The organism is Akkermansiaceae bacterium (assembly GCA_019634595.1).
Taxonomy (GTDB): Bacteria; Verrucomicrobiota; Verrucomicrobiia; order Verrucomicrobiales; family Akkermansiaceae; genus Luteolibacter.
Genome location: JAHCBC010000006.1, coordinates 56031 through 247129 on the forward strand (window position 1 = coordinate 56031; position 191099 = coordinate 247129).

General features: G+C 62.7%; 150 protein-coding genes and 1 pseudogene (1 of these 151 only partly in view). 81 read left to right on the forward strand and 70 right to left on the reverse strand.

What is annotated here, in order from left to right; translation table 11 throughout:
- The 8 genes from KF712_19700 to KF712_19735 form a co-directional block, all read right to left on the reverse strand.
- On the reverse strand, window positions 1-269 hold the start of the coding sequence (locus KF712_19700) for a DNA cytosine methyltransferase (GenBank protein ID MBX3743219.1). Its footprint begins 1441 nt before the window's first position; only the first 269 of its 1710 coding nucleotides appear in the window; it begins with the start codon at window positions 267-269; the stop codon falls past the left edge of the window.
- An 81-nt stretch (window positions 270-350) separates the two neighbouring features.
- Window positions 351-2387 carry an AIPR family protein gene (locus KF712_19705; GenBank protein MBX3743220.1) on the reverse strand — a complete coding sequence of 679 codons (2037 nt, stop codon included), beginning with the start codon at window positions 2385-2387 and terminating at the stop codon, window positions 351-353.
- 52 nt (window positions 2388-2439) lie between these two features.
- Window positions 2440-4413: a DUF1998 domain-containing protein gene (locus tag KF712_19710; protein MBX3743221.1), complete on the reverse strand. Its 1974-nt coding sequence runs from the start codon at window positions 4411-4413 to the stop codon at window positions 2440-2442.
- Between the two features lie 17 nt (window positions 4414-4430).
- Window positions 4431-8072: a hypothetical protein gene (locus KF712_19715; protein MBX3743222.1), complete on the reverse strand. Its 3642-nt coding sequence runs from the start codon at window positions 8070-8072 to the stop codon at window positions 4431-4433.
- A gap of 14 nt (window positions 8073-8086) precedes the next feature.
- Window positions 8087-9790 (reverse strand): NERD domain-containing protein, encoded by a 1704-nt coding sequence (locus KF712_19720; protein MBX3743223.1) that lies wholly within the window; start codon window positions 9788-9790, stop codon window positions 8087-8089.
- 11 nt (window positions 9791-9801) lie between these two features.
- Window positions 9802-11400, reverse strand: coding sequence for a hypothetical protein (locus KF712_19725; GenBank protein MBX3743224.1), 1599 nt, complete (start codon window positions 11398-11400; stop codon window positions 9802-9804).
- The gene (locus tag KF712_19730) at window positions 11397-12236 is read right to left on the reverse strand and encodes a hypothetical protein (protein MBX3743225.1); all 840 of its coding nucleotides are present in this window, start codon (window positions 12234-12236) and stop codon (window positions 11397-11399) included. Before KF712_19730 ends, KF712_19725 begins: the two co-directional genes overlap by 4 nt.
- A gap of 700 nt (window positions 12237-12936) precedes the next feature.
- A complete protein-coding gene (locus KF712_19735; GenBank protein ID MBX3743226.1) occupies window positions 12937-14115 on the reverse strand; it encodes a site-specific integrase in 1179 nt (392 codons plus the stop codon).
- Between the two features lie 595 nt (window positions 14116-14710).
- On the opposite strand from KF712_19735, the gene KF712_19740 reads away from it, so the two are divergent.
- Complete coding sequence (locus tag KF712_19740) at window positions 14711-15157, forward strand: winged helix-turn-helix domain-containing protein (GenBank protein ID MBX3743227.1); 447 nt, start codon at window positions 14711-14713, stop codon at window positions 15155-15157.
- 279 nt (window positions 15158-15436) lie between these two features.
- Here KF712_19740 and KF712_19745 read toward each other — a convergent pair whose 3' ends face one another.
- A complete protein-coding gene (locus tag KF712_19745) occupies window positions 15437-16054 on the reverse strand; it encodes a PEP-CTERM sorting domain-containing protein (GenBank protein ID MBX3743228.1) in 618 nt (205 codons plus the stop codon).
- 675 nt (window positions 16055-16729) lie between these two features.
- Here KF712_19745 and KF712_19750 point away from each other — a divergent pair.
- Together KF712_19750 and KF712_19755 are read left to right on the forward strand one after the other, a co-directional pair.
- Window positions 16730-18745 (forward strand): sensor histidine kinase, encoded by a 2016-nt coding sequence (locus KF712_19750; GenBank protein ID MBX3743229.1) that lies wholly within the window; start codon window positions 16730-16732, stop codon window positions 18743-18745.
- The gene (locus KF712_19755) at window positions 18742-19368 is read left to right on the forward strand and encodes a response regulator transcription factor (GenBank protein ID MBX3743230.1); all 627 of its coding nucleotides are present in this window, start codon (window positions 18742-18744) and stop codon (window positions 19366-19368) included. The genes KF712_19750 and KF712_19755 overlap by 4 nt, the downstream gene beginning before the upstream one ends.
- 44 nt (window positions 19369-19412) lie before the next feature.
- Here KF712_19755 and KF712_19760 read toward each other — a convergent pair whose 3' ends face one another.
- The 4 genes from KF712_19760 to KF712_19775 all read right to left on the reverse strand — a co-directional run bounded on the left by KF712_19760 (window position 19413) and on the right by KF712_19775 (window position 26730).
- The gene (locus tag KF712_19760; GenBank protein MBX3743231.1) at window positions 19413-20153 is read right to left on the reverse strand and encodes a PEP-CTERM sorting domain-containing protein; all 741 of its coding nucleotides are present in this window, start codon (window positions 20151-20153) and stop codon (window positions 19413-19415) included.
- Between the two features lie 578 nt (window positions 20154-20731).
- Complete coding sequence (locus KF712_19765; GenBank protein MBX3743232.1) at window positions 20732-24013, reverse strand: discoidin domain-containing protein; 3282 nt, start codon at window positions 24011-24013, stop codon at window positions 20732-20734.
- Between the two features lie 46 nt (window positions 24014-24059).
- On the reverse strand, window positions 24060-25442 hold the full coding sequence (locus KF712_19770) for a sulfatase (GenBank protein MBX3743233.1): 1383 nt from the start codon (window positions 25440-25442) through the stop codon (window positions 24060-24062).
- 196 nt (window positions 25443-25638) lie between these two features.
- Window positions 25639-26730, reverse strand: coding sequence for a LacI family DNA-binding transcriptional regulator (locus tag KF712_19775; GenBank protein ID MBX3743234.1), 1092 nt, complete (start codon window positions 26728-26730; stop codon window positions 25639-25641).
- 189 nt (window positions 26731-26919) lie between these two features.
- On the opposite strand from KF712_19775, the gene KF712_19780 reads away from it, so the two are divergent.
- Window positions 26920-28821, forward strand: a complete 1902-nt coding sequence (locus tag KF712_19780; protein MBX3743235.1) for an exo-alpha-sialidase — start codon at window positions 26920-26922, stop codon at window positions 28819-28821.
- 211 nt (window positions 28822-29032) lie between these two features.
- Window positions 29033-30271, forward strand: coding sequence for an autotransporter-associated beta strand repeat-containing protein (locus KF712_19785; GenBank protein MBX3743236.1), 1239 nt, complete (start codon window positions 29033-29035; stop codon window positions 30269-30271).
- A 143-nt stretch (window positions 30272-30414) separates the two neighbouring features.
- Here KF712_19785 and KF712_19790 read toward each other — a convergent pair whose 3' ends face one another.
- Window positions 30415-32910 (reverse strand): right-handed parallel beta-helix repeat-containing protein, encoded by a 2496-nt coding sequence (locus tag KF712_19790; GenBank protein ID MBX3743237.1) that lies wholly within the window; start codon window positions 32908-32910, stop codon window positions 30415-30417.
- A gap of 181 nt (window positions 32911-33091) precedes the next feature.
- On the opposite strand from KF712_19790, the gene KF712_19795 reads away from it, so the two are divergent.
- From KF712_19795 to KF712_19810, 4 genes are all read left to right on the forward strand, one after another.
- The gene (locus KF712_19795) at window positions 33092-34525 is read left to right on the forward strand and encodes an FAD-dependent oxidoreductase (protein MBX3743238.1); all 1434 of its coding nucleotides are present in this window, start codon (window positions 33092-33094) and stop codon (window positions 34523-34525) included.
- The gene (locus KF712_19800; GenBank protein ID MBX3743239.1) at window positions 34522-36087 is read left to right on the forward strand and encodes a hypothetical protein; all 1566 of its coding nucleotides are present in this window, start codon (window positions 34522-34524) and stop codon (window positions 36085-36087) included. The genes KF712_19795 and KF712_19800 overlap by 4 nt, the downstream gene beginning before the upstream one ends.
- On the forward strand, window positions 36084-36992 hold the full coding sequence (locus KF712_19805) for an alpha/beta hydrolase (GenBank protein MBX3743240.1): 909 nt from the start codon (window positions 36084-36086) through the stop codon (window positions 36990-36992). The genes KF712_19800 and KF712_19805 overlap by 4 nt, the downstream gene beginning before the upstream one ends.
- A 67-nt stretch (window positions 36993-37059) precedes the next feature.
- Entirely contained in the window at window positions 37060-38583 is a 1524-nt protein-coding gene (locus KF712_19810) for an exo-alpha-sialidase (GenBank protein ID MBX3743241.1), read from the forward strand.
- Window positions 38584-38713: 130 nt separating this feature from the next.
- Here the strand turns inward: KF712_19810 and KF712_19815 are convergent, their stop codons facing one another.
- Genes KF712_19815 through KF712_19835 form a run of 5 tightly spaced genes read right to left on the reverse strand, consistent with a single transcriptional unit; the run spans window position 38714 to window position 44700 of the window.
- Window positions 38714-40300 carry a fucose isomerase gene (locus KF712_19815; GenBank protein MBX3743242.1) on the reverse strand — a complete coding sequence of 529 codons (1587 nt, stop codon included), beginning with the start codon at window positions 40298-40300 and terminating at the stop codon, window positions 38714-38716.
- Entirely contained in the window at window positions 40297-41520 is a 1224-nt protein-coding gene (locus KF712_19820; GenBank protein MBX3743243.1) for an MFS transporter, read from the reverse strand. Before KF712_19820 ends, KF712_19815 begins: the two co-directional genes overlap by 4 nt.
- Before the next feature lie 14 nt (window positions 41521-41534).
- Window positions 41535-41972, reverse strand: a complete 438-nt coding sequence (locus tag KF712_19825) for a nuclear transport factor 2 family protein (GenBank protein MBX3743244.1) — start codon at window positions 41970-41972, stop codon at window positions 41535-41537.
- Window positions 41973-41993: 21 nt separating this feature from the next.
- Complete coding sequence (locus KF712_19830) at window positions 41994-43970, reverse strand: VCBS repeat-containing protein (protein ID MBX3743245.1); 1977 nt, start codon at window positions 43968-43970, stop codon at window positions 41994-41996.
- 31 nt (window positions 43971-44001) lie between these two features.
- A complete protein-coding gene (locus tag KF712_19835) occupies window positions 44002-44700 on the reverse strand; it encodes a GntR family transcriptional regulator (GenBank protein MBX3743246.1) in 699 nt (232 codons plus the stop codon).
- An 82-nt stretch (window positions 44701-44782) separates the two neighbouring features.
- Here KF712_19835 and KF712_19840 point away from each other — a divergent pair, with 82 nt between their 5' ends.
- The 9 genes from KF712_19840 to KF712_19880 all read left to right on the forward strand — a co-directional run bounded on the left by KF712_19840 (window position 44783) and on the right by KF712_19880 (window position 53028).
- Complete coding sequence (locus KF712_19840; protein ID MBX3743247.1) at window positions 44783-45718, forward strand: dihydrodipicolinate synthase family protein; 936 nt, start codon at window positions 44783-44785, stop codon at window positions 45716-45718.
- Window positions 45718-47289, forward strand: a complete 1572-nt coding sequence (locus tag KF712_19845; protein MBX3743248.1) for a ribulokinase — start codon at window positions 45718-45720, stop codon at window positions 47287-47289. Before KF712_19840 ends, KF712_19845 begins: the two co-directional genes overlap by 1 nt.
- Before the next feature lie 142 nt (window positions 47290-47431).
- Window positions 47432-48712 carry a hypothetical protein gene (locus tag KF712_19850; GenBank protein ID MBX3743249.1) on the forward strand — a complete coding sequence of 427 codons (1281 nt, stop codon included), beginning with the start codon at window positions 47432-47434 and terminating at the stop codon, window positions 48710-48712.
- A complete protein-coding gene (locus tag KF712_19855) occupies window positions 48709-50019 on the forward strand; it encodes a hypothetical protein (GenBank protein MBX3743250.1) in 1311 nt (436 codons plus the stop codon). The genes KF712_19850 and KF712_19855 overlap by 4 nt, the downstream gene beginning before the upstream one ends.
- Window positions 50020-50153: 134 nt before the next feature.
- On the forward strand, window positions 50154-50810 hold the full coding sequence (locus KF712_19860; GenBank protein ID MBX3743251.1) for a sigma-70 family RNA polymerase sigma factor: 657 nt from the start codon (window positions 50154-50156) through the stop codon (window positions 50808-50810).
- Entirely contained in the window at window positions 50791-51387 is a 597-nt protein-coding gene (locus KF712_19865) for a hypothetical protein (GenBank protein ID MBX3743252.1), read from the forward strand. Before KF712_19860 ends, KF712_19865 begins: the two co-directional genes overlap by 20 nt.
- Window positions 51384-51878, forward strand: coding sequence for a hypothetical protein (locus KF712_19870; protein MBX3743253.1), 495 nt, complete (start codon window positions 51384-51386; stop codon window positions 51876-51878). The genes KF712_19865 and KF712_19870 overlap by 4 nt, the downstream gene beginning before the upstream one ends.
- Window positions 51879-51895: 17 nt before the next feature.
- Window positions 51896-52576, forward strand: coding sequence for a DUF1573 domain-containing protein (locus KF712_19875; protein MBX3743254.1), 681 nt, complete (start codon window positions 51896-51898; stop codon window positions 52574-52576).
- Window positions 52573-53028, forward strand: a complete 456-nt coding sequence (locus KF712_19880; protein ID MBX3743255.1) for a rhodanese-like domain-containing protein — start codon at window positions 52573-52575, stop codon at window positions 53026-53028. Before KF712_19875 ends, KF712_19880 begins: the two co-directional genes overlap by 4 nt.
- Here KF712_19880 and KF712_19885 read toward each other — a convergent pair.
- Both KF712_19885 and lexA read right to left on the reverse strand, forming a co-directional pair.
- The gene (locus tag KF712_19885) at window positions 53003-54496 is read right to left on the reverse strand and encodes a hypothetical protein (protein ID MBX3743256.1); all 1494 of its coding nucleotides are present in this window, start codon (window positions 54494-54496) and stop codon (window positions 53003-53005) included. The genes KF712_19880 and KF712_19885 overlap by 26 nt on opposite strands.
- A gap of 123 nt (window positions 54497-54619) precedes the next feature.
- Window positions 54620-55234 carry a transcriptional repressor LexA gene (gene lexA / locus KF712_19890; GenBank protein ID MBX3743257.1) on the reverse strand — a complete coding sequence of 205 codons (615 nt, stop codon included), beginning with the start codon at window positions 55232-55234 and terminating at the stop codon, window positions 54620-54622.
- A 224-nt stretch (window positions 55235-55458) separates the two neighbouring features.
- On the opposite strand from lexA, the gene KF712_19895 reads away from it, so the two are divergent.
- Complete coding sequence (locus KF712_19895; GenBank protein ID MBX3743258.1) at window positions 55459-56610, forward strand: MFS transporter; 1152 nt, start codon at window positions 55459-55461, stop codon at window positions 56608-56610.
- 98 nt (window positions 56611-56708) lie between these two features.
- On the opposite strand, the gene pdxA is transcribed toward KF712_19895, so the two are convergent.
- Window positions 56709-57566 (reverse strand): 4-hydroxythreonine-4-phosphate dehydrogenase PdxA, encoded by an 858-nt coding sequence (gene pdxA, locus KF712_19900; protein MBX3743259.1) that lies wholly within the window; start codon window positions 57564-57566, stop codon window positions 56709-56711.
- Window positions 57567-57763: 197 nt separating this feature from the next.
- On the opposite strand from pdxA, the gene KF712_19905 reads away from it, so the two are divergent.
- From KF712_19905 to KF712_19915, 3 genes are all read left to right on the forward strand, one after another.
- On the forward strand, window positions 57764-58177 hold the full coding sequence (locus tag KF712_19905; GenBank protein ID MBX3743260.1) for a hypothetical protein: 414 nt from the start codon (window positions 57764-57766) through the stop codon (window positions 58175-58177).
- A gap of 30 nt (window positions 58178-58207) precedes the next feature.
- On the forward strand, window positions 58208-59251 hold the full coding sequence (locus KF712_19910) for a hypothetical protein (protein MBX3743261.1): 1044 nt from the start codon (window positions 58208-58210) through the stop codon (window positions 59249-59251).
- 239 nt (window positions 59252-59490) lie between these two features.
- Window positions 59491-61062 (forward strand): SLATT domain-containing protein, encoded by a 1572-nt coding sequence (locus tag KF712_19915; protein MBX3743262.1) that lies wholly within the window; start codon window positions 59491-59493, stop codon window positions 61060-61062.
- A 106-nt stretch (window positions 61063-61168) separates the two neighbouring features.
- On the opposite strand, the gene KF712_19920 is transcribed toward KF712_19915, so the two are convergent.
- Window positions 61169-62551, reverse strand: a complete 1383-nt coding sequence (locus KF712_19920; GenBank protein ID MBX3743263.1) for a hypothetical protein — start codon at window positions 62549-62551, stop codon at window positions 61169-61171.
- Between the two features lie 397 nt (window positions 62552-62948).
- On the opposite strand from KF712_19920, the gene infA reads away from it, so the two are divergent.
- Window positions 62949-63245 (forward strand): translation initiation factor IF-1, encoded by a 297-nt coding sequence (infA, locus tag KF712_19925; GenBank protein ID MBX3743264.1) that lies wholly within the window; start codon window positions 62949-62951, stop codon window positions 63243-63245.
- A gap of 48 nt (window positions 63246-63293) precedes the next feature.
- Here the strand turns inward: infA and KF712_19930 are convergent, their stop codons facing one another.
- A complete protein-coding gene (locus tag KF712_19930) occupies window positions 63294-64073 on the reverse strand; it encodes a segregation/condensation protein A (protein MBX3743265.1) in 780 nt (259 codons plus the stop codon).
- A gap of 106 nt (window positions 64074-64179) precedes the next feature.
- Here KF712_19930 and KF712_19935 point away from each other — a divergent pair, with 106 nt between their 5' ends.
- Window positions 64180-65796, forward strand: coding sequence for a hypothetical protein (locus KF712_19935; protein MBX3743266.1), 1617 nt, complete (start codon window positions 64180-64182; stop codon window positions 65794-65796).
- A gap of 77 nt (window positions 65797-65873) precedes the next feature.
- Here the strand turns inward: KF712_19935 and metF are convergent, their stop codons facing one another.
- Window positions 65874-66785, reverse strand: coding sequence for a methylenetetrahydrofolate reductase [NAD(P)H] (metF, locus tag KF712_19940; GenBank protein ID MBX3743267.1), 912 nt, complete (start codon window positions 66783-66785; stop codon window positions 65874-65876).
- A 111-nt stretch (window positions 66786-66896) separates the two neighbouring features.
- On the opposite strand from metF, the gene KF712_19945 reads away from it, so the two are divergent.
- Complete coding sequence (locus KF712_19945; GenBank protein MBX3743268.1) at window positions 66897-67727, forward strand: EF-hand domain-containing protein; 831 nt, start codon at window positions 66897-66899, stop codon at window positions 67725-67727.
- 212 nt (window positions 67728-67939) lie between these two features.
- Here KF712_19945 and secD read toward each other — a convergent pair whose 3' ends face one another.
- The 3 genes from secD to tgt all read right to left on the reverse strand — a co-directional run bounded on the left by secD (window position 67940) and on the right by tgt (window position 71962).
- Window positions 67940-70429, reverse strand: coding sequence for a protein translocase subunit SecD (secD, locus tag KF712_19950; protein MBX3743269.1), 2490 nt, complete (start codon window positions 70427-70429; stop codon window positions 67940-67942).
- A 67-nt stretch (window positions 70430-70496) separates the two neighbouring features.
- Window positions 70497-70832, reverse strand: coding sequence for a preprotein translocase subunit YajC (gene yajC / locus KF712_19955; protein MBX3743270.1), 336 nt, complete (start codon window positions 70830-70832; stop codon window positions 70497-70499).
- On the reverse strand, window positions 70829-71962 hold the full coding sequence (gene tgt / locus KF712_19960) for a tRNA guanosine(34) transglycosylase Tgt (GenBank protein ID MBX3743271.1): 1134 nt from the start codon (window positions 71960-71962) through the stop codon (window positions 70829-70831). The genes yajC and tgt overlap by 4 nt, the downstream gene beginning before the upstream one ends.
- Window positions 71963-72145: 183 nt before the next feature.
- Between tgt and KF712_19965 the strand changes: the two genes are divergently transcribed.
- From KF712_19965 to KF712_19980, 4 genes are all read left to right on the forward strand, one after another.
- The gene (locus tag KF712_19965; GenBank protein ID MBX3743272.1) at window positions 72146-72643 is read left to right on the forward strand and encodes a hypothetical protein; all 498 of its coding nucleotides are present in this window, start codon (window positions 72146-72148) and stop codon (window positions 72641-72643) included.
- A 102-nt stretch (window positions 72644-72745) separates the two neighbouring features.
- Window positions 72746-73168: a (deoxy)nucleoside triphosphate pyrophosphohydrolase gene (locus tag KF712_19970; GenBank protein ID MBX3743273.1), complete on the forward strand. Its 423-nt coding sequence runs from the start codon at window positions 72746-72748 to the stop codon at window positions 73166-73168.
- 78 nt (window positions 73169-73246) lie between these two features.
- The gene (locus tag KF712_19975; protein MBX3743274.1) at window positions 73247-75175 is read left to right on the forward strand and encodes a DUF1549 domain-containing protein; all 1929 of its coding nucleotides are present in this window, start codon (window positions 73247-73249) and stop codon (window positions 75173-75175) included.
- 42 nt (window positions 75176-75217) lie between these two features.
- On the forward strand, window positions 75218-76528 hold the full coding sequence (locus KF712_19980) for a DUF1501 domain-containing protein (protein MBX3743275.1): 1311 nt from the start codon (window positions 75218-75220) through the stop codon (window positions 76526-76528).
- A gap of 208 nt (window positions 76529-76736) precedes the next feature.
- On the opposite strand, the gene KF712_19985 is transcribed toward KF712_19980, so the two are convergent.
- The 3 genes from KF712_19985 to cimA are packed head-to-tail and all read right to left on the reverse strand — an operon-like array spanning window position 76737 to window position 79692.
- The gene (locus tag KF712_19985; GenBank protein MBX3743276.1) at window positions 76737-77420 is read right to left on the reverse strand and encodes a hypothetical protein; all 684 of its coding nucleotides are present in this window, start codon (window positions 77418-77420) and stop codon (window positions 76737-76739) included.
- The gene (locus tag KF712_19990; GenBank protein MBX3743277.1) at window positions 77417-78106 is read right to left on the reverse strand and encodes a hypothetical protein; all 690 of its coding nucleotides are present in this window, start codon (window positions 78104-78106) and stop codon (window positions 77417-77419) included. The genes KF712_19985 and KF712_19990 overlap by 4 nt, the downstream gene beginning before the upstream one ends.
- An 8-nt stretch (window positions 78107-78114) precedes the next feature.
- The gene (cimA, locus tag KF712_19995) at window positions 78115-79692 is read right to left on the reverse strand and encodes a citramalate synthase (GenBank protein ID MBX3743278.1); all 1578 of its coding nucleotides are present in this window, start codon (window positions 79690-79692) and stop codon (window positions 78115-78117) included.
- Between the two features lie 288 nt (window positions 79693-79980).
- Here cimA and KF712_20000 point away from each other — a divergent pair, with 288 nt between their 5' ends.
- Complete coding sequence (locus KF712_20000; protein ID MBX3743279.1) at window positions 79981-80223, forward strand: CPXCG motif-containing cysteine-rich protein; 243 nt, start codon at window positions 79981-79983, stop codon at window positions 80221-80223.
- Between the two features lie 17 nt (window positions 80224-80240).
- On the opposite strand, the gene KF712_20005 is transcribed toward KF712_20000, so the two are convergent.
- Entirely contained in the window at window positions 80241-83477 is a 3237-nt protein-coding gene (locus KF712_20005) for a HEAT repeat domain-containing protein (GenBank protein MBX3743280.1), read from the reverse strand.
- Between the two features lie 174 nt (window positions 83478-83651).
- Between KF712_20005 and KF712_20010 the strand changes: the two genes are divergently transcribed.
- A complete protein-coding gene (locus KF712_20010; GenBank protein MBX3743281.1) occupies window positions 83652-84038 on the forward strand; it encodes a hypothetical protein in 387 nt (128 codons plus the stop codon).
- On the opposite strand, the gene KF712_20015 is transcribed toward KF712_20010, so the two are convergent.
- Entirely contained in the window at window positions 83975-84349 is a 375-nt protein-coding gene (locus KF712_20015; protein ID MBX3743282.1) for a hypothetical protein, read from the reverse strand. The two genes, KF712_20010 and KF712_20015, sit on opposite strands and share 64 nt — an antisense overlap.
- Window positions 84350-84733: 384 nt before the next feature.
- Between KF712_20015 and KF712_20020 the strand changes: the two genes are divergently transcribed.
- From KF712_20020 to KF712_20030, 3 genes are all read left to right on the forward strand, one after another.
- Window positions 84734-86380 (forward strand): sulfatase-like hydrolase/transferase, encoded by a 1647-nt coding sequence (locus tag KF712_20020; GenBank protein MBX3743283.1) that lies wholly within the window; start codon window positions 84734-84736, stop codon window positions 86378-86380.
- A 145-nt stretch (window positions 86381-86525) separates the two neighbouring features.
- Complete coding sequence (locus KF712_20025; protein MBX3743284.1) at window positions 86526-86711, forward strand: hypothetical protein; 186 nt, start codon at window positions 86526-86528, stop codon at window positions 86709-86711.
- Between the two features lie 5 nt (window positions 86712-86716).
- A complete protein-coding gene (locus KF712_20030) occupies window positions 86717-87100 on the forward strand; it encodes a type II toxin-antitoxin system death-on-curing family toxin (GenBank protein ID MBX3743285.1) in 384 nt (127 codons plus the stop codon).
- 30 nt (window positions 87101-87130) lie between these two features.
- On the opposite strand, the gene KF712_20035 is transcribed toward KF712_20030, so the two are convergent.
- On the reverse strand, window positions 87131-87631 hold the full coding sequence (locus tag KF712_20035; GenBank protein MBX3743286.1) for a hypothetical protein: 501 nt from the start codon (window positions 87629-87631) through the stop codon (window positions 87131-87133).
- A gap of 227 nt (window positions 87632-87858) precedes the next feature.
- A complete protein-coding gene (locus tag KF712_20040; GenBank protein MBX3743287.1) occupies window positions 87859-88791 on the reverse strand; it encodes an ATP-binding cassette domain-containing protein in 933 nt (310 codons plus the stop codon).
- A gap of 143 nt (window positions 88792-88934) precedes the next feature.
- On the opposite strand from KF712_20040, the gene KF712_20045 reads away from it, so the two are divergent.
- Window positions 88935-91709 (forward strand): 2-oxoglutarate dehydrogenase E1 component, encoded by a 2775-nt coding sequence (locus KF712_20045; protein MBX3743288.1) that lies wholly within the window; start codon window positions 88935-88937, stop codon window positions 91707-91709.
- Window positions 91710-91748: 39 nt separating this feature from the next.
- On the forward strand, window positions 91749-93245 hold the full coding sequence (sucB, locus tag KF712_20050; protein MBX3743289.1) for a dihydrolipoyllysine-residue succinyltransferase: 1497 nt from the start codon (window positions 91749-91751) through the stop codon (window positions 93243-93245).
- A gap of 584 nt (window positions 93246-93829) precedes the next feature.
- Here the strand turns inward: sucB and KF712_20055 are convergent.
- The 5 genes from KF712_20055 to KF712_20075 all read right to left on the reverse strand — a co-directional run bounded on the left by KF712_20055 (window position 93830) and on the right by KF712_20075 (window position 103469).
- The gene (locus KF712_20055; GenBank protein ID MBX3743290.1) at window positions 93830-94759 is read right to left on the reverse strand and encodes a sugar phosphate isomerase/epimerase; all 930 of its coding nucleotides are present in this window, start codon (window positions 94757-94759) and stop codon (window positions 93830-93832) included.
- Between the two features lie 9 nt (window positions 94760-94768).
- Window positions 94769-100456: a hypothetical protein gene (locus KF712_20060; protein ID MBX3743291.1), complete on the reverse strand. Its 5688-nt coding sequence runs from the start codon at window positions 100454-100456 to the stop codon at window positions 94769-94771.
- Between the two features lie 212 nt (window positions 100457-100668).
- On the reverse strand, window positions 100669-101454 hold the full coding sequence (locus KF712_20065; GenBank protein MBX3743292.1) for a hypothetical protein: 786 nt from the start codon (window positions 101452-101454) through the stop codon (window positions 100669-100671).
- A 345-nt stretch (window positions 101455-101799) separates the two neighbouring features.
- Window positions 101800-102141, reverse strand: coding sequence for a hypothetical protein (locus tag KF712_20070; protein ID MBX3743293.1), 342 nt, complete (start codon window positions 102139-102141; stop codon window positions 101800-101802).
- Between the two features lie 194 nt (window positions 102142-102335).
- Complete coding sequence (locus KF712_20075) at window positions 102336-103469, reverse strand: acetylxylan esterase (GenBank protein ID MBX3743294.1); 1134 nt, start codon at window positions 103467-103469, stop codon at window positions 102336-102338.
- A gap of 82 nt (window positions 103470-103551) precedes the next feature.
- Between KF712_20075 and panC the strand changes: the two genes are divergently transcribed.
- Together panC and KF712_20085 are read left to right on the forward strand one after the other, a co-directional pair.
- The gene (gene panC, locus KF712_20080; GenBank protein MBX3743295.1) at window positions 103552-104415 is read left to right on the forward strand and encodes a pantoate--beta-alanine ligase; all 864 of its coding nucleotides are present in this window, start codon (window positions 103552-103554) and stop codon (window positions 104413-104415) included.
- 74 nt (window positions 104416-104489) lie between these two features.
- Window positions 104490-105410 (forward strand): hypothetical protein, encoded by a 921-nt coding sequence (locus KF712_20085; GenBank protein ID MBX3743296.1) that lies wholly within the window; start codon window positions 104490-104492, stop codon window positions 105408-105410.
- A gap of 27 nt (window positions 105411-105437) precedes the next feature.
- Here KF712_20085 and KF712_20090 read toward each other — a convergent pair whose 3' ends face one another.
- Window positions 105438-106001 carry a hypothetical protein gene (locus KF712_20090; protein ID MBX3743297.1) on the reverse strand — a complete coding sequence of 188 codons (564 nt, stop codon included), beginning with the start codon at window positions 105999-106001 and terminating at the stop codon, window positions 105438-105440.
- A gap of 185 nt (window positions 106002-106186) precedes the next feature.
- On the opposite strand from KF712_20090, the gene KF712_20095 reads away from it, so the two are divergent.
- The 4 genes from KF712_20095 (at window position 106187) to KF712_20110 (ending at window position 115302) form a co-directional block, all read left to right on the forward strand.
- Window positions 106187-106759, forward strand: a complete 573-nt coding sequence (locus KF712_20095; GenBank protein ID MBX3743298.1) for an acyloxyacyl hydrolase — start codon at window positions 106187-106189, stop codon at window positions 106757-106759.
- A gap of 85 nt (window positions 106760-106844) precedes the next feature.
- Window positions 106845-107612: a methyltransferase domain-containing protein gene (locus KF712_20100; protein ID MBX3743299.1), complete on the forward strand. Its 768-nt coding sequence runs from the start codon at window positions 106845-106847 to the stop codon at window positions 107610-107612.
- A 5-nt stretch (window positions 107613-107617) separates the two neighbouring features.
- Window positions 107618-108985 carry a methyltransferase domain-containing protein gene (locus KF712_20105; protein ID MBX3743300.1) on the forward strand — a complete coding sequence of 456 codons (1368 nt, stop codon included), beginning with the start codon at window positions 107618-107620 and terminating at the stop codon, window positions 108983-108985.
- Between the two features lie 305 nt (window positions 108986-109290).
- Window positions 109291-115302 (forward strand): hypothetical protein, encoded by a 6012-nt coding sequence (locus KF712_20110; GenBank protein ID MBX3743301.1) that lies wholly within the window; start codon window positions 109291-109293, stop codon window positions 115300-115302.
- Window positions 115303-115307: 5 nt separating this feature from the next.
- Here the strand turns inward: KF712_20110 and KF712_20115 are convergent, their stop codons facing one another.
- From KF712_20115 to KF712_20140, 6 genes are all read right to left on the reverse strand, one after another.
- Window positions 115308-116240, reverse strand: coding sequence for a LysR family transcriptional regulator (locus KF712_20115; GenBank protein ID MBX3743302.1), 933 nt, complete (start codon window positions 116238-116240; stop codon window positions 115308-115310).
- The gene (locus tag KF712_20120; protein MBX3743303.1) at window positions 116233-117129 is read right to left on the reverse strand and encodes a LysR family transcriptional regulator; all 897 of its coding nucleotides are present in this window, start codon (window positions 117127-117129) and stop codon (window positions 116233-116235) included. Before KF712_20120 ends, KF712_20115 begins: the two co-directional genes overlap by 8 nt.
- Window positions 117130-117624: 495 nt before the next feature.
- The gene (locus tag KF712_20125; GenBank protein ID MBX3743304.1) at window positions 117625-119217 is read right to left on the reverse strand and encodes a class I tRNA ligase family protein; all 1593 of its coding nucleotides are present in this window, start codon (window positions 119215-119217) and stop codon (window positions 117625-117627) included.
- A gap of 27 nt (window positions 119218-119244) precedes the next feature.
- Window positions 119245-119589: a tetratricopeptide repeat protein gene (locus tag KF712_20130; protein ID MBX3743305.1), complete on the reverse strand. Its 345-nt coding sequence runs from the start codon at window positions 119587-119589 to the stop codon at window positions 119245-119247.
- Window positions 119590-119623: 34 nt separating this feature from the next.
- A complete protein-coding gene (locus KF712_20135) occupies window positions 119624-121285 on the reverse strand; it encodes a SurA N-terminal domain-containing protein (GenBank protein MBX3743306.1) in 1662 nt (553 codons plus the stop codon).
- Between the two features lie 104 nt (window positions 121286-121389).
- Window positions 121390-122145 carry a hypothetical protein gene (locus KF712_20140; protein MBX3743307.1) on the reverse strand — a complete coding sequence of 252 codons (756 nt, stop codon included), beginning with the start codon at window positions 122143-122145 and terminating at the stop codon, window positions 121390-121392.
- A gap of 2 nt (window positions 122146-122147) precedes the next feature.
- On the opposite strand from KF712_20140, the gene KF712_20145 reads away from it, so the two are divergent.
- Window positions 122148-122768, forward strand: a complete 621-nt coding sequence (locus tag KF712_20145; protein ID MBX3743308.1) for a hypothetical protein — start codon at window positions 122148-122150, stop codon at window positions 122766-122768.
- 109 nt (window positions 122769-122877) lie between these two features.
- On the opposite strand, the gene KF712_20150 is transcribed toward KF712_20145, so the two are convergent.
- From KF712_20150 to KF712_20160, 3 genes are all read right to left on the reverse strand, one after another.
- A complete protein-coding gene (locus KF712_20150; GenBank protein MBX3743309.1) occupies window positions 122878-123492 on the reverse strand; it encodes an RDD family protein in 615 nt (204 codons plus the stop codon).
- A gap of 85 nt (window positions 123493-123577) precedes the next feature.
- Entirely contained in the window at window positions 123578-124531 is a 954-nt protein-coding gene (locus KF712_20155) for a PEP-CTERM sorting domain-containing protein (protein MBX3743310.1), read from the reverse strand.
- 190 nt (window positions 124532-124721) lie between these two features.
- Complete coding sequence (locus tag KF712_20160; GenBank protein MBX3743311.1) at window positions 124722-125927, reverse strand: hypothetical protein; 1206 nt, start codon at window positions 125925-125927, stop codon at window positions 124722-124724.
- A gap of 259 nt (window positions 125928-126186) precedes the next feature.
- On the opposite strand from KF712_20160, the gene KF712_20165 reads away from it, so the two are divergent.
- Window positions 126187-128049, forward strand: a complete 1863-nt coding sequence (locus KF712_20165) for an acyl-CoA thioesterase (protein ID MBX3743312.1) — start codon at window positions 126187-126189, stop codon at window positions 128047-128049.
- 157 nt (window positions 128050-128206) lie between these two features.
- Here the strand turns inward: KF712_20165 and KF712_20170 are convergent, their stop codons facing one another.
- The 4 genes from KF712_20170 to ispD all read right to left on the reverse strand — a co-directional run bounded on the left by KF712_20170 (window position 128207) and on the right by ispD (window position 132656).
- Window positions 128207-129445, reverse strand: coding sequence for a 4-hydroxy-3-methylbut-2-enyl diphosphate reductase (locus KF712_20170; GenBank protein ID MBX3743313.1), 1239 nt, complete (start codon window positions 129443-129445; stop codon window positions 128207-128209).
- 38 nt (window positions 129446-129483) lie between these two features.
- Window positions 129484-130182: a TIGR02206 family membrane protein gene (locus KF712_20175; GenBank protein ID MBX3743314.1), complete on the reverse strand. Its 699-nt coding sequence runs from the start codon at window positions 130180-130182 to the stop codon at window positions 129484-129486.
- 198 nt (window positions 130183-130380) lie between these two features.
- A complete protein-coding gene (locus KF712_20180) occupies window positions 130381-131616 on the reverse strand; it encodes an insulinase family protein (GenBank protein MBX3743315.1) in 1236 nt (411 codons plus the stop codon).
- A 359-nt stretch (window positions 131617-131975) separates the two neighbouring features.
- Complete coding sequence (gene ispD, locus KF712_20185; GenBank protein ID MBX3743316.1) at window positions 131976-132656, reverse strand: 2-C-methyl-D-erythritol 4-phosphate cytidylyltransferase; 681 nt, start codon at window positions 132654-132656, stop codon at window positions 131976-131978.
- 278 nt (window positions 132657-132934) lie between these two features.
- Between ispD and KF712_20190 the strand changes: the two genes are divergently transcribed.
- From KF712_20190 to KF712_20210, 5 genes are all read left to right on the forward strand, one after another.
- Window positions 132935-133507 carry a sigma-70 family RNA polymerase sigma factor gene (locus KF712_20190; GenBank protein MBX3743317.1) on the forward strand — a complete coding sequence of 191 codons (573 nt, stop codon included), beginning with the start codon at window positions 132935-132937 and terminating at the stop codon, window positions 133505-133507.
- On the forward strand, window positions 133504-135039 hold the full coding sequence (locus KF712_20195) for a FecR domain-containing protein (protein MBX3743318.1): 1536 nt from the start codon (window positions 133504-133506) through the stop codon (window positions 135037-135039). The genes KF712_20190 and KF712_20195 overlap by 4 nt, the downstream gene beginning before the upstream one ends.
- A gap of 212 nt (window positions 135040-135251) precedes the next feature.
- Window positions 135252-137657: a hypothetical protein gene (locus KF712_20200; protein MBX3743319.1), complete on the forward strand. Its 2406-nt coding sequence runs from the start codon at window positions 135252-135254 to the stop codon at window positions 137655-137657.
- A 77-nt stretch (window positions 137658-137734) separates the two neighbouring features.
- On the forward strand, window positions 137735-138508 hold the full coding sequence (locus KF712_20205) for a hypothetical protein (GenBank protein MBX3743320.1): 774 nt from the start codon (window positions 137735-137737) through the stop codon (window positions 138506-138508).
- Window positions 138509-138560: 52 nt separating this feature from the next.
- Window positions 138561-140969, forward strand: a complete 2409-nt coding sequence (locus KF712_20210) for a hypothetical protein (GenBank protein ID MBX3743321.1) — start codon at window positions 138561-138563, stop codon at window positions 140967-140969.
- On the opposite strand, the gene KF712_20215 is transcribed toward KF712_20210, so the two are convergent.
- Window positions 140960-141505: a bifunctional (p)ppGpp synthetase/guanosine-3',5'-bis(diphosphate) 3'-pyrophosphohydrolase gene (locus KF712_20215; GenBank protein MBX3743322.1), complete on the reverse strand. Its 546-nt coding sequence runs from the start codon at window positions 141503-141505 to the stop codon at window positions 140960-140962. The genes KF712_20210 and KF712_20215 overlap by 10 nt on opposite strands.
- 247 nt (window positions 141506-141752) lie before the next feature.
- Between KF712_20215 and KF712_20220 the strand changes: the two genes are divergently transcribed.
- Window positions 141753-143372, forward strand: coding sequence for a serine hydrolase (locus tag KF712_20220; protein MBX3743323.1), 1620 nt, complete (start codon window positions 141753-141755; stop codon window positions 143370-143372).
- A gap of 7 nt (window positions 143373-143379) precedes the next feature.
- Here KF712_20220 and KF712_20225 read toward each other — a convergent pair whose 3' ends face one another.
- Genes KF712_20225 through KF712_20235 form a run of 3 tightly spaced genes read right to left on the reverse strand, consistent with a single transcriptional unit; the run spans window position 143380 to window position 144270 of the window.
- Window positions 143380-143532: a hypothetical protein gene (locus KF712_20225; protein MBX3743324.1), complete on the reverse strand. Its 153-nt coding sequence runs from the start codon at window positions 143530-143532 to the stop codon at window positions 143380-143382.
- 23 nt (window positions 143533-143555) lie between these two features.
- Window positions 143556-144038: a hypothetical protein gene (locus KF712_20230; protein MBX3743325.1), complete on the reverse strand. Its 483-nt coding sequence runs from the start codon at window positions 144036-144038 to the stop codon at window positions 143556-143558.
- Complete coding sequence (locus KF712_20235) at window positions 144028-144270, reverse strand: hypothetical protein (protein MBX3743326.1); 243 nt, start codon at window positions 144268-144270, stop codon at window positions 144028-144030. Before KF712_20235 ends, KF712_20230 begins: the two co-directional genes overlap by 11 nt.
- A gap of 229 nt (window positions 144271-144499) precedes the next feature.
- Between KF712_20235 and KF712_20240 the strand changes: the two genes are divergently transcribed.
- From KF712_20240 to KF712_20255, 4 genes are all read left to right on the forward strand, one after another.
- Entirely contained in the window at window positions 144500-144928 is a 429-nt protein-coding gene (locus KF712_20240) for a hypothetical protein (GenBank protein MBX3743327.1), read from the forward strand.
- Window positions 144929-144931: 3 nt separating this feature from the next.
- On the forward strand, window positions 144932-145267 hold the full coding sequence (locus KF712_20245) for a hypothetical protein (GenBank protein ID MBX3743328.1): 336 nt from the start codon (window positions 144932-144934) through the stop codon (window positions 145265-145267).
- Window positions 145268-145399: 132 nt separating this feature from the next.
- The gene (locus tag KF712_20250) at window positions 145400-148189 is read left to right on the forward strand and encodes a DUF1549 domain-containing protein (protein ID MBX3743329.1); all 2790 of its coding nucleotides are present in this window, start codon (window positions 145400-145402) and stop codon (window positions 148187-148189) included.
- A complete protein-coding gene (locus tag KF712_20255) occupies window positions 148189-149628 on the forward strand; it encodes a DUF1501 domain-containing protein (protein MBX3743330.1) in 1440 nt (479 codons plus the stop codon). The genes KF712_20250 and KF712_20255 overlap by 1 nt, the downstream gene beginning before the upstream one ends.
- A 180-nt stretch (window positions 149629-149808) precedes the next feature.
- Here KF712_20255 and KF712_20260 read toward each other — a convergent pair whose 3' ends face one another.
- Window positions 149809-151143, reverse strand: coding sequence for an NAD(P)/FAD-dependent oxidoreductase (locus KF712_20260; protein ID MBX3743331.1), 1335 nt, complete (start codon window positions 151141-151143; stop codon window positions 149809-149811).
- Between the two features lie 250 nt (window positions 151144-151393).
- Window positions 151394-152401 (reverse strand): polyprenyl synthetase family protein, encoded by a 1008-nt coding sequence (locus KF712_20265; GenBank protein MBX3743332.1) that lies wholly within the window; start codon window positions 152399-152401, stop codon window positions 151394-151396.
- A gap of 109 nt (window positions 152402-152510) precedes the next feature.
- On the opposite strand from KF712_20265, the gene KF712_20270 reads away from it, so the two are divergent.
- The 5 genes from KF712_20270 to KF712_20290 are packed head-to-tail and all read left to right on the forward strand — an operon-like array spanning window position 152511 to window position 158489.
- Window positions 152511-153305 carry a DUF1080 domain-containing protein gene (locus KF712_20270; protein ID MBX3743333.1) on the forward strand — a complete coding sequence of 265 codons (795 nt, stop codon included), beginning with the start codon at window positions 152511-152513 and terminating at the stop codon, window positions 153303-153305.
- A gap of 54 nt (window positions 153306-153359) precedes the next feature.
- Complete coding sequence (locus KF712_20275) at window positions 153360-155708, forward strand: hypothetical protein (protein ID MBX3743334.1); 2349 nt, start codon at window positions 153360-153362, stop codon at window positions 155706-155708.
- Between the two features lie 26 nt (window positions 155709-155734).
- Window positions 155735-156439, forward strand: a complete 705-nt coding sequence (gene tsaA / locus KF712_20280; GenBank protein ID MBX3743335.1) for a tRNA (N6-threonylcarbamoyladenosine(37)-N6)-methyltransferase TrmO — start codon at window positions 155735-155737, stop codon at window positions 156437-156439.
- A 24-nt stretch (window positions 156440-156463) separates the two neighbouring features.
- A complete protein-coding gene (locus KF712_20285; GenBank protein ID MBX3743336.1) occupies window positions 156464-158020 on the forward strand; it encodes an ankyrin repeat domain-containing protein in 1557 nt (518 codons plus the stop codon).
- Window positions 158021-158030: 10 nt separating this feature from the next.
- Window positions 158031-158489 carry a hypothetical protein gene (locus KF712_20290; GenBank protein MBX3743337.1) on the forward strand — a complete coding sequence of 153 codons (459 nt, stop codon included), beginning with the start codon at window positions 158031-158033 and terminating at the stop codon, window positions 158487-158489.
- A 134-nt stretch (window positions 158490-158623) separates the two neighbouring features.
- Here KF712_20290 and KF712_20295 read toward each other — a convergent pair whose 3' ends face one another.
- Window positions 158624-159061, reverse strand: coding sequence for a cupredoxin domain-containing protein (locus tag KF712_20295; protein MBX3743338.1), 438 nt, complete (start codon window positions 159059-159061; stop codon window positions 158624-158626).
- Window positions 159062-159299: 238 nt separating this feature from the next.
- Here KF712_20295 and KF712_20300 point away from each other — a divergent pair, with 238 nt between their 5' ends.
- Both KF712_20300 and KF712_20305 read left to right on the forward strand, forming a co-directional pair.
- Window positions 159300-159647 carry a P-II family nitrogen regulator gene (locus KF712_20300; protein ID MBX3743339.1) on the forward strand — a complete coding sequence of 116 codons (348 nt, stop codon included), beginning with the start codon at window positions 159300-159302 and terminating at the stop codon, window positions 159645-159647.
- A 156-nt stretch (window positions 159648-159803) separates the two neighbouring features.
- Window positions 159804-160139, forward strand: a complete 336-nt coding sequence (locus KF712_20305; protein MBX3743340.1) for a DUF3817 domain-containing protein — start codon at window positions 159804-159806, stop codon at window positions 160137-160139.
- A gap of 113 nt (window positions 160140-160252) precedes the next feature.
- Here KF712_20305 and KF712_20310 read toward each other — a convergent pair whose 3' ends face one another.
- The 4 genes from KF712_20310 to KF712_20325 form a co-directional block, all read right to left on the reverse strand.
- Window positions 160253-161764, reverse strand: coding sequence for an NAD(P)H-hydrate dehydratase (locus KF712_20310; protein ID MBX3743341.1), 1512 nt, complete (start codon window positions 161762-161764; stop codon window positions 160253-160255).
- Between the two features lie 18 nt (window positions 161765-161782).
- Window positions 161783-162376 carry an N-acetylmuramoyl-L-alanine amidase gene (locus KF712_20315; GenBank protein MBX3743342.1) on the reverse strand — a complete coding sequence of 198 codons (594 nt, stop codon included), beginning with the start codon at window positions 162374-162376 and terminating at the stop codon, window positions 161783-161785.
- A gap of 142 nt (window positions 162377-162518) precedes the next feature.
- Window positions 162519-163388: a hypothetical protein gene (locus tag KF712_20320; protein ID MBX3743343.1), complete on the reverse strand. Its 870-nt coding sequence runs from the start codon at window positions 163386-163388 to the stop codon at window positions 162519-162521.
- Between the two features lie 62 nt (window positions 163389-163450).
- Window positions 163451-164524, reverse strand: coding sequence for a hypothetical protein (locus KF712_20325; protein MBX3743344.1), 1074 nt, complete (start codon window positions 164522-164524; stop codon window positions 163451-163453).
- A gap of 91 nt (window positions 164525-164615) precedes the next feature.
- On the opposite strand from KF712_20325, the gene KF712_20330 reads away from it, so the two are divergent.
- Entirely contained in the window at window positions 164616-165413 is a 798-nt protein-coding gene (locus tag KF712_20330) for a histidinol-phosphatase (protein MBX3743345.1), read from the forward strand.
- Here the strand turns inward: KF712_20330 and KF712_20335 are convergent, their stop codons facing one another.
- Together KF712_20335 and KF712_20340 are read right to left on the reverse strand one after the other, a co-directional pair.
- Window positions 165414-166961: a carbohydrate kinase gene (locus tag KF712_20335; protein MBX3743346.1), complete on the reverse strand. Its 1548-nt coding sequence runs from the start codon at window positions 166959-166961 to the stop codon at window positions 165414-165416.
- A gap of 103 nt (window positions 166962-167064) precedes the next feature.
- Entirely contained in the window at window positions 167065-167850 is a 786-nt protein-coding gene (locus KF712_20340) for a hypothetical protein (GenBank protein ID MBX3743347.1), read from the reverse strand.
- Window positions 167851-168197: 347 nt separating this feature from the next.
- Here KF712_20340 and KF712_20345 point away from each other — a divergent pair, with 347 nt between their 5' ends.
- From KF712_20345 to KF712_20365, 5 genes are all read left to right on the forward strand, one after another.
- On the forward strand, window positions 168198-169622 hold the full coding sequence (locus tag KF712_20345) for an ammonium transporter (protein ID MBX3743348.1): 1425 nt from the start codon (window positions 168198-168200) through the stop codon (window positions 169620-169622).
- 98 nt (window positions 169623-169720) lie between these two features.
- Window positions 169721-170170, forward strand: a complete 450-nt coding sequence (locus KF712_20350) for a hypothetical protein (protein MBX3743349.1) — start codon at window positions 169721-169723, stop codon at window positions 170168-170170.
- Window positions 170171-170176: 6 nt separating this feature from the next.
- Window positions 170177-170914 carry a type III pantothenate kinase gene (locus KF712_20355; protein ID MBX3743350.1) on the forward strand — a complete coding sequence of 246 codons (738 nt, stop codon included), beginning with the start codon at window positions 170177-170179 and terminating at the stop codon, window positions 170912-170914.
- Between the two features lie 49 nt (window positions 170915-170963).
- Window positions 170964-171911: an ROK family protein gene (locus KF712_20360; protein MBX3743351.1), complete on the forward strand. Its 948-nt coding sequence runs from the start codon at window positions 170964-170966 to the stop codon at window positions 171909-171911.
- 57 nt (window positions 171912-171968) lie between these two features.
- Entirely contained in the window at window positions 171969-172697 is a 729-nt protein-coding gene (locus tag KF712_20365) for a superoxide dismutase (protein ID MBX3743352.1), read from the forward strand.
- Window positions 172698-172990: 293 nt separating this feature from the next.
- On the opposite strand, the gene KF712_20370 is transcribed toward KF712_20365, so the two are convergent.
- Together KF712_20370 and KF712_20375 are read right to left on the reverse strand one after the other, a co-directional pair.
- Window positions 172991-175756 carry a phosphoenolpyruvate carboxylase gene (locus tag KF712_20370; protein MBX3743353.1) on the reverse strand — a complete coding sequence of 922 codons (2766 nt, stop codon included), beginning with the start codon at window positions 175754-175756 and terminating at the stop codon, window positions 172991-172993.
- A 78-nt stretch (window positions 175757-175834) separates the two neighbouring features.
- Entirely contained in the window at window positions 175835-176485 is a 651-nt protein-coding gene (locus KF712_20375; GenBank protein MBX3743354.1) for a lamin tail domain-containing protein, read from the reverse strand.
- A 118-nt stretch (window positions 176486-176603) separates the two neighbouring features.
- On the opposite strand from KF712_20375, the gene KF712_20380 reads away from it, so the two are divergent.
- The 4 genes from KF712_20380 (at window position 176604) to KF712_20395 (ending at window position 181602) form a co-directional block, all read left to right on the forward strand.
- Window positions 176604-178172: a hypothetical protein gene (locus KF712_20380; protein ID MBX3743355.1), complete on the forward strand. Its 1569-nt coding sequence runs from the start codon at window positions 176604-176606 to the stop codon at window positions 178170-178172.
- A 134-nt stretch (window positions 178173-178306) separates the two neighbouring features.
- Complete coding sequence (locus tag KF712_20385; protein ID MBX3743356.1) at window positions 178307-178906, forward strand: DUF4126 domain-containing protein; 600 nt, start codon at window positions 178307-178309, stop codon at window positions 178904-178906.
- 63 nt (window positions 178907-178969) lie between these two features.
- Window positions 178970-180436: a hypothetical protein gene (locus tag KF712_20390; GenBank protein ID MBX3743357.1), complete on the forward strand. Its 1467-nt coding sequence runs from the start codon at window positions 178970-178972 to the stop codon at window positions 180434-180436.
- 182 nt (window positions 180437-180618) lie between these two features.
- Window positions 180619-181602, forward strand: a complete 984-nt coding sequence (locus KF712_20395) for an ABC transporter substrate-binding protein (protein MBX3743358.1) — start codon at window positions 180619-180621, stop codon at window positions 181600-181602.
- On the opposite strand, the gene KF712_20400 is transcribed toward KF712_20395, so the two are convergent.
- Window positions 181553-182509: a LysR family transcriptional regulator gene (locus KF712_20400; protein ID MBX3743359.1), complete on the reverse strand. Its 957-nt coding sequence runs from the start codon at window positions 182507-182509 to the stop codon at window positions 181553-181555. The genes KF712_20395 and KF712_20400 overlap by 50 nt on opposite strands.
- A gap of 220 nt (window positions 182510-182729) precedes the next feature.
- Between KF712_20400 and urtA the strand changes: the two genes are divergently transcribed.
- The 10 genes and pseudogenes from urtA to KF712_20450 form a co-directional block, all read left to right on the forward strand.
- Complete coding sequence (gene urtA / locus KF712_20405; protein ID MBX3743360.1) at window positions 182730-183947, forward strand: urea ABC transporter substrate-binding protein; 1218 nt, start codon at window positions 182730-182732, stop codon at window positions 183945-183947.
- A 126-nt stretch (window positions 183948-184073) separates the two neighbouring features.
- Window positions 184074-185000, forward strand: coding sequence for an urea ABC transporter permease subunit UrtB (urtB, locus tag KF712_20410; protein MBX3743361.1), 927 nt, complete (start codon window positions 184074-184076; stop codon window positions 184998-185000).
- A 28-nt stretch (window positions 185001-185028) separates the two neighbouring features.
- Window positions 185029-186222: an urea ABC transporter permease subunit UrtC gene (urtC, locus tag KF712_20415; GenBank protein ID MBX3743362.1), complete on the forward strand. Its 1194-nt coding sequence runs from the start codon at window positions 185029-185031 to the stop codon at window positions 186220-186222.
- Window positions 186209-186955: an urea ABC transporter ATP-binding protein UrtD gene (urtD, locus tag KF712_20420; protein ID MBX3743363.1), complete on the forward strand. Its 747-nt coding sequence runs from the start codon at window positions 186209-186211 to the stop codon at window positions 186953-186955. The genes urtC and urtD overlap by 14 nt, the downstream gene beginning before the upstream one ends.
- 10 nt (window positions 186956-186965) lie before the next feature.
- Complete coding sequence (urtE, locus tag KF712_20425) at window positions 186966-187655, forward strand: urea ABC transporter ATP-binding subunit UrtE (protein MBX3743364.1); 690 nt, start codon at window positions 186966-186968, stop codon at window positions 187653-187655.
- Window positions 187656-187686: 31 nt separating this feature from the next.
- Window positions 187687-188907, forward strand: a complete 1221-nt coding sequence (locus tag KF712_20430; protein ID MBX3743365.1) for an acetamidase/formamidase family protein — start codon at window positions 187687-187689, stop codon at window positions 188905-188907.
- Between the two features lie 14 nt (window positions 188908-188921).
- Window positions 188922-189257: a zinc ribbon domain-containing protein gene (locus tag KF712_20435; GenBank protein ID MBX3743366.1), complete on the forward strand. Its 336-nt coding sequence runs from the start codon at window positions 188922-188924 to the stop codon at window positions 189255-189257.
- 765 nt (window positions 189258-190022) lie between these two features.
- Window positions 190023-190433 carry a hypothetical protein gene (locus KF712_20440; GenBank protein ID MBX3743367.1) on the forward strand — a complete coding sequence of 137 codons (411 nt, stop codon included), beginning with the start codon at window positions 190023-190025 and terminating at the stop codon, window positions 190431-190433.
- Between the two features lie 192 nt (window positions 190434-190625).
- A pseudogene (locus tag KF712_20445) lies at window positions 190626-190754 on the forward strand (transposase).
- Between the two features lie 163 nt (window positions 190755-190917).
- A partial coding sequence (locus tag KF712_20450; protein ID MBX3743368.1) for a transposase occupies window positions 190918-191099 on the forward strand: 182 nt, incomplete at its 3' end.

Below are 191099 nucleotides of genomic sequence, written 5' to 3' on the forward strand. Positions count from 1 at the left end.
TTGCATCTGTCGTCCCAGTCGAACATTTCCTCTTGGGAGATTTCGCCACGGAGGTGTTTGTAGTAAGCCTCGGGAACTTCTTCTGGCTTGAACTGCCTGTAGAACGCTCTGGTGGTTAGGGTCCGATGGGCATTCTCCTCCATTTCAATGGAAATGCAGATGCGGAATACCGGATGCCCCTCGAATGGATAACGAGAAAAACCTTCCCCCAGACCTCCAGGTCCGGAGAATAGATCTACTACGGGGATTCTGTGATCATTGTCCGACACGGGCCGACGCTATCAATGCTTCTCGGACCGTCCAGGAACAAGTTTAGGTATTCCTAGGAACGGCCTTGATCCTTCCTTCTCTCACAGGTCGCTGGCGGCAATAGCGAACATCTCTACCAACGCTCTGAGCTTCTTAACACCGATACCGGGTTTTCCCTTCAGCGACTTCCAATCTAGGGCTGCCAGTGCTGCTACGGAGGCACGCCGATACTTCGGAACCCATGTGCGATTGGTGTATGCCTCAAGAGCATGAATGGTGCGGGCGTCATTGAGGAACTGCGTCCGAATACTCTCCCACTCGGCGGACAGGGCATCTTCTTCGCTGGTGGGTGCCACAAACGATGATTCGGCCCATTCCTTCTCCCATGCACCGGGTAGTTCCAATCCGCCTTTCCGGAAAGCTTCCCAGAAATCGGGTTTCTTCGATTGTTCCCCGGGGTTTCCTTGGGCTCCGGAGATGTGCTGGTGCGCTCCGATGCACGCCGCCTTCAACGCTTCGACGACGGAGGGGGACAGTCGTTGATCTGTCCATATTTTCCCCAGATCCAAACGCATCCCGGAGCGGTCCGAAAGCAACGCGACGGCGAATGCGACGCTGTTCGCTCGGAAACCTACCAGATCCAGAGAAGCGAAGATCTTCTCCGCGGACCTGAACAGGATGGCCTTGGCCACGAGATGCTGGAAATAGTTTACATCGGCCAGAGGTTCCCCGTCTTGGTCCATGCGCTCCGCCAGTTTGTTGAAATTTTTTTCCGCTCCGGTGCAGACATAATGGGGGAAACCCAGCCAAGCATGTTCATACTTGGCGAGGTCCGTTTTGGTGAACTTCTGGGAGGGCGGGTTTTCCACTTCCCATTTCCGGCGCTGGGCCGCTGATCCCTGACGGGATTTGTCGTCGGCATAGGAGCCTCGCGCTCGCTCGTAATACCAGTGAGTTCCCCGTTGAAGTCCACTCACGGCAGGAGCCCATATCGCACGAGAAAGCTGTTCCAACGTCTGGTGGAACTGGCCGTTAGCGGCGAAATCGGCCCCGTTGACCTTGTTCTGGCTATTCGCGTAGCGGGAGATAAGAGGCACGATCTCCGAGACCTTTTCAGGATCTTTGAGTACGGATAGCTTCACTTGTACCACCACTTGGCTGACATCCACTTTTTCCTTTTTCAGCGCATGATAGATGGATGCCGTGGTCTGGCCTCCATTAACAATTTGGAAATCCTTCACCCACTCCAAAGAATTGTCACGCACCCGAACTTCGGCTGCAGTGCAGCACAGTCCGTTGTTGTATGCCAGAAAGCGATGAGGTTCTTCTTTGAGTGTCTTTTGCAGCCCCCGGTTGATTTTCCCCTTTGATTGCAGGAAGGCGCGGACGTTCCGTTCCAGCAGACGTTGGCCGTGTAGTCCATAGATGCGCGCCAGCACCGGGGCGGGGAGGAAGATGAGAAAAGTCTGATATTCTCCCGTCGGATCCGCGTACCTCAAACAAGGGATAGCGCCCTCATAGTCATTGGTGAAGTCGAGTTCGATCACCTCACGGTCCCCCACTCGCAGTCGGCTAAGCTTGTCCAGATCCCATACGACGTAGCGAACTTCGATGCCGGGGAAGGACTCCTCTTCCAAGTCCAACGAACGCACTACACCATCGGTAAGGAAGAAAATTCGCACCGTCGTAAGTGAATCCCTAGCCTCGGAAAGTTTTTCCATGACAGGATATCCGGGTGAATCCTTTTCGGTAGCCTCATGAAAATCATCTAAAGCACGTGCAAGGAAGCCACGTGCGAGCTGGAAATGGGAACGGGTGGCGGGCAACCCCACGTCCGGCACTCCTTCCGTCCCATGGTAAAGGACGATGAATAGATCTGCGGTAGCTCCGTCTCCTGAGAGGGACCACGCGTTGATTTTCGCTGCCGGGGCCTTGCGCGTGCCACGGGCCTCGTAGGACACGAGTTCTACGCCGTCAGCTTCATTATGATCACCAAGCAGCCCGATTACGTGCTCAGTGAAAGCCTCTTCCCGCTGCTCCCGAGTCGCCTCGTCCGTGAGATCCGCCTCTAGGCCGGCCTTTGCGAGCAACTCTTCATGGAGATCGGTGGAAAATTGCTGTAGCCTTGGGTTGGACATGGAGGGCTTTTGGTTCGTAAGATCACTTCTAGCAGGTGACTGAAGGAGCTTGCTAGAACACAGCGACTCGATCCAGCCCAAACCCATCCAGAAGTTCCGAGAAGAAGCCAAGGCTGCGGTCGTCCGGCAACCCGACCACCATAGCCCTGTCCAAGCCCTGATTGATCGTCTCACAGGAGGTTTCCGGCAGCAGGACGCAGGCATGGCAGGCGGCCAGATTGGCCAGCCTAGATCCTTGGCCGCCCAAGTGCTCCGAGCAGACGGGATCCGCGGAGCACCATGAGGCCCGGGAGAGCGCGCGCCGCACCACCGGCCCCAGCCGGTCCGGCCGTCCCAGCCGCACCAGCCCCCCCAGCGTGCCTTCCGAGTCTCCGGCCGCGGTGTAGATCAGGATGCCCGCCATCGGAGCGGCCGGGTCCGCGGAAACATACAGGCGCTCGCGCAGCGAGGCGGTCCCGTAGCCGCACTCATAGACGAGCTGGTTGATCAGGATGTGGGCCAGGCTGTGGACCAGCAGATACCGGGTGGCCCACGCCGGGCCCGGAGCGTCGCTTGGCGGCAGCGTCTTGCTTTCCTGCGCCAGCCGCCTGATGAAGGCGTCATCCAGACGTGCCGCGAGCGGCCCCGCCTTCTCCCTCTGCCACCATGCCAGGCGCTCCTCGCTGAGCTCCAGGTAGATGCCTTCCCCGTAGGTTCTGATGGCGGGCAGCCACCGGTCTAGGCTTTGCGCCGGAGGATGGCGGAACAACTGCCTCATGGCGCTGTCCGGCATGTCCGCCAGCGGGGTCGGGTTGATCTGTTCCAGCCGGTCGAAGCCATAGAACACCCGCGTTTCCCTCAACCTCTCCACGAGATTCACCTTGCCGAACCACGGGGTGAGATCGTCGGGCACCGCGGCGGGGATCACCCGCAGGTCCTTGATGTGTTCCGGATCGTTCACCTGGTTCCTGATGATGTCGAATTCAGCGCGCCGGAATGTGAGGATCTCCGGCTCTTGCCCCGAGGGAACTGCTGCTCCGGATGGGAGCGCGGCCGCGGCCGGATCGAAGATCGCGCCCAAGGCTTCCAGCACATCGCCCTCGGCGAAGGGGATGCCGCGCTGCCGCAGGGCGGGTTCCATCATTCCCGCCGCCGCAGCGTGTCCCTCCTTGCCCATTTTCCAGACGGACATCGCCATCGCGATCATCGGATCTCCTTCCAGCTCCCCCTTCAATCTGGTGACAGCGTCGCTCTGGGGGCTCAGATCCGGCAGGCCGATGGCGGCGATCGTCCGGGGGAAGTAAAGGTTCGTCTGATTGATCAGCGCGCCCACCAGCGGGGAGCCGCATGACACCTCATTCGCCCCGCGTCCCAGCCACGGCCTGTCTCCCGGGCAGTTGATCCCCGCTTTCTGGAAGGTGCTTTGCTTTCCCGCATCCGGTCTGATGGTCGTTCCTGCCAGGCTTTTCCCTTTCCTGCCGGTGGATCCCGCGGGGCAGTTCTCACACGCGATGCGGATGCTGCTGAGCTCGGATCCGCCACGATCGGTGAGACGGAGGCCCTCATGGTTCGTGCACTGGCAGCCGATCCACTCCTTCCACGGGAACTCGCAAAGGTGCCCCGCGGCGCATACGGCCACAAAGCGCACCGGCTGCCATCTCCCGCCTCCCTTCGGTCGGCCCGTTCTTATGGAATCCAGATTGAAGCGGTGCAATTCCCCCGTCGCCGTATGCCTGTACCAGCAGGGGAAACGTTGCGCGGGGATATTGAGGAACGCGTTGGGCGGGGCGGCCTTGTTTTTGCCCGCCATTCGGTGGTCCGGAGGCGTGCAGAACCGGTCCACGTGGAGCAATGCCGCCAGCCTCTGGTCCGCATGCTCGAATTCCACGCGATCCTCGCAGTCCACCAGCCCGTGGGTCTGGTCCCATTTCTTGAACCAGTGGTCGAGCCCGCACACCACTTGAGGTGTGCCCGTCCTGTCGGTATAGAGGCTCCCCGGGCCGAATGGGGCGATGAGCTGGCCGGTGCGGATCTGTTTGTTTCCCATGATGATCGGGGGCGGGGTTATGGATTGCTGGTCGGGCTGGCCGGATTTTCCGCCGCCTTGGCGTAACCGTCGTGGATTCTCAGCTCCGCGCTGCGGTCCACCTGCCGCATGCTGGTGGGGATCTGGATGCCCTTGTCCGCTTGCATGCGGGTGGCATACTGCCCGGGCCAGAGCATGAGATATTCACCAAGTGGATCAGGGGGGTATTTCTCCCATTCCTGGGGATTCCTATCCCATTTCTCTGCCAGCTCATCACGGATGCGCTCCATCTCGTTGAGCGACCGTTCCAGATCCTCGCCGGACTGGACGGCGGTGCAGCGCTCCCGCAGAAGCTGGTAGCCCGCCTCCACCGCATCGTGATAGGCCCCGGCATCATAGACGGGGGAGGAGCAATGCTGCCGTGCCCATGTCAGCAGCGCGCCGCAGAGCCCCCGCTGGATCGCGGAAAGCGCGAAGGGCGTGGCCGATGTCGGCTCCACGCGCTCGTAAAGCCGGCGGTGATAGCTGTGGAATTGCTCGAAGTGCGAGCGGTCCCGGCTTTTCGACGGATTGTAGATCGTCAGGATGAGCCCCGGGCGGTCCTTCCAGCGGCGGCCCACGCGGCCCGTCACTTGGATGTAGGTGGCCGTGGTCTTCGGCTGGCCCACCACCCCCATGAGGGACAGCCGGTCGATGTCCACTCCCACCTCGATGATGTTGGATGCCAGGCAGGCGTCGAAGATCCCGTCCTGCCCGGGTTCCACGTAGGAGGTGGAGAGGCTGTCCATCATGCCCACGATTTCCGCCTGGGAGAGGCGGCTGGTGAGCTCCTCCACGATCTTGAGATTCCGCCGCTCGTCTTTGCCGCCTCCCTCCCGGTTGAACACGAATTTCAGCCTAGAGCGGATGTCGGAATCGAAAAGCGTCTTCGCACCGCCCAGCTCGCGGATGCTGTTGTAGAAGGCCAGCAGGGTCCACCAGGGATCCCGCTTTTCCTGCGCGAAGAAAAAGGGCCTGAAGAGCGCCGCCGTGAACGCGCGCACCTGGGTGGTCAGGGCGGATCCATAGTCGGTCGCGTGGATGCCCAAATAGAGCCGGCCGCTGCTCGGCTTCCCGTCCGGTTCCTTGGCGTACCTTCCGAAGAAGGAATCCCCCATATGCAGGCCCGGTCCGGGGAAGAGATTCGTTTCCGTGCGGGCATAGAGGGCTTTGACCTGCTCTCCGGCGCCTCGGATCGTCGCTGTGGATGCGATCAATTTCGGCTTGATCCATTTCCCCTCATGCTGATGGGAGCAGAGCCGCTCCAGGACGCCCTCATACAGCGCATACATCGTGCCCAGAGGGCCTGAGATCAGATGCAGCTCGTCCTGGATGATCAGGCCCGGCGGCATCGACTCCTGCCACGGCCGGCCACCCTTGTGATTGCGGCCGAACAACGCGCCGGCTGCCGGCCGGTACGCGATCATCGCCAGCTTGTCCGCGGTGGAAATCACCAGCGACGGCGGATTCTGATAGATCCTCTCGTCAATGACCTCCACCGGCAGCCATGTATCCGGATGCTCATCGCCGAAAGCACATCGGATATCCGTGCAATGCAGGAGGTGGGTTTGCAGATCGATGCCTTTGACCCGCTCCATGTTCCACTGCTTTTCCGACAGTCCCTTTGGCGCGGCGGCCTCGCAGCGTCCGATGCCAGCACGGCACCAGGGGCACTCCGTCAGGACAAGGGGATTGCCCTTGGTGTGGCCCGTGCGGAAGCTGCGGATCTCCTGCTCCGCCCCCCGCAATGTGTTGGGTGATCCTCCTTCACCGATCCACAGCCCGAGAGAAAAGCGCCTGCCGGGGATCTCCGTGATGCCCTGCGCCGCCGGATTCCTCCTCAGGAACTCCATCGCGCAGATCAGGCTGGCCGCGCGCTGGAACTGCTGGGTGGTCAGCATCCGCAGCGTGTAGCGCATCAGCACATTGGTCCCATCCCGCGCGGGTCCCGCCTGCCCCGGGCCCATCCGCAGGCGCTCATGGAACATGTAGAACGCCATGACCGCCAGATAGGCCTCCGTCTTGCCACCGCCCGTGGGGAACCAGATCAGATCCACGATCTCGCGGTCCGCGGATTCACCGTCCCGGCTGCCATCCAGCGACATCAGCAGGAATGCGATCTGGAATGCCCGCCACGATCCCAGGCCCGGCTTCTCCGCCTGCTCCTCGTAGATCTCCCACGGGGATCGGTGCACGCCCGCGGGTGACACCCTCTTCTTGGGGGCGCTCCATTCGAGCGGCCGCCTGTCGAGCTGCTTGGTGCCGATCTGCTGGAGCAGCATCGAGAGATTCGCCAATCGGAACGCACGGCGGACCCGCGCGTCCGACCTGAGCAATGAGATCCCCGCATCGATCCGCGCCAGGCACCGCGCGCAGGCATCGAGATGGCGCATGGCCACCGGTCCGAGCCCGTCCCCCAGCGATGCGGCCTCCGTCCTGCGGTCTTCGATCCATGCCTCATACTCGGCGGAGAGGTTCTCCAAGGATTGCCAGGCGGGGCCTGTCCCATCTTCCGTCAGACCGGCCAAGGCGCGCATGGAGAGCTCGATCCGGTTCCCGTCCGCGTCCTTGATATCGGGCGTCATGCTGGGCAGCTCCACCGCGGGCATCACATCGGCGAAAAGGAACTCCGGGGCCTCTGACAGCTCCGCATCCCAGCCGCACGCGCAGCCGTGCCCGATACCCCAGGTGGCGGACTCCCTGTAAAGGAGCGCCAGCGATTTCTCATCCTCATCTAGCTGGTCGAACGGCCTTCCGCTCTCGGGATATTTGACCAGCGTCCCGCCCTTCGCGGCGACTTCGAAATACGTCTGGTAGAGCACGCTCTGATGCTCCCCCGCGGTTCCCGTGATCGGGGTCATGTTCCTGAGAACCACCGTGAGCAGCCAGCAGTTCTCCTCCCTGTTCAGCGCGCGGGGGTAGACGTCGATCCGCAGTGCCAGCGGGGAATGCTCCGGCATCACCACATGGCGCCGGACCGCCCTGCCGTCGGTCAGTTCCTCCGCGCGTATGAAGATCCCCGCATCAGGGAGCACGGCGGGATGCCTCCGCCACATCGGCTGGTCCTGCGGCAGGCCCTGCTCGTCGGTGTGGCGGCGGTTGCAGGATTCATAGCGGCCGTTGAGCTGGAACGGGGCGCTCCCGGCCGCCTGCCATCCGAAGTGCTTCTCTCGGGGCAGGGTGATGGCGATCCCGCCGCCCTGCTCCAACCTCACGCGGAAGGATATCCCGATGGTGGAGGGGCGGCGCAGATCCGGCCCCGTCACTTCGAAATCCTCCGCGCCGTCGTCGGGATCTCCGGACTCCTCCACGGAGGCCGCATCGCGGGCTTCCTGCCCGTCATCGTGACCGCCGGCGGTTTCCTCCTCCGGCTTGGTCTCGGAACCCATGGGATCATGGCCCCGCGGCAGGGGAGGAGCCCCGGCGGGATGAAGGAGACCGGCTCCGTATTTGCGGTGGGGGGATTCACGGTCGTAGTAGAGCACTTCACCCGGTTCCCCGCCCGGGTCCGGCCGCCACACCACCGGACCCCGGCGGCGGGGTTCCAGCTCGATGAAATCGTTTCCGGCGAAATTGATCTCCACGGGAACCGCGGTTGGCCGGGAAGGCCCCACGATCTCACCACGGAAACATTCCATCATTTCGGATCGTTCTCTCATAGTAAGGTTCCTCCCGTCATCCATTGGAGGAGAATGGTCTGGGATTCTTTCGCGCAGAGGATCCGGACACACTCGGTGGCGCGGGTCATCGCGGTGTAGAAAAGGTCGCGCTGCATATCACGGTCATCCAAAGCCATATCTGTCAGGATGATCACCTTGTTCTCCATGCCTTTGAATGAATGGATGCTGGCATAGGACATGGCATCCCCTGCAAGCCTGGCCGGAAGTATTTTATGGCCCGCGGCCTGCAGGCGCGCCCCGGCGCTGGCATGGTCCGCACGGAAGGAAAGCAGCGTGATCTCGGAAGACCGGTAACCCTGCGCCTTGAACTCACCGATCCAGCGGCGGAGCTGCTCCAGCTGGTCCACATCCCCTTCAAAGTAGTGGATGCCATAGTTGTGTACGCCGCCCCCCGTGCGGAGATACGCGGAATACACGCACCCTCCCATCCCCGCAAGAAGGACGGCGGTATTTCCGACGATCCTGTAGTTCCGGCAATTCTCATCCAGGTGCCACCGGACCGGACGGGCCTCGTCCTCCAGTTCCCTCAGCATCCCGTCCATGACCGAACGGGCCGAGAGCACCTGGTTCCTGAAATCGCCGAGCAGCGCGAAGGAGCCCTTCTCCGCCCCCCCGTGGAGGAACTCCATCAGACAGCTCCAGATCCGGGGGCGGGCCAGCAGATCCTGCGCCTCATCCACCACCATGAAGTCGAAACACGCGTCCAGCCTGAAGTCCGGGTCCGTGAGGCGCTCCTCCAGCCGCAGCGGCAGCTCCGTTTCCCAAAACCCCGCGGCGGGCTCCGCGGGGATGGCCGTGCCCGTCAGGGATGCCATCACCTTGATCGCCCGCCCCACGATGAGATTCGGCAGAGGCGGGCCGCCCTTCAGCATCGCTCGCTCCATCCAGTCCCCCACCAGTTGGTTGAAGCACAGCAGCGCCACCCGCCGCCCGCGCTCCGCCTCCCTCCGGGCTACCTCCATCGCGATCAGGGTTTTTCCGGTGCCGGCCCCGCCCGTGACGATCAGCCGCTCGTTGCAGGAGGAGAGGCGCAGCACGGGCTTCTGCTGATCCCGCAGGACCTTGTCGATCTCTTCCTCCCTCCGCCGGATCTCCTCCCGCGCATCCGGCTGGCGTTTCCGGATGGGCACGCAGGATTTCACGATGCTGCCGATCTGGTCCGCCGACATCCTCTGCTTCAGAGGCAGGAGGCGGGCATCCGCGTCGATGCTCCGCCCGATCATCGACTTCAGCGCACGGCAGAATGAGCCCCCGTCCGGGAACGTGCGAATCATCCGCATGTCCATCACCTCCCACGGCTGCACCGACAAATTCGGCGGCATGTCGAAAGGCGACCGGGGGAAGATGCACGCGTGGACCACCGGGATGCCCTTCAGATGGGGGGCGATCTCTGCTAGGCCGCGATGCAGGGCGAAACGCCCGTCCGCCGCCTGCTTGAAGGGGGAGCGCTTGATCGTGTCAGGAAACCAGCGTTCCCCGTCGAAGCCGAGGTTCTCATGCGACTTCACCTCGATGCAGAGGATCCCCGCCTCCGGCGCGATGACGATAAAGTCGATCTCCGTCCGCAGGCCCCTGTTCCAGGGCGCCAGGTCCAGCGCATGCAGCGCCACCCAGTCATCCGGACCGGAGGCGAGGAGATGGAACACCTCCCGCTCCCCTGGTGGGGTACGATCGTCCACGAAGGAAGGAATCATTCGCGCCATTGTTCGACCTCCTCAATTTCATGAATAACCCGAAGAATTCCGGCGGGAGCAAAGAAGCCCTCGTCGACGGCCAGAATTCGATGGAAAGCAATCATATCTTGTGAGCAGTTCGCATTCGGAAAGGGAAGATGGAAAGTTCTACCCTTACCGGCTTTTTCCACGATCTCAGGCAATCTGGCGGAAAGACTCTCCAGAATTTTTTCCTCCGCCACCCTGTGCTCCTGTATACCATTCTGGATCGCCTGGCTGCGGGTTCTTGTTATCTCGCGCCATGCCGCCATCCACCACGGGATTCTGCTACTTGATCCTGATGATGGCTCCAGCTGTTCGATGTCCAAGTGACGTATCAGGATCTCAAAATGCTTCCTTTTCTGGGGCGCATGTACGACTGAAGTTGTAGGCTCAGCCCAGTTCCTGACACTGTTTTCCAGATGAATGAGATCAATTCCAGCTTTCCTGAGCCGGCCTAGGAGGCCCGCTCCAAAAAAAAGTTCGTCCAAGAGACGTTGCTTCCAGATGCGGCTGTATTCCCCTTCTTCGGCATATGTGGCCCCTCCAGAGGATTCCCGGGCTGGAACCTCGATGAGAAACATCCCGGCGGAGAGGCCATCGACAGCAGACCGGTGGGCAATGGATCCATCCTCCTCCCCTGCCGCGGCCGGATCGAAGCTCAGGACATCCGCCCGAGGTGGAAAGAGGATTCCGAGATCATGGTCGAGGGCAAGCAGGACAGAGCCGAGGTTCCTCCGCTCCTCTCCAGCTAGGGAGATCAGGCGGAGATCATCCTCATCGGAGCCGGAGCCGGCGGTGGAGATGTCGTCCGTCCGGATGAATTCCGTCCGCCATGATGCGCCTGAGACATGTCCCACTGGTCCGAAACCGGAGGCTGCCGCCGCTACTGGGTCATAGCCGAACTCCGGTTCATCGTGGCATCCATTCCACACGAACTGTATGAGCCTGCCGAAGCGCGGCGCTGTGAGAATGGCATCCGGAACGGCCCCCCATCCTTTTGCGCGCAGAGGGCCTACTTTGACCAGAGCCCCAAACACATCCGCCTCGCGATACTCCCGTAGCGTATGCAGGAAATGCCTAGTATCCTGTAGCGGGTCGCCACTCTCTCCATCAGGAAGCACGAAATCGCCCCTCGCTGAGCGGTGGCAATAGATCCGGAAATCCTCCTGTTCGGCGGCCAAGTCCGCGAGGATCTCCATCAGTTTCCGTCGGAGGGGATTTGGTGTGCCGACGAGGTCGCGGGCTTCTGCGAGCGCCGCATTGTAGGCCGTCCCAATCTGTGGCCCCCATCTTGTCTCCAGCCGCCCGCTTTTCCCGATGGTTTCGATCGCCGCCGGGATCGTCTCGTCGAATTCCGCAGGGGAGGTCAGCAGCTTCGAAAGGAGCCGCCGGAAAGCATCGGAAAGCTGTTTCCCTTCGTCGTCGCCCTCTTCCGCAAGAAGGACAGCCGTAAGCCGCAGGTTCCGCCTCAGGCCGCCGAACTTCAGAGAACTGATTTCGTGCCTTTCGATCCTCCGAGATCGATGATCCGCCAGATATCCGAAAAGCCGCGTGATGGAGCCTTCGCTGGTCATTGCTTCTGCAGGATGAAGGTGGAGATGCCGGGAACCGCCAGAGGCGGCAAACCGCTGGATTGTGTGTCCGGCTGATAACGTTCCCGGAGCGCCGTGAGCTTCAATCCGATCGCTTCCAGCCGGTCCCGATCCGAAGTCCTGTCAATTACGCCGATGACATCACTTTCCCTGAAGGAATCGAGGGCGTTCAGAAACGACGCGTCTCCGTCAGCGACCACCAGCTCGGCCTTCGCTCCCTGGTGGTCCAGTCTGTCATTCCGGATATTATGGAACGCCGTCCTCGATATCGTCGCATCCGACCAGCCCTTGATGGATAGCAGCTCCGCCACGGTGTAGGTTTCATCCCCATCGGAAAAATACGTGGTATCATAGATCCGCCGTGTTTCGCTTTCCCCCGCAGCGCGCCCGGCCAGAACCAATCCCGAATATGACTGTCTGAGATTTCCGGGAAGAATCCGAGCGCCTTCAACTAGGCCTTGGTATCCTGATTCCCGCAGACCGGATTCTTTGCCGGGAGATACGGCAGGGATCCCGCCGTCATGGTAGAGATTGACGATATGCTTTGCGTCTACTTCCCAAACGGCACATGGATTGGTCCTTTCAACTAGAACAAGAGCGTTGGTCGGAAGATCGGTTTCATCGGAAATTGCAAAGATAGGGGATCTCGGTTTCACCGATCGGATGATCCCGTTGTTCCTTACTTTCAGGCCGCAGCCCCGGATGGCCGGATTACAGTCGTCGAGCGTGCATCTCCTGCAGTTCTCGAGATATTCGCGGGCGTAACCGAAGATCAGCCTCTCGTGGACGAGGTTGTTGGTTGCCGCCTCCTTTCCCAATCCATGGATCATCGCCCCCAAAGCCACCAATCCCGCTCCGGGTGAAGGACATGGCATGGAGATGAGGGCGATGCGCCGTTTCGTGGATTCACATTGTTTCCAGAGATAGCCGAATCCCACGAGATGGCGCACCCATGGTGGAATGGGACACCAGTCGAAGGCATCCCCTTCGGAAAAATAGTCCACGCATCCGCTCATTCAATATTGAGGTTCAAATGGAAAATCGCGATTGAGTCGACCAAAGGTGATTGGGGCGAGGGGGAGGTCGAAAGCATCTGTGAATGTGCTGGTCAACCGGGCATTGGAGCATTTGTCCGAAAATTCTAGAAAGCCAGCAAGGACGATACAAGCTCCCAAAAATGCCGCCTCAGTTGCAAGTGTAGGATTCAGATTTGTAAAAAATCCTTGTTCGGTTCCTCTTGTGCTGAGTGGGTCAGGGGCTGAAGTTGTGCTCTAAAGGTTTGGTGTGTATCGCGCACAAAGACTCCGGGGGAGGACTCTGGAGCCCAAGCGAGACACCGGATGGAGGCTTAACGTCGTTCATTAGGGATCTCCTCTGAAGCCCTCTATCATTCTCTCGGCAGGGATGTTGGCGCGGGTTTCGCCTTCCGAGAAAGTTGAACTCTAGCAACGGAGCTATGCAAAATGAGCCGTTACTTCAGGTGGTTCACTGAAATTTGTCTCCATTTGGAGACGTTCGTCAGCCCAGTCCAGTTGTAATCGTTCCTTTGGTGCCCACGTAGTAGGCGGCAGTAGTCGCGATCGAACCATGACGAAGGAAGGTCTTTGCTTCAATCAGCCCGTGTTGGCTATTGACCAAGGTTCCAGCTTCCTTGCGAAGCTCATGGATCGGCTTGTGGACGCCGGCAAAGGGACGATCACCATTTTCCTCGTAGGCACGCAGCCAGGACACGGTGGCGTCGTGGCTGAGGCCGGCGCGGTATCTAGGTGTCCGGTTCGATGGGCTGGCCTTCAGAAACCATCCGCGCTGGGTGTGGTCGAGCATGACTGCGATAGTCTGTCTGGCTTCTTCTCCAACGAGCACCTGTCCCTCGGAGGCCCCGGTCTTCGGAGTGAATCCTTCGTGGAGGCGGACGTTGATTTTGCCCTCGTCCCTGGAAATATCCCTCGTCATCAGTCGGTCGATTTCGTTGTAGCGTAGGCCTGCCACGAGGGCCAGGTAGACGATTTTCCACTGCTCAAAACGAATAACCTCCTCTGGGTCCGCGGCATCAGAAGGTGGTGCTGAAAGCTCGGCGCGGGCCTTGGTCAGGAGAGCTACTGCGTTGAACCGGCTGACGTAAGTAGAGCTCGACTTGGCGGGCGGACGGATGCCTTGGAACGGTGGAGGAGAGAACGGAAGTGGTGGCGCGGATTCCAGTTCGAGGATCTGGTTTCCGAATAAGCCGCGAGCGTTTCTCAGGAGAGCGCGTACCGTGTTTTGCGCCCGGCGTTGTCGCACGGGATCTAGGAGGCGTGCCTTGGCCAGTCGCTGATCGATCCACTTCTGGATTGCAGGTTTTGTTAAAAGGTCCAGTCCCGTGCCAAGGATCCTAGCTTTGGTGCCAGCAGACCTGCGTCGCTTCAGGTCGAGCATCTCACCCACGATGGTCCTCAGCGACTCCGCGTATTTGGAGATGGTTTCTGGTCTTGTATGAGACGTGGAACTGACAAACTGGATCCACTCGCCCACTGTCACCTCCTGTGGTTGTAGAGGCAATTCCTGCTTCTCTGCCGGTTCGGTTGCATCCGCATCCACCTCAATAGGCGGCCACCCATTCGCCAGAACCTCGTTCCAGAGGCTGGCCGCCTCGCGCGAGGCCTCGTCCTTGATGGAAGATTTCAATTTGAGTTTCCGCCGGATGCCGTGGGCCTGCATGCGGACGAAGTAGTTGGACGACGTCCAACCGGGCTTCTTTTCCAAGAAGACCTTCTGCCCCCAGTAAGCGGCCGTGTTTTTCGACGCAGACCGTGGTCGATTTTTCGACGTGTTCGGAGGTGAATGGGGGGATGAGACGGGCATAAATCTTCGGCCATTCTTCGGCCACTTTTTCCGCCTCGGTGTGAAACCTTCTGAAGCTTCCTGCAATCACAAAAATTTGTAACACATTGGTAGTTAGTATTCATGGCGGTTCATGAGGATTCAGGAGGAATCAGAAAAAATTCATATTCATGAGATTCAGGTTCTAGTGGGGGCAACCCCGTGGAGGTTCGAGTCCTCTTTCGAGAACTTCTTTAAGTAGAACGAGTTAGGGAGCCATCAAGGCTCCCTTTTTCGTTTATGTGGCCTGACTATCGTTCGTTTATGCTACTTCTTATGCTAGCAGTTGCGCGAGGATTGTCTGACCAGACCAGCTCGTCACGGCTCTTCGTACCACTTCATTAATTCATGCGAATCAAAGTGACATTCCCTTTTGCTTGTATCGCGCATGCTCACCGGTCCTGTTGATCAAACCGAACTCCAGAAGCGCAGGATGAAAGCCGTCCGCCTCTTCGAAAAAGACATCGCACCCGCCGAGGTTGCACGACGTCTCGGTGTCCACCGCCAGTCCGTCGGCAGGTGGCGCAAGGAATGGCTCGCCGGAGGCAAGGACGCCTTGGCCAGCAAGGGTTCCCTCGGGGGCAAACGCGATCTCACCCCGGAACAGGAACAACAACTCGCCGCCATCATCGAGGCCGGAGCGATGTCCGCCGGATTCCCCAACGAGGCCTGGACCCTGCCGCGCCTGGCAGAGCTGGTGCGCGAACGCTTCGGAGTGGATCACCATCCTTCCCATTTGTCCCGGGTGCTGGCAGCCATGGGTTTCAGCTGCCAGCGTCCCACCCGCCGCGCCATCGAGCGTGATGAGGAGAAGATCCGGCATTGGAAACGCCACAAATGGCCCGCGCTCAAAAAAAAGCCCGGCGCGACGGGCGTGTGATCGTTTTCATCGACGAAACGGGCATCAGCACCCGTCCCCACCGGGTGCGAACCTGGGCTCCCCGTGGCAAGACCCCGGTCACTTTATTGCACATGAATCAATAGTGGCTTTTTTAGCCTGGCAGCCTGTTGAAATACCATCAGGACCGTCCCGACAGGCGGGCCTTTCGTGGTATTCCGGAAGGAAAAGTTATGGGCCGCGTTAGAAGCTGGCAGGCAATTTGCTCCTGCTTGTAACGCGGATCAGCCATGATTGATGGAGAAGCGCGCTGATGCCAGATCAGCATCGGCGGCGCTTGAGCATGAAGGCAGCGGCCGCACCGAATAACAAGACGGCAGACCCCGGCTCCGGAACGATGCTGATATCTATTGCCTGAATCACAGTGTGGAAGTTTCCGCTGCCTGTGGTACCGCTGATCAGGGCGATATTGAGAACCTCACTGGTGTCATCCGGATTATAATCGAAGGTCCAGCGGGTCAGAGGTTTCACTCCGGCGACAGCGGGTGTGGAAACAGTCGCGAGAGTCGTGCCAAGATCAGTGGAAAGGTTGAGGGTGCTTGAAGTCTCGAAAGAACTGCCCCAGAGATTGATGCGATAAGTTTGCCCGCCAGCCAACTGGGCCAGATTGGTGAGGGAAAGTGTCACTCCTTGGCTGGGGGTGAAGCTGGGTGCGAATACGCCCACCACCGTCGCGTTGGTAACGGCACCGTAGCTAAGTGTGTTCGGTGGGTTCGATACCGTGTAGGGGTCCGTATTGGTTGTTCCACGGACATTGCCACTGCCAGCGGCATTGCTGATGTTGCTGATGGTCCCGATGCCTCCGGATTTGGTGGCGGTGGGAGCGATGGAGGTGACTTCGGTGCCCGATCTTGGATCCCAGACCGCGTAGTTGATCACAGACGAAGGGATCACACCTCCCGCCACCGGTTGGGTATATGTCGGCGTGGAGAGCGTAGCCGCAGGGAGGATGGAAGAGGACGCCACCGCCAGAAGGAAAGCGGCGGCTGCAGCTTGCGGGGGAGGAAATCCGGCGAAGGAAAGGAGAGGAAGGATTTTGGGAGAAGTTATCATGGTATATTGTTTATCTGATGGATGATTGATTTGAATCGAACTCTCATGCGTTGGGGGAGAAACGCGATGCCGGGGAGGTGTGGCGGGCAGCCGGGCGCGGCTTCGGCCCTCTATTTATCCGAAGGAGGAATTTCATTTTCGTTTCGAGGAGTTGCTTGATGAACGAGGTGCTGGGTTTTCACTCCGGGGAATGAAACCCAAGCTTTGGCCCATGAGGGGCGGGTTTGACAGAAGTTTCGACCTATACTCTTGGATAGGTTCCATTCTGCGGCAGGCTTGCCATCATCATAATCCGTTCAATGCGAACGATCAGTGCCGGTTTTGAAATCGGCCTTCACCAGGCATGCGTCCGAATATCCGGGAAATCCGGCTGTGCAAGAAAGGCGGGAGATTGTTGGATCCTTTTTCAAAATGATGCGCGGATACACCTGTTGCCGGTTGATTTGGGTTCACTTTCTGTTGATGGGGGCAGCCGCATCGGCAGACGCCCGGATTACCAGCGTGAAGGAAGTCAGATCACTGACCAAAGAGCAGGCGGAACAGAGACTGCCCGTGGCACTGAAAGGCGTCATTACCGTGGTGTTCAAGGGTAGGGCCGCCGGATTCATTCTCAACGATGGGACCAGCGCGGTGTTCGTCAGTCGCTACGAGATGGAGAACGACAACCCTTCACTCGACGAGCCGATCAGAGCGAAAGACATCGTTGAAGTGAAAGGCGTCACGATCACCGGCGGCTTTTCGCGCGACGTGGTGGCCAGCTCCATCCGGCGTGTTGGCGTAGGGAAACTTCCTGAGGCACTTCCCGTCCGGATGGACGATCTGTTGGGAGGTGAACTTGATTGCCAGATGGTCAAAGTGACGGGAGTGATCCAAAGCATCGAGAGGAGGGAAAAATTTCCGGGACAGTGGTTCATCCTGCGGATGAAAGGCGAACGCCGTCTCGCCGTCATGATCATCAATGAGGGTCAGGATGCAGGGAGATTCATCGACGCCGAAGTGGAAATAACAGGCGTCAACACTTCATTTTTCAATGAGAGGGCCGAATTGATCGGTGTGAGTGTCCAGGCGCAGGACCTCTCCGCCATTCACATCCTGCGACCTTCCGTAGCCGGACATCTGACCCCGTTGGTCTCCTTGAAAGATCTGATGGAGCCGCTTGAAAAGCACGGAACCTTCGGGAGAATCAGAACCATGGGAAACGTCTCGTTCATCAGCCCGGACGGATTTTTTTACATCCAGGATGACGACCGCGCCGTGAAGGTCACCACCCGGCACCCGAATCACGTCAGCCTGGGTGACCGTGTCGAAGTGATCGGTTATTCCGAAGTGGAACGTTATTTCGCCGAACTGACCGGAGCGGAGATCATCGGAAAGGCTTCTGGCACGGTTCCCGGAGCCCTCCACGTCACCCATACCGACGTGATCAAAAATTGGCGGCCCGGATACAGCAGGAGAAGTTTCGACGGAAAGCGTGTCCGGATGGAGGCGCGGCTTGAGAAAATCGCCATCCAGAGCACGGACACCGCCACGCTTTATCTGAGCCATGAAGGCAACCTGATTTCGGCGGCCTTGATGAATGGCGGGGACCTCCCGGGCAAGATCCGGCCAGGTGCCGTGCTCTCGCTCGAAGGGATCTGCGTTGTTGAATTGAACAAGGCTTGGCCCGCGGACAACTGGATCTACCCGACGGGCTTCAGTCTTCTCGTGCAATCCCCCGCCGATATCAACGTGCTGAAGGTTCCCGCCTGGTGGACACCCGAACGGATCTGGACCGCTTTCGGAATCGCAGCCACACTTGGATCCGTGGCGACGGTATGGGTGATGCTGCTGCGGCAACAGGTTGCCAATCAGACCAAGCTGATCCGCAAGCAGACGATGAACGAAGCGGTGGCGCAGGAAAGGAAACGGATGGCCCGCGAGTTCCATGACACCCTCGAGCAGGAGCTCGCCGGGTTGTCCATCCAGTTGGATTCCGCTGCGGATGCCGTCCCGGCCTCCGCCACATTCGCCCTGAGCGCTCTGGAAGAGGCCCACACCATGTTGCGCTACACGCGGACGGAGACGCGGCGGTCGATATGGGATCTGCGCGCGACAGCCCTTCAGAAAAAGGGCCTTTTCGGGGCGATCGAGTGGAGCGCGAGCCAGATGCGGGAATCCGGCACGCCCAAGATCCATCTGAAGTGCTCCGGCGAGGTGAGGGAAATCGGGCCCCGGCTGGAAACCCACCTCCTCAGGATCAGCACGGAGTGCCTCGCCAACGCGGTGAAACACTCGGGCGGATCATCGGTCGAACTGGAACTTTCCTATTCGCCGGATCATCTGGAACTCACCATCCTTGATGACGGACAGGGATTCACGGTCCCTGCGGGAAATGAAATCATGGCCGGGCATTTCGGACTGCGTGGAATCCGTGAAAGGGCAAAACAGATCGGGGCGGAACTCACGATCTCCAGTTCGCCCGGAAATGGGACGAAGATAACGGTCATGGTCACTTTCTCCAACCTGCAGGAATCATGAACACCCCCATTTCGCTGATACTGGTGGATGACCATTTCCTCGTCAGGGCCGGCCTCATCGGTTCCCTTTCCAGGGAGCCGTCCGTGGATGTGGTCGCGGAATGCGACTCGGGGGAAGAGGCTGTCGAAGCATTCCGGAAGCTGCGGCCGGATGTGGTTCTGATGGATTACCGCCTGGGAGGCATGAACGGCTTCCAGGCCACGCGCGCGATTCTCACGGAGTTTCCCGAAGCGAAGATCATCGCCCTGACAAACTTTGATGGTGAGGATGACATCCACCGCGCCATCCAGGCGGGGGTGAGAGGATATCTTTCGAAGTCCGTGCGGCGGAAGGAATTGCTCGCCGCCATCCATCAGATCGCCTCCGGAGAGTCCTACTATCCAGATGAGATCCGGGCGAAAATGGAGCAACGGTTGACGCGCAGTGATCTTTCGTCACAGGAGCTGAAGGTGCTCGCACGCATCGCGGGCGGACGGTCCAACAAGGAGATCGCGGATGATCTCAGCCTCTCTGAAGCGACCGTGAAATTCCACGTCGGCAGCATCCTCAAGAAGCTGGAGGTCGCCGACCGCACCCAGGCCATCCTGCTGGCCTTCCACCGTGGGATCATCCATCTGGAATGACCCAGCGGCTGGCAGGCTGTTGAAGTGGGCGGGCCATCCTTCCCTCAACGGCGCCTGCGGGCGAACAGGGCACCCAGGCCGAGTCCCAGCATCAGCGTGGAGCCTGGTTCAGGGATCGTTCCTTGCAGGATCACGTTGTCGATGCGGTAAACGATGCCCGGGTTGGTGTCCACATCCGTCCGGCTTGCGGAATCGTCGGCAAAATAGAAGCGGAACGTGACAGCTTCCGTAATGTTGCCGAAGCTGCCGGTGAGGTCGATGGGCGTGGCAGCGCCCAGCGTGTTGGATGAATTGGGCAGGTCATTCACGTGGATGGTGTTCACATACCCATCCAGGCTCGAGCGTACGAAAATCCTGCCGCTGAAGGTACCGGAGCGGGAAAAGTCGTAGCTGAGTGAACTGAGGGAAAGCGTGGTGCCGGGATCCGGGGTGATCGTGAACCCGTAGTAGTCGTTGGCGGTGACCGCGCCGCCTTCATCCGTGCGACTGGTGGCGTCAGTCCCACCGACACGGACGACGAGATGGCGGGTGTTCGTGGAATCTGTCACACCGGTTGTGGAGGTGGCGGTGATCGCGCCTGCCGGATCCAGCATTCCCCGGAGCCCCACGCCGCCGGTGAAAGTGGTCAGACCGTAGCCGCTGCCGGTGACGATGCTGGCTGCGGAAATGGTTGAGGCGGCTCCGCCTGTGGTGGTCTGGAAGTCATAGTTCGCCAGCACCGCCGCGTGGGCGAGTGGCGCGAAAAAGGTGAGGCCAGCGGTCAGGGCGGTGGAAGCGAGCTTCATGGGAATAGTCGGCAGGTTGGGTGATGTTGTGATGAATCCGGGCGATGTTCGGTTACCTCCGGCACCGCCCGCTTGGAAAGATCCATTCATTCATGGAAGGATCAACTGATACGTTGCCGTAATCCTCAAAATTACGGCGGCATCGCTTTCGCGGACGTTAGGAGACCCCAGGGGGAATACCAGCCGCAAGCGTGGATTTTTCGTTGATCGTGCGTGTTGCCTCATTGAAGCGGGCACCGAAATAAATTCCGGATTGGCAGGAGGTGGTCCCGTTGCCTCATAATTGGAGACACCATGGCGCAAGCCATGGGCATGAGCGAAAAGACCACCGAGGAATACACCAGGAAAATGCGGGCGAGGTATGCGCGGCTGCGCGATCCGACTCGCTCATCTTCATGCCTTGGGTGTTGATCCGGATGAATGTCTCCCGGACATCTGCCAGCTCCTTGGTGTCCAAGATGACGAATGGGAGCTTGTAGGCGAGGATCCGCTGCCGGCAGTCCGCGAGCTTGCGCAACTTGTAGGCTGGCAACTCCTTGAAGCAGCGCTTCCAATCCGGACGATGGGTGGGGAGGCCCTCAGGGATCGGAAAGTTTTTCGACCACTGAGAGCCATTGGATCCTGCCCGGGGGGAAGTGGAACTCGACGGGCTGGCCTGCATCTCCGGATGAGATGGTGAATATGGCGGTGGCGGGCAGGGTGTCTTTTCCGGCCGGGAGAGGAACATCAATGAGAGTCCGTCCGGAGGCGGTTGCGGTGAGGGTTGCGTCCGCCTTGAAATTCGTTCCCTTGAAGCGGACCTCATGGGTGCCCGCCCCGACCCGGACCTTGAAGACGGCGGGTTGGTGGAGATGGATGTCATCCTTTTCCAGAAGGGAACGGATCCAGTGGGCGGAGTTGTTCTTTCCCGCAACGACCGCGGCGAATCCATGGCCGGCCAGTCCGTCGTAGAGGTCCTCCTTGAGGACGGTGGTGAACGGCCGGACGCCGCCGAGTTTCATGGTGCCTGCAAATTCGCGGGAACCGAAGTCGAAGAGATGGGCGGTGGCTTTGGATAGGCGGGCCAGCCGTTCCTTGCGATCCGTCTCGCGGGTTCCGGCCTGGTTCACGAGCGTTGCAAGAGGGCCGGGATCACCAAAGGAGCTGATGTACACGGGGAAGTCTCCGAGAGGGAAATTCCGCGTGACTTCCTCTTCGGAGACCGCCCCGAAGGCTCTGGTGACCTTGCAGCGGCCCAGATCGATGCCCAGAGTGGCCCCTCCTCCGGGAGCCCAGGCCGTGAGCACGTCACCGCCGGGGCGCTTCCAGAGATACATCCAGACTTTGGGATCCGCTGCGGGGAGGCGGGGCACACGGGTGTCCGTGACCCCGTGGAGCTGGCGGATGAGGGTGGCGATGGTGAAGTAGGAGGCCCGCAGGGAGCCGTCGTCACGCATGAGTCCGGCTCCGGCGTGATGCGCGGGAGTGGAGCCGGTTTCCCGGTAGATGAAGACTTTCTCGATGCCATTGGCGAAAGACAACATCGCGCCCCGCGGCAGCTTCGCGGCCTGATGTCTTTCGGTCCTGCCGATGGGGCCCCCGACATCGTGGCCGGTTTCGGTGACCCAGATCGGCATGCCGGGCTTGAGCTGGTCGCGCCAGTCCGCCAGGTCGATGAGATCTTTTTCGAGCGTCTGGATCTCTCCGGGGGAAACGCCCTCACGGAAAGCGTTGGGATCTTTGGTGGCGTGCTCGGGGTCGTCCTTCCCCGCGTAGAAGTGGACGTTCAGGACGTCCGTGAAATCGAGGGGGCTTTTGCCATCCGGATAACGGAAGGTCCGCATGGTGTCGATCCATTCCATGGAAAGTCCGGCCCAGCCCCCATTGGTCACCCGTATGGTGGGGTCAGCCTGTTTCGCGGCCTCCGCGCCGGCGCGGAACAGCGGATAATACCGGTCGAGCGGAGCGGCGAAGAAACCCCAGCCGGGATCGCTGAGATTCGGTTCGTTCCACAATTCATAGGTATGGATGCGGCCGAGCGCGGTGAGCTTGTCCGGGGTGAGCAGTTTATCCGCCGGAGCTGCTTCGGAAGCATAGCGGGCGACGGCTTGGTGGATCGCCCGGGCATAGTCCGCCGTATCCTTGGGAGGGTAGGCCCTGCGGTTTTTCTGGATTCCGGCGGGTGCTTCCACCGCCCATTCCGGAGTCTCGAAGATGTAGGGGAGGATGGACATCCCGGCCTCCTGGTAGCGCCGGAAATAATCATCCATGGGTACTTTCCACGGAGCCACGGAACCATCGAAGCGGAAATCCCCGGGAGCGGGATTGAAGAAACGCCATTTCAGATTCTCGAACCTGACCCAGCCGAAGCCGGCGCGGGCGAGCGGAGGGATGAAGGCGGGATTGGAGACATTGATGCCGAAGCGGGATTCGGGGCTGGGGGAGACCGGCTCCGGTGGCATGACAAAATAGTCGGCGGCGGCCGTCTTCCGCATGTCCCCGTCTTCGGCGAGGATGCCGGCGTAGTAGGCGTCCGGCCCCAGCGGGGGACTGGCAGGAGGGTGGATGATCCGGAAGTCCCGTGGCGGTATCTCCACCATCACGGTGTCCGCGGTGACCGGCTTTCCCACGGTCGGAATGGCGATCTCCTCGTCGCCGGTGCCGTCATGGACGGACAGTGACGAGAAAGAACGGAAGAAGGGTGACAGCGGTTGCCCTTCGTTGTGATGCCGGAGACGGATGTAGCGGGCGGGGAAAGGCTCCCGGACATCGACGTCCCTGCGGCCCCACTCCTTGTGGATGTCCAGATTCTGGAGTTCCTTCACGGGGGTCCAGGAGGAGCCGTCGGCGGAGGCGTGGACGTCCAGTTTGTTGAGCCAGTTCGCGTCCGCGGGGATCCAGGAGAGTGAGGTGACGGTGCGCACGGTGCCCAGATCGACGATGTTGAAAATCTCCGTGGGCGCTTCCTTGGATGCGGGAGGCTGGAAATGGGAATCGTCATCTCCATCCGTGAGCGTGTTGTCGTCCACCCGTTGTCCGGTGATCTCGAACCAACTCGGCCTGCCCCGGGCGTGGTCGCTGCCACGGACCGGATGGGGCAGCGCGGGCGTGAGGTATTGCGGGTTTGTCTGGAGGGAGGTGGAGACACGGAGGGTGCGCGCCTTGTCCGAGAAGTTGTGGATCAGGACGCCCCCGTGAAAGGGATGGCCCGCCTCTCCCCATGGTGGTGCAAGCGGTGAAAGGCTGATGGGTTCCCGCGGGGTGTCGATGCGGGCGAGCGCGGCAAGGCCGTCCACACCGAGCATGGTGGGTCCTTTGGCGGGGGCGATCCAGACAATGCTGATGTTCTTCAGTGGGAACTCGGCTTTTCCGCTTTTCCCCTCCTGCTTGTAGGCTTGCCGGATGCCGGAGCCCGCCAGGTCCAGCTCCACCCACTTCCACCCTTCCCAGTCCGCTTTCACCCATGCCACGAGGGCCTCACCTTCGGCGTCGGTCACCTGGAAGCCCGCTTCGCTGACATTCGCCCCGGCCATGTGGTGCATCCATGCGCCGAGGGTGGAAATTTCTCCCGCCGGTTCTCTTACGATGGTGAAATCCCCTTTGGCTCCCTCCGTGTCCGCATGGCCGGAAAGCCGGAGTGTGTGCATGCCGCACTTCGGAGGCACATCCGTCAGGGGACGGGCTTCCGGAGAGGAAAGTCTGAAGCCTCCTTTCTGCAGAACCGAGTCACTTTCCAGAGGGGAAAGAAGAAGCCGCTGGAGGGAGGGATCCGCTGTGGCGATCCGGCTGCCCGCAGGGATGGGGCTTTCTCCCCTTGCCACCGTGATGAGGAGGAGAATCGGGAAAAAGCGGAGCTTGGGGAAAGAGCGGCGGAAGAACATGATATGGGTCGGGCGGGTTGGAAAGGGATGGAGTGGACCCTGCTGGTCAGTGCAGTTGGGGGGCTCCCGGGACGAGGCCGTTGCGGTGGGTGTCCACGGCTTTCCGGATATTCCCGAGGACGTCGGGATGATCGGCGGCCACGTTGCGGTTCTCACCGGGATCGCGGCCCAGATGGAAGAGGAGCGGTGGATCATGGATGACGGGTTTGTCGGAACCATAACCACTGCGGGTTTTGAAATGGGCTTTCCATTCCCCGATCCGGCAGGCGAAGATCTGATCCCCCCGGTAGTAGAAGAACGGCCGTTCCGGAAGGGGTTTGGACTCGGAGAGAAGCTGCGAAATATCCCTCCCGTCGAGGGCTTGCCCTCCGTCGGCGGGCGTCCCGGAGAGGGCGAGCGCGGTGGGGAAAAGATCAAGTGTGCTGGCTTGCAGGGAAGTGACGGAAGGACGGATCCTGCCTGGCATCCAGGCGATGCCGGGGACCCGCATCCCCCCTTCCCACGTGCTGCCTTTTCCTTCCTTGAGCGGCCCCGGACTGCCCCCTTGGTCCCCTTTGGTCAGCCACGGGCCATTGTCGCTGGTGAAAAAGACGAGGGTGTTCTCCGCGAGGTTCTTCTCCCGGAGGACATCCAGGATGCGGCCCACGCTCCAGTCCATTTCCTCCACCGCGTCGCCATAGATGCCGGCCCTGCTTCTGCCCTTGAACTCCCGGGAGGCGAACATCGGGACATGGGGGAAACTGTGGGCGAGATAGATGAAAAAGGGGCGGGAACCCGCGTCTGCGATGAAACGGACCGCTTCTTCCGTATAGCGGCGGGTGAGCGTGGTCTGGACCGCCGGTTTCTCCACAACCTCCCCATTCCGCAGGAGGGGCACCCGCCAGCCGTCCTCCGGCGGAGCGGCGGATCCCGAAGCATCGCGAGGCAGATCCGGGCGGCCGTCCATGTCGTTCGAATAAGGAAGGCCGAAGCTGTGGTCGAAACCATGATCGCCGGGGCGGGAACCTTCATGGATGCCGAGGTGCCATTTGCCGATCTGTGCGGTGGCGTAACCCCGTTTCCGCAGCGCGGTGGCCAGGGTGGTCTCGGTCTGCGGCAGGCCTCCTTTCGAATCAGGGAAGAGGACACGCCTTGTTCCCTCCATCCCGCACATGCCGCTGCGGATGGCATATCTTCCGGTGAGGAGCGCCGCCCGGCTGGGGGTGCAGACTTCGGAAGCGGAGTAGAAATCGGTGAACCTCATGCCTTCCGCGGCCATCCGGTCAAGATGAGGGGTGCGGATGGAAGGCGAACCAAAGCAACCGAGGTCGCCGTAACCCATGTCATCCGCGAGGATGATCACCACGTTGGGGGGAGGTGCGGCGGATGCCTGCAAAGCGGGAAAGCAGAGCGCGGCAAGAACAATGAGGGCATGGCATCCCGGGGTCATCCAATCCGTTACATGACCACGCGCGGCGTTCTATCGTTGGGATGGTCGATATGCCGGCCGTTGAACACGCCCGGATCCAGTTCGAGCGGACTGCGGGGGAATGCGTCCGCAGCCTCCATGATCTGGTTGAAATGAGTGTCGATCCAGCCTGATGGAGGTAGGGCCTATGAGGGAGGTTGGTGGTGGTCTTCCGCGGCTATTTCCGGCGTCGTCGATCCTTTCCGTCCAAGTTTCCGTCCGGCCCTTGACGGGGCGGGGCCGGTGCCTTGAGGGTGGAGTCCCCTTCGTGCCAGATACCTTCTGTCAGCAGACTCCAGGGTTGGTCGGGTATGCCTGATTCCCGGTTATGGATCATGCCGACCAGGGCATTGACCGCCACCGCGCCGATCAGTGACGGATTTTCATCGATGCCACTCAGATGCCGGGAGTCGGAGGTGACCGACGGCGCGGCGAGCCCGATGTCCGACGGCACGGCGAGGTTCTCGGCCTGGAGCCAGGCTTTGACCTCGTCGTGCCAGACGGGTGAGATGACCACGCAGTCGGGCTTCTGTTTGCGGAGCCACTTCCGGAACACGGGGAGGCAGAAATCATCGGCGAGAAGGGGTTCGAGGATAGGACCGCCGGTCTCGCGCTGGCTGATGAGGTAGCCGCCCAAATAGTTCTGGTCCACGCGCTCGTTGTTCGCGGATGGCATGGCCAGTCCGATGCGGCGGTAGCCGGTCTGGTGGAGGCGGTGCACCAGTTGCTTCATGTTCCGGGACTGGTGGTTCATGACCACGTTGAGCCGCGGCTCGCGCAGGGAATAGCCCAGGGTGATGCAGGGGAAATGTTTCCACCCCAGTTCCATGGTCCCGGATGCCACAGAGAGGGGCGCGGCGATGATGCCCTTCACGCCACGCGCGAGTAGGATCTGCGTGGCACGCGCGGGGCGGAGGCCGGGTTCATCCAGCCAGAAGTTCTCCAGTTGGTAGCCCAGCTCCTCCGCGCGGCGGGCGGCTCCGTTGAAGTAGCTCTCCGCGTGGATCATCTCCCGCCAGCCGTCGGCGGTGGGGAAGCGGGTGATCCAGGCGAGCGTGCCCTGGTAGCGGCGCTCCGTGTTGCGCAGGCGGTAGGCATTGAGGGCTGCCAGCGCCGGGTCCGGCCGGTAGTTGTGCTTTTCCGCCAGCTTCCGGATGCGCTCCCGCGTGGCGGCGGAGATGGAGGTGTGTCCGCGCAGCGCCAGCGAAACCGTCATCGGTGACACTCCGGCGATGCGGGCGAGATCACGTTGGGAGAGGGGTTTGTCCATGCTTGACTGACGGCCTGAATGATAAAGAAGTTTCGAATTATACAGAAAAAGTCAATAGGGGCTGTGAGCGGATGGAATCCGGAGGAGAATGGCCCCACATAGGAGAAACCATGGATGGAAGGGCGCCGATTTCCATGGCGATACCTTCGGAAATGGATGGCTCCGGCCGGACTTACAAAGCAATTTCATATGGAACGAATCATTGGAAAATGGAGCATCCCCGCTGGTAAGTGTGTCCTTCTGGGCGGTGCCCTGTTGGGCATGGGTGCGGCGGCGGAGGGGCAACCCTCCGGAACGGAGGCCGCGGGGATCATCACGCGGTGGTGCTTTGAAAGGGACGGCGGGCCGCTGGAGGACACCGCGCCCTCCGGGACGGTGAAGGATGTCATCGAAGAGGTCCGCGGTGTTACGTTCGGAGAGGGGCTTGCGAATTTCGAACCGGACGGCTTCCTGAAGATAAAGCCGGGAAAGGAAACGGATCTCCGGTCATCCGGCACCATCTGGTTCAGGTTCAGGCTGCCCGTCGATGAGGGGAAAGATGAGACTGGAGGCGTGCGGGTGTTCTTTGAGAATGACTCCCTCCAACTGTCGCTCGTCCCGGGGGGAACCTCGAAGGACGGGCCGAAGTGGGGCATCGGAGCCGCAGGGAAGGATGCCGGGACCGAACTGGAACCGAAAGCCCGCCCGCTCATTCCTTCCGGAGTCTGGGTCCAGATCGCGCTGACGGTGGAGGGGGACGGTCCCTCCGAAAGGAAAGGGAAGCTCTACCACCGCGCGGAACTGACGGGCAAGGAGGTGAACCAGTGGGTCCACGCCGGATCGTTCACCTTCACGGAGAAGCCGGCCTCAGGGATCTATCTGAAGAACGGGCAGGCGTCCGCTCCGCTGCTGGTGGATGAGATCAAGTTCATCGACCGGTGCCTGGACATCGCCGCGCTCGAAGGGCAGTGGCCTTCCATGAACCACTTCGAGTCCATCGAAGCGAAACCTCCCGGGGTGGTCATCAACCACAGCGCCGCGAAGACAGGGCGTTTCATCGCCGGTTCGCCTTCGATCGTGATCCTGGCGGATGGTTCCTACATCGCGAAGGGGGATGACTACGGACCCGCCGTCGGTAAGACCGAGCTGGTGAGGATCCACCGCTCGACGGACAGGGGCGCGACGTGGAGGCAGATCAGCGAGATCGAAGGCCTCACCTGGGCCAGCCTGTTTCTCCATCGTGGCGCGCTCTACATGATGGGCACCAGTGCCGGGCACGGCCTGGGCCATGTCGTGATCGTGAAATCGACGGACGGCGGGCTGACGTGGACAAAACCTGCCGACCAGGACAACGGCCTGATTTTCCCGGACCTCTCCTATCACACCGCGCCGGTCCCGGTGGTCGTCCATGGCGGGCGGATCTGGCGCACCATGGAGGATGAGAAGGGCCCCGGAAAATGGGGCATGAACTTCAGGGCGTTCCTGATGAGTGCGGCGGAGGATGCGGATCTGCTGAAAGCGTCCAGTTGGACGATGTCCGACACGCTGGGATATGATCCCACGCGGCTGGGCGGGAATTTCAAAGGCTGGCTGGAAGGCAACACGGTCATCAGCCCCGATGGAACCCCCGTCAACGTCCTGCGGGTGAGCTTGTCTTCGGGAGGGGCCACGGCGGCCCTGGTCCACTATGACGCGGAGGGCAGAACCAGCCGTTTCGATGCCGCGAAGGACTTCGTGAAGTTCCCCGGCGGCAGCACCAAGTTCCACATCCTGTTCGATCCGGAGACCAAGCTGTACTGGGCCTTGTCCAATGCGGTTCCGCAAAAGCATGACAGCACCGCATACGGTCAGGCCCTGATCAGGAACACGCTGGTCCTGATGACCTCCAGGGATCTGCGTTCATGGGATATCAGGAAGACCGTGTTGTACCATCCGGATATCTCGAAGCATGGCTTCCAATATCCGGTGTTCCAGTTCGATGGGGAGGATATGATCTTCGTCTCCAGGACGGCATATGACGACGGCATGGGCGGAGCCTTCCGCCAGCATGACACGAACTATTTCACCTTCCACAGGATCCCGGAATTCCGGAAGCTGGCTCCATCCAGGTGAGCGGCGGGAGGTGTTGGTGTTCCATTTTACGGAGGACTCCGGACGGGGCGGGCGGTCATGGGACCAGCACGGAATCATCTGTGATGATGGATGGAATATAGGCGTTTTCAGGTAACTTTACAGAAAAAGTACAATTCCGTTTGGGCGCTGGATGGGTGGTGTCTATTGCATGGTTGTTCCAAAACCTCCGACCCAACAAGAAGCCGAAAACATGAAACCCGTCATCTTCTTCACTGGCATCATCCTGATCTCCCTCGCCCCGGTATCGCGTGCGGCTGACTTCACCTGGAGCGGTCTGGGGGGCACCGCCGAATTCGGCAACGGAAACAACTGGGTGGGAGGCTCCGCCCCCAGCCATACCGCCGAGCACAACTACGTCTTCACCGGTTCCAGCAATACCACGGTGATGCTGAGCAGCACCACCAACGGCCCGATCATCCTGAACCTGACGTTCGACCAGAATGCCGGATCGTTCGATCTCAAGCCCACCGCCTTCAGCTTGTCGGGCAACCGGTTCCGGCTGAAGTCGGACGCCGCTGTCGCAATCATCCAGAACTCGCCGAATGACCAGAGGATTTCAGCGACACTCAGCCAGTCGGGGAACACGGGCAACGCGCCTGTTGCGATCACGGGAACAGGGACCGGCAGCCTCACCCTGGACTCCCTCCGGTTCGGCGCGAGTGGAACCCAGACCAACGTCCTGAACATCGACCGGAACGTGAACATCGGCACCATCACCCGCGTCACATCAGATGCTCCTGACGCCTCCCTGGTGTTCAATGTCGCCTCGGGCGCCACGGCTGCGGTGACCGGGACCATGGCCGGAACCACGACCGATACGGCGACGGCCTTCACCTTGGTGAAGTCCGGCGCGGGCAAGCTGGTTCTCTCAGGCCAGAATCTCAGTACAGGGGCGGTCAATGTCACGGGAGGTACCCTGCTGGTCAACGGCTACAAGTCGAACGGAAGCGGGGCGCTGGCGGTCAGCTCGAGCACGACCCTCGGAGGTACCGGCACCGTCGGCGGAGCCACCACCATCTACGGAAACCTCAAGGCGGGCGACGGCGGCGTGGGCCTGCTGACGTTCGAGAACACGCTGGCCCTGAACGCCGGTTCCAACTCCATCTTCCATATCAACGGCCTCACGCGCGGCACCGGACATGATGCCATCAACGTGCAGGGGGAAGTCGCCTTCGGTGGCACCCTGACCCTGAACTTCGGCTTCGCCGCCCAGGTGGACCAGGAATTCGATCTGTTTGATTTCAACAATGCGATCGGGGATTTCGATTCCGTCAGTTTCGTCAACGGTGGTTATGAAGGCACGTTCGATGTGACGACGGGCGTTCTCAGGCTGACAGCCGTTCCTGAGCCGGGCGCGACCGCATTGCTGGCCGTGGTCGGAACCTTGTCGTTGGCCCGCAGGAGCCGGAGGCAGGGCTTCACAAAATAGAGTGACGGATCACGTTGCCCGCGGGTCTGGCAGGGACCGCATAGCGGCTGTGCCGCAATGCGGTCTCTGCCATGCGCTCCGGAAGATCACGTCTCCGGCAATCCGACACTCCATTTCACGGAGATCAATCAACGGCGAAAGCCTCACTTCAGGATCGGCACCACCGTCATCCGTTCCGGTGCACCTTCCACAAGCGGAGCCCATACCAGAACCGGCACGGAAACAGGGGCTGTCCTGGGAAGGATCGCCAGCCGGACCTCCGGATTGGTGGGCTTGCCGGGATGGAGTCCTCCCAGGGCGAAGCGCCCGTTGATTTCCGGTTCCGACGCATCCGCTTTTTCATGGTCGCCGAATCCGAACCTGACCGGCATGCCGCCCGGAAGGTGGTGTTTCGTCGTGCCGAGCGCCTCCGCGCTTCCAGCTTCGAAGAAATGAATTTCGCCGGGGCTGTCGGCGCGGATGGCGGCCAGTTGCCGGGTCCCATTGGCTCCCTGCGCGGCTCCGCCAGCGGAGAGCAGCTTCCATGGGGCGGCAGGTCCGGTCGTGGCATAGGCGTCCGAGTGGCCGACCTTGAAAAGGAGGATCGGGCCTGCGGATTCCGACAGCGCCGCGATCTCATCTCCATCGGCGGGGTTGCCGTTGAATTCCCCCGTGGCGACCGTTGACAGAGCCGTGTCACCCGCCTCGATGGTCCGGCTCCAGCTTTTGTCGGAGGGCTTGATGAGAGTGATCCGGGAGGAACCCTCCAGGATCACGGCGAGTTCCGCATATCCGTCCGGGTGGTTCGTGAAGTGGCCCGTAGCCAGGGCCTTCACGGGCATCCTGTTGTCGCCCATGAGAACGGCTGCGGGTTCCGCGATGCCTTTCCGGAAAACATAAACCGGGTAGCATCCGTTCTCATCCGGCTCCGATGAGACGGCGGCCACTTCATGGTTTCCGTTCACCAGGCGGGCGCCGGTATCCTTCAGGAAATTTCCCGCCGCGATCCTGCTCCAACGCTTCCTGCTGCGGCCGCACCGTTCGAACTCCGCCCCGTTCTGGTCATAGAGGATGATCGAGTAGTAGTCCTGCCTGCCGACCCTGCTGCCCGGCCGGTCGAAGATCACCGCGAAGTCACCCGCCGGCCGCGCGGCCGCGAATTTTCCGACGGCGATGTCGATGGGTTTGTTGGTGAAGCCCAGATTTCCGGCCTGTCCGGGACGGGTCGGGAAGAGGTTGTAGTCCGGGGTGCCGCCATCCTGCGGGAGGCCTGCGATCTGATCCGCGACGACCAGGGTGGCGGCTCCGGGATCCCGGAACTTCGGTCGCCCCTCCGGTGAGATCACGTGATAGAACTTCGCCTGCGGCTTGATGCCGGAACCCAGCTCCAGGCCCGGCTCATTGTGGTTGGAGACATACTTGACGTAGTCCGGGTATTGCCCGGGGTCCGACCAGATGGCCACCTCGTCGTTCTCCTGGTTGGTGATCCGGTTGTGCTGGAGCGTGCGGAAGGCGTTGACGAGGGCGATGGGGGTTCTGACATTTTCGAACCGGTTGGCATCGACCGCGTTGAATCCCGTGCGGAGGAGGACGCCGATCACGCAGTTGTCGAACGTGTTTCCCCGGATCGTGTTGTAGTCCACGTAGCACCGCCCCTCCATCGCCAGGTTGGCCAGGGTTCCGGAGGCCCTCCTGCCCATCCGGATTCCGGCGTCGATCGCCTGATGGTAGCCCTGGAATGTGTTTTCCGAGATCAGGTTCCAGGATGCGGAAGGTTCGCGGATGTCGCCCTTCTCGCCCTGGTTGCGGTAAAGGGTGATCGCGGAATGGTAGTCCCGTGGTGGTGAGGTCGGCGCGAGGAACCGGTTGTTGCGGATGTCGTAGTTGTAGCAGGAATCCAGGGTGATCGCACTCCATGACCGGACGCCGCGCATGCCGTTGTCCCGGAAAGTGTTGTTCTCGATCAACCAGCCGTTGGATTCCTGGTCCGCGTAGATGCCCATCATGATGCTTTCGGTGACATGGCAGTTGCGGATCACCCCGCGGGGGCCGTTGGTGTAGAAGGCGCAGACATTGAGACTGGCGGTGATGTTCTCCAGATGGACGAGGGGATTCTCCTGCGTGTAGGCGGTGTCAACCGCGCGCCAGAATCCCATGAGGGTGATGTTGCGGAGGATGGAGGGGGATGCCGCCGTGCCCTTCTGCCGGAACTTGAAGCCGTGGACCCGGTCCACCAGTTGCTCGCCCTTGTAGTCGTTGGTGTACCAGTCCCGGATGGTCATTGCCTTGGCCGCATCGGTCCTCACGTCGAGGGTCACGTTGTTGCCATCAATGATCCACGGTCCGGCACCGACGATGGGGAAGATCGCGGAGGCTTTGCCGTGGATTTCGCCAAAACGTGCGGTGCTGAAGACCCATGGTGTATCCCGCGGTGCGAAGGTGGCGGGGCGGTCGATCTCGAAAGGTTCGACGATGTGGCCGTCCTTGTACCACGCCGCCCATTTTTCCTGATCCCAGGGATCGAACAGGGCGTCCTTCTCCCTGAGGACCTCCGAGATCGGCCTGGCCCCGGAACCTGGAGTGAAGGCGATGGCGGTGGCCAGCGGCAGAAGGCGGATGAGACTTGTGCGGCAAGTCGGGAACGGAAAGCGGAACCCCATGATCCGCGAGTCTGGAGGTGCCGGTCCGGCACCGCGAAGTGGTTCCCTGCTATCTCTGTAAAGCGGGCCCCCCGCCACTCCAGCGGCGGTTGCGGGAGGGGTGGATCATTTTACAGAAAAAGCACAAAAAGATTGGCTGGAGAGCGGTGATTCCATGGCTATTAGAGGCATGGACGAAGGCATGGCAGAGCATTCCCGGAAGGTGTATGATGTGATTGTTTCCGGAGGAGGCCCCGCGGGGGTGGCCGCCGCGATCTCCGCCGCGAGGGCGGGGGCCAGGGTGCTGTTGCTGGAGCGCTACGGATTCTGCGGCGGTATGGCGACCACCGCGCTGGTGAATCCCTGGGCGGGCCACGCCTGGCACGACCATGTGGATGAACAGGGGGCGAGGAGGGCTTCGCTGATCGGCGGCGTCTTCAGGGAGGTGGTGGTGAAGCTGAGGCAGGGGGATGGTTTCGGCTCCGCCCTGTCGGACTCCGCCTTTGACGAGGAACTGCTGAAGCATGTCTATGACGAGTTGCTGGCGGAGGCAGGGGTGACGGTCCGTTATCACAGCTACATCCGCTCGGTGGAGATGGACGGAAACAGGATCTCCGGCGTCTCCGTGTTGTCGAAAGGCGGTGAGGAAACGATCTCCGGGAGGCAGTTCATCGATGCATCCGGGGATGCGGACCTGGCCGCGCTGGCGGGTTGCGGATTTTCCGTCGGGCGGCCCGAGGACGGATTGATGCAGGCGATGACGGTGAGCTTCCGGATGGCGAATGTGGACAAGCGCGAGATGATCGCGACGGGCAGCCTGCGGAAGGCGAGGGCGCTGGTGGAGCCGTATTTCCAGAAGGCGCTGGCATCCGGGGAACTGGTGTATCCCTACCGGAACTTCATCCACTTTTATGACTATCCGCGTCCCGGGGTGCTCCACTTCAACATGACGCGGATCAACAAGGTTTCCGGGCTGAACGTGGTGGATCTTTCCACCGCGGAGACGGAAGGACGGAGGCAGGCGTACCTGATGGGGAACTGGCTGCGGAAGACGGTGCCATGGTTCTCCCAGTCCTATGTCGAGAAGATCGCCTGCCAGGTGGGGGTGCGTGAGACGCGCCATGTCACGGGGAAATACATGATGACCCAGGAGGACATCGTGCAGGCGAGGAAATTCCCGGATGGCATCACGAGATCCCGCTACTTCATCGACATCCACAACCCTGCCGGTGCGAAGGACGTCCACCAGCAGGAGGGGCAGAAGGGGAAGGTGCTGGCGGGCTACGGCCCCCCGGCCAACGATTTCTATGAAGTCCCGTTCCGCTGCATGGTGCCGCTGGAATGCCCGAACCTGCTGATCGCCTGCCGTGCGCTCTCCGCCACCCATGAGGCGGCGGCGGCGGTGCGGGTGATGGCGACGATGCATGGCATCGGTGAGGCGGCGGGGATCGCCTCCGCGGCTGCCGCTGCGGATGGAACCAACGTCCAGGATGTGGATGGAGCATGGGTGCGCAGCCGCATCCCCTACATGGCGGAAGCTCCGGAGTACGGATACCCCTGGGAGCCGGCATCCGGTGATCTGCCTGAGTCCGGAAATACTTCCGGCAGCCCGATGGTGGCTGCCGCCAGCCTGTGAACGCCATGAGGATGCAGTGGGTGGATCTGGTGGTGGTCGCGTTGTATTTCGCGGCCACGCTCACCGTGGGCCTCTGGGTTTCCCGGAGGAACCGGAGCACGGAGCGCTACTACCTGGGCGGGAGGAATTTCCCCGGATGGGCGGTGGGCATCAGTTTCATCGGCGCGACGATCAGCTCGGTGACCTTCGTGGCGTATCCGGCGGACAGCTTCAAGACCGCGTGGGTGAGGTTGCTGCCGAACCTGGCGTTCCCGGTGGTGGCGCTGGTCGCCATGGTGCTGTTCGTGCCGTTCTTCCGGCGCGGGACGGTGAACTCCGCCTACCAGTATCTGAAGCTGCGCTTCGGCGCGCCGGTATCGGTCTATGCGGCGGCGGTCTATCTCGCGGCGCAGTTGGTGCGGATGGCGACCATCACCTACCTGCTGGCGGTCCTTCTTTCGAACCTGTCCGGCCTTCCGGTGGGCTGGTGCATCGTGGTCGCCGCGGGGCTGACGGGGCTTTACACGACGAAGGGCGGGTTCGAGGCGGTCATCTGGACGGAGGTGCTGCAGACGGTCGTGCTGCTGTGCGGAGCGGTGGGTTGTGTGGTGGTCGTGTTGATGGCGGTCCCCGGAGGACTGCCGGAGGTCTGGGGCCAGGCGTGGGATGCGGGGAAGATATCGTTCCGTGACCTGGGCGCGTCCGGAGTGCTGGAGCCGTTGCGCGGGGGATTCTCCATGTCGGAAAAGACGGCGTGGATGCTGGTTCTGGCCGGTGCCTCGCAATACATCGCGGGACAACTCGACCAGGATACGGTGCAGCGGTGGTGCGCGGCGAAGTCCGCGCGGGAGGCGCGGAAATCCATGGTCGTGCTGGGGCTGGGCGCGCTGCCCATCTGGGCGCTGTTCATGTTCCTGGGGACCTGCCTGTGGGTGTATTTCCAGGCGAGGCCGGATGAGGTTTCCACGGCGATCCTTTCCGGGAAAAGAAAGGCGGAGGACATCCTGCCGCACTTCATCCTGACCGCGCTGCCGGCAGGGATGGGCGGGCTGGTGGTGTCCGCCGCCCTTTCCGCCGCCATGTCCAGCCTGGGCACCTGCATCAGCGCGGCGGGCATGGTGTGGGTGAATGACATCTACCGTCCGTACCTGCGGAGGGACCGCACTGACGGCCACTATCTGGTGGTGGGGAAGGTAACGTCGGTTTTCCTGACATTGCTGATGATGGGCGGCGCGTGGATGTTCCACCGGATGGACGCGAAGACGCTGATGGATGCGTCCATCATCGTGACGGCATTGTTCGGCGGCGGCATCTCCGGGGCCTTCCTGTTCGGCATGTTCACGCGCATGGGGGACCACCGCGCGGTGATGGCGGGGATCGTCGCGACGATGGCTTTCACCGGCTACGCGGTGCTGGTGCAGCTGAAGGTGCTGCCGCGGGCATTCGATCCGTATTACACCGCGATCCTCGGCAACCTGGTGATGCTGGTTTCCTGCACCGCCGCCGCCTTCCTGTTTTCCCGGCGGGAGAGGGATCTCACGAACCTGACGATATGGGACCAGAGCAAGGAGGAACTGCAATGAAAGCTTGGTTATGCGGGCTGGCGCTGCTGTGCGGGAACCATGCGCAGGGCGGGTATGAGAATCTGTGGCCGGGTGATGCCCCGGGCGCTCCCAAGCCTCCGGCCGGAACGGAAACGAAGGACAAGAGGGGCGCCATTTCCGATGTGGAGGTCCCCCAATACCAGGTCCACCCGGCGGACCCGGCGCGCAGGACAGGGGCGGCGGTGGTCGTCTTTCCCGGCGGCGGTTACCGGATGAACGTGATCGGGAAGGAGGGTCATGATGTCGCCGCGTGGCTGGTGAGGCAGGGCATCACCGCCATCGTGGTGAAGTACCGCGTGTCGGAGCATCCGGAGATGGGCTACGGATTCCCGGTGCCGTTGCTGGATGCCAGGCGCGCCATCCGCACAGTGCGTTCGCGCGCGCAGGAGTGGGGGATCGATCCGGGCAAGGTGGGGGTGATGGGCTTCTCCGCTGGCGGCCATCTGGCGAGCCTCGCCGCCACCCGCTCCGCCGATACCTTTCCTCAGTATGAAGGAAAGGATGCGGTGGATGCCTTCAACGTCCGGCCGGATTTCGCCATCCTGGTCTATCCCGTCATCTCCATGCAGGAGATCGCGCATCCGGGTTCGCGCGAGAGGCTGCTGGGGAATGACACTTCGCCGGAGATGCTGGCGGAGTATTCGACGGAGAACTCCGTGGACGTGAACACGCCGCCCGTCTTTCTGGTGACCACGGCGGACGACATGGTGGACTGCCGGAACAGCCTGCGGTTCGCCATGGCCTGCAAGGAGAGGAACGTACCCGTGACGTTGCATCTCTTCGAAACCGGCGGCCACGGCTACGGCATGCCGGGCAGGGGTGCCACCGTGGGGTGGGCGGAGCTTCTCCGTGAATGGCTCAGGACTAGGGGGTATGTCCCATAGTAACTGTATGGATAAAATGATATCTGCCGCAAGGAGGCGGATGGAATCCCGTAACCCGACCTACAACATGAAAAACCTTTCCATATGGATCTTGTTTGCGATCTCCCCGCTGGTGATGGCGGAGACGGAGTACAAGCCGCTGATGCCCGATGACAAATCGAGGCCCGCCCGCTCGTCGGTGCTGCTGCTGGGAGATGGCGTCTCCATGGACGCGGCGAAGGCGTTGCAAGCGGAGATGGAGGACAGGATCACCGTATATGCCGGGGAGGGTGCGGAAGGCATCGCTGATCTCGGAAAGTGGATTTCGTCGGACGGGAAGGAGATCCTGCGGAAGAAAAAATGGGATGCCATCTATCTGGCCCCCGCCGTGGCACCGGAGAAGTCCGCGAGGGAGGAGATCGAAGGAAAGCTCCGGCATTCCGCCGGTGCGGTGGTGTGGCATGGCGGCGGGAAAGGCATCGCGTCAGGGGATCTGGTGAAGGCGCTTCTCCGCAACGGGGAGCATCTCGCGAAGTGGCCCGCATCCGAGAAGCGGGATCCGGCGAAACTGCTGGCGGAGGACGGCGTGCTGGACAACCCCGCAACGCTGCCCGCGCTGCCTGCGGAGACCTCGACGGTGTTCAAGGCTGAGGAAGGTCAGTGGCAGTTCAACCTCCACTCGTTCATCGCCCGGCATGACGGGAAGTTATGGGCCATCTGGTCGTCCGGCAGGAAGGATGAGGACAGCAGCAGCCAGTTCATCCGCTACGCGACGAGTGAGGACGGCATGGTGTGGAGTGCGTCCGGCACCATGGCCCCGGACCCGGACGGTGAGGACGGACCGCTGCGCTGGCTCGCCTCCGGACTCTATGAGGAAAACGGGAAACTCTACGGGCTGGGGTGCCTGAACACGGGCGGGGGGAAAGGCGCGGTCTGGGGCAACGCGAAGCTGCACCGCTTCCGCTGGGACGCCGGGAAGTGGGTGGACGAAGGTGTCTTCGGCGACAACGCGATGGTCTATTTCCCGCCGTTCAAGGTCGGTGGCCGCGACTTCTTCGTGTGGCGGGATGACAAGGCGCACTTCCACACCGCACGGTCCACGGCCGAGGCGGGGAAATGGGATGTGAGGAAGCATCCGTCCTTTCCACCGGACTACCGCATGAGCGAGACCGGTTCCTACGCGGATGCGGATGGAAACCTGCACCTGATCATCCGCGACCAGGGGAAGACGAAGCGCCTTTATCATTCTATCAGCTTCGACAACGGGGACACGTGGACCCTGCCGGTGAAGACGAACTACCCGGACGCCGTGAGCAAGAACATCGCGGGCAGGCTGAAGGACGACCGGTTTTTCCTGATCAACAATCCGCAGGCCAGCGGATCCCGGGATCCTCTCACGATCTCATTCTCCGCGGACGGATGGAGCTACGGCAGTCCCCGTATTCTCAGGAAGGATGCGCCGGAGAGGCGTTACGACGGGAAATTCAAGAACGCGCGCAGCTTCCAGTATTCGGACGCCATGGAGCACGACGGCCGCCTGTGGGTGATCTACGGCACCAACAAGGAGGACATCGAGATTTCCTCCTATCGCATCGCGGATTTTCCGAAGTGAGGGCATGTCCTGGTAGGGGATGCTCTCTGAGCGCGACAGCGTCATGGAGTGCGGCAGTCATCTGCCGCTTTGGCGGGAGACGTCCCTCCCCGCAAAACCAAGCGGACTGAAGTCCGCGCTCCGTATGGACCTACCGCCGCAGCGACCCGCAGAGATTCACCCGGATGCCCAGCTCCCTGGCGAAGGCGGCTTTCGCGAAGAGACAGGCGTCCGCCGCCTCCGCATCATGGGCGTAGGCGACCTGGATGTGGTTGGCGCGGTGCTTTGCCATGAGTTGGTCACGGGAAACACCGTAGGTGACGGCGTGCATGACCGGCCACTCCGGAGTGGTGAGCTGCCAGCGGCGCTCCGCTTCCTCCTGCGGCAGTTCCACCGCCGCCCCGCGGCCGATGTCCATGTGGAGCGCTTCATCCTCCACGTAGATCCGTGACCAGACGATCTCGCCCGGACGGGAGGTGCCGCGCAGGGTGCTGCCGCCGCTGGGGAAATACATCGCGGGCTGGCGGAATCCCTCCGCGCCTTCCCAGCCGCCGATGAAGTGGGCGGGCGGGGCCGCGCCGCTGATGAGGAAAACCCACACGTAGTCACCGCCGAAGTCTTCACCCCAGCGAATGTCATGCAGCGTGGACTCGACCGGCTGGCCGAGAGCGTCATGGACGCGGCGGGTGATGAGGCCGTCCAGGCCGGCGCATTCATCGACCTCGTTGAAATGGACGATGGGCTCGCCGTCGAAAAGGACGCGTGAACCGTCCCGCGAAGTGACGGGCGGGCGGTCGCGGTTGTTGAGCATCCCTTCCACCAGATCGCTGGCGGGGAGCAGGTCCTTGAGTCCCTGCTGGTACTGGATGCCGATGGTTTCGCAGCCGAAGTCATCCGCCATGCGGACGGCGGCGATGTACATGCGGCACTGGAGCAGGACCTGCGCGCGGGTGAGCTGGGTGGCGTGGTCGTCGCCGAAATGGAAGGTCATGCCACGGCTTTCCAGCCATGACAGGACCTCGTCCGCCTCCGCCTCCGGAGTGATGAGCGTCTCGTGGTAGAGGGCGGACTGGCTGAGGCGTTCCTTGAAGACGCCGCAGGAATGGAGGAGCTGGTCGGGAATGATGGCGTTGAACATGCCCATGCAGCCCTCGTCGAAGATACCCATGATCGACTTGTCCCGCTTCAGTTCCGCCGCCAGCGAGGCACCGAGTGCGGCGGATGCGGGCGGAATGGGGATGTCCGCGGTGACGTGGCCGAGATCGTGGACGATGGTGCCGGTGGCGAGCCACTCGCGGAGCTTGCCGAGAAAGAACGCGTCGGTGAAATCCTCGCTCCAGAGGGTGGAGAAGGTGACGCCCGCTTTCGTGAGCGAGCCGTTCAGATTGAGCATGCCGACCAGCCCCGGCCACTGGCCGCTCCAGTTGGCGAGCGTGAGGATGGGGCCGCGGTGGGTGGTCAGGCCCGGCAACACGTGGTGGGAGTATTGCCACACCGCCTCCGCGACGATGAGCGGCGCGTCCGGGTCGATGTCGCGGAAGATGCCGATGCCCTGCTTCTGGCTGGAGATGAAGCCATGGCCTTCCTTTTCATCGTAGGGATGCGCCCTTACAACTTGCCGTCCCTCCGCCTCGATGGCGCGGGAGATGGCGGCTTCCATTTCACGCTGGGCGGGCCAGCAGGTTTGGTTCGCGGAAAGGCGGAGGTCGCCGCTGGCGACGAGCAGGATGGGTTTCATGGCGTGCTTTTCGGGCGGATGAGCAGGACGAGGCCGACGGAGAGGGCGCACAGCCCGGCGAAGGCGGAGAAGATGAGATTGAGAGGAATCTGATGGTCGCGCATGACGCCGAAGCCCCAGTCGGCGAAGCCGCCGCAACTGATGCTCACCAGATTCATCAGGCCGTAGGCGGTGGCGCGGTGCTCCGGCCGGACGATCTGGCAGAGGATGGGCATGTTGTTGCAGTCAAAGAACCCCCAGCCGATGCCATAGAGGACCAGGAAGGCGATGGCGATGCCCAGCGTGCCCGCGTTCCCCACGCCGAACAGGGCGGGGATGATGAGGCCCACGCCGATGGCGGAAACATAGATCCGCCCCCGCTCGCTGCGTCTCATCCAGCGGTCGGCGAACACCCCGCCGAGAACCACCGCGATGAGCGCGGCGATGTTCACGTAGAGCGTGGCGGAGACACCCGCGTGCCCCTGGCCGATGCCGAACTGGTCCTTCAGGATCGCGGGCATCCAGTCACGCACGACCCACCCGGCCAGCGCGGGCAGGGTGAAGTAGAGGACCAGCAGGATGAAGAAGGGATTCCGCAGCAGGGAGGCCAGCGTGCCGGCGGGTGAGGAGCGTTCCTTCAGTCCGGTGACCGCGGGAGGATTTCTCAGCAGGAAGAACAGCGGGAGTGCATAGAGGACCCCGGCGATGCCCGCGGCGTCGAACGCCCAGCGCCAGCCCAGCGACGGGCTGTCCGCGGCGTAGCCGCTGAACCCGCCGATCATCACTCCGGCATAGATGGCCATCTGGTGCGTGCCGATGGCGCGGGAGCGGGTGGGGCCGCTGTGGTAGTCCGCGATGAGGGCGAGCGCGGCGGGGATGTAGCACGCCTCGCTGATGCCCATGAGGGCGCGGCTCCAGACCAGTTGCTCGAAGGTCTGCGCGTGTCCCGTCGCCCAGGTTACGGCGGACCATACCGCCAGGCTGACGACGATGACGTGGCGCTTGCTGAAGCGGTCCGCCAGATAGCCGCCGAAGGGACTCAGCCCGGCATAGACCCATTTGAAAACGGCGGGCAGCAGGCCCCAGTTCGCCTCCGTGCCGATGGACGGGATGTCATCCATGATGGAGAACTTCATGGCCGCCATCATCTGGCGGTCCATGTAGTTCAGCAGGGCGACCGGCCACAGCAGCATGACGACGAACCATGCGTAGCGCGCCAACGACGGAGGGGGCTGATTCATTGGGAGCGGAAGGATCAGTTGGCGGGAAGGACGGCGGACTGCCAGGCGTGGAACTTCCAGCCACTGTCAGTGAGCTTCCAGACAGCGAGGAAGCTGAGCGTGTTTTCCGTCACTCCCTTGCCCTTCGACTCCGACTTGATGCGGATGTGCCCGCTCATCAGCGCGACGGTTTCAGCAGGGAAGGTGAAGTCGCGTTTCACGTAGTCGAAGGAAAGGTACTTCGTCTTTCCCGAGGTGAGCCTGGCGATGAGTGACTCCCGGTCATCGACGACGCCGGTGGAGTGGGCGTAGTGCAGTTCCTCTGAGAGGACCGTCCGGAGCGCCGCTTCATCCACGGCGATGGTGGCGGCGATGCGCTTCTGGTCGGCGGCGGCGAGTGCTTCCGCCGGGGAGGCGGGTTGTGCGGAGAGGGTCATGGCGAGGAGCAGGAAGAGGAAGGAAAGGAGTCTCATGGGTGTCCGGATGGAGGTGGCTCACTTCGAGCGTGGATTCCGCAGATAGTAGAAGTAGCCGTCCTCCGCACCGCCGAGGAAGTCGGGGATGCCGTCGCCGTTGAAGTCCACCGTGGTCGGGCTGACGTCGTGGCCCTCGATGTTGGTCGGTGAAACGAGACCCTCGTCCTTGAAGAACCACTTGCCATCGGCAGCGCGCGTCTGCCGGACAAAGGCGGCGTTCGCTCCGTTCAGCAGCAGGTCCAGCACGCCGTCGCCGTCCCAGTCCGTCACGCTGAGCTTCCGGCGTCCGCTGCCACCCGCCGACTGGCGGCCCTTGTAGCGCAGCAGCATCGGCTCACCGGGCACGGAGAAAAAGTGCGCGCGTTTCCTTTCCTCCGGCGTCGCGTCCTCGCAGATGAACGCGCGGCGCGGTGGCAGCAGGATGCGGCGGCCGTCCCTTTCCTTCCGCTCGAAGAAGGCGAGGAAACCTTCGTGGTCCATCATCACCAGATCGACGAGGCCGTCCTTGTTCCAGTCCACGGCGACGGGTGTGGTGCGCCACTGGGTCAGCAGGCCTTTGCCCTCCGGGCGCAGCCAGCCGTAGGCCAGGTGCGGCTGCGCGCCATCCCACTCGACTTCGACGGGTGCCGCCGCATCCAGCTTCGGCGCGGTGCGGGTGCCGGTGTTGCGGTACCAGATGACCTTGCCCCAGATGGAGTTCACGATCAGGTCTGGCAGGCCGTCGCCGTCCCAGTCATTGATGGAAAGCGTGGTGTATCCCCACTTCGCTTCGCACGGTCCCTGGATGGAACCGTTCGCCCCGGCCAGGATGTGGATGGGCTTGCCGCCGGACTCCAGCAGGACGGGTGCCGCCCATTTCGGCTTCTCCACGCCGGGGCCGCTGAGGTTCTCGAAGAACGCGATGTTGCCGGAGGTGTTCCCGGAAACAATGTCGGTGTCACCGTCGCCGTCCCAGTCGAAGCCGACGGGAGTGGCCAGCGCGCCGAATTTCACGTCCTCCGCCTCCTGCTGGAAAAACTTCGGTTCCTCGAACACAGGCGCGTTCGCCTCATGGCGGCCGGTGTTGCGGATGAAGGCGACGCGCCCGTCCTCGTCACCGCAGATGATGTCCGGGTGGCCGTCCTTGTCCCAGTCGATCATCACGGGGGTGATCATCTGGACGTGCATCTTCAGGTAGGCGCCCTTGTCGGTCTGCAGGCGGCGGCCCTTCTCATAGCGGGGTTCCGTGCGGGTGCCGGTGTTGCGGAAGTAGGTGAAGCCGTCGAGGAACTCCCCGCAGACCAGATCGAGATCACCGTCGCCGTCCAGATCCACGAAGCTCGGGCACGGCCAGCCGAAGGTTTCCAGCGGGATGCCGTCGATGAGGATGCGCTCCGGCTTCGCATACACGGGGGCCTCGTTGGTGCCGGTGTTGCGGGCGACATAGACGTGGCCGCGCAGGTTGCCGTTCTTCCAGATACCATGTTCATCGTAGGCATCGTCCCAGCCGTATTCCGACCAGTCGTCGGTACCGATCGCCAGGTCCTGAACGCCGTCGCCGTCGTAGTCCACCACCCGCCAGTGGTTGCCCCTGACCTTGTTGTGGTGGACGTTTTCCGGCAGGTCGATCTTCACCGGGGATTCCAACCCGGATTTCAGGAAATCCGGATAGCGTTTGCCCGGGGTCAGCACGGTGGGGACTCCCTCCGGGTAGCTGACCTGCACGTTGACGATGCCCTTGCTGATGCGCCGGGCGGGCTTGAAGACAGGCATCGGGTTCTTGCCCGTGTCGCCGCTCGTGTTCTCGAACACATAGACCCCGTTGTAGGGCTTGTCGGAACAGTTCACGACGAGGTCCAGATCTCCGTCGCCGTCGAAGTCCATCGGCAGCGGCCATGCCCACAGGCCGACGCCGAGGTCCACCGCGAGGCCGGGGTTGTTGTATTTGAGGCGCTCCAGCGGCTGGTCCGCGGTGGCGAGCGAGGCGAGCAGGAAAAGGGGAAGGATGGGTTTCATGGAATGGGTTGCTTCGGCTGGTGTGGAGGCTTCAGGAAAGCCACGAGTTGGTGCGCGCTTTGCGGTTCGCGTTGAGGGTGTTTTCGAGGCTCTTGCGGATGTGGGAACCCATCTCCGCGCGGGCCTTCTCCGGGTCGCGCTTGCGGATGGCGCGGAAGATGGCGTCGTGCGCGGCCCATGCTTCCTCAATGACGGAAAGGTTGTGGACGATGCGGTGCGGTCGGAAGATCCGCTCCAGTACCTGGGTGTCGGACAGCAGCTTGATGAGCCGCCGGTTTCCCGTGGCGTCGATGATGTGGAGGTGGAAGGCACGGTCCAGATCCAGGAAACGCTTTTCCGCGGCCTCTGCCAGCGGCTCGTCCGGCCGGGTCTTGAAGTCCTCCACCAGCCGCTTCATGGCGGCCAGGATGTCGCCCAGTTCCGTGAGCTGCTCGTCGTTCATGAGCATCGCGGCACGCTCCGCGGCGTAGCTTTCCACCGCCTCCCGGACGCCGAAAAATTCGACGGCTTCCTGCGGGTCCATGCGCTTCACCAGCGCGCCCAGGCGGGGCAGCAGCTCGACCAGTCCCTCGGTCGCCAGCTTGTTCATCGCCTCCCGCAGGGGGGTGGTGCTGACGCCCAGCTCCGCGCTCATTTTCTTGAACTCCAGCCGCGTGCCCGGCTCCAGCTCGCCGCTGATGATGCGTTCGCGGATGGCGTGATAGACTTTCTCCGGCAGGGGTGAGGACATGGTTCTGAAGACGGTGTGGGAAATCGAATATTTGAATATATTTGGATATACAAGCGGGAATTTTCCTGATTTACCGGAAGTCATGTCCGCTTCCGGTTCAGCCATTTTGTCTTCGGTCCGGGGGGTCGTCCCCCCGCTGGTAACGCCACTTTCCGCGCCTGATGTACTGGACCGGGAGGGATTGGGGAGACTGGTGGAGCACCTGATCGGCGGCGGTGTCCACGCGCTGTTCCTGCTGGGGACGACGGGGGAGGGACCGAGCCTGAGCCACCGCCTGAGGCGGGAGGTGGTGGAGGAAACGTGCCGCCTGGTGGGCGGACGGCTGCCGGTGCTGGTGTGTGTGACGGATACCGTGTTCGAGGAAAGCGTGGAGCTGGCGAACCACGCGGCGGACCACGGCGCGGACGCGGTGGTGGCCAGCACGCCGTACTATTTCCGCACGGGGCAGCCGGAGCTGTATGACTACTACGCGGAGCTGGCGGCGGCGCTGCCCGTGCCGCTGCATCTCTACAACATGCCGGCCATGACGAAGGTGGTCATCCAGCCGGAGACGGTGGAGAGGCTGATGGATGTCGAGGGCATCATCGGCATCAAGGACAGCTCCGGGGATCTGGACTACTTCGGCAAGCTGGTGGAGCTGGGGCGGAAAAAGGAAGGCTGGTCCGTGATGATGGGGCCGGAGGAACTGACGGCCCGGGCCGTCGCCATGGGCGGACAGGGCGGGGTGAATGGTGGGGCCAACCTTTTCCCCGCACTCTACGTGGCGAACTACGATGCCGCCGCGCGGGGCGATGTGGAAAAGTCGGACGAACTGAACGCCATCGTCAACGAGGTCGCGGCGGAGCTTTACTCCGTGGGCAGCCATGCGAGTTCGATGCTGAAGGGCCTGAAGTGCGCGCTGAGCCTGCGCGGCATCTGCGGCGATGTGATGGCGCATCCGTTCGAGCATTTCCATGAACGGGAGCGGGAGGTCATCCGCGGGCGGATGGAGGAACTTATTTCAAAATACGGTCTGTGATGAAAGCGGCCATCGGTCTGGATTTCGGGACTGAGTCGGTCCGCGCGCTGGTCGTCGGGCTGGACGGGATGGAACTCGCGACGGCGGCCTCCGCCTACCGGCACGGACAGATCACGGACGCCCTGCCGGGTGGAGGTGGGAAGCTGCCGCCGGAACACGCGCTGCAACATCCGGGCGACTGGGAGGAGTCGGTGGTGGAAGCGGTCCGTGGCGCGCTGGCGGCGTGCGGGGCGGTGGAGATCGTCGGCATCGGGGTGGATTTCACCAGTTGTACGATGCTTCCCGTACTGGCGGACGGCACGCCGCTGTGCCTGACGGAGAAATTTTCACGGACCGCACAGGCGTGGCCGAAGCTGTGGAAACACCACGGCGCGGGGGAGCAGACGGCGAGGATCAACGCGGTGGCGCGGGAGCGCGGCGAAGGCTTTCTCACACGCTATGGTGGCGAGATCGGGATCGAGTGGCTGTTTCCCAAGATCCTGGAGACCTTCGACAAGGAGCCGGACGCGTATGATGCGGCGGAGGTCTGGCTGGAGGCGGGTGACTGGCTGGTGTGGCGGCTGGTGGGAGGGGACGCGGCGTCCATGCCACGCTCCACCTGCCAGGCGGGGTACAAAGGGATGTGGAGCGCGGAGGACGGCTATCCGTCCGCGGAGTTTTTCGAGGAAGTGAGGCCGGGTTTTTCCTCCGTGCTGGGAAAGCTGCCGGGACGCCTGATGGCACCCGGCACCCGGGCCGGCGGACTGTGCGCGGAGTGGGCGCAGCGGTTCGGCCTGGTTGAAGGCACTCCGGTGAGTGTCGCGATCATCGATGCCCATGCCGGTGTTCCCGGAGCCGGGGCGGCGGAGGAGGGGACGCTGGTGATGGTCATGGGGACCAGCTCATGCCACATGCTGAACAGCACCCGCATGACGGACGTGCCCGGCGTGGCGGGCATCGTGAAGGACGGCATCCTTCCCGGCTTCCACGGTTATGAAACGGGGCAGGCTGCGGTGGGTGACGCGTTCGAGTGGCTGCGGAAGTTGACCGGGCAGGCGGATTTCCGCGCGATGGCGGCGGAGGCGGATCTGCTGCCGCCGGGAGCGGACGGTGTGTTCTGCGTGGACTGGATGAACGGCTGCCGCACCCCGCTGATGGATGCCAGCCTGCGGGGCATGTTCGGCGGGCTGGGGCTGAACCACGGACCGGCCCATCTTTACAAGGCGCTGATGGAGGCGTCCGCATTCGGTGTGAAATGGATCGTCGGCATGCTGGAGGAAAGCGGCGTGCCGGTGGAACGTTTCGTGGCGACGGGAGGACTGCCCCACCACAATCCTTCGCTGGTGGGGATCTATGCGGATGTGCTGGAAAAAAGCATCAGCGTCCACCCCTGCACGCAGGGGCCCGCGTTGGGAGCGGCGATCCTCGGCGCGCTGGCGGCCGGTGCTTTCCCCACGCCGGAGGAAGCCATCCTTGCAATGGGCAGGCCGGGTGCCGGGAGGGTGTTCAGCCCGGACAAGGAGCGCTCGGAACGCTATCAGGAGCTTTATCTCCGGTATTTGGAGTGGGCCGGCATTCTGCGCGCCAGCTAGATTGACCCGGCATTCATGCCTGTGCCACATCGGCCGCGATTCTTGAATTGCGCACCACCCGTTGTCGGCAAAAGGAATGGCTCGCCTCTTCCCGGGGTTCCATTCATCAATCATCAGCGGCCTATTCCGGGTCTCTCCGGCGATGAAATATCTTCCCGTCCTTTACCTGGCTGTGCCGTTGTTCGGCCTCGTTGCCGGTTGGGCGACCGCACCGCCGGTGGATGTGGCGACCTCAGAGGGGAATGCCAGCCACCGCTCCGGTCACCGCGAGGACGCGGGCAGGCCCGGAACGGTGGAGGATCTCGTGCACTCCCTCAGCCAGCGGTTGGGAAAGCCCGGCGAGCCGGGTAAGGATCCGCTCATGCTTGTGCTGGCGGATTGGACGGATGGGGAGATCCGCACCGCGCTGGATGAGAGCATGCTCCATCCCGAGCTGATGCTTGGTGCAGGGCATTCCGCGGGGGTGACCCACAATCTTTTCCGCCAGCTCATCGGGCGGGACTTCGCCGCGGCGTCCGCATGGTTCGCGGCGCTCCCGCAGGACCGCCAGAACGCGCTTTCCGCCACCCTTCTCTGGAACTGGCCCGCGGACCGCCCGGAGGAAGGCCTCCGCTTCATCCGGGAGAACCGCGGCCTCTCCACCGGGCGGGACCAGCACATCCTCAACATCAACCTCAGCGCCGCCGCCGCCCGTGGGTCGGAGCACATGCTCGCCTTCATGCGCGGGCTGAAGGAAGAGGGTTACAGCGGCGGTTTTGAAACCATTTATGCCGTCAATGCGGGCGTCATCGCCGCCGTCTCGTTCCCCCAGGGGTTTGACTTTCCCGGCTTCCTTTCCTCACCGGAGGTGAACTTCATACCTCAGGGTGGGGGAGCGCAGGGTGCCGCCCTCCGCGCATGGAAGGAGCAGGACCGTGACGCGGTCTTCCAGTGGTTGCTTGAGAACCATGGCGCCAAGGTCCTTCAGATGGCGGAAAATCCGTGGGACTTCACCGATGGAACGTCCACATGGTTCAGCGGGAAGCTGTCCGCCCTTCAGCCCGCCCAGCGGGCGGAGTATCTGGGTGGCCGCCTCCGCTCATGGACGCAGGATCCGGGCTTCTCCCGCCGCCTGCTGCAGGCTTCCAGCGGAACCCCCGTCCATCAGGAAATCCTCCGCCACGCCGTGCAGGGCATCTTCTACGGGAAATATAGTGATACCCTGGACCTCGTGTCCGGCCTGCCGGACCCCGGCGAGCGCCTGCGCTTCCTGGAAAACCTGGAGGCAATGGCGCAGGAGGAGGGGTTTTACATGGACACCGTGCAGGGGGAGGAAGCGGTCCTCCGTGGAAAGCTCCGCTCCTGGGGTGCGGATGATGTCCGTGCGGAGGCCATCCTCACCCGCCTGAAGTCACAGCGGAAAAAGGAAGGGGAGGATCCATGAAAAACGCCCGCCTCCATTTCCTGCTGCTGTCCGTGCTGGGTGCCGCCACTGTCCTGCTCGGCCGGTACCTCCAGACCGGTGCCGCATCCGGTGGTGGGGGAGATGGACCCGCCGCTGCCTCCACCCTGCCCCCGGCCCGGCCGGGCCGGCCTGTTCCGGCTTCCTCCGTGCCCGGCACCGCGCATGACCTCGCCGCCCTGCGCCGCATCGCTGCCGGACTTTCCGCCGGAGATGCCGTGGAGAGCGGCCAGATTTCCCGCATGTCCACTCCCGCGCTGCGCGAGATGATCACCACGCTGGGTGCAAGCTTGTCGTCCGGTCCGGTCCCTGACGATTTCCAGGCACGCCATGAAGCGATCCGCCTCGCGGCGGCGGAACTCTACCATCGCGACGGTGACGCCGCCCACGCCTGGGCGGAAAGCCTCTCCCCGGAAAGTCTGCGCGAGGCCGTCCTGAGGGCCGTCATTCTCGCAGCCGCCCGGGACCAACCGCTCCTGGCAAAATCATGGCTGGATCGTTTCCAGGCGGAACCCGGAGCGAAAAAGGTGTGGGACTTCCACGATGTGGCCCTCCGTGGAGCCATGGAACGCGGAAACATGGAAGACATCGCCCGCCTCCTTTCGGAGCCGTTGTCGGACTCCGGACAGTTCCCCACCATCGACTTTCCGGAGGGCTTCGACTTCGCGGGCCTTTTCGGAATCCTCGAGAAAAAGGCCGATCCCTCCGGCCCCTTCGCCCATTGGGCTCTCCGCGATCCGGACTCAGCGTGGGCCGCATTGAAAAAACGGCACAGCTCCGGAGAATACGCTTCCGGCTCCTTGGAGCATCTCTTTCCCATCCTGTTCCACGCCACTCTCCTGCGGGACGGCACGGACGAAGGGGTTGCCACCGCCATTGCCCGGCTGGGTGAGTTGTCTCCGGAGCAGCGTGGCCGGTGCCTGCTCGAGTTCCGGCTGGAACGCGCGGGCATCTCCGTGGGAGCCGCCACCGCCCTTGCCACCCGCCTCCCGCCCGCAGACCGCCTGCCCCTCATCGCCAGCCTCCTGCGGCAGATCAGCCAGAAAGGTGTCCACGAAAAGTCCTTCGCCATCCTCGCCGCCCTTCCGCGGGAGGAGATGCTCGGCCATCTCGCCACCGCCTACCGGCAGGGTGCGGATCCAAGCGACCCTTTCGCCCATCCGGATGCGGCGAGACGGCCATCCGGGTTACCGGGAGGGATGGATGAAGCCACCAGCCGTTATTTCACCGATGCTGCCACCCGCCTCCGGCTCACTCCGCAGGAGCTCGCCCGTATCTCCCGCCCATGACGGAACGGTCGATCTGTTTGATGGCAACCCCGGAGATTCTTGAATTGCGCACCACCCGTTGTCGGCACAAGGTATGGGCCGTGACCGGCTGAACCTGAAGAGAAGGTGAAGGGGTGAAGATTTTTCCGTGAATCATGAATAAACCGTCAGGGGATCCGTCGAAGAATGCGAAGGAGCTGTCCGGCCCCGTCGATTCCGAGCTGAACGACCCGGACGAGGACTTCCGGCTGGTCGCCAGAGCCCAGGGTGGCGACCTCAAGTCGTATGACGCCCTGATCACCCGCCACCGGGGGAAAATCTTCGCCATGATCCGCAACATGATCCACCAGGAAGCCGACGCGTGGGACCTCTCCCAGGAGGTCTTCATCAAGGCATGGCAGGCTCTGCCCCGCTTCGAGGCGAAGGCGCGCTTCTCCACATGGCTTTACCGGATCGCCCACAACGTGGTCTATGACTTCACGCGGAAGCGGAAGATCGAGAGCGCGGGCGAGCTGAATGATGAAATCTTCAACCGCGACCGGATCGACCCGGCGGCGGTGGCGACACCCGGCGTGACCGAGGCTCCGGACGAGTCGATGGCCCACGGTGAGCTCCGTGCGAAGATCGAGGCCGCGCTCGGCAAAATATCCGCGGAACACCGGGAAGTCGTTATTTTGAAAGACGTCCAGGGACTTTCGTATAAAGAGATTGCGGACGCGATGGACTGCACTCTCGGGACGGTGATGAGCCGCCTTTTCTATGCCCGTCAAAAACTCCAAGCCCTCCTCAAAGATGAATACAACTCCCGATGAAGTGCTTTTGGCCCTGTGGCTGGACGACGAACTCGAAGGCGAGGATCTCGCCAAGGTGGAGTCGTGGGCGCTGACCCAGCCCGATCAGATCGCGGCGCGGGAGGAGGTCCGCGCCTGGCGGAAAACCATGGCCGCGGCCCTGCCCGCCGTGGAGGAACCTCCGTATCCGGACTTTTTCAACAGCCGGATCACGAAGGAAATCCGCGCCATGCAGTCCACGCCGGAGCAGATTGCTCCGGCGGCGCGGCCATCGTTCTGGCGCTGGCTTTTCCCTGCCACGGCATTCGCCGGCATGGCGCTGGCCTTCTGGGTCGGGACGAAGACCCATTCCGAGGGTGGCTCCACCCTGGTGAAAGATGGCGATGAAGGATCATCCCCGGTGTGGTACACCCCCGAGCAGGGTGTGGACGCGCAGTGGGTCAAAGGAACGGGATCTTCCACGGTCATCCTGCTGAAGGGGGTGAGCGCCATCCCGGACTCGATGGATTTCACGGAAACGGCGATGATCCAGCACGCGAAGGAATCGGATTCCACCGCCGGTGCGGAAACGCCGGGGCCAACGAAAATTTCCCGATGAACCGCCGCCAAGGTCTCCGTCTCCTCCTGGGGCTGCTGCCGCTTTCTGCGGGCATGGCAGGTGCGCAGGATGATCCCGGCAAGGAGGCGATCGGCAAGGTCAACGTGAAGGTCTATTACGGGACCAAAGGCGACCCATCGGTGGCAGGCCCGCGTTTCAATGCCGTGGAGGGAGAGGTGGAGAAGCAACTGCGGGGTGCGCCGAACCTTGATTTCAAACATTTCCTGCTGCTGGGCGGCGACCAGCAGCCGCTTTTCCGTAGCTATGAGAACTGGGCGCAGCCGCTCAGGCCATCGGACGAGATTCTGGTGCGGTTCGAGGCGCGCAGCCGCCCGACGACGGATTCCGCGCGGCTGGATCTGGAGATCTGGATCTCCCGGAAGAAGATCCTGAAGACGGACGCGCTGCTGGGCGGGAGCACACCGCTTTTCATCCTGGGACCGGAATGGCGCGGGGGGCGGCTGATCATCGCAGTATCGCTTGCGTCCTGAGAAAAGCCGCGCAAAGTATGTCCATGAAAAGTGCGATGGTGGTCTGGCTGGGCGTTGCGGGGATGGCTTTCGCGGGAAAGCTCACGTTCCCGGAGCCGGTGAAGGAGCTGGCACCCGGTCCGGGTGAGACGAAGGTGAAGGTGGATTTCCCTTTCACCAATGAAACGGACAAGACCGTGGTGGTGAAGGAAACGCTCGGTGACTGTTCCTGCACCTCCATTGAGATTTCGGGCGGAAAGACGGCCTATGAACCGGGTGAGTCCGGCGTGATCCGGTTGAATTTCGACATCGGCGCCGCAGTCGGCAAGGTGGAGAAAGGTGCTTCCATCTGGGTGGACGGAGATGCGAAGGACGCACCGTCCCAACGGCTCACGATGAAGGTGGACATCCCGATCCTCGTCGAGATGGAGCCGAAGACGCTGAAGTGGCAGGTGGGCCAGGAGACGGAACCGAAGACCATCAAGTTCCAGATGCACGGCGACAAGCCGATCCACATCAAGTCCGTCACGCCTTCCACGGAAAATTTCGACCAGGAGCTGAAGACCATTGAGGATGGACGCAGCTATGAACTGGTGATCACGCCGAAAAATGTGAACAGCAAGGCGCTCGCCGTCTTCCGGGTGGAGACGGACTGCGAGGTTCCGAACCACCGGACGCAGCAGGTCTTCGCCGTGGTGAGCGCCCCCGTCGCGAAATGAACACCGCGGTCCAGTTGCTGGTGGTGGTGGGAGTGGCGGCGGCCGCCGCCGGAGGCACTTATCTGGTGAAAGGCCCGCCGGGCAAAGCGCTGGTGTGTGATCCCGCGACGCTGAAGCCGGGGGAGATCTGCCTGGAGCAGGTGCGGGAGCCGGTCGTCTGGATCGACGCACGGCCAAGGAAGGACTGGCAGGCGAATGGTCTGCCCGGATCCATCCTGTGGAACCTGGACGGAGCGGAAGACGCCGCCGCCTTTGAAGCGGAGGCGATGCAGAAGCTTTTCGAAAACCCGAAGGCGGTCGTCTATTGCTCGAACGAAGACTGCGGCGTGAGCCAGCAGGTGGCGGAAAAGATCCGCAAGCTGGACGCGGACTTCGACGTGAAGGCCCTGCGTGGCGGCTGGCAGGCGTTGAAAGAGGCGGGCCGGATCAAGGATTCCAGCGGAACTCCTTGATGTCGGTCACTTCCAGGTAGGGGTTCATGGGATCCTCCTCCTTGTTCCAGCGGAGCGTCACCTTTGCGGTGCGCGCCTGTCCGTAGCGGAAGCCGGAGCCTTCCGTCACCAGCATCTGGCCGAGTTTCGAGCCTTTGGTGAAGTAGGCGCTGCTGATCTCCTTCTCATTGTCGCGCGGCAGCAGCTTCAGTCGGAGCTTGTTCTCGTGGTTGGGCACGTTGCGGTCCGCGGTGGTCTGGGCAACGGCGGAGACGACCAACTGGAAGGAGCGGATTTCCTCCGATGGCTGGCCTGCGAAGGTCTCCAGGCGTCCTCCGAAGCTGTCCAGGAACGGATCGACGATGACTTTGGGCGTGCCGCCTTCGGCCGTGCGGACCAGCAGCAGCTCGGGATGTGCTTTCCCGGAGGCGTCCTTGAAATCCACGGCGTAGTAGAAATCCATGGATCCATCCGGATTCGTCTCCTGGACTTCCGGAGCCACGGACGGGTTGGAAGGGAAGGGTTTGGTCAGGATGGATTCCTGGAGGGCGGCGGCCGGGGTGTGCGTCTCGATGAGAGGCAGGCGGGCATCCAGGTTCGACGCGGCGAGGAATTTCTCCACCACAGCCATCGCGGCGGTGCCAGGATGGGGTGCCTCCGGTGCCACCGGCGTGGCCGGGCCTGAAGGCGTCGCTGCCCCCGTCGGGTTGGTGGTGCGGTCAGGTCCGGGAAGATCGGCAGGTGTGGGTGGCTCCGGCGCGGGCTTGTCGGCGTGGGGCTTCGACGGGATGACCGGAGCGGCGATCGCCGCGGGATCTTCCCGGGAGAAAAGGATCAATCCTACGGAGACGCCAACCATCAGCAGGAGCGCGGCTCCGCTGATCAGGATCCGTGGAGTGATCCTGGACCGGGTTGGCGACGGGCGGTAGTCCCGGCCTTCCGCACGCGGCTGCGCGGCGGACTGGCGCTCGCTGATGGGGCGGGCGACAATCTCCGGTTGGTCCGAACTCCGCAGGCGGTTGCCCCGTGGCTCCATCTTGACGACCGTGGGTCCGGCGGAGGAGTTCCTCGGAGGCGGGATTGTCCCTTGCTGGGGATGATAGGAAGGCGGCGCTTCCTGTGGTGGCTGTGCCGGAGGGGCGTATTGGGGAGTCTGCGCGGGAGGGGGGGCGTAGTACTGTGGCGCCTGCTGCTGCGGTGGCGCGTACTGCTGGGGAGCTGGTTGCGCCGGCGGGGCGTAGTACTGTGGTGCCTGCTGCTGCGGCGCTGGCTGCGCGGGCGGCGTGTGATATTGGGGTGCCTGCTGTGCCGGAGTGGAGTACTGCTGCGGAGCCGGTTGGGCTGGCGGCGCGTACTGCTGTGGCACTTGCTGCGCGGGTGGCGCGTGGTGAGGTTGCTGGACGGCCTGTACCGGTAATGAGGAGATCGGCGGCTGTGGAGCCTCGATGAAGCTCGAGCAGATGGGACACGGCCCGCGCACCCCGGCCATGCTGAGGGGTACCGTGAGCCGCGATCTACAGGCGGGACAGAAGAACGTGAGGGAGGGAACCACAGTTTGCTTTGGAAAAGCTAACAAACCATGGAATGCGAGTCAACAACCGTGAATTTCTCCTCAGGCAGCATGCCGGAGCAGCGCGACCAAGACTCCCTGGATGATCAGTTCACGGGCGGGGATGAGGTCCGGGTAGTCCACATTTTCCGCCCGCAGGAAGGGCCGGCCTTTCTCGATGACGTAGCGTTTCAACGTGGTCTCACCGTCGATGAGGGCGGCGACGATGTCTCCCTTGCGCGGCTCGCGGAACTCGAGGATGACGGTGTCACCATGGCAGATGTGGGCGTCGATCATGGAGTCACCGCGGACCTTCAGGGCGAAAGTGCGGGCGTGCCGGGGAATGCCGATGGAGGTGATGTCGATGGAGACGCATCCTTCGCGCTCCGGCTCCGCATCCTGGGACATGCCGGCGGCGATGCTGCCGTAGATGGGGATATCGATGATCTCCGCGCGGTCCAGCTCCTCCGGAAAGATGACGGCGCGCGCTTTTCCCGGAAGGCGCTGGATCACGCCCTTGCGCTCCAGTGCGCGGAGGTGGCTCATCGCCGCGGTCTGGCTGGCGAAATTGAAGAAGTGCTGGATCTCCCTGGTGGACGGCATCACGCCGGTCCGCCTTTGGGCATTTCGGAGATATTCCAGGATCTCTTGCTGGCGGGAGGTGAGTTGGTTCGGCATGGGAGTGTTTGAACAGTGTTCCAAAGAACAATGTAAAATCGGCGGAGCTCCGCAAGCGCAAAAGAGCGGAATATTTCATCCTCTTCCGCCGGGCGCATGGAATCCGCTGGATATGACCACCGCCGGGAGATTGAGTTCGTGCCGTGGGGAAGGAGCAACTTGAACAGCGGCAACCGGGCGGTGGGGGCTTTGCCGTGCTGTGGTTCGCGTTCTTTTTCCATGGGATGACGTCGGGATTCTGGATCCCCTCGCTTACGAACATCTTCCGGGAACTGGGCATCTCCCAGTGGGTCGCGCTGGCATTCATGGTGCCACCGCTGTGCGCGCTGGTCTCACCATTGATCGGCGGGGCTCTGGCGGACCAGCGGATGGCGGCGAACCGGTTGTTCGCATGGAGCGGGATGATCGGCGCGGTGTTCCTGTTCTCCGCGTTCCGGAGCCTGGACCTGGGGTGGAACCCGTGGTGGTTCATCTTCCTGCTGGGCGCGTACTCGCTCTGCTCCGGGCCGATGTGGAGCCTGCTGGCGGTGATCTCCCTGACCCACCTGAAACACGGGGAAAGGGACTACCCGTTGGTGAGGATGGCGGCGACCATCGGCTGGATGGCCGGTGGTGCGATCGGCAGTTACGTGCTGCACGCGGACATGAGCGTGGACGCCGGCTATGCGGCGACCGTGGCGCGGGTGCTCACCGCGGCCATCGGCTGCCTGCTGCCGTTCACGCCGCCGTTGGGGAAGGGGGTGTCCTGGAAAAGCCTGCTGGGTTTTGATGCGTTCGGCCTGCTGAAGCAGCGGGACCATCTGGTGTTCTTCGTGGTCACCACGCTGTTCTCCATCCCGCTGGCGGCATTCTACATGTATGGGGCGGAAATGTTCCGCTGGCTGGGAGATGCCCGGCCGACCGCGACGATGACCATGGGGCAGGTGACGGAGCTGGTGGCCATGCTGTTCGTGGGCGTGCTGATGATCCGCTTCCGGATCAAGACCATCCTGCTGTGGGCGATGGGGCTTTCGGTGCTGAGATACGGGATGAGCGCGTGGGCCGGTCACACGGGCGTCTGGGCGTGGCACCTGGGAGGGGTGGCCCTCCACGGGGTCTGCTACACGCTTTATTTCATCACCGCGCAGGTGTTCCTGGACCGCAGGGTGGATGCGGGCATGAGGGGGCAGGCGCAGGGCCTGCTGGCTTTCGTTTCCGGAGGTCTCGGCCCCTGTGTGGGTGCATGGATCTGCGGTGGCCTGCGGAGCCTGCTGGTGGATGGCTCCGGGGACGGATGGATGGAGTTCTGGGGTGTTCTCACCGCGATGATCGCGGTGTGCTTCACCGGCTTCGCGGTCTTTTACCGCGGCGGGGCATCGAAACCGGCCGGTGGGTGAAAGAAAGTTGAGAGTTGAGGGTTGAGAGTTGGTCTGGAGCAGCCTGCGCTGCCCAACCCTGCACTCCCAACTTTCCTTTTCAGGATGAAAGGCGACGCTCAACCCGCCAGTTCGCAGGCCAGGCGGATGGCGGCGATCATTGACGACGGATCCGCGATGTTCTTCCCGGCGATGCCATAGGCGGTGCCGTGGTCCGGGCTGGTCCGCGGTTTCGGCAGGCCGAGCGTGACGTTCACGGCGGTGTCGAAATCGAGGAGCTTCAGCGGGATGAGTCCCTGGTCATGGTACATGGCGATGACCGCGTCATGGGCACCCATGGCCGCCTCGCGGAAGATGGCGTCCGGGACGGCGGGGCCGGTGTATTGTGCGTTGCCGTCCCCGCGGAGGACATCGAGCGCGGGGGAAATGATCGTCCTTTCCTCGTTACCGAAGGCACCGTTCTCACCGGCATGGGGATTGAGTCCGGCCACGGCGATGCGTGGCAGGTTGATGCCGCGGCGGGAAAGGAAGGCGGCGGTCAGGCGGGAAATGCGGATGATCTTTTCCGCGGTGAGGAGCGTGGGGATGGACTTGAGCGGTTCATGGATGGTGGCCAGGCCCACGGTCAGGCGCTCCCCGGTCAGGAGCATGCCGAAGTCCTCCACGCCGAAGGCATCCGCGAAAAATTCCGTCTGGCCGGGAAAGGTGAAACCCACGGATTGGAGCGCTTCCTTGGAGACCGGGGCGGTCACCACCGCGTCTCCGGTGCCGGCCTTGAGGCGGGCGGCGGCTTCCTCCAGCCCGGCCATGGCGGCCTCCGCGGAGCGGCGGTCCGGCTTTCCGGGGGTGCCCGCCCCGGTGTCGCCCAGGACCTCATAGTCGAACCCGGCCGGGAGCTTTCCGGAGGAGAGCGCCTTGCCGATCACTTCCGGGCCGATGCCGGCCGGATCTCCGGCGGTGATGAGGATGCGTGGCATGCGGGGAGTTTCAAGCGGACCGCGGCGGATGCCAAGAGATGAAATCGAAATCGCCACCGGTCCGGGCTTGCGGGGCCGGAGGGGGGAGGGCTAGCCTGCGACCCATGCTGAATCAGTTGATACGCGCTTTCGCGGTCGCGGCGGGATGTTTCGTCCTGACGCAGTGCGCCGGATCCGGGAAGATGGGCACGGGCAACATGGGCGGCCCCACGGTGGAGGAGCGCAACGCCAGGATCGCGAACGAAGCCACCGGCGACTTCTACTATGGCCGCCGTTATTTCGTCGAGAAGACCCGCTTCTGGGGCTACCTGAGGAAGCCCCGGCAACCGTGGAGCAAGGCGAAGCTGGTCATCTTCCGCGAGGACCGGATGAAAAATCCCGACCGCCTGCCGGAGGCCGGTCCCGCGGGACAGCGGTACGCCTTTGACAACAACTACGAATACCGCATCCGTGGCCACTTCACCGGCAACGAGGCGTATGACCCGAACAGCAACCAGTTCCTCCAGGAGTTCATGCTGACCGGTTACGAAGTGGTTGACCGGAACCCCGGCTGGCTGTTCCGGCCGGATGACCGGTATGAAAAGACGCGGATCACGGTCTATCCCCGCTGATCCATTATCCGGCCTTCCCGCAGGTTCCACATGAAAGACAAAGGCATATCCAGGGACGTCGGTGCCGGTGGCAAGCGCACGCGGGGTGAAGATCCCGGCCTGGGTGGATTCCACCGGGCGGGCGGCGTTCCGCTTCCGGAACCCGGTGATCCCGCGGAACGATCCGCAACGGGCGGGCGCCGCCGTCGCCGGGCGTCCAGCGAGGATCGGTACTCCCACGAGAAAGATCACAAGCGGGCGAGGTCCGCGATGATGATCTGGACCATGCTGCTGGGTGCCGGTGGCATCGTGGTGATCGCCATTTCCGTGGGCATCTGGCTCAAGTCGGAAAGCGACCGGAGGAACGATACGACGGACACCGGAAGGACGACCACCGAATACATCCGCATCGAGGAGCCCGCCGAAAAGAAGAAGATGGGTGAGGCGGAAGCCGTGGCACTGGCGACCAAGGCACTGGCGGCCAGGGCCGAAGAGGACATCCTTGCCGTGATCGATCCGGGACCGGTGCCTGCGTCGGAAGTGGGGGGATTTTTGCAGGGCCTCCAGGAACGGGAAGGGACGATCACCGGGTATGATCTGATGGCGCGTCTGGACAGCCCGCGGGAGGACTTGGTGGGGGTGGTGGTTTCCTTCGAAAAAGACGGGGAAAAGGGGAACCGCATCGCGTTGTTCGCGCCGGATGGCAGCGGGCAATGGAAGATGGATTTCCCCGCATTCTCCAGAATGGCGACGCCTTCATGGGATGACCTGCTCACCGGGCCGGCGGAGAGTGCCGTCGTCCGGGTGTATGTGGAGAGGGACCAGTATTTCAATGGTCCGTTCAGCGAAAGCGATGGTTGGGTCTGCTATGGAGTGGCCTCGCCGGATGTGGACCGGCTGCTTTTCGGTTACTGCAAGAAAGACAGCCCGCAGGATCTGGCGATCCGGTCGCTGCTCGACATCAGGAAGATGGCGCGGGTGACGGTCGCGCTTGAAAAAGCGGAAGGCGCGGACAGCCGGCAGTTCGTCATCAAGCGGGTGCTTGCCCATGACTGGCTGGTGGGCGATGAGCCGGCCGATGAGGCCGGACGTTGAGGTAAGGGTCGCGACTGCCGGGTCCGCCCGTAGCGAATTTAGTGAGAAATTCGGCGGGGGCGGTCCACCATCAGCAATCCAACTCCGGTTCGCGTGGACCTCTCCTCAACCCGCTGCCATGGAATCTCCAGATTGATTCGCGAACGTGAAACCGGACAAAATTGATTTCTCCACTGTGGCGCCACGCGAGAAAAACGGTAAAAGCTCCTGGTATCCCGAGTAGGAAATTTCCCCCGACAATGATCCCTCCCGTCTTCCTCATTGCCTTTTCCGGTCATCGTCCGAGCGACTCTCCCGGCAGGAGGGAGGAGGATCTCGCCGCGACCACGGAGCGTCTCCTGGAGTGCTTCACCGCCCTGCGCGGGCGTGCCGCTCTCGTGAACGGGGAAATCCACCTCGTCGCCAGCCTCGCGGCGGGTGGGGACATCATCGCGTGCGAGGCGGCGCTTTCCCTTGGCATGCCGCTCCACATCGTCCTGCCGATGACGGCTCCCGCGTTCATGGGGACCTTCGGCGGGTTGGAACATTGGATCCCACGGGCGGAGGTGATCCTGGAAACCATCGCCGCGGACGCCCGCCATACGCTCCGCATCGGCTCGGTGTCCGCCACCTCCCCGGAATGCTATGCAGAGGCGAACACCCGAATCCTGGAATCCGCGGATCTCCTCGTCACGCTGTCCACGCTGGCTCCGTCGAAGTCCATCGCCGGCACCACCCATCTGCTCGAACTCGCCAAGGCGCTGGGGATTCCCGCGCTCAATCTCAACCCGGCGGAACCGGCCGCCACCCTGCCGGTTATTCCGGCGGCTTTCGCCGATCCCGGCTGCGGAACCCTCAAGCCGTTCCGGCAGCTTTCCTCCCACATCGAGTGCGGTGCTGGTCCCCTTACCTTCGCGGCGTTGGCCCGCTGCCTGAGCAACGCGGCCCACCGGTCTTCCCGCTGGTTCCGCATGGCCACCGCCCTGGCGATCAGCGCGCACGCGCTCGCCACCATCCTCGCGGCTGCGGCGGCTTCGTATTACTACGTGCTGAAAACCGGGAAAGCCGGTGCGCTTTCGGACCATGTACTGGTCCTCCTCGCCGTGGTCGCCTTCATCGAGGTCATCCTCGTGTTCGGCGGCTGGTGGCTGGAGCATCGCGTCCACCGTGGCGGGGGGCAGAGGATTTGGCTGAATTGCCGTTTTGCCCGCGAATTGATGAGGGGGATGGAAACTTCCCAAGTGTTTTTCGATCCCCTGCGGCCGGAGATCCAGTACCACCAGCCGGGGTGGAAGAGGTTCGCCATCACCGCGTCGCTCGCCTTTCTCCGTGAGCAGGGGAATGCCGATCTTACGCAGAAGGAGATCCTGGATCGTTACCGGAAAAAATACCTCGATGACCGGTTGCTGGAGCAGGCGGAATGGTTCGCCGCCCGGGCCGCTGAAGCATCCAGACCCTCGGCCTGGTTCCATTTTCTGACCCACCGCGCCGCGCTCGCCGCCCTGCTGGTCGTGGGGGCTGCCTGTGTGGTGAAAGTAACCGCCGCGCTGACGCACTCCTTCCTTTTCCAATCGCCCACGTTCCTTCTCTTCCTGCCCATCCTGCTTCCGCTGCTCGCCAGCCTGGGGGCCTCGTTCGGGGCGGCCTTCGACTACCAGCGGCGGGCGGTCCGCTACCGGGAACTCGCGGAGATGCTCCGCCGGGCGGCGAAAACGCTCTCCGTGGTCTCCACGCTGCCGGACATCTCCGCGGTCATCCGGCAGACGGAGGAAGCCCTTTCCGACGAACTCATCGAGTGGCACGCCGCCCAGCGCAAGGGTCTGGGGCATTGACCGTGGCGGCGATCACCGGTCCCCGTCGTTGCGGGTGTCCGGAAAAAGAAAAGGCATCCGCCACCTGGGGTGGGGATGCCTTCCATGAATGGGAGCGGGTGCGGGATCAGTAGGACGACTCCACCCGGTGGGCGACGTCGCGGTAGCCGTAGTCCACCTCGTAGATCTGCTTGAAGGAATCGAGGGCGTTCTCCTTGTCTCCCATCTCGTCGTGGATGATGCCCTTCTCGTAGAGGACTTCCTTCTTCGTGTTGTCCATCGCCACCATGTCGGCGAGGGCGTCGGCGAGCTGCTTGGCGGCCATGTCGAACATGCCCTTCGCCTTGAAGGTGCGGCCGAGCAGGAGGAGGACCTTCGACTGGATGTGCGGGTTCCGCTTTGCCTGCTGGAGCTGCGGGATGGCGCCGCTGTAGTCGCCGGCGTGGAAGAGCGCCTGGCCGAGTTCGAAGCGCAGGGTCGGGTCGGTCGGGTTCTGCTCGACGCGGCGCTTCGCTTCATCGACCTGTTCGGTGATGCGCTCGGCCTTGCGGGCTTCGAGGGTGGCCTGGAGTTCCGGGTTGGAAGGATCCGCCGCCGCGGCTTCCTCCAGGGCCTTGAGGTCGGCTTCGGCGGCCTTGTCCTTCATGGTGGTCGCCTTGGTGGCCAGGGCGACGTCCCCGTTGCTGAGGGTGTGGGCCCAGCCGTAGAAGGTGTGGGCGTTGTGCCAGTCCTCGAGCTGCTCATAGACGAAGGCCAGATCCTTCACGGTGGCGAGGTTGTTGGAGTCCGTGTTGTAACGCTCGACGATGCGGTCGCGGCGTTCCTCGAGCTGCTCCTTGGTGAGGCCGGTTCGGGAGGCTTTTTCCAGTTCCTCGGTCTGGCCGGCGTTCTTCATGAGGGAGCGCATGTCCGCGTTCTCATCCCACTTCTGCTTCTGCATGGAAGCCTTCGCGGAGGCGTCCTTCGCGCCCTTGATGGCGGCGGAGTCGGTCGGATGGTGCTTCACGATGTCCGCATAGACTTCGGACGCTTGGAGCGGCTGGTCGCGGGAAAGGTAGTGGTCGGCCAGCTTGTGGAGGAGTTTCGCGTTCTCCGGGTGGCCCTTGCGGATGGTTTCGAGGGCGAACGCCGCGGTTTCGTACATCTCCAGCTTCAGGCAGGTGTCGAAGAGCAGGTCGTTGGAGGCTTCATTGTAGGGGTCTTCCTCGAGTTCCTTCTCGATGACAGGCAGGGCGGCGAGGGGATCTTTCTTTGCCTGGCCGGCGGCTTTGGAACCGCCGCCAGTCTGCAGGCCGAAAAGCCCCGCGGCTTTCTTTTTGACGCCGCCGGTGTGCTGGACCTCGATCTTGCGCAGGAGTTTCCGTCCTTCGATGAAACCGGGGGCATCCTTGAGGATGGCTTGGAGGAGGCTGATCCCGTAGGTCAGGTTGGAGGTCTGGACGGCGGTAAGGGCTCTGAGCCACAGGGGTTTGAGAGTGGCTGAAAGGTCCTTTTCGGTGATCTCAGGCATGGTAGGAAACGGCTTCGGTTTTTTTGGAGTAAGCCACAACAGCGTGGCGGAACGACTGGAAAATGGCCCCAACCGGCAGGCTTGGCAAGCGTCCGGTTCATTCCTTGCGAGGAGCCGTCCGTTTGGGCCGTATCCGCACCGTGGCGGCGATCACCGGTCGCCGTTTCTGAAAACAGGCGGGGAAGGCCCGCCGCGCTGGAGTTGCAAGCCGGCTTGGTCTGCCGGGGAGGTTTGGTGGAAGGGAATCCATGTCCTCACAGCCCCGGCGACCGGTGATCGCCGCCACGCCTGTTGCCTCCTACTTTGGGATTGTGCCATTCCCGTGCATCCGGTAGAATCCCGCCCATCGGCACGGGCAATCCGGTTTTCCCGCCGTGCCATCCCCAATCCATCCCATATGCCCCAGCGTCCCCAGTCACGTCGTCCATCCCGCGGTCGCGGCCGTAGTTACGGTCCTCCGAAAAGATCCACCAAGGATGAGGAGGAAAAGGCGGTGGAAGTCGAGGGGGAGATTTCTTCCGTTCTCGCCGGCACCATGTTCCGGGTGAAGCTGGAGAGCGGCCATGAGGTTCTGGCGCACATCTCCGGTAAGATGCGCAAGCGTTTCATCCGCCTCGTCGTCGGTGACAGGGTGAAGATGGAGATGTCTCCCTACGACCTGACGAAGGCGCGCATCGTCTTCCGCCTGAGCTGAGGTTGGAACAGCCGCCGCTTCCCCGCAGGAAGCGGCTTTTTTGTGCCGTCATTCCACGTCGGCCCCGGTCTCTGCCGCTTCCAGGGCATTGGTGGACTGGACGGTCCTGCGCTCGACGACGATCTCTCCCAGCAGCTCGCTCTGCCGGACCATGAACTGGTTCAGCTTCATGAGTTCCAGGACGGCGAGGAACATGACGATGACCTCCGCCTTGGTGGTGGCGGATGCGAAGAGGGTGTCGAAACGCTGCGCCTGCCCCGGCTGGAAGCGGTCCAGCAGGAACTCGATCTTGTCCGCGACGGTGTAGCGGTCGTCGATGATGTCGCCGAAGTCGTGGGACTCCTCGAAGCGCTTCAGTACGTTCTGGAAGGCGCGGATGAGATCGAAGATGGATACCTCCGCGAGCGGGGCGGTGTCCTCCACCGGCAGTTCCGGGGCGTCCGGCTGGTGGGCGAAGCGGCCTTCCTGCTCGATCTCACGGAGGCTGAGGAACCCGGCGGCGTCCTTGAATTTCTTGTATTCGATGAGCTGGCGGATGAGTTCCCAGCGGGGATCATCCTCCTCCGCGTCCTCTTCCGGGGGCTGGTCCACCCTGGGCAGCAGCGTCCGGCTTTTCAGATACATCAGGTTGGCGGCCATGACGATGAACTCGGAGGCCAGGTCGATGTTCAGCAGTTTGAACGTGTTGATGTAGTCCAGATACTGGCGGGTGATCCGTTCGATGGAGATCGAGTGGATGTCGACTTCATCCTTTTTGATCAGATAAAGCAGGAGATCCAGCGGACCTTCGAAGATTTCCAGGCGGACTTTGTAGTCGTTGGCTTCCACGCGGGGAGGGTTACGGGATCACGGCACCATGAGCGAGGGAAAATTGGCTCGCAAGATCAATGGGACCCGTTGAATCTAACCGTCGTGGCCCGGAGGGGCGTCATTTATGGAACCCGACAGAATACAGAATTTCAATGACCGGCTGAACCAATGGATCGCCGGCCAGGGGTTCTGGTTCCAGTTGAAGTATTCCATGTCCGGGAAGAAGGGGCTGACGGGGGCGGGGGGATATCATTTCCTCCGGCTGGCGTTCCGCTCGCTGGTGTTTCTGGTGGTGCTGGGGTTGGTTGCCGGGATCTATCTCATCCGTCTGCCGAATACGGAGAGGTTCGCGGAGAAGATGGAAGCCTCGATGAAGGAGGCACTGAGAGGGAAGGATGTGATGCTGGAAAGCTTTTCCAGGGACCAGGGCAGGATGAGCATCGCGCGGCTCGCGGTGATCGGAGGAGAGAATGTCTTTTTCACGGATTTCGAGGCGAAGAACCTCACCTGCCGCATGGGGCTGCTGGACAGCGTGGCATCCCCGTGGCGGATGGACGGGATGTCGATGTCCGATCTGGTGATCAACATCCGTGCCGGCGCGGGGGACGCAGCCACGGCGGAGATGCTGGGGGATACGTTGTTCAGCCCCATCCCTGGGGTGGCGCTGGATTCGATCGACTGTGAGAACACGACCGTGACCTGGGGGTTCACGGCGTTGTCAAAGGGCAGGATCGAAGGCAGCCAGATGAAGGTGCGCCGCAGGAATGACGGTTGGTGGCTCCAGTTCAAGGGCGGGACATTTTCCCAGAACTGGCTGAAGGGGCTGGAGATCGAGGAACTGGCCGTGGTCTGCAGGCGGGATGGCGTCACGGTGGAAAAGGGACTGCTGCGGAAAGGGTCCGGCACCGTGGATGTTTCCGGACTGACCATCCGCGGAGCGGAGCGGCCGGATGTGAACGGGATCGCCAAGCTGAGGAACATGCCGCTGGACGGGATGTTGCCGGAGTCCGCCGAATACCTGCTGGAGGGGGTGGTCTCAGGGGCGTTGCGGCTTTCCGGTTCGACCAATTCCCAGGAGGGGATCGCGATGACCGGACGGATCGAGCTGGGTGAGGAGGATTGGGTGGTGTTGCGCGAGCGGATCCCCCTCCTGCGGGCATTGCGGATGGTGGACTCTTTCAACAACTACCGCCGGGTGCGTTTCCTGGCGGGGTCCTTTGATCTGAAAAGCGGGGGCGGGCGTCTCCAGTTGGATGAGATCGACCTGGTTTCGGGGGATCTGATGACGTTGAAAGGAGGATTGGTCGTGCGCCCGCCGACGAAGGAGGAGAAGGAGAAATCGGTGGAACATCCCGCGCCCGGATCCCCGTTGTCGGTGGAGGCCGGTGGGATCAAGGCGGGCGGAGAGGATGGATTCTCCCTCCGTCGCGCCGCGGAACTGAGCCGCAGGAAGACGGCGGGCGGTGGCCAGGACGGACTCTGGCAGCGTTATGAGGCGACGGTGGAGGAGCGTGCCTTCCAGTCGGAAATGGCCGCGAAGCTCGCGGAAACCCTGCGCTACGAGGGCGGGGTGGAGATCACCTTGCGTCCGGACGCCTTCGACCAGGCTCCGTCGCTCAAGGCGGCCCATCCGGTGGATGAGGGAACCGGCCGGATCTCGCTGCAGGTGCCCATTTCCGGGACGCTGGATCTGGTGACCTTCGCACAGGCGGAGGAAATCTACTCGAAAGGGAAGCGTTAGCCCGAAAGGGAAAGTTGAGGGCCGAAAGTTGAGGCGCAAGCTGCTCCAACCATCAACTCTCAACTTCCCTTCAAGCGTCAGCCCGCCGTCGCCGCGGTGAGGCCGAGGTTGGCGTAGATCTCGCGCGTGGCGTGGCTCTTGTTGAGCGTGTAGAAGTGGATGCCCTCCACGCCCTGGTCCAGCAGGTGGGCGCACTGTTGGGCGGCGTAGTGGATGCCCACCCGCTCGACGGACTGGGGGTTTCCACCGGCGCGGTCCAGCGCGCGCAGCAGCTTCGCGGGGTAGCGTGCGCCGGCGGCCAGTTCCGCCATCCGCTTCATGCCCTGCAGGGAGCTGATGGGCATGATGCCGGCGATGATGGGAATCCCGATGCCGGTGAAGCGGCAGCGGTCGCGGAAGTCCAGGAAGTCGTGGTTGTCGAAAAAAAGCTGGGTGCAGATGTAGTCCGCCCCCGCGTCCACCTTCGCCTTCAGGTGGTCCAGTTCATCGACACGGTTCGGCGTGGAGGGATGGCCTTCCGGGAAACCGGCGACGCCGATGCCGAAGCCGCGCGGGTCCGGGTGGATGCCCTTTTCGTTGAAACGCTTGATGAAGGCGACGAGGTCGGAGGCATGGCGGAAATCCCCCTCCGACCAGTCGTAGTCCGGGCGGTCGCGCGGCGGATCACCGCGCAGGGCGAGGATGTTGGAGACTCCGGCGGCGGCGTAGCGGGTGAGGATGGCCTCCACCTCGGCCTCGGAGTGGCCGACGCAGGTCAGGTGCGGGATGGGCGGGATGGAGGTGGTCCGCTTGATGCGGACGACGAGGTCATGCGTCATTTCCCGGGTGGTGCCGCCCGCGCCGTAGGTCACCGAGACGAAGGAGGGGTTGAGCGGTTCCAGCTCCCGGATGGTCTGGTAGAGTTCCTCCCAGGCCGCCGTGGTCCGTGGAGGGAAGAACTCGAAGGACAGGGATGGCTTGGAATCGGCGAGGATGTCCCGGATGTGCATGATCGTCGGTGATGGGCGGAAAATTCACGGGGCGCGAAACTTTACGGCCCGCGCGGAGTTTTTCATGTATCCCGTTGTTTGCACAGTGGCAACAGAAGCCCGATGAAATTTATGAAACCGATATCCTTTCCGATGGTGCTGGCAGGTCTGGTGATCCCCGCCGCGATGGCGGGCGCGCAGCCGGAAGATGGCGGGGAGCGCCGTCTCCCGGCGCGGCCCGGCATGGAGGAAGGAAAGGAAGGCCGGGGCGGGCGCGAGCGCCATTTCGGCAGGGGCTGGAGGGAGGCGGACGCCGACAACAGCGGAACGCTGACGCGCGCGGAATTCAACAACCTCCCCCGCATCCAGAAGCTTCCTGAGGAGAAGCGTGATAAGATTTTCAGCCGGTTCGACAAGGACCAGGACGGCATCCTCAGCGCGGAGGAACTGAAGGTGATGATGCAGCGGCCGCCGTCCGAAGGGGCGCGTGCCGCGATGATGAAATTCCGCGAGCTTGATACCGACAAGAGCGGCGGTGTGAGCCTCGCGGAACTGAAGGCGGGTGAACTTTTCAAGAAACTGCCGGTGGAGAAACAGGAAGCCCTGTTCGCCAGGTTGGATACCGACGGGGACGGGGAGATCACCATCAAGGACAAGCCCCCGGGCCCGCCGCGCGATGGTCCTGGTCGTCCGGACAAGGAAGGCAGGCCGGGCCGGGATGGAGAGGGCGGACCGAGCCGCGAGGGTGGCCCGGATCGCCCTCCACGGGATCCCAGGCGGATGCTCAAGGATCTCGACGAGAACAAGGACGGTGCGGTCAGTTTCGAGGAATTCAGGAAAGCGCCGCCCGTCCGGGATCTGGGCGAGGATGAGCAGGAGGACCGCTTCGAGGCACTGGACAAAAACGGCGACAAGAAGCTCGATGAAGCGGACTTCCCGCCTCCGGCACCGGAAGCGCAGTGAGGTGGACAGGCGGCCTCCGTGGTTGCGCGGCCCGGACGTGAACTGGGACCGCGGAATTCATTCCGCTTGGCTTCGCTTGATGACTGGAGCGCTGGATTCTCCGGGGCGGAATGAATTCCGCGGTCCCAGTCAGGCGATGATCCCGAGCGGTCCAAAAAAGAACCGCACCTTCCCGGAGGAAGGTGCGGTGGATGGAATGACCTGTGGCCGCCTCAGTTGGCTGGCTCCGGAAGGGCTTCGGTTTTCTTTTCCTTCACCACGTAGCTGCGGAGGTTGCCGCCCTTGCGGTTGCCCCACCACAGCACGATGGGCGTGGCGATGTAGACCGAGGAGATGGTGCCGATGATGAGGCCGACCAGGATGGTGAGGGCGAAGCCCTCCAGGGCCGGGCCGCCGCGGAAGTAGATGATGACCAGCGTGATGATCGTCGTTCCGGCGGTGAGGATCGTCCGGGCCAGTGTGGCGTTGATCGCCTCGTTCATAATGGACTCGATGGAGCCGGTCTCATAGCGCAGGCGCTCGCGGATCCGGTCGTAGATGACGATGGTGTCGTTGAGGGAGTATCCGGCGACGGTGAGGATGGCGCCCACGTGGAGCAGCGACAGTTCCGAGCCGAACAGGACGATGATGCCGATGGTGAGGACCACGTCATGGACGGTGGAGAGGAAGCCGCCGATGGCGAACGCGAACTCGAAGCGGAAGGCGATGTAGAGGAAGATGCCGACAAGGCCGAGGCACAGTGCGATGAGCGACTCCGTGATGTAGGTGCTGCCCGCGGAGGCGGAGACTTCCTGGGCGCTTTCGGCGACCTTGAACTCGCCGGGCGTGCCGTCCTGGTTCGCGGGCAGGCGCTCGCCCAGCACGGGGATGGATTCGCGCAGCTTCGCGGAGATGTTCGCGGCGTCCTCCGTGGCGCAACGCACGCTGAGGAGAACGCCGGTGGCGGCGCTGCTTTCCTCGGTCGCGTTCACTTCCTTGGAGAGGGTGAGGCCTTCGAGGGCCTTGTTCACCTCGTCGATGGGGATGAACTGCTCCTGCTCAAGCTGGAACTGGATGACCGTGCCGCCGGTGAAGTCGATGCCCAGGGCGTCGTTCCGCTTGATGTAGAAGTTCGTCGCGCAGACCACGATGATCACCGCGGAGATGACGAAGGCGATCTTCCGCTTGCCGAGGAAGTCGATCTTCGTCGGCGGGATGAGGCTCATGAAGGAGAGCTTCTTCAGGACGCCCAGGTCGATGGACCAGCGGAACAGCACGCGGGTCACCAGGATGGCGGAGAACAGGGATGCCAGGAGGCCGATGGTGAGGGTGACGGCGAAGCCCTTGATGGTGCCGCTGGCCAGCCAGAAGAGGATGACCGCGGTGATGAGGGAGGTGAAGTTCGAGTCGAAGATGGCGGTGAACGCCTTGTCGTAGGCGCTGCCGATGGCGGATTTCAGCGTCTTGCCGGCGGCCATTTCCTCGCGCAGGCGCTCGTAGATCAGCACGTTCGCATCAACGGCCATACCGATGGTGAGGATCATCCCCGCGATGCCCGGGAGGGAGAACGGGAAGCCGAACATGGCCATGATCCCGAAGAGGATGACACCGTTGACCAGCAGTCCGAAGACGGCGACCAGGCCGGCCGCACGGTAGTAGAGCAGCACGAAGAGGAACGTGATGGCGAGGCCGACGACACCGGCCCAGATGGCCTGGGTGATGATGGCGGAACCATAGGCGGCGGAAACCTTGTTCTGGGTTTCGACCACCAGCGGGTTCTCCAGCGGATTCATCAGGGCGTCGGAGAGCGCCTTCGGCTCGCCGGGATCATGGAGGCCGCTGATGACGAAGTCCTTGCTCAGGATGGCCTGGACGACAGGCGCGTTCAGGACTTTTCCGTCCAGCACCACGGCGATGCGGTCGGCGCCGAGGCGCATGTTCCTGGTGAGGTTGAACATCTTGTCCGCTCCCTCCGAGCTGAGGGTGACGGCGACGGCGTCATTCTGCTGCGGGGAAGGATAGGCCTGGACGATGTCCGATCCACCGAGGGCGGTGCGGCGATTGAGCAGGATGGGCTGCTCATACTCCTGTCCTTCCTCCGTCTTGTTTTTCACCATGTAGGCGCGGTAGCCGGGGACGATCTCCAGACCCTCGTGGGCGCGCTGGGCGAGGGTCTTGCCCTCGATGACCTCGTCACTCCGCGGGCTGACCTCGCGCAGTTCCAGCTTGGCGACCTTTTCGATCGCCTCGCGGATTTCGGCGGATTCCTGCTCGGAGACACCGGGCATCTGGACCTGGATCTGGTCCGCACCGAGGCGGTTGATCTGGGCCTCATTGGTGCCGGCGGAGTCCAGGCGGTTGCGCAGCACGATGATGGCCTGGTCGATCTGGGAAGCGGTGGGTGGCTCCATCTGGCCGTTCGCGCCTTCCCGTGGTTGGACCCGAAGGGTGAAGGAGGAACCACCGAGGATGTCGATGCCGCCTTTGAGCCGCTCCCGCGGCGGGGTGGCGGCGAGGATGCACAGGCCGCAGATGCCGACGATGAGGATGCTGCCGATGTTCCGCTTCCGGTTCTCGATGTCCGTGGCGAAATACCAGAAGAACAGGATGAGCAGGGAAAGGCCGACAAAGAAGAGTGTCAGCGGATCCTCAAAGCCTGAACGGAGGAAGTTCAGCACACCCGTGGTGGCGGCGGGATCTTTGGCGGCGGTGGCGGCGAGCATGGCGGAGCGGTGCGGGTTTGCGCCTGGAGGCGCGGGAGAGAGGAAACGTGGGGGAGGCGCGGCTTTATCAGGCGTCGCTCTCCTTTTTGCGGACGGAGGCGACGGCCGGCTTGTCGAACTCGATGAAGGTGCCTTCGCAGACTTTCACCACGACGGTGTTGTCCTTGATGCTGTGGACGATGCCGTGGATGCCGGCGGTGGTGGTCACCTTGTCACCCGTGGCCAGTGCGGCGATGCGGGCGGCCTGCTCCTTCCGCTGGCGCTGCTGCGGGCGGATGAGGAGGAAGTAGAACATGACGATCAGCAGGACCGGCATGACCGCAGGATGGCCGAAGATCCCGGCAGGGGATTCGGCGGCTTGGGCGAGCGGAAGGGAGGAGAAAAGAGTCGGGATCTGGATCATGGAGTGGTGGATCGGGTATAGCGTTGGATGAATGCGTCTTTGAAATCGGTGAAATTCCCTTCGGTGATGGCCTCCCGTGCCCGGGCGACGAGGGACAGGTAGAAATGCAGATTGTGGAAGGAAAGCAACCGCAAACCTAGGATTTCCCCAGCCCGGAACAGGTGCCGGAGGTAGGCCCGGGAGAAGCCCGCGACGTGGGGGTGGGCGCTTTCGCAGATGGGGGAGGGGTCTTTCGCGTGGACCAGGTTTTTGATGTTGATGGGACCGTCCAGGGTGAAGGCCATGCCGTGGCGGGCGATGCGGGTGGGCATCACGCAGTCGAACATATCGACGCCGCGGGAGATCATTTCCAGAATCTGCGGCGGGGTGCCCAGGCCCATGGCATAGCGGGGCTTGTCCCGCGGGAGGAAGGGGACCGCGTTGTCGATGGCGCGGAACATCTCGTGCTCCGGCTCGCCGACGGAGACGCCGCCGACGGCATAGCCGTCGAAATCCAGCTCCACCAGCTCCCGGGCGGACTGCTCCCGGAGGTCAGCATAGACGGAACCCTGGACGATGCCGAAGTGGTGTTGGCGGCCCTCGCCGGACTTCGGCCCGTTTTTCACGATCCAGTCCTTGCAGCGGCGTGCCCAGCGGGTGGTCAGCGCGAGGGAGCTGGCCGCGTATTTTTCATCGCACGGGTAGGGCGGGCACTCGTCGAACAGCATGGCGATGTCCGAGCCGAGGCTGGCCTGGATCTCCATGCTCAGCTCCGGGGTGAGCAGCATCTTGGAGCCGTCCAGGTGGTTGTTGAAGCGGACGCCCTCCTCCGTGATCTTGCGGAGCTTCGCCAGCGACCACACCTGGAAGCCGCCGGAGTCCGTCAGGATGGGCTTCCGCCAGGTGCTGAAACCGTGGAGTCCGCCCAGGTCCCGGACCAGCTCATGGCCGGGCCGCAGCCAGAGGTGGTAGGTGTTTCCGAGGATGATCTGGGAACCCAGCTCCTCCAGCTCCCAGGGGTGCAGGGTCTTCACCGTTCCCTGGGTGCCCACCGGCATAAAGATGGGGGTCTGCACCGTTCCGTGGGGCAGTGCCAGCTCCCCCCGGCGGGCGGAGCTTTGCGGATCGGTGCTGAGGATGGTGAACGACACGGGCGGCGTGGATAGACGGGAATGTCCTCACGGCCAAGCCCATAAAAAGGGCGGAATGCCGGTCCTCCGGGGGATGGCGGCAAAACATCGCTTGAAAAATTTCGGGAATATTTTTCAGTGGCGGTGTTCAAACCGTAGCATCACGCAGCGCAACCCAAAAACCAACACACACTGACCAACCATATGAAACTCATTCTCACGACCCTGTTCGCCGCCGCCATCTGTTCCCCGCTCGCTTTCTCGAAGGATTGCGACAAGTGCAAGGACGGCGACAAGAAGGAAGAAAAAGGCACCGTGGCCGGCAACGACGGCGAGAAGTGCAAGGACGGCGAAAAGTGCAAGGACAAGGATAAGGAAAAGGGCACCCTGGCTGGCAACGACGGCGAGAAGTGCAAGGACGGCGAAAAGTGCAAGGACAAGGATAAGGAAAAGGGCACCCTGGCCGGCAACGACGGTGAGAAGTGCAAGGACGGCGAAAAGTGCAAGGACAAGGACAAGGAAAAAGGCACCCTGGCTGGCAACGACGGTGAGAAATGCAAGGACGGCGAAAAGTGCAAGGACAAGGACAAGGAAAAAGGCACCCTGGCCGGCAACGACGGCGAAAAGTGCAAGGACGGCGAAAAGTGCAAGGACGGCGAAAAGTGCAAGGACAAGGATAAGGAAAAAGGCACCCTCGCCTGATTTTTCCGGATCTCCGGATCCAGTTTTTTTAAAAAGCCACCGGGTTTCCGGTGGCTTTTTTCTTTGGACGGGACGGGGTTGGTTGGGCCATGAAAAGGCACCATGGACGGCACGGGAGGAATCCAGCGGGAAATCGATGTGGTCTGCGGGGTGATCCTGGATCAGGAAGGGCGCTACCTCGTGTGCCGGCGACCGGAGGGAAAGCATCTCGGGGGGCTGTGGGAGTTTCCCGGGGGAAAAGTGGATGCGGGCGAAATGCCCGATGCCGCGCTGGAGAGGGAGCTGGAAGAAGAGTTGTGGATCAAGGTGGAAGTGGGTGAGCGTCTGCGCGACGTCCGCTGGGACTATGGGGGGGTGGTGGTCCGGTTGATGCCTTTTTTATGTAAAATACGTTCAGGGCAGCCGCGGCCCCTTGAGCATTCCGAGGTTCGCTGGATTACTCTCGGGGAGGCCGGGGATCTGGATTGGGCGCCGGCTGACACGCCTATTCTGGAGGAATTGGCATTGAGGGAGTTCGAGGCTTAAAAAAGGTGAAAATATCCCGGGATTGGGGTGTTGACGGCTCCGGAAAATTTTGCGAGCGTAGTTGAACTTCCCAAACCCATGAAATGTCCCCGCTTCACCGTTGCCGCGATCATCTCGGTCGTCACGGCGTTTATTCCAGTGGCTTCCGCTGCTCCGGCAAAGCCTCAGGATGATCCTGCTTTCCTGAAGAAAGCGGCTCTCCAAGTTGACCAGCACATCGCCGCGTTCTACCGCCGTCAGAACCTTCCGGTGCCAGGTGTGACGGATGACGCCACGTTCCTGCGGCGCGCTTTCCTTGTCGCCATCGGTCGCATTCCGAGTGCGGAGGAAGCGATTGATTTCATGGAGATGGAGGACGCCACCAAGCGCGAGGAGCTGGTGGCCTACCTGCTTTCCTCCCCTGGCTATACCAGCCACATGACGAACTGGGCGTACGACCTCCTGCGCATCGTTGACCGCCGTGACGGTGTGGACGCGACCATCGCGCCTTACCGCTTCTGGGTCCGCAACGCGGTGGAGAAGAACATGCCGTGGAGTGAGATGACCACCCGCCTGCTGGCCTCCGAAGGCAACGGTTGGGATCCTGAGACGGCCGCTGTCGGCTATTACACCCGTGACCGGGGCATGCCGCTGGACAACATTTCGAACTCGATGCGTGTTTTCCTCGGCTCCCACATGGAGTGCGCGCAGTGCCATGACGATCCGTTCGGTAAGACCGAGCGTCATGATTTCTACCAGCTCGCCGCTTTCACCAACGGCCAGGGCGAGATCAACAAGGACGCCATGGGTCCGCTTTACCGCGAGCTTCAGGATGGTGAGAAATACCAGACCGAAGAATACTACATCGCCGAGATCCTCTGGGACCAGGTCTATGGAAATTCCCTCTCAGGCGGTGGCCGGGGTGCCATCGCGCTGCCGGGCGACTACCAGTACCGGGATGGCAAGCCGGGCGAGATGGTGGGTGCGAAGACTCCCTTCGGCAAGTCGGTGCGCATGTCTGAAAAAGGCAGCAAGCACAACGGCCGCCAGGAATTCGCGGATTGGGTGGTCAACAAGACCGGCCCGCAGTTCCCCTCCCTCATCGCCAACCGCATGTGGAAGCGCGTGATGGGCAGCGGTGTCTATGAGCCGGTGGACGAATACATCGAGCCTGCCAAGACCCAGCATCCGGAACTGATGAACTATCTGGGCAGCCTGATGGTGCAGCTCAACTACGATCTCAAAGCCTTCCAGCATGTGCTGCTGCTCACCCGGACCTTCCAGTTCGGCACGAATCCGAAGAACTCCATCGTCGAAACCGGGGATGACTTCCACGGCCGCAAGATCGCCCGCCTTTCTTCCGAGCAGATCTGGGACTCCCTCATCACCCTCGCCGGTGGTATTCCTGACGACCAGGCTCCGCGGACCCTGGACAACCGCATCCACCTGCGCGGCAGGCCGGTCTTGGTCGGCAAGAAGAACATGATCGAGCTCTCCAAAGAAGTGCTGGCGATTGATTCCGACAAGGACATGCGCGCCTACTTCAACAACCTGGTGAAGGAGATCCGCAGCGACAAGAACTCCGAAACGCCCGCCAAGAAAGGTGACTCCATGATGTCGATGGGCAGTGAGGTCGTCAGCTACAACAAGGACGCCCGCGTGCGTGCCTCCGAGCTGCCTTCCCCCGCCCCGCGCGACCACTTCCTCTATCTCTTCGGCCAGTCCGACCGGATGGTGGTGGAAGGTGCCAGCAAGGAGCCGAACGTCGGCCAGGTGCTCTCCCTCATGAACGGCTTCGTCCAGCGCCAGTTGGTCAACAACTCCAGCGCCCACCTCTACAAGAGCCTGGAAGGCACGAAGTCGGACGCGGAGAAGATCCGCCGTCTCTACCTCGCTATCCTCAGCCGTCCGCCGTCCGAAGAGGAAATGGGCTGGATGCAGGAGGAAGTGAAGGCTCAAGGCGAGGAAGGCTACCGCAACATTGTCTCTTCCCTCGTGATGTCCTCCGAGTTCCTGTTCCTCCAATAATTTAGAAAAGCCCGAGCAACCCTGATCCCAGACCCAAAAACCATGAATCCGTTCAACAAAGCAGATGAGCTGACCCGCCGCCACTTCATGGCGAATGCCGCACGTGCCTACCTCGGCGTCCATCTTCTTCCGATGATGGGCAGCACGATCGCTTCCGCCGCACCCGCCGGTGCCGGTGCCTCCGCTGCGAAAGCGAAGCATGTCATCTACCTCTACATGAGTGGTGGCATGAGCCACGTTGACACCTATGACGTGAAGGAGAAGAAGGACATCATGGGCAAGACCGAGGCCATCAAGACGAAGGCTGACGGCGTCCAGATCGGAAACTGGCTTCCGAAGACCGCCGAGGTCATGGACAAGGTCTGCGTCATCAACTCGATGAAGTCCACCCAGGGCGCGCACGAACAGGGAACCTACGTGATGCACACGAGCTACAACATGCTCGGCACCATCCGCCACCCTTCCCTGGGTTCCTGGGTGACCCGCCTCGGCGGACGCCTCCATCCGGAGCTTCCTCCGTTCGTGGCGATCAACGCTTCCCCGGAGTACACCGGCGGCGGATTCTTCGGCGCGAAGTACGCCGCTGCTCCGATCGGCAGCCCGGAAGCCGGCCTGCAGGATTCCCACCGCGCCAGCGGCGTTTCGGAGGAGGACTTCTCCCGCCGTCTGACGCTCGCGGACAGGATGAACCAGAAGTTCCACGAAAAGTATCCCAACCAGGACGTGAAGGCCTATGAGGAACTTTACCGCGAGGCGATCAACCTGATGAACTCGAAGGACCTGAAGGCCTTCGACCTCAGCGAGGAATCCTCCGAAACCCGTGCCCTTTACGGCACCGGTCGTTTCGCCCAGGGTTGCCTTCTCGCCCGCCGTCTCGTCCAGCACGACGTCCGCTTCGTCGAAATCCAGCTCGGCGGCTGGGACACCCACTATGACAACTTCGCGGGTGTCGAAGGACGCTGCAAGGAGTTCGACCAAGCCTACTCCGCTCTCATCAAGGACCTGGAAGCCACCGGCAAACTCAAGGACACGCTCGTCGTCGTCGCCACCGAGTTCGGCCGGACCCCGGAGATCAAGACGGAGCACCAGGGCGGACGCGACCACCACCCGGGCGCATTCACCTGCACGCTCGCAGGTGCCGGCATCAAGGGCGGCATGAAGTATGGTTCCACCGACAAGGAAGGCAAAAAGGTCTCCGAACTGCCGGTTTCCCCGCAGGACTTCAATGCCACCATCGCCTACGCCCTCGGCCTGCCGCACGATCTGGTGCTCATGTCCCCGAGCAAGCGTCCGTTCCGCATCGCCGGTCCGGATGCCGCCAAGGCGACGCCGATCACCTCGATCTTCGCCTGATCAGGGATTCGATTGATTCATCGCCCCCGTTCCGGTCCTCCGGAGCGGGGGTTTTCTTTTATGGGTAGCGAACCTCGTGAGAGGTTCGGCGGGGTGGACGTCCATCAGGAACGCAAGCACGACTCCCATTCCTCCCATTCCTCCCATTCCTCCCATTCCTCCCATTGTTCCCTTCGATGAGGGGGAGCTGTCCACAAAGCTGCAACGCTCATGCTTCCGGAAATTCCGGTTCCAGTGATCCCCGGTGCTTCTGGATTTCATCCAGCTTGGCGAGGGCGGCCGGATGCGCTCCGCCGATCCTGACCCAGCCGGTGACGCCACCTGCTTCCCGGATCTCCAGCCCGCGGGTGGTGATCTTTTCCCGCCGCTTCGCCATCCGTTGGGAGAGGAAAAGGAACACAAAGGTGCCGATCCAGCTCCATTCATTGATCTGGAGGAGCGCGAGACATGCGAGGGCGGTGAAAAAGAAAAGGATCTCCGCCACCCGGAAGATGACCTTGCCCGGGGCAGCCGGTTTCCCCGTGCCGATGCTGAAAAAGGTGAAGGTCACCCGTGGATGGCTTTTCCGGAAGGCGAGGCTGGCGATTCCCGCAGCACCCACGGCACAGGTGATGGACCAAGCCAGGGGCAGGTCGATGGCGACAATGGCTCCCACCATGACCAACAGGATGATCGACAGGAAGCGCGGGGTTTTCCCTTTGGTGATGTTGACCGCGTGGGACACCGGTACCAGATGCCCGCCTTCTTCCCCGGTGATCAGGTCGATCTCCGGCAGCACCGCGCGATCCTGCACATGGATGCCGCGCGCGGCGACATACCAGGGAAAGTCTCTTTGCTCCGCCGCCGGTTCTTCCACCGCAGGCGGGGTGTAGGGATTGGTCGGGGCGTTCATGAATTCTCCCAGTGATCTTTCCTCCATTCTTCCAGCCGCCGGATGGCGCTGGAGTGGACACCTCCCAGCCTCAACCAACCGTCGGCTTCAAGGGTCATGTGGATCTTCGGCCGGTTCTGATATTGCCAGTACACGCACGCGATCACGCCGATAAGACCGATGACGACGAGGATACCGGTGTCCGGGAGCACCGTCTGGTCGGTATAAAGCAAGACCAGCGGTGAGATCATGCAAGCTATGCTGACGGAATAAATGACCGCGCGGATGTTCCTGTTCCTTTTCCGCTGGGCTTCCGCGGCGGGCTGGACGTAGGTGGTGAAGCGAACCCGGCGGGTTAGGGTGAGGGAGATCAGCAGATAAACGCCCAGCCACACTCCGAAAAAGACGATCAGCGAGATCCAGAACCTATGCCCTTCCCAGCTTCGCAGCGGTTTGGGGATGAACTGGTACATCATCGCGGCCAGACCCATGAATCCCATGGACCAGTGGGCTTTCACGAACTTCCGCCTCACCTCCACCAGCGAGGCATCCTCACTGCCGGACTCAAGGTCGACCTTCGGCAGCGCCGCGCCATGGGCGACCAGCACGCCGATGCCGTCGATCTGCCAGAGGTGGGATGGCCCGGTGGCCGGGCTGCTGATGGCCGAGGGAGCAGCGTACGGATTGGTGGTATCCGGAGCCGCCATGTTCCGGATCAGTTGGAGCCTTTGCGGCGTTGCAGGAACAGGTCGATGCCGTCCACCAGCGCGAGCCAGCTTGCCTCGATGATGTTGTCGGACACGCCGACGGTACCCCAGTTCCGGTGGCCGTCGGTGGAGACGATGAGCACGCGGGTCTTCGCGGCGGTGGCGTCGTGTCCGTCCAGGATGCGGACCTTGTAGTCCACCAGGGAGACTTCCGCGATTTCCGGGTAGAAGGGGAGAAGGGCCTTGCGCAGGGCCAGGTCCAGGGCGTTCACCACGCCATGGCCTTCCGCGACGGTGAGTTCCGGCGTGCCATTGACGGCCAGCTTCACGGTCGCCTCGCAGACCGGCGGGTGGCCGTCACGATATTGGCGGAAGCTGGTGTGATATTCGGTGAGGTCGAAGGGCTTCGTGTATTGGCCGAGTTCGCGGCGGATGAGGATCTCCAGGGAGCCGCCCGCGGCCTCGAAGGAGTAGCCTTCGTTCTCCAGTTCCTTGACATTTTTCAGGATGGCGGACGCTTCCTTGGAACCCTTCTCAAGCGGGATGCCGAGACGCTCCGCCTTCAGCAGGATGTTCGACTGGCCGCTGAGCTCGGAAACCAGGATGTTCCGCGCGTTGCCGACGCTTTCCGGGACGATGTGCTCGTAGCTGCGTGCCAGCTTCTGCACGGCGTTCACGTGCATGCCGCCCTTGTGCGCGAAGGCGGTGCGTCCGACGAACGGCGCGCGGGCGAAGTGCGGGTTGTTCGAGACGTCATCGACGAAGTAGGAAAGGTCCTGCAGCTTGTCGAGCTGTGGGACGACCTCGATGCCCATCTTCAGTTGGAGGATGGGGATGACGGAGGTGAGGTTGCAGTTGCCGGTGCGCTCCCCGTAGCCGTTGATGGTGCCCTGGACCTGGGTGCCGCCCGCTTTCACCGCGGCGACGGCGTTGGCGACGGCCAGTTCGCAGTCGTTGTGGGTGTGGATGCCGAAGGGGGTGTTGGGGATGCGGGCCTTCACCGCGGCGCAGATTTCCTCGACCTCGGTGGGCAGGGTGCCGCCGTTGGTGTCACAGAGCACCAGGCAGGAGGCACCGCCTTCCGCCGCCGCTTCGATGGCGGCGAGGGCGTGCTCCGGGGAGTCCTTGTAGCCGTCGAAGAAATGCTCCGCGTCATAGACCACCTCGCGGCCGTGCTTCACCAGATAGGCGACGGTGTCGCGGATCATGGCGCGGTTTTCCTCCACGGTGGTGCGCAGCACCTCGGTGACTTGCATCTCCCAGCTCTTGCCGAAGATGGTGACGACGGGCGTCTCCGCCGCCAGCAGCAGGGCGACCTGTGGATCTTCCTCCACGGGGGTATTCGCACGGCGGGTGGAGCCGAAAGCGGCGAGCTTCGCGTGCTTCAGTTCCAGTTTCTTCGCCTCCTGGAAAAACTCGACGTCCTTCGGGTTGGAACCCGGCCAGCCGCCTTCGATGTAGTCCACGCCGAACGCGTCCAGGCGCTGGGCGATCCGGAGCTTGTCGAGTCCGGACAGTTGGAACCCTTCGCCCTGCGTGCCGTCACGCAGGGTGGTGTCATAGAGGAATACGGATTTGGCGCTCATCGGCTGGGGGCGGAGACCCTAGGGGCTTCACGGGGAATGGGCAAGGGGGAAGCGCGGGGCGGAAAAGTGGCGGAAATCGGTAGGGTCGCGACCGCCGGGCGCGTCGTGGCTTCCGGCGGATAGGCGGATGACGTCCCATCCCGGAAAAACCGCCCCAGTTCTTTCAGCATACAGCTTCGGAGGCCCGGGCCGGGCACGCCCTGCCATTTTTCAGGATGAGCGCGCCCACTGGGACCGCGGGATTCATACCGCTTGGCTTCGCATGGTCGCCGGATTCTCCGGGGCGGAATGAATTCCGCGGTCCCAGTCTGGATTTCCGTGCTTGTCCGCCGCCTCCGTTTCGGGTCCGGTGCGGGTGATATGGAAATGGCCGAAGTGACCTGCCCTACTTGTTTTGAGACATTCGCAGTCGCCGTCCCTCACCCGGACGAGATGCCGACCGAAGTGGACTACGATTGCGAGGTCTGCTGCCGGCCGATGACGATCGTTTTCACGGAAGACGAGGTGTACGCCCGCGGACTGGGGGAGTGAGAAGGAACATCGAACGTTCACTTCAAGGTGGAAAGGTATTCCACCACATCACGGATCTCACGCGGGGTGAGGATGGCTGCCATCGGCGGCATGGTACTGACTGGGGTGGTGCGGCTGGCGATTTCCGCGAGGGTGATTTTTTTCGCGGTGCCGTCCGGCAGGATGAGGGTGAGGGAGTCCGCCGTTTCCTCCTTCAGCGCACCGGCGAGGGCGGTGCCGTCCTTGAGGGTGGCGGTCATCATGCCGAAGCCGGGGGCCAGTTTTGCTCCGGGATCGACGATGGATTCCAAGAGGTAGTCGCGTCCCTTCGCTCCGATGTGGGTGAGTTCGGGGCCGACGTTGCTGCCCTCCGGGCCGATGCGGTGGCAGGCCAGGCATTGGGCGGCGAGGTGGCCGGTGAAGACCTTTTGCCCGGTGGCGGCGTTACCACCCTCCAGCGAGGCGAGATGGGGGGCGGTTTTGTCGAGCTTCGCCCGCAGGGTTTTTGCGGCCTTCATCTTGAGCGCGTCCGCGACGTCCAGCAGTTCGAGGAGGATGGGGCCGTCCGGTTTTTCGATGGAGGCGGCGAGCAGGTCGGTGAGGTATTGTTTCGCCTTCGCGTCATTCTTCACCAGCAGGAGCAGGTTCACCGCGTTCTGGCGCTCCGCGTTGTCCTTCGAGGTGGAGACGGCGGAGATGATGTATTCCACGACTTCATGCGGCCACTGCGCGGCGAGCAGCTCGGCAGCGGCGGAGCGGAGGGTGGGTTCATCGCTCTTGAGGAGTCGGGAGGCGATTTCCCGGAAAGCTTTCGCATCCGCGTTGCGGAGCAGCTTGAGCGAGCGGATGCGGGCGGCGGGCTTGGCGGCTGTATCGGTCGCTTCGGTGGCGAGTTCCTTCGGGTCCGCGGCGATGCCAAAGGCGGCGGCGACATCGGCTGCGGCCACGGCGATGGCATCGGACGCGTCATGCTTCAGGGAGGCGATGGCGCGGGTGACGGCTTCCTTGGTGGCGGGCGCGGTGTCACCCGTCTTGAACGGCTCGTAGCGGCCATCGACCAGATCGAGCGCGGGTGTCTTGTCCCATGTGGCGAGCGCCTCCAGCGCGGCGACGCGGGTTGCTTCCGGCGCATCCGTGGTGGCGGCCAGTTTCAACAGGCGCTCCGCGGACGCAGCATCCGCCAGGCGGCGGTTGGCGGCGATGGAACGGCGGGCTGCGGGGGCTTCCGCCGCCGGGTTCGTGGAGATGAGGGCGGCCAGCGCTGGCATCGCGGCGGAAATACCAGGTTCATCGTAGATGGCGCGCGCGGCCTCGCTGGCGACGGCGGCTTCCTTGTCCCCCAGCAGGCCGGCGGCATGCGGGGAGGAAGTGCGGCGGAAGGCGACCGCGGCGGCCACCCGGACGGCGGTGGAGGCGTGGGTGAGGGTCTTCGCGGCGACCTTGTCCGGATCCATGCCGGAAAGGGCCATCACCCCGGCTTGGCGGAGATAGACGTCACGGCCATCGTTTTCCGCAAGCATGGCGACCACGGCATCCAGCGCGGCGTCCATTTTCAGCTTGCCGATGGCGTTCGCGGAAAAGGCGCGAACACGGGAGGAAGAATCCTTGAGGAGTTCCGTCAGGAGGGGCTGGGCTTCCTGAGCGGATTCACCGGCCCATTTCGCGGCTTGGGCGCGGAGTTCGGCATCCTTGCCCGTGGCGAGGGTTTTGAAAATGGCGGCGTCGAAGGTCTTCGTCTGCGCCAGCCCCCACAGCGCGTGGATGACGGCGATGCGCGGCGAATCCGCGTTGTTTGCGACGGCCTTCAGTTCCGGGATGGCCTTGCGTTTCGCCAGCTCCCACTGGGCATCCAGTCGCACACGCTGGTCGGCATGGGAGAGGCGCTTGACGAGATCCGGCGTGGTGACGTCGGATGGTCCCGCCTTGAGGAAGGCGGCGACTTCCTTGCGGATGGCGCTGTCCTTCACGGTGGTGTCATCCAGCTTCCAGACCGCGCCCTTTTCCTTGAGCGGGTAGCCGCCCGCCCAGTCCGCGCCGTAGAGTGCGCCGTCCGGGCCGAAGTTGATGCCGATGATCATGGGACCCTTCACCACCGTGTGGGCGTCCGTCATGCGGAAGGAGGCTCCGTTTTCCTCCACCTTGAACGCCTGGATCTCCCCCTTCGGGAACTCGCTGGTGAAGAAGGAACCCTTGTAGCGGTCGCTGAGGGCGGTGCCGGGATTGTAGGCGAATCCGGCGGGGCCGTCGCCGTAGCTGGCGAGCGTGGGGGTGATGTAGGCGGGCTGGAACGGCCCGGTGGGGATGGCGATGGACTCCGCGAGCCACGGCTGGTATTCACCGGATTTACGGTATTGGTAGTAGCAACGCCAGCCGGTGTCGGAGCCTTCCGTGATGTAGACGAACCGCTCGCGCTCGCCCTTCATGTCCGCGTCATTGTCCACGCCGAACATGTTGCCGTGGTCGTCGAAGGCGAACTCCTGGCAGTTGCGCAGGCCGCGGGCGTAGATTTCGAACTCCGTGCCGTCCGGGTTGCAGCGCAGCACCGCACCCTCATGCGGGGCGGACCAGCGTTTCCCTTCCTTTGACATCACGTTGGTGCCCTTGTCACCGATGGACCAGTAGAGCTTTCCGTCCGGTCCCCAGGTCAGGCCGTGCATGTCGTGCCCGGCGTAGGCGATGTGCAGGCCGAAGCCGTGGGCGATAGACTCGCGCTTGTCCGCCTTACCATCGCCGTCCGTGTCGCGGAGCTTCCACACATCCGGGGCGATGGTGCTGTAGACATCCCCGCGCCAGGCGAACACGCCCGCGGCGATGCCAGTGACCTCCGTGTTGAAATCCTCCGCGAAAGTCTCGGACGAATCCATCACGCCGTCGCCGTCCTTGTCGGTGAATTTGATGATCTTCTCGCTGATGGCGGTGAGGTCCTTCGCGTCCACCACGCCGTCCTTGTTGTGGTCCTTCAGCGACACGTGGTCCTGGAAATTTTTCCCGTCGAGCTGCTTGCGGAAAAACGCCTGCTTCTGCTCCACGGAGGTGTGGGAAAGGTCATCGGTGATCCACTGGGTGAACTCGCGGATGTCCAGGTCCGCGGCCTTCCGGCGGGCGGTTTCCGTGACATAGACGGTGCCGTCCACATCCACGGTGACGGACACCGGGTTTTTCAGCAGCGGCTCCTTCGCGACGAGCGTGCGCGTCAGGCCATTGGCGGCGGGAAAGGTCTCCGGAGCGGCGAGGGCGATGCCGGGCAGGAACAGGATCAGGTGGCGCGGGGACATGGGCTTGGGGAGGAGCATTGGACATCGGACGTCCAACGTCGAACTTTGAGAGAGGGTATTCGGCTCCGGCGGCATGGTTCTTTCGTGGGATACCCGGATGGGGAGAAGGGAGTCCGGAAAAGAAAGATTGTGGGAAGCGGGGTGATTTCCGGAAATGCGGGAGTGCTGAAACGGATGAAACGATCACTGCAGTTGGCTGTGCTGCTGGTGTTGCTGCCCGGTTGTTGGGTGAGGCTGCCAGTGGTGCCGGGAGATGGGGTCGAGGGCCGCGGCGGGGAGGTCCGGACGCTGGAGGAGGATATCAAGCTGGTCCGATATCTCGGAAGACATTACGCCCGGAAGCTCCCCGACAAGGCGGACGCGGAGGGTGAAATCGTGAGGAAAGGCTCCCGCATCCGGGTAGGAAAGGCGGTGAAGCGGATCGAGGAGCCGGGAGTGGAATACTTCTACGTCTGCGTGGTGGAAGAGACCGGCAGGAAATTCGACCTACCGTTTTCCTATAGGGAGACCATTGGCTTGCCACTTTGGTCGAAGTGGATGGACCACGGCGGGGCGGAGTAGGACTGACCTCCAGCGGGGTGCCAGGCAAGTTGCACACGGATGAAAAGCTCCGCGGCGAATGCACTGACGACCAGCGTGGCCACCAGCAGCACTTTCCAGCCTCGGATGCGGAAGATCCATAGCTGGAAAGCCACGAACAGCAGGTAGAAGACCAGATGGTTGGAAACCGCGATCGCCAGAAATTTGTAGTTCGGGGAGGAGGCCTGCGAATGCACGGCGATGAAGATGCCGAACACCAGTGTCAGCAACAGGAGGGCGAAGCGGAGGATTTCACGGAAGGTGTGCCATCCGCTTTTCGGAGCATTATCCATGGAAGAACGGGATCGTGGCGGGAATTGATAGTGGACTCAAGCATCCGGATGAGGTGGTGACAGAGGCCATCGTGAGAGATTACATTACTAAAATGCTAAGTATGGTACTTTAAAGGTTGATGACTGGGAAAAAATGCTTTAGATTAGCGGCGTGGACGGAGGTTCGCGCCGACGCAATCATCGGCTTTCGCCTCCCCCAACTTCTCGGTAGCAGACCAGACTTCTGGATGATCCGGCCATCGCAATGCCGCGTTTCCCATGAACTGTCCCGTCTGAGTTTTCCGTCACACAACCTCTCCGCTCCACTGGGGTTCTTCCCGCTGCGGCACCTCCGCGCGGCATTTTCCACCGATTCATTTTTTCCATCCATATCCATACTCATTCATGAAATCCGTTTCCAGATTCTCACTCCTGCTCGCCGGGATGATCACCGTCGCCCAGGCGGCGCAGAAAAACGTCCTGCTCATCGCCGTGGATGATCTGAAGCCGTTGATCGGAGCCTATGGCGACCCGATCGCGAAGACACCGAACATCGACCGTCTCGCTTCCCGAGGCCTGTTGTTCGAGCACGCCTACACGAACCAGGCGCTGTGCGCGCCGTCCCGCAACGCGCTGCTCACCGGCATCCGCCCGGACACGCTGGGGATCTACAATCTGGAAGTGAACTTCCGCAATGCGGCTCCGGACGCGGTCACGCTGCCGCAGCAGTTCATCAAGCACGGCTACCGCGCGGAGGCGATCGGCAAGCTCTACCACACCGGGCAGGGCAACCATGACGACGTGAAATCCTGGAGCGTGCCACACACCCGGCCGCAGGCACCGACCTTCGCGCTGGAGGAGAACCAACCGGTGCGCACCGGAAATGAAAAGCCCGGCCAGCGGGTGCGTGGGGCGGCCTATGAGTCCGCGGATGTGGCGGATGATTTCTACGCCGACGGCCAGATTGCGAAGGAAACGGTGGCACGTCTGGAGGCCGCGAAGGGCCGGGAGGGCACGCCGTTTTTCATCGGCGCGGGCTTCCAGAAGCCACACCTGCCATTCGTGGCTCCGAAGAAATACTGGGACCTCTATGACCCGGCGCAACTGAAGCTGGCGGAGTTCCAGGAGGCCCCGGCCGGTGTGCCGGAACCCGCCTTCCGGAAGAACACGGAGCTGCGCAGCTACAAGGGCCGGGAGGACGCGGACAGCCTTTCGCAGGATGAACAGCGGAAGCTGCTGCACGGCTACTATGCGTCGGTGAGCTACACGGACGCGCAGATCGGCAAGCTGCTTGACGCGCTGGACCGGCTGGGCCTGACGGACAACACCATCGTCGTGCTGTGGGGGGATCATGGCTGGCACCTGGGCGACCATGGCCTGTGGGCGAAGATGACCAACTTCGAGCAGGCGACCCGCATCCCCTTCATCATCTCCGCTCCGGGCGTGACGAAGCCGGGTGGAAAGACCGCGGCGCTGGCGCAGTCCGTGGACCTCTACCCGACGCTGCTGGAGCTCGCGGAGGTGCCCGCCCCGGACACCACGCCGAAGCTGGAGGGCAAGAGCCTGGTTTCCGTGCTGAAGGATCCATCGGCAAAGGTGCATGACAGCGTCACGCAGGTGGTCCCGCGCCAAGGCTACATCGGCCGCTCCATTCGCACCGCCAGCCATCGATTCGTAGAGTGGAAGAAGCCCGGCGGGGAGACGTTGCACGAACTCTACGACTACGCGAAGGACCCGCAGGAGAAGAAGAACCTGGTGGACGAACAGCCGGAAACCGTGGCCGAACTGAAAAAGGAACTGGCGAAGTATCCGGAACCGAAACCACAGGTGGTCGTGAAAGCCGCTGCCGAAGCCGAGGCTCCGAAGCAGGGCGGCCAGGATCGCGCGCGGCTTTTCAAAAACCGCGACAAGGACGGCGACGGAAAGCTGACAACCGAGGAGTTCCTCGCGAACCAGAAGGATGAAGCCGCCGCGAAGGAACGCCTGAAGAAGTTCGACAAGGACGGCGACGGCATCCTCACCCGCGAGGAGTTCATCAAAGCGGGCAAGTGAGGGCCTTCAACCGTGGCGGCGATCATTGGTCGCCGTCAGGTTGGGCTGCGTGCTTTGCCAATGTCTCCAACGGAAAGGCGTCGTTCCCGCCGGAAACCCAAGGTTGAAGGGACCGGGAATTTCGTGTAGATACCTTCCAGTTCCCATGAGTACGGTTGCTGAAATCGAAGCTGCGATTGAGAGATTGCGCCCGGAAGAGTTTGCCAAGCTTGAGGCCTGGCTGGATGAACGCCGTGCCCAAAGGGTCACCGTGCAGGAGAGGAACGTCGCGGCGGCGATGGACAAGGTTTTCGCGCATCACGCACCTTTGCTGAAGAAACTTTCCCAGTAGCCGCGATGGTGGAACCTTTCTTCCTGGAGCTGGAACAGGTCGCCGCGATCCACCAGCGTTCCTTGTCGGAGCACGGCGGCAGCGCGGGAGTGCGTGATCACGGAGGATTGGAGGCCGCGGTGATGCAACCGCGGAATGTCTTCCATTATCTGGGTGGCGACTTGTTCGATATTTCGGCGGCTTACGCCTATCACATAGCGGAAGCCCAAGCCTGCATTGATGGTAACAAAAGGACCGCCATCGCCAGTGCCTTGATCTTCTTGGAAATCAATGGTGTGGACACAACGGCGATTGATCCCATGGAACTGTATCAGCCGATGATCGACGTATCCGCCCATCTTCTTGACCGGGAAGGGCTGGCAAACCTGTTTCGCCGACTCTTCTCCTGAGGTGGGGGCGTCCGCATTTATCTTGCAGCGCTATCTGGACGGGAAAATTTTCCCAAGCAAACGGGAGAGCAGTGGTCTTATCGGGACCGGATAGATTTCCGCCGGTAGGGAAACGAAAGCAGGACCGCTGGAGACGGCCCCATCGAGGGTCTGGCCTGCCTCCAGGGCGGAGGCTGCCGAAGAAAAAACGGCGCTCCGTCCGGCGATGTGCAGGAAGACATCCTCCCGGCCACCGCGCGTGTATTCATCGGTCATTTCCATCGCCTGGGTGAAGATTGGTTCGGCGGAACAGGGCAATGTGATCCATCTGCCACCCGAATCACGGACCTGGAAAGTGTTGGAGAAAATGACCTTTCCCATCCGCGAAACGGCTGCTGTCCCGAAAGCCTCGGGAATCCACTCGACCAATCGTGTGGCGAGCATCGGGTCATCCGTCAGAATCCTGATCCTCGCCTCCGACTCCTCCTTGGTCAGGTCTTCGCCGAGAATCGCAGCAGCTTCCTTGATGAGTTCGGGAGAAGGGGTGGTCATACTGGATCGATGGTGAAAAATTATGGGCAGGATTGCCCGGATTCTGAAGCATTGTGCTCATTAATGTGGGTAGTGGCACCAAAGAAATGTGGCTGGCCATCTCGGCTCAAGCTGTTGCAGGGGCATCCTGCTCTTCATCTGAGTTCGCCAATGCCGCCGGTGGACAAGAGTGTCCACCCTCCTTGCTCCAATGCCGCCGAACGACAGGAGTATTGTTCCTCTCTGCTTCAATCCTTCCGCGTCAGTTCCACGAACACATCCTCCAGGGTCGCTTCATGGCGGAAGAGGGAGCGGCAGGGCCAGCCGTGCTGGGCGACGAGGTTGTGGATGCGCTCGCGGGCGTCCGTGCCGGAATCCACCCAGACGGTGAAGCGGGTCCAGCCGTCATCGAGCGTTTCCGGGCTGACCTTTTTCACCCGGTCGAGGCGGGAGATGGCACCGGCGGCGACATCGGCGTCCGCCTGGAGTTCCAATTGTACCCGTCCGGCGGCGCGCATCTGGCCGATGAGGTTCGCCGGGGTGTCCGCAGCCTTGATTTTCCCGCCGTCGATGATGATGACACGGTTGCAGGTCATTTCGACCTCGGAAAGGATGTGGGTGGAGACCAGGACGGTGTGGTTTTCGGCCAGCCGTTTGATGAGTTCGCGGATCTGGCGGATCTGGTTGGGGTCCAGACCGTTGGTCGGCTCGTCCAGGATGAGGAGTTCCGGCTGGTGGACCAGGGCGTCCGCGAGGCCCACGCGCTGGCGGTAGCCTTTGGAGAGGGTCTTGATCATCTTGCGGCGGACGCTTTCCAGGCCGCAGGTGTCGAGGACGTCGCCCACGCGGCGGCGGGCGTCGCCGCCTTTCAACCCCTTGAGCTGGGCGCGGAAGCGCAGGTACTCCCGCACCCGCATGTCCTCATAGAGGGGCACGTTCTCCGGCATGTAGCCGATCTTCTTCCGGGCATCCAGCGACTGGCGGAAAATGTCGAACCCGGCGATGGTGGCGGAGCCGGAGGTGGGCGGGAGGTAGCCGGTCAGCATCCGGAGGGTGGTCGTTTTGCCTGCTCCGTTAGGTCCCAGGAAGCCGACGATTTCTCCCTTGGCGACTGAGAATGAGATGCCTTTGACGGCTTCGTGGCGGGCGAAGCGTTTGCTGAGTTGATGGACTTCGATCATGGGTGATTTTTGCCCTTGGGACGTGATGAAAATAACGGTTGTGCGGTTGACGAGGCGGGGCCGACCCCTTAACTAAGCGTTGCGCGTGGCGGGCCAAGCCGGAAATTTCCGCAGGCTTTCCGCCGATACCTGACCCATCGCTCATGAACTCATCGGTTTCGCCCCGCTTGAATGCGGATTTGTTGGATGAAAAGTACGCCCAATGGTGTGAGGATCCCCGCTCGGTAGAGCCCACCTGGTCCGCATTCTTCGAAGGTTTCGAGTTGGGCGCCGCACAGGCGAAACGGCGTGAGGAAGCGGGTGCGTCCGCCCCTGCGGCCTCCGCACCCGGCAAGGCGAGCGATTCCGATCTGGCGTTCTACGGCAAGGTCGTGAGCTTGGTTTACAACTACCGCACGCTGGGCCACACCCAGGCGCGCATCAACCCGCTCGATCCACCGGAGATCAACCCTCGGCTGCGCCTGGACCAGTTCGGCTTCACGGACGCGGACCTGGACCGGGAGGCCTCCACCCAGTGGTTCCGCCACGGGGACAAGATGAAGCTGCGCAACATGGTGTCCGCCCTCGACGCGACCTACTGCGGCCTCATCGGCTTCGAGTTCATGCACATCCACAACACGACCGTCCGCCACTGGCTGCGCGAACGGATCGAGCTGCATGCGACGACTGTTTCCGAATCCCATGAGCGCAAGGTCAACTCCCTGCGCTGGGTGCTGGAGGCGGAGGCGTTTGAAAATTTCATCGGCAAGAAGTTCATCGGTGAGAAGCGTTTCTCGATGGAAGGCGGCGAAGGCTCCATGGTGGTCCTCAACGCCATCCTGGAACACTGCCCGGCCCAGGGTGTGCTGGAGATCGAGATGGGCATGGCCCACCGCGGACGGCTCAACGTGCTGGCGAACTTCGTCCGCAAGTCCCTGACCACCATTCTTTACGAGTTCACGCCGAACTACGTGCCGGATCTCGTCGCCGGCGACGGGGACGTGAAATACCACCTCGGCTACGAAAGCGTGCGCGAACTGGCGGACGGAAATGTCCGCGTGAGCCTGGCCGCGAACCCATCCCACCTGGAGGCGGTCAACGCCATCGTCGAGGGCAAGGCCCGCGCCCGCCAGCGGGTGCTGGGTGATGACGGCTCCGCCACCGACCGGAAGCAGGTGCTGCCGATCCTCATCCACGGGGACGCCGCCTTTGCCGGACAGGGTTCCGTCGCGGAGGTGCTGAACCTTTCCCAGCTTCCGGGCTACCGCACCGGCGGCACCATCCACCTCATCGTCAACAACCAGATCGGCTTCACCACCTCCCCGGCGGACGCCCGCTCGTCCTCCTACGCGACGGACGTGGCGAAGATGATCGACGCGCCGATCCTCCACGTGAACGGCGAGGAGCCGATGGAGCTGTACTGGGCGGCCCGCTTCGCGCTGGAGTTCCGCCAGAAGTTCGGCCGCGACATCGTCATCGACATGTATTGCTACCGCCGCCAAGGCCACAACGAGGCGGACCAAGCGGCTTTCACCCAGCCGATCATCGCGAAGAAAATCGCCGAGCGCGAAACCTTCGGGGTCATTTACAAGAAGAAGCTCGTCGCCGAGGGAGTGCTTTCCCAGGCGGATGCGGACGCGCTGGAGCAGGCCATATGGGACCGCCTGGAGGCGGGCTACCAGAAGATGGTGCAGCTCACGGAGGCGGGGGACCGCACGGTTTACAGTGGCTCCACCGCCATCGAGCAGGGACCGTATTCCCATGCCTCCGTCGGCACGGGCATCGACAAGGAAAAATTCCACCACATCGGCAAGGTGCTGACCACCGTGCCGGAGGGCTTCACCCTCCACCCGACGCTGGCGAAGCGCTTCGTCCCGCGCCGCGAGGAGGCGCTCCAGAACGGCGGGCCCATCGACTGGGCCTTTGCGGAATCCCTCGCCTGGGGTTCCCTCCTGCTGGAGGGGAATCCGGTGCGCCTGTCCGGCCAGGACTGCCGCCGCGGCACCTTCTCCCAGCGCCACGCCGTGTTCTACGACTTCGAGGACCGCGACCGCTACATCCCGCTGGAGCATCTGGGTGAGCACCAGTCGAAGTTCTGCGTCTATAACTCCTTCCTCTCCGAGTTCGCCGTGCTCGGCTTCGACTACGGCTACTCCCTGGGCTACCCCAGCATGCTCACCATGTGGGAGGCCCAGTTCGGTGACTTCTCGAACGGCGCGCAGGTCATCATCGACCAGTTCATCGTATCCGCGGAGTCGAAATGGCAGACACCGAGCGACATCGTGATGCTGCTGCCGCACGGCTACGAGGGCATGGGCCCGGAGCACTCCAGCGCCCGTCTGGAACGTTTCCTGCAACTGTGCGCCGCGGACAACATCATCGTCGGCAACTTCACCACCCCGGCGCAGTATTTCCACGCGCTGCGCCGCCAGAAGCGCCGGGAATTCCGCAAGCCGCTCATCCTGATGACGCCGAAGAGCCTGCTCACGCGGCCGGAGGCGGTTTCCTCTGAAGCGGATTTCCTCGAGGGCACCTGCTTCCAGGAAGTGCTGCCGGACCTGAAGATCTTCAACAACCCGGCGGATGTGAACCGCGTGGTGTTCTGCACCGGCAAGGTCTTCTACGACCTGATGGCCTACCGCACGGAGCACAACATCGAGAACGCCGCCATCATCCGCATCGAGCAGCTCTACCCGTTCCACAAGGAAATGGTGGAGGCGATCATCGGCCAGTATCCGAACGCCACCGAATTCATCTGGTGCCAGGAGGAACCGCAGAACATGGGCGCGTGGTCGTTCATTTTCCCGCACCTGGAAGAGGTCGTCGGCAAAAAAGTCCGCTACGCCGGCCGCGTCACCGCCGCCAGCCCCGCCGCCGGATCGAAGACGATGCACTACCGCGAACAGAAGGCGCTGCTCGGCCGTGCCTTCGAGATCTGATCCCCGTCCGAATCCATCCGTTTCCCACACGCTTCACTCATGTCCCTCGACGTCAAAGTCCCCGCCGCCGGCGAATCCATCACCTCCGCCAATGTCGCCCGCTGGCACAAGAAGAACGGCGACGCCGTCCAGAAAGGCGATGTCCTCGTCACGCTGGAAACCGACAAGGTTTCCAACGAACTGGAAGCGGACGCCGCGGGAACGCTGGCCATCCTGGTGAACGAGGGTGAGGAAGTCGCCATCGGCACCGTGATCGCCCGCATCGAGGAAGGTGCCGCCACTCCCGCCGCGAAGGATGCACCCGCACCGGCCGCCGCTCCCGCGGAAGCCGCCGCGAAGCCCGCCGCAGCCCCTTCTTCCGATGACACCAAGCCGGGCATCGGCTCCTCCAACGGCTTGGTCGTGGAGGTGAAAGTCCCCGCCGCCGGTGAGTCCATCACCTCCGCCAACGTCGCCGCTTGGCGGAAGAAGGACGGCGACATTGTCAACAAGGGCGAGATCCTCGTCACCCTGGAGACGGACAAGGTTTCCAACGAGCTGGAGGCGGAAGTCTCCGGCCGCCTGAAGGTGCTGGTCGCCGAAGGTGAGGAAGTTGCCATCGGCACCGTGATCGCCACCATCGATCCGAACGCCGCGGAAGACGCGGAGGCCGCCAAGCCCGCCGCCACTCCGGCACCGGCCAAGGAAGAGAAAAAGGAAGCTCCCGCCGCCGCTGCGGCACCAGCGCCAGCCGCAGCACCTGCTGCCGCCGCTCAGGACACCCCGCGCCTGAAGCCGGATCTGACCGTGCTTTCCTCCCCCGCCCAGCGTGAGTCCGCTCCTGCGGAATCCAGCGATGGCCGCACGACACGCAAGAAGATGTCCATGCTGCGCCGCAAGATCGCGACGCACCTCGTCAACGCCCAGCAGACCGCCGCCATCCTCACCACCTTCAACGAGGTGGATATGACCGCCGTCATGGACCTGCGGAAAGCGGTCCAGGATGACTTCGTGAAGAAGCACGGCGTGAAGCTCGGCTTCATGTCCTTCTTCATCAAGGCCGTCACCCAGGCGCTCAAGGACGTGCCCGCGCTCAACGGCCGTATCGAGGGCACTGACATCATCGAGAACCATTTCTACGACATCGGCGTCGCCATCGGTACCGACAAGGGCCTCGTCGTCCCGGTGTTGCGTGACGCGGACAAGAAAGGCTTCGCCCAGATCGAGAAGGACATCATCGGCTACGCCAACAAGGCGAAGGAAGGGAAGATCACCATCGAGGATCTCTCCGGCGGCGTCTTCACCATCTCGAACGGCGGCACCTACGGCTCCTTGCTCAGCACGCCGATCCTCAACCCGCCGCAGAGCGGCATCCTCGGCATGCACACCATCCAGCAGCGGCCCGTCGCGCTCAACGGCCAGGTCGTCATCCGCCCGATGATGTATCTCGCCATGAGCTACGACCACCGCCTGGTGGACGGCAAGGAGGCGGTCACCTTCCTCATCCGCATCAAGGACTGCTTGGAAAACCCGACGCGTCTCCTGCTGGAGATGTGAGGCTGAATGGCAGGGCTGCGGCGGCCTCGCCGTGCCGTGGTTTTCGGCGGCGGGATGGGTGACGTCCATGGTGGATGCCACGGTATCTCCGTAGCGTGATGGCTGCGCCATCACGGGTGGGTGGACGGCTGCGGCCTTCCGATCCCAATGCGCCACAGATGACATCTTTTCCATGCGGAACTCCGGAGAGTCTGTGCTTCTCCAACCGTAATGGCGCAGTCATCACGCTACCCCTTTGGGGGCGCTGTCATGACGGAGTGGTGGGCGTGTTCCTCCTGAATCATCTGCATCACCCACGCGATCGCGTAATGGGATCCTGGCCGGATTTGTGTCACCTTCCGTGCGTTCGAACGAAGTCCCCCCGCTTCCAAGAGCAAACTTCCCCCCGAAGCAACACGAACCCACCTGTGGCCGGTCCTCCCCCTGAAACCGCCCGCTGGTGGGTTTGCCATTTCAAGGGGGGATTGAAGGCGGAATCCGCCAATGCCGGTCGGGCCGCGACCGCCGTCGGCTGTGGGCTGGATGGTGGATGACGTCCGATGGTTGGACAAAGGCCCGCAGGATCGAACCCATCCATCCTCCGTCTAACACCTCTCCGGAAATCTCTCCTTCCAGACCTCCAGCATCTGGCGGATTTCCTCCGCCTTGCGGGTGGGGCTGAGTTCCCAGATCAGCGGGCAGCCGGTGGGGAAGAACTTCAGCAACGACTGGTAGTCCAGCGTGCCGCCGGCGAAGGGCGTGCGGTGGTCGCGGGCAGGCCACTCCACGTCATGGACGTGGCCGCCGATGGTGTGGGGCACCATTTTTTCCAGCCACTCATGGTGGTCCAGCAGGCCGAGGTTGTGCTTGAGCTGCACGTGGCCGAAGTCGTGCCAGTAGCCGACCCATTCGTTGTCCTTGAAATGTTCCTGGAGCTTCACCATCTCGCGCTCGTTCGGCATGTCTTCGAAGCGTGAGCGGGACTCGACGGCCAGCTTCACGCCGTATTCCTTCGCCTTTTCCGCGATCTGTTCCAGTGACTCGATGGCGCGGTTGAAATACAGCGGGGCGATTTTCTCGCGCTTCTTCACGAAGGCGATCTTGTCCTTCACGTAGGCCGGGGTGTTCTGCTCCCCGGCGGCGACCATGGCGGTGAGCGGCTTGGTCCATTTTTTCGGCAGCATGGGGACGGAACCCATGTGGAGGACCAGGTAGTGTGCCCTGAACTCCGCGGCGATCTCCAGCGTGCGGAAGGTCATGTCCATGGCCCGCTGGCGCTCGAACGGACGGTGGGAGGTGTATTCGTAGGCGTCCGGGGCGTCGATCATGACCTCCACGGGGGAGGGGAAGTAGTTGTGGACGCCGGAGCAGGTGAACAGGCCCTGTGCGTAGGCTTTCCGGATGCCGGGCAGCTTGGCGACGGTCATGCCATGGGAAAGCTCGATGTTGGTGAAGCCGAGATTGACGATCTCCCCGATCATGGTCTCGCCGTCGGAGTGGCGGCTGTTGTTCCAGCAGGAGGAGAAGGAAAGCATGGGAGGAACCTACTCGCCATCCGGCTTCGGTGCCAACTCCGGATGCTTCGCCAGCGTGAGGGCGAGCACCTTTTTCAGCACTTCCTTCGTCTCCACGAGGAGGTTGCTGCCTTCGATGACCTCCGCGTCATTCGCCGCAGGCGCGTGTTTCAGCAGCGCGCGGTACCACTCGATGGCGGGTTCCTTCCTCCCTGCCTGGAAGTTGCCGAGGATGAGATAGACGCAGGCGTCCGTGTTATATTGTTTGTCGGTGGAGGCTTCCTTCAGGTCGTCGGCGATCTTCTGGTAGGCGGCGAGCGATTCCTCGTGGCGCTCCAGGTGGGAGAGGATGGCCGCCTTGTCATGGATGGAAATGTCCGGCCAGTCGATGGAGGCGGCGAAAAGCTCCTTCGCGCGGGGGCGTTCACCCGTCCGCCACAGGTTGTAGCCCAGGCGGATCTGGTTGAGAGGGTCGCCCGGTTTCAGGGAGAGGATGTGTTCCAGGATTTTCCGTTCCTCCGGCAGGTCGCTGCCGTCCAGCAGGACGAGGGCGGCGTGGTTCAGGTAGTTCAGGTTGTCCGGCTCCAGTGCCAGTGCCTGCCGGATGTAGTCGAGCGCGTCCGCCTTTTCCTCCGCGGCCCGTGCCCACATGCTGAGGTAGTAGCAGACGGCGGCATCCCCGGGGGCGTTCCGTTTGCCGAACTCGACCAGGGTGACGATCTGTTCATAGAGGTCTTCGGCGTGGCGTTTCTTTTTCTCGTAATCCGTGTTTTCCGGCGTCAGCTCCTTCAGTTCCTTTTCCCGGCGGTTCAGGTTGAGCTGGTACCAGTAGGCGATCGACGCGCGGGAAAGCCCGACGGCGGGCATGGCGAAGGAAAGCTCGTCGATGGTGACGGCGGTGTCCTCCAGCATCCAACGTCCGCTGTCCGCGGAGATGGCGGGGGAGATGGTCCGCTTCGCCGGGGCTTTCAGGAACCATGAGTCCGGCGAGGCGGCGCGCACTTTGTTCCACTCCGCGTAGGGGTCCGTCGGCACGGCCATGCCGTCCTTGTCCACCTCCATGGCGATGGCCGCCTGCGTGAGTGTCTTGAAATCCACCTTCAGATCCGCGGGTGGGCGGATTTCGATGACGATGAGTTCCCGTTTCGCGGTGTCCTGCGGACTGGGGCGGACGATGAGCAGCTTGTCGCCGCCGCCGATGAAATGGAGCTGCTCCGCGATGACGGGGTATTCCAGCGGTTGGTTGATGATGCTGCCTTCCTTCCAGTCCCAGACCTTGATGGAGGAGTTCTGGTCCCTGACGGAAATGGTGGCCAGGCGGTCGGAGTCCGGACTGAACTTCACCATGGTGATGCTCCCCAGCGGGTCGTCCAGCACCCGCGGGGAGGACTGGCTGCCATCGATCGGCCACACCCTGACGGTCTGCTCCATCCCGCCGATGGCGACGTACTTTCCGTCCGGACTGGAGTCGATGGCGGAGATCACGCCCGGGTGGGGGAGCTTCCGCGGGGCGGCGGAGAGGTTCCGCAGGTCCCACACCAGCGCGTAGAATTCCGTGATGGTGCCGATGGAATTGCACCCGGCGAGCAACCAGCGGCCATCCTGGCTGATGGCCAGCGTGCCGATGCTGCACTCCGGCACCTCCAGCGGGAGGTAGCCGCTGTTGTCCGCGGCCCGCAGCTTCACGGTGAAGTAGGGGACGCCGTTCTTCTCCGCGGTGTGGTAGATGACGGTATCGTTCGTGCCGGGGACGAAGAAGATGTTCTGGAACGCGCCGGGGAGTTTCAGCGGTTCACCGATCTGTTTGCCCGTCTTCGCATCCACATAGCGGGTGAGGTCCTCATGGGTGGAGTAGAAGCGCGTGCCATCCGGGGAAAAGCCCCAGTAGGAGACGGGTTCCGGGGACTCCCACACGGGGAAGTCGGTGCCGTCCGGGTCCGCGATGCGGATGAAGTGCACCTTGTTGTCCCCGGATAGAACGGCGGCCTGTTCGCCGGTGGCGTCCAGCAGGCAGGCCAGTCCCTTCGGGTCCGGGTGGCGCAGCGGGCCATCCTCCTTCAGGTCAGTGAGATCCCAGCGGCGGATGCCGCCGTTGTGGCCTGTGATGAAGCGGCCGTCCGGAGCCAGTGCGGAGGAGCGGATGTCGTCCACCACCACCACCGGCAGGGAGAGCGCGGGTCCTACGGAGAGATCCCACACCCGGGAGCGGTCTCCGGTGGAGGTGAGCAGGTAGCGGCCGTCCCAGGAGAGGCTCAGGTCCTGGATGGTGCCGTCATGGCTGATGGGTTCGAAGGCGAGCTTCTTCGTCTTCGTGTCGAAGATGCGCACCGTGCCGTCCGGGGTGCTGCAGATGACCAGCCGCTCGTCCGGGGAAAGCCGCACGAACACCGGGTTCACCGGCAGGTCGAACGTGATGTCCTTCTCCGGGTCTGTCTGGTGGATCACCTTCACGGAATGCTGGTTGGTGGCCACCACCATGATGTCCCCGAAGGAACTGAGGCGGAATGCGGACTCCTGCGGCGGATAGCCCGTCCAGTGGAAGTCCCGTGAGTTCGGGATGGTTTCCAGCGTCCCGCTGTCCACGAAGATGATGTCCCCGCTGGCCATGGGCTGGCCGTCGGCGGACTTCTGCTGCCGCACGATGGCCGCCACCCCGGACTCCGCCGCCGTCTGGACGGTGGTGATGAGGTGGTCCGGGTCCACCCGGGTCGCGGTGATCTTCTTCTCCTCCAGGTCATAGCGGACGAAGTCCTCTCCGGAGGTGGAGAGCATGCCGCCGTCGTCCGTTTCGCGGAAGCTGAGGCGCTCGCCCTTCTGCTTCCACTGCGCGTAGGGCTTGGCGTCCTTCACGTTGAAGACATGGGCGGTGCCGTCCGGCGTGCAGTAGAGGAAATGGCGGCCGTCCCGCGTGCAGCTCAGCGTGACGAAGTTGTCCGGGATGCGTGTGGGCGGGGAGGCTTCCGCCTGCCCTTCTTCCGGCACCTCCCAGAAGCGGATGGTCATGTCCTTGCGGATGTTGAGCACCAGCGTGCCGTCCTCCATGATGACGGAGGCGAAGGAGTCCGGCTCCTGCGTCCATTTCCCCGGCACCACTTTCTTGCTGCCAAGGTCGAACACCTCCGGCAGTCCCGCGCCGTTCTGGTAGAGGATGCGCTGGACGGGGCCGCGCGCGGCGCCGGAAATCCACTGTCGTTCCCCGGCGGGGCCGGTGGCGGACAGGATGGGGATGGCCTTCGGCAGGCCGTAGAGGTGGTAGGAATAGAGCCGGTCGATGACACCCCGGTGCCGAGGGTCGATGGCCAGCGCGTGGGCCAGGCTGGCCAGGCCGTCCCGTGTCTTGCCGACGCGCAGGTTCTCGTTCCCCAGCAGATAGGCCGTGCGCACCTGGCTCTCCAGGGCGGTGGCGGTGGCTCCCTCGGCGATCCGCCGCTGGTCCTGCGCGATTTCCTTTTGCTTCACCGCCGCGATGCGCTCGCGGTCCGCGGCCTTTTTCTGGACGAAGGCGTAGGCGCCCCCGGCCACGGCCAGCGCGCTGAGTACGAGGGCTCCCGTAGCAATGAGGCGCGCGCGGCGCAGGCGGGTCTGCTCCCGGTGGCGGGCCTTTGCCGAGGAACGCGTGACGTAGTCGATCTCGCGCGCGTCCAGGGAGGCCGCGTGTTTCGCCAGGATGCCCTCCGCCTCCGCCAGCGGCGGGCCGGACGGGATGAGGTAGTGGTCGGACGACTGGTGCTCCAGCCACTCGGAAAGGCGGGCGGCCATCCGCGAGCGGGCGCGGAGGAAGTCGAGATTGTCCCGTACCCAGTCCACCACGCGGGGCCAATGGCGGAGCAGCGCCTCGTGGGCGACGGAAACCGTCCGTTCGCCCTCCGGAGGCTGGTCCACGGTGAGCAGGCGCGCGGCCACCAGGGCGTCCACCAGTTGCGGCGCGCCGGGGGAAGCGGTGAGCGCGTCGAACCCCGCGCGGCGGCGCACCGGCTGGCTGCCGTCTGACAACGTGACAAGCTGCCGCCATACCTGGTCGAAGGCGGCTTTCGCGTCCGCGGGCAGGGCGGTGAAGACGGACTCCGCACGGCGGCCGATGGCACCTTCCAGCCCGCCGAGGTCATGGTAGGCGGCGAGCGTCAGCAGGCCCTCCGGCGTGCGCCGTTCATAGAGCTGCTCCAGAGTGTAGCTGAGCAGCGGTAGGGCGGCGGGGTCCTTGATGGCGGCATCCCGCAGGAGTTCATCAAGGTTCTCTCCGGTACCGCGGTTTTCCTCGAAGACCAGGCCCGCGGCGGCGGCGGGCTGGCGGATCATCTGGCCGATGTCTCCGGCGGTGGGGGCGGGCAGCGGATAGGTGCCGCGGTCGCGCATCAGCTCGACCAGCTTCGGGTGCTTGAGGCATTCCGGGTAAAAGTCGCTGCGCAGCGTGCCCAGCACGAACACCCGGCCGCTGGAGGCGAGCGCGGCCAGCTTCTCGATGAACGACGCCACCGTGTCCTCCGCCATGCCGCTGGTGAAAAGTTCCTCGAGCTGGTCCGCCAGCACGGCCAGCCGCACGGCGGGTGGTGTGAGATCGGCCAGCTTTTGCCGCAGCGCCTTCGCGTCCTCCTCGCGTGCTTCCTGCTCAAAGCGGCGGATGTTTTCCTCCAGCCGGTGTTCCTCCTCCGTGCGGGCGAGCGCGGCGGCCTGGGAGAACGCCTGGCGCAAAAGGATTTCCGCGCCGTTGCCGGGCGAGCGCAGCATCGTGGCGATCTCCGCGGAGGTGGTGCCGGCGGAGGCCAGTTCCGGAAGTGCCTCCGGTGCCAGCAGCGCGGCGGCGAATGCGGCGAAGGGATCGCCCGCGCCATCACCCGGCTTGAAGATCGCACGGCGCCAGACCTGTGCGCCCTCCACCACGCCCGGCTGCACCAGCATGGGCAGCACACCCGCGCGGGCGAGCGAGGATTTCCCGCTGCCGCTGGACCCCAGGATGAGGACGAAATGCTTTCCCTGTCCGCCGTTCGCCTGTGCTTCCAGCTCCTGCATCTGGAACGCCTCCACCACCTCGCCGACCTGCGCGGTGCGGCCGAAGAAGACGGGGGCGTCCTTGAAATCGAACGCGGACAGGCCGAGGTAGGGCTGCCCCTGGTAGCTCGCCTTCGGGGACTTCTGCGCGTTGATGAGCGGGAAGCGTCCCTCCAGGAACGAGCGCAGGGCGAGGCTCAGCTTTTCCTCGAACTCGCCGAGGGTGCTGTAGACATTGATGGCGCTGGTGAAGTACTTCTCCTCCTGGAAGTACTTCTCGAAGAAATGGTCCAGCCGGTCGATCTCCCGGTCCACCTGCTCGCGCGCCTCCTTCGGGCGGCTCGGGCGGCGGGGTTCCGTCGCGTTGCGGAAGACGAAGATGTCCGGCGTGCCGCGCACGTTGTGCGCCTGCATGGCGGTGAAAAACTCATACTCCGTCCCGCTTTCGAAAAAGCCGCCGCCCGGCCGTGGGTGGCGGTTCGGGTGGAGCGGCGTCCCCAGCCGGGACCACAGCATGCAGACGACGATGTCGAAGCCGTCCATCTCCGGGATGTTCTCCTGGTAGTCCTTTGTGGCCACCATCACCTCATGCTCCCAGAAATACGGCTCGATGGCCATACGGTCGCCCACCTCACCCTGCAGCCGGTCCACGATGCGCTTCGCCGTCTCCCGCTCCATTTTCACGTCTCCCGGGGAACTGAAGAAGATGCGGACTTGAGTGGGAGAACTCATGTGTTTGTAGAAGGGGAAACGATGGAGGGTGCCCGGAACTTGGGGAAAATTTTCCGCAAATCCGTGCCTCAGGATGCCTCCCCGCGGAGGCGGGTGTCAATTCGGGAGGCTGGGGGGAAGGCACCGTTGGGTCCGGGATTTCGACCGCAGATGGGAGTGGATGAGCGCGGATGAATTCCCGGGGACGGGAAAAAAATCCGGACTCCAGGCGGCTACTCGGGGATATAACCGAAAAGATCCTGTCCGAATAGCCCTATGAATGACGTTTTCGACGCTACCACATCATTGGTGAGTGGATCGCGATATTCAACCCTCGCTCTACGCTGAGAGGGTTTCTGCTCTGCTGGCTGTAGCGGACTGGCTGGAAAATTGCTTTCGCGATCTGCGATGGAAATGATGATTTCATTGGCCCCGAGTCTTCCCGCCATGCCATCCACAGGCATACTTTTTGCCAGTTCCCATGCACGTTGCTCACCGACGATGGAACCAAGGGAATCGAGAAACTCCCCGAACTGTCTTTCGCCTTCTTCCTTGAAGGGCTTGATCCGGTAAGTTCTGATGTTTTCGTCATCGCCGGAGATTTTGATCTTCGACATGTTGTTTGATAGGACGGCCCGCATCCTGGTCGTTAGGTCATCATAAGAAATCTGAATCCTGGCAGCCTCTTCAGTGGTCAAGGAGGCAGCTTCAATGGCTCCATGTGTCAGTCTGCCGTCAGTCCCTATCAGTCTGTAAGGCGGGCGACGTTTTACGATGCGGCGATATTTTGCGATCACATCGACGGCAGACAGATCACTGGGTCGATGGGCGAAGTCCGTCCGGTCCTCGTTTTCTTTCCGGCTCCGGAATTCAGTGCCGCTGACGTCTGTTCGTTTTCTTTCCGGGGTGAAGGAGTGTTCACGGGACGCTTGTGAATGGCTGTCTTTGTTGCTGATGGATAAAACAAAGACGATCACGGCGATGATGAGCGCGGCTATTCCCAGTGATAGAAATTTCATGTTGGTTGGCGCGGTTCTACCGTCTCTCAGGATGCCTCCCGGCGGAGGCAGATGTCAATTCGGGAGGCGCTGGGAGCGAAGCGACCATCAGATGAATGGCAGAGCCGCGACGTGGCTGTGAGGCCGGGGAAGCTGGACAAGCGGAGCGCTCCACCCGCATTTCAGCTTCGGCGGCCCGGGCCGACCCTGCCGGAAGATGCCGGTCTGGAGACCGGCGCTCCCAGCGGCACGAAAAAAGCCGCCCGTTTCGGGGCGGCTTCTGAAAAATTCCGTAGCGGTCACCTCACTCGCTTCGCTGACGGCCCTCTATGGTTTTTGCGGAGGGCCGTCAGCGGAGCGGTTATGTCAGATGCGGAATTGCCATTGGGCGTTCGTCTCGGCCTCACGCCATGCGGGGCGGCGGGCGATCGGATCCTGGAGCGTGCGGACGGCTTTGCGTCCACCGGTCGAAACGTGGCTTTCGGTTTCGAGTTCGATCACATCCAGGCCCATGTAGTAGGTGTCGTTGAGGGTCACGACGGACTCTTCTCCGAAGACCTGTGCGAGGTGTCCGGTGAGAAGCGCGGCTTCCTTCTTTCCAAGGAAAAGGAAGGCGGGCGTCTCATCGTGGTCGCACTTGGAACGGATCAGGGCGGAGATTGCCTCGGTATCCCAGGTATCGCCGAGGGCAAGCTCGGACGGGACCATGGATGGGTCGGGCAATCGGGGGCTAATACTTCGTAGGTTCATATGTCTTGTCGTTCGGGTGTTCGAGCATCAGATGCTCACGCTTTCTTAAGCATTCATCATGCCAGCGCAGGGCTGGCAGGTGATGCGGCGGAAAGTGCCACACGCTCTGGGTCTTGCAACCCGGTGGCAGTGACAAGACTGTTACGGCAAGCCTAACGAAGTCCTTTCAGGTCGGCGAAATCCATGAAGTTCTGCCAGTCCACGAGCTTCAGGTCGTGGTTCCCCTCACGCACGTGATAGCCGACCTGTCCGGTGTGCAGCGGCTTGCCAAGGGCGGGAAATTCGGAGGTGCCGGTGGTCTGCATGCCGTAGAGCGCATAGACCGGCGCGGCCTCCACGCAGGAGCGGAACTCCGACTTCGGGTCCGCCCAGGTGTCTTCGATGGCGCTGGCGACATAGGCGGGGCGCGGGGCGATGAGCGCGACGAGCTGGTGCTGGTCCACGGGCAGTTCATCTTCCTTGCCGCCGAATTTCTTGTAGTTCGTGTTGAACCAGTGGGGGAACAGTTCGTTGATCTTTTTCACGGACTCGCCCACCTTGCCGCGGGAGATGGCGGCTCCGGTGCAGCCGGAATTGTTGGAGATGACGAGCGCGAAGCGCGGGTCCTCCGCGCCGGCCCAGAGGGCGGTCTTGCCGCCGCGGGAGTGGCCGACGACGGCCACCTTCTTCGCGTCGATGCGCGGCTCGCCTTCGATGCAGTCGAGCACGCGGGACGCACCCCACGCCCATGCGGCGACGCAGGCCCACGCGTCATCGGCGGGTTTTTCCGGATCATACTGGAAGCGCACGCCGCGCTCGTAGCCGTCCTTCTTGTCCACATCCACATCGCCATAGTGGAAGCCGACGGCGGCGTAGCCGCGTGCGACGATCTCACGCACGGGGAAGAACCCGTTGGGATTGTCAGGGTCCAGCAGGTCCGGCTTGCGGTTGTTGATGAGGAGGAAGGCGGCGGTCGGCTTTTCCGCCTTGTTCGGCAGCACCACCACGGGGCGGATCTTCCGCTCGCCCTTCGGTGTGTTGAAGGAAATCTCGATGAACTTCACGGTGGCGGCTCCATCGAGCGCGTCCGGCACTTCCTTCGTCACCACGGCCTTGAAGCCCTCCGGCTTTCCGACGGGCGTGACGCCGTAGATGTTCTCGCGGAACTTTTGCAGCGTCTCCGCGCGCAGGGACTGCTCCCATTGTTCCTTGGTGGTGATCTTCGTGCCATCCGCTTGCTTGAGCGGGTCCGGCAGCTCCGCGTGGCACGCTGCGGAAAGTAGCAGGGAAATGAGAAGAGGGCGCATGATCCGCCGACGTTAGATGTTGGGTGTGGGAGGTCCACCAGAAAGAAGTGGACCGGGAGTGGGGCGGTCCTAGATTCGCGGCATGGAAGTCATCGCGACGAAGGCGGAGGTCAGGCGCACGCTGCGCGCGGCGGGAAAGCCGGTGGTGCTGGTGCCCACCATGGGCGCGCTGCATGAGGGCCACCTCTCGCTGGTCCGCCGGGCGCGTGAGATCGCGGGTCCGCAGGGCACGGTTGCGGTTTCCATTTTCGTCAACCCCATCCAGTTCGACCGCGCGTCCGATCTGGAGGCATACCCCCGTCCGATGGAGAGCGACCTGGCGGCCTGCCGCGCGGAGGGTGTGGATGTGGTCTTCGCCCCCGGCGCGGGGGAGATGTATGAAGCGGACCGCTCCGTGACGGTGACGGAGGGCGTGCTTTCAAAGGACCTCTGCGGCGCGGCCCGGCCCGGCCACTTTGACGGCGTGTGCACGGTGGTGCTGAAGCTTTTCCTCATCACGGGATGTGAGGCGGCGGTGTTTGGTGAAAAGGATTTCCAGCAGCTCGCGGTGATCCGCCGGATGGTGCGGGACCTGGATGTGCCGGTGGAAATCATCGCCCATGAGACGGTGCGCGAGCAGGACGGGCTGGCGATGTCATCGCGCAATGTACGGCTCACGCCGGAACAACGGGCGGCCGCGCCGCGCATCCGCTTTGCCCTGGCGGCGGCGCGGAACTCGCACAGCCGGGACGCGGGGGAAATCATCGCCATCGCGCGGAAGGAAATCATGGCCTCCCACCCGACGCACATCGACTACCTGGAACTGGTGGATGAGGAGAGCCTGCATCCGGTGGAGACGGTGGAACGTCCCGCCACCCTGGCCGCGGCGGTGTTTTTCGGAGAGGTCAGGTTGATCGATCACATCAGGATCGAGCCGCATGAACCCGGCGGCGTGTTGTCCATGTGACCGGTGGGACGGTCGCCCTGTGCCCGCGCTCCTCATCCATTGACATCATCCGCCCGTTCGGATGATGTCATGGAATGATCAGGACCCGTGAACGCTTGGCATGGTTGGTGGTTGTCGTCGCCGTGGTGGTGTGGGGAAGCCTCCGTGGCGGAGAGAATGATGCGCCGGATGGGAAAGACACCCGGAGTGGGCGCAAACCAAATCCCGCCGCCTCTGCCGGGCGTGACCGTGGCGGTGATGGCGGCCTGCGCGGGGAGCGTCCGCCACGCGATGAGGACGGCCTGCGGAACTATGCGAACCACGCCCTTTCCGCCCCCTCACGGACGGAGCGGTTCAAGCGCGTGATGATCATGGTGGATGAGGTCACACCGGAAAACTGGAAGACCATCTGGACGGAATACATCCGGCAATCGCTCGCGGAGGGGCGCTTCCATGAGGCGGAGTGGGGGCTTTTCATGAACCGGGTGGGAGAGGTGGGCGGGCCGGATGCCATGGAATATTTCACCCACAACGGTCAGAATGAATACACCTTCAACCGCCGCGAGATCCTCGCCGGATGGGCGGCGCAGGATCCACAGGGAGCATGGCGGTGGCTCCAGTCACAGCCGGAGGACAAGCGTCCGCCGGAGTTCTGGCAGTCCGTGCTGAACGGAGCGGCGGCAAAGGACCCGAAGATCGCGCTCGGCTGGCTGACGGAGGCTCCGCCGGAGGTCGCGGTGCGCGTGGCCCCGGCCATCGTGGGGAGCCAGATCCAGGCGGACGGGATGGCGGGCACCATCGCTTCGCTGGAGGAAATGGTGGCGTCCACCCCGCAGGGACAGCCGCCTGCGCCCTATCTGGCCGCGTTCTACAAGGAACTCGCCAACCGGGTGCGGCGCATGAAATGGCTGGCTGAAGCCTATCCGGATGTTCCCGGCGCCACGTTGGATCTCAGCAAGCTGGAAGCGGTTTTCGGCAACAGTGACGCGCAGCCGGCTTCCTCATTGCCGCGTTGAAGGATGGTCTCCCTCCATCGCTGAAGGTCACCCCTTCCGGGCGATCTCCGCCATCAGCGCGTCGATTTTTTTCTGATCCTTCTCCAGGTCCACCTGCAGTGTGGAGATGCGCACCTTGATGAACTTCCCGTCCTTGATGCGGATGTAGGTGTCCGACACCCGCACTCCGGGATTCCTGGACTCATCCTCCACCACGTGTTCAAAGGTGTGGCGGCACCACAGGAATGGCACGCCGGCATGGGTTTTCCGGCCATTCTCCAGTTCCTTCACGTCCTTGTATTTGCCCAGCTCCTGCATCTTTTCCAGCACGTGCGGCACCGCCTCGATCTCCGCGGCAGCCTCCGGTGAGGCGATGCCGTCCTTCAGTCCCTTCATCCGCTTGTCATACACGAAGATATCCGCCTGCAGCAGGCGGTCCCCTTCATAGCGGTAGCTTCTGCCCAGCCCGCGCGTCTGCTCCTCCGTCTCGAAGTCCCTCATGTCGATGAACTCCATTTCGCCGACCTTCTTCGGCAGGAATGCGGGTTCTTCGGCGGCGATGGACATCATCGGGAAGCAGGCGAGGAACAGCAGGAGGGCACGGGTTTTCATGAGACGGGAATGAGATACGGGATGGAGGTCTGCTGCAAGCGTAGCGAAGCTCGTGAGAGCTTCGGCGGTGCGTCGTTCCTCCCGGCAAGCAAGCTCCGCTCCCCAGCGGACTTCCTTTACGCCTGTGGTCAGCCCCTCCATCCATCCTTGCGTTGGCCGCGCGGGGTGGCGAGGATAGGGCATCCATGAAAGCTCTCCTCTTCCTCTCCGCTCCGCTGTTGCTGGCCACCACCGCCGCCGCCCACCCGGCGGATGAATGGGAGTTCGTGGTGGAGAGCGGCTATCTCTGGAACGTGGGGGACAACACCTCGATTGACTACGAGATCATCCCCACGCAGCTCACCTTCCGCAGCCCCACCATGTGGACCTGGTTTTCCGGAAATGACGGCTCCCGGCTGGTGGTGCGGAACCGCTTCGCCGCCATCTTCGAGACCATCACCGTCGGGCCGGAGGACTACTACATCGGCCTCTCCGCCGCGCCTTCCATCGAGTATTGGTTCCCTTCGGAAACGACCTCCATCTTCTTCTCCATCGGCGGCGGCGTGGGCCTGACCAACAGCACGGACGTCTTCGACGGCCAGGGCCAGGATTTCACGTTCAACTGGTTCAGCCAGCTCGGCGTGCGCCAGCAGATCACCAAGGACCTGTCGCTGCTGGGCGGCGCGTATTTCGTCCACCACTCCAACGGCGGGCAGACCAGCCCGAACCCGGGCATCGATGCACTGGGCTTCACCATCGGCCTGGGGATGCGGTTCTGATCCGTGGTGGGGACGCGACCGGCGGGCGCGCCGTCGCTGTCGGCTTGAAGGCACGTCATGTCCGGTGGCTGTGAATTTCCTTCCCATGGGTGAGGGTAGCGGCATCATCCGGAAAATGCGGCGCGCGGCCACGGTCAGGACATCCCACCAGGAACTCGAGATCTGGAAATCCGACGTGGCCACGGAGTTCCGCGTGGCCGGGGCCATCCACGCGTCGCATCACCGGCATCGGTTCATGACGGGCCTGGCCTGGGACATCATCGCGGCGTCCGCCCTGCTGCGGCCCGGCGGTCCGCCGAAGTCGCTGCTGATGCTGGGGCTGGCGGGCGGCACATCCCTGCGCGCGCTGCGCCACCTGCTGCCGGACTGCGAGTTCACCGCCGTGGACATCGACGGTGAGATCGTCGAACTGGCACGGGAACACATGGACCTGGACGCCACCGGTGTCCGTGTGCACGTGGCGGATGCCTACCCGTGGCTGGCGGCCAACCGCAGGCGGTTCGACGTGGTTTTCGATGACATCTACCTGGCGGGGAAGACGGATGTCTTCCGCCCGCGGCAGTGGGATCCGGCGCTGATGGGGCATCTCAAGCGCGCGGTGGCCCCCGGTGGGTTGCTGGCGGTGAATCTGGTCACGGGAAAGGGCCACCGGACGATGCAGTCGCTCACGCGCAGGGCGCTGAAAGCGGAATACCCCGCCGTGCGCTCACTGGTGACGCCGGAGAGCATGAACGAGGTGCTGGTGGCGGGTGAAGCGGTGGCCCCGGCGTCCGTGCTGGAGGCCTGCACCGGCCGGTTCCCCAACTGGCGGGACCGCATGTGCTGGGGGAGGATCAAACTACGATACATCTAGTGGATATGGGCAACGAAGCGGTCGGAGAACTCTACCAGTCGCGCGGTTATCCGCCGATGAGCCATCCCTCGACGGATCCGGCGGCCACCTCCGTCGCCGCATGGTTCGCGGGGTTGCGTCCGCCGGACCTGTCCACCGCGCGCATCCTGGAGATCGGCTGCGCGTCGGGGCACAACCTGCTGCCGCTGGCGGCACGCTGGCCGGGTGCCGTCTGCACCGGGGCGGACATTTCGGAGGAAGCCATCGCCCAGGCGCGGAGGAGGGCGGCGGAAGCGGGCATCCGGAACGCGACCTTCATCGCGGCGGATCTGCGGGAGCTGGATCTGGCCGGGCAGGAGTTCGACTTCATCATCGCGCACGGCGTCTTTTCCTGGGTGGCGGATGATGCGAAAAAAGCGCTGCTGGAATTCTGCGCCCGGCATCTCAGCCCGTCGGGGACGGCGACCATCAGCTTCAACCTGTGGGCCGGGTGGGAGAAACGCCTGCCGGTGGTCGCCGCTGCGCGCCGCGTTATGGAGGAGCAAGGGGTGGATGTGGTGAAGGCGCTGGCCATCCTCCGCGAGGTGATGGCGGAACATGCGGACATCATCGCCATCATCGACGACATGCTGGCCAAGGGTGGGGACATCCTGACCTTCGACGACTTCGCGCCGATGAACGACCCGTGGCCACTCGACGGCTTCGCCGCCGCCGCCGTGTCCTGCGGCCTGCGCTGGCTGGGCGATTCCAATCCCGCGGAAAACATCCCGTCATCCCTGGATGACGCCGCCCGGGAAACGCTGGCCCCGCTGGTGGGTGACCCGCTGCGCATGCAGATGACGGCGGATGCCATGGCGGAGCGCACGTTCCGCTCCGGCTTGCTGTGCCGGGCGGATGCTCCGGTTTCCTCCCGGATGACCACGGGCATGGTGATGGAGCTGGCCGTGCGCCCGCCGGAGGTGGGGCCGTCCGGCATTGCGCCATTGCTTTCGGATTTCCTGGATGTGCTGGATTCCTTCCGGCCGGACAGCGTGCCGGTCGCGGAGGTGCTGGAGAAGATGGGCGTGAAAGACTTTCCCGCCGCCGCGAAGACGGTCTTCCAGGCCATCACCCGCGGGCATCTGCGCGCGCGGACAGAGCCGGTGAGGATCGCCCGGGAAATGGAGCGTCCGCGGCTCGATCCGTTCCGCCTGCTCTGCGCGCGGGAGCGCATCCCGCTCGTGGACGCATGGCACGCGCCCTGCCTCTTCACGGAAAAGATCTGGCCGCTGCTCGCGGAAATCGACGGCACGAAGACGGAGGCGGAGCTGGCCGCGGTCGCGCGGCGGCTTTGCCCGGATCTCGCGTTTCCGGTGTGGTTGAGACATCTGGAGGACCGCGGGATGTTCCGGTAAGGAGCCTTGCTTCCACGCTCGAACAGTTCGTCCGCGATGAGATCGGGCAGGGTGCTTGTGCCTCGGCGGATGAAGCCATTGCCGCCGGTCTGGCGATGATGTACCCGGGGAAGACGGGGAATGGATGGACGCCGCGTGGAACGACGGAACAAGGGGGCTTTTCCCCTGAATCGGTTTCCAAATGCCGCCGGGTCGCAAGGCTGTGCCTCGATTGAGGAAAATTCTTCCAAGACTTCCGGATTTCGCGTGTCTTATTGGTTGCGATGAAGGCGTTTGGTTTTGCGGTTTTCGCGGTTTTTGCATTGGTGGTCCAGAGTGCGTTCGGTCAGGAACCGGCTGCTCTCCGGCAGGAATATGCGCAACTCATCGAGCGGGGGCTGTGGCGGGACGCCGTGACGTTCTACAAGGAGAAGCTTTCGCCGGTATCGGACGCACGGTCCGGGGAGGATCTGACCAAGGCGGTGACGGCCTTGGGACGGCTGAACGAGTGGGCGGAGTTCGATGGATTGGTGGAAACCGCGGTCGCCGGACATCAGGGGAACATGAGGCTGCTGCAGGCGGCGGCGGATGCCTATCGGAACGCCCCTCAGGCAGGGCGGATCATCGGGGGGAATTTCGAGCGCGGCTGGGCAGGTGCCGGCGGGATCGTGCTGAGAACGGAAAACCGCGACCGCGTGAGACGGTTGCAACTGCTGCTGGAGTCGTTGAAGCACCCCGGGGATGAGGCCGTGGTGGCGGAGGGGTGGGCGACGCTCGCCGCGGAGCTGAAGTCGGATGAGGCATGGAAATTCCAGCTTCTCACCCCTCTTGAAAAACTCCCCGAGTGGGAGGAGCGGGGACCGGAGGGAGCCACGGAGGGCGCGCCATGGAATGGGGATGCGCCGGTCCTCTATGCCGTCCCTGCTTCCTGGGAAGCCGCCGCGAACGATGGGGAACGGTGGAGGTTCGCGCTTTCCAAATGGGCCGCCCTGGGGCCTGAGGCCGCGGCGAAAGCGACGATGGAGCTGGCCCGGTTCTCCCAATCGCAGTTCGGCGTGGACACCCTCAACGGGTTCGGCTGGTGGCGGGACCGTGATCCTGAGAGCGAGAAGGGCATCCTCTCCGTGGAGACGCTGGCGGATGACGAGGTGCTGGCGAAGACGTCCGATGGTGTCCGCCGCTTCAAGCTGCCGCCTGACTGGCATTTCATCGCCCTCTATCGTTCCGTGCTGGATGCGCCCGGAAGCGGGGCGGACGCCGGCTTCGCGCTGGCCCAGGCCTACCTGAACCGCCGCCAGTTCGTAAAGGCGGAGGAGGCGCTGGAAGCCCTGATTGCCCGCCACGGTCCCGGCACGGAGGATTTCCGGAAGAAGCTGCTCGACCAGATCACCGGCAACTGGGGTCGTTTCGGCATCGCGGAGACCGTGGAGAAGGGTGTCCACCCGCGGATCCCGCTGGTGTTCCGGAATGCGGTGTCGGTCAAGCTGACCGCCGCACCGGTGGACATGGATGCGGTGCTGGGAGACACCATTTCCTATCTGAAGGGGAACCCGCTTGAGCTGCAGTGGGAGCTTCTCAACCCATCCGCGATCGCCTCCAGGATCATCCGGGAGGAACAGTCGAAATATGTGGGTGCTCCGGAGAAGGAATGGACGGTGCCGCTCACGCCCGCGGAGGGTCATCGCAACACCCGGGGAGAGGTGGAGGTGCCGGTGGGCAAGGCCGGGGCGTGGTGGATCAGCGCGGAAATGGAGAACGGCAACCGCTTCCACACCTTGGTGTGGGTGGTGGATCATGTGCTGGTTCACCGGGATGTGGCGGGCAGCAAGCAGTGGTGGACGGCGGACGCCGCGGACGGAGCGCCGCTGGAGGGGGCGGAGATCGGGTTCTTCGGCTACCGCACGGTGAACCGCGAGCGGAAAACGCCGCAGGAGCGGAGGATGGACGTCCAGACAAAGTCGTTCACCCGCACGACGGACGCGGATGGGAAGACCCTCCTGAAACCCGGCGACATGGAACCGGGCTACGAATGGATGGCGATTTCCCGCAAAGCCGGGCGCGCCACCACCTTCTTCGGCTTCCAGCCTTTCATGGTCGAGGAACCCTCGTTCGATAACGGCAACCGCGATATCAGCTACGGCATCACCGACAGACCCCTCTACAAGCCGGGGGACAAGCTGCACGTGAAGTTCTTCCTCAGGAATGTCGGTTACTTCGAGCCGGACGAGGCGAAGTACGCGAACCGCACCGGCACCCTCTCCCTCTTCAATGGCAGGGGTGAGGAAGCCCTGAAGATACCTGGCCTGCGGACGGACGAACTGGGTGCCCTGGAAGCGGAGGTCGTCATCCCGAAGGACGCTCCGCTGGGGGGCTGGCAGGCGGTTTTCTCCATTCCGGAGATGATGTCCGGATCGGTGGCGTTCCGGGTGGAGGAGTTCCGGAAGCCGGAGTTCGAAGTCACGGTGGAGGCCCCTTCCGTGCCCGTGAAGCTGGGCGGAAAGTTTTCAGCGAAAGTGAAGGCCGCCTACTTCCATGGTGCGCCGGTGAGGGAGGCGGAGGTCGAGGTGATCGTGAAGCGTTCCGCCCTTTCGGAAAGGTGGTTCCCCGCAGGCCGGTGGGACTGGCTCTATGGGCGTGGTGCCTGGTGGCCCGGGACGGATGCCGCGTGGCACCCGGGCTGGGGGGGATGGTCCTGCCAGCCGCCACCCTCACCATGGATGGTGAACCGCAGGTGGACACCGGATGAGCTGGTCCTGCGGCGGACCATGAAGATCGGCGCGGATGGGACGGTGGACGTGGAAGTCGACACCGCGCAGGTTCTTGAAACCCACGGCGACATGGACGCGCGCTATTCCATCGAGGCCCGGGTGGTCGATGCCTCCCGCCGTGAGGAACACGGGTCCGGCAGCGTCATCGCGGCCCGCAAGCCGTTCGAGGTGGTGACATGGGCGGATCGTGGCTTCACGGCTCCCGGGGAGACGGTGGAGGCGAATGTTTCCGCTGCAACGCTGGCCGGGGTGCCGGTGGCGGGGGCACGGGGGACGCTGAAACTTTTCCGCCTGTCCCTGGATGCGGACGGCAAGGTGGTGGAAACCGAGGCTTCCTCGTGGCCGGTGGAGACGGATGCGGCCGGGCGGATTTCGCAGAGATTCCCCGCCCCGGAAGCCGGGCAATACCGCCTTGCCGCGGAGCTTTCCCTCGCAGGTGGAGGCAGCGCGGGTGCGACCATCCTGAACGTCCACGGCCAAGGCCGTGCGGAAGCGAAGGACTGGAGGTTCGGCCCGCTGGAACTGGTTACGGACAAGCTGGAATACGCCGCCGGCGACAAGCTGCGCCTGCGCGTGAACAGTGACAAGGTGGATGCCAATGTGTGGCTTTTCCTCCACGTGGGTGGATCCAGCGGACGGGAGGCGAGGCGCATCCGGCTGGATGGCAAGAGCCTGGAGGTGGAGGTGGCGCTGGACCGGCGGGACATGCCGAACATGTTCGTCGAGGGCGTGACCGTCCACGGTGCCAGGATCCACAGTGTCGCCCGGGAAGTGCTCCTCCCCCCCGCAGGCAAGATGATCGATGTCACGGTGGAACCCGCCGCGGCGAAGCTGGAGCCGGGGGGAAAGACCGCGCTCAGGATCACGCTGAAGGATGCGGAGGGCCATCCGGTCGTCGGCAAGGCGGTGCTGGCTGTGTACGACAAAGCTCTGGAAGCGGTCGCCGGGGGGCCGAACAGCCCGCCCATCCAGGAGTATTTCTGGAAGTGGAGGAATAACTACTATGGAACGCGTAGTTCCTGCTCCGTTCCCTTCGCAGCGGGGAACCTGGTCAGGCAGAAGCAGCCGGAGATGGAGATGCTGGCCCGGGACAACGAGGGGGGAGGTACCGTCTTCTTCGGCATGGAATCCGCGGGCGGGTCCATGCGCATGAAGGAAGGTTCCGTTCCCGCTCCCGCGATGGCGGCGGCGGATGGTCTGGACGCGGAGGGAAATGCGGGCGGCGGTGCGGTGCCAGCCGTCGCGGTGCGGAAGGACTTCGCGGATCTGCTGAAATGGTCCGGTGAGATCACCACGGACGCGGCTGGAGCAGCGGAGGTGCCGCTGGAGTTTCCGGACAACCTGACAACCTGGAAAGCCCGGGTGTGGGTGCTGGGCAGCGGCACCCGCGTGGGGGAGGGCGGAACGGAGATCATCACCTCGAAGGATCTGCTCGTCCGCCTGCAGGCTCCGCGTTTCCTGGTGGAGCGGGATGAAGCGGTCCTTTCCGCCGTGGTGCACAACGAACATGCCGTGGCGAAGGAAGTGAAGGTCTCTCTGGAACTGGAGGGAACGGCCGTGACACCGGTGGATGGAAAGCCATCGACGGTGAAAATCCCGCCGAAGGGGGAGGCCAGGGTGGACTGGAAGGTGAAGGCCGGTGCGGAAGGTGTCGCGAAGGTCAGGATGCGGGCGGAAACCCAGGGGGACGGGGACGCCGTGGAGCGTGACCTCCCGGTGCGTGTGCATGGCATGGTCAGGCAGGATGCCTGGAGCCGCGTTCTGGAACCGGGTGTTCCTTCGCTTGAAATTCCTGTGGAAGTCCCGGACAAGATGCGCGCGGAACAGACCAGGCTGACCGTCCGGTTCTCCCCCACGGTGGCCGGAGCGGTCGTGGACGCCATCCCCTACCTTGCGGAGTATCCCCATGGCTGCACGGAACAGACGCTGAACCGTTTCATCCCGGCGGTGATCGCACAGCGGTTGTTGCAGGACATGAATTTCAATCTCACGGAGATCCGGACCAAACGCACGAACCTCAATCCACAGGAACTCGGTGACGCGGCGGAACGCGCCCGGCAATGGAAGCAGTGGCAGGGAAATCCTGTTTTCGATGAAGCCAGACTCAAGGAAATGGTGGCATCCGGCACGGAGAAGCTGGCCTCGATGCAGAATGGCGACGGGGGGTGGGGCTGGTTCTCCGGACACGGTGAGCGATCCTACCCGCACACCACCGCGGTGGTGGTGCATGGCCTTCTGACAGGAAAGGCGGCCGGAGCGTCCATCAATGATGGCATGCTCGCTTCGGGGGTTGCCTGGCTGTCCGCCTACGAGGACGAGCAGCTCCAGGCCCTCAGGAGATTCGCCGGGCGGGAGGAAAAGACGAAAGCGGGTGCCGAAGTGAAGCCGTCCGGATTGCCGGAGAAGGCGAAAGCGGATGCGGTCGATGCCTTTGTCCGTGAGATCCTCGGACGGGCGGGTGATGAGAACGCCGAAATGCTGGCCCTCCTTTACCGGGATCGGGTGGACCTTCCGGTCTATGGACAGGCGCTGCTGGGGCTGGAACTCCACCGGCTGAACAACACCGTATGGCGGGATGAGATCCTGACGATGATCTCGCAGTTCCTCCGGCGGGACCAGGAGAACCAGACCGTCCATCTGGATCTCGGGAACTCCGGCTACTGGTGGTACTGGTACGGCAGCACCGTGGAGGCGCATGCATGGTACCTGAAACTCCTGACCGCCGTGAAACCGGCGGACCCGGACACACGTGGACTGGTGAAGTATCTGGTGAACAACCGGAAGAACAGCCACTGGTGGGAATCCACCCGCGACACGGCCTACGCCATCGAGGCGATCGCCGGATACATGAAAGCGAGCGGCGAGGATGCGCCGGAAATGGAGGTGGAGGTGACACTGGACGGGAAGCCCCTCGGGAAAGTGGCGGTCAACCGGGACAACCTTTTCTCCTTCGACGGAACATTCACCCTGTCCGGCAAGGACGTCCCCCCCGGCAAACATCTGGTCGGCATCCGGCGCACCGGTGGCGGCACCGTCTATGCGAACGCCTACCTGGAGGTGTTCAGCCTGGAAGACCGCCTGCGAGAGGCCGGACTGGAAGTGAAGGTCACCCGGAAGATTTCAAGGATCACGGAAACCGGGAAGAAAAGCGGCACCGTCGGCCGGTCCGGGCAGCCGGTATCCCAGCAGGAGGAACGCCTGCAACGGAAGCCGCTGGAGGATGGGGCCACGCTCGCTTCCGGCGACCGCATCGAGGTGGAGCTGATCCTTGAGAGCAAGAACGACTACGAATATCTGGTGTTCTCGGACGCGAAGGCGGCGGGTTTTGAAGCGGTGGATGCCCTCAGCGGTTATGTCCGGGAGCCGGGGCTGGCGGCCTACATGGAACCGCGCGACCAGACGGTGGATTTCTTCATCCGCTCCCTCCCGCGCGGCACCCATTCCCTCCGCTACCAGTTGCGGGCGGAAACTCCGGGCACCTACAAGGCGCTCCCCGCGACCGCGGAGGCCATGTATGCGCCGGAGCTGCGCGGGAACTCCGGCGACTTCCGTCTCAGGATCCGGGAGTGATCCATTCAGATCCCGCCGGTTCCGGACAGCGGAAACTTCGCCACCAGGCTCCGCACGGTGGCGAGGATGGCGGGGTTCTTCTCATTGGCCCTCCAGCGGATGCCGAACCTGAATGCCTTCGGAAGCAGGAAACCGAAGGCTGGATGGGTGGCCAGCCCCAGAGGCCCGAGCCGCAGCCTGGATGCTGCCTCTCCGGGAAAGATCAGCACGCCGAGCCCCAGGCGGCAGGCTTCGACCGCTTCATGTTCGGAGCCGAACTCCATCATCTCCATGATATGGATGCCGTAGGTCGTCTCACACCATTTGGAAAGGAAGTGGCGGAAGCCCGCGGCGAGGGACTCCGTGGGGAGGATGGCGCTCGCGGAGAAGGTGTCCGGGAAGCTGAACCCATCCGTGTCGAAGGCGTAGTAGTCCGGATTCCACGCCACTGTCAGGCCCGCTTCGGCGGCCACCGTGGATACCCGGATCTCCGGACAGTCACCGGCCCTCAGGAATGAGCCGGTGATCACGATGTCCGTCTCGAAGTTTTTCAGAGCGTTCACCCAGTCCGCCTTTGCCTCCAGGTCCATCCATATCTCCATCACGGACGGATCAGCCGTCGGGTTGCGCGCCCTCTTCAGTTCCTGGGAAAGATAGCTTCCATCCGCCCAGATCTTCACCTCATGGGATTGGAAGCGGTTCCAGTAGTCGGCCCGCCTCAGAAGATCGATGTATTCCTGGTTGAGGCGTTCGAGGTGGGGCAGGATGGATCTGGCTTGCTCCGTCATGGAGGCCCCTTCCGGAGAGCGGTGGAACAGCAGGAAACCCATCACTTGCTCCAGCTTTGAAATATGCGCGCTCACCGCCGGTTGGGTGATTCCCAGCTCCTTTGCCGCCGCGGAGAAGCTCCCTGACTGCGTCAGGGCGAGGAATACCTGGATCTCCCGGATTTCAGGCATGATCGTGGTGGGGAGGGGGGATTTTGATGCTGTTGACCAATGCGGGGAGGAATTCGTAGGGATGCTGCCGGAGGTGGCGCAGATGGACGCTGGTGGATGCGGAGGGGGGTGGGGCCGCCGTTGTTGTCCAGTGGGAACCCGAAACGGGGATTTCGGGAGCGAAGATCAGTGTTCCGGCGGGACACTCTTCCGGGTGGTCCAGCCAATGCAGGAACCGTGCCTCATCCAGGGGCCGGTATCCGGTGATTTCGCCCGCCATCGGTTCCGCCCGCATTTCTTCTGATGAGACGATCCATGGACGGCCTGATGTGGCATCAGGCGTCTCTCCTTTTCTCTCCAGCATCCGGAACGGCAGGTGTCCCAGAAGATGGGAGACGAAGCGTGGGCTGGTGATCGGCACACAGCCGATGTGGAGATCACACGTGCCCCCGGTCAGGGCCTTGGTCGCTTCATCCGCTGGAACGGGAACGTAGGAAACACGGATCTTCCCGGAGATCTGGAAATCACGGAAGAGGCTGCGGAAAATGCTGGAGCGGAAAACCGTGGGCGACCCTCCGATCCGGACGGGCCGTCCGTTGGTGCGGATGCCCTCCACCTCCTTGGCCAGTGATTCCCGGGCGGCATTCAGCGACCGCAGGTCGTTGAAGAGGCGGTCCGCGAACGGACTCGGCACCAGCACCCCACGGCGCGGTTCCGTGAAAAGCGGATTGCGGAGCGCTTGTTCCAGGCGGTCCATCATCCGGAGAACTCCTTTCCGGTCCAGGTTCAGATCGTGGGCTGCCGCAGTGTAGTCCCTGGCGATGTAGACCTGCTGGAAAGCCGCCAGGTGGCGCAGTTCGGGAAGAACCGGGCCACCGGCTCTATCGGTGGGCGGGGGGTGGTCATCCATGAAGGGCTTCTCCGCGTTGAATTTTTGACTCAGTTTTATGGGAGGGCAAAAACGACTGATTCATCCGCTTTTTGGCAAGGGGGATGCGGAATAGCATTGAGGGGGTGATTATTTCACATATGTGAAATAATTGGGTAATAGCGTTGAGGGATCTGTTTATGGGGGTATCAGGAAATGGGCGGGATTTATCCTGAACAATGCGGAGTTCATCCTATTCAATCTTCAGGATATCGTCAAAATTTAAACAGATTGATAATTTAGATATGAATAATGCTTGGTTTCCCGATTGTGGGGCTATCAGTCACCTGCGCCCTCAGCCCGTGGTGGTGCCGGGGGGGGGAAGTCGGTGAGCCTGAACTCCTGGATTCCCGGGTTCCCCAGCGGCCCCGGCGCTTCGTAGAGCGAAATCCAATGCCTTCAAGGATTGGAACGGGTATCAGAACTGGACCGCATCTTAATCATGCGCGACCAATCGATACCCGGAGGTCCGGTTGGTCATTCCTGCTCCGCGATGGCGATGCGTGGGAAAACCGGCTTGGGTTTGCCGATGGCGTGTCCATCCGGGATGAGGCCCCATGACAGGTCCGGAAGCTTGATGGACTCCAGACCGGGCAGGGAAAGCTGGGCTGCGAGCTTGGCGGAGGCATCCGGCAGCACCGGAGCCAACAGGACGGCGGCATGGGCCACGCTTTCCGCCAGATGGTAAAGCACGGTGGCGATCCTCGCCTTCAGCGCGGGGTCGTTGCTCGTCTTCCATTCCTTGTTCATCTCCCATGGCTTCATCCGTTCCGCATAGCCGTTGCAGTGGACGACATGGCGGTTGATGGCCTCCAGGCCACGGGAAATGTCGTAGTCGTCCATGGCGGCACGGTAATCCGCCAGTGAGGTGGCGAGGGAATCGCGCAGCGCCAGATCATCCGCGGTCAATTCCCCGGTGGTGGTGATGATGCCGCCGGTGAAGTTCTGGCTCATGTTCAGCGCGCGGTTGCAGAGGTTGCCCAGCGCGTTCGCCAGCTCCGTGTTGAAGAGCATCAGCAGGCGCTCCGGATCGAACTCCGAGTCCTTGCCGGTGGTGATGTCGCGGACCAGATAGTAACGGACGGCATCCACGCCGAACTTGTCCACGAGTTCGGACGGATCGACGATGTTGCCGAGCGACTTGGACATTTTCTCGCCGCGCAGGCCGTTCCAGAAGCCGTGGACGAGCAGTTGCGGGATCTTGTCGTCCGGGAAGCCCATGGCGTGGAGCATGATGGGCCAATAGATGCCGTGGGCGGGGACGAGGATGTCCTTGCCGATGATGTGGAGGGCGCGGCGGTCATTCTCCATCCAGAGCTTGTTGAAGTCCGGCAGGGTGCCGTCCTCCGAGCAGTATCCGGCGAAGGAGATGTAGTTGATGAGCGCGTCGAACCAGACGTAGGTCACGTATTCCGGGTCGAAGGGGAACTCGATGCCCCAGCGGAGGCGCGCCTTCGGGCGGGAAACGCAGAGGTCGAGGCCGGGAGAACGCTCCAGGGCGTTGAGCACCTCATTGCGGCGGAAGCCGGGCAGGACGAAGTCCGCCGTTCCGCCGATGAACGACTTCAACCACTCCGCGTGGTCACTCAGGCGGAAATACCAGTTCTCTTCCTCGATTTCGATGACCTCACCCCATTCCGGGCCGAACCCGCCCTGCTCGTTGCGGTCGCGGTCGGTGAGGAACTGCTCCTGGCGGACGGAGTAGAGGTCTTTCTTGGAGTTCTTGTAGAGCTGGCCGTTGTCCTTGAGCCGGGTGAGGATGGCACCGACGCAGGCCTTGTGGCGGTCGTCGATGGTTTCCGCCCAGCCATCATACTGGACGCCCAGTTTCTCCCACAGGTTGGAGAACTTCTTGGTCGTGCGTTTGACGTAGGTGGCGGGGTGGACGCCTTCTTTTTCCGCGGTCTGCTGCACCTTCTGCCCATGCTGGTCCACGCCGGTGAGGAAATACACCTCATCCCCGCTCAGGCGGCGGTAGCGGGCGATGACATCCGCCAGCACTTTCTCATAGGCGTGGCCGAAATGGGGCGAGCCGTTGGTGTAGTCGATGGCGGTGGTGAGGTAGAACATGGTCGGGAATGATCGGGTGGGTGGAAATCAGGCGTCGCGGACGACTTTGCCGCCCAGGGAGAGGATGCGGGCATTGCCCTTGGCCGCTTCCGCTTCCGGGATGTTGCCGTCCCGGACATACATCTGGGAAAGGCCGGTCCAGGCGAGCAGGTCGTTCGGCTTCAGGGTCACGGCCTGCAGGCCGCAGCCGATCGCCTCCTTGGTCTGGCCGGTCTTCAGCAGCGCCATGGCCAGCGCGTGCCAGCCGTCGAAGAAGCCGGGATCGAGCGCGACACAGCGGCGGTAAAGCACGATGGCCTCCTCGAGTTCACCCAGGGCGAGATGACCGTTGGCTTCGTCGAAGAGTTCTTCGGATTCGGAGTTCCCTTGCATCGGCTCTGTCCGGCGGTGGCCGCCGGAAGGCGGGTTACTGCTTGGCGTAGAGGTCCTCCACCTTGGCGGCTTCGGTTTCCGCGGCGAGCCAGGAGTGGAAGGCGGCGAAGGCGTTGCCGGCGGCGCTGTTGGACACCTCGGCATCCAGGCGGGCGGCGGCGTTCTCTTCCTTGACGACTTCACGCTTCACCACATGCACGATGAACGCGCGGTCGGATTCGACGATGGTGTTGGTGAGGGCGCCGGGATCGGTCGCGCGGGCTTCCTCAAAGAGGCTCTGGGGCTCGCTGAGTGCATCCGCACGGTAGGAGCGGGTCACGTTTGCGACCGTCTTCACTTCGTTGATGCCCGCATCCTTTGCGGCGTCCGCGAAGGATTTCTTCGCGGCCAGGCCTTCCTTGATCTTGGTGGAGGCGTCCGCTGCGGCGGCTTTCAGCGCTTCGACGCCTTTTTCCAGGATATACTGGGCACGGGCATCCGCACGGGCTTCCGCGTAGGTCTTCACCCGGGAGGCTTCCTCGCCGTCGATGCGGGCGACCAGCCACTGGCCCTCCCCGATCGCGATGGGTTCGGAAACGCGGGAGACGGCATCCTTGCCGGCCGTCATGCGGAAAAGGAGATCCACCGCCTTGCCTCCCTGGCTGGAGGAACGGAGGTCGATGTTCAGATCCGCCGGGGGGGTGCTGAGTGGGAAGAGTTCGGTCGTCTTGACTTCCCAGCCGTTCTTTTTGGCGAGGTCCTCGAAGCCGGCGCCGTGTTGCTCCATCAGGGAGAAGCTGAAGTCATCGACCAGGCCATCCACCTTGTTCTGGTTCACGCGGCGTGCCTCGGCGGTCTTCGCGGCGGCGGCGGCTTTCTTGTCATCCTCCGCTTTCTTGGCGGCGGCTTTCGCTTCTTCCGTCGCGTCGGCGGGCAGTGGGGCGGCGGGTGCCTCGGGAGCTGTCTCGGCGGTGGCTTCCGGGGTCACGATCACGTAGGTGAATTTCTTGAGCGGCTCCGTCTTGAAGGAGTCCTGGATGCCTTCCCAGTAGGCTTTGATCTCCTCTTCCTTCGGGTCGATCTTGTCCTGATAGGTATCGAGGTCCAGACGGCCGAGTTCGACGGTGATCTGCTGGGAATCCAGGGCGGATTCACGGGCGATCGCGTCGCGGTCGGTGCTGAGGCCGGCGCTGAGGATCGACTGGAGCTTCTGCGCGACGATGGCGTCGGAAACGATGTCCCGCAGGTCATGCTCCGCGAGGCCCAGGCGGTTCATCCCGCCCTCGACGAATTTTCCGTAGATCTCCGGATCGAAGCTGCCGTCCTGGCCGCTGAACGCGCGCATTTTCCGGATGTAGCTGGAGACTTCCTCATCGTCCGGGTGGAGGCCGAACTTGTCCTTCGCCTGTTGCAGGAGCACGCGGTTGATGAAGAGTTGCTTCGGGATGTCATCCCCGCCGCCGCGTCCGAAAAGTGGCATGAACGCCTGGTAAAGCCCGAAGTCGCCGGCCCGTGCGATGCCGATGATGGTTTCATAGCTTCCGGAACCCAGGCGGCGGTAGTCCTTTTCACTGTAGTTGCGGCCGTCGATCCGCATCACGGTGGGTGAACCGATCGATCCCTGCATGGATTGGGTGTCCATGAAGAAGAAACTGATGAAGACGACCACCAGGACGACGATCGTCAGGCCAGAGTATTTGCGGATTTGCTCGATCATGAAATTGCGGGGCTTCCCCGTGAACGGGGCGAGTAAAGAGGGGGAAAAGCTGCCGGGCAATGGAAGAATTGCGAGGCTGGAATGAGAATTTTCCGGGATTTTTCTCAGGGACCGGCGGCCTGGGAGAGAATTACCTGCCAGATTTTGGAGGGGTCCGGGTGCTCCTCCCCGGGATCCAGGATGGCGGCCAGCCGCTGCCAGGTGCCGGAGAGCGGCTTTTCCGGGGAATCCAGCATCGTGAGGCTGAAAATGACCAGACACTCCCCTTCACCCCGCAGGACGATGGCGTCCCCGTCAGCTTCCACGTCCGACTCGAACGGAATCACACGGACATAAGCTTTCGCGGGAGCATGGTCGGCGGAAGCCCACAGCAGTTCGTTGCGCCCGGAAGGGGTGGTTTTTCCGTCGCGGGTGGAGGTCAGGGTGGTCCTGAAGGCGATGGCTCCCGGCTGGTCCGCCACGATATGGACAAAAAATGCCTCCGGAGTGGCCAGAATGGTGCGGGTGATGCCGGTCTTCCCCAGGCGGTGGGTGGAGGTGATGATCCGCCGTTTCTTCGTCACCGCCACCTCGAATCCCTCGGGAGCGGGCGTTTGGTTCAGCCAGTCGATCCTCAGGGTGGCGAGTGGCGCGGTTTCGGCGAAGGCCTCCTCCTCCCTTCCTTCCGGCGGCAGGCCGGGTGCTGGCAAGGGATAGCCGCTCAGGGCGGTGGCGGCAGGAGCATCCTCCACCCGGGCGGCTTTCGTCCCTTGCGCCAACAGCAGCGGCGCTGCGGTGGCGGGGTGGAGCAGGGAGAGGAAAATGAACAGGAACCGGAGCATGCGGGCTTGATCGTCCAGGGAAGTGTTGGATTCTCCCATGAATGACCGGATTCTTCAACCTCATGCTGATCACCCTTGGTTGTGCGGCCACCGCGACGGCGCAGACCAAGCCTCTCGCTGAAAAGGAAAAGTGGAGCTACGGCGACCCGGCCGCCTGGGAATGGACGGGCGCGGGGGATGATGCGGTGCTTTCCCTGAAGAAGCAGTCGGAGTTCAAGCCGAAGGTCCGCAGCCCCTTCAATCTCGCATGGTTCAGCGGTGGACAGTGGGATTCGTTCACCCTCACCGCGGAAGTGAGGCTGGACCTTTTCAACAAGGGCAACAACGACGTCTGCATCGCTTTTTCCAAACAGAGCGACACGAAGTTCTACTACGCCCACCTCGGGGAAAAGGCGGATGCGGTGCATCTCCAGCTCCACCTGGTCAATGACGCGGACCGCAAGGCGATCACCACGCAAGGTGCGGAGACCCTCCCATGGAAGCCGGAAGCCTGGCATCAGGTGAAGGTGGTGAGAAACGCCGCGGACGGCACCATCAAGGTCTGGTTCGATGGCCGGGAGGTCTTGGCCGCCACCGACAAGACGCTCGGCAAAGGGGCCATCGGCCTCGGTTCATTCGATGACCTCGGGTCGTTCCGCAACGTCCGCATCGTGGGAGAGTAAGGAGGGAAGACACTCTTGTCTTCCGACGGCATTGGCAAACAAAGGAGGAGAAGTTTTCAGGGAAGGAAAACGGATAGTTGAAGGGTTTTCTCTACGAGCCTGCCCGCTTTCATTTTCCATCTCTACTTTGCGGCTTTGCGGTGATTCTCCGATCTTTCCAATGCCGCCGGAGGACAGGAGTGTCCCCCCTCGGCAGCACCGCCACCTGCACCACTTTCGTCCCGGCGATGTAGTCATGGAAACACCGCCTCGGGCGGGCGAAGATGATGATGATGCCCGCCAGATAGATATACGGCCCGGCGGTGGGTATGGTTTCCAGCAGCAGCGGGACGAGCGTGCGGAGCAGAAGGAGCGCTTCCATCCGGGGCTTCTTTCCCTCCATGGTGACGATTTTGATGCCCAGTAGCTTTTTGCCAATGGTCTGCCCGTTTTTCGCCAGAAGATAACCTTGGACTCCGGCGAAGATGAAGAACGCCACCATGGTTTCGATGAACCCGCTCCAGAAGTCGGACTCCGCCATTTGCCAGAACCAATCCCCGGGGATGCCAAGCAGGTAATTCCCCGCAACCATTCCCACCGCGAACAGCAAGGCGCTGATGATGATGGCGTCGATGATGGCCGCCCCCAAGCGGTCCCCCAGCGGAGCCAGTTCCTGAGCGGGCACCTCCTCCTCAGGCAGTGACGGGTCACTGGCAGGAGGTTGGTAGGGGTTTCCGGTAATCATCGCGGGAGGTGCATGATCATGCACAACCCGGACAGGGGATGACAAATGGGGAATGAAGGCGGAAGGCCTGCGGGATGTGGAAAGTTCACCGCCGCCGGCGATGCAGGAAACCGAAGGCACCCAGGGAGGCGAGCAGTGCTGAGGACGGTTCCGGAATGAGGGGGACCACCGCTTCCAGGGTGGAACCGTAGCGCAGTTCGTCGAAGGCACCGCTGTTGCCGGAGGTGACCACCTGGAAAAAATCATCTGCATCCGCCCCCAGGGTAGGGGTGCCGGTGGTGGCATTGCGGGAAACCCGGACGGAGATCTGGTCCGCTTCCGTGCCCACCGGGGTGTCATTCAGGTAGCCCTCCCAGTTGGATGACGCCGTCATGGCCGCGAACTGGGAGAGGGTGAGGGCATAGAGGGTGCCGGTGCCATTGGAGGTGGCGAGGTTGCCCCCGATGTTCGTGAACGAGGAAATCACGATGTAGGTGGTGTCGGTGATGAGGCCGGTCGAGGCGTTCAGGGTCGGGCTGCCGTAGGCGCTGCCATAGGCGATGCCGGCATTGAGGGAACTGCCGCTCCGTGAATCCGCGAAGGAGTTGAGCCTCGATCCGGTGTCGTCGTTGATGTTGTCGCTGATCCTGGTCACGAAGCCATGGGAGGCGCTTGTCCCCTTGGCGGAGAAGTTGATCAGGAAACTGCTGTAGAGCGTTCCGGTGAATGAAGAGGTGAGTGAGGACCGCGCGGAAAGGACGCTGGTGGTCGTGCCGAACCGCATCGATCCACCGGAGGTGGCCAGGTTGCCGAAGGTGAGGCCGCTTTCCGAATAAGTGAGGTTCGCGTGTCCTGATCCGCCGAAGTTCGTCGAGGTGTCGAGGCCGGTGGTGTTGGCGTTGGGTGTCGTGCCGGCGGCGAAGCCCGAACCTGCGGTGTAGCCGTTGAAACCTTCATGGATCAAAAGCGCGGCATGCACCTGGCAACCGGTGGAGAGGAGCGCCGCGAAGATGATCCGGCGGAAGGTGGAGACAAGGGGGCTGGGTTTCGGAGCGACCACGGCGGATAGGTTTTTGGGTTATAGCGGTTTATGCCGTGATGCTGGATGGGCGCAATGGAATGTGGATATGGGATATAGCAATGTGGATATGTCATTCATCCACAGGGTATTCAATCGGCCATCATGAAGGAGGGGCGGGTCCGCCCGGGCGGACGCCGGGAACCGCCGGGAGCCAGGGAGGAAATGATCCTCAGCGGCCGGCTTCCAACCAGGCGGACAGCGACTTTCCGAGTGCTTTCCCGTAGTCCTGAAGCCCTTGGTGGGTGATGAAATCCCCCTCTCCGGAGCGGCGTCCGTCTTTCCAGTTGCCCACCTCCATGATCAGGGTGAGGGCGTGCGGCTCGTGAGCGGTCCAGTTCCCGATGGCATAGTTCCGGGCGAGCGTGGGCTTTGTCGGTACGGGAATGATGGCGTCCGCCGCCCAGTGGTTGGCAGCCTTCATGCCAGCGGTCACCTGACCGTAGAGCGCTGCGAATTTCCTCGCGTTGGCCTTCATCGGTTCCGGTTCCGGTTCATACCAGTGGTTCACGTCCCCGAAGAAAGGGCTATGGATGTCGATGAAGGCCAGAAGCCCCCGGCCGCGGGTCCTGGTTGTCTCATCCAGGAATGAGATCGTCGAACGGACCGCATTCCAGTGAGGGGTTCCGGTCCATGTGCGGTTGAAATCGACCGGCTTCTGGTCCTTGCCCGCAGCCCCTTCAAAGACCGAATCCACGTCCATGATGGGGACGATGTGAACGATGCATTGTCGGCGCAGTTCCGCGGCGCCGTCACCCAGCATCCACCATGCGAAGGCATCCGCAACATGACTGGAGTGGCTCTCGAAAGCATGCTGGCGTGCCTGCACCCAGACCGTCTTCTTCCCCTCGTCCGGAGTACCCGCGTCCGTGATGCGCAGCATCTTCACCGGCCTGCCTGCCTCGCTGGTGCAGAGTTCGCCCACGGTGACGTGCTCCCGCCCTTTCATGTTCTCCGCAAGGGCCAGGCTGTCGCTGTAGGTGTAGGGGATGTTCCGGGCGATCCAGACCGACTCATTCTGGAAAACCTGCCTGAACGGGGAGCTCACCTGGCCGAAGCGGTGCCAGGTTTTTCTGTCATAGGAATAAACCGGGTGGGATGAGCCTCCGACGGCGTCCTGGTTTTCCACCACGATCTCGATCTCCCTGCCTTTCTCCACCCCGGTCAGATGGACATGCCACCAGATGTTCCTGCTTTCACGGATACGGTGGGGCGAGAAAACGATCTGCCCGCGCAGGGTGTCGATCTGTCCGGGCAGGCCGTTGCCGTTCTCGAAATCACTGGTCATTGCCAGCTCCCCTGACAGCGGCAGGGCGGCCATCAGGGAGGAGAAGATCAGGCAGAGTGCTCCGCGTGGGCTGGTGGGCGGTTTCAACATTGACGACGGGACATGGGTTGAACGTCGGAAAAGCGGAGTATGATGGTTCATCGTGCGCAGTCCATGGGGGTGATGTCACACTTTCGGGGGATAAGCTGGAGGACTGACCTCCTTGCGGTGGTCCGCGCCATCCATCGGTTGCTTTTCGAGGATGGCGGGTTGCGGCGGTTCAATCTCGGCTTGCCGTTGCGGGCATTAGGGGTTCCCTTGTCCGGAGATGAATTTCCGTTGGCTGAATGCGATCCTTTGGGGGAATTCCGTGGCTCTGTCATGGATGTGGGGGCTGGGGCTGTTTTTCAGCGTCCAGATGACCTTCATGTTCGGCCTCCAGGGTCTGCTGACCTTCGCCATCCCGAATGCGGTGGGTCTGGCCCTGTTCGGCGTGCTTACCCAGATCGTGGCGAAGCGGCACGGCGGTGGCCAGGAGTCGCTGGCGGACTTCTTCGACAAGTTTTCCCGGCCGTTCCGGCTGGCGTTCTATCTCTACCAGATCATCGCCCTGTCCCTGACGGTCTTCGCGCTGGCGAGCTACCTGTTCGTCCCGCTGAATCTGGCCCCCGGGCCGCTGGTGGGCATGTTCCTCTGTCTGGTGGTCTTCGTGGTGCTGGCGGCGGGCTGTCTTTTCGGGGAGGAGTTCGGCATCCAGAAGATCAAGTACGGCCACGCCATGGCGGGTTTCGGCCTGCTCATCTGCATCGGCATCCTGCTTTTCGGGACGGGGGCCGCCACGTCCGGTTCCATCCAGTGGAAATCCCCCTACACCCTGCAGTGGGGCGGTCCCAGCCTGCTTGGCTACACCATCCCGCTGCTGGTCGGCCTGTTGGTCGGGCCGTGGCTGGACCTCCAGCATTGGCAGCGTGCCATCCAGATCCACCGTGAGAAGACCTCCGTCAGCGGCAGCTACATCATCGGCGGCCTGATCTTTTTCCTGCTCCTCCTTTTCCACGGCTTCATGGCCATGTGGGTGATGGGCAAGGGCGCGGAGGCGGTGGCCATGATGAAGGCCGTGGATGGCTTCAACTACGCCCATGACCTGGTCACCCGGTACATGAGTTCCCGTTTCACCGACGGCAGTGTGATCCCGGTGGCCTATTTCTCCTTCCTGATCATCTGTGCGGTCACCACCCTGGATAGTGGCTACGTGGCCCTGAAGTGGTTCCTCGGCAGGAATGTCGAAAGAAGCCAGAACGTGCTCCTTTCCATGGTGCCGAAGCAGTTCATCGCTTCCCCCATCCCCAGCTTCCTGCTCGTCGCCTTCATCACCCTCGCCGGCATCCTGGCGAACTGGCTCTATGGCAAGGCGGACCTGGTGAAGCTGGAATACTTCATGGTGTTCTACGCCTCGTTCTTCGTCGGCTACGCCTCGCTGGCCATCGCCCGTTGCTTCGTGCCGAACTCGCAGCAACCGCTGCCGCAAATCCGCATGTTCTCCATGGCCAGCATGTCCATGGTCATCTTTGCCTTCGGTTACTTCAAGGCGGAGACCTCCCTGCTCATCCTCGGCTCCGTCCTGCCGCTGGCCTACGTCATCTGGCTGGTTGTGAACACCGACCTGCTGCGCGTCGTCACGGAAAAGGCGGGTGAGGTGATGGAAAAAGCCTCCACCTCCGATGTCGCGGCGATCAAGGCCATCGCGAAAACCGTCGCCCCGGCCGCTCCGGTGGCCGCATCCGCCGTGGTCCAGCCCGCGGATGCCCACGCGCTGGGCGGCCACTTCGAGGGCAACTGGTTCGTCTATTCCATGATCGCCACCTACGCGGACACCAACTCCGTGGGGAACGTCTATTTCGGCATGTATGGCATGTATGTGGGCAAGACCCGCGAGCTTTTCTTCGCGAAGGCGATGCCGGACTTCGATCTGAAGACCACCAAGTTCTACATCCTGACCCGCTCGTTCGAGCATAAGTTCGTCCGTGAGGCGCGGGAGTTCGACACCATCACCGTGAAAATCCGCGTGGCGGACTTCAACCGGAAGTTCTGCACGCTGGAACACCAGATCTTCGGCTCCGAAAACCAGCTTCTCGGCAAGGGCCAGCAGAGCCTGCTGTTCGTCTCATCGAAGGACTACAGCCTCCTCGACATCCCGCCGGAGATGCACAAGGCGTTCCTGCCATATCTGTAAAGACAGGGACGCCATTCCATGGCGTCAAGCGGGGTGGATCAACCCCGCTCCAAATGTGACAGTCCCCTGAAAGCGTCCGGTGGTTGCGGAATCGGAAGGATATGGCGGATCTTCCCAGCCGGACGCCATGGAATGGCGTCCCTTCCCTGATTTCTTCTTACGCCACGCTCACCGCCTCACGGCCGATCCCCCGCAACTCGAACACCTTGAAGATCGTCTCCTCGATCAGGTTGTTCGGGCAGGAGGCTCCGGCGGTGATGCCGATGATGGCGGGCGTGTCCCCCGCGAGAATCCGTGAGTAGCTGGTCGTCTCCTCGTGCTTGTGGAGGTCGAAGTGGACGATCTCTTCCAGCGACTTGATGCAGGAGGCATCCCGGATGAAGAAGGTCGGCAGTTCCTTTTCGCCGATCTCGACGAGGTGTTGGGTGTTCGAGCTGTTGTAGCCGCCCACGACCAGGAGCATGTCCATCTTCACCCGCAGCATCTCGAACAGGGCGTCCTGCCGCTCCTGGGTGGCTCCGCAGATGGTGTCGAATACCTGGAAGTTCGCGCCATTGTGGTCGCGCTCGATCACGGCGGCCAGCAGGCGCGTCTGGATCTCCTGCGTCTCGCTTTTCAGCATCGTCGTCTGGTTCGCCACGCCGATGCGCCGGAGGTGGAGGTCCGGATCGAACCCATCGGAGACGGAGTTCCTGAAACGCGCCATGAACTCCTCCCGGTTGCCGTGGCCCTTGATGTAGTCGCCGACGTAGTCGGTGTCCGCCAGCGTCAGCACCACCAGGTAGTGGCCCGTGCCGTCCTCGCCCAGCGCGCGGGACGCGGTGGCGCGGGTTTCCTCATGGTTCGACTTTCCATGGATGATGGAGGTCACGCCGTCCTTCGCGTAGCCGCGGACGCGCCGCCAGACCTTCATCACATCGCCGCAGGTGGTATCCACCACGTAGCAGCCACATTCCTCCACCTTTTTCATGAAGTGGGTGGGCGCGCCGAAGGCGGGGACGATGACCACGTCATCCTCCGTGAGGTCGTCGTAGTCTTCCGTGAGATCCTGCCATGGCAGGGAGACGATGTCCATTTCCCGGAGCTGCCGGTTCACCTCCGGATTGTGGATGATCTCCCCGATGAGGAAGATGCGGTTCTCCGGGAAAACGCGCCGTGAGGCATAGGCCAGGTCGATCGCCCGCTCCACCCCGTAGCAGAAGCCGAATTGCTGGGCGAGCAGCACCGTCGTGTTGCCGATGGTGATCTTTCCTCCGCGGTCCTTCAGCTTCTCCACGATGGAGGAGTGGAAATGCACCGCCACCTCCGCGGCCACGCGCTCCATCACATCCGGGCGGCGGACGTTCACGCGCGGGCGTTTCGATTTCTGGGCGGGATCTGCGGCGGCGTCGCTCATCTGCCCCACCTATAAACCGGGATGGCAGACCGACCAAATCATTTTCCCCGCCGCACCGTGCCCGCGAATGGCAGCGCCAGCAGGAGATAAAGCACCAGCGCGAGGCCCGCCATTGCCAGCAAATACCACGGGTGCGGCCCGAGGTGGTCGATCAGACTCGGATTCGGCGGCGGCCCTGCGGCGAAGCCGAAGTTCGTCCCCAGGATTTTGTTCACCGTCATCGCGAAGGCGAGGTAGCCCAGCGACCATAGGAAAACCTCCACCGGGCTGCGCCACAGTGGCGTTTTCGGCCTCCAGCCTTCCACGATGGGCAGGTAGAAGGCCGTGCCCACGATGACGAAGTGGTGGACGAAAAACATGATGAACGGCCAATGCGGAAAGCCCACGGTGATGGCCGGTGTCAGAAGACCCTGCATGGTGGCGGCCAGTCCCCAGAAATACGTCAGGGTCGCCAGCAGATGGTTCCTCGTCAGCAGCGCGAAGCCCCCGGTGACCGCCGCGATGTCGCAGAGGTGGAAGGGGATCAGGTTGTCCAGACTCTTGTCCGCGCTCAGTGACAGCCACGCCGCCTGCCCCAGCGGGTAGGCCGCCAGATTGGTGAATGCCAGCACCCAGGTGGCGAACAACCGCCGCCGCCCGCCCATCTTCCCGAGCAGGATCAGGATGGCGATGACCACCGCACCAACGAGCACCGCGTAGAAGTGTTCCGGCGTGAAGGGTTGGAAAGCACGTGGCATGAGAGTAAGGAGGGTGGACACTCCTGTCCACCGGCTGCAACAGAAACACAGAGAATATCACCTTTAAAGATCAGACGCAGGTTATAGTAGCAGGAAATCGAGTCAAACCCGCCGATCCGCCTTTTTCCCAGGCTTCACAACGCTTTGAGGAACTGGTTTCCCAATGCCGCCGGAGGACAGGAGTGTCCTCCCTCCTTACTAACCCACCCCGATCTCCGCCATCGCCGGCTGCTGGTCCTTGAAAACCTCGCGGGCAATGCTCCGCACATCTTCATCCGTCACGGACAGGATCTTCCCGCGCCAGGCGGCGGGGGAGGGAATCTCATCGAAATCCAGCAACCCTTCCCCGGCCCATGCCGCGTGGGAGCCGGTGGACTCGAAGGCCAGCTTGCTCTGGGCGATCATCAGCCGCTTCGCGCGGTCCAGTTCGCCGGGGCGTGGACCGTTCTCCACCAGATCCGCGATCTCCCGGTGGATGCACTCCAGCGCTTCCTCCCGCGACTCCGGATCAAGCCCGGCATTCACCTCGAATGATCCGGTTTCGTCGAAAAACGTCACATCGCTGCCGATCTGGTAGCAGAGCCCGCGGTCCTCCCGCAGCTCCAGGAACAGGCGGGAGCTGGAGATTTCACCCAGCATCATGCTCAGCAGGCGCAGCGCGTGGCGGCTCTCCGAGCGTCTGCCCGGCGTGTGCCAGGCCAGCGAAAGCTGGAGCTGGTCGGACTCCCGCAGGTCGGTGATCTTCCGCAGCGGAGCCTCCGCCGCGTCGAAAGGCACGGGCGGCGTGCCGGGGTGGAACTCCGTGGGCAGGTGGGGTGCGAGCATCTCCATCACCTGATCCGCGGTGAACGGACCGGCGGCGGCGATAACGATGTCATCCCGGAAATGATGAAGGTCGCGGAACTTGACCAGCGTTTCCCGGTCGATGGCGTGGATGGATTCCTCGGAGCCGGAGATCGCGTTGCCCAGCGGATGCTCCCCCCATAGCGCGGCGGAGATGAGGTCGCCTATGTGATCGGAGGGGGATTCACGATACATCGTGATTTCCTCGCCGATGACTTCGCGCTCCAGGTCGATCTCCGCTTCGGGAAAGGTCGCGTGCCAGACCATATCCGACAGCACATCCACCAGCACCGGCATCAGGTCCGCCTCGCCGCGGCCCTCATAGACCGTCTGGTCCTCGGAGGTGCAGGCATTGATCTGCCCGCCCGCATCCTCGATCTCGTAGCTGATCTGCTTCGCGGTGCGTCGCGCGGTACCCTTGAAAACCATGTGCTCCACGAAGTGGGCCAGCCCAGCTGGCAGCTCCGCCTCATCCCGGCTGCCCGCCGGAATGTAGATGGAAAGCGCGGCGCACTCGGAATCCGCGATGGTCGCCACCGCCAGTCGCGGTCCGCCGGGGATCCGCCGCCACTCGTAAATCGCTTTGCTCATCGTGAAGGTTCGCGGCCTCCCCCGGTTCGTCCGGGGGAGGGCCGCCGAAGGAAACCACGGGGGCCGGGGGAGTCAATGGAAAGTGGGCGGGGGGAGCATGATGGTACCAAGGGGTATGCTGCTGCCAGGCGTGCGCCAGGATGTGGCTGTGGCGTCCCGCCACAGGCCGTGGCGACGGCGTCCCGCCGTCGTTTTCGAGGTGACCAATGACTGATATGCTTCCACAAGCGGAAAGTTATGACGTTCAACCGAATGTCCAAAGAGATGGCTCATGTTCTCCGCGGAAGAATTGCGGCGGGACGCCACAATCACGGCCTGCGGCGGGACGCCGCAGCCACAGTCCAATTCCCCGCAGCACGCTATTGGATCAACGCCTCCGCCAATCCGAGATCCGCAGGCGTTGTGACCTTCAGGTTCGGGTGCCCGGACTCCACGAATTTCACTTTCACTCCCAGTGCTTCCGCGGCGGAGACTTCGTCCGTGATGGTCAGATTCTCCACGGAAACCTTCGCATAGGCCTGTCTCAGAAGGTCGGCTGAGAAAACCTGCGGCGTTTCCATGAACCAGAGGTTCTCCCGCGAAACCGCGCCGGTGCAGAAGGCTTCGTCATCGGACCGTTTCAGGGTTTCCGTCACCCGGCGGGCGAGGGTGGCGGCCCGGTGGGCGGCCGCTTCCGCCACGCAGCGGGCGATGTCATCCGGATGGACCAGCGGGCGCGCGCCATCATGGACGGCGACGAGTTCCGTGCCATCCGGCAGGGCGGCGAGGCCCTGGGCGACGGAGTCCTGCCGGTCCTTCCCGCCATCGACGCGGACGACGGGCTTCGTGAAGCGCGCGGCATCCCCCAGCAGCTCCCAGCGTTCCTCCGGGCAGACGATGATGATGGATGAGATGGCGTCCGCCGTGAGGAAGGCATCCAGCGTCCGCCGCAGCACCGGCACTCCGGCGAGCGGTGCGGACAGCTTGTCGAAGCCCATCCGGCGGCTGGAGCCGGCGGCGACGATGATCGCGGTGCAGATGGAAATGCAGGCGGTGGACACGAGCGGAGTTTCATGGGCTGGCGCGGTGCCGTCCATTTCTTTCCGATTGGGATGACCACTGATTGTACTGATTACACAGATTCAGAATGTCCCGTTCTCCTTTCCCGGGAATCAGTGGAATCAGTGGTCATCCATCCCTCTTGCCTTGAGAGGTTTGAACGGAGGCGATCTTTCCTTGATCCCGCCATGGAAAATGCCGGAGTCTGGAGGCCGGGCGCGGAGCCGGAAAAATTTCCGCCGTCCATGTGTCAATGGACGAGCCTCGTGACAATTTCCCCGTGTCGGACGTTTCCGAATCCACCGAAGAATCCGCGGTCGTCACCGCGGCCCGCGCGGGGGATGCGGAGGCATTCGGCGAGCTGGTCAGGCGCTATGAGCAGAACATCCGCGCCTGTCTGGTCATCCGCCTGAAGAACCCTCACGACGCAGAAGACCTTGCCCAGGACACGTTCATCACCGCTTTCCAGAAGTTCGCGGACTTCGATACGAAGCTCCCGCTCGGGCCGTGGCTGCGTGGCATCGCCTTCAACCTGCTACGGAACTTCCAGAAAAAGAACCGCCCCATCGCCGTCGGCGCGGAAACCGAACTCGCCGGCCTCATCGACGCGAAAATCTCCGAACGCTACGCCCCACTACAGGAAGCCAACCTTTTCTCCATCCTGGACGACTGCATGGAAAAACTCGACCCATCCGCCCGCCAGCTTCTCCATCGCCGTTATCATGACGATGCGGCGGTGCAGGACATCGCGGCGGAGTCGCGGCGCAACCACTCGACCGTAACCATGCAACTCCACCGCCTGCGCACCGCGCTCGCGGAGTGCATCCGCAACCAGACCGCCCCCACGCCATGACCGACTTCGAAACCGAGAAACTGCTGGCTCGCTGGATCGATGGGGACACCCTCACCGATGCGGAACTCGCGTCCCTGAAAGCCACGCTGGAGTCCCGCCCGGACCTGCTGGACGCCGCGGCGGACCAGGTGGTGCTGGACCGCCTGCTGGAGCACCGCGTCGTCGGTCTGGCGGACTTCCCCGGAGAGGTCAGGAGGGAAATGCTCCCTGTCCGCAAGGTGGTGCCCTTTTTCCTGCGGCCGAAGGTATGGGCGGCGGTGGCCACCGTGGCGGTGGCGGGTTGGGTGGCGGACATGGTTTTCCATCCGCTTTCGCAAGGACCGGTGGCGGAGATCACCGGCAGCACCGGTGCGGACGGCATCCCCACGGAAAAATCCTTCCGTAAGGGCGAGATCCTTTCCTTCAGGGAGGGCTTCGTTTCCGTCCGGTTCAAAGACGGTGCGGAGGTCGTCATCGAGGGGGAGGCACAGCTCCAGTTTCTCGGTACGAACCGGGCGAAGCTCCTGAAAGGCAGCGCCGTAGCAAACGTGCCGGAGTCCGCCCACGGCTTCACCATCGACGGCCCGGGAGGAAAGGTGGTCGATATCGGCACCGAGTTCGCCGTGAAAACCGCAGGCGACCAGATGGAGGTTCATGTTCTCAAGGGTGAGGTGGAGGCAAAGGCGCAGGGCCACCGCACCGTCTCGCTGAAGCAGGACAAGGCCGCGCTTCTGGGGAAAAGCGGCGTCGCCAGCCTGGCGATTGCTCCCGGGAATTTCCTCACCTCACTGCCGCCGAAGCATGGCGCCTCACCGGTCGATTACCTCCACTGGGCCTTTGACGAAGGCTCCGGCCTGGAAGTCCGTGCGGATGTCCGCGGCGTGGCGTCCCCGGAGCAGGCGACCGGCACACTCACCTCACTGCCCGGCGGGTCCATCGTGCCGGAGTGGATGGACGGGGTGAACGGTTCCGCCATTTCCTTCAGCGGCCAGGACGACTACATCCAGACGGAGTTCCCCGGCTTCGGTGGATCGTCCGCGCGGACCGTTTCCCTGTGGGTGAAGGTCCCGCAGAACCTGAAAGCGACGGAGGGCTACGCGCTCGTCAGTTGGGGCGCGCACAGTTCCCCGGGCGACACCTGGCAGGTTTCCATCAACCCGGATGAGAAGGACGGCCCGGTGGGCTCCCTGCGGGTGGGCACTCATGAAGGAGAAGTGGTGGGCACCACGGATTTGCGCGACGGAGCATGGCACCATCTGGCCGCCGTGCTTTATGAAGGCCGTCCGGCGAACGTGGCCACGCACATCCTCCTCTACGTGGATGGCCGACTGGAACCCGCGGCGCGGAAAAGCATCCGCAGGATCGATACGGACATCACCGGTCCGCTGGCGCAGCGCGTGGCATTCGGGAAAAATTCCGCCGTGCGCTCCGCCGGTGCGCGCATGCCGAAGCATACCTTCCGCGGCGGCATTGATGAGGTCACCCTCTGCCCCGCCGCCCTCTCCCAGAAGGAGATCCAGGCGCTGATGAAGACCGGGCGGATTGAGCCGTAGCGGAATGGCTCCGATGGTTGGCGCACTGGGACCGCGGAATTCATTCCGCTTGGCTTCGCAAAGAACTGGATTCTCCGGGGCGGAATGAATTCCGCGGTCCAATTTCCAGGGAAGTAGCCTCCACTTTCTCCGAAATTTTTCTCACAGGGATGTGTCATGCCTCATCCAGGCCGACAATTTCATGGTAACCCGAAACCCAACCAAGAAACCCCATGCGTGCCATCAGTTACCTTTTCCTGTCAGCGGCCATCGCCTCCGCGGCTCCCGTCGAGCTTTCCGGAATCTATCCGCACCTTTCCTTTTTCAACGACGAACGGGAGTGCGGCACCGGTGCGGTCGTGCCATGGGGTGACCGCCTGTGGGCCATCACCTACGCGCCGCATTCGCCCAAGGGATCCACGGACAAGCTCTATGAGATCACCAACGACCTGCAACTGATCGTGCGCCAGGAGAGCATCGGGGGCACCCCGGCGAACCGGATGATCCACAAGGAGTCCAACCAGCTTTTCATCGGGCCGTATGCCATCGACAAGAACCGCCATGTACGGACCATCCAGTACTCACGGATGACTGGCAGGCCGACAGGCAACGCACGGCACCTTTTCGACCCCGCCGGAAAGATCTACTACGCCACCATGGAGGAGGGGATCTATGAGGTGGACGTCCACACCCTCAATGTCACCGAACTTTTCCGTGACGAGGAAGTGCCCGGCGACGCCCGCCGCATGGAAATGGCCGGCTACCATGGCAAGGGCCTCTACACCGGTCATGGCCGCCTCATCTACGCCAACAACGGCGAGCGCGGACGCCAGAACCGCTTTCCGGAATCCGCCTCCGGCGCACTCGCAGAGTGGGACGGCAAGGCCGACAAGTGGCACATGGTCCGCCGCAACCAGTTCTGCGAAGTGACCGGCCCGGGCGGCATCTATGGCAATGAAAACCCGGACACCGATCCCATCTGGACCACCGGCTGGGACCACCGCTCCCTTATCCTGATGGTGCTGGACAAGGGTGAGTGGCATTCCTACCGGATGCCGAAAGGCTCCCACTCCTACGACGGCGCGCACGGCCATAACACGGAGTGGCCCCGTATCCGGGAGATCGGGGAGGGGAATGACCTCCTCATGACCATGCACGGGACCTTCTACAAGTTCCCGAAGGATTTCACCCCGGCCAAGTCCGGCGGCATCGTCCCGCGCTCGAACTACCTCAAGGTCATCGGCGACTTTGCCAAGTGGAATGGCCGACTGGTCTTCGGTTGTGACGACACAGCACGGTCGGAGTTCGCCAACGTCCGCCAGGCGAAGGGCAAGATTGCTTCGCCGCAGTCGCAGTCGAACCTCTGGTTCATGGAGCCGGACAAGATCGATGACATCGGGCCGCTGCTCGGTCGTGGCGCGCTGGCGGTCGATGATCCGCTGAAGAAAGGCCAGCCGACCGATCCGTTCCTTTTCTCCGGCTATGACCTGCGTGGCGTCCATCTTTCCCATGACGGGAAGGGGGAGGTCACCTTCGAGTTCGAGGTGGACAAGAACGGCACCGGAAACTGGGAGCCGCTGCTGAAGCTGCCCGTCGGTCCGGCGATGGCGACCTTCCACACCTTCACGGATGACCAGACGGGTGCCTGGGTCCGCGTGAAAGTTTCCGAGGATGTGGCGAAGGGGAACATCTCCTTCATCTTCCGCGACAAGGATCCAAGGACGGAAAAGAGCGATGCGATTTTCAATGGAATCGCCGCCGCGGGATCAAAGGATCTCACCGGCGGCCTCGTCCGGGCGCGTGACGGGGAAAAGCGTGACCTCGCTTTCGCCGCGGTCTCCCCGGACGGCAAGGACATCGGTTTCTACCTGCTCAACGAGAAGCTGGAACTCGTCCGTACGGAGAACCCGCAGGAGCTGGACTTCCACAAGAAGAACACCGTCATCCCCACCGGCATGCTGACGGAGGATGCGGCGTCCGTGATCTTCTCCGATGACGAGGGCAAGAAGTGGCGCCTGCCGAAGAATGCGGGAGGCTACGAAAACGGCGGCACCTTCGGCGGCAACCGGATCGCCCGGGAGGTGGCCACGGAGCGTGACCTTTTCAATGCCTACGGCACTTTCTATGAACTGCCATCGCGCAATGCGGGCAGCTTCTCACGGGTCCGCCCGGTCGCCACTCACAACCGCGCGGTGCATGACTTCTGCTCCTACCGCGGGCTGTTCGTCGCCTCCGGTGTCGCCACCGACGCGCCCGGTGACAACAAGCACATCATCCGCTCCGATGACGGCAAGGCCGCCCTGTGGGCCGGAAATGTGGACGACCTCTGGAAGCTCGGGAAACCCCGCGGCAAGGGCGGTCCATGGAAAGACACCTCCGCCAAGCGCGGCGAGCCATCCGATCCCTACCTGATGACCGCGTATGACAAAAAGACGCTCACGCTCACCGCTGACAAGGACATCATCATCCGCATGGAGGTGGACATCGCCGGTAACGGAACCTGGGTGAACCACAAGCGTTTCGAGGTGAAGGCCGGTCAGCCGCTGGAGCATGTGTTCCCGGAGGCATTCTCCGCCTACTGGTGCCGCTTTACCACCAGCGCGGATGCAAAGGTGACCGCCCAACTGGCGTATGAGTGACGTTTGAAAAAAATAAGTGATGCCTGTGTCAAAGCGGGCATCACGTCACAATTCCAAGGCACAAACCCTCGAATCCCATGCGCTCCATCATCCAGATCGCCGCTATGTCGGCCTTGCTTTCAGGCCCGTTGTTCGCCGTCACGACGGTGATTTCGGACAATTTCGACAGTGGCACCGCCAGCGCGGATTGGTATCGCAACAGCGCGGTGAACATTGTTCCGGGCGGTCCCGGTGCCTCGGTGAACTACGCCCACCTGCTGGCGGGGGCCGACGTGGTCACCTCGGGCCTCGGTGACCAGATTGGGATGGCGGACAATTTCGTCATCGATTTCTATTTCCGCGTCCAGGCCTCCTCGAACCGCCAGTTGAACCTGAGCGTGTCCACGGTGTCCGTCAACCCGAGTCCGGGGGATGCGACCGTCAACCTCCGGATCCAGGGCAACACGTTCGCCGTGTACCGCCCGAGCGATACGACATGGGTTGCGGTCGGAGGCTTGGGGAGCGTGACTCCCGGCACGTGGTACCGCATGCAGTTCGAAGGTGTGGGCTGGGGAAGCGCGGGGGCCAGCTACACTTTGCGCCTTTCTGGTGCCGGTGGGGATACCCTTACCAACGAGGTCACCGGGCTGACGACGATCCAGAACGGGTCGATCACGGGTAACACCACCTATGGTGGAAATGTCTACAATGGCACCGCGCGTTCGTTCCTGTTCAGCACCACCTACGGGACCAATCCGGGCTTCGATATCGATAACGTCGTCGTGACCGGCAACCTGATTCCGGAGCCTTCCGCCGTTGCGTTCCTCGGCGCGGCGTCTCTCGTTGGTCTCAGCCGCCGCCGCAGGGCCTGATGGGCATCACACGCCTCATTTTCCAATCCTCTCAAATCCAAACCACGAATAAATGCGTATCTTCAGCTATCTGTTCCTCAGTGCGGCCCTTGCGACCGCGGCTCCCCGGGAAATCTCCGGCATCTACCCGAGCCTCGCCTACTTCAACCAGGAAGGTGAGTGCGGCACCGGCGCGGTCGTGCCATGGGCGGACCGCCTGTGGGTCGTCACCTATGCGCCGCACAAGCCCGGCGGATCCTCTGACAAGCTCTATGAGATCACCCCGGACCTGGAGCTGATCATCCGTCCGGAGAGCATCGGCGGCACCCCGGCGAACCGGATGATCCACAAGGAGTCCAACCAGCTTTTCATCGGACCCCATGCCATCGACGGCGAGGGCAAGGTCAGGACCATCCCTTACAAGACGATGCACGGCCGCCCGACCGGTAATGCCCGCCACCTCTTCGACCCGGCTGGCAAGATCTACCAGGCGACCATGGAGGAGGGCATCTATGAGGTGGATGTGAAATCGCTCGAGGTGAAGGAACTCTGGCGGGATACCCATGTCAAAAGCGACTCACGGCTGGCCGATCTTCCCGGCTATCACGGGAAAGGCCTTTACTCCGGCCAAGGTGTGCTGGTTTACGCGAACAACGGTGAATATGGCAACGCGGCCCACACCAAGCCTGAAACCCCGTCCGGCGTCCTCGCGGAGTGGGACGGAAAGGCGGACAAATGGAAGATCGTCCGCCGCAACCAGTTCACCGAAGTCACCGGACCAGGCGGCATCACCGGCAATCCGGATGCCGCCAACGACCCCATCTGGGCCGTCGGCTGGGACCATCGCTCCCTCATCCTCATGTGCCGCTACAAGGGTGAATGGCACTCCTACCGCCTGCCGAAGGGTTCCCACTCCTATGACGGAGCCCACGGTTGGAACACCGAGTGGCCGCGCATCCGCGAGATCGGCGAGGGCAACGACCTGCTCATGACCATGCACGGGACCTTTTGGAAATTCCCGGTCACCTTCACCCCGGAGAATTCCGCGGGCATCGCGCCACGTTCCAACTACCTCAAGGTCATCGGTGACTTCACGAAGTGGAACGACCGCATCGTCTTCGGCTGCGATGACACCGCCGCCGCCGAGTTCCTCAACACCCGCAAGGCGAAGGGCAAAATCGCCGCTCCGCAGTCGCAGTCGAACCTGTGGTTCGTCGATCCGGCGAAACTCGACCAGCTCGGCGTTGTCATCGGACGTGGCGCGGTGTGGGCGAACGAGCCTGTGAAAGCGGGCGAGGCGTCGGATCCCTACATGTTCAGCGGCTACGACCACCGCGGCCTGCACCTGACGCAGGACGGGGACAAGGAAGTCGTCGTGGAACTGGAAGTGGACAAAGCCGGCAATGGCAAGTGGGAGCCTCTTGCGAAGCTGACCATCCCGGCCGGGAAGGAGCTTTTCCATGCCTTCACCAAGGAGCAGACCGGCACCTGGGTGCGCCTGAAGGCGTCCGCCGACATCAAGAAGGCGAACGCCGTCTTCACCTACCGCAACGAGGACAAGCGCACCGAGGCCCAGGACGCCGCCTTCACGGGCATCGGCAAGCCGGGCGAAACCTCCGTCACCGGTGGTCTGGTCCGCGCCCTGCCGAAGGACCGCAAGGTGCTCGGCTTCTCCGCCGCCACCCCGGACGGTTCGGACATCGGCTACTATGAACTGGATGCCGACCTGAAGCTGGTGAAGAAGGATGACGCGGAAGCCCTCGCCTACCAGAAGGAGCACACCGCCATCCCCGCGAACGTGCTGACCAGCGACGCCGCCTCCGTCATTTTCGTCGATGACGACGGCAAGAAATGGCGTCTGCCAAAGGGTGATCCGGGCTTCGAAAAAGGCGGCACCTTCGGCAACTACCGCGTGGCCCGTGAGGTGGCGACGGAGCGTGACCTGTTCAACTCGAACGGCACCTTCTTCGAACTGCCCGCCCGCAACGCCGGTGGCTTCTCCCGCGTCCGCCCCGTGGCCACGCACAACCTGATGGTGCATGACTTCTGCTCCTACCGCGGTCTGTTCGTGATCTCCGGCGTCTCCACGGATGCCCCGGCGGACACCGGCCGCATCATCAAGTCCGACGATGGCAAAACCTCCCTCTGGGTCGGTGCCATCGATGACATCTGGAAGCTGGGCAAGCCACGCGGTGAAGGTGGTCCATGGAAAGACACCGCGGTCAAGGCGGGCGAGGTTTCCGATCCCTACCTGATGACCGCCTATGACAAGAAGTCGCTCACCCTGTCCTCGGACAAGGACGCGACGGTCACCATCGAGGTGGACATCTCCGGCAACGGATCATGGGTTGTCACGGACAAGGTGGACGTGAAATCCGGCACCGCCTACAGCCATGAGTTCCCTGCGGAATTTTCCGCCTACTGGATCCGCTTCACTTCGGACAAGGACGCGAAGGCGACCGCCCAACTGAGCTACCGCTGATCCTCCTCCGGGAGTCTCTCCAGGCCCTCGCGCAGCACCGAAAGGACGCCTGCGTCGAGGGCTTCATTATGCCCCAGCAGTCCGGCGACGACTTTCTCCGCCCATTCGAAATACTCCCTTTGCCGTTGCAGCGGCCAGTCCGCGGGCGGGTCCTCCACCAGCGTGCGCAGGTTGCAGGTTTTGTCCGCCAGCTTGATCTGCTTCGCGCCGGGGCTTTTGTGTGGTGCGTTCACGATCTGCAGCCGCTTCCTTTCCAGTTTCGGCAGGCTCTTGTCATCCGTGCACTCCATCACCAGAGAGGCCACGTTTTCCCCGAATAATCCGGCGATCTCTTCCCGCGTGGTGTCCGTGTCCTCCACCGTGTCATGAAGCAGCGCGGCGATAAGGATGTCCTCATCCGTCACCCCGCCGACCGAGGAAAGGTGCTCCGCCACCTCGATCGGGTGGTTGATGTAGGGAGCGGCCGCCGCGTTCTTCCGCCGCTGGCCGATGTGTTTCGTGGCGGCGAATGATGCCGCCTGGAGGATCCTGTTCATATCCTGAAGCTCTATCAGGGTTGGTGGGGATGTCATGCTTTTCGCTGTTCGTAGCGGCATGGCTGCGCCATGACGGCTGGGTGGACGGATGCGTCGCTGCGATTCCGGTTGGTGATGGATGGCACCTTTTTCAGTGCGGAGCCGTGGGAAAGAGAACGGATTTTCCCCGCCGTCATGGCGCAGCCATGTCGCTACTTCCCGCAGATCGGTCTGGCATCCGGTCCACGGCAGCACCAACATCCCGGGCATGCTCCGGAATCTCCTGTTCACCCTGCTCGCTGTCTCGGGCACCCTGGGAACCGCCCATGCTGACAAGGCGCTCGCGGAAGCGGCGCTCGCCTTCAAGGACAAGGTTCCCGCAGGCTGCATCGTCACCGGGGAGCTGCGCGACGGCCAGGTCACGTATTCCGTAGTCGGAAAAGCGGAGCCGGATGGTGTTCCCCCGGAGCGCCGTGCCTTCGAGATCGGCTCGATAACGAAGGTCATTACCGGCGTCCTGCTCGCGCAGACCGTCATCGAGAAAAAGGCGCGGCTGGATTCCACCCTGGCGGAACTGCTTGGGCCGGACTTCAAATTCGCGGACCCGAAGGTCGGCAAGATCACCTTGCTCCACCTCTCCACCCACACCAGCGGCCTGCCCCGTCTCCCGGGGAACATGGGGCCGGACCCGGATGCGAATCCGGATCCCTATTCGCTCTACGATCTGGCAAAACTGAAGGAGTTCCTCGGCAGAGTCATGCTGAAGGGCGAGCCGCCGCATGAGGCATCCTATTCCAACCTAGGGGTCGGCCTGCTCGGGGAGATGCTCGCCCTCGTCCATGGATCTTCATGGAACGCGCTGGTGAAGGAAAAGGTCACCGGCCCGCTGGGCATGAAGGACACCATGATGGTTCCGGGTGAAGACCTGCGGAAACGGCTCGCTCCGCCGTATCATGACAACGTGCCGGGGCATGAGTGGACTTTCCAGGCGATGGCGGGTGCGGGTGCGCTCCGTTCCACCGCGGCGGATCTCATGATCTTCGGCCAGGCGATGATCGAGCCGGAGAAGACCCCCATCGCGGATGCCATCCGTGACATGATGCAGGTCCATGCACCCTATCCATCCGCGGGGGGGGAGATCGGCCTCGGCATCATGATCGGGAAGCTGGACGGGGACCGTGACTACATGCACACCGGCGGCACCGGCGGCTACCGCACCGCCTTGCAGGTCGTCCCCGCGAAGAAATCCGTCCGCGTGATCCTCATCAACAATGACAATCTGCCGGCGGAGGTCGTGCTGCGGGCGGTGAGGAGTGACAAGAAAGCGGAGGCGGCGGAAGAAGTGGCCCTCACGGAGGCACAACTCGACGCCTACACCGGGGTCTATGAAATGGGGCCGACCGCGCGCTTCACCATCCTGCGCCGTGGAAAGGCGCTCTATTCCCGCCTCACCGGGCAGCCCTTCTTTCCCGTGAAGTACATCGGCAACGACCGCTTCCGGTATGATGTGGTGGCGGCGGATCTCCAATTCGTGAAAGAAGGTGACGCCGTGAAATCCCTCACGCTTTTCCAGAATGGCCGTGAGATGCCTGCCAAGCGGAATGGTGATCCGTTGCCCGTTATCCTTTTCCCAAGTGCCGCGGAGCTGGCTGCCTACACCGGCGAGTATGAACTGGTCCCGGGAAAGGTCCTCACCATCACGGTAAAAGCGGACACGATGTTCGCCCAACTCACCGGCCAACCCGCCCTTCCCGCCTTCCAGACGAAGGCGGATTACTTCGAGCTGGATGTGGTGAAGGCCGCACTGGAGTTCCAGAAGGATCCAGCAGGAAAGGTCACCGGGCTGACACTTCACCAGAGCGGAAAGCACCAGGCCCGGAAACGCTGATGGAGTGTCAATCCGCGTCCCGGTCCTTGTCCTGATCCGTCCCCGGCGGCGGGACGGACACATCTTTTTCCGGCGGGAAGCCGTCTCCCACCACCTCTCCGGGGATTTTCGGGGTTCCATCCGGGTCGGCCTGCTTCGGTTTCAATGGATCGTTGTTCATGGCATGGGTTGGAAAGTCGCTTTTCAGCGGAGGGGGAATGCGGCCGTCACAAAGTCGGCGATGCCCCGGTTGGTCACTTCTCCGGTTTCATTGAGCGGACCATCCGTCACATGGAACACGGAGCTGCAGGTTCCGTGCGGCACGCCGATGAGGGAGGAAATCTGCATCGAGTCCGGCTTCGCCACCACCCTCAGGGTCAGCGGGCCTTTCGGCTGCTGCACCGAGATGGCGGTCGCGTATTCCGTCGAGCGGAGATTCGTCCGGCGGGTGGTATGTTCGGTTTCCTGGACGGGATGAACCACGCTTTCATGGCCCGCCTCCGCCAGCAGGCCGGATAGTCTCCTTAGCAATGGTTCCGCCACCTCCTCGAGGACACGGCGGCATTTCGTCTGGTTCTGCCTGTAGAGTTCAGCCTCCTTCTCCGCGCGTTCGCGCTCTTCCGAAGCGATGCGGTCCAGCCGCTCGCGGTAGGATCTGAGATGGGAGCTGATCTGCTCAGGAGTCATCGGCTTTCTCTCCGTGGATGGCGGAAATCTCGGGGGCGAATTCGTCGTCATCCTCATCGGAAACCGGCAATGAGGGATCTTCCCCATAGACTTCCGCAGCCGCTTCCCGCCGCTCGTCTTCGGAGACTTCCATCCCCTCCAGGATCAGGTCGCGGTTGGGATTTTCATCGAGGTATTCCGGGGTGTTCCGTGGGGATTCCCCGCCTGCGAGTTCTACTGGGTCCAATGGCATGTTCGGAATGGGTTGGTTATTCATCCGAAGTAGCTCAAAGCATTCCCAACGAACCTGCGGGGATTCTGGCAGGGCTTAACTGAAATTTGAGTCAATCGTGCAATCAAACCATGCACTTTGCCCGGATCGGGAGGAGGGTCGGAGCATTCCGTTTGCTGGCAATCCTTGTGGCATCGGGACTTCCGGCGTTCGTGCGGACCGGCGCGGGATCTGCGGATGGGTTGGCACCATGAAAGCAGCCCATCACGATGATATCGACCTCCAGGAAATGCCTGAGCAGGTGCTGGAGAAGGTCAAAGCCGCCGCGAGCGAGCAGTGTTCGACCGCCTGCCACCGGGCGAAGGAAATGGTGACCCGTAACCCTGTCCCAACCGTGTTGGGAGCGTTGGTCTTCGGTGCCGCGGTCGGTTATCTCGTCTATTCCAGACGGGAACATATCAGCCTGCCGGACCGTTTCGTCCGTGAGACGGAGGCATTCGGCCGCAGGCTTAGCCATGCGCCGGAGCGCATCTCGTCCTTGTTCCACGATGGGGTGGAAATGGCCTCCACCGGTGCCGGAAAGGCCTCCGGCTACCTCCATGATCTCCCCACCCGGGATGTCCTGGATTCCATTTCCGGTTCCCTCAATCGCATCTGCAACCGACTCAAATTCTGGTAAGTTATGACAACCGACCCTGATTCCGTGCCATCCGTGGATGATGGCATCCGCTCCGTCCTCCACTCCGGCAAGGAGAAGACACTTGAATGTCTGGAGAAGTGGGAAGACTGCGTGCGCAAGCATCCTCTGGAGTCCGTGCTGGGAGCCGTTGCGGCGGGTTGCCTGCTCCACCGCTTGCCCGTGCGCTCGCTCCTCGTGGCGAATGTGAAGCTGGTTTCCGCGCTCGCTCCTCCAGCCCTCCTCGCCTACGGAGCCGCGAAACTCTGCGAAGTTCTCCAGAAAAAGTCGGCCCGGCCTTTGGTGGTGATCCCTCCGGATGCCAATCCGCGGGAGTACTGATTCTGGAACCGGGCCACCATCGGAGGTGGAAATTGGCGGAAATCGTGATAGATTCCGCTCGCGGTATTTTCCCTGCACGCCTTTCAAAAGCTGAAAGAATCAGGGTTTTCGCCGCGTCTTCATCCACATCCCATGGTTTTCCGCCTGTCGATCCTCCTCCTCGCTTCCTTCGTCGTCAAATTGAACGCCGGAGACCACTGGGCGTATCTGCCTCCGGTGGACAGCAAGCCGCCCGGTGACGCCGCCCAACATCCGGTGGACGCATTTCTTGCCGAAGCCCGTGCGAAAGCCGGCGTGAAGCCCGCGAAATTGGCCTCCCCGCGCCGCTGGATCGAGCGTGCCGCCTACACCCTCACCGGCCTGCCGCCATCCAGGCAACAGATCGAGCGGATCGAGAAAAATTCGGATGAGGCCACCTGGAAGGCGTTGATCGACGAGCTGTTGGCCAGCCCCGCCTATGGCGAGCGCTGGGCTCGCCATTGGATGGATGTGGCCCGCTATGCGGACACCCAGGGTTACAATTTCGACAAGGACAACCGCTATCCCTTCGCCTACACCTACCGGGATTGGCTGATCAAATCCTTCAACGCGGACATGCCCTACGCGCAGTTCGTGAAGCTCCAGATCGCGGCGGACCTGATGACCGACAAGCCGGACCACCCGGATCTCGCGGCGCTGGGTTTCCTCACCGTCGGCCCCCGGGCCGGGCAGATCGAGATGATCGACGACCGGGTGGATGTCATCACCCGTGGCTTCCTCTCCAGCACCGTGTCCTGTGCGCGTTGCCATGACCACAAGACGGACCCGATCTCCACCAAGGATTTCTACTCCATCTACTCCATCCTGGAGAATGCGGTGGAACCCGGCGACAAGCCGGTGATCGGCAAGCCCGCCGACGAGGTGGCCTATCAGGAATACTCCGCCAAGCTCTCGGAGATGCAGGAGAAGGACCGCGTGGCACGGCAGGAGATCCTCGACCAGCTCCACAAGCCGGAGTCGTTCGCCGTTTATCTGGAACTCGCATGGCTCGCCAACCAGGAGAAATGGGACACCGGAAAGACCTCCGCGGAGTCATTCAAACGCGGACGTTACCGCCTGAACGGCGTCAACCGCTGGAAGTCGTTTTTCGAGAAGGTCGCTTGGAATGACAAGCCCGCCGCACGCCTCGGCCAGTGGCACCAGGAAATGCTGAAGGCGGATGACGCCGGCCGGAAGGCTCTCTCCCTCGCGCTGGCCACCGAGTGGACCCAGGCCACGGAAGGGGACCTCGCGAAATTCAAGACGGACGGACGCTGCCCGCTTTCCCTGAATCTGGAACAGGTCAACGGCATCATGGACCAGAAAGACGGCGACGACCGCCGCCAGCGGGACTCCTTGATGACCAAGCTCAATATCGAGCATCCCGGCGCGGCTCCGCGGGCGATGAGCCTGAGCGACAAGCCGAAGTGGGGTCCTGCCCAGGTCTATATCCGTGGCAACCCGGGCAGCCGCAGCGATCCATACCCACGCGAGTGGCTGAGCTTCCTCGGCGGCGGACAGTTCCCGGAAGGAAAGAGCCCGCGTCTTTCTCTGGCCGAGAAGATCGCGGACACGGCGAACCCGATGACCGCACGGGTGATCGTCAACCGCATGTGGGGCTGGCATTTCGGTGTGGCCCTCACCGACCCCGCGGACTTCGGCCCGCAGCAACCGGTGCCGGTGCTGCGACCGCTGCTGGACTGGCTGGCCCTGCGCTTCAACGAGAAGGGTGGCTCCATCAAGGAGATGCACCGCCTGCTCCTCACCTCGAACGCCTTCCGGCTCGAAGCCGAGGGTCCGGAGGAAAACAAGGCCATCGATGAGGCGAACACGCTGTTCTGGAAATGGAACCGCCCCCGCACCGACTTTGAGTCCATGCGCGACCGTCTGCTCGCCAGTTCAGGTGCGCTGGACACCACCACCACCGGTGGCCGCTCCATCCCGCTGGACAGCGACAAGGCGGACAGCCGCCGCAGCGTCTATGCCTTCGTGGACCGTTACGCGCTGCCGGGCACCTTCGTTTCCTTCGACCTGCCGCACCCGGACCACCACGCGCCGCAGCGTGCGGAGACCACCGTCCCGCAGCAGGCGCTCTATTTCCTCAACGGCCCGCTCGTCACCCGCCAGGCGGAGAAGATGGTGAAGAACCAGGATTTCGAAAAACTCACCGACAAGGCGGCGAAGGTCCGCTGGATCTACAACCGCATCTTCGACCGTGATCCTTCCAATGCGGAGGTGAACGACGCCATCGACTGGGTGAACAGCACCGACCCGAAGGACTACCTGCCACGCATCGGCGGCATCTGGGAGATCCGCCACACGCCGGACACCGGATTCCCGCTCGGCGAGCTGCTGCCATTCCCGCTCTACGACAAGAAGATGTGGAAGACCGGCTCCGATCTGGCGAAGGCTCCCATCCGCTACCTGAGCGCCGGGCCGGACAACGGCCATCCGTCGAAGGGACATGTCCTCGTCGTCCGCTGGCGTGCGACCGGCAGCGGCCAGGTGAAAATGATCGGCAAGCTCAGCCGCGGCTCCAAGGCGGGCGACGGTGCTCCGCTCGTCTATAACATCATCGGCAAGAACACCGAGATGCTGGGTGAAGGCAAGCTGATGCCAGCCACCAAGGACCAGCCCATCGACAGCAAGTGGATCGACGTCACCGCGGGTGACACCGTGGACTTCGCCTACCGCGCTCCGGAAGGAGAACATTTCGGCGGCACCGGTTGGGACATCCGCATCGTCGGCCGGGAGAAGCCGGACGCCGTGGCCACGGAGGTCTCCAACCTCAAGAAGCAATTCCCCACCTCCACTTCACCGCCCCCGGTGATCGTTCCCGACAGCCCATGGGCTGACCTGGTCCAGATGCTCTGGTCCTCCAACGAATTCCACTTCATCGACTGATGCACCACAAGCTCACCGCCAACGACCTGATCCTCGACCGCCGCGACTTCCTCAAGCGCTGCGGCATGGGCTTCGGCAGCCTCGCGCTCGGCAGCATGTTCGGGGGCGGCGTCGCCTCCGCCGCCGGTGCGCCCTCCGCTCCGAAATATCCGATGCTCACACCCCACCACGCGCCCAAGGCGAAGCGGGTGGTGCACCTTTTCATGAATGGTGGTCCGTCCCAGGTGGACACCTTCGACCCGAAGCCGGAGCTGGACAAATACCACGGCAAGCCGCTGCCGCTGGAAGGCATGAAGACCGAGCGCCCCACCGGTGCCGCGCTGCGTTCCCCGTTCTCTTTCTCGAAATACGGCCAATCCGGCCTGGAGGTGAGCGAGCTGTTCAAGCACACCGCCCAGCATGCGGATGATCTCTGCGTCATCCGCTCGATGAAGGCGGACGTGCCGAACCACGAACCGTCCCTCATGCTGATGAACTGCGGTGAGGCCCGGCTTTCCCGTCCTTCCTTCGGCTCATGGGTCACCTACGGTCTCGGCAGTGAGAACGAGAACCTCCCTTCCTACATCTCCATGTGCCCCGGCGGCATGCCGATCAAGCGCGCGGAGAACTGGCGTTCTTCCTTCCTCCCCGGCAGCTACCAGGGCACCTACCTCGACACCTCGATCCAGGAGATCGACAAGATGATCGAGAACCTCAGCAACGCCAGCGTGCGCGACGAGCGGCAGGCGAAGCAGCTCGAGTTTCTCCGCAAGGTGAACGAGCGCCACATGGCCGCCCGCGAGCATGACCCGAAGATGGAGGCCCGCATCCGCAGCTTCGAGCTGGCCTACCGCATGCAGACAGAGGCGACCGACGCCTTCGACATTTCCAAGGAACCCGCCTACATCCACGAGATGTATGGCAAGGGCAACTACGCCCGCCAGTGCATCATGGCCCGCCGTCTCCTGGAGCGCGGTGTGCGCTTCATCCAGCTCTGGCACGGCAACGGCCAGCCATGGGACAGCCATGACAACATCGAGGACCACCGCAGCCTCGCCGAACAGTGCGACCAGGCCATTGGTGCCTTCCTGACGGATCTCAAGATGCGCGGCCTGCTCGACGAGACCCTCGTCGTCTGGGGCGGCGAATTCGGCCGGACCCCCGTCGTCGAACTGCCGAAGGCGGGATCAAATGCCGGCGTGATGAAAGGCCGCGACCACAACCACTTCGGCTTCTCCATGTGGCTTGCCGGCGGCGGCGTCAAAGGTGGCTACGTCCATGGTGCCACCGACCAGTTCGGCTTCGGTGCCGTTGAGAAACCGGTCCACGTCCACGACCTGCACGCCACGCTGCTCCATCAGCTCGGCTTCGACCACGAACGCCTCACCTACCACTACTCCGGCCGCGACTTCCGCCTCACGGACGTCCACGGCCACGTGGTGCAGGACATCCTCGCCTGATACGGGGAGCTGCGGGGTAGCGTCATGGCTGCGCCATGACGGTTGGGAAAGTCCGCACTTCCCCGTGTCTCCGCATGTGACCCGTGGCACGGGTGACGGATCAGCATCGGAAGGCTGCACACATCCACCCAACCGTGATGGCGCAGCCATCCCGCTACCGGAGCATGCCTTGTCCCGGCGTCACGAAGACGCCGCCTCGTACTCCTTCGGCGGGTGCATGATGATCCGTGCTTCCGGAGTGTTCTTGAGGTAGGCGGTCGCCCATCCCAGCAGCACGGCCAGCTTGTTGCGGAAACCGATGAGGAACAGGATGTGGATGAAAAGCCACGCCAGCCAGGCGATGAAACCCTGCAGACGCAGAGCCTTGCCCGCTTTCACCACGGCATGGTTTTTCCCGATGATGGCCATCATCCCCTTGTCCCAGTAGCGGAACGTCGGGCGGAGGTCGTGCTTGCGGTCGGCGAAGCGGCCTTTCTCCAACCTCAGTTCTTCCTTGAGGACCTTGGCGATGTGACGGCCCATCTGCGAGGCGGCGGGGGCCACGCCCGGCACCATCTTGCCTTCGTTATCCTTCATCGCCACCAGGTCTCCGGCGACGAAGATCTCGGGATGTCCGGGGATCGAAAGGTCGGGGTTGGGTGTGATGCGGCCGCCGCGGTCGGTCTCGACCCCCAATTCCTTCGTCAGTGGGTTGGCGGCGACTCCGGCCGCCCAGATGATGGCCGCGGCCTCCAAGCTGGTCCCGTCCCCGAACTCGAGCACGCCCGGGCGGATGTCGGTGACTTTCGTCTCCGTGCGGACTTCGACCCCGATCGACTCCAGATGCCGGCGGGCGTAGTCACGCTGGTTGGCATCGTAGGGTTCCAGCAGATTCTTGAAGCCCTCGATCAGGATGATCCGGAGTTTCGAGGTGTCGATCCGGCGGAAATTCGACTTCAACGAGCGATGGACCAGGTCCGCGAAGGCTCCCGCGAGTTCCACCCCGGTCGGGCCGCCACCGACGATGGCGACGGTCATCAGCTTGGTCCGCTCACTCTCGCTGTTGGTCAGCTCCGCGCGTTCCAGGTTCGAGAGGACCTTGCGGCGGATCGCCTGGGCATCTGCCAGCGACTTGAGACCCAGGGTGTAGTCCGCCCAGTGGTCGTTGCCGAAGTAGCCGGTCCGCGCTCCGGCGGCCAGCAGCAGGTAGTCGTATGGGTAAAGGTGGCCTGACTTTCCGCTGGCCGCACGGGTAGTGGTGTCGATCCCGGTGATCTCGTCCATCAGGACGGTCACATTCTTGGCTTTCGCCAGCACCTGGCGGATTGAGCGGGCGATATCCGGCCCGGTCAGCGAGGCCGTCGCCACCTGGTAGAGCAGGGGCTGGAAAAGGTGGTGGTTCGTCCGGTCCACCAAGGTGACCTCAAACCGGTCGTCGTTGGAGAGGGTCAGCGCACATTCCAGTCCGGCGAATCCTCCGCCGATGATGAGAACCTTACGCTTTTGATTTCCTTCAGTGACACCGTGGGTGGGCATGCCCGGAGTATGACATCTTACAGGCGAGGTGGCAATGCGAGCTTGTGAAATTTTTCACAAGCTCGTAATTAACTGTTGATTAGTCTTTTACAGATGAATTACTTCCTGCTGATGGCTCACATGGAGAAGCCCGGACAAGGCCACCAGAAGATCAGGATCGCGGGATGACGGGAAATGCAACCTGCCTGACGGTTTGGAAAACCGTCCCTGCCAAAATACCACAGCCAGAGTCAGAACAGCGATCCGGAGATCACTTCCTGCATTTCTCCAGAAGGCTGCCGAGGAAATGGGTGATCTGGATCAAGGCGGCCGAATGAACGGATTCGCCGAGTGTGGCCACATCCGCGCGGCACTGGTCCAGCAGCTTCAGGGCGGTGTCCACGGCGCTTTCGATGGCTCCCTCATATTCGGCGATGCCGACGAGCACGGGGAGATCCAGGTCTTCCTGCGCCAGGATGCGCTTGTTGAGCTTGGTGCGCTGCGCCTCGGAGGAGTTTTCCAGCAGGTTCAGGATGGGGAGGGTGAGTTTGCCCTTGGCCAGGTCGGTGCGGAGGGTCTTGCCGACCACTTCTTCCGAGCCCACGAGGTCGAGGCAGTCGTCGTAGATCTGGTAGGCGGTTCCCAGCTTCATGCCGTAGCTGTAAAGATGGGCCTCGGTTTCCTGGCTCACGCCGGAAAGCCTGCCGGCCAGGCCGGTGGCGGCGGCGAAAAGCGCGCCCGTCTTCATCTCGATGATGCGGAAATAGTCCGGCTTGGAGAGCGAAAGGTCGAAGCGGCGCTGGGTCTGGATGATCTCCCCCTGGCAGACTTCGCGGGCGGCGAGGCCCACCTTGCGGCAGACGTCGATGCTGTCGAAATCCGTCGCGAGGGTCAGCGCGTGGGAGAACAGGGCGTCCCCCAGCAGGACGGAGAGAGCGTTGCCCCACTTCGCGTTCGCGGTGGGCACCATGCGGCGGGTGTTCGCCCCGTCCATGATGTCGTCATGGACCAGGGTCGCCATGTGGATGAGTTCCAGGATGACGCCCAGCTTCAGGTGGTCGTCGGACACTTCCCCGACCGCGCCGCCCGCGAGGATGGAAAGGGCGGGGCGGATCCGCTTGCCGGAGGTGTTGCACACGTAGGCGACGTAGGGTTCCACCGCGGGGTCGAAGGCCCTGACCTGCTCGCGGATCGCGGCTTCCACCTTCTCCAACTGCGGGCGGACGAGTTCGAACGGGAAGAGATCGCTGCGGGTTGGAGTGGTGTTGCTGGCTGCCATGGGGCGGGAAAGGACTCCGACAAGCATTCACAGTCCGGGGTTTCCCGCAACCCGGATATTGCAGGAAGAACTTGAAAGACCGCCCGGGGCATGGCGTTTTCAAGTTGTGATGAAACTCAACCGATGGATGTTGGCCGGTATGATGACCGGTGCCGCAAATATGGCGACAGGCCAGATTCATGGCTACAAGGACACGGAAAAGCTCCCGGGCGTGCCATGGGGTGTCCATGATCCCGACCGCCCTCAGCCCCGCGTGGTGGAGACCGCCGGCGCGGTGGTCGTGAAGCCGCCGTCCGATGCGACCGTGCTCTTTGACGGAAAGAACCTCGACGCCTGGACCCAGAATGGCGGCCCCGCCCCTTGGGAGATCAAGGACGGCGTCATGGTCGTCGGAAAAAAGGACATCCAGACGAAGGAATCCTTCGGTGCGGTGCAGCTCCACTTCGAATGGCGTCTCCCGGCCGACCGCAAGGTGGACGGCCAGAAGGGCGGCAACAGCGGCTTTTTCCTGATGGGCATGTATGAGGTCCAGGTGCTCCAGAGCAACAACAACCCGACCTATCCGGACGGTCAGGCGGGTTCCCTCTACGGCCAGCTCCCGCCGCTGGTGAACGCCACCTCCCCGCAGGGTGAGTGGAACAGCTACGACATCACCTTCGTGCCGCCGGTCTACAAGGACGGCAAGGTGGAGTCCCCCGCCCGCATCACCATCTTCCACAACGGCGTGGTCGTGCAGAACGGTGAGGCCTACCTGGGCACCACCCAACACAAAAAACTCGCCACCTATCCGGAAAAGCACCCGGAAACCGGCCCGATCCGCATCCAGGATCACAATGACCCGATGGAGTTCCGCAACATCTGGATCCGCCCGCTCGGCGAGCGTGACCAGCCTGCGAAACCTTGATTTGTGCGGAATCCTCCTTGATTGGAGGCAGGGGTGACCTAGACTCCGGGTGAAATGAAAACGCGTTTGAAATGGATCGTCGTTCCCGCTTTCGCCCTGGGTCTGGGATCCTGCAAAAAGGAAGCAGCCCCATCCACGACGGAGACACCTGCGGAGCAGCAGGGGGTGGTTGAGAAGGCGGTCGAAAAGGTGAAGGACGCCGTCGCGGAGGTGATCCCTTCCAAAGCCGCATCCCCCGAAGAGCGCGCCGCGAAGCTCGGTTTCGTCAAGCATCTGCCGAAGAACACCGAGTCCCTTTTCACCGTCTATGGAGCCGCCAAAACCGCCGAAAAGGCGAAGGCGCTGAAACTCTGGAAGCTGATCGAGGATGAAATGGGCACCGAAGTGCTGCCCGACGGTGCCGACGCCGAACCCCCTCTTGATGGAGCCGCCGCTCCCGCCGAAGGCGCCACGGATGCGGCCGCCGTCCCCGCCACCGAGGCTGGTGTCGCGGACACCCCCACACCTGCCGCGGAGGATGCCGCCGCGGATCCGGCTGCATTCGACCCGAAGGCGCTCTGGGCGGATGAAGTCACCGTCGCTCTCGGAGGAGGCAGCGGGGAGCAGCTCGGTCATCTCCTGCACCTTTACCGCCGCTTCAGCTACTTCCAGGTCCGGCAGTCCACGAAGGCCCTTCTCGCGCAGGCAAAGAGCGCGGAGGCCGATGCTGATGCGGAGGCCCTGGCCGCCGATTACATGCAGCTCATCGTGGATCTGCTGAACGATCCTGAAGGTGGAGTGGGCACGTTGGAGAAGGTTTCCTTCCCGTCCATCTACCTTGCCAGCAAGGTGGATTCCGCGAACCGGCAGAAAGCGGCGGAGGAAATCTCCTCATCCCTCGGGATTGTCGGCAGCCTTTCCGAGTTCGCGGAACCGGTCGAGGTTGAGAAAGCGGGCGCGAAGTTCTCCGGCTATAAACTGAAAGGAGCCAAGCTGGCCGAGGTCATGCAGGGCGAGCGGGGGAATCTGGAGGAAACCATCGAAGCCGAGAAGCTGGACCGCCTCTTCGCCTCCATCGCCAAGAAAGACATCGTGATCCTCACCGGCACCATCGGGGACTATGTCGTGCTGTTCTTCGGTGGCTCTGAGAGCGAGTTCGAACTGGCGGCGGAAGCGAAGGACTCGCTGGCAGCGGTCGATTCGCTGAAGTTCGCGGATGAATACCTTTCCAAGGACCTGATGGCGCTGGCATACGGCGCGAAGGATTCCCTGAAAACCCTCATGGACAACGCCTCCGGCCTTGCCGATACGGCCAAGGGCATCCGTGATGGCCTCAGCGGTGACGAGGGGCTGGGGGACACCCGCGAGATCGAATCGCTGATCCAGTTGGTGGTGGAGCGCGAGGAGTCGCTCCGCAAACTGTCCCGCGTGGACGACAGTGGAACCGTCGCCTTCTATGAGGACGGCCTGAAGATCGAATCCTCCGGTGGAGTGGACCAGGGCGCGCTGGACTGGAAGGCGGATTCGAAGCTGTCCCACCTCGGGGATTCCCCGGATGTGGTCCTGTTCGCCAACGGAACGGTCGATGCCAGCTATGACAAGGCTTCGACGGAGTTCGTGGAGGCCATTTTCGAAACCGCCTACGCCATCACCCGGAAAGTAGCCCAACTCCCGGGTGAAAGTCCGGACCTGGCCCCGTTCAAGGGAGGCTTCAAGATGTTCGATGAGACCTTCCGTACGGATGCCCTCGGGATCTGGGGTGCGATCAAGGGCGACTTCTCCGAGGGCCTTGGCCATGAAAGCGCGCTGGTCGTTGATTTCAAAGGAACCGTCCCTACCATCCCAGGCATCCCGCAGGCCGTGATCGACCAGGGGAAATTCCCGCGTGCTTCCGTGATCAGCCCGGTCGTGGACCGTGCGAAGGTCGCCTCCTCATGGGACAAGATCAACCAGAGCGCCACCGGCATCCTGGCGAAGGTCAACGAGATGAGCGGCACGGAGTTCCCGATGCAGAAGCCGATAAGTTCCGAGAAAAACGGGATGACCACCTGGTTCTTCTCGATGCCGTTCTTCAATGACGACTTCCTTCCTTCCGTGACCGTCGGGGACAAGTGGTTCGTCGCCTCCACCTCCAAGAACCACGCGCTGGACCTCGCGGCTCAGGCGGAGAAAGGCGGAGCGGACAAGAAGGGCCTCGTCCTGAAGGCGAACTTTGTGGCCATGCAGGCCTATGCCCGTGAGATGCAGAAGATGGTGGATGCGAATGCGGACGCCATCCTCGCGGGGAACGCCGCCGAATATCAGGACAACAAGGAGAACATCACCCGGGCGATCGATGCCATGGATGACTTCGACGCCCTGACCGTTCACAGCAACCGCGACGGCGACGTGGTCCGCACCAGCGTCCACTTCAAGACCCGCTGAACGCAGATCCGTCGAACCACCTCCCGATGAAGTGTGATCCGATCGCCGTGGTCCGGTCATGCTTCGGCGGGAAATTCGGAGTGCCGCGCCAGCCGGGGCTTTCCCCAGCGGCATGGGGGGAACTGATTTTCCACGAACCCTACCGCAGCCGGGAGGCCGTGCGGGGGCTGGGGGGATTCTCCCATCTCTGGCTGATCTTCGGTTTCCACCAGACGGTGGATGAAGGTTGGCGTCCGACTGTCCGTCCGCCGCGGCTGGGTGGGGATGAAAGGGTGGGCGTCTTCGCCAGCCGCTCCACCTACCGGCCGAACGGATTGGGCCTTTCCGTCGTCAGGCTGGAAGGCATCGACTTCGATCGCCCGGATGGCCCGGTTCTCATGCTGGGCGGCGTGGATCTGGTGGATGGGACGCCCGTTTTCGACATCAAGCCCTACCTCGCTTATTCCGACTCCATCCCGGACGCGCTCTCCGGATACGCCCCGGACAAGCCGGAGATGCTTTCCGTGGAGGTGGATGCGCTGGCGGAAGCAGCCTTCTCCGCGCTTCCGGAAAGAGCCAGGACGGTGATCACCGAGGTGCTGGCGCTGGATCCCCGGCCGGCGGTGCGGAAGGAAGAAGGGCGTGCCCATGGTGCCACGTTGTGCGGGATGAATGTCCGCTTCCAGATCATGGATGGCGTTTGCCGGATTCTGGAAATCAAACCGGCGGTGGGTTCAGGGTTGAATGATTAAGTTTTCCTGAGTATTCTCCGCTCCATGTCCTGTTCCCGTCAGAGGCTGCTGGCCGTGGCATCCGTTCTCATGGTGGTCGCCGCGGTGCCCGCCTGCCGGGACCGGAAGACCACCCTCAGCACGGACCTCCAGGATGCGGGCTTCCAGATGACGGACGCGGATTGGTTCAGGGCCTGCCAGGAGAACAACGTGGAGGTGATGAAGCGCTTTCTGTCCGGTGGCTTCTCAAAGGATGCGAGGGATGGAAACGGAAACACCGCGCTCCACGTGGCGGCTGCGGCCGGAGCTGAGAACGCGGCGAAGTTCCTCCTCGACAGAGGAATGCCGGTGGATGTCCGGGGGCAGGCCGGCAGGACTCCCCTGATGGCCGCCGTGGTCTCCGACAAGCCGAAGATGGTGAAGTGGCTGCTGCGGCAGGGAGCGGACCCGAAGGTGAAGGACGAGGAGAATTTCAAGGCGCTCATGCTCGCGGTGCGGGACGGCAGCGCGGGCTCCGTTGCTGAGCTGGCTTCCTATGACCGTGAGGATCTGGATGCCGCCCTCCTGCTCGCATCCTTGCTGGGAAAGGCGGAGGTCATCGATTCACTGACGAACTATGGAGCCTCCGTCTATGCGCGGATGGAGGATGACGGCAGGACGCCTTTGATGATCGCCGCGGAGAACGGCCACAAGGAGGCCGTGAATCTGCTGCTGGAGATCGGTGCCAGCCGTTACACGACGGATGGGGAAGGGAGGACCGCAGCCCATCTGGCGGAAGAGGCGGGTCACACGGAGATCGTCGCCCTCATCAACCGCGAGCCGGCGCCGGAGGAGCTTGCCTTGGAGTCCCCGGAACAGATTTCCGCGGAGATGGATGAATTCGTCGCTGCCGCAGAGGGGGATGTCCCTCCGCAGTCGGGTTACAGGGCCGCTGCCTCTGGGGATGCTCCTGCCGTCAATGCCTCCGGTGGGGAGATGCTCCCGGCTCCGGGCAAACGCGCTTCCCGCCCGATCGATGGTGCCGTTCTCGGTGCCCGCGGAGGAGCGCAAGGCCCGGCGGCGGATGGAAGTGCCGGCGGTGACGCATCCCGGTCCGCGGCCGCGCGGACGAAGGCGGCGGAACCTCCGGTCATCATGCGCCACTACCGGGAAACCGATGTGCCGCTGGAAGTCGCCGGTGTCAGCGGGGATTCCGCAACCCTGAAGATATCGGCGGGCAGCCGGAAGGAAATCACCGTGAAAGCAGGGCAGGAGATTTCCGGAACCGGCGGCCTTTATGTCGTGCGCGTGAAGCGCCGGATGGAGGACAGCAAGGTCACCGACGGCCAGCCGATGGAGGTCGCCGTGGTGGAAGTGGCGGACCGCCGGACGGGCCAGAGCCGTGAATGGATTTCCGGGCGGCCTTCCACCGCCCATGACCCCATCGCCCTGGTCGAGGATCCCGTGACGGGTGCGCGCTACACCGCCAGACCCGGCCAGAAGTTCAAGTCCGCGGATGGCGGGGAGTTTGTCGTCACGGACGTGCGGCCGAACCAGATCGTCATCGAGAATCTGACGGATGGGACGGTCGTCACCGTGCCCCTTGTCGGACCCCGCGGCTGAATTTATCAAAATGGATACCAACCTTGTCATCGATCACGGCGCGCCCGTGCGCCAATTCTCCGTCATGCTGCCGAACCGTGCTGGCGCGTTCGCCGCGCTGGTCAAGTTGCTGCGGACATCCGCCATCGAGGTCATCGGTGTCAGCGTGCAGGATTCCCGGGACGCCACCATCGCCCGCATCGTCGTGTCGGACCCGGACAGTTCCGAGCATATCTTCATGGAAAAGGGCATCCCCTACACCATGTGTGAGGTGGTCGTCATCGCCATGCGGGAGTCCGGCCCCGGCCTGCTCCAGTGCCTGGACACCCTCATGGTGGCGGAGACGAACATCGACTTCGCCTACAGCCTCATGCCGTCCCAGGATGGACAGGCCCTGCTGGCCATGCACGTGGAGGACTATGAGTTCGCCGTCTCCGTCCTCCACCAGAGCGGTTTCAAGCTGATGTACCAGGAAGATTTGAGCCGCTGAGGTGGATCCCTGCCCCGCGATCCGGAAAGGTGATCTGCAATCACCCGTCACTTTGATCCCCCAAAAAAAACGCCCCCGCACGCGGAATCGTGCGGAGGCGCTGGAATTTGAAATCTGCGGGATATCCCTGCGGATCACTTCACGGTCAGCACGCCTTGCATGATGGCGAAGTGACCCGGGAAGGTGCAGATGTAGGGATATGCACCCGGCTCGGTCGGGGTGAACTTGATCTCATCGGACTGTCCGCCACCGAGGAGCTTGGTTGCGGCGACAATCGCGGCCTTGGACTCATCATCCGTCGGCAGATAACCGTTGTCCTTGGCCGATGCACACTTGGCCGCGAAGGCAGGCACGGAGGTGCCCGGCTTCAGGATGACGACGTTGTGTCCCATGGCAATCACCGGAAGGGTGCCGATGTGTTTGAAGGAAAGGGTGACGCTCTCGCCTGCTTTTGCTTCGAGGGTCTTGGCATTGAACTGCATCTGATCGTTGCCCGTAAGCTCAAGCTTGGTCTCCGCGAAAGCGGACGGGGCGGCGATAAGGGCAGCGAAAATCAATGAGAGTTTCTTCATAGGTAGTTCGTTGTGACCTGCCAATTATGGCGAGATAAACTGCTCCCGCAACCCAAAGAGAACGATTTTCCGCGGAAATGTCCCGAGGCCTGATTTTTCCCGGAAGTTCATGAGTTCCAAGGATTTTTCCCCTCGTCAAAGCGGGTGCCCCCGACTACTCTTGGTCAGGATATTGAGCGAAACCGAAGGCGACTTGGCACGGGTTTTGCTTTGTATTCCGCACCAATCCGCCTGAACCATGAAAAAAATCGAAGCGATCATCAAGCCGTTCAAACTCGAAGAAGTGAAAGAAGCCCTTGCCGAAGTGGGCGTTCAGGGAATGACCGTCACCGAAGTCAAAGGCTTCGGTCGCCAGAAGGGCCATACCGAAATCTATCGTGGTTCCGAATATACCGTGGATTTCCTTCCCAAGGTGAAAATCGAGATCGTCGTTGACGATGCCCAAGCCGGCGGCGTCGCCTCCGCCATCGTCAAGAGCGCCAACACCGGCAAGATCGGTGACGGCAAGGTCTTCATCTCCACCGTCGAGGAAGCGATCCGGATCCGGACCGGTGAGACCGGTTCCTCCGCCGTTGCCGTGAACTGAGCCCAGTTCGGGATACCACTTTCCTGATCCGGCGGTTTCCAAGGGAGCCGCCGGATTTTTTTGTCCCTGCCCGGGATGTCGCGATGGCGGTTGAATCCACCCGCATTTTATAATGGCCGCAGGGTGTCCTCGGGCAAATGATCCGACCGAAATCAGATGATGAAATTCAATCTTGCCCATGCCGTTGGCCGTGTCCGTCTCTGTGGCCTGCTCGAAGGTGCTTCCTTCCTGCTTCTCCTGCTGGTGGCGATGCCGTTGAAATACCTTTTTGATATGCCGATGGCTGTCCGCTATGTAGGGATGGCGCACGGCGTTCTCTTCATCCTTTATGTGCTGCTCATCCTGCTCGCATGGCTGGACAGGAAGCTCACGGTCAAAAAGTCGGCGTTGGCCTTCGTCGCTTCGCTGATCCCTTTCGGCCCGTTCCTCATCGACGGCAAGCTGGCGGAAGCGGAGAAGGCCGAAGCCGCCGCCGGGCCTGAAGAGGCCTGAGGCTGCAGCTGCCAAGGAAAGTGGCTGGGTCATCTTAGCCCAGGCCGTTGCCGGAGCATCTTCCGGTCTTCGATCCCGGAGCGCATCCGGACGACAGCCTTACTCTCCACCCTCTAGCGCGTCCGTTCCGCCCAGTCCCGGAAGGCACCGCCGAGGTGCCGTCCGACATCTGTCGGAAGCAGGGATTGTGGCGAAATTTCCGGCTGCAGGAGTGCCCGCTCCGCCGCCCGGCCACAGAGCCATGCACCGATCGCGGCGGCCTCCAGAGGCGGATTCCCGATGGCCAGCAGCGCGCCGAGGACGCCGGAAAGGAGATCCCCCTGGCCCCCGGTCGCCATGCCGGGCGTTCCCGTGGGGTTGAACCATAGTGGTTTCCCTTTCCGGGTGACCACGGTTCGGCAGCCTTTCAGGAGCAGAGTGGCGTTGGTGCTGTCGGCGAAGGCGCGTGCTGCTTCCTCCCTTGGCAGCCCGGAAAGATCCGGGGCGAGGCGGCGGAACTCTCCGGGGTGGGGGGTGAGCAGATGGTTTTCCTTCAATTCCGCGAGTTCCGCTGCGGAAAGCAGGTTGAGGGCCTCCGCATCGAGGACGGTGGGAAGAGTGGACCGCCTGATGGTGTCGCGGAGTGCCCCGCGGAAACCTTCATCGGTGGAAAGAAGGCCGCAGCCGATGACCAGCGCGTCGCAGGCAGGCTCCAGGATCTCTCCGGGATCCTTGCAGACGCGGAGGATGATCTCCGGAGGCATGCGCCCCGCAACGAGGGGCAGGACAGCTTCCGGCAGATGCACGGTCACCAATCCGGCTCCTCCCGCCAGCGCACCGGTTGCTGCGAGGATGGCGGCTCCGCTGTACTCGCGGGAGCCTGCCAGGATACCGACTCTCCCGGCTTTGCCCTTATGGAAATCAAAGGGGCGCGGCTCGCAGGCGGACCTGACCGAATGAGGGTCGGCCAACTGGTGCCCGTCTTCCCCAGCCGGGCGGAGGATGTCCACCGGCACGAGGTGCAGCGCCCCGGCCGCATTTGCCGCATGCTCGGAGAGAAGTCCGCGTTTCGGTGCGCCGATCATGAATGTGGCATCCGCGGTGACGGAGCCGGGATGAACCTCGCCGCTGTCCGGATCGACACCAGAGGGGAGGTCCAGGGCGATGACTTTCGCCCCGGAATGATTCCTGAGGTGGGACATCTCCGTGGCGAGATCCGCCAGCGGCGCCCTCAGCGCGCCTTTCGCACCGATCCCCAGCAGTGCGTCCAGCAGAACAAGAGGGCGGCGTGCCCTCAGACCTTCCAACCGGAATGGGAGGGGGCCGGGATCCTCCACGGGGCCATCCGCTTCCAACTCATCCATTTTTTTCCGCGTCAGCGGAGCCCAGTGGGGAGATGGAAAGGCCGGGCGGATGATGATCCTCCAGCCGTGGGACTGCCGGAGCATCCGCAGCGCGACAAGAGCATCGCCCGCATTATGGCCCTTGCCCAGATAGGCGACGATGGTGCCGGGGTGCGGAAAGATGCGCGTGATGGAAAAGCCAAGCCGCTCGCCTGCGGCTTGCATCAACATCTCCTCCGTCCAGCCCTGTTCCTGCGCCGCCTCCTCGAGGGAGCGCATTTCGCGGACGGTCAGGGCCTTCATCCGTGGGGACGGATGGACTCAGTCGTTGTAACGGTGGATGCCCTCCGCGATGCCGCGGGCGAGGGAATCCCGGAACCAGGCGGACTTCATGCGGTCGCGCTCGCTCTTGCAGCTCACGAAGCCGCACTCGACGAGGATGGAGGGAATGTTCGTATGCCGGATCACGTAGTAGCGCGCATACTTCGAGCCGCGGTTCACGGCGCGCACGCGCTTGAGGATGCTGCTTTGCACCAGATTGGACAGGCGGGCGCTGTCAGGACGGTTGTAGAAGGTTTCCAGACCGCTCACATCCTGCTTCCAGGTGTAGTTGTAGTGCACGCTGACGAAGATGGCGTCCCTCTGGCGGTTGGCGATCGCCACCCGTTGTGGCAGGGAGATGAAGTAGTCGCTGCGGCGGGTGACGATGGTCTTGTAGCCCATGTTCTTGAGATGACCTTCCAGCCTCATCGCGGTGTCGAGGGCCAGATGTTTCTCATAGACCCGGCCCCATTGGCCGCCTTTGTCATGACCACCGTGGCCGGGATCGATCACCACGGTGCGGAATTTGGCGTCTGCGGAAACTCCAAAGGCAAAGAACGCCAGTACAGTCAGAGTTTTGAGGAAGGTACGCATGGCTCGGGAAAGTTAAAAACTGTTAAGATTTACTGATATTTTTAAAAACTTGTAAAGTTTTATTTCGGATGAGTGAAAGAATTTTCCGCCTTACGGGAGATTTTTGCCGTCACGAAGGACTCGGACGGAGGTTGGCAAAAATTTATTCGTAGAGAAAGGCGGGGCGGTCGGATGCCTTGCGCGCTTTCGCTTTGGCGGCTGCAGCGGCCTGGGGATCATAAGGGATGCTGTTGCCCACCATCACCTGGCCGGTGGCGGAGGTCAGCAGCATGGGATCCCCCTGCGGTCCACGTTGGTGGATTTCGCGGCGGGTCATGCGTCCGTCACTGTCCACCTCACAGTGGACGTACATGGTGGGGGTGGAGAGGAACAGCACATGGAGGCGCTGGCTGCGGTCCACGGTGACGGTCGGCTTCCTGATGGAGAGGCAGTCTCCCATGGGGAAGGTGCGGAGCGGCATGCCGGTCCGGTTGTCCACGACCTGGGCGTAGATCTGCGTGGTCTGGCGGCCGCTGAAGTTGATGACGCGGAACTCCCGGGTCTGGCCGGGCTTGTCCGGGATGCCGACTTTCTGGCTCCAGTAGAGACGGCCGGGATCCAGATTGAAGATGGCGCGGTTGGTGGCGGTGTCCCCCTCCTGGCCGGGCATGCGGACCACTGCGGCGACGGAAAAGTTCCCCGGCTCCACCAGGTAGAAATGCTGCGTGAGATCGACTTCCCGAGCCATCGACTGGCCGGCGCCGATTTTCAATGCGCCGAAGGTGGTGCGGCGGGGCGAACTCACTGGCCCGCCGTTGAGGTTCCGGATCAGGAAATCCAGCCACTGCTGGCGGTTGTCGCCCTGCAGCACCAGATCCCGGCCGGAGTGGTTCGTGATCGTGACGATCGCTATGACCGGTTCTCCCGCAACGTGTTGCGTCTTTGCCAGGCGCAGTGAGGTGACGAGCTGGCCGTGGGCCGCCCCGGCGAGAAGGGCGATGGGGAGAAGGAGGCGAAGAAATCCGGAAATCATCAGGCTCGGACCATTAGCGGAGAGTCACGCGCCCGTCAATCTAACGGAAGCGGAGATTTGCCTCATTCGTCGCCGTCCGGGTAGAGCTGGTGGTACTTGATGGCCTCCACCGCCACCGCGGCGGCGGTGCCGAAAATGGTTTCGACACTGGCGGTCCGGGGGATTTGGGCGGCGGGACGGGCCAGTCCGAGGATGAGCTGGCCGTAGTTCTGTGCGCCCGCGACGTGTTGGAGGAGCTTCAGCGAGATATGGGCGGCGTCCAGGTTCGGGAACACCAGGACGTCCGCGGTCTGCCGCTGCTCCGCGCCGGGAAGCTTCACTTCCGAGGCCACCGGGTCCAGTGCGACATCCGCCTGGATCTCCCCTTCGATCTCGATTTCGAGGAACTTGCTCAGGGCGATCTCCCGGGCGAGCGTCGCGGCCGCCGCCATCTTCTGTGCATCCGGGGTGCTGGCGGAACCTTTGGTGGAGTGGCTCAGCATCGCGACATGGACCTTCCGTCCGAGGAAATGGTGGGCGAGCAAGCCGGTCTCGATGGCGATGGCGGCGAGCTGCTGGATGTCCGGGTTCGGCACCAGGCCGGTGTCCGCCAGGAAGAGGACGCCACTGCCGCCGAGGTGGCGCAGGTGGGTGCCTTCCAGCATGGTCGTGCCGAAGATCTTCGGTACGGAGGAGAGGGGTTTGATCGTGTTGATCAGCGCACGGAAATAGAACGCGGGGAGTGCCTGGTTCCCGCCCACCACGGCATCCGCCTGGCCGTATTGGACCATCAGCGCGCCGTAGTAGTGGGGCTTCGAGACAAGCTCCTCCGGAGAGGCGAGCTGGATGTTGCGGTAGCGTGCCATGTTCTCCACCCGCTGGCAGAAAAGCTTGAAGTCCGTGGAAAGCGGCGGGTCGATGGTGTGGATGAAACGCATGGAGACCTCATGCTCCTTGGCGATGTTCCGGATGCGTTCGCGGTTTCCCAGCAGGATGGGTGCGACGGCTTCCTGCTCCACCAGGCGGGCGGCTGCCTGTAGCACGCGGAGATCCTCCCCTTCCGTGAACACGACCCGCTTCGGGTGGCGACGGAGTTGCTCGATCAACTGCTTGGTGACGGTTCCGTTGGGTGCTGGGTCTTTCAGGAAATCGGTCATTGGGACTCCGGCTCTTGCGCCGTGGAATGAATCTGGATAAAAGCTCCCCGGCATTCAATCTGTTTCCACCCGATCATTCTGATAGACTTCCGTGCCCGCAGACTACCATACCCACACGCCTCTCTGCCGCCATGCCGAGGGGGAGCCGGAAGCCTACGTGGATGCCGCCATTTCAGCGGGCCTGACCCAGTATGGCATCTCCGACCACGCGCCCGCCATCCCTGAGCCGTTCGATGACTGGCGGATGTGGGAGCGCGAACTGCCGGAGTATTTCCACTGGATCAACCGGGCGAAAGCACAGGCCGCCGGGCGCATCGCGATCCGCTCCGGCCTGGAGTGCGACTGGCTGACCGGTTGCGGGCCATGGATCGCGGACCTTTCCTCAAGGCATGACTGGGACTACCTCATCGGCTCCGTCCACTATCTGGGGGACTGGGATTTCGACAACCCGAAGTGGCTCGGCCGCTGGGCGGAGAGTGACGTGGAGGCGGTGTGGTCCCACTATTGGAAAACCTACGCGGAAATGGCGGAAGCCGGGATCTTCGACATCCTGGGCCATCCGGATCTGGTGAAAAAGTTCTCCCACGTTCCGGACGGGGATCTCGACCGGTTCTATGAGCCGGTCATCGATGCCATCGCCGCGTCCGGCAGTGTCATCGAGCTGAACACGGCGGGCTGGCACAAGCCCTGTGCGGAGGCCTATCCGTCGCCGCGTTTCCTGGAGCTGGCCTGCTCCGCCGGCATCGGCCTGGTGATCTCATCGGACGCCCATGCCCCTTCGGAAGTGGCGAGGGACCGGGCGAGGGCGGTGGATCTGGCAAAGGCGGCGGGTTTCACGGAGACCGTACTGTTCGAGGGGCGCAGGCGTTCCTCGGAGCCGTTGCTGTGATCAGGACACGCCGGTCATTTCATCGAGAAGCTCGGAGAAATCATCGAGCGTGTCTTCGTAGAGATCTTCCAACGAGCGGTCCGGCTGGAGGCTGGGGCCGGTGACGCGGCAGAAGGTTTCCTGGAGGGCGGCCAGATCATGCCCGGCGGCGGCCGCGGCGATGAGCGCCGCACCGAGGGCGGCGGAGTTCGAAACGTCGATGCGCTCGACGGGAGTCTGGAAAACATCCGCCGCCACCTGGGCGATGCCGTCGTTCTTCGACGCTCCGCCCGTGAGCAGGAGGCGGCTGGGTTTCACCCCCATCCATTCGGAGTGGAGGCGCATGTTGAGGAACTGGCCCTCCAGCAGGGCGCGCACTTCCAGTTCCGGTGTGGGTTCTTCCTGGAAGTCCATGAAAGGTTCCTCGAAGTCGAAGCGCGGGGTGATCTCCGGGCCGAAGAAGGGCAGCATGAGATTCATGCCGGCGGATGCCTTGGTCGTGGCGAGCGCTTCTTTCTCGAAGGCGGACCAGTCGAGGCCGAGCGAATCCCGCAGCGCCTCGCGGGCCAGCGAGCCGTTGCGGAAGACGATGATGGACATGAATCCACCCGCCGGATTTCCGAAGACATGGCCGAAGCCGTTCGGATCCGTGAGGGGGTCCGGCATGGCGGCGAAAAGGGTGTCGCTGGTGCCCAGCGAAATGACGACGTGGCCGGGCGTGCTCGCGCCCATCCCCACCAGCGAGGCCGGATTGTCTCCGGTGAAAGGGGCGATCCGGCAATCTGCGGGGAGGTGGAATTTTTCCGAGAAATACGCGCTGATGGTGCCGTGGAAGGTGGTGGCTGGCTGCGGAGTCAGCAGTTTCGACGCGAGGTCCGGGCCGGTGATGTCAAGCAGCCGCGGATCCCAATCCAGATCGGCCAGATTCAGCAGGTTCATGCCCGCTCCATCTCCGTAGTCGATGGGCATGGACTCCCCGGCCAGGATGGAGGCGATGAACGAGCTGACGAGATGGATGCGCGAGGTGTGGGACCAGCCGAGCGGATCCCTCTTTGAAAAGCGGCGGATCTGGGGGCCGGTGAACCGTTCGGTCGCATTCGAGCCGGTGATCCGGCAAAGCTCCTTGTTTCCGCCGATGCCGTTGGCGATCTCCCGGCATTCCGCGCCGGTGGAGGTGTCCATCCAGATGGGGGAGGTGGCGCGGCTGAGGGCCGGTGCGATCTGCGGGGAGAGTGGCTTCGCGGGATCGAGTTCCGCCAGCCTCTGGTCGAAGGTGGAGTCCAGATAGACGGAGCCGTGCTGCTGGCCGGAGCCGCCGATGGCGCGGATGAGGGAAAGGTCCGTGGCCGGGGAAAGCCGTGTGAACAGGAGGTCGAGCGCCTCCACCCACATCAGGGGATTCGCGTGGACCTCGCCGCTGGCGCCGTCCGGCAGGAACCCGCTGGGACTCTGGAAATGCGGCAGATCCTTGCCGAAGTTCACCGCCATCTGGCAGGTGATGGTTCCGCTGGCGGGATCGATGATCACCGCGGTGAGGGATTGGGTGGAGGAGTCGAGGCCTAGGAACATCGCGTTTTCCCGTTCTCGCCTCTGTGGGGACACCACTCAATGAAAAAGAGCGGCCGTTCGCACGGCCGCTCTTGATTGGAATCTAGCTCTGGGAGCCGGATGATCAGAAGTCCACGCTGAGGGCGATACCGCCGACAAACTGGTTCTTGGCTCCGGTGTTCAGAGTGCGGGCGTTGCCAGCGGAGTCGAAACCGTCATCGCTGAGGGACACGGAACCCGCAACGAAAGGTGAGAGCTTGGCGTTCTCCGCGAATTCATAGTCGAGGGAAACCTTGGTGGTGAGGTGGGCAAGCTTGCCGTGCTCAACATAGTAACCGAGGACGGAACCGATGTTGAGGGTCAGGCAGCTGTTCAGCTCGAAGCTCTTCTTCAGGTCGGCGGCAAGGTAGCCGTCGTTGTCACCCTTGATGTCCCAGTAGTAGGTCAGGCCTGCTTCCGCGAAACCGAGGTCACGGGAAAGGCGGAAGACCGCTTCCTGAGCGTCAGCGAGATTGCGGCCATAGTCACCCACGAGGATGTCGTCACCATCGTTGAGGTAGTAGATGTAACCGACGGAAAGCGTGGCGAATCCGAGATCCTTGGCGACGTTCGCGTAGATGTCGATTTCGTTGGCGGAGCGGCGATCGTTGGGGCCGAAGACACCAGCGAAGTCATCCGCCTGGAAATTCGCGAACCAGACGCCACCGTTCACCGAAAGACCGGAGCCCAGATCCGCGTTCGCGTCGAAGCCAGCTTCGATGAGGTCGGTGCCGAGGTTGAGGCCACGGAACAGATACTCGGTGGTGTAACCGGCATGGAGGTTGTAGTTGAGGTCGATCGCCGAGGCGTTGCCGGCCGCGAGAGCGGACACAGCTGCCAGAGCGCCGATGAGTTTGCTGTAGTTGCGCATCTTGTTTGTTGGTTGTGGGTTGCTGCTTGCTTCCTTGCCGTGATCCGGTTGTTGACCACGAAAAGGGGGGCAGACGGATGGAAACACGCATGCCGGAGGCCTGCGGGAAGACATCTTGGACGAGCTATTTAGCTTTTCCTAACGATTTGTCCAGCAGCTTTTGGGCACGCGGCTTACGCCGTCGGACCGAGGGTTAGATGGTAAGGATGACCAGCGCAAGAGGAATGGGCTGAATGTTTTGCGGAGGTTGAAGGGGGATCATGGGGAAAAGTTGGCATGGCCCATGCTTTCGTGGGATCGCCGTCCTCAAGTCGAGGCGGAGAATCATCCGATCAACCCTGACCACCATGACCAGTCATTACCTGAACAAACTGCGAGCTATCACGGCCGCGGCGATCGCCTTGGTCGCCATGCCGATGGTTACCCCGGCCTTCGGCCAAGAAACGCCGCCTGCGGCACCTCCCGTTGAGGCTCCAGCGGCACCAGCCGCCGCCGCTGCGGAGCCGACCCCGACTCTCGAGGAGAGGATCGCCGCGATCGAGGCGGCGGGCGAGGGCGTGGACTCCGGGGACAACGCCTGGATGATGACGAGCACCGCCCTGGTGCTGTTCATGTCCCTCCCGGGTCTGGCTCTCTTCTACGGTGGCATCGTCCGGAGAAAGAATGTTCTCTCCATCTTCGGCCAGATCTTCGCGATCGCCGGTGTGGCGGCGGTCATCTGGTGGGCCATCGGCTTCAGCCTGTGCTTCTCCGAAGGAAATGCCTTCATCGGCGGAACCGAGAATGCCTTCTTCAAGGGCGTCGGGGCTGAGCCGGGAACGCTGGGCACCGTCCCGCAGAGCGTGTTCGCGATGTTCCAACTGACCTTCGCGATCATCACCCCCGCGCTGATGATCGGTGCGGTCGCGGAACGCATCAAGTTCTCCTCGTTGATCGCCTTCGTGGTGATCTGGCTCTTCGCGGTCTATTTCCCCTTCGCCCACATGGTCTGGGGTGGCGGCTTCCTCGCCACCACCATCAAGGCGATCGACTTCGCAGGTGGCACCGTGGTTCACATGACCTCCGGTTTCTCCGCGCTGACCCTCGCCATCATCCTCGGCAAGCGCAAAGGTTACGGCAAGGAGCCCATCGCCCCCCACAGTGTGGTTCTCACCGCCATCGGCACCGGTATCCTCTGGGTCGGCTGGTATGGATTCAACGCCGGCTCCGCTGGTGCTGCTGACGGCCTTGCCGGCAACGCATTCGCCACCACCACCTTCGCCGCTGCCATCGCAGGCATCGCCTGGGGCTCCGCAGAGTGGATCTTCAAGGGCAAGCCGAGCGTGCTTGGCATCTGCTCCGGCGTCATCGGTGGTCTGGTCGCCATCACCCCTGCTGCGGGCTTCGTGACCGTCGGTTCCTCGATCATCTTCGGCCTCCTCGGTGGTATCATCCCGTTCTTCGCGGTGGCCTACCTCAAGAAAATGCTCGGATATGACGACGCGCTCGACACCTTCGGTGTGCACGGTGTCGGCGGTGCCCTCGGTGCCATCCTGACGGGTATCTTCGCTGATGGTTCGGTGAACAGCATCGTGACCGACCTCAAGGCGGAAGGTGTGAATCTGGTTGCCGAGCAGATCAAGGCGGTTGCTGTGACGGCGGTGTGGAGTGTGGTCGCCACCGTGATCATCGCCTACATCGTGAAAGCGATCTTCGGCCTTCGTCCGAGTGCGGAAGACGAGGAAACCGGCCTCGATCTGGTCGATCACGGCGAGCAAGGCTACGAGCACTGATCCTGTCTCTCCCTGATATGTGATTCCCTGCGGGCGGACCTGGAAAGGTCCGCCCGTTTTCGTTTGCAGTGGGACCGGCGGCGGGTTCCTCTCTCCCCGTGAAGCACAGCCGTTTCCGGATCTTCCTGTTCATCCTTCTCGGGCTGTCCGTTTTGTTCGCGGCGGCGGCTTTCATCCTGCCCTACGAGTGGAAGCCGGATCCCGGCGCGCGCTTCAAGGTCGCGGCGGTGCAGGCGAAGCGGGACCGTTCCTACTACTGGATCACCGTCCATCTGAAGAAAAGCGGGACGGAGAACCATGACCTGATGAAGCCGGTCCGTCTCCAGTTAGGCTCGCTGGAAGCCCTGGAGCCTGCGGATGTCACCTTCCAGGGAAATGCGGAGACCGGTTTCACCGATGTGTGGTACAAGTTCTGGGTTTCGGAGTCCGAAGCTTCCAATCCCTTCCATCTGAAGATCAATGATGGCATCCTCACCGTCAAAACCAGCGGGGGAATGCCGCCCATCCATGATGGAATGATGAGGACCTTCTCCAACCCCCGCTGGTAACCCACCATGTCCTGGCTGCTGATCGACAACTCGAACACCCGCACCAAGTTCGCGCTGGGGGATGCCTCCGGCTTGCTGGAGTGGCGGGGCGTCCTCCCGACCGCGGACATTTCCCCCGAGGCCCTTGCCGGGCTGATGGCGGACATTTCCTATGACGCGGTGCTGATCGGCTCCGTGGTCCCTGCGAAGGCGGCCATTCTGCGTGAATTTTTCGGAAACCGGGTGCCGACCCACTTGCTGGGCTGGGACAGCCCGCTGGGCATCGCCATCGACTATCCGCTGCCGGAACAGATCGGCGCGGACCGGCTGGCGAATGCGGTGGGTGTTTATGAAAGGCATGGCGCACCGGCGGTCGTGATTGATTTCGGCACCGCGGTGACGTTCGACATCGTTTCCGGCGCACCTGCCTACTGCGGCGGGGTGATCGCTCCCGGCTTGGGCGCCATGTCCGGCTACCTCAGCAGGAAGACGGCGCTGCTGCCTGAGATCGAGCTGGAGGAGCCGGACTCCGCCATCGGGAAGTCCACGGTGCACGCCATGCAGGCGGGGGCCGTGTTCGGCTACCGGGGGCTGGTGAGGGGGATCCTGGAGCGGCTGCGGGAAGAGCTTCCGGGGGAGCTGAAAATCATCGCCACGGGCGGGGATGCGGCCCTCATCGCGCAGGGTCTGCCGGAGATCCAGCAGGTGGATGCGGAGTTGACCCTGGACGGTCTGCGGCGGGTGGCGGCGAAGGTTTTTTCCTGAATAAAAACACGTGCCATTCCACGGTGATCCGTTAGGGATGGGCGCGGAAATGAGTGACACACCTTTTGCGATCGGGATCGATTTTGGCGGCACTTCGGTGAAGACCGGAGTGGTGGATGGAAGCGAAGTCATCGACCACGCCCCACCCATCGCAACGCCGGAGTTCGAAGGTCCGGGAGAACTGATCGACGCGATCGCCCGGACGGTGGAGGACCTCCGCGCCCGCCACCCCGGAGTGAAGGCCATCGGCGTCGGCATGCCCGGATTCGTGAACTTTGAAACAGGAACCGTCTATAACCTCACCAACGTGCGGGGCTGGACGAACATCGGCCTGAAGGCGCTGCTGGAGGAGAAGACCGGCCTGCCGGTCATCGTGGAAAATGACGCGAACTGCATGGCCTTCGCGGAGTGGAAGCAGGGCGCGGGACGCGGGTTCCAACACCTGATCTGCATGACCCTGGGAACGGGCGTGGGCGGAGCGGTCATCGCCAACGGCCAGTTGGTCCGCGGGGCTCGCCACGGTGCCGGCGAGATCGGCCAGACTTCCATCGACTATCAAGGACGCCCGGGTGCCTACGGCAACCTCGGCGCGCTGGAGGACTACGTTGGCAACAACGAGATCACGGAGAGCGCCCGTGTGGCCTATGAGGCGGCGGGCGATCCGAAGGGCGTGGAACTCTGCAGTCCGGCGGCTCTGGCAGCGGCGGCGAACGAGGGCGACCCCATCGCGCTGAAGATCTGGGACGATGTCGGCCGGATGATCGCCACGGCGGCCATGAACTGCTGCTGGCTGCTGAATCCGGACGCCATCATCATCGGCGGCGGCGTGGCGAAGGCGGGCAAGCTGGTGTTCGACCCGATCACGAAACACCTCCACGAGCAGCTTTCCGGCCCCTTCAAGGATCACCTGAAAATCGTCCCGGCCAGATTCGGGAATGAGGCGGGGATCGTGGGCGCGGCGGTGCTGGCACTGGAGACCGCCGGGAATCCGGGCTGATTTCTGATACAAATTCCTTTTTGCATTCCCGCGGCAGCGCGTCTAATTACCCAGACCATGAAACCTCACAACCCTCTTGATCGCCGGACTTTCGTGAAGCTCAGTGCGCTCGCCGCGACCGCCGCCGTGCTTCCGGCCGCCGCGGGAGCCGCGGAGGCCTACAAGCTGGATCCACTGCCATACGCGCTGGACGCCCTGGCCCCGCACATCGATGCGAAGACGATGGAGATCCACCACGGCAAGCACCACGCCGCCTATATCAAGAATCTGAACGACGCGCTGGCAAAGGACTCCAAGCTGGCGGAGAAGTCCCTCGTGGATCTGGTGGCTGACCTCCCGTCCATCAGCGACGAGGCTGCCCGCACGACCATCCGCAACAACGGCGGCGGCCATTGGAACCATGACTTCTTCTGGAAAATCCTCACTCCGGCCGACAAATCCGGCAAGCCATCGGGAGATCTGGCCAAGGCCATCGACGAGGCGTTCGGTTCCTATGACGAGTTCAAGAACGCGTTCGGCGCGGCTGCGGCGAAGCGCTTCGGCTCCGGCTGGGCGTGGCTCATTTCCCAGAACGGCAAGCTGAAGATAGTCAGCACGGCGAACCAGGATAACCCGCTGATGAAGGGCATCGTCCCGGATTCCGACCTCGGCACTCCGATCATCGGCCTTGATGTCTGGGAACACGCCTACTATCTCAACTACCAGAACAAGCGCCCTGACTACGTGGCCGCCTGGTGGAACGTCGTGAACTGGGAAGAGGCAGCGAAGCGCTTCGGCGCGAAGTAAGCACGGAGGGGATATTTTCAAAGAAGGCGCCGGTAGGGATACCGGCGTCTTTTTTGTGTAGCGAACCTCGTGAGAGGTTCGGCTGGGAGGATTTGCCAGAACCTTCCCGCTCCGCACCCGGTGGGCAGGGTATCCGCGGAAGCCGTCGTCGTGGGATGGGTGGAGTCTGCCCCGCCGAAGCTCTCACGAGCGTCGCTACACGTCAGGGTCCGCCGTTGGATGGATCTCCGGGTTGATGGGGCATCGATGGGATGCGGAGCTGTGAGGACGGCGACCAGTGATCGCCGCCACGCTCAACCCGTCGTCCGCAGGCCGGAGGCGATCGCGTTGATCGAAAGCAGGAGCTTCGGCAACAGCGCGTCGGCCTTGGTCTTCCGGTCATTCGTCAGGTGGTTCCGCCACTGGCGGAGGAGGTCGATCTGCTGCTGGTGTAGCACGCGGAGGGGGGCTTCGCGGATGTCCAGGGTCTTTGCCATGCGCGGGCGGCGGGCCGCCATCTCGCCTTCGAAAAGATCGGCGAGCATCTCCCGGGTCTTGTTGAACTCATCCACCGCCATGCCGAGGAATTTCTTCTTCAGTTCCTTGTCCTCGACGAGCGAGGAGTAGTCCTTCATCAGATCCAGGTTTGCGGAGGCCAGGTTGGTCTCCACGTTGGTGAGGACGTAGCTCATGAAGGTGGAGGAAGGCAGCGCCTTCTTCAGCGCGGCGAACCCGGACGGATCGGACGCCTTGAGTTTCTCCAGGGCGGAGCCGACGCCGAACCAACCGGGGAGGTAGAAGCGGGCCTGGGTCCAGGAAAAGACCCACGGGATGGCGCGGAGGTCGCTGATGGAAAAGCCCTTTTTGCCCGTGCGGCGGGCCGGACGTGAACCGATGCGCGAGTTCTCCAGCGCGTCGATGGGGGTGGCCTGGCGGAAGAACTCGATGAAGCCGTCCGCTTTGAGGAACTTCTGGTAAGCCTCCTGGCTCCAGGTGGCCAGTTGTGGCATGAACGCCTCGCACGGATCTTCCACGGGGGCGGTGTGGCGGTGGCGGGCGGTGGTGACCGCCGCTCCGGCGAGAAGCAGTTCCAGATTGAAGGTTGCGTTGGCGAGGTTCGCGTATTTCTGGGCGATGGTTTCACCCTGCTCCGTCATGCGGAAGCCGCCGCCCATCGCGCCGTGCGGCAGCGCGGCCATGAACCAGTGGGTCGGACCGGCACCGCGGGAGATGGTGCCACCGCGGCCGTGGAAGAAACAGAGATTCACCTGATGCTCCTGGCCCACCTTGGTGAGGGCACCCTGGGCGTTGTGGAGGGCGATCTGGGCGGCGAGGATGCCGCAGTCCTTGTTCGAGTCGGAGTAGCCCAGCATCACCTGCTGGCTGTCCGGCTCCCCGTTCGCCACGCGGGCCATGCGGGAGGCGAGGGAGATGGGGTGGACCAGGTAAGCGGAAAGGATGCCGGGGGAGCGGTCCAGGTCATCCATCGTCTCGAACAGCGGAACCACCTGCAGCGGGCAGACCAGGCCGCCGGGGGTGAGATCCATCAGCCCTGCCTCACGGGCGAGCAGATAGACACCCAGCAGGTCGGAAAGCTTGCGGGTCATCGAGACGATGAGCGAGCCGAGGCCCGCGTTGCCCCATGTCTGGCGGTGGCGGACCAGCACGCGGTAGGTGTCCAGCACGTTGTCCGCCTCCTCGCCGATGCGCAGGTCATTGTGCAGGAACGGGCGGGTGGAGGTGAGTTCGTTGCTCAGGAAGCCGACGCGCTTCTCTTCATCCCACTCCGCGTAGGCCGCCCCGCCCTCCACGCCCGCCACGACGAGCAGTTGCGAGATGGCCTTGTCGTGGAATTCGGAGTTCTGGCGGATGTCGAGGTTGGCCAGGTGGAAGCCGAACATCTCCAACTTGTGCTTCAACGGGTGGATGGCCTGTTCGTCCAGGAGCTGGCAGCCCGCTTCCGCGAGCGTTTGGGAAAGCAGGTCCAGATCCTTCGCGAGGAGGGCGGGGCTGGTGTAGCCCGGTTTGCCCAGGGATTGTTGCTTCACGACGAGGGCCATCAGGCCGGCCAGTTGCCTCCACGGTTCCTCGGCGTTGCGGTCCAGCAGCTCCTTCACATGCTCTTCCGTGGCGACGAGGAACGACAGTTCGTCGATGCGTGCCTGGAGCTCTTCATGCACGGCGGTGAGCTGGCGGGAAAGCGTGAGCTGGTTGGCGAGGGCGTTGAGTTCCCGGTGGAGGAGCTGGAAGGCGGACTGGCGGAGTTCCGCCAGGGAGCGCTCCGTCACCTCCGGAGTGACCAGCGGGTGGCCATCGCGGTCACCACCGATCCAGGTGCCGAAGGTCAGGCGCGGGATGTTTCCCGCGGAGCGCAGCATTTCCAGCGGCAGACCGGAGTCCTGCCATGCGTCCGTGAAGTGCTGGTCCAGGCGGTTGACCGCGGACGGGAAAAGGTCGCGGAGGTAGTGGATGGAGTTCCGCAGCTCGCTGTAGATGTCCGGGCGGACGAGATGGATCTCCGCCGTGCGCCACAGCGTTTCCAGCACGGTGACGACCCGTTCGCGGATGTTCCGGCGCTCCCGTGGCGTGTACTTCGGGTATTCGTTGCGGACCATCTCATCGTACAGCGCGCGGTGCCGCTCGCGGATGCTGGAGCGTTTCGCCTCTGTGGGGTGGGCGGTCAGCACCGGCTCCACCCGCACGTCCTTCAGCACGTCGAGGATCTGTTCCGCGGACAGGCCCATGCCCTGCAGCTCGCTGAGGGCCTTCGGCCACAGGCCGCGGATGGATTCCGGACCGAGAACCTTTTCCCGTTCGCGGCGGATTTCCGCGGCGACACGTTCCTCCACCATGTTCAGGAGCTGGAAGCCGATGGAGTAAAGCTGGGGCAGCCCCTCCGGAGCGGAGCCCGGAGCAGGCTCGACGCCGGACCATGGCATGTACGGCAGCAATTCGGTCTCCCCGGTGCTTTGCAGCGCGTCTTTCAGGCAACCGAGCAGGTAGCCGAGCGTCTCGTCAATGAGTTCGAATCCTTCAAGGCGAAGTTGCTCGCGGGTGGGGTTGCCGGCCGTCTCTGTCATGCGTGGCGCGAAATAAGCACAATCCGCGCCGAATCGGAAAGGGGATTGCCACGAATTTCCAAATACTTGGGAATCATTTCACCCCCGCCGGCTCCTGCGGACCAGCACACCCAGACCGGTGGCCAGTGTGATCCCCGTGGTACCAGGCTCTGGCACCACGGCGAATCCCGGACTGCCGACATCCTGGCCTGCGCCTCCAAATCCGTCGGAGGCGGATCTGAAGGCTCCGTTCTCCCCGATGACGCTGGTTCCCAGTGGAATCCCGGCCATGTCCCATTCAAAGGACGCCCCCCCGGTGGCGGAGCCGAAGATCACCCTCGTCACCAGCGCTCCTCCGGCATCGTAGATGTTCACCTCGTCTCCTCCCGCTCCGAGACCCTGGAACGAGGATCCCCCGATGGTGGAGACGACCACTCCCGAGAGTCCCCAGTCGCCCAGCCACGTGCTTTCCGAGCCGATGGGTTCTTCGCAGATGATGACCGACTGCCCTGCGGCGATGACCGTAAGGGTGCCGAAGTTCGAGCTGCCCGGAGTTCTGGAGCTGTCATCCCATGTCCAGCCGGTGACGTCGATGGGGGAACCGCCTGTGTTGGTGATCTCAAACCAGTCGCCGTTGTTGCTGCCTCCGCTGGGGTGCAGGGAGGAACTCATCACCTCCGTAATGATGATGGCGGCTCCGCCGGGCGCGGCGGATGCGAGGAGGGCAAGGATCGGGATGATGGATTTCATGGGTTTCAAACGTGCAGCCTGCTTTGTGGAGGAATCCCTGGATTTGTCCAGATCGCAGAGGAAGCGGGCTGACGGATAAGGATCGACGGAAGCTCCGTGGACCGGCTAGCAAAGCCGCGTGAGTTCTTGGACAAAGGCAGTCGAGGTGGTGGAAACCTGCATCCGCACGGGCATCTCCGAGTTCGTGGTGTGTGCCGGGGCGCGGAACGCCGCCCTGATCGAGGCGCTGGCGAGGGCTGAGAAGGCCGGGCACGTGAGGCTCTGGCGGCATTTCGAGGAAAGGAGCGCGGGCTTTTTCGCCTTGGGCCGGATCATGGAGACGGGGACGCCATGCGCCGTCGTGACGACCAGCGGCACCGCCGTGGCGGAACTTTTGCCGGCGGTGGTGGAGTCATCCTACCAAGCCCGCCCGCTGGTTGCCCTGACGGCGGACCGGCCCGCTGCCTTCCGTGGGACCGGTGCGCCGCAGTCCATCGACCAGACCGGGATTTTCGGCAGCCATGCGTTCGCGGGTTCACCGGATGGCTGGAACGGAAAAGGTCCCCTGCACTGGAACGTGGAGTTCGAGGAGGAATTCGTTCCCGGGGATGAGGATTTCACTGGCAGCGCCATCGGGGTCTTTGAGCCGGAGAAAGACCGGCTGGATGTCGCGGCGCTCGCGCGCTGGCTCCGGGAAGGCCTCTACCGCGGACTGGTGGTGATGGTCGGCGGCTTGGAACCGGAGGAGCGGGAGGAAGTGTTCCATTTCTGCCGGGCGCTGGAGGTGCCGGTGATGGCGGAAGCGACCAGTGGTCTGCGTGAGGCCTTGCAGATGCTCTCCCTGCCGGATGGGGACCGCCAGTTGCGGGCAAATCCGCCAGGGAAAATCCTGCGCTTGGGGGAGGTGCCCAGCGGGCGGTTCTGGCGGGATCTGGAGAACCTGCCGGACGTTTCCGTGTGGTCCGTTTGCCGGAATGGCCTGCCGGGGCTTGCGAGGGAGTCGGGTGTCGTGCGTGGCGCGGTGGACCGGGTGCTCCGCGCGCTCGGCGAGATGGAACCGGCGGAGGATGCCATGGACTATTTCCAGGGGGCGTCCCGCAGCGCCGCGGTGATCGATGAACTGCTGGAGGCCTACCCGGACAGCGAGCCGGGTCTGCTCCGCACGCTTTCCCACTACGTCTCTACGGGCAGCAGCCTGTTCCTTGGCAACAGCATGCCCATCCGTGAGTGGAACCTGTTTTCCCAGCGGGACCGTCCGATCCAGAACGTGCGGGCGAACCGCGGCGTCAATGGCATCGACGGCCAGATCAGCACCTGGTTGGGCTGGACCGCGGAGCTGGGGGATGCGTGGGCCGTGGTGGGGGACCTCACCGCGCTCTATGATCTCGCGGGGCCGTTCGTCTTGGACCAGATCGTGGGAGAGGGCCGCGTGCTGGTCGTCATCAACAACGGTGGTGGAAAAATCTTCGAACGTCTGCCGCGCTTGGCATCGATGAGTCCGCGTGCGGCGGATTGCATGACCAATCCCCAGACCGCGGATCTCGCGGGATGGGCGCAACTGTGGGGCATGGATCACCTGCGCATCACCCGGGTGGATGATTTCGACCGGTTCGAGCCACGGGATAAAATGCTCCTCCTGGAGATCATCCCGCACGCCTCACAGACGAAGGCTTTCTGGGGGAAATGGGATCAGCACGCTCCGGTGTAGCGGCGATCACCGGTCGCCGTGTGGATTTGGCATGGCTCCCCTCGTGATGAGCACCGCCACTCCAGCGGTGGAAACAACGCCTGTGATTCGAGTCGAACCTGCCGGGGTGTTGTGATATGGACTCCGCCGTGAGCGTGATCGATCAACTTGGCGTGGCGCTGGGGCTGGCGACCCTTGCGGGGGTGAATCTCTATCTGACCGTGCTGGTGGCGGGGCTGGCCATCCGCTTTGACTGGATCGGCCTGTCCTCCTCCTATGAACAGCTTTCCGTCCTTGGCAACGACTGGGTGCTGGGCGTGGCCGGGGTCATGTTCGTGATCCAGTTTTTCGCTGACAAGGTGCCGTGGCTGGACTCCCTGTGGGATGCGGTCCACACCGTCATCCGTCCCGCGGGCGGCGTGTTGATCGCTCTGGCGGCGCTCGGGAAAATGGACCCGGCCATCCTCACCATCGGCGCGTTGCTGGCGGGTGGTGCGTCGCTCGCCACCCATGGCACGAAGGCGGGCATAAGGGCGCTCCTCAATCTCTCGCCGGAGCCGGTTTCCAATTCCGTGGCGAGCGTCACGGAAGATGGTCTGGTGCTCGGCGGGCTGGGACTCATCGGCCTGTTCCCGGCGGTTGCGTTCGTCGTCTTTCTGGTCATCGCCGTGCTTTGCGCCGCCTTCGCGCTCTGGCTGTGGAAGAAGATTTTCCGCAGGCGGAAACGCCGTGTCGAAGAACTGGCCCCCGCCTGATCCGTGCCGGACCGCGCATCGTTCCCTGCTTGCAGAAAGAGGGGGGAAAGATAGCCTCACCGGATGACCGGCAGATCACGCAGACGGGGGACGGCAGGCCGCGGAGTATGGTTCGGGCGGGCCGTGATCGTTCTGGTGGTGGCCGGTGTGTTCCTTCTGGGCGGAGCTTATCTGACGCTCCGCAACTACCTCCATAGCGAGGGTTTCAGGAAATTCCTCTCCATCAAGGCGGGCCGTGCCGCAGGGGTGGAAGGGGAATTTTCGGCCTTCCGCTGGGATGGTCTGGCGGTGGACACGGATTCTTTCGAAGGGGCGGGGAGCGGGAGGCTGACGCGTCTGAGGGCGGACGGACTCCATACTGAGATTGGCTTCGGTGGAGTGAGCCGCGGCGTATGGGAACTCAAGGATACCAGCGTGCGGCGCCTGGAGGCGGAGATCATCGCCTCCCGGATGGAGGAGGAAAAGGAAACGGCGGAGATCGACGCGCCGGTCACGAAAAAGGAACGGCCGAAGCCATGGTACCCCAACGAAGTGGAACTCCGGCGTTTCGATGTCAGGGAAGCGGACATCCGCGCGACGCTGAGGGACGGCGAGGTTTTCCTGCTCGAAGATATTTCCGTAAGCGCGGAGGCCGGAAGGACGAAGGGCAGTTACTCCGGTGAGATCCGCGGTGGGACCCTGCGGCTGCCGGAGGAATTCCTGCCGGAGATCTCGATAGAGCGCGTGAAGGCCCGCTATCAGGAAGGTGTGTTGTTCATCACCTCCGCGGACGCCACGCTGTGGGATGGCGGCAGGCTGCACGCCTCCGGCGAATGGGACCGGAAGGGGAGGAGCCACGCCTTTGAAGGGGAACTGAGCGGCGTGGGCCTGGATCAACTGGTGCGGGAAAACTGGGCCAAACGGATCACCGGGAAGGTATCCTCGGATTTCACGGTGGTGGGAGGGGCCGGGGCCACGGAAGCGAAGGGTACATTGCGCATCACGGATGGAAAGCTGGCGGCCCTGCCCGTGCTGGATGTTCTCGCGGCCTATGCGGATACCCGCAGGTTCCGCGAGTTCGATCTCACGGAAGCCCGCGCCGACTGGAAATTGACGGGAGACAAGATCAGCCTGACCAACATGGTGGTGGCGAGCGAAGGCCTCATCAGCATCCATGGACAGCTCGACATCCGTGACGAAGAGCTGGACGGGGAGCTGATGGTTGGCCTGGCTCCTGCCGTGCTGTCCATCATCCCGGGTGCGGAGGTGGCCATCTTCTCACCCGGTGAGAGGGGGCTGCTATGGACGAGGGTCAGGATCAGCGGGACCATTGACGATCCGAAGGAGGATCTCAGCGAGCGCCTCATCGCCGTGGCTGGGCTGAGGATCATCGAGGAACTGCCTGGCGGGGACAAGGTGCTCAAGTATTCGAAGCGCTATCTGGGTGACAATCCTGAGGAAGTCATACGGAAGGGGATCGACACCTTCGACGAAGCGGAGAAAGCCGTGAGGGAAACGCGGGATATCCTGAAAGGGATCTTCGGGAAATAGGAAGTCCGTGATGTGGACTCCGGAATTTGGTCCAACGGCAGTCCCGGGCGGTATCTGTGGATTCTCCGTGGACAATTTTCCCCCGTGGTATGCAGGCTGCTTAAAAGGCGCCGGAGTCCTCCATAAAAATCAGCATCCCCGAATGCGGTGATGGTGGTTTCCTTCGAATTTCCGCGCCCATCGTGTCCGTCATCCCGCACCACCCGCTCGGCTTCGTTCCATCACTGGAGGTATTGCCACTGATCGGAACCACCCTGCAGCCACCTGCAAGCCCCACGCCTCCGCTCCGCCTCCGCGCCTGCTCCAGCTACGGCAGCATTGCACGCGGCATGCTCACCGCGGAACTTTCCGGCGGCATCCTCCCCTGGGAGGTCTTCATCAACGAAGTTCTCGCCCTCCCGGGGCAGCGCGCCCACTGGATGGTCCCGCTTTTCCTCCACCCCTGCCCAACCGAGATCCTCGTCAAGGATTCCGTTTTCAAATACCTCCACCCTTCACGCTCCGGCACCCGTGTGAAGCCTCCCGGCCGCCTCGTCTTCGGCATAGAGAGCCGCAGCTCGCTCACCCGCTCCCAGGTCCGCGCATGGCTCGCCCGCTGGAACCACAAGTCCGCCATCCAGCTCGAATTCAAAGTCCTCCCCATGAACCTCATGCTCGAAGGGGTCAAAGCGGAGATACTTGATGGAATCATCGTCCCCACCCCGTGGGGAAAGTATGCCGAGTCCGCCGGCGTCGGAAAGGTTGACCCGCACTTCACCCCCGGCCTCCTCTCCCAGAAACTCGCGCTGGTCCTGCGTCGCGATGTTTCGGAAAATCCTTTCCCAGATCCCTCCGCTGCCGCCCTCGATCTCACCGCCGCGCGCAGGCAGCTCCGCAATCCCTCCGTCCTCCTCAAAGCCGCCGCCGAAATGGCCCGCCATGGCAGGCCCTTCCTGCCCGCCGCCATCATCGGCGGCTCCGCGGAACTCCACCTCCAGCAGAACGATCCCGCCGAGTTCACCCCGAGCTCCGCGCAACTCGTTCACGAACTGTTGATTCTCAGGGATCTCTCCGCACTCCCTCCCCAGATCGCGCCCACCCGCCAGACCGCACTTCTGCTCGCCGCTGCTTCAGAGCCTACACAGGTTCCGCATTCTCTTTCGAAAACTCCGCCGCGACCAGATTGAGAAAAACGTCCGCCACCCACGTCAGCGGACATCCCGGAAGCCACACCGCACAACAAACCCGCTTGAATTCCACTCCCTGCACCCGCAGCGCCACCAGCGATCCATCATCGATCGCGTCCCGCACGGACCACCAGGGCAGCAGCGCGATTCCCTGACCCTGCCGCGTCAGATCCCTCGCGCACTCCGGATTCGGCAGGATCCACTTCCTCGGGTCCGCATTCGGGGCACGCCCCAAATGCCTCACCGCCAGCTCATGGGCGCCGCGGTCCGGATAAATCAAGAGGGACTGCCGCAGCTCCCCCGGCGTGATCTTTCCTCGCTGCCCCAGCTCATGGAAAGGAGCCGCACACCACACCAGCTCCTCCTCGAAGAGATCCCGCCGGATCTGCCCGGGAAAGGTTTCGCCCCCCGTTCCATACCGGATCCCGAAATCACAACCCGCCTCCACCCGGTCCGGATCCAAACCCACGGAAATCTCCAGCAGCACCAGCGGAAAACATTCGTTGAACATCGACAGCGTGCCGGATCGCAGAAGCCCCTGCAACTCCGCCGGAATCGTGAACGTCAGCCGCTCGATCCTTCCATCGATCGCCGCCAGCTCGCTCTTCAGAAGCGACATCCGCTGCAGCAGTTCCTCCACCATCGGCAACAGGCGCACCCCCGCCCCCGTTGGGCTCACCTGCGGGCCATTGCGCTTGAACAACGCACAACCGAGATCCTCCTCGAGCGCCTTGATCGCGTGGCTGACCGCCGAAGGACTCACGCCCAGCAAACTCGCCGCCGTTCCAAATCCACCCTCCTTCGCCGCCACATAGAACATCTGCAGACGCTTCGAATCGACAATCCCGGGGTCGATGCCAACCGCGCAACGTGACAGTGGAACTCCATCTTGAATTTCACTCAACATACGCATTGCGAAATCACCGAGCACCCCCTGTGCCAATCACTGCGAATCAAGTGCGGAAAGGCACTTCCGCCCGTTCATGAAACATCCTGCCCGCCGCCGCATCGTGAATCGATTTCACCCCGGCACCACCGCCTCTGGCATATCCGGTGCTCAATGGAATGACGGCTGGCGATCCGATTCCCGCCTCATCTGACACCATGTAATATTCGCCTACAATATAATGAAAATAAACAAATTAAGCCAATTTATCAAGCTGGCCTGCCTCGCCGCCGCAACCGCGACGGCCCAGGCAAAGCCACCCACGGCCGAAGTCAACACCACCGGCCTCGCCGTCACGGATGACACCGTCACCGTCGGCCAACTTCACTCCGCCACCGGAACCATGGCGATCAGCGAAACAGGCTCCATCCAGGCCGAGCAGCTCGCCATCGATCAGATCAACGCCGCGGGCGGCGTCCTCGGGCGACAGATCAAAGTCATCAAAGAAGACGGTGCCAGCGATTGGCCCACTTTCGCGGAAAAGGCGAAGAAGCTTCTCGTCAGTGACAAAGTCGGCACCGTCTTCGGTTGCTGGACATCCGCCTCACGCAAGGCCGTTCTCCCCATCTTCGAGAAAGAAAAGGGGATGCTCTACTACCCCACCTTCTATGAAGGCCTCGAACAGTCGAAAAACGTGATCTACACCGGCCAGGAAGCCACCCAGCAGATCATCGCCGGACTCGATTGGATCGCCAAGGAAAAGGATGCCAAAACATTCTACCTCATCGGCTCCGATTACATCTGGCCGCGGACCTCCGCCAAGATCGCCCGCAAGCACATCGAGAACGTCCTCAAGGGCAAGGTCGTCGGCGAGGAGTTCTACGCCCTCGGCCACACCCAGTTCGGCTCGCTCATCAACAAGATCAAGCTCCGCAAGCCGGACGTCATCTATGCCATCGTCGTCGGCGGCTCGAACGTCTCGTTCTACAAACAGCTCAAGGCGGCCGGCATCACCAGTGACAAACAGACGCTGCTCACCATCTCTGTCACCGAAGACGAAGTCCTCGGAATCGGCGGTGAGAACCTCGTCGGTTTCTACTCCTCCATGAAGTACTTCCAAAGCCTCGACAACCCGAACAACGCCGCGTTCGTCAAGGCATTCAAAGACAAGTACGGCGCGGACTCCGTCATCGGTGACGTCACCCAGGCCGCCTACCTCGGCCCGTGGCTCTGGAAGGCGGCCGTCGAAAAAGCGAACAGCTTCGACATTGAGAAAATCGCCGCGGCTTCACCGGACATCGAACTCTCCACCGCTCCGGAAGGCTACGTGAAGATCCACCCGAACCATCACCTCTGGAGCAAGACCCGGATCGGCCAATGGGGCGCGAACGGACAAGCGAAAGTCCTCTACGAATCGGAACTCATCGAGCCCGATCCGTTCCCGAAAGGCTACCAATAGGAATCCATCGTGATTCCTGATTCCTGAACAAGACCAACATCCGGCCGGGGGGCGGTCCACGGAGCGCCCCCCTCTTTTTTCCAGGACACTGCTGTCCATTCCTCCAATTCCGCACGCCTCACCTTTATGGGAGAATACACCAACGAAGAATTACAGAGCATCCTGATCATGCAGGGCTTCTCCGGCCTCAGCCTGTTCAGCGTGCTCCTCCTCATGGGCCTCGGCCTCGCGCTCATCTTCGGCCAGATGGGCGTCATCAACATGGCCCACGGCGAATTCATGGCCCTCGGCGCCTACACCGTCTACTACTGCTCCACGCTCACCGAGAAATTCGCCCCCGCCTTCGGCCCCTACTACTTCGTCGCGGCCATCGCCCTCGCCTTCGTCATTTCCGCCCTGCTCGGTGCCCTCGTCGAATGGCTGATGATCCGCCATCTCTACCGAAGACCTCTCGACACGCTCCTCGCCACCTGGGGTCTCAGCCTCATCCTCCAGCAATCCTACCGCTCGCTCTTCGGAGCCCGCGAAGTCACCCCCACGCTGCCGGAATGGCTGATGGGTTCGTTCGCCATCAAGGAAGGCTTGGACATTCCCATCAACGGCGTCTTCGTCCTCGGGCTTTCCATCATCGTCACCGCCTTCCTCATCCTCTTCCTCTTCCGCTCCGGCTTCGGCCTCCGCCTTCGCGCCACCGTCCAGAACCGCCGCATGAGCGGCGCCGTCGGCATCAACACCGGCAAGGTGGACCGCCTCGCTTTTGCCCTCGGCTGTGGCATCGCCGGCATCGCCGGTGCCGCCTTCACCACCATCGGCTCCACCGGCCCGGACAGCGGCAGCCGCTACATCGTGGACGCTTTCCTGGTCGTCGTCTCCGGCGGGACCGCAAGTCTCCTCGGATGCCTTGCCTCCGCCTTCGGGATCGCCCAGGCCCAGTCCATCCTCGAGTTCTTCCTTGATGGCACCAAAGGAAAAGTCGCCACCCTGCTCGTCATCGTTCTCGCCCTGATGATCCGCCCCCAAGGTCTTTTCCCCAGCAAGGTCCGCGGCCACTGAGACGGTCAATCCCCACATCCCCACATCCATGCCACTCCTCCTGAGAACCGTCTTCAAGACCCGCGGCGAAGCCATCGCGTTCGGTGCGCTCCTCCTCCTCATCCTCGTCATATTTCCCATCTTCCTCCCCGTCTTCCGCCTCAATCTCGTCGGGAAATATCTCACCTTCGGCTTCGTCGCCGTCGGGCTCGTGCTGCTCTGGGGGCGCTGCGGCATCCTCAGCCTCGGCCAAGGCGTCTTCTTCGGGCTCGGCGGCTACTGCATGGCCATGTTCCTCAAGCTGGAAGCCTCCGATCCCGTCACCACCTCGATCCAGTCCACCCCCGGCATCCCGGACTTCATGGACTGGAACCAGCTCACCGCCCTCCCCACCTTCTGGGAACCGTTCAAAAGCCTGCCTTTCACCATCTTCGCCGTCTTCTTCGTCCCCGCCGCCGTCGCTTTCATCATCGGCTGGGCACTCTTCAAGCGCCGCGTCGGCGGGGTTTACTTTGCCATCATCACCCAGGCCATCGCCCTCATCCTCTCCCTCGGCATCGATGGAAACCAAGGCTACACCGGCGGCCGGAACGGCATCACCGACCTGAGAACGCTCAACGGCTGGGACATCCGCAGCGAGAACGCCCAATGCATCCTCTACTTCGTCTCCTGCTCGCTCCTCTTCATCGTCGTCCTCGGATCGAAATACATCATCAACACCCGCCTCGGGCGCGTGCTCGTCGCCATCCGTGACCGCGAGGACCGCGTCCGCTTCTCCGGCTACAACGTCGCCATGATCCGGACCTTCGTCTTTGCCTTCGCCGCCATGCTCAGCGGCCTCGGGGGCGCGCTCTTCGTCCTCCAGGTCGGCTTCATGTCGCCCTCCATCATCGGCATCATCCCCTCCATTGAAATGGTGATCTTCACCGCCGTCGGAGGTCGCCTCTCCGTGATAGGAGCCATCCTCGGCTGCCTCATCGTCAACTGGGGCAAGACCACCTTCTCCGAGGCCTACCCGGACCTCTGGCTCTATCTCATGGGCGGGACCTTCATCGCCGTCGTCATGTTCTTCCCGAACGGACTCGTCGGCCTGCTCGATAAGATCCCCACCCAGAAAGGCAGATACTCCCAGCTCATCGCCCGCCTGAGAAAGCCGCCCGGCTCGCCCTCACCGGACGAAGACGAAGCCCTGCCCGCCGACGGAACCAACAACCCCAGCATCCGTTCCAATGAACATCAATAATCCCAACGTCCTCGAAATCGAAGACCTCGGAGTTTCCTTCGACGGATTCAAAGCGGTTGACGGATTCAACTTCTACCTCGCCCAAAACCATGTCCACGTGATCATCGGGCCGAACGGAGCCGGCAAAACCACCGTTCTCGATCTCATTTGCGGCAAGACCCTCGCCACCTCCGGCAGCATCAAGTTCAAAGGAAAGGAACTCCGCGGCCGGAAGGAATTCAAAATCGTCCGCGACGGCATCGGCCGGAAATTCCAGAACCCCTCGATCTACGAAAACCTCACCGTCTTCGAGAATCTCGAGCTATCCCACCCCACCGGCCGCGGCGTCATCGGCTGCCTCCTTTTCCGCCGCACGGACGAAATCAAAAACCGCTGCGACCAGGTCGCCTCCCAGATCGGCCTGCTCGACAAGCTCGACACCGAGGCCGGCATCCTCAGCCACGGCCAGAAACAATGGCTGGAGATCGGAATGCTCCTCATGCAGGAACCGGAAATCATCATGCTCGATGAACCCGTCGCCGGCATGAGCGTCCGTGAACGCACCCAGACCGCCGAGCTGCTCCGCCGCATCTCCACCGACCGCTCCGTCCTCGTCATCGAGCACGATATGGAATTCGTCCGCGAGATCGCCGACCGCGTCACCGTCATGCACCTCGGGAAAGTGATCGCCGAAGGCTCCATGGACTCCGTCAGCGCGGATCCGAAAGTCATCGAAGTCTACATCGGCCACTAATCACACCCTCATGATATCCGTCAAAAACATCCAGGTCTGCTACGGACAAAGCGTCGTCATCCCGGACATGAGCTTCACCGCTCCCAAAGGGGAAATCCTCGGCATCGTCGGGCGCAACGGCATGGGCAAGAGCACCCTCTTCCGCGCCCTCATCGGGATGATCCCCACCCGCTCCGGGAAGATCACCCTGGAAGACAAGGAAATCACCCACCAGCCCTCCTACAAGCGCGTCGCCGGAGGGATCGCCTACGTTCCCCAGGGGCGCATGATATTCCCTTACCTCAACGTCTACGAGAACCTCATCTCCGGAGTCGCCGGGCGTGTCAGCCAATCCGCGGTCGAGGAAATCTACGCCCTCTTCCCCGTCCTCCACGAAATGCGGAAACGCAAAGGCGGGAACCTCTCCGGAGGCCAGCAGCAGCAGCTCGCCATCGGCCGCGCCCTCATGACCAATCCCAGCGTCCTCCTCCTTGATGAACCCACGGAAGGCATCCAGCCCTCCATCATCAAGGACATCTCGCGGAGCCTCCGTGAAATCCGCGACCTCAGGAACCTCACCATCGTTGTCAGCGAGCAGGTCCTCAGCTTCGTCCTCGATACCTGCGACAACATCATGGTCATCGATAAAGGAAAACTCATCCGCGAAGACCGCCGCGCCGATGTCGATGCGGAACAAATCAAGGCCATGCTCGCCGTCTGAAAATCCCAATCCCAACCTGAACCGAACACTCATGAAAACACTGATCAAAGTCGATCTCGACGCCCCGCCGGAATCATTGGACTACCTCCACAACCGCTGGCATCCGGACATTCCAATGGTCGCCTACGTCAAGCCGGGCGATGAGTTCCGGGTCGAGTGCATCGATTGGACCGGCGGCCAGATCAAGAATGACGACGACGCCAAAGACATCGAGATCGTCGATCTCAGCAAGGTCCACTACCTCAGCGGCCCCATCGGGGTCGAAGGTGCGGAACCCGGCGACCTCCTCGTCGTGGACATCCTCGATGTCGGCACGCTCAAAGAATCGGACTGGGGATTCACCGGCCTCTTCTCGAAAACCAATGGCGGCGGCTTTCTGACCGACCACTACCCGGACGCCCGCAAGGCCTGCTGGGATTTCCACGGGATCTACACCTCCTCCCGCCACATCCCGAACGTCGAGTTCGCGGGCATCATGCACCCCGGCCTCATCGGCTGCCTCCCCTCCAAGGAGCTCCTGGACACCTGGAACAAACGCGAGAAAGAACTCTACGACACCGAGCCTGGCCGTGTCCCCGCACTCGCCACCCTTCCCTATGCGGACACCGCCCACATGGGCCGCATGACCGGATCCGCACGCGATGCCGCCGCCGCCGAAGGCGCCCGCACCGTCCCCCCGCGCGAACACGGCGGAAACTGCGACATCAAGAACCTCACCAAAGGCTCAAAAGTCTACTTCCCCGTCTATGTCAAAGATGGCGGCCTCTCCATGGGCGACATCCACTTCAGCCAGGGCGATGGCGAAATCACCTTCTGCGGTGCCATCGAAATGGCCGGCTTCCTCGACATCCGCGTTTCGCTCATCAAGAACGGCGTCCAAAAATATGGCATCCTCAACCCCATCTTCATGCCAAGCCCGCTCCAGCCGAACTACACCAAACACATCATCTTCGAGGGCATCTCCGTCGATGAAAAGGGCAAGCAATTCTACCTCGATCCCCACGTCGCCTACCGCATGGCCTGCCTCAACGCCATCGAGTACATGAAAAAATTCGGCTACACCGGTGAACAGGCCTACGCGATTCTCGGGACCGCTCCCGTCGAAGGACGCATCAGCGGCATCGTCGATATTCCCAACGCCTGCGCCACACTCTGGCTGCCCACGGAAATCTTCGACTTCGACATCACCCCGAATGCCAGCGGCCCCACCATCCAGGTCCCTCAGGGAATCGATCTCGCGAAAGTCCTCTAACAGAAATCCATCCCGTGCCAGTCTACGATTTCACCTGTGGCGATTGCGGTGATTTCCGCGAAGTCCGGTCCATCGATGAGAGGAACAACCCCGCCCGCTGTCCGGACTGCCGGAAAGCGGCGCGGAGGATGATCCTCGCGCCGAATCTCGGGCTGATGAACCCGGTTGCCCGCAAGGCGTCCGCGGTCAACGAGAAAAGCCGCCACGAGCCGCGTGTCAGTAATCCCCACTCCTGCGGCTCGGGCTGCGGCTGCGGAACACCCGTCAGAGGAATCCGCCGGAAGGAAACCCCGCTCGGAGTCCTCCAGACGCAGAAACCCTCCGCCCGGCCCTGGATGCTCGGACACTGAGAGATCCTCCGGCGGGGATCGGTCCGGAAAATCCCCCCGCACATCGTCACACATTTGAGGCTCAGCTTTCCGGGTTTTCGTTGATGATCCGGCAATATGCCTGCGTTTGGGGGGCGCCCCCCCCGACGAAGCGGCCGCGTAAGATTCCTCGGGCAACCGGAATCGGTTTGAGGGAGGGGGTGCGGCAACTGAGCTTTTGGGCCGGAACCGCTGGGAATCCCAGTGAGAAAAGATCACCGGAAGGTTCGATGCGGAGAAAGTGGCGGTGGACTAATTCGGAAACTAGCTACGGTCTCTGTATTCGATATCAAACGCTTACAGATCCTACAGAGAGGTTCGAAAAAAAATCGGAGTAGGACGAGCTTCCGAATAATGCCGAGCTCAGGATTCAAAGCCGGGCAGGTGAGGAGCAGAAAGAAAGGTTCGAATCGTAAACCGGGTTGGACGATCTTTCGACTAATGTCGGCCTCAGTATTTGAAGGGAGGAGACGAACAGAACAAAAAGGTTCGCGACGTAAACCGGGTTGGACGATCTTCTGACTAATGCCGATCTCAGGATTGAAGCGGAGAGCAGAAACAGAACAAAAAGGTTCGAAGGGGTGGTAAACTGGGTAGAACAATTCCAAATAGAACCGGCCTCTCAGCATCCCTGTTAATAGGCTTTTACAGGGAGATTGAGTCAAAAATCGCGATTTCCGGGTTCTTCGGAGGAACCGAATCTCGCTGAAGCCCGTGGTTACGAGATTTGAGCGTCAGATTCCCTAGTTGCCTGTTTTGTGGAATTACAGGGAATTTCTTGCCAAACCGCGCTGTCCTGCACTTTCGGAGCGCGGAGGTTACGGCACGCGTGGAATGGCTGCCACTTATCCTTTTCTGACTTTCTCGGCGATAAGCTTCGCCATCCACGGTTGGCACTTGATGAATCGGCGAAAACTTTTATATGGTATCGGCCCTAAATTCCAATCCTGCCGCAACGATTTCGAGATTCTTGTTCTCTTGCCTGATTTCCCAAAATTTCCACGATTTACCTTCAGTGAATTCAAATTGATTGAAGTTACCGGGAAAGGATTCAGGTACGCAAAAAAGTTGAACGTTGCACCGGCTATTCATCATTTGGCTGAAAAGCAGGTGCCATTCGGCGGAGCGATAAACCTCTCATTCTCTCCTAAAGGCTAGGCGGTGTTTGGGAACTGGAAATGATTGGCTGCGAGCGGGTTGCTGTTAGATTTCGTGCCGATGAAACGACCTTGTTCCTACTTCCGGATCTCCGACGCGCTGTGGATGGCGCTAAAAAAATTAACGTAGTCCCGGGTTTCGCTGAGGGTGAACAGTAAGAGGTTTGGTGGTCGCCCTCCCGCCGACCACCGGATGTTGATGACGGCCATGATATACATTCTCCGGACCGGTTGCCCTTGGCGGGCCGCTCCACCGCAGTTCGGTCCATGGCAGACGGTTTACGGCAGGTGGCGGTTGTGGTGCCACAAGGGTGTATGGGCTTCGGCGGTTCGGACTCTGGCGCGCCATCAGTCCGGCAGACTGAGGTTTGTCGATGCCAGTAATTTAGAAAGTCCATCAGGACGCATGCGGTGGAAAGGGAGGAAAACAGGCGCAGCTCATTGGACTCACCAAGGGCGGAGCGAACACCAAACTGCATGTCGTCGTGGATGGGAAAGGCCGCCTGGTCCGGGCGGCGTTGACGGCGGGACAGGTCAGCGAAGCGAAGATCGCTCCGGGACTGGTGAGAGGATTGGAAGGATGCCGGGTGGTCGCCGACAAAGGTTACGACAGCCGGGCGATGAGGGAGATGGTGGAGCATTCGGGCAGCCGCAGTTGCATCCCGGC

Excerpts from the sequence above, each read along its gene's own strand:
- secD (MBX3743269.1), bottom strand. The coding sequence starts at position 70,429 with ATGCTCGCCGCCACCGCCGCCAAAGATCCCGCCGCCACCACGGGTGTG.
- KF712_20275 (MBX3743334.1), top strand. The coding sequence starts at position 153,360 with ATGAAAACGCGTTTGAAATGGATCGTCGTTCCCGCTTTCGCCCTGGGT.
- KF712_19850 (MBX3743249.1), top strand. The coding sequence starts at position 47,432 with ATGAAATATCTTCCCGTCCTTTACCTGGCTGTGCCGTTGTTCGGCCTC.
- panC (MBX3743295.1), top strand. The coding sequence starts at position 103,552 with ATGGAAGTCATCGCGACGAAGGCGGAGGTCAGGCGCACGCTGCGCGCG.
- KF712_20000 (MBX3743279.1), top strand. The coding sequence starts at position 79,981 with ATGAATTCCGCGGTCCCAGTCTGGATTTCCGTGCTTGTCCGCCGCCTC.
- KF712_20215 (MBX3743322.1), bottom strand. The coding sequence starts at position 141,505 with ATGAACAGGATCCTCCAGGCGGCATCATTCGCCGCCACGAAACACATC.
- KF712_20250 (MBX3743329.1), top strand. The coding sequence starts at position 145,400 with ATGGTTTTCCGCCTGTCGATCCTCCTCCTCGCTTCCTTCGTCGTCAAA.
- KF712_20035 (MBX3743286.1), bottom strand. The coding sequence starts at position 87,631 with ATGACCACCCCTTCTCCCGAACTCATCAAGGAAGCTGCTGCGATTCTC.
- KF712_19725 (MBX3743224.1), bottom strand. The coding sequence starts at position 11,400 with ATGACCAGCGAAGGCTCCATCACGCGGCTTTTCGGATATCTGGCGGAT.
- KF712_20370 (MBX3743353.1), bottom strand. The coding sequence starts at position 175,756 with ATGACAGAGACGGCCGGCAACCCCACCCGCGAGCAACTTCGCCTTGAA.
- KF712_20225 (MBX3743324.1), bottom strand. The coding sequence starts at position 143,532 with ATGAACAACGATCCATTGAAACCGAAGCAGGCCGACCCGGATGGAACC.
- sucB (MBX3743289.1), top strand. The coding sequence starts at position 91,749 with ATGTCCCTCGACGTCAAAGTCCCCGCCGCCGGCGAATCCATCACCTCC.
- KF712_20270 (MBX3743333.1), top strand. The coding sequence starts at position 152,511 with ATGAAACTCAACCGATGGATGTTGGCCGGTATGATGACCGGTGCCGCA.
- KF712_19810 (MBX3743241.1), top strand. The coding sequence starts at position 37,060 with ATGAAAAACCTTTCCATATGGATCTTGTTTGCGATCTCCCCGCTGGTG.
- KF712_20075 (MBX3743294.1), bottom strand. The coding sequence starts at position 103,469 with ATGCGCCCTCTTCTCATTTCCCTGCTACTTTCCGCAGCGTGCCACGCG.
- KF712_19905 (MBX3743260.1), top strand. The coding sequence starts at position 57,764 with ATGGGCGGCCCCACGGTGGAGGAGCGCAACGCCAGGATCGCGAACGAA.
- KF712_20195 (MBX3743318.1), top strand. The coding sequence starts at position 133,504 with ATGACCGACTTCGAAACCGAGAAACTGCTGGCTCGCTGGATCGATGGG.
- KF712_20135 (MBX3743306.1), bottom strand. The coding sequence starts at position 121,285 with ATGATCGAGCAAATCCGCAAATACTCTGGCCTGACGATCGTCGTCCTG.
- urtD (MBX3743363.1), top strand. The coding sequence starts at position 186,209 with ATGAACATCAATAATCCCAACGTCCTCGAAATCGAAGACCTCGGAGTT.
- KF712_20070 (MBX3743293.1), bottom strand. The coding sequence starts at position 102,141 with ATGGTCCCGTCCGAGCTTGCCCTCGGCGATACCTGGGATACCGAGGCA.
- tsaA (MBX3743335.1), top strand. The coding sequence starts at position 155,735 with ATGAAGTGTGATCCGATCGCCGTGGTCCGGTCATGCTTCGGCGGGAAA.
- urtE (MBX3743364.1), top strand. The coding sequence starts at position 186,966 with ATGATATCCGTCAAAAACATCCAGGTCTGCTACGGACAAAGCGTCGTC.
- infA (MBX3743264.1), top strand. The coding sequence starts at position 62,949 with ATGCCCCAGCGTCCCCAGTCACGTCGTCCATCCCGCGGTCGCGGCCGT.
- KF712_20255 (MBX3743330.1), top strand. The coding sequence starts at position 148,189 with ATGCACCACAAGCTCACCGCCAACGACCTGATCCTCGACCGCCGCGAC.
- KF712_20125 (MBX3743304.1), bottom strand. The coding sequence starts at position 119,217 with ATGTTCTACCTCACCACCGCCATCGACTACACCAACGGCTCGCCCCAT.
- KF712_19920 (MBX3743263.1), bottom strand. The coding sequence starts at position 62,551 with ATGCCTGAGATCACCGAAAAGGACCTTTCAGCCACTCTCAAACCCCTG.
- KF712_20180 (MBX3743315.1), bottom strand. The coding sequence starts at position 131,616 with ATGAGCAAAGCGATTTACGAGTGGCGGCGGATCCCCGGCGGACCGCGA.
- KF712_19835 (MBX3743246.1), bottom strand. The coding sequence starts at position 44,700 with ATGTCCTCACCCCTGCCGGAGAAAGTCTATCACGCCATCCGCGAACGC.
- KF712_20140 (MBX3743307.1), bottom strand. The coding sequence starts at position 122,145 with ATGGGAGAATCCAACACTTCCCTGGACGATCAAGCCCGCATGCTCCGG.
- KF712_19770 (MBX3743233.1), bottom strand. The coding sequence starts at position 25,442 with ATGACCCCGGGATGCCATGCCCTCATTGTTCTTGCCGCGCTCTGCTTT.
- KF712_20090 (MBX3743297.1), bottom strand. The coding sequence starts at position 106,001 with ATGAAAACCCGTGCCCTCCTGCTGTTCCTCGCCTGCTTCCCGATGATG.
- KF712_20095 (MBX3743298.1), top strand. The coding sequence starts at position 106,187 with ATGAAAGCTCTCCTCTTCCTCTCCGCTCCGCTGTTGCTGGCCACCACC.
- KF712_20260 (MBX3743331.1), bottom strand. The coding sequence starts at position 151,143 with ATGCCCACCCACGGTGTCACTGAAGGAAATCAAAAGCGTAAGGTTCTC.
- KF712_19970 (MBX3743273.1), top strand. The coding sequence starts at position 72,746 with ATGGACGGCACGGGAGGAATCCAGCGGGAAATCGATGTGGTCTGCGGG.
- KF712_20160 (MBX3743311.1), bottom strand. The coding sequence starts at position 125,927 with ATGTTGAAACCGCCCACCAGCCCACGCGGAGCACTCTGCCTGATCTTC.
- KF712_20375 (MBX3743354.1), bottom strand. The coding sequence starts at position 176,485 with ATGAAATCCATCATCCCGATCCTTGCCCTCCTCGCATCCGCCGCGCCC.
- KF712_19830 (MBX3743245.1), bottom strand. The coding sequence starts at position 43,970 with ATGAAACCCATCCTTCCCCTTTTCCTGCTCGCCTCGCTCGCCACCGCG.
- pdxA (MBX3743259.1), bottom strand. The coding sequence starts at position 57,566 with ATGCCACGCATCCTCATCACCGCCGGAGATCCGGCCGGCATCGGCCCG.
- KF712_20085 (MBX3743296.1), top strand. The coding sequence starts at position 104,490 with ATGATCAGGACCCGTGAACGCTTGGCATGGTTGGTGGTTGTCGTCGCC.
- KF712_20170 (MBX3743313.1), bottom strand. The coding sequence starts at position 129,445 with ATGAGCGACGCCGCCGCAGATCCCGCCCAGAAATCGAAACGCCCGCGC.
- KF712_20115 (MBX3743302.1), bottom strand. The coding sequence starts at position 116,240 with ATGCCTGAAATCCGGGAGATCCAGGTATTCCTCGCCCTGACGCAGTCA.
- lexA (MBX3743257.1), bottom strand. The coding sequence starts at position 55,234 with ATGCCGAACCAACTCACCTCCCGCCAGCAAGAGATCCTGGAATATCTC.
- KF712_20245 (MBX3743328.1), top strand. The coding sequence starts at position 144,932 with ATGACAACCGACCCTGATTCCGTGCCATCCGTGGATGATGGCATCCGC.
- urtA (MBX3743360.1), top strand. The coding sequence starts at position 182,730 with ATGAAAATAAACAAATTAAGCCAATTTATCAAGCTGGCCTGCCTCGCC.
- KF712_19775 (MBX3743234.1), bottom strand. The coding sequence starts at position 26,730 with ATGGACAAACCCCTCTCCCAACGTGATCTCGCCCGCATCGCCGGAGTG.
- KF712_20290 (MBX3743337.1), top strand. The coding sequence starts at position 158,031 with ATGGATACCAACCTTGTCATCGATCACGGCGCGCCCGTGCGCCAATTC.
- KF712_19935 (MBX3743266.1), top strand. The coding sequence starts at position 64,180 with ATGGAACCCGACAGAATACAGAATTTCAATGACCGGCTGAACCAATGG.
- KF712_19715 (MBX3743222.1), bottom strand. The coding sequence starts at position 8,072 with ATGATGGAATGTTTCCGTGGTGAGATCGTGGGGCCTTCCCGGCCAACC.
- KF712_19735 (MBX3743226.1), bottom strand. The coding sequence starts at position 14,115 with ATGCAGGCCCACGGCATCCGGCGGAAACTCAAATTGAAATCTTCCATC.
- KF712_20335 (MBX3743346.1), bottom strand. The coding sequence starts at position 166,961 with ATGTTCCTAGGCCTCGACTCCTCCACCCAATCCCTCACCGCGGTGATC.
- KF712_20210 (MBX3743321.1), top strand. The coding sequence starts at position 138,561 with ATGCGTATCTTCAGCTATCTGTTCCTCAGTGCGGCCCTTGCGACCGCG.
- KF712_19870 (MBX3743253.1), top strand. The coding sequence starts at position 51,384 with ATGAACCGCCGCCAAGGTCTCCGTCTCCTCCTGGGGCTGCTGCCGCTT.
- KF712_20025 (MBX3743284.1), top strand. The coding sequence starts at position 86,526 with ATGAGTACGGTTGCTGAAATCGAAGCTGCGATTGAGAGATTGCGCCCG.
- KF712_19840 (MBX3743247.1), top strand. The coding sequence starts at position 44,783 with ATGTCCGCTTCCGGTTCAGCCATTTTGTCTTCGGTCCGGGGGGTCGTC.
- KF712_19790 (MBX3743237.1), bottom strand. The coding sequence starts at position 32,910 with ATGGGGTTCCGCTTTCCGTTCCCGACTTGCCGCACAAGTCTCATCCGC.
- KF712_20010 (MBX3743281.1), top strand. The coding sequence starts at position 83,652 with ATGAAACGATCACTGCAGTTGGCTGTGCTGCTGGTGTTGCTGCCCGGT.
- KF712_20040 (MBX3743287.1), bottom strand. The coding sequence starts at position 88,791 with ATGATCGAAGTCCATCAACTCAGCAAACGCTTCGCCCGCCACGAAGCC.
- yajC (MBX3743270.1), bottom strand. The coding sequence starts at position 70,832 with ATGATCCAGATCCCGACTCTTTTCTCCTCCCTTCCGCTCGCCCAAGCC.
- KF712_19980 (MBX3743275.1), top strand. The coding sequence starts at position 75,218 with ATGAATCCGTTCAACAAAGCAGATGAGCTGACCCGCCGCCACTTCATG.
- KF712_19975 (MBX3743274.1), top strand. The coding sequence starts at position 73,247 with ATGAAATGTCCCCGCTTCACCGTTGCCGCGATCATCTCGGTCGTCACG.
- KF712_20060 (MBX3743291.1), bottom strand. The coding sequence starts at position 100,456 with ATGAGTTCTCCCACTCAAGTCCGCATCTTCTTCAGTTCCCCGGGAGAC.
- KF712_19865 (MBX3743252.1), top strand. The coding sequence starts at position 50,791 with ATGAATACAACTCCCGATGAAGTGCTTTTGGCCCTGTGGCTGGACGAC.
- KF712_20360 (MBX3743351.1), top strand. The coding sequence starts at position 170,964 with ATGAGTGACACACCTTTTGCGATCGGGATCGATTTTGGCGGCACTTCG.
- KF712_20030 (MBX3743285.1), top strand. The coding sequence starts at position 86,717 with ATGGTGGAACCTTTCTTCCTGGAGCTGGAACAGGTCGCCGCGATCCAC.
- KF712_19805 (MBX3743240.1), top strand. The coding sequence starts at position 36,084 with ATGAAAGCTTGGTTATGCGGGCTGGCGCTGCTGTGCGGGAACCATGCG.
- KF712_19990 (MBX3743277.1), bottom strand. The coding sequence starts at position 78,106 with ATGGCGGCTCCGGATACCACCAATCCGTACGCTGCTCCCTCGGCCATC.
- urtB (MBX3743361.1), top strand. The coding sequence starts at position 184,074 with ATGGGAGAATACACCAACGAAGAATTACAGAGCATCCTGATCATGCAG.
- KF712_19855 (MBX3743250.1), top strand. The coding sequence starts at position 48,709 with ATGAAAAACGCCCGCCTCCATTTCCTGCTGCTGTCCGTGCTGGGTGCC.
- KF712_20315 (MBX3743342.1), bottom strand. The coding sequence starts at position 162,376 with ATGCGTACCTTCCTCAAAACTCTGACTGTACTGGCGTTCTTTGCCTTT.
- KF712_19985 (MBX3743276.1), bottom strand. The coding sequence starts at position 77,420 with ATGAACGCCCCGACCAATCCCTACACCCCGCCTGCGGTGGAAGAACCG.
- KF712_20305 (MBX3743340.1), top strand. The coding sequence starts at position 159,804 with ATGATGAAATTCAATCTTGCCCATGCCGTTGGCCGTGTCCGTCTCTGT.
- KF712_19760 (MBX3743231.1), bottom strand. The coding sequence starts at position 20,153 with ATGAAGCTCGCTTCCACCGCCCTGACCGCTGGCCTCACCTTTTTCGCG.
- KF712_20295 (MBX3743338.1), bottom strand. The coding sequence starts at position 159,061 with ATGAAGAAACTCTCATTGATTTTCGCTGCCCTTATCGCCGCCCCGTCC.
- KF712_20130 (MBX3743305.1), bottom strand. The coding sequence starts at position 119,589 with ATGCAAGGGAACTCCGAATCCGAAGAACTCTTCGACGAAGCCAACGGT.
- KF712_20310 (MBX3743341.1), bottom strand. The coding sequence starts at position 161,764 with ATGAAGGCCCTGACCGTCCGCGAAATGCGCTCCCTCGAGGAGGCGGCG.
- KF712_20200 (MBX3743319.1), top strand. The coding sequence starts at position 135,252 with ATGCGTGCCATCAGTTACCTTTTCCTGTCAGCGGCCATCGCCTCCGCG.
- KF712_19740 (MBX3743227.1), top strand. The coding sequence starts at position 14,711 with ATGAAAGCCGTCCGCCTCTTCGAAAAAGACATCGCACCCGCCGAGGTT.
- KF712_19820 (MBX3743243.1), bottom strand. The coding sequence starts at position 41,520 with ATGAATCAGCCCCCTCCGTCGTTGGCGCGCTACGCATGGTTCGTCGTC.
- KF712_20220 (MBX3743323.1), top strand. The coding sequence starts at position 141,753 with ATGCTCCGGAATCTCCTGTTCACCCTGCTCGCTGTCTCGGGCACCCTG.
- KF712_20365 (MBX3743352.1), top strand. The coding sequence starts at position 171,969 with ATGAAACCTCACAACCCTCTTGATCGCCGGACTTTCGTGAAGCTCAGT.
- KF712_19765 (MBX3743232.1), bottom strand. The coding sequence starts at position 24,013 with ATGTTCTTCCGCCGCTCTTTCCCCAAGCTCCGCTTTTTCCCGATTCTC.
- KF712_19825 (MBX3743244.1), bottom strand. The coding sequence starts at position 41,972 with ATGAGACTCCTTTCCTTCCTCTTCCTGCTCCTCGCCATGACCCTCTCC.
- KF712_20145 (MBX3743308.1), top strand. The coding sequence starts at position 122,148 with ATGACCGGATTCTTCAACCTCATGCTGATCACCCTTGGTTGTGCGGCC.
- KF712_19875 (MBX3743254.1), top strand. The coding sequence starts at position 51,896 with ATGTCCATGAAAAGTGCGATGGTGGTCTGGCTGGGCGTTGCGGGGATG.
- KF712_20390 (MBX3743357.1), top strand. The coding sequence starts at position 178,970 with ATGACCGGCAGATCACGCAGACGGGGGACGGCAGGCCGCGGAGTATGG.
- KF712_20345 (MBX3743348.1), top strand. The coding sequence starts at position 168,198 with ATGACCAGTCATTACCTGAACAAACTGCGAGCTATCACGGCCGCGGCG.
- KF712_20065 (MBX3743292.1), bottom strand. The coding sequence starts at position 101,454 with ATGAAATTTCTATCACTGGGAATAGCCGCGCTCATCATCGCCGTGATC.
- KF712_20005 (MBX3743280.1), bottom strand. The coding sequence starts at position 83,477 with ATGTCCCCGCGCCACCTGATCCTGTTCCTGCCCGGCATCGCCCTCGCC.
- KF712_19945 (MBX3743268.1), top strand. The coding sequence starts at position 66,897 with ATGAAACCGATATCCTTTCCGATGGTGCTGGCAGGTCTGGTGATCCCC.
- KF712_20320 (MBX3743343.1), bottom strand. The coding sequence starts at position 163,388 with ATGATTTCCGGATTTCTTCGCCTCCTTCTCCCCATCGCCCTTCTCGCC.
- urtC (MBX3743362.1), top strand. The coding sequence starts at position 185,029 with ATGCCACTCCTCCTGAGAACCGTCTTCAAGACCCGCGGCGAAGCCATC.
- KF712_20355 (MBX3743350.1), top strand. The coding sequence starts at position 170,177 with ATGTCCTGGCTGCTGATCGACAACTCGAACACCCGCACCAAGTTCGCG.
- KF712_20150 (MBX3743309.1), bottom strand. The coding sequence starts at position 123,492 with ATGATTACCGGAAACCCCTACCAACCTCCTGCCAGTGACCCGTCACTG.
- KF712_20300 (MBX3743339.1), top strand. The coding sequence starts at position 159,300 with ATGAAAAAAATCGAAGCGATCATCAAGCCGTTCAAACTCGAAGAAGTG.
- KF712_19815 (MBX3743242.1), bottom strand. The coding sequence starts at position 40,300 with ATGAAACCCATCCTGCTCGTCGCCAGCGGCGACCTCCGCCTTTCCGCG.
- cimA (MBX3743278.1), bottom strand. The coding sequence starts at position 79,692 with ATGAGCGCCAAATCCGTATTCCTCTATGACACCACCCTGCGTGACGGC.
- KF712_19845 (MBX3743248.1), top strand. The coding sequence starts at position 45,718 with ATGAAAGCGGCCATCGGTCTGGATTTCGGGACTGAGTCGGTCCGCGCG.
- KF712_20285 (MBX3743336.1), top strand. The coding sequence starts at position 156,464 with ATGTCCTGTTCCCGTCAGAGGCTGCTGGCCGTGGCATCCGTTCTCATG.
- metF (MBX3743267.1), bottom strand. The coding sequence starts at position 66,785 with ATGCACATCCGGGACATCCTCGCCGATTCCAAGCCATCCCTGTCCTTC.
- KF712_19755 (MBX3743230.1), top strand. The coding sequence starts at position 18,742 with ATGAACACCCCCATTTCGCTGATACTGGTGGATGACCATTTCCTCGTC.
- KF712_19910 (MBX3743261.1), top strand. The coding sequence starts at position 58,208 with ATGAAAGACAAAGGCATATCCAGGGACGTCGGTGCCGGTGGCAAGCGC.
- KF712_20175 (MBX3743314.1), bottom strand. The coding sequence starts at position 130,182 with ATGCCACGTGCTTTCCAACCCTTCACGCCGGAACACTTCTACGCGGTG.
- KF712_20205 (MBX3743320.1), top strand. The coding sequence starts at position 137,735 with ATGCGCTCCATCATCCAGATCGCCGCTATGTCGGCCTTGCTTTCAGGC.
- KF712_19710 (MBX3743221.1), bottom strand. The coding sequence starts at position 4,413 with ATGGGAAACAAACAGATCCGCACCGGCCAGCTCATCGCCCCATTCGGC.
- KF712_19780 (MBX3743235.1), top strand. The coding sequence starts at position 26,920 with ATGGAACGAATCATTGGAAAATGGAGCATCCCCGCTGGTAAGTGTGTC.
- KF712_20045 (MBX3743288.1), top strand. The coding sequence starts at position 88,935 with ATGAACTCATCGGTTTCGCCCCGCTTGAATGCGGATTTGTTGGATGAA.
- KF712_20430 (MBX3743365.1), top strand. The coding sequence starts at position 187,687 with ATGAAAACACTGATCAAAGTCGATCTCGACGCCCCGCCGGAATCATTG.
- KF712_20325 (MBX3743344.1), bottom strand. The coding sequence starts at position 164,524 with ATGACCGATTTCCTGAAAGACCCAGCACCCAACGGAACCGTCACCAAG.
- KF712_20265 (MBX3743332.1), bottom strand. The coding sequence starts at position 152,401 with ATGGCAGCCAGCAACACCACTCCAACCCGCAGCGATCTCTTCCCGTTC.
- KF712_20240 (MBX3743327.1), top strand. The coding sequence starts at position 144,500 with ATGAAAGCAGCCCATCACGATGATATCGACCTCCAGGAAATGCCTGAG.
- KF712_20100 (MBX3743299.1), top strand. The coding sequence starts at position 106,845 with ATGGGTGAGGGTAGCGGCATCATCCGGAAAATGCGGCGCGCGGCCACG.
- KF712_19860 (MBX3743251.1), top strand. The coding sequence starts at position 50,154 with ATGAATAAACCGTCAGGGGATCCGTCGAAGAATGCGAAGGAGCTGTCC.
- KF712_20120 (MBX3743303.1), bottom strand. The coding sequence starts at position 117,129 with ATGGATGACCACCCCCCGCCCACCGATAGAGCCGGTGGCCCGGTTCTT.
- KF712_19785 (MBX3743236.1), top strand. The coding sequence starts at position 29,033 with ATGAAACCCGTCATCTTCTTCACTGGCATCATCCTGATCTCCCTCGCC.
- KF712_20015 (MBX3743282.1), bottom strand. The coding sequence starts at position 84,349 with ATGGATAATGCTCCGAAAAGCGGATGGCACACCTTCCGTGAAATCCTC.
- KF712_19965 (MBX3743272.1), top strand. The coding sequence starts at position 72,146 with ATGAAACTCATTCTCACGACCCTGTTCGCCGCCGCCATCTGTTCCCCG.
- KF712_19915 (MBX3743262.1), top strand. The coding sequence starts at position 59,491 with ATGATCCCTCCCGTCTTCCTCATTGCCTTTTCCGGTCATCGTCCGAGC.
- KF712_20230 (MBX3743325.1), bottom strand. The coding sequence starts at position 144,038 with ATGACTCCTGAGCAGATCAGCTCCCATCTCAGATCCTACCGCGAGCGG.
- KF712_20235 (MBX3743326.1), bottom strand. The coding sequence starts at position 144,270 with ATGCCATTGGACCCAGTAGAACTCGCAGGCGGGGAATCCCCACGGAAC.
- KF712_20055 (MBX3743290.1), bottom strand. The coding sequence starts at position 94,759 with ATGCTTTCCTTCTCCTCCTGCTGGAACAACAGCCGCCACTCCGACGGC.
- KF712_20340 (MBX3743347.1), bottom strand. The coding sequence starts at position 167,850 with ATGCGCAACTACAGCAAACTCATCGGCGCTCTGGCAGCTGTGTCCGCT.
- KF712_20020 (MBX3743283.1), top strand. The coding sequence starts at position 84,734 with ATGAAATCCGTTTCCAGATTCTCACTCCTGCTCGCCGGGATGATCACC.
- KF712_19705 (MBX3743220.1), bottom strand. The coding sequence starts at position 2,387 with ATGTCCAACCCAAGGCTACAGCAATTTTCCACCGATCTCCATGAAGAG.
- KF712_19880 (MBX3743255.1), top strand. The coding sequence starts at position 52,573 with ATGAACACCGCGGTCCAGTTGCTGGTGGTGGTGGGAGTGGCGGCGGCC.
- KF712_19885 (MBX3743256.1), bottom strand. The coding sequence starts at position 54,496 with ATGGCCGGGGTGCGCGGGCCGTGTCCCATCTGCTCGAGCTTCATCGAG.
- KF712_20105 (MBX3743300.1), top strand. The coding sequence starts at position 107,618 with ATGGGCAACGAAGCGGTCGGAGAACTCTACCAGTCGCGCGGTTATCCG.
- KF712_20400 (MBX3743359.1), bottom strand. The coding sequence starts at position 182,509 with ATGTTGAGTGAAATTCAAGATGGAGTTCCACTGTCACGTTGCGCGGTT.
- KF712_19795 (MBX3743238.1), top strand. The coding sequence starts at position 33,092 with ATGGCAGAGCATTCCCGGAAGGTGTATGATGTGATTGTTTCCGGAGGA.
- KF712_19895 (MBX3743258.1), top strand. The coding sequence starts at position 55,459 with ATGACGTCGGGATTCTGGATCCCCTCGCTTACGAACATCTTCCGGGAA.